Origin of the sequence: Paenibacillus sp. MCAF9, assembly GCF_052114265.1 — a bacterium.
GTDB lineage: Bacteria > Bacillota > Bacilli > Paenibacillales > Paenibacillaceae > Pristimantibacillus.
Window position 1 is genome coordinate 173,014 of the sequence record NZ_JBFREL010000005.1, and the last position, 230,686, is coordinate 403,699.

The 230,686-nt window shown below is 43.8% G+C and carries 186 protein-coding genes and 4 pseudogenes (1 of these 190 cut by a window edge); 144 read left to right on the forward strand and 46 right to left on the reverse strand.

Annotation, left to right across the window (positions count from 1 at the left end):
- Positions 1-77 precede the first annotated feature (77 nt).
- From AB4Z45_RS11130 to pdxR, 15 genes are all read left to right on the forward strand, one after another.
- Entirely contained in the window at positions 78-638 is a 561-nt protein-coding gene (locus AB4Z45_RS11130) for a sigma-70 family RNA polymerase sigma factor (RefSeq protein WP_430061645.1), read from the forward strand.
- Entirely contained in the window at positions 619-1,311 is a 693-nt protein-coding gene (locus tag AB4Z45_RS11135; protein ID WP_441909271.1) for a DUF4367 domain-containing protein, read from the forward strand. Before AB4Z45_RS11130 ends, AB4Z45_RS11135 begins: the two co-directional genes overlap by 20 nt.
- Positions 1,312-2,049: 738 nt before the next feature.
- On the forward strand, positions 2,050-2,178 hold the full coding sequence (locus tag AB4Z45_RS11140) for a winged helix-turn-helix domain-containing protein (RefSeq protein ID WP_441909273.1): 129 nt from the start codon (positions 2,050-2,052) through the stop codon (positions 2,176-2,178).
- A 49-nt stretch (positions 2,179-2,227) separates the two neighbouring features.
- Complete coding sequence (locus AB4Z45_RS11145) at positions 2,228-2,656, forward strand: transposase (RefSeq protein ID WP_441909275.1); 429 nt, start codon at positions 2,228-2,230, stop codon at positions 2,654-2,656.
- A 136-nt stretch (positions 2,657-2,792) separates the two neighbouring features.
- A complete protein-coding gene (locus AB4Z45_RS11150) occupies positions 2,793-6,641 on the forward strand; it encodes an IPT/TIG domain-containing protein (protein ID WP_441909276.1) in 3,849 nt (1,282 codons plus the stop codon).
- Between the two features lie 925 nt (positions 6,642-7,566).
- Complete coding sequence (locus tag AB4Z45_RS11155; protein WP_441909278.1) at positions 7,567-15,765, forward strand: immunoglobulin-like domain-containing protein; 8,199 nt, start codon at positions 7,567-7,569, stop codon at positions 15,763-15,765.
- A 475-nt stretch (positions 15,766-16,240) separates the two neighbouring features.
- Positions 16,241-17,860 (forward strand): response regulator transcription factor, encoded by a 1,620-nt coding sequence (locus AB4Z45_RS11160; RefSeq protein WP_441909279.1) that lies wholly within the window; start codon positions 16,241-16,243, stop codon positions 17,858-17,860.
- 11 nt (positions 17,861-17,871) lie between these two features.
- Positions 17,872-19,662 (forward strand): sensor histidine kinase, encoded by a 1,791-nt coding sequence (locus tag AB4Z45_RS11165; RefSeq protein WP_441909535.1) that lies wholly within the window; start codon positions 17,872-17,874, stop codon positions 19,660-19,662.
- Positions 19,646-20,632, forward strand: a complete 987-nt coding sequence (locus AB4Z45_RS11170; RefSeq protein ID WP_441909281.1) for a substrate-binding domain-containing protein — start codon at positions 19,646-19,648, stop codon at positions 20,630-20,632. Before AB4Z45_RS11165 ends, AB4Z45_RS11170 begins: the two co-directional genes overlap by 17 nt.
- Positions 20,633-21,022: 390 nt before the next feature.
- Positions 21,023-22,531 carry a sugar ABC transporter ATP-binding protein gene (locus tag AB4Z45_RS11175; protein WP_441909283.1) on the forward strand — a complete coding sequence of 503 codons (1,509 nt, stop codon included), beginning with the start codon at positions 21,023-21,025 and terminating at the stop codon, positions 22,529-22,531.
- Positions 22,532-22,556: 25 nt separating this feature from the next.
- On the forward strand, positions 22,557-23,552 hold the full coding sequence (locus AB4Z45_RS11180; RefSeq protein WP_441909285.1) for an ABC transporter permease: 996 nt from the start codon (positions 22,557-22,559) through the stop codon (positions 23,550-23,552).
- A gap of 63 nt (positions 23,553-23,615) precedes the next feature.
- A complete protein-coding gene (locus AB4Z45_RS11185) occupies positions 23,616-24,632 on the forward strand; it encodes an ABC transporter substrate-binding protein (RefSeq protein WP_441909286.1) in 1,017 nt (338 codons plus the stop codon).
- Positions 24,633-24,750: 118 nt separating this feature from the next.
- Positions 24,751-30,951: a glycosyl hydrolase family 95 catalytic domain-containing protein gene (locus AB4Z45_RS11190; protein WP_441909287.1), complete on the forward strand. Its 6,201-nt coding sequence runs from the start codon at positions 24,751-24,753 to the stop codon at positions 30,949-30,951.
- A 343-nt stretch (positions 30,952-31,294) separates the two neighbouring features.
- On the forward strand, positions 31,295-31,744 hold the full coding sequence (locus AB4Z45_RS11195) for a DUF1569 domain-containing protein (RefSeq protein ID WP_441909288.1): 450 nt from the start codon (positions 31,295-31,297) through the stop codon (positions 31,742-31,744).
- A 414-nt stretch (positions 31,745-32,158) separates the two neighbouring features.
- Positions 32,159-33,589, forward strand: coding sequence for a MocR-like pyridoxine biosynthesis transcription factor PdxR (gene pdxR, locus AB4Z45_RS11200; protein WP_441909290.1), 1,431 nt, complete (start codon positions 32,159-32,161; stop codon positions 33,587-33,589).
- Between the two features lie 62 nt (positions 33,590-33,651).
- Here the strand turns inward: pdxR and AB4Z45_RS11205 are convergent, their stop codons facing one another.
- The 3 genes from AB4Z45_RS11205 to AB4Z45_RS11215 form a co-directional block, all read right to left on the reverse strand.
- Positions 33,652-34,878, reverse strand: a complete 1,227-nt coding sequence (locus tag AB4Z45_RS11205) for a benzoate/H(+) symporter BenE family transporter (protein WP_441909292.1) — start codon at positions 34,876-34,878, stop codon at positions 33,652-33,654.
- Between the two features lie 10 nt (positions 34,879-34,888).
- A complete protein-coding gene (locus tag AB4Z45_RS11210) occupies positions 34,889-35,632 on the reverse strand; it encodes a YggS family pyridoxal phosphate-dependent enzyme (RefSeq protein WP_441909294.1) in 744 nt (247 codons plus the stop codon).
- Between the two features lie 76 nt (positions 35,633-35,708).
- Positions 35,709-36,230: a pyridoxamine 5'-phosphate oxidase family protein gene (locus AB4Z45_RS11215; protein ID WP_441909296.1), complete on the reverse strand. Its 522-nt coding sequence runs from the start codon at positions 36,228-36,230 to the stop codon at positions 35,709-35,711.
- Between the two features lie 302 nt (positions 36,231-36,532).
- Between AB4Z45_RS11215 and AB4Z45_RS11220 the strand changes: the two genes are divergently transcribed.
- Entirely contained in the window at positions 36,533-37,057 is a 525-nt protein-coding gene (locus AB4Z45_RS11220; protein ID WP_441909298.1) for a TetR/AcrR family transcriptional regulator, read from the forward strand.
- A 51-nt stretch (positions 37,058-37,108) separates the two neighbouring features.
- Positions 37,109-37,564: an SRPBCC family protein gene (locus tag AB4Z45_RS11225; RefSeq protein ID WP_441909300.1), complete on the forward strand. Its 456-nt coding sequence runs from the start codon at positions 37,109-37,111 to the stop codon at positions 37,562-37,564.
- Between the two features lie 236 nt (positions 37,565-37,800).
- On the opposite strand, the gene AB4Z45_RS11230 is transcribed toward AB4Z45_RS11225, so the two are convergent.
- The gene (locus AB4Z45_RS11230) at positions 37,801-38,271 is read right to left on the reverse strand and encodes a MarR family winged helix-turn-helix transcriptional regulator (protein ID WP_441909302.1); all 471 of its coding nucleotides are present in this window, start codon (positions 38,269-38,271) and stop codon (positions 37,801-37,803) included.
- Between the two features lie 163 nt (positions 38,272-38,434).
- Between AB4Z45_RS11230 and AB4Z45_RS11235 the strand changes: the two genes are divergently transcribed.
- A complete protein-coding gene (locus AB4Z45_RS11235) occupies positions 38,435-39,313 on the forward strand; it encodes an SDR family NAD(P)-dependent oxidoreductase (RefSeq protein ID WP_441909303.1) in 879 nt (292 codons plus the stop codon).
- 342 nt (positions 39,314-39,655) lie between these two features.
- Complete coding sequence (locus AB4Z45_RS11240) at positions 39,656-40,024, forward strand: DoxX family protein (RefSeq protein WP_441909304.1); 369 nt, start codon at positions 39,656-39,658, stop codon at positions 40,022-40,024.
- 71 nt (positions 40,025-40,095) lie between these two features.
- Here AB4Z45_RS11240 and AB4Z45_RS11245 read toward each other — a convergent pair whose 3' ends face one another.
- Genes AB4Z45_RS11245 through AB4Z45_RS11255 form a run of 3 tightly spaced genes read right to left on the reverse strand, consistent with a single transcriptional unit; the run spans position 40,096 to position 41,961 of the window.
- Positions 40,096-40,461 (reverse strand): GntR family transcriptional regulator, encoded by a 366-nt coding sequence (locus AB4Z45_RS11245; RefSeq protein WP_441909306.1) that lies wholly within the window; start codon positions 40,459-40,461, stop codon positions 40,096-40,098.
- A complete protein-coding gene (locus tag AB4Z45_RS11250) occupies positions 40,461-41,114 on the reverse strand; it encodes an ABC-2 transporter permease (protein ID WP_076270473.1) in 654 nt (217 codons plus the stop codon). The genes AB4Z45_RS11245 and AB4Z45_RS11250 overlap by 1 nt, the downstream gene beginning before the upstream one ends.
- Positions 41,107-41,961: an ABC transporter ATP-binding protein gene (locus AB4Z45_RS11255; RefSeq protein ID WP_076270474.1), complete on the reverse strand. Its 855-nt coding sequence runs from the start codon at positions 41,959-41,961 to the stop codon at positions 41,107-41,109. The genes AB4Z45_RS11250 and AB4Z45_RS11255 overlap by 8 nt, the downstream gene beginning before the upstream one ends.
- Before the next feature lie 666 nt (positions 41,962-42,627).
- On the opposite strand from AB4Z45_RS11255, the gene AB4Z45_RS11260 reads away from it, so the two are divergent.
- From AB4Z45_RS11260 to gcvPB, 11 genes are all read left to right on the forward strand, one after another.
- Positions 42,628-44,022 (forward strand): BclA C-terminal domain-containing protein, encoded by a 1,395-nt coding sequence (locus AB4Z45_RS11260; RefSeq protein ID WP_441909307.1) that lies wholly within the window; start codon positions 42,628-42,630, stop codon positions 44,020-44,022.
- Between the two features lie 491 nt (positions 44,023-44,513).
- The gene (locus AB4Z45_RS11265) at positions 44,514-46,220 is read left to right on the forward strand and encodes an amylo-alpha-1,6-glucosidase (RefSeq protein WP_441909309.1); all 1,707 of its coding nucleotides are present in this window, start codon (positions 44,514-44,516) and stop codon (positions 46,218-46,220) included.
- 191 nt (positions 46,221-46,411) lie between these two features.
- A complete protein-coding gene (locus AB4Z45_RS11270) occupies positions 46,412-48,160 on the forward strand; it encodes a sensor histidine kinase (RefSeq protein ID WP_441909311.1) in 1,749 nt (582 codons plus the stop codon).
- Positions 48,138-49,355: a response regulator transcription factor gene (locus AB4Z45_RS11275; RefSeq protein ID WP_441909313.1), complete on the forward strand. Its 1,218-nt coding sequence runs from the start codon at positions 48,138-48,140 to the stop codon at positions 49,353-49,355. Before AB4Z45_RS11270 ends, AB4Z45_RS11275 begins: the two co-directional genes overlap by 23 nt.
- 115 nt (positions 49,356-49,470) lie before the next feature.
- Positions 49,471-50,751: an ABC transporter substrate-binding protein gene (locus tag AB4Z45_RS11280; RefSeq protein ID WP_441909315.1), complete on the forward strand. Its 1,281-nt coding sequence runs from the start codon at positions 49,471-49,473 to the stop codon at positions 50,749-50,751.
- Positions 50,752-50,780: 29 nt separating this feature from the next.
- The gene (locus tag AB4Z45_RS11285; RefSeq protein ID WP_441909316.1) at positions 50,781-51,758 is read left to right on the forward strand and encodes a carbohydrate ABC transporter permease; all 978 of its coding nucleotides are present in this window, start codon (positions 50,781-50,783) and stop codon (positions 51,756-51,758) included.
- Complete coding sequence (locus AB4Z45_RS11290) at positions 51,755-52,567, forward strand: carbohydrate ABC transporter permease (RefSeq protein ID WP_441909317.1); 813 nt, start codon at positions 51,755-51,757, stop codon at positions 52,565-52,567. The genes AB4Z45_RS11285 and AB4Z45_RS11290 overlap by 4 nt, the downstream gene beginning before the upstream one ends.
- A 53-nt stretch (positions 52,568-52,620) precedes the next feature.
- On the forward strand, positions 52,621-55,788 hold the full coding sequence (locus AB4Z45_RS11295) for a glycoside hydrolase family 2 TIM barrel-domain containing protein (protein ID WP_441909318.1): 3,168 nt from the start codon (positions 52,621-52,623) through the stop codon (positions 55,786-55,788).
- Between the two features lie 2 nt (positions 55,789-55,790).
- Entirely contained in the window at positions 55,791-56,573 is a 783-nt protein-coding gene (locus AB4Z45_RS11300) for an SDR family NAD(P)-dependent oxidoreductase (RefSeq protein WP_076270534.1), read from the forward strand.
- 38 nt (positions 56,574-56,611) lie between these two features.
- The gene (gene gcvPA, locus AB4Z45_RS11305; RefSeq protein ID WP_441909319.1) at positions 56,612-58,024 is read left to right on the forward strand and encodes an aminomethyl-transferring glycine dehydrogenase subunit GcvPA; all 1,413 of its coding nucleotides are present in this window, start codon (positions 56,612-56,614) and stop codon (positions 58,022-58,024) included.
- A gap of 34 nt (positions 58,025-58,058) precedes the next feature.
- Positions 58,059-59,618, forward strand: a complete 1,560-nt coding sequence (gene gcvPB / locus AB4Z45_RS11310; RefSeq protein ID WP_441909321.1) for an aminomethyl-transferring glycine dehydrogenase subunit GcvPB — start codon at positions 58,059-58,061, stop codon at positions 59,616-59,618.
- 133 nt (positions 59,619-59,751) lie between these two features.
- Here the strand turns inward: gcvPB and AB4Z45_RS11315 are convergent, their stop codons facing one another.
- Positions 59,752-60,954 (reverse strand): MFS transporter, encoded by a 1,203-nt coding sequence (locus AB4Z45_RS11315; protein ID WP_441909322.1) that lies wholly within the window; start codon positions 60,952-60,954, stop codon positions 59,752-59,754.
- 24 nt (positions 60,955-60,978) lie between these two features.
- On the reverse strand, positions 60,979-61,560 hold the full coding sequence (locus AB4Z45_RS11320) for a TetR/AcrR family transcriptional regulator (RefSeq protein ID WP_076270492.1): 582 nt from the start codon (positions 61,558-61,560) through the stop codon (positions 60,979-60,981).
- A 184-nt stretch (positions 61,561-61,744) separates the two neighbouring features.
- Here AB4Z45_RS11320 and AB4Z45_RS11325 point away from each other — a divergent pair, with 184 nt between their 5' ends.
- Together AB4Z45_RS11325 and AB4Z45_RS11330 are read left to right on the forward strand one after the other, a co-directional pair.
- Positions 61,745-62,161 carry an Rrf2 family transcriptional regulator gene (locus AB4Z45_RS11325; RefSeq protein ID WP_339203942.1) on the forward strand — a complete coding sequence of 139 codons (417 nt, stop codon included), beginning with the start codon at positions 61,745-61,747 and terminating at the stop codon, positions 62,159-62,161.
- Between the two features lie 99 nt (positions 62,162-62,260).
- Positions 62,261-63,127, forward strand: coding sequence for an SDR family oxidoreductase (locus tag AB4Z45_RS11330; protein ID WP_441909324.1), 867 nt, complete (start codon positions 62,261-62,263; stop codon positions 63,125-63,127).
- 105 nt (positions 63,128-63,232) lie between these two features.
- Here AB4Z45_RS11330 and AB4Z45_RS11335 read toward each other — a convergent pair whose 3' ends face one another.
- The 4 genes from AB4Z45_RS11335 to AB4Z45_RS11350 are packed head-to-tail and all read right to left on the reverse strand — an operon-like array spanning position 63,233 to position 67,330.
- Positions 63,233-64,342: a GerAB/ArcD/ProY family transporter gene (locus tag AB4Z45_RS11335; RefSeq protein WP_441909326.1), complete on the reverse strand. Its 1,110-nt coding sequence runs from the start codon at positions 64,340-64,342 to the stop codon at positions 63,233-63,235.
- A gap of 26 nt (positions 64,343-64,368) precedes the next feature.
- Positions 64,369-64,611 (reverse strand): hypothetical protein, encoded by a 243-nt coding sequence (locus tag AB4Z45_RS11340; RefSeq protein ID WP_441909327.1) that lies wholly within the window; start codon positions 64,609-64,611, stop codon positions 64,369-64,371.
- 2 nt (positions 64,612-64,613) lie between these two features.
- Complete coding sequence (locus tag AB4Z45_RS11345; RefSeq protein ID WP_441909329.1) at positions 64,614-65,786, reverse strand: Ger(x)C family spore germination protein; 1,173 nt, start codon at positions 65,784-65,786, stop codon at positions 64,614-64,616.
- Positions 65,786-67,330: a spore germination protein gene (locus AB4Z45_RS11350; RefSeq protein WP_441909330.1), complete on the reverse strand. Its 1,545-nt coding sequence runs from the start codon at positions 67,328-67,330 to the stop codon at positions 65,786-65,788. Before AB4Z45_RS11350 ends, AB4Z45_RS11345 begins: the two co-directional genes overlap by 1 nt.
- Positions 67,331-67,673: 343 nt before the next feature.
- On the opposite strand from AB4Z45_RS11350, the gene AB4Z45_RS11355 reads away from it, so the two are divergent.
- Entirely contained in the window at positions 67,674-67,820 is a 147-nt protein-coding gene (locus AB4Z45_RS11355; RefSeq protein ID WP_441909332.1) for a hypothetical protein, read from the forward strand.
- A gap of 84 nt (positions 67,821-67,904) precedes the next feature.
- On the opposite strand, the gene AB4Z45_RS11360 is transcribed toward AB4Z45_RS11355, so the two are convergent.
- Positions 67,905-69,086, reverse strand: coding sequence for an MFS transporter (locus AB4Z45_RS11360; RefSeq protein ID WP_441909537.1), 1,182 nt, complete (start codon positions 69,084-69,086; stop codon positions 67,905-67,907).
- Positions 69,087-69,433: 347 nt separating this feature from the next.
- Between AB4Z45_RS11360 and AB4Z45_RS11365 the strand changes: the two are divergent.
- The 4 genes and pseudogenes from AB4Z45_RS11365 to AB4Z45_RS11380 form a co-directional block, all read left to right on the forward strand.
- Positions 69,434-69,625: pseudogene (locus AB4Z45_RS11365) on the forward strand (IS3 family transposase); the annotation flags it as partial.
- Positions 69,626-69,868: 243 nt separating this feature from the next.
- On the forward strand, positions 69,869-70,900 hold the full coding sequence (locus tag AB4Z45_RS11370) for an ATP-binding cassette domain-containing protein (RefSeq protein WP_441909333.1): 1,032 nt from the start codon (positions 69,869-69,871) through the stop codon (positions 70,898-70,900).
- A complete protein-coding gene (locus AB4Z45_RS11375) occupies positions 70,897-71,712 on the forward strand; it encodes an ABC transporter permease (RefSeq protein WP_076270511.1) in 816 nt (271 codons plus the stop codon). The genes AB4Z45_RS11370 and AB4Z45_RS11375 overlap by 4 nt, the downstream gene beginning before the upstream one ends.
- Positions 71,713-71,880: 168 nt before the next feature.
- Positions 71,881-72,681: an aminoglycoside phosphotransferase family protein gene (locus AB4Z45_RS11380; protein ID WP_441909334.1), complete on the forward strand. Its 801-nt coding sequence runs from the start codon at positions 71,881-71,883 to the stop codon at positions 72,679-72,681.
- Positions 72,682-72,755: 74 nt separating this feature from the next.
- On the opposite strand, the gene AB4Z45_RS11385 is transcribed toward AB4Z45_RS11380, so the two are convergent.
- Positions 72,756-74,216, reverse strand: a complete 1,461-nt coding sequence (locus AB4Z45_RS11385) for an MFS transporter (RefSeq protein WP_441909335.1) — start codon at positions 74,214-74,216, stop codon at positions 72,756-72,758.
- A gap of 275 nt (positions 74,217-74,491) precedes the next feature.
- Between AB4Z45_RS11385 and AB4Z45_RS11390 the strand changes: the two genes are divergently transcribed.
- Positions 74,492-74,854, forward strand: a complete 363-nt coding sequence (locus tag AB4Z45_RS11390; RefSeq protein WP_441909337.1) for a hypothetical protein — start codon at positions 74,492-74,494, stop codon at positions 74,852-74,854.
- A 79-nt stretch (positions 74,855-74,933) separates the two neighbouring features.
- Here the strand turns inward: AB4Z45_RS11390 and AB4Z45_RS11395 are convergent, their stop codons facing one another.
- Positions 74,934-75,560 carry a TetR/AcrR family transcriptional regulator gene (locus AB4Z45_RS11395; RefSeq protein ID WP_441909338.1) on the reverse strand — a complete coding sequence of 209 codons (627 nt, stop codon included), beginning with the start codon at positions 75,558-75,560 and terminating at the stop codon, positions 74,934-74,936.
- 175 nt (positions 75,561-75,735) lie between these two features.
- On the opposite strand from AB4Z45_RS11395, the gene AB4Z45_RS11400 reads away from it, so the two are divergent.
- Positions 75,736-76,917: a YhgE/Pip domain-containing protein gene (locus AB4Z45_RS11400; protein ID WP_441909339.1), complete on the forward strand. Its 1,182-nt coding sequence runs from the start codon at positions 75,736-75,738 to the stop codon at positions 76,915-76,917.
- An 898-nt stretch (positions 76,918-77,815) separates the two neighbouring features.
- On the opposite strand, the gene AB4Z45_RS11405 is transcribed toward AB4Z45_RS11400, so the two are convergent.
- A complete protein-coding gene (locus AB4Z45_RS11405; protein WP_441909340.1) occupies positions 77,816-78,466 on the reverse strand; it encodes a transcriptional regulator in 651 nt (216 codons plus the stop codon).
- A gap of 450 nt (positions 78,467-78,916) precedes the next feature.
- Here AB4Z45_RS11405 and AB4Z45_RS11410 point away from each other — a divergent pair, with 450 nt between their 5' ends.
- The 4 genes from AB4Z45_RS11410 to AB4Z45_RS11425 all read left to right on the forward strand — a co-directional run bounded on the left by AB4Z45_RS11410 (position 78,917) and on the right by AB4Z45_RS11425 (position 81,413).
- Positions 78,917-79,867: an SDR family NAD(P)-dependent oxidoreductase gene (locus AB4Z45_RS11410; RefSeq protein ID WP_441909341.1), complete on the forward strand. Its 951-nt coding sequence runs from the start codon at positions 78,917-78,919 to the stop codon at positions 79,865-79,867.
- 207 nt (positions 79,868-80,074) lie between these two features.
- Positions 80,075-80,551 carry a hypothetical protein gene (locus AB4Z45_RS11415; protein ID WP_441909343.1) on the forward strand — a complete coding sequence of 159 codons (477 nt, stop codon included), beginning with the start codon at positions 80,075-80,077 and terminating at the stop codon, positions 80,549-80,551.
- Positions 80,552-80,846: 295 nt separating this feature from the next.
- A complete protein-coding gene (locus tag AB4Z45_RS11420) occupies positions 80,847-81,068 on the forward strand; it encodes a pentapeptide repeat-containing protein (RefSeq protein WP_441909344.1) in 222 nt (73 codons plus the stop codon).
- 105 nt (positions 81,069-81,173) lie between these two features.
- Positions 81,174-81,413: a hypothetical protein gene (locus AB4Z45_RS11425; RefSeq protein WP_441909345.1), complete on the forward strand. Its 240-nt coding sequence runs from the start codon at positions 81,174-81,176 to the stop codon at positions 81,411-81,413.
- 434 nt (positions 81,414-81,847) lie between these two features.
- Here the strand turns inward: AB4Z45_RS11425 and AB4Z45_RS11430 are convergent, their stop codons facing one another.
- Positions 81,848-83,119: a helix-turn-helix domain-containing protein gene (locus tag AB4Z45_RS11430; RefSeq protein ID WP_441909346.1), complete on the reverse strand. Its 1,272-nt coding sequence runs from the start codon at positions 83,117-83,119 to the stop codon at positions 81,848-81,850.
- A 142-nt stretch (positions 83,120-83,261) separates the two neighbouring features.
- Here AB4Z45_RS11430 and AB4Z45_RS11435 point away from each other — a divergent pair, with 142 nt between their 5' ends.
- The 7 genes from AB4Z45_RS11435 (at position 83,262) to AB4Z45_RS11465 (ending at position 93,362) form a co-directional block, all read left to right on the forward strand.
- Positions 83,262-83,720 carry an MFS transporter gene (locus AB4Z45_RS11435; protein WP_441909348.1) on the forward strand — a complete coding sequence of 153 codons (459 nt, stop codon included), beginning with the start codon at positions 83,262-83,264 and terminating at the stop codon, positions 83,718-83,720.
- Positions 83,721-83,915: 195 nt separating this feature from the next.
- Positions 83,916-85,469: a response regulator transcription factor gene (locus tag AB4Z45_RS11440; RefSeq protein ID WP_441909350.1), complete on the forward strand. Its 1,554-nt coding sequence runs from the start codon at positions 83,916-83,918 to the stop codon at positions 85,467-85,469.
- A 3-nt stretch (positions 85,470-85,472) separates the two neighbouring features.
- The gene (locus AB4Z45_RS11445) at positions 85,473-87,185 is read left to right on the forward strand and encodes a sensor histidine kinase (RefSeq protein WP_441909352.1); all 1,713 of its coding nucleotides are present in this window, start codon (positions 85,473-85,475) and stop codon (positions 87,183-87,185) included.
- Positions 87,186-87,356: 171 nt separating this feature from the next.
- Positions 87,357-88,307 carry an ABC transporter permease gene (locus AB4Z45_RS11450; RefSeq protein WP_441909353.1) on the forward strand — a complete coding sequence of 317 codons (951 nt, stop codon included), beginning with the start codon at positions 87,357-87,359 and terminating at the stop codon, positions 88,305-88,307.
- A gap of 30 nt (positions 88,308-88,337) precedes the next feature.
- Positions 88,338-89,234, forward strand: coding sequence for a carbohydrate ABC transporter permease (locus AB4Z45_RS11455; RefSeq protein ID WP_441909354.1), 897 nt, complete (start codon positions 88,338-88,340; stop codon positions 89,232-89,234).
- A 45-nt stretch (positions 89,235-89,279) separates the two neighbouring features.
- Entirely contained in the window at positions 89,280-90,884 is a 1,605-nt protein-coding gene (locus tag AB4Z45_RS11460) for an extracellular solute-binding protein (RefSeq protein WP_441909356.1), read from the forward strand.
- 78 nt (positions 90,885-90,962) lie between these two features.
- Positions 90,963-93,362, forward strand: coding sequence for a hypothetical protein (locus AB4Z45_RS11465; protein WP_441909357.1), 2,400 nt, complete (start codon positions 90,963-90,965; stop codon positions 93,360-93,362).
- Between the two features lie 114 nt (positions 93,363-93,476).
- On the opposite strand, the gene AB4Z45_RS11470 is transcribed toward AB4Z45_RS11465, so the two are convergent.
- Entirely contained in the window at positions 93,477-94,121 is a 645-nt protein-coding gene (locus AB4Z45_RS11470) for a phosphatase PAP2 family protein (RefSeq protein ID WP_441909359.1), read from the reverse strand.
- 178 nt (positions 94,122-94,299) lie between these two features.
- Here AB4Z45_RS11470 and AB4Z45_RS11475 point away from each other — a divergent pair, with 178 nt between their 5' ends.
- The 13 genes from AB4Z45_RS11475 (at position 94,300) to AB4Z45_RS11535 (ending at position 110,062) form a co-directional block, all read left to right on the forward strand.
- Positions 94,300-95,235, forward strand: coding sequence for an AraC family transcriptional regulator (locus AB4Z45_RS11475; protein WP_441909360.1), 936 nt, complete (start codon positions 94,300-94,302; stop codon positions 95,233-95,235).
- Between the two features lie 26 nt (positions 95,236-95,261).
- On the forward strand, positions 95,262-97,676 hold the full coding sequence (locus tag AB4Z45_RS11480) for an excinuclease ABC subunit UvrA (protein ID WP_441909361.1): 2,415 nt from the start codon (positions 95,262-95,264) through the stop codon (positions 97,674-97,676).
- Positions 97,676-98,716, forward strand: a complete 1,041-nt coding sequence (locus AB4Z45_RS11485; RefSeq protein WP_441909362.1) for a serine hydrolase domain-containing protein — start codon at positions 97,676-97,678, stop codon at positions 98,714-98,716. Before AB4Z45_RS11480 ends, AB4Z45_RS11485 begins: the two co-directional genes overlap by 1 nt.
- 173 nt (positions 98,717-98,889) lie before the next feature.
- Complete coding sequence (locus AB4Z45_RS11490; protein WP_441909364.1) at positions 98,890-99,519, forward strand: hypothetical protein; 630 nt, start codon at positions 98,890-98,892, stop codon at positions 99,517-99,519.
- Positions 99,520-99,679: 160 nt separating this feature from the next.
- Positions 99,680-100,771 (forward strand): NAD(P)H-dependent flavin oxidoreductase, encoded by a 1,092-nt coding sequence (locus AB4Z45_RS11495; protein ID WP_441909365.1) that lies wholly within the window; start codon positions 99,680-99,682, stop codon positions 100,769-100,771.
- A 32-nt stretch (positions 100,772-100,803) separates the two neighbouring features.
- Positions 100,804-101,349, forward strand: coding sequence for an RNA 2'-phosphotransferase (locus AB4Z45_RS11500; RefSeq protein WP_441909366.1), 546 nt, complete (start codon positions 100,804-100,806; stop codon positions 101,347-101,349).
- Positions 101,350-101,494: 145 nt separating this feature from the next.
- Positions 101,495-102,487: a cell wall hydrolase gene (locus tag AB4Z45_RS11505; protein ID WP_441909367.1), complete on the forward strand. Its 993-nt coding sequence runs from the start codon at positions 101,495-101,497 to the stop codon at positions 102,485-102,487.
- Between the two features lie 309 nt (positions 102,488-102,796).
- Positions 102,797-104,788: a helix-turn-helix domain-containing protein gene (locus AB4Z45_RS11510; RefSeq protein ID WP_441909368.1), complete on the forward strand. Its 1,992-nt coding sequence runs from the start codon at positions 102,797-102,799 to the stop codon at positions 104,786-104,788.
- A 224-nt stretch (positions 104,789-105,012) separates the two neighbouring features.
- Positions 105,013-105,642, forward strand: coding sequence for a hypothetical protein (locus AB4Z45_RS11515; protein WP_441909370.1), 630 nt, complete (start codon positions 105,013-105,015; stop codon positions 105,640-105,642).
- Between the two features lie 229 nt (positions 105,643-105,871).
- On the forward strand, positions 105,872-106,567 hold the full coding sequence (locus AB4Z45_RS11520; protein ID WP_441909371.1) for a response regulator: 696 nt from the start codon (positions 105,872-105,874) through the stop codon (positions 106,565-106,567).
- On the forward strand, positions 106,564-108,033 hold the full coding sequence (locus AB4Z45_RS11525) for an ATP-binding protein (RefSeq protein WP_441909372.1): 1,470 nt from the start codon (positions 106,564-106,566) through the stop codon (positions 108,031-108,033). Before AB4Z45_RS11520 ends, AB4Z45_RS11525 begins: the two co-directional genes overlap by 4 nt.
- Complete coding sequence (locus AB4Z45_RS11530) at positions 108,030-109,133, forward strand: hypothetical protein (protein ID WP_441909373.1); 1,104 nt, start codon at positions 108,030-108,032, stop codon at positions 109,131-109,133. The genes AB4Z45_RS11525 and AB4Z45_RS11530 overlap by 4 nt, the downstream gene beginning before the upstream one ends.
- 179 nt (positions 109,134-109,312) lie before the next feature.
- Complete coding sequence (locus tag AB4Z45_RS11535; RefSeq protein WP_441909375.1) at positions 109,313-110,062, forward strand: N-acetylmuramoyl-L-alanine amidase family protein; 750 nt, start codon at positions 109,313-109,315, stop codon at positions 110,060-110,062.
- A 58-nt stretch (positions 110,063-110,120) separates the two neighbouring features.
- On the opposite strand, the gene AB4Z45_RS11540 is transcribed toward AB4Z45_RS11535, so the two are convergent.
- Complete coding sequence (locus AB4Z45_RS11540; RefSeq protein WP_441909377.1) at positions 110,121-110,915, reverse strand: helix-turn-helix domain-containing protein; 795 nt, start codon at positions 110,913-110,915, stop codon at positions 110,121-110,123.
- Between the two features lie 115 nt (positions 110,916-111,030).
- On the opposite strand from AB4Z45_RS11540, the gene AB4Z45_RS11545 reads away from it, so the two are divergent.
- Complete coding sequence (locus tag AB4Z45_RS11545; RefSeq protein WP_441909378.1) at positions 111,031-113,205, forward strand: glycoside hydrolase family 3 N-terminal domain-containing protein; 2,175 nt, start codon at positions 111,031-111,033, stop codon at positions 113,203-113,205.
- Between the two features lie 574 nt (positions 113,206-113,779).
- On the opposite strand, the gene AB4Z45_RS11550 is transcribed toward AB4Z45_RS11545, so the two are convergent.
- Positions 113,780-114,265, reverse strand: a complete 486-nt coding sequence (locus AB4Z45_RS11550; RefSeq protein WP_441909380.1) for a DUF2812 domain-containing protein — start codon at positions 114,263-114,265, stop codon at positions 113,780-113,782.
- Between the two features lie 167 nt (positions 114,266-114,432).
- Between AB4Z45_RS11550 and AB4Z45_RS11555 the strand changes: the two genes are divergently transcribed.
- Complete coding sequence (locus tag AB4Z45_RS11555; RefSeq protein ID WP_441909382.1) at positions 114,433-114,888, forward strand: VOC family protein; 456 nt, start codon at positions 114,433-114,435, stop codon at positions 114,886-114,888.
- Positions 114,889-114,940: 52 nt separating this feature from the next.
- Positions 114,941-115,531, forward strand: coding sequence for a TetR/AcrR family transcriptional regulator (locus AB4Z45_RS11560; RefSeq protein WP_441909384.1), 591 nt, complete (start codon positions 114,941-114,943; stop codon positions 115,529-115,531).
- Positions 115,532-115,596: 65 nt separating this feature from the next.
- Here AB4Z45_RS11560 and AB4Z45_RS11565 read toward each other — a convergent pair whose 3' ends face one another.
- The 6 genes and pseudogenes from AB4Z45_RS11565 to AB4Z45_RS11590 all read right to left on the reverse strand — a co-directional run bounded on the left by AB4Z45_RS11565 (position 115,597) and on the right by AB4Z45_RS11590 (position 123,245).
- Positions 115,597-116,241: a discoidin domain-containing protein gene (locus AB4Z45_RS11565; RefSeq protein ID WP_441909538.1), complete on the reverse strand. Its 645-nt coding sequence runs from the start codon at positions 116,239-116,241 to the stop codon at positions 115,597-115,599.
- Positions 116,242-116,289: 48 nt separating this feature from the next.
- Positions 116,290-117,453, reverse strand: a pseudogene (locus AB4Z45_RS11570) (glycosyl hydrolase family 8); the annotation flags it as partial.
- 502 nt (positions 117,454-117,955) lie between these two features.
- Positions 117,956-119,989 carry a DUF5107 domain-containing protein gene (locus AB4Z45_RS11575; RefSeq protein WP_441909385.1) on the reverse strand — a complete coding sequence of 678 codons (2,034 nt, stop codon included), beginning with the start codon at positions 119,987-119,989 and terminating at the stop codon, positions 117,956-117,958.
- 17 nt (positions 119,990-120,006) lie between these two features.
- Entirely contained in the window at positions 120,007-120,822 is an 816-nt protein-coding gene (locus AB4Z45_RS11580) for a carbohydrate ABC transporter permease (RefSeq protein ID WP_076271505.1), read from the reverse strand.
- A 15-nt stretch (positions 120,823-120,837) separates the two neighbouring features.
- Entirely contained in the window at positions 120,838-121,752 is a 915-nt protein-coding gene (locus AB4Z45_RS11585) for a carbohydrate ABC transporter permease (RefSeq protein ID WP_430054572.1), read from the reverse strand.
- Positions 121,753-121,850: 98 nt separating this feature from the next.
- A complete protein-coding gene (locus AB4Z45_RS11590; protein ID WP_441909386.1) occupies positions 121,851-123,245 on the reverse strand; it encodes an ABC transporter substrate-binding protein in 1,395 nt (464 codons plus the stop codon).
- A 53-nt stretch (positions 123,246-123,298) separates the two neighbouring features.
- Between AB4Z45_RS11590 and AB4Z45_RS11595 the strand changes: the two genes are divergently transcribed.
- The 4 genes from AB4Z45_RS11595 to AB4Z45_RS11610 all read left to right on the forward strand — a co-directional run bounded on the left by AB4Z45_RS11595 (position 123,299) and on the right by AB4Z45_RS11610 (position 128,450).
- Complete coding sequence (locus tag AB4Z45_RS11595; RefSeq protein WP_441909387.1) at positions 123,299-123,481, forward strand: hypothetical protein; 183 nt, start codon at positions 123,299-123,301, stop codon at positions 123,479-123,481.
- 26 nt (positions 123,482-123,507) lie between these two features.
- A complete protein-coding gene (locus AB4Z45_RS11600) occupies positions 123,508-125,289 on the forward strand; it encodes a sensor histidine kinase (protein ID WP_441909389.1) in 1,782 nt (593 codons plus the stop codon).
- 121 nt (positions 125,290-125,410) lie between these two features.
- The gene (locus tag AB4Z45_RS11605; RefSeq protein ID WP_441909390.1) at positions 125,411-126,736 is read left to right on the forward strand and encodes an ABC transporter substrate-binding protein; all 1,326 of its coding nucleotides are present in this window, start codon (positions 125,411-125,413) and stop codon (positions 126,734-126,736) included.
- Between the two features lie 28 nt (positions 126,737-126,764).
- On the forward strand, positions 126,765-128,450 hold the full coding sequence (locus AB4Z45_RS11610; RefSeq protein ID WP_441909391.1) for a response regulator transcription factor: 1,686 nt from the start codon (positions 126,765-126,767) through the stop codon (positions 128,448-128,450).
- Positions 128,451-128,565: 115 nt separating this feature from the next.
- Here the strand turns inward: AB4Z45_RS11610 and AB4Z45_RS11615 are convergent.
- The 3 genes and pseudogenes from AB4Z45_RS11615 to AB4Z45_RS11625 form a co-directional block, all read right to left on the reverse strand.
- A pseudogene (locus AB4Z45_RS11615) lies at positions 128,566-128,771 on the reverse strand (transposase); the annotation flags it as partial.
- A complete protein-coding gene (locus AB4Z45_RS11620; RefSeq protein WP_441909546.1) occupies positions 128,695-129,177 on the reverse strand; it encodes a hypothetical protein in 483 nt (160 codons plus the stop codon). The pseudogene AB4Z45_RS11615 and the gene AB4Z45_RS11620, both read right to left, overlap by 77 nt.
- Positions 129,178-129,184: 7 nt before the next feature.
- A complete protein-coding gene (locus tag AB4Z45_RS11625; protein ID WP_441909392.1) occupies positions 129,185-130,084 on the reverse strand; it encodes an SDR family oxidoreductase in 900 nt (299 codons plus the stop codon).
- 195 nt (positions 130,085-130,279) lie between these two features.
- On the opposite strand from AB4Z45_RS11625, the gene AB4Z45_RS11630 reads away from it, so the two are divergent.
- On the forward strand, positions 130,280-130,939 hold the full coding sequence (locus AB4Z45_RS11630) for a TetR/AcrR family transcriptional regulator (protein ID WP_441909393.1): 660 nt from the start codon (positions 130,280-130,282) through the stop codon (positions 130,937-130,939).
- Between the two features lie 201 nt (positions 130,940-131,140).
- Positions 131,141-131,686: an SDR family NAD(P)-dependent oxidoreductase gene (locus AB4Z45_RS11635; RefSeq protein ID WP_441909395.1), complete on the forward strand. Its 546-nt coding sequence runs from the start codon at positions 131,141-131,143 to the stop codon at positions 131,684-131,686.
- Positions 131,687-131,747: 61 nt separating this feature from the next.
- On the opposite strand, the gene AB4Z45_RS11640 is transcribed toward AB4Z45_RS11635, so the two are convergent.
- Together AB4Z45_RS11640 and AB4Z45_RS11645 are read right to left on the reverse strand one after the other, a co-directional pair.
- Positions 131,748-132,404, reverse strand: a complete 657-nt coding sequence (locus AB4Z45_RS11640) for a transmembrane-type terpene cyclase (RefSeq protein ID WP_441909396.1) — start codon at positions 132,402-132,404, stop codon at positions 131,748-131,750.
- 247 nt (positions 132,405-132,651) lie between these two features.
- A pseudogene (locus tag AB4Z45_RS11645) lies at positions 132,652-132,996 on the reverse strand (YciI family protein); the annotation flags it as partial.
- 371 nt (positions 132,997-133,367) lie between these two features.
- On the opposite strand from AB4Z45_RS11645, the gene AB4Z45_RS11650 reads away from it, so the two are divergent.
- Both AB4Z45_RS11650 and AB4Z45_RS11655 read left to right on the forward strand, forming a co-directional pair.
- Positions 133,368-134,282, forward strand: coding sequence for a GNAT family N-acetyltransferase (locus AB4Z45_RS11650; RefSeq protein WP_441909398.1), 915 nt, complete (start codon positions 133,368-133,370; stop codon positions 134,280-134,282).
- Positions 134,283-134,306: 24 nt separating this feature from the next.
- The gene (locus AB4Z45_RS11655; RefSeq protein WP_441909399.1) at positions 134,307-134,753 is read left to right on the forward strand and encodes a GNAT family N-acetyltransferase; all 447 of its coding nucleotides are present in this window, start codon (positions 134,307-134,309) and stop codon (positions 134,751-134,753) included.
- Positions 134,754-134,815: 62 nt separating this feature from the next.
- Here AB4Z45_RS11655 and AB4Z45_RS11660 read toward each other — a convergent pair whose 3' ends face one another.
- Complete coding sequence (locus tag AB4Z45_RS11660) at positions 134,816-135,535, reverse strand: ankyrin repeat domain-containing protein (protein WP_441909401.1); 720 nt, start codon at positions 135,533-135,535, stop codon at positions 134,816-134,818.
- A gap of 29 nt (positions 135,536-135,564) precedes the next feature.
- Positions 135,565-137,073 carry an S-layer homology domain-containing protein gene (locus tag AB4Z45_RS11665; RefSeq protein ID WP_441909402.1) on the reverse strand — a complete coding sequence of 503 codons (1,509 nt, stop codon included), beginning with the start codon at positions 137,071-137,073 and terminating at the stop codon, positions 135,565-135,567.
- A gap of 243 nt (positions 137,074-137,316) precedes the next feature.
- Here AB4Z45_RS11665 and AB4Z45_RS11670 point away from each other — a divergent pair, with 243 nt between their 5' ends.
- The 5 genes from AB4Z45_RS11670 (at position 137,317) to AB4Z45_RS11690 (ending at position 144,109) form a co-directional block, all read left to right on the forward strand.
- Complete coding sequence (locus AB4Z45_RS11670) at positions 137,317-138,267, forward strand: nucleotidyltransferase domain-containing protein (protein ID WP_441909404.1); 951 nt, start codon at positions 137,317-137,319, stop codon at positions 138,265-138,267.
- A gap of 7 nt (positions 138,268-138,274) precedes the next feature.
- The gene (uvrA, locus tag AB4Z45_RS11675) at positions 138,275-141,181 is read left to right on the forward strand and encodes an excinuclease ABC subunit UvrA (protein WP_441909405.1); all 2,907 of its coding nucleotides are present in this window, start codon (positions 138,275-138,277) and stop codon (positions 141,179-141,181) included.
- Between the two features lie 168 nt (positions 141,182-141,349).
- Positions 141,350-142,516 carry an MFS transporter gene (locus AB4Z45_RS11680; protein ID WP_441909406.1) on the forward strand — a complete coding sequence of 389 codons (1,167 nt, stop codon included), beginning with the start codon at positions 141,350-141,352 and terminating at the stop codon, positions 142,514-142,516.
- Between the two features lie 209 nt (positions 142,517-142,725).
- The gene (locus tag AB4Z45_RS11685) at positions 142,726-143,730 is read left to right on the forward strand and encodes an alpha/beta fold hydrolase (protein WP_441909539.1); all 1,005 of its coding nucleotides are present in this window, start codon (positions 142,726-142,728) and stop codon (positions 143,728-143,730) included.
- 64 nt (positions 143,731-143,794) lie between these two features.
- The gene (locus AB4Z45_RS11690; RefSeq protein WP_441909407.1) at positions 143,795-144,109 is read left to right on the forward strand and encodes a hypothetical protein; all 315 of its coding nucleotides are present in this window, start codon (positions 143,795-143,797) and stop codon (positions 144,107-144,109) included.
- Between the two features lie 76 nt (positions 144,110-144,185).
- Here the strand turns inward: AB4Z45_RS11690 and AB4Z45_RS11695 are convergent, their stop codons facing one another.
- Positions 144,186-144,605: a GNAT family N-acetyltransferase gene (locus AB4Z45_RS11695; RefSeq protein WP_441909408.1), complete on the reverse strand. Its 420-nt coding sequence runs from the start codon at positions 144,603-144,605 to the stop codon at positions 144,186-144,188.
- 192 nt (positions 144,606-144,797) lie between these two features.
- On the opposite strand from AB4Z45_RS11695, the gene AB4Z45_RS11700 reads away from it, so the two are divergent.
- From AB4Z45_RS11700 to AB4Z45_RS11720, 5 genes are all read left to right on the forward strand, one after another.
- Entirely contained in the window at positions 144,798-145,307 is a 510-nt protein-coding gene (locus AB4Z45_RS11700; protein WP_441909410.1) for an ankyrin repeat domain-containing protein, read from the forward strand.
- A 138-nt stretch (positions 145,308-145,445) separates the two neighbouring features.
- Positions 145,446-146,078 carry a hypothetical protein gene (locus AB4Z45_RS11705; RefSeq protein ID WP_441909411.1) on the forward strand — a complete coding sequence of 211 codons (633 nt, stop codon included), beginning with the start codon at positions 145,446-145,448 and terminating at the stop codon, positions 146,076-146,078.
- A gap of 165 nt (positions 146,079-146,243) precedes the next feature.
- Positions 146,244-146,873: a DUF4004 family protein gene (locus tag AB4Z45_RS11710; protein ID WP_441909412.1), complete on the forward strand. Its 630-nt coding sequence runs from the start codon at positions 146,244-146,246 to the stop codon at positions 146,871-146,873.
- A gap of 14 nt (positions 146,874-146,887) precedes the next feature.
- Complete coding sequence (locus AB4Z45_RS11715) at positions 146,888-147,574, forward strand: hypothetical protein (RefSeq protein ID WP_441909413.1); 687 nt, start codon at positions 146,888-146,890, stop codon at positions 147,572-147,574.
- Positions 147,567-148,238: a hypothetical protein gene (locus AB4Z45_RS11720; RefSeq protein ID WP_441909415.1), complete on the forward strand. Its 672-nt coding sequence runs from the start codon at positions 147,567-147,569 to the stop codon at positions 148,236-148,238. The genes AB4Z45_RS11715 and AB4Z45_RS11720 overlap by 8 nt, the downstream gene beginning before the upstream one ends.
- Before the next feature lie 103 nt (positions 148,239-148,341).
- Here AB4Z45_RS11720 and AB4Z45_RS11725 read toward each other — a convergent pair whose 3' ends face one another.
- The 4 genes from AB4Z45_RS11725 to AB4Z45_RS11740 all read right to left on the reverse strand — a co-directional run bounded on the left by AB4Z45_RS11725 (position 148,342) and on the right by AB4Z45_RS11740 (position 152,307).
- A complete protein-coding gene (locus AB4Z45_RS11725; RefSeq protein ID WP_441909416.1) occupies positions 148,342-150,093 on the reverse strand; it encodes a methyl-accepting chemotaxis protein in 1,752 nt (583 codons plus the stop codon).
- Positions 150,094-150,206: 113 nt separating this feature from the next.
- Entirely contained in the window at positions 150,207-150,413 is a 207-nt protein-coding gene (locus AB4Z45_RS11730; protein ID WP_441909417.1) for a 4-oxalocrotonate tautomerase, read from the reverse strand.
- A gap of 16 nt (positions 150,414-150,429) precedes the next feature.
- Positions 150,430-151,569: an alanine dehydrogenase gene (ald, locus tag AB4Z45_RS11735; protein ID WP_441909419.1), complete on the reverse strand. Its 1,140-nt coding sequence runs from the start codon at positions 151,567-151,569 to the stop codon at positions 150,430-150,432.
- Positions 151,570-151,689: 120 nt separating this feature from the next.
- Complete coding sequence (locus AB4Z45_RS11740; protein ID WP_441909420.1) at positions 151,690-152,307, reverse strand: TetR/AcrR family transcriptional regulator; 618 nt, start codon at positions 152,305-152,307, stop codon at positions 151,690-151,692.
- A gap of 349 nt (positions 152,308-152,656) precedes the next feature.
- Here AB4Z45_RS11740 and AB4Z45_RS11745 point away from each other — a divergent pair, with 349 nt between their 5' ends.
- From AB4Z45_RS11745 to AB4Z45_RS11805, 13 genes are all read left to right on the forward strand, one after another.
- Positions 152,657-153,679, forward strand: coding sequence for an amidohydrolase family protein (locus AB4Z45_RS11745; RefSeq protein ID WP_441909421.1), 1,023 nt, complete (start codon positions 152,657-152,659; stop codon positions 153,677-153,679).
- Complete coding sequence (locus AB4Z45_RS11750) at positions 153,618-154,382, forward strand: amino acid ABC transporter ATP-binding protein (RefSeq protein ID WP_441909422.1); 765 nt, start codon at positions 153,618-153,620, stop codon at positions 154,380-154,382. Before AB4Z45_RS11745 ends, AB4Z45_RS11750 begins: the two co-directional genes overlap by 62 nt.
- A gap of 26 nt (positions 154,383-154,408) precedes the next feature.
- Positions 154,409-155,197: a transporter substrate-binding domain-containing protein gene (locus AB4Z45_RS11755; protein WP_441909423.1), complete on the forward strand. Its 789-nt coding sequence runs from the start codon at positions 154,409-154,411 to the stop codon at positions 155,195-155,197.
- A 75-nt stretch (positions 155,198-155,272) separates the two neighbouring features.
- Positions 155,273-155,926, forward strand: a complete 654-nt coding sequence (locus AB4Z45_RS11760; RefSeq protein WP_441880947.1) for an amino acid ABC transporter permease — start codon at positions 155,273-155,275, stop codon at positions 155,924-155,926.
- Positions 155,927-155,940: 14 nt separating this feature from the next.
- The gene (locus AB4Z45_RS11765) at positions 155,941-156,594 is read left to right on the forward strand and encodes an amino acid ABC transporter permease (protein WP_441909424.1); all 654 of its coding nucleotides are present in this window, start codon (positions 155,941-155,943) and stop codon (positions 156,592-156,594) included.
- A gap of 327 nt (positions 156,595-156,921) precedes the next feature.
- Complete coding sequence (locus AB4Z45_RS11770; RefSeq protein ID WP_441909426.1) at positions 156,922-159,036, forward strand: stalk domain-containing protein; 2,115 nt, start codon at positions 156,922-156,924, stop codon at positions 159,034-159,036.
- A gap of 189 nt (positions 159,037-159,225) precedes the next feature.
- Complete coding sequence (locus AB4Z45_RS11775; RefSeq protein ID WP_339203835.1) at positions 159,226-159,771, forward strand: 3-hydroxyanthranilate 3,4-dioxygenase; 546 nt, start codon at positions 159,226-159,228, stop codon at positions 159,769-159,771.
- A gap of 13 nt (positions 159,772-159,784) precedes the next feature.
- A complete protein-coding gene (locus tag AB4Z45_RS11780; RefSeq protein WP_339203834.1) occupies positions 159,785-160,249 on the forward strand; it encodes a RidA family protein in 465 nt (154 codons plus the stop codon).
- An 11-nt stretch (positions 160,250-160,260) separates the two neighbouring features.
- Positions 160,261-161,727 (forward strand): aldehyde dehydrogenase, encoded by a 1,467-nt coding sequence (locus AB4Z45_RS11785; protein WP_441909428.1) that lies wholly within the window; start codon positions 160,261-160,263, stop codon positions 161,725-161,727.
- 64 nt (positions 161,728-161,791) lie between these two features.
- The gene (locus AB4Z45_RS11790; RefSeq protein WP_441909429.1) at positions 161,792-162,571 is read left to right on the forward strand and encodes a 2-keto-4-pentenoate hydratase; all 780 of its coding nucleotides are present in this window, start codon (positions 161,792-161,794) and stop codon (positions 162,569-162,571) included.
- Between the two features lie 13 nt (positions 162,572-162,584).
- Entirely contained in the window at positions 162,585-163,481 is an 897-nt protein-coding gene (locus tag AB4Z45_RS11795; RefSeq protein WP_441909431.1) for an acetaldehyde dehydrogenase (acetylating), read from the forward strand.
- Positions 163,482-163,484: 3 nt separating this feature from the next.
- Complete coding sequence (dmpG, locus tag AB4Z45_RS11800) at positions 163,485-164,516, forward strand: 4-hydroxy-2-oxovalerate aldolase (RefSeq protein WP_441909433.1); 1,032 nt, start codon at positions 163,485-163,487, stop codon at positions 164,514-164,516.
- A gap of 3 nt (positions 164,517-164,519) precedes the next feature.
- A complete protein-coding gene (locus AB4Z45_RS11805; RefSeq protein WP_441909434.1) occupies positions 164,520-165,308 on the forward strand; it encodes a 2-keto-4-pentenoate hydratase in 789 nt (262 codons plus the stop codon).
- A 465-nt stretch (positions 165,309-165,773) separates the two neighbouring features.
- Here AB4Z45_RS11805 and kynU read toward each other — a convergent pair whose 3' ends face one another.
- Entirely contained in the window at positions 165,774-167,060 is a 1,287-nt protein-coding gene (kynU, locus tag AB4Z45_RS11810; RefSeq protein WP_441909436.1) for a kynureninase, read from the reverse strand.
- Positions 167,061-167,346: 286 nt separating this feature from the next.
- Between kynU and gap the strand changes: the two genes are divergently transcribed.
- From gap to AB4Z45_RS11830, 4 genes are read left to right on the forward strand one after another with little or no spacing between them, the layout of a single operon-like run.
- Positions 167,347-168,396: a type I glyceraldehyde-3-phosphate dehydrogenase gene (gap, locus tag AB4Z45_RS11815; RefSeq protein ID WP_441909437.1), complete on the forward strand. Its 1,050-nt coding sequence runs from the start codon at positions 167,347-167,349 to the stop codon at positions 168,394-168,396.
- A 2-nt stretch (positions 168,397-168,398) separates the two neighbouring features.
- Positions 168,399-168,551 carry a GapA-binding peptide SR1P gene (locus AB4Z45_RS11820; protein WP_441909540.1) on the forward strand — a complete coding sequence of 51 codons (153 nt, stop codon included), beginning with the start codon at positions 168,399-168,401 and terminating at the stop codon, positions 168,549-168,551.
- Positions 168,538-171,195: a pyruvate, phosphate dikinase gene (ppdK, locus tag AB4Z45_RS11825; protein WP_441909438.1), complete on the forward strand. Its 2,658-nt coding sequence runs from the start codon at positions 168,538-168,540 to the stop codon at positions 171,193-171,195. The genes AB4Z45_RS11820 and ppdK overlap by 14 nt, the downstream gene beginning before the upstream one ends.
- On the forward strand, positions 171,195-171,995 hold the full coding sequence (locus AB4Z45_RS11830) for a pyruvate, water dikinase regulatory protein (RefSeq protein ID WP_441909541.1): 801 nt from the start codon (positions 171,195-171,197) through the stop codon (positions 171,993-171,995). The genes ppdK and AB4Z45_RS11830 overlap by 1 nt, the downstream gene beginning before the upstream one ends.
- A gap of 62 nt (positions 171,996-172,057) precedes the next feature.
- Here AB4Z45_RS11830 and AB4Z45_RS11835 read toward each other — a convergent pair whose 3' ends face one another.
- Positions 172,058-172,879 (reverse strand): MerR family transcriptional regulator, encoded by an 822-nt coding sequence (locus AB4Z45_RS11835; protein WP_441909440.1) that lies wholly within the window; start codon positions 172,877-172,879, stop codon positions 172,058-172,060.
- A 122-nt stretch (positions 172,880-173,001) separates the two neighbouring features.
- Between AB4Z45_RS11835 and AB4Z45_RS11840 the strand changes: the two genes are divergently transcribed.
- The 10 genes from AB4Z45_RS11840 (at position 173,002) to AB4Z45_RS11885 (ending at position 181,507) form a co-directional block, all read left to right on the forward strand.
- The gene (locus tag AB4Z45_RS11840; protein WP_441909442.1) at positions 173,002-174,273 is read left to right on the forward strand and encodes an alcohol acetyltransferase; all 1,272 of its coding nucleotides are present in this window, start codon (positions 173,002-173,004) and stop codon (positions 174,271-174,273) included.
- Complete coding sequence (locus tag AB4Z45_RS11845) at positions 174,270-174,944, forward strand: DUF6320 domain-containing protein (protein ID WP_441909443.1); 675 nt, start codon at positions 174,270-174,272, stop codon at positions 174,942-174,944. Before AB4Z45_RS11840 ends, AB4Z45_RS11845 begins: the two co-directional genes overlap by 4 nt.
- Before the next feature lie 139 nt (positions 174,945-175,083).
- Positions 175,084-175,455, forward strand: a complete 372-nt coding sequence (locus AB4Z45_RS11850) for a GntR family transcriptional regulator (RefSeq protein ID WP_441909444.1) — start codon at positions 175,084-175,086, stop codon at positions 175,453-175,455.
- A gap of 50 nt (positions 175,456-175,505) precedes the next feature.
- Entirely contained in the window at positions 175,506-176,279 is a 774-nt protein-coding gene (locus tag AB4Z45_RS11855) for a hypothetical protein (RefSeq protein ID WP_441909445.1), read from the forward strand.
- An 18-nt stretch (positions 176,280-176,297) separates the two neighbouring features.
- Entirely contained in the window at positions 176,298-177,629 is a 1,332-nt protein-coding gene (locus AB4Z45_RS11860) for a hypothetical protein (protein ID WP_441909447.1), read from the forward strand.
- 26 nt (positions 177,630-177,655) lie between these two features.
- Complete coding sequence (locus tag AB4Z45_RS11865) at positions 177,656-178,390, forward strand: ATP-binding cassette domain-containing protein (protein ID WP_441909449.1); 735 nt, start codon at positions 177,656-177,658, stop codon at positions 178,388-178,390.
- Positions 178,391-178,456: 66 nt separating this feature from the next.
- Positions 178,457-178,864, forward strand: a complete 408-nt coding sequence (locus tag AB4Z45_RS11870) for a MerR family transcriptional regulator (protein WP_441909450.1) — start codon at positions 178,457-178,459, stop codon at positions 178,862-178,864.
- A 64-nt stretch (positions 178,865-178,928) separates the two neighbouring features.
- Positions 178,929-179,837, forward strand: a complete 909-nt coding sequence (locus tag AB4Z45_RS11875; protein ID WP_441909451.1) for an alpha/beta hydrolase — start codon at positions 178,929-178,931, stop codon at positions 179,835-179,837.
- Positions 179,838-179,877: 40 nt separating this feature from the next.
- Positions 179,878-180,558, forward strand: a complete 681-nt coding sequence (locus AB4Z45_RS11880; protein WP_441909452.1) for a Crp/Fnr family transcriptional regulator — start codon at positions 179,878-179,880, stop codon at positions 180,556-180,558.
- A gap of 106 nt (positions 180,559-180,664) precedes the next feature.
- The gene (locus AB4Z45_RS11885; RefSeq protein WP_441909453.1) at positions 180,665-181,507 is read left to right on the forward strand and encodes a DNA alkylation repair protein; all 843 of its coding nucleotides are present in this window, start codon (positions 180,665-180,667) and stop codon (positions 181,505-181,507) included.
- A gap of 22 nt (positions 181,508-181,529) precedes the next feature.
- Here the strand turns inward: AB4Z45_RS11885 and AB4Z45_RS11890 are convergent, their stop codons facing one another.
- A complete protein-coding gene (locus AB4Z45_RS11890) occupies positions 181,530-182,165 on the reverse strand; it encodes a pyridoxamine 5'-phosphate oxidase family protein (RefSeq protein WP_441909454.1) in 636 nt (211 codons plus the stop codon).
- Between the two features lie 79 nt (positions 182,166-182,244).
- A complete protein-coding gene (locus AB4Z45_RS11895; protein WP_441909455.1) occupies positions 182,245-183,243 on the reverse strand; it encodes a LacI family DNA-binding transcriptional regulator in 999 nt (332 codons plus the stop codon).
- Between the two features lie 169 nt (positions 183,244-183,412).
- On the opposite strand from AB4Z45_RS11895, the gene AB4Z45_RS11900 reads away from it, so the two are divergent.
- The 15 genes from AB4Z45_RS11900 to AB4Z45_RS11970 all read left to right on the forward strand — a co-directional run bounded on the left by AB4Z45_RS11900 (position 183,413) and on the right by AB4Z45_RS11970 (position 204,360).
- Positions 183,413-184,174, forward strand: coding sequence for an SDR family oxidoreductase (locus tag AB4Z45_RS11900; protein ID WP_441909457.1), 762 nt, complete (start codon positions 183,413-183,415; stop codon positions 184,172-184,174).
- A 113-nt stretch (positions 184,175-184,287) separates the two neighbouring features.
- Complete coding sequence (locus tag AB4Z45_RS11905) at positions 184,288-185,547, forward strand: glucuronate isomerase (RefSeq protein ID WP_441909458.1); 1,260 nt, start codon at positions 184,288-184,290, stop codon at positions 185,545-185,547.
- A gap of 221 nt (positions 185,548-185,768) precedes the next feature.
- Positions 185,769-186,788 carry a LacI family DNA-binding transcriptional regulator gene (locus tag AB4Z45_RS11910; RefSeq protein ID WP_441909459.1) on the forward strand — a complete coding sequence of 340 codons (1,020 nt, stop codon included), beginning with the start codon at positions 185,769-185,771 and terminating at the stop codon, positions 186,786-186,788.
- A 201-nt stretch (positions 186,789-186,989) separates the two neighbouring features.
- Positions 186,990-188,405 carry an ABC transporter substrate-binding protein gene (locus AB4Z45_RS11915; RefSeq protein WP_441909460.1) on the forward strand — a complete coding sequence of 472 codons (1,416 nt, stop codon included), beginning with the start codon at positions 186,990-186,992 and terminating at the stop codon, positions 188,403-188,405.
- Positions 188,406-188,487: 82 nt separating this feature from the next.
- Positions 188,488-191,460, forward strand: a complete 2,973-nt coding sequence (locus tag AB4Z45_RS11920) for an extracellular solute-binding protein (RefSeq protein WP_441909461.1) — start codon at positions 188,488-188,490, stop codon at positions 191,458-191,460.
- On the forward strand, positions 191,457-192,344 hold the full coding sequence (locus AB4Z45_RS11925; RefSeq protein WP_441909462.1) for a carbohydrate ABC transporter permease: 888 nt from the start codon (positions 191,457-191,459) through the stop codon (positions 192,342-192,344). Before AB4Z45_RS11920 ends, AB4Z45_RS11925 begins: the two co-directional genes overlap by 4 nt.
- Positions 192,345-192,347: 3 nt before the next feature.
- Positions 192,348-193,229 carry a carbohydrate ABC transporter permease gene (locus AB4Z45_RS11930; protein WP_076270926.1) on the forward strand — a complete coding sequence of 294 codons (882 nt, stop codon included), beginning with the start codon at positions 192,348-192,350 and terminating at the stop codon, positions 193,227-193,229.
- Positions 193,230-193,240: 11 nt separating this feature from the next.
- Positions 193,241-195,280 carry a YIP1 family protein gene (locus AB4Z45_RS11935; protein ID WP_441909464.1) on the forward strand — a complete coding sequence of 680 codons (2,040 nt, stop codon included), beginning with the start codon at positions 193,241-193,243 and terminating at the stop codon, positions 195,278-195,280.
- A complete protein-coding gene (locus tag AB4Z45_RS11940; protein ID WP_441909465.1) occupies positions 195,267-197,522 on the forward strand; it encodes a DUF5696 domain-containing protein in 2,256 nt (751 codons plus the stop codon). Before AB4Z45_RS11935 ends, AB4Z45_RS11940 begins: the two co-directional genes overlap by 14 nt.
- Entirely contained in the window at positions 197,522-198,382 is an 861-nt protein-coding gene (locus AB4Z45_RS11945) for a carbohydrate ABC transporter permease (RefSeq protein WP_083682581.1), read from the forward strand. Before AB4Z45_RS11940 ends, AB4Z45_RS11945 begins: the two co-directional genes overlap by 1 nt.
- Positions 198,383-198,395: 13 nt before the next feature.
- Positions 198,396-199,331 carry a carbohydrate ABC transporter permease gene (locus tag AB4Z45_RS11950; RefSeq protein WP_076270923.1) on the forward strand — a complete coding sequence of 312 codons (936 nt, stop codon included), beginning with the start codon at positions 198,396-198,398 and terminating at the stop codon, positions 199,329-199,331.
- 83 nt (positions 199,332-199,414) lie between these two features.
- Positions 199,415-200,221, forward strand: a complete 807-nt coding sequence (locus AB4Z45_RS11955) for a glycoside hydrolase family 16 protein (RefSeq protein WP_441909467.1) — start codon at positions 199,415-199,417, stop codon at positions 200,219-200,221.
- Between the two features lie 31 nt (positions 200,222-200,252).
- Positions 200,253-202,280, forward strand: coding sequence for a glycoside hydrolase family 2 TIM barrel-domain containing protein (locus tag AB4Z45_RS11960; RefSeq protein WP_441909469.1), 2,028 nt, complete (start codon positions 200,253-200,255; stop codon positions 202,278-202,280).
- Positions 202,281-202,489: 209 nt separating this feature from the next.
- Positions 202,490-203,260: a GNAT family N-acetyltransferase gene (locus tag AB4Z45_RS11965; RefSeq protein ID WP_441909471.1), complete on the forward strand. Its 771-nt coding sequence runs from the start codon at positions 202,490-202,492 to the stop codon at positions 203,258-203,260.
- Between the two features lie 65 nt (positions 203,261-203,325).
- A complete protein-coding gene (locus tag AB4Z45_RS11970; RefSeq protein WP_441909542.1) occupies positions 203,326-204,360 on the forward strand; it encodes a DUF1835 domain-containing protein in 1,035 nt (344 codons plus the stop codon).
- Positions 204,361-204,462: 102 nt separating this feature from the next.
- Here AB4Z45_RS11970 and AB4Z45_RS11975 read toward each other — a convergent pair whose 3' ends face one another.
- On the reverse strand, positions 204,463-205,356 hold the full coding sequence (locus AB4Z45_RS11975) for an AraC family transcriptional regulator (RefSeq protein WP_441909473.1): 894 nt from the start codon (positions 205,354-205,356) through the stop codon (positions 204,463-204,465).
- Positions 205,357-205,536: 180 nt separating this feature from the next.
- Here AB4Z45_RS11975 and AB4Z45_RS11980 point away from each other — a divergent pair, with 180 nt between their 5' ends.
- The 13 genes from AB4Z45_RS11980 to AB4Z45_RS12040 all read left to right on the forward strand — a co-directional run bounded on the left by AB4Z45_RS11980 (position 205,537) and on the right by AB4Z45_RS12040 (position 222,182).
- On the forward strand, positions 205,537-206,394 hold the full coding sequence (locus AB4Z45_RS11980) for a phytanoyl-CoA dioxygenase family protein (RefSeq protein ID WP_441909475.1): 858 nt from the start codon (positions 205,537-205,539) through the stop codon (positions 206,392-206,394).
- Between the two features lie 257 nt (positions 206,395-206,651).
- A complete protein-coding gene (locus AB4Z45_RS11985) occupies positions 206,652-208,484 on the forward strand; it encodes a UbiD family decarboxylase (protein WP_441909477.1) in 1,833 nt (610 codons plus the stop codon).
- Between the two features lie 285 nt (positions 208,485-208,769).
- A complete protein-coding gene (locus AB4Z45_RS11990; protein ID WP_441909478.1) occupies positions 208,770-209,747 on the forward strand; it encodes an ABC transporter permease in 978 nt (325 codons plus the stop codon).
- Positions 209,748-209,814: 67 nt separating this feature from the next.
- On the forward strand, positions 209,815-210,675 hold the full coding sequence (locus tag AB4Z45_RS11995; RefSeq protein WP_076270966.1) for a carbohydrate ABC transporter permease: 861 nt from the start codon (positions 209,815-209,817) through the stop codon (positions 210,673-210,675).
- A 72-nt stretch (positions 210,676-210,747) separates the two neighbouring features.
- A complete protein-coding gene (locus AB4Z45_RS12000; protein ID WP_441909480.1) occupies positions 210,748-212,442 on the forward strand; it encodes an ABC transporter substrate-binding protein in 1,695 nt (564 codons plus the stop codon).
- A gap of 199 nt (positions 212,443-212,641) precedes the next feature.
- A complete protein-coding gene (locus AB4Z45_RS12005; protein WP_441909544.1) occupies positions 212,642-214,279 on the forward strand; it encodes an extracellular solute-binding protein in 1,638 nt (545 codons plus the stop codon).
- 32 nt (positions 214,280-214,311) lie between these two features.
- Positions 214,312-215,889: a response regulator gene (locus AB4Z45_RS12010; protein WP_441909481.1), complete on the forward strand. Its 1,578-nt coding sequence runs from the start codon at positions 214,312-214,314 to the stop codon at positions 215,887-215,889.
- A gap of 21 nt (positions 215,890-215,910) precedes the next feature.
- On the forward strand, positions 215,911-217,755 hold the full coding sequence (locus AB4Z45_RS12015) for a cache domain-containing sensor histidine kinase (protein ID WP_441909482.1): 1,845 nt from the start codon (positions 215,911-215,913) through the stop codon (positions 217,753-217,755).
- 182 nt (positions 217,756-217,937) lie between these two features.
- The gene (locus AB4Z45_RS12020) at positions 217,938-218,675 is read left to right on the forward strand and encodes a phytanoyl-CoA dioxygenase family protein (protein WP_083682577.1); all 738 of its coding nucleotides are present in this window, start codon (positions 217,938-217,940) and stop codon (positions 218,673-218,675) included.
- A 27-nt stretch (positions 218,676-218,702) separates the two neighbouring features.
- A complete protein-coding gene (locus AB4Z45_RS12025) occupies positions 218,703-219,509 on the forward strand; it encodes a sugar phosphate isomerase/epimerase family protein (protein WP_441909483.1) in 807 nt (268 codons plus the stop codon).
- 23 nt (positions 219,510-219,532) lie between these two features.
- Positions 219,533-220,387 (forward strand): AraC family transcriptional regulator, encoded by an 855-nt coding sequence (locus AB4Z45_RS12030; protein ID WP_441909485.1) that lies wholly within the window; start codon positions 219,533-219,535, stop codon positions 220,385-220,387.
- A gap of 43 nt (positions 220,388-220,430) precedes the next feature.
- Complete coding sequence (locus AB4Z45_RS12035; RefSeq protein WP_441909486.1) at positions 220,431-221,027, forward strand: YdcF family protein; 597 nt, start codon at positions 220,431-220,433, stop codon at positions 221,025-221,027.
- A 375-nt stretch (positions 221,028-221,402) separates the two neighbouring features.
- Positions 221,403-222,182, forward strand: a complete 780-nt coding sequence (locus tag AB4Z45_RS12040) for a squalene/phytoene synthase family protein (RefSeq protein WP_076270964.1) — start codon at positions 221,403-221,405, stop codon at positions 222,180-222,182.
- 52 nt (positions 222,183-222,234) lie between these two features.
- On the opposite strand, the gene mprF is transcribed toward AB4Z45_RS12040, so the two are convergent.
- Together mprF and AB4Z45_RS12050 are read right to left on the reverse strand one after the other, a co-directional pair.
- The gene (mprF, locus tag AB4Z45_RS12045; RefSeq protein WP_441909488.1) at positions 222,235-224,883 is read right to left on the reverse strand and encodes a bifunctional lysylphosphatidylglycerol flippase/synthetase MprF; all 2,649 of its coding nucleotides are present in this window, start codon (positions 224,881-224,883) and stop codon (positions 222,235-222,237) included.
- 240 nt (positions 224,884-225,123) lie between these two features.
- On the reverse strand, positions 225,124-225,342 hold the full coding sequence (locus tag AB4Z45_RS12050; RefSeq protein ID WP_441885375.1) for a hypothetical protein: 219 nt from the start codon (positions 225,340-225,342) through the stop codon (positions 225,124-225,126).
- A gap of 216 nt (positions 225,343-225,558) precedes the next feature.
- Between AB4Z45_RS12050 and AB4Z45_RS12055 the strand changes: the two genes are divergently transcribed.
- The 5 genes from AB4Z45_RS12055 to AB4Z45_RS12075 form a co-directional block, all read left to right on the forward strand.
- On the forward strand, positions 225,559-226,011 hold the full coding sequence (locus tag AB4Z45_RS12055) for a MarR family winged helix-turn-helix transcriptional regulator (protein ID WP_441909489.1): 453 nt from the start codon (positions 225,559-225,561) through the stop codon (positions 226,009-226,011).
- Positions 226,012-226,091: 80 nt separating this feature from the next.
- On the forward strand, positions 226,092-227,507 hold the full coding sequence (locus AB4Z45_RS12060; protein ID WP_441909490.1) for an MFS transporter: 1,416 nt from the start codon (positions 226,092-226,094) through the stop codon (positions 227,505-227,507).
- A gap of 115 nt (positions 227,508-227,622) precedes the next feature.
- The gene (locus tag AB4Z45_RS12065; protein ID WP_441909492.1) at positions 227,623-228,279 is read left to right on the forward strand and encodes an SDR family NAD(P)-dependent oxidoreductase; all 657 of its coding nucleotides are present in this window, start codon (positions 227,623-227,625) and stop codon (positions 228,277-228,279) included.
- 153 nt (positions 228,280-228,432) lie between these two features.
- Positions 228,433-229,557, forward strand: coding sequence for an NADH-dependent flavin oxidoreductase (locus AB4Z45_RS12070; RefSeq protein WP_441909494.1), 1,125 nt, complete (start codon positions 228,433-228,435; stop codon positions 229,555-229,557).
- Between the two features lie 227 nt (positions 229,558-229,784).
- Positions 229,785-230,686, forward strand: partial view of an MDR family MFS transporter gene (locus AB4Z45_RS12075; RefSeq protein ID WP_441885385.1) — the 5' portion only. The gene runs 721 nt beyond the window's last position; only the first 902 of its 1,623 coding nucleotides appear in the window; its start codon is at positions 229,785-229,787; its stop codon lies beyond the right edge, outside the window.

Sequence of the window (230,686 nt, forward strand, 5' to 3'; positions counted from 1 at the left end):
TGGATTGTCAGATTTAAAGCGCAGTGCAGCGAAAAATGCGCTCAGGCCGTCTAATAGGTGGAGGTGATGATTCAGTGATGCCGGCCGGCTCGAATAACAAGGAAAATTTCCCGAAAGATCCCACTCAAGCTCTAGAGCAGTTGATGGAAAGCTTTGGCTCGACGATCATGCGCACCGCTTATTTTTATACCGGGGATCGGCATTTTGCCGAGGATATCAGTCAGGAGGTATTTCTTCGCGCTTATCGCAACTGGAACTCATTTCGTGGAGATAGCGCGGTTAAAACCTGGTTGACGACGATCGCAATCAACGTTTGCCGGGACAAGATGGGTGTGCGGATGTTTACGGAACAGCCGACCGATCCCAGCCTGATGGAGCGGGGACGGATATTCAACGTAGAAGAAGAAGCGCTTAAAAGATTGCAGAAAAGCGAGATTTTGCGGCATATGCTGCGTCTGCCTCTGCCGTATCAGGAGGCTTTGTATTTATACTATTATCTGGACTTGGACACACGGGAAATTGCGAAAGCGACGTCGTCGCCCGAGGGTACCGTGAGAAACAGACTGCACCGGGCGCGCGAGGCGTTGGCTCGGGAAATGCGCAAGGAGGAGACAACCGATGACGGACATGGAGCGTAATTTACGTCAACAATTGCAAAAGGAGTCTGATGATATGTTGTTTTCTAAAATGGAATTGAGCGATAGCGTTAAACAGAAAATCAGGAAACAAGCCGCCGCGGAAGCGAGAGGCCGCCGCCGATTCGTTCTTCCGAAAGCCTGGCTTGCAGGAGCGGCAGCACTGGTCGCGGCAGTCGTCATAGTGGCGGGATTGCCGATGCTGCAAGAGCCCTCCGCAGTCCCGACGCCAACGGATAATTCGTCGGAAATCGTGCCGCCCGGAAACGGAGGAGCCACAGGCTCGGAGTTGTCCCAATTGATTACAACTCCATTAGGAACGGCGGAGGCAGCCAAAGCAGCTTTCGGTTCCGGTGTGCTTGTTCCTCAAGTCGCCCCGGAAGGCTTCAAGTTGGCTGAGATCGTCGGCGTGGGAATGAAGGACCAACCGCTCAGAGATTTAAACTTCACATACGGCTCGGGTGAAAAGACGGTGACGTTCAGCGCGAGCCGCATGCCGGCGGCGTTCCCGACGGACCTGTTCACCCAGACCAAAGTGGGCGGAGCGGACGGCTTAATTTTCGAGCAAGCCGAGTTCACGGAACTGTTCTGGGTGGTTGACGGCATTCATTATGGCGTGTCCGGTCCGATTTCGGGCGACGAGGCCATGAAGGTAGCCGAATCGGTAGAGCCTTAATGAGTTGATGCATGTATATCGTGAATGAATTGAATGCCCCACCCGTCGAATGCTAGATAAATTGGGGTAGTGTAATAGCCCCACACGGGAGAGCATATCACTGGCAGATATGAGGTCAGGGGTGAGGGTCCCGCTAAGGTCCACCAAAACACTGAATGCGCGCAGTTCTTCGAAACTGCGTTTTTTGTTTTGTATGGACATATGCTGATCGAACGAGGAAGGTGCGTTTCGCAAGAACATTCGATAAAATTCGATAATAATTTACTGAACACGAACGGATAATGTTATATAATAGCAAATAACTGGATGAGAATTTTTTGCTATATAAGTTGAACTCATAGTTTCTACAAAGTGATGTACCTCGCCAATCCAGATAAAGAAAAAGAAAGACAACCGAAGGGCGGTATAGACATTAACAACACAAAATAAAATTCAAGAAATAACCGAAGCGATGAAACAAACGGATAATACACGCTTGTATGAGCGTTTCTTGGCGGTTCGTCTTCATTTAGGCCGATCCTATTCTTTGTAGATATTTTTAGAAGAACCTATCAATCTATTAGCACCTATTGGAAGAGCTATTAGGAGGATGGCATGCCCGCAATCAATCTTGGTCATGCTCCCGGTGGCCCTTGAAAACTGACGGATGAACAATTGTGAGAAATCGCCAAGACGATTGTCAGCAAGATACCGTTCGATCTGGGTTTCGAAGCTCGGCATACCTGGACACTAGCTTTCTTGACCGCTTGGATCGAGTGTCAGTTCGGCCAGTCGTTTACGGAAAAAGGTATATCTAAGTTACTTACACAGCTTGGATTTAGCTGCACCAAAGTTACATATATACTCGCCCGCGCAAACGTGGGCTGAGCAAAGAGCATTTCGAGAGATCACGCTCTCAGCACTGAAAGAGCAGGTCATGCAAGGAATAATGGATCACTTACTATATAAAAACGAGTCGATGATTCGTTCATATCTGGCGCTGCAATACAACTTGTTTCTCAAGGGGCAACAACGAAATATCCCTACATACGGCCGCCATGAAGGGGCGAAGTTGCTTGCTGTTGTTAACTACGAAACGGGACGTACAACACATCAGGAGGTCGAAGAGTGTGACACCACTGCGTTTCAACGGTTTCTCGAACGTGTGCTAGAAGAGTACCCGATAGGTAAAATCGTCATGGTACTCAATTACGCTCGTATCCATCACGCAAAGCAGTTACAACCTTTTCTCCAAAAGCAGGAACGATTAAAGCTCGTTTTTCAGCAAATTCTATCCAATCCAAAAAAATGTCACCGTTTCATAAAACAAATCAATTCATCGTCGACCAGAGTCATTGGCTTCTAACTTGAATATTAAAATATTCAGTTCATTACATAGTTTGACGGGTTGAGCCTTTTTTTTCGTGTGAAATTTGTTCGGAACGGTTTATTCTGGTTGAAATATCGCGGTGAATCCTAACTTAGAGAGTGGGTAACAGGGTATGTACAGAACAAGAACAATAAAAAAATTATTTATTGGTGTAATCATTTTAAGTTTGCTGCCATTGTACTTATTTGACAAGGCATTTGCCGCCACTCCAACAGCCGCTATCGTAGTAGCTGACGATCTTCTGACTTCCGGAGAAACTTCACTGGTGACAATTACCTTTACAGAAGCGGTGACTGGATTTGACCTTGCTGATTTGACAATAGGTAGTGGGACCCTAAGTGGATTAACAACCTTTGACAATATCACCTATACCGCCACCCTCACGCCGCCTTTAAGTAATCTTAGCGGACCCTTTCAAATTTCGCTCAATCATTCAGGTGTAATTACCGCAGGCGGTGTGGGGAGCGGAACCACCGTATCTAACAATTACTATGTCGACACAGTTAGGCCTTTAGTTACAAATGTAGCTGTTCCTGCCGATGGCACTTATGATGCAGGTGAGAACTTGATTTTTATAGTGAACATGGACGATATCGTGGTCGTAACGGGCAGTCCAACAATCACATTAATTGTAGGAACAACGACTGTGTATGCTACCTATGCAAGCGGTTCGGGATCAAGCGCGTTGCAATTTAGATATACCGTCCAAACCGGACGATCTGATAGTAACGGGATTACCATTGGAGCCTTGTCACTGAATGGCGGATCAATTAAGGATGAAGCAGGCAACGCTGCAGTATTAAGGCTTAATAGCGTGGGGAGTACGGTGAACGTACTAGTAGATGCAATCGCCCCAACGATATTAAGCGTATCACCGACATCGGGTCCGACATCCGGAGGCACGACCGTCACGTTGACCGGTACGAAGTTCTCTAGGGCAACCGCGGTGATGTTTGGTGCAACACCGGCAACGTCCTTTACTGTAAATTCGGAAACGTCAATCACGGCAACTGCTCCTTCGGGTAGTTCGGGAACAGTAGACGTAACGGTAATGAGACGGAGTGCCACATCAACGACATCGGCGGCGGATCAGTATACGTATATAGCCGCACCAACTATCACAAGCGTGTCTCCAAAGTCGGGAACAACGTTCGGAGGCACGAGAGTCACGTTGACCGGTACGAATTTGTCCGGAGTAGCTGCGGTGAAGTTTGGTGCAACGGAGGCGACGTCCTATACGGTGATCTCGGCGACACAAATCACGGCCATCGCCCCGGCGGGTAGTGCAGGAACGGTAGACGTAACGGTAACGGCGCCGGGCGGTACATCGGCGACATCGGAAGCGGATCAATATACGTATATATCCGCGCCAACGATTACAAGCGTGTCGCCAACATCGGGTCCAACGTCCGGAGGCACGTCCGTCACGTTGACCGGAACGAATCTGACCGGTGCAACGGCGGTGAAGTTCGGTGCAACGGAGGCGACGTCCTATACGGTGATCTCGGCGACACAAATCACGGCCATCGCCCCGGCGGGTAGTGCAGGAACGGTAGACGTAACGGTAACGACGCCGGGCGGTACAACGGCGACATCGGCAGCGGATCAATATACGTATATATCCGCGCCAACGATTACAAGCGTGTCGCCGACATCGGGTCCAACGTCCGGAGGCACGTCCGTCACGTTGACCGGTACGAATTTGTCCGGAGTAGCTGCGGTGAAGTTTGGTACAACGGAGGCGACGTCCTATACRGTSAWCTCGGCGACACAAATCACGGCCATCGCCCCGGCGGGTAGTGCAGGAACGGTAGAYGTAACGGTAAYGRCGCCGGGCGGTACAACGGCGACATCGGCAGCGGACCAATATAAGTACCATGCTGAACCGACGATTACGAGCATGTCGCCRACATCGGGTCCAACGTCCGGAGGCACGTCMGTCACGTTGACCGGAACGAATCTGWCCGGTGCAACGGCGGTGAAGTTCGGTGCAACGGAGGCGACGTCCTATACGGTGATCTCGGCGACACAAATCACGGCCATCGCCCCGGCGGGTAGTGCAGGAACGGTAGATGTAACGGTAATGACGCCGGGCGGTACAACGGCGACATCAGCAGCGGACCAATATAAGTACCATGCCAAACCGACGATTACGAGCATGTCGCCGACATCGGGTCCAACGTCCGGAGGCACGTCCGTCACGTTGACCGGAACGAATCTGACCGGTGCAACGGCGGTGAGGTTTGGTACAACGGAGGCGACGTCCTATACAGTCAACTCGGCGACACAAATCACGGCCATCGCCCCGGCGGGTAATGCAGGAACGGTAGATGTAACGGTAACGACGCCGGGCGGTACATCGGCGACATCGGCAGCGGACCAATATACGAGGTTTGTTGTTACATACGCGATTAGCAAGTTGTCGGATGAGGAGCTAAATGTGCTGACTGTGGGCTATGCATCGGGGACGCAGGAAACGAAAACGGTCACAGTGACACGAACGGGAACTGGCGACTTGGCGAGCTTGGCGACAGCGCTCGGCGGTACGAACGCCGGTAGCTTTACGATTACGCAGCCGACGGTGACAACGCTCAGTGGTGAGATGCCTTCGACGACCTTTACGTTAAAAGCGAATGACGGACTCGCCGCAGGGACATATAGGGCTACGGTAACAGTGTCGGCCGGAGGCATGACGCCGGTAACATTTACTGTATCGCAGGTTGTTAATAGCAGCAGTAGTGGTGGAACTACTCCTGTTGCTTCAACCCATTTGTATATTGACCAAAACGGCATTATGATTGACTCGGCAAAAATCGACAGCAGTAAGCCGTCCGTCACTCTTGAAGTTACACCAAAAGACGGCGTTGCCTATGTCAGAATACCAGCAAGTATTTTGACGAGCATTGAGGGCAAGAATGCTACCTTCTTCATCGAGATTAAGACCCTTTACGGTAGCTATCAAGTGCCGGTTAATCTGGCATCGCTCATTCCGGGTCTGAAAGACTTGCTAGCTAAGAATAACGTGAATAACGATGACATTAGCTTTAAAATCACGCTAACCGACAAGTCCGGCGACAAGGACATCCAAGCAGTATTTGCAAACAGCCTGCCGAATGGGCAAGCGATGGGTGCGATTGTAGATTTTCATATCGAAATCATAAACACCAAGACGGGACAAGCGATCGGAACGGCAGATAAGTTCAGCAAGGCGCTTACAAGAGTGATTCCGATGCCCAAGAGCGTGACAGGCATGCCTGCGCAATGGGGTGCATTCCGCTATAACGTAACGACAAGGAAATTGGAGTTTGTGGCAGCTGAGAAGAAACAGATTGAGGGCGTATGGGTTGTGAAGATCAGCTCCTATTCAAATAGTATCTACGTTGTGGCACAAAACACGGCAAGCTTTGCCGATGTACAGCAGCATTGGAGCAAATCTGATGTTGATATTGCTGCCGCGAAAGGTCTAGTCGAAGGTGTAGGCGGCGGATTGTATGATCCCAACAAAGCGGTAACCAGAGCAGAGTTTACTGCTATGTTAGTCCGGGCGCTTGGACGCGGCACATCTGATACGGACATGGCGCCTTATGACGATGTCAAACCAGGTACGTGGTATTCCGGCGAGGTAGCCACAGCGAAGGAGCTCGGACTGCTCGCCTTTGTGAAGGGAAACAACTTTACTCCTAATCAGCCGCTTACACGAGAGGAAATGGCTAATATGCTGGCAGCAGTGGCGAGACTTGAACAGTTGCCGATATCCAAAGAGCCGGTGAGCCTTAATGGCTTCAAGGATATCGGAAACGCGGATACAGCCTATCTTGAGGACGTTCGCCTGATGGTCAAGCTTCATATCATGACAGGCACGGGCGCAAATACGTTCGATCCGAAGGGGGAGACGACACGCGCGCAAGCGGCGGTTGTATTCATCAGGATGCTACAGACGCTGGGTTCAATCGATAGATAAGATTCATGGAAAAACCCGCTTGAGCAGATATCAAACTGTTTAGGCGGGTTTTCTATGTCTATGGTAATTAAACCGATTCCTGCGGCAGTCTACTTAGGGTAAAACACACCTATAAGAAAGAAATATCGAGTTTTTATATCCAGGCCTTTAGCTCAGCAGGGTGAGGATCCCCCTAGGCACCTCCAAACTATTAACTCAAACCACTTCATCTGAAGTGGTTTTTTTGGTGAAGCCTATTTGCTTTAGAAGATTACAGGAGGAATTGAAATTTAGGATTGAAATCAAGATTGAATTCAATCTAGGGCTGAGCTAGTTCATTGGAACGAGGAGGCAGGGGTTGACGAACTGGTAGATTTGAAAATTACAAGTTGAATTGTGATTGGGGACGATACCTCGTCCTATTCCTCGTACTCGATATATATTAAATGTAAGTATAGCGAGACGGCGCTCTGTTTTCATTAAATTAATATTGCCCCCGTAAAGGATAAGACTGCCTCATTGGAACTTTATTGCAACACTCGTATGATAAGATAAGTCCCCAATATACAAATCGTGTTCCGGGAACTTATTACAGGGTTAAAAGAAGTAGTGAGATTACGTTATTTGCACGTACGCTTATCGCTCTTTGAATCTTGTTATTTTTTTGAGCTCGTGAAAACGCTAACATCGGGTCAATTGTGGACGGGTGCGCATTTACAAGACTGGACATATGGAATAGTAGAGGTGATGCGGCAGCTAGCATAAAAGCGGGAAAGTGTTGTCAGGCCACACATGAGGGGTTCATATTGGGTGTAAAGGATCACTTTTTTTGTGCACTACATAAAATCATAGAAAGTTTTGAATTTAGTATTTAAGTGAAGAAGTTTTAAAGAGTTATGGGATCTCTTCAAAACCTAAAAATAGGATATATGGAGGAAATTTGAGAATGAAAAAAAGACGATTATTAGCATCTTTACTTGTGACAGCGATGCTATTTACTTTGTTTTCTCCGCTTATGGCAGTCAGCGCGGCATGGGGAGATGACGTATCTCTTTTGACCGTAAATGCAGGGGCAGATGGTAATACGGCGACAAACGCCGATGCGCCGGACGGACAGAAAGCGTGGAGTTTAAACACCGGAACCTCAAAGGGCGGGGGGCCTTGGGATAACCTCTTTACGCCGAGCGTAGCGCCTCTAAAAGATGTATCCGCTTACAAGAACGGATACTTCGTTTTCGAGATGTATATTCCAAATGCGAGCTTTAAAAATATGCTAGGCAATAACTGGCTCGTCATCGTAAGCGACAGTAATCCCGCTGCGGATAAGTTCAACGCCGATTCTCGTCTCCAGCTTGATTTGAGCGGAGTCACAAATGCTGCAGTGGGCACATGGGCGACGGTCTATACGAAGTTATCTTCGTCAAGTGCCGTAGCCGGGAATTTCAATGACGCCTGGTTAGACAAAGTAACCAGACTAGCCATGCATCTGCAATGGGATACGAGTGTACCTAGCACTGACGTTTTCATAAAAAACCCGCGTTTCCAGAAAAGTACGCTAGGCGTTCCGGTTTCACCGTCAACGGCTCCCGCACTTGATGTAGCAACAAAAACAGTAACTGCGAACGCACCGGCTAGCGGGCAAGCTGTGGAATTCGCAATAAGCGAAGATGGGATCGCTCCCGCAGCCGGCTGGGTGGATGGAAGTAAAAACGATAATGTTTATTCTCATCAATTTGCCACATTGCCTTCAGCGCAGACTTATTATGTATTCGCGCGGGCGAAAGCAGACAACAGCTACAACTTCATCGGCGCATCTTCAAGAATTACGGTAACGTCTATTGACGAACAAACATTGGTAAATGAGGCGGCGGCGTCTCTGACATGGGATGCGATTAAAGGCAGTAATACTTCGAATAACGATGTGAAATCACAACTTAGCCTTCCGACAGCAATAGGAACAACTAACGTAGCATGGGCTTCGGACAATGCGGCAATAAGCAGTACCGGAGGCGTAAATCGTTTATTGAATAGGGAAGTAGACAAAACCGTAGTACTCACGGCGACAATAACCAAGGGTAATGCAAGTGCTACACAAACGTTTACCTTGACGGTGAAAGCCGTGCCGGCGGAGGTCAACGCCCGGGCTGCGACGTATTTTCCTAATATAGAAGAGGGAACGAGCAGCGCTAATGCGCCGGACGGAAATAACGCGGTTAAGTTGGGTGCTGGAAAAATAGGCGCCGGCGTTGAACGGCTTTGGGATGCCCGCTTTGTTAGCAGCAGCGGCAATCAGGATTTATCAGCTTATGCGAATCAATATTTTGTTTTTGATATGTATGTTACACATTCGGACCTTTTAAAGCTCAGCGGCAATAACTGGATCGCCATGGCAAGTGGCGGTAACAATCTAGACACCAATTCGCGTCTTAACCTTAATGTTAACGAAATCAAAAATGGAAAGGTTAATGAATGGATTACGGTTTATGCGCAATTATCAGCAGCCAATTCTCCGAATGGTTTCAATCCCGTTCATTTGGATACGGTACAGGCGGGGAGATTGCAAATGCAATGGTCTTCCGTGCCCCAAGGCGACATCTATATCAAGAACCCGCGTTTTCAGAATACCTTTGATTCGCCGAAACCTATTCCTACAGCTGTTGAGGCAACGGGCAACGTTACGTTATCTTCAGCAGCGCCAACAAACGGTCAGGCTGTGCAGTTTGCAATCAACACCACTGGTAACGCTCCTGCGATCGGCGATTGGACGACAGGTACTCTGGGTACAGGCGTTTATACTGCGACATTTACAAAACCAACAGGAAACATCTATTATACATTCGCACGCACGGCTCAAAATACGCAATATCCTTTCGCAGGAACGCATACAAGAGTTAAAGTGGAGCATCTTGACGACAATCAAGCAATATCGGACGCAGCAAATAAGCTGACATGGGACACGATTAGGAATTCGAATGTTATTCAATCCGAAGTAAGAACGGGGTTGACTCTTAAGACAACGGGTGCGAACGAAACGGCTATAGAATGGTCGGCTGAACCTGCAGGTATCATAAATACCGCTACTGGCAGTGTAACTCGCGACCCTGACGTAGGAAAATCCGTAACCCTTACGGCGAAAATAACCAAAGGCAATGCAGCACCTGTTCATAAAACTTTCAATTTGACAGTAGCCAGTACGACTAACGAACTTGCTGAAGTGTTCATTGACTTCAACGAGCCTGAATCATTTGATGCAGTCGATACCATTGGAAGCGGTTTCGGCGACGGTGGAGATCCGGCCGGACCGTACAAAGGACTACAAGGCAAAGGCATAGGCATCAGCCTTATGGGAGACGGCGGTACCGCAGTGGATGTAGTCACTCAAAGCGGCGTAAACGCTGTGAAGATCGGCAACTTTATGTACGTCATTGTAGACGACCTTAAGCTTAAGCAAGCAAACAAGGTCGAATTAGCGGTCACCTACTGGAGACCGAGCGCCGCGGGCGGTATTTCGTTGCAGTATAACACTATATATCCCGGCAGCTTCTCTGGATTTGAAGCGTATAGATCAGCGAGCCTTCCGGCGACAGGAAGCGGAAACGCTTGGGTGACTTCAAAGGGTGTGCTTAACGGAGCTAATTTTGCGATAGGAGCACAAAATCAAGGAGCGCACTTCCGGATCGGTGCAGCCGGAGCAATCATACAGAGCATACGCATAACCGAAATTCCTCCAACGGATGAAGAAGCGGTAAAACTTGTTTCGGACGCGCTGACTTGGGACGCGATCAAGGGTACGAATACCAGACAGGATCTGGTTGAAACCAATTTGAATCTTGCTAAGGCGGGTTCATCGAATACGAACATTGTGTGGGCATCAACCAATAACACGGTGATCAACAGCAACACCGGCGCAGTAGTTCGTCAAGGAGTGAACACATCCGTAACACTCACGGCGACAGTAAGCAAAGGAACGGCAACACCCGTTGTTAAAACATTTAATATCGTCGTTCGCGGAACAGGGACCGGAACCGACGAGGAAGCGGTAAACGATATGTTGAATAAACTGACATGGAATTTAATCAAAGGCGTGAATGCTTCGGAGACTAATGTGACAACGAACTTAGTTCTTCCGTCCATGGGTGAAAATATGACGGATATTACATGGACGACCTCCGCTGCTGCCCTTATAACCACTGCAGGCGTGATACCGACAAACCGTCCGGACGGCGGAGGCGAGGTGACGCTTACGGCGACGGTAAAAAGAGGTCCTGTAGCCGCTCCTGTAACCAAGACTAAAACTTTTGTGCTCACAGTTCCGGATCGATATGATTACGCAAAACACATGAGAACGGCAATCGTTCAGGAACACGACGCGAAAGATTGGGCGATATCGGACTTTAACGTACTCGCTTTCGGTGCGAAAACAGCAGAGATGGCAGAAGCGGAAGGCTTAGTTGATTTCGATAACAGAGAGGCTTTCCAGGCGGCGATTGATGCGGCTTATAATGACGGCGGCGGCGTAGTCTATATTCCGGCGGGAACCTTTGCGTTCTACACGGAAACTACCGGCACAATAAGCGTTCAAAGCACGACAGGCAGTACAACCTACGAATATAAACAGGTTTTAAATTTGCGGGCAGGCGTACAGCTCCGTGGCGAATGGGATAATCCGGATGCGGACGATTACGATGGTAAAATCGACGGAACTATTCTCGCAGTCTATGCCGGACATAATTCCGCCAATTATGACACGTATGTTGACTCTGACGAGAGAGAAAATCAGACTGGCGGCAAAAAAGTAGCTAACGTGTCCGATAGATTCATAGACATGGAACAAGGCACAGGTGTAACGAACCTTTCCGTATGGTATCCGAATCAAGATATTAATGCTACTACCACTGTTGAAAAGAGGAACGCAGATGGTCAGAAGACAGGGGAATTTGAGGATATAAAAGGAATTCCGTATCCGTGGACGTTCTATCAGAGAACCGGAAACAGCGTGACGCTTGATAACGTTACTCTTGTAAACGCTTGGGGAGGATTCATTTCCCTGCCGAGCGAAATGCATTATGTTGTGAACAGCAATATGACGGCTCTCTACAAGGGCATCGTGGTTCACACCTGTACAGACATCGGACGTATTGAGAACGTTGACATTGACCCGAAATACTGGGCGAATTCAGGTCTTGACGGCGCACCGTCTCTTGCGGATGCGAGAGCGTACACAAGAGCGAACGCTACTGGATTCATGATGCACCGATCAGATTGGGAATATGTCTCGGGATTGAATATTTCCGGGTATAAGACGGGGATGTGGATCGGAAGAGAACCTGGGGGCGACGAAGCACCGAACGCGCAATTCTATGGATTGAAAATCGAAGACAGCCAAACGGGTATATACATTGACAACGTTAACGGTTTCGGTCTGCTGCTCTCGAACTCGGAATTCGGAGGCGACACAGCAGTATATTTCAACGAACGTTTCGACACTTCTGTTCAATTCAACGGAGTTGCATTTAAAGGTCCGATTGTAAGCAACGCCAGAGGCGGAGTTATATCCTTTGAGGATAGCACGTTTGATGAATATGACAATTATGCGCTGAACTTCCTGGGCCGAGGAAGCGCATTAGTCAGTCAGAGCAATTTCAAACAGGCAGACAAACATGCACATTTTGGAGCAAACTTCGGAACATTCAAATCGGTAAATTCAGGTTATAACCTTAACATCGAGAGCGCTGACCTTGCCGCTCACATCGATAACCTTAAACTTGACGTTAAGGCTGACGGTAAAAACACGACTGTACAAATCGTTAATGATGTTGATTATCTATTTGAACCTATTCCGAAGGACGTAAAAACAGATATTGACGAACATCCTAGACCGACATCAAGCGCAGTGCTTAGACTTGACTTCCCGCGCTCGTTAACCGGCAACGCACCGACCGTAGATATATCTGCAAAGCTGCAGGAAGCTCTTGACTATATTAAAGCTAATCACGGCGGCGGTACGATCTATTTACCTGGTGGAAGATATAGACTGAATAGTCCTGTCATCGTTCCCGAGGGTGTTGAACTTAGAGGAACATGGGACGTACAGCACCATACACAAGGCGGCGGCACGGCGATCTTTACAGCGTACACCGGCGGGGCTGAGGGAGAAAACGGAAATTCTCTTATTCAGCTTAAGGCAAACGCAGGGCTCAGAGGACTTAACATTGCGCAAACGAATATAACGAGCGTCAATCTCGACAACCCTAACCTAACGCTAAAAACTCCGTTTTTGGTACAGGGACAAGGCGCAGGCGTATATGCAATCAATTTAACGATCCCAATTGGGGATAAAGGAATAGATCTGGCTTCCTATAAAACAGATGGTCACTATGTAGACTATTTAGGCGGCACGCTCCTCAGAGCAGGCATCTGGGTCGGAGGAGGCGCGGAAGGCGGATTTATTAGAAATATGCAATTCAATCCGCACTACGCTTTGAGACTTCCGGGAGGCCAAGGATATTCGGCACCTACCGGTGATTTGTACGGATTCGTACAAAGATACATGAGTGCGCTTAAATTCGCCGATGTGGAAGACCAAACGATTTTCAACAATTTCGTTTTCGGTTCGGTATACGGCATACACTTCCTGAAAAGAGACCTGGGGAACGGCGAATTCGCATACCCAGGAAAAATGACGATGATTGGTCACGGTTCGGATGGAACCACCTATGCTCTCTATGTGGAAGACGCTGACGAACACACCAAAATAATCGCGATCAACTCGGAATTGGTTAATACGAACATCACGACGGAGCCGAATAGAGCGTATGTCAGAATGGGAGATGCAGCTAATACCGCGAAAATCCACCAAGACGCTGAACTAGTCCTGTACAACAGCGCGTTCTGGGGAAGCCCGACCGTAGCGGGAGCAATCGTAAATAACGGTATCGTTCGCTTACAGCAAGCAAACTTCACTCAGCTGCCCGGCAACAACCCGGGTATTGATGTCCACGGCGGTAAGGCGCATGTATACACTTCTTACTTCCAGCCGTCCAAGAACGGCCAGAATAATAATGTGTATGCCATGCTGCGCGAGAGCGGCACATCGGTTGAGCTTAGCAACAATTATTACGCATCCGGCTTGAGAAACAGCAATCCAGCGGACAATCCGTATGGCATTTACGGCTCGGATTTATTGGCGGAACCGTTTGTATTCAACCTAACCAAAAACGGAGATAAACAACAATTCATCGTTAAGTATAATGTCGGAGGAAGAGCCTCTGCACCCGGAACATTAACAATTGTATCCCCGGCTGCTTATGCTAAAGATTTCACTCCCATTACATTTAACGCGCTTGCGGCTGGCGAATCCGTAACCGTAGATTTACCGTATTATGCTGCAGGTCTGATCACATTCAAGCTTCAACTCGATGACGGAAAAGCATATACCTATACGGCAAAATTTGACGCAGCATACGCCGAAAAGGTAAGTCCTGCAGGTGCAGAAAATCCGGCAAAGAGTGCTGCAACTCCGGCATTTGTAATGGACACCAAAGATTATGTCACTTCGGGAACGTGGGATGGTCCGCAAGACCTCAGCGTAGGATCGCGTTTCGCATGGGACGACAGCAATTTATACGCGTACATTGTCGTTACTGACGACGTGCACTTCAATAGCCAGACCGGAGGCAATATATGGAGAGAGGATAATTTGCAGTTAGGCATTGATTTACGCAATCCCGCAACCAACAGTACTACGCGGAATGAATTGGGGTTCGCGCTCACCAATGACAACAAAGAAGTAATATGGGCTTGGACTCGTCCGACAGGCGTCAATGCACCGACTGCTCCGATTACTGATATCGCAGCAAAGATTACGAGAGATGAAGATACGAAAACGACGATTTACGATTTAAAGATTCCGTTTAATACCGTTCATAATAATCCTGCATCGGAGCTCACGAACGGAAGAATCGGAATATCAATCATGCTCAATGAATCTGACAGCTCGCGTGAATCAGACAGCACCAGATCCACCTTTGAGGTTGAAAGTGGACAATTAAAAAATTCAAGTTCATTTACCGACCTATATCTGTTAGGCGCAGGCAAATACAATGAAATGCTTGAAGCATCGGCAAGCGCTGCCGTTTCAAAGGCTCTCGCGTCTGGATCAGCTGCCGATAACGCTATAGCTCGCAACTTTGTCACTATTATGGCAGACGGCGAAGTTAAGACCGATCTTCTTAACAAAATCAAACCTATCGTTCAAGATAGCGAAATCAGCAAAGCTGCTGCTGAATTTGATCTAAACCCTAGCAAGCAGCAAGAAATTGCAATAAAGCTGGAGCTTAAAGGGAATACACTGACAGCCATTAAGAACGGCAGTACACAGCTGCAGGCTGGAACTGATTATGTTGTGAATAGTGATCAGATCACGTTTACGACGGCTTACTTGGCGAAATTACAAAAAGGTATTGCGAAGCTAACGTTTGAGTTTAGCGCAGGACAGCCGCAGGTGTTGACGATTACAGTAGGTGATACAACACCTGACAACAACAACGGCGGTAACAATGGCGGCAACAACGGTGGCAACACCGGCGGAAATCAAGAGAACCAGGTTGAATTGAAGGATATTGCCGGACACTGGGCGGAAGCTGCGATTCGTAAAGCAGTGACTAAAGGCTATGTGGTTGGCTACAAGGATCAAACCTTCAAGCCAAATGCGGCAGTAACCCGTGCGGAATTTGCAGTGATGTTATTCCGTGCATTGACTGTACAAAGTGATGGAAAGCAGCATGCCTTTAATGATGAAGCTGACATTGCTCCATGGGCAAAAGAAGCGCTTGAGCAGGCTGTATCAGCGGGGATTTTAAGCGGCTATGCAGATGGAACGCTGCGACCAAATAGCGGTTTGACGCGCGCTGAGCTTGCGGTTATGATTGCTCGCTCGTTGAAGCTGGAAGACCAAAAGGACAAAGCAGCAAACTTTACTGACCATGCTAAACTGCCAGAGTGGGCAAAGGGCGCGATTGGCGCAGTAGCTGCAAAAGGGATTATGCAGGGCAAGGAAGGCGGCAAGTTTGACTTCAATGCCGTGGCTACAAGAGCGGAAGTCATTACAATTCTGCTCCGTATTTTGGAGCTGGATGAGAATTAAGAAGACCAGTCAGCAGAATTGTTGCCAGCGGATCGTAGAGTCTTAATCAGTGAGGATGTCAGCGGCGATTAGCCAAGGCTGGCATCCTTTTTATTTGCAGATTAGGATGAATGAAGAAACCATTTAATTATGATTAAATGGAACAAAAGAAATGAAGTTTAAGCACAGCGACCAAAATGTATGAATAGCGCGTAACCTTGGATTTGTCATACGTTTAAAAAAAGAGAAAATTCGACTAACTCCGAATATATTTACATTTACATAACCAAATTCCTCTTATACGATGAAAGGAATTCGTATAAAATCAATCACTCTATTTAAATTCAATCTACAGCTAAGAGAATGCTTCATAGACCACATGCCCGGTTTCAAGTATTTTGACCCAAACAATATGATTGCGCTTTCAATTCCTGTTAACATCATGGATCGTTGTTGTAAACATGCAAAGTACCTTAGATAACAAGGCGGGGATCTTATGTACAAGTTGTTGATTGTCGACGATGAGGCGCTGGTTCGAGAAGCGATAGAAGATCAAATGGATTGGGAGAGGCTAGGTTTCGAATGCATAGGCAGCTGCGAGGACGGCAAGGAAGCGCTAGATTTCATTAACCGTCATACGCCGGATGTCGTGTTGACCGATATTGGAATGCCGTTCATGAACGGCATTGAGCTGACGCGCGAGCTTTCTGCTAATTTCCCGAAAGTGAAGGTCATTATTTTTACAGGCTACGATGATTTCGATTTTGCCCAGCAGGCTTTGAAATTGCAAGCTGTTGACTATATTTTAAAACCGGTTACGGCAGCGGAACTTGAGCAGGTCATTTGTAAGCTTCGTTCTGAGCTTGACAGCGAAAGAAATCAAATGCAAGATTTCGAGCAGTTGAAGCGTCAATTGAGGGAGAGCCAGCCTTTGTTGAAAGAGCGTTTTTTGGAACGATTTGCGACTTCGCCAATGACAGAAAAACAAAAGAATGAGAACTTTAGCTATTTTGATATTGAGTGGGACGGCTCCTTCGTGATTGAGCTGGCCATAGAAGTAGACGAGTTCGTATGGAGCCAGCCTAAGACGTTGTCCGACGAGGAACTTATTCGTTTTGCTGTTTATAACATTGCCCAGGAAATTATAGCTGACCGTTCCGGGACACTTATTTTTAGAGATCGGGAAAATCGTGTGCATGTCATCATTTCTGGTCATCAGAGGGATGAACTGCATGATCTATCGACGCAGGTGGCTGAAGAAATTCACAGTACGATAACCGATTACCTGCCTGTTAAACTTTCTATAGGCATCGGACATGTATGCAGCTTAACGGACAAAGTGCAGCGTTTAAATCAATCTGCTTTGTCAGCGCTTGATTATCGTTTTGTCATCGGTACCAATCAAATTATATGCATATGGGATATGGAGCAGCGAAAGCGGCCGGAGTTGTTGTCGCTCATTGATTGGGAAAGTGAACTGGTCACGAAACTGAAAACCGGATCAACGGAAGAGATGGATGAATGGATTGGGCAAATCTTCATCATGTTCCGCGAACATGCTTTTCCATTCGATATTTGCCACATGTATCTGCAACGGATTGTATTGACGATTATGCACACGCTCTATGTCATGGGCATTGACAGTGCACAAGTGTTCGGAGCAAACCAAGCTCCAATGAATGAAATGACTAAGTTTGCGTCGATGGGTGAAGTTGAAGTGTGGCTGAAGGAACAATGCGCGAAAGTAGTCGGATCAATCAAAAGCATGCGGGAGCATCAATGTGTGTTCCAAGTCGCAAAGGCGATAGAGTACATCAAGCTGCATTATATGGACCCGAAGCTATCATTAAAGTCGGTGTGTTATCACGTATCGATGAGCTCAAGTTACTTCAGCACCATATTCAAGCAAACCAACGGTAAAACGTTCGTAGAGTTCGTAACACATCTGCGTATGGAGAAAGCGAAGGAATTATTAATTGTGTCAGCTTTAAAGAGCTATGAGATCGCATATGCCGTTGGATACAGCGATCCTCATTATTTTAGCGGCGCATTTAAGAAGTATACGGGAGAAACCCCAACGGATTATCGTCATAAAAAAATAAAAGGGTTAGTGTGATACGAGTGAGAATGTTTTCGCGATTGCCGAGTATTCAGACGAATATGGTGCTTGCCTCGGTCGCGCTCATCATTATGACAAGCATTATGATGAGCGTTACTTCCTTTTACTTAACTAAGGATTCCGTTAATTCCACAGCGCAGACGTATACTACGGAGCTGGTGAAACAGGTAAACAACAATATTAAATCCTACATTAACGGCATGAAGTATATGTCTGATCTTGTAGCTGGCAATTATGCGGTTCAAGCTTATTTATCCTCAGCTTCCTTTAATAGTTTAAAGGAAGAGAAGGATTACAAGGAAGCGATCTCCGAAATGTTAGGAGGGATGCTGGTATCCCGAACGGATATTAGCTCAGCGAACATTTTCGGTTATGGCGGACAGTTCGTGTCAGGCCGCAAAGAGCTCGAGCTAAATCCAAACGTCGATATTACAAGTATGAATTGGTATAGGAACGCTAAAAGCATGGGTGGGCAAAGCGTTATTTCCTCTTCGCACGTGCAGCCTATTTTTAAAGACATGTATCCTTGGGTCGTATCCTTGAGCCGGGAACTGGTCAGTAAGGACGGAAACAAGAAGCTGGGCGTTTTTTTGGTCGATTTGAATTTCAGCGTTATGAATGACATGTTCAAGGATATTCGACTAGGCCAAAGAGGATATTTATTCATCATCGATTCGAATGGAAAAATCGTCTATCATCCCCAGCAGCAATTGATTTATAGTAATTTGAAAACAGAGATGATCGATAAAGTGCTGGAAGTCAGAAACGGAACGTTCATAAGCAATCAAGGCAGCGAAAGCCGAATGTACACGGTTCAGGATTCTGAGTTTGGCTGGAAAATTGTCGGTGTCTCCTACGTAAGCGAATTAGCTGAAAATCAGAGTAATGTGCTGCTGTCTATTATTGTTTTGGGAATCATCTGTATTATTATCGGAATTATTATTTCATTATTTTTATCTCAACGCGTGAGCCAACCGATCAAACGCTTGCAGGGCTATATGAAGGAAGTGGAAAAGGGGAATTTCGATATCCATGTCCCCGGTCACAAAACGGTAGAAATCCAGAGGCTTGCAAGAGCGTTTAATATGATGGTCGGTAAAATTAAAGAGCTGATGCAGCAAACGGTACTCGATCAGGAACAAAAACGCAAGAGTGAGATCAGCGCCCTTCAAGCCCAAATCAACCCTCATTTTCTTTATAACACGCTTGATTCCATAGTATGGATGGCCGAGAGCAATAAGTCTAGGGAAGTTGTGTTAATGACTTCAGCGCTTGCCAAGCTTTTCCGCTCATCGATCAGCAAGGGTGAGGAACTGGTTTCGATTAAAACTGAAATTGAGCATATTACAAACTATTTAATGATTCAGAAAATGCGGTATAAAAATAAGCTGGATTATCATATCGAAATATCCGAATCGATTCAGGAATATCGGGTCATCAAAATCATTATGCAGCCGCTTATTGAAAATGCGATCTATCATGGCATTAAGATGAAGCAGGGACCTGGTTTCATCCGGGTTGCTTGCGAAGAAACGGACACGGACATTATTCTGATTGTTGAAGATAACGGGAATGGGATGGAGGAGGAGAAATTAAAGTCGCTTCATCTTCCAGCTTCCGTTACGGAGGGCGGAAGAGGAGTCGGCGTGCAAAATGTTCAGGAACGGCTTAAGCTTTATTACGGGGCGCAATACGGATTAACCTACCAGAGCGTGCTAGGAGAGGGAACAACCGTCTATATCCGTATTCCCAAATTACGCCAAGTTTTGGAGGACGAGAGACATGGCAGGAAGTCATAAGTGGGTAACAACCGCCGTTGCACTCCTTCTCATCGCTGTGGCCGTTTTTGTATATGGGCATAACGGATTATCTGCGAAAAAGAAGATAGAGGTTACGGTAATCCTTAAAACAATCGATACATCAGTAGAATTTTGGCAGGTATTAATTGACGGCGTGCATGAAGCTGCCCAAGAGTTTAATGTAAACGTTCAGGTATGGGGGACAAAGTCGGAAACGGACGTTGATGAACAAATTGCCCTTGTGGAGAAAGCGATATTAAATAAGCCAGATGCAATCGTATTGGCTGCGACCGATTACGAGAGACTCGTACCCGTCGCAGATAAAATAAAAAGGAGCGGAATTAAGCTTATTATCGTCGATTCGGGAATCAAGTCTGATGCAGCCGATAGCATCGTAACGACGGACAACGTCAGCGCTGGCAGAGAAGCGGGCGAAGCGATGAAAAGCTTGATCAAAAATAAGGCTAAAATAGCTATTATAAGCTATGTCAAAAGCGCTGCTTCTCATATCGACAGGGAAAAGGGCGTTCATGAAGTTTTAGAAAATTATCCCGGAATCGAAATGCTAGGTACGTACAATGGCGAGGGCTCCGAGCAAAATTCCTATTTATTGGCTATGGAAATGCTGCAGCAGCATAATGATGTGTTCGGCATTATCGGTCTCAACGAGCCGACTACGGTTGGAGCGGGAAGAGCCATTCAGGAACTGGGATTAAAGGGGAAAGTGCAGCTGATTGGATTCGATAGTTCTTTCAACGAGATTAAGCTTTTGGATGAAGGCGTCATGAATGCTACGGTGCTTCAAAGGCCTTTTCAAATGGGTTATCTCAGCATTAAAACGGCCATGGAGGTTGTTAAGGGCAAGAAGGCTGCGAAGCTTATCGATACGGGCTCACTGCTTATAACGAAACAAAATATGTATGAAGAGGAGAATCAGAAGCTGTTGTTTCCGTTTGTTGGAAATGAATAGATGAACGAAGCTCAGAATAATGGAAGATTGGCAGAGTAGGCGTAAGCCTGCTCTGCTTTTTTGTTGTTAACGACTAAATAGGTTGAACTAGTAGTTTAAGCGAAGCGAGAAGATCGTTCTGGAGATACGAAGTGTTCGCCTTTGCGGCCGGATTCTACCCTTTAAATGTCTTATCAAATCCAAGAATCTGGCTGCAACAGCGATCGTAAGAATGATCTGCTCGCGTAGCGTCCAAAATGAAAAGTTTAATTGAAATTATTTAGTTGGTCTCTAACGGATTGAATCCCCAAAATTATTCGACTCTTACAAGAAGAAATCACATGTAAGTGGCGGAATGAACCGTGTAAAGTTATCGGTAACAACATGAATAAGGAGAGGGGAGATGAAGCGATGAGTGAGAGTCTAGTGCAAATGGAAGGAATCGTGAAAAGTTTTGCCGGGGTTCATGCCTTAAAGGATTGTAAGTTCGACCTGCGGCCTGGCGAAGTACACGCACTTGTGGGGGAGAACGGCGCCGGGAAATCGACCATGATGAAGGTGTTGACTGGCGTGTATCAGATGGACGAGGGACGCATTCTCTATCAGGGAGAGGAAGTACGGATTCCGGATACACGAGCCGCTCAAAAAAAGGGAATCAGCATGATTCATCAGGAGATGAATCTCGCAGCCGATCTTACCGTCGCGCAAAACATTTTTATCGGCAAAGAGCCGCGGAAAGCGATAAAACTGTTTCTGGACGAGAAAGAGATGAATCGACAAACCACCATTTTGCTCAGACAAATGAATCTGGATATCGACCCTACCACGCTTGTATCGAAGCTGACGGTCGCCAAGCAGCAAATGGTTGAAATCATTAAAGCCATTTCCTACGACTCTCAAGTGTTAATTATGGACGAACCGACAGCCGCGCTTAGTGATGCGGAAATTGAGGAATTGTTTAAGATTATCGTCCAGCTGCGAGCTAAAGGGGTAGGCATTGTATACATCTCCCACCGTATGGCGGAGCTGAAACGAATTACCGATCGCATCACGGTTATGCGAGACGGAAGCTACATTGATACGGTTGCGACCGCCGATACAAGCATCGATAAAATTATTTCGATGATGGTAGGCCGAGAGCTCTATCAATTGGATAAGACGAACCGGTTAAAGGACGAATCGAGCGAAAGCATGCTTGAGGTACGTAATCTAAACCGTAGAAATGTTCTTTACAACGTAAGCTTCACGCTGCGCAAGGGCGAAATACTTGGCGTAGCCGGATTAGTCGGCGCAGGAAGAACGGAGGTTGCCCGGGCAATCTTCGGTGCTGATCCGCTCGATTCCGGTGAGATCCACGTGCATGGCCGCAAGGTACGGATTAACGGGCCCCATCAGGCCGTGAAGCATGGCATTGGGTATTTGAGCGAGGATAGGAAGCACTTTGGGTGCCTGCTGGAAATGGATGTTTCAACGAATGCCACGTTGGCAACGGCTGGTCGTTTCACAAGGGCTGGTTTTTGGATGAACGAAAAACGCATGAATGAGATTTCGACTCAAATCGTGGAGGAGCTTAAGGTAAAAACGCCAAGCATAAAACAGAAGCTGAAATTTCTATCCGGCGGGAACCAGCAGAAGGTCATCATTGGAAAGTGGTTAACGAGGGACTGCGACATCCTAATCTTCGATGAGCCGACTCGGGGGATCGATATCGGAGCCAAAAGCGAGATTTATAAGCTTCTTGAGAACTTGGCGGCTGCAGGCAAATCGATCATTATGATTAGCTCGGAACTGCCGGAAATTTTAAGGCTAAGTCATCGTATCATCGTGATGTGCGAAGGAAGAATTACCGGGGAGCTTATGAATGATCATCTCGCGACCCAGGAGCAGATTATGACTTATGCAACAGATCGAATCGGATAAGGTCGGGAGGGAAAGGAAGAGAAGCATGAACAAAACAACAGTGGTTGAGCAGAAATCGCATTTTGCGATTAAGTCAGGGCTGCAGCAGCTCTTAGTATTTGGAAGTTTGATTTTGCTCGTTATCTTTTTTTCTATCGCATCGGATAATTTCTTTCATTTTTCCAATCTCATTGGCATTTTGCTCTCCACCGCGGTTATTGGCGTACTGGCGTTAGGATCGACGTTCGTCATTATTACGGGCGGCATTGATCTTTCGGTTGGCACGGTCATGACGCTGTCCGCAGTCATGACTGGCGTCTTCATTACGATCTGGGGTCTGCCTATTCCAATTGGTATTATCGGCGGTTTGCTAACCGGGGCGTTATGCGGATTTTTATCAGGCTTTACGATTGCTAGACTGGGAATTCCGCCATTTATCGCCACGCTCGCGATGATGATGATTGCCAAAGGGTTAGCATTAGTTATATCTGGAGCCAAGCCGATCTATTTTACCGACAATGAAGTTTTTATGGAAATATCATTAGGGTCGGTATTAGGTGACCTTATTCCAGGCTTCGATATTCCGAACGCTGTCCTTATTTTTTTCATCGTAGCCATCCTCGGGAGCATCTTATTGTCCCGAACGATTGTTGGCCGTTACAACTTCGCAATCGGCAGCAATGAAGAGGCGACGCGTCTATCCGGCATTAACGTGCGAAATTGGAAAATCGTGATTTATACGATTACAGGCGTGTTTACGGGAATTGCCGGCATTCTGATGGCATCAAGGCTGAACACGGCGCATCCTTCACTCGGCGCGGGTTACGAGCTGGAAGCGATAGCAGCGGTAATTATCGGCGGCACCTCATTAAGCGGCGGCAAGGGAACGATCTTGGGAACCGTAATCGGCGCACTCATTATGAGCGTATTGACGAACGGTTTACGCATCATGTCGGTTCCTCAAGAGTGGCAGACGGTCGTGGTTGGTTTTGTTATTTTACTCGCGGTATATGCGGATATTTTGCGTCGTCGCAAGGCTTAACAGCGATATAGTCTCCTCCGGAGGTTATATATAAATGCAAATATAATTCATTATGAAGGGGATATGAACATGAGAAAAGTATGGATGATGGCGGCTTTGGTACTCGTAGTATTCATTAGCGCTTGCAGCTCGAACGGAGGCAGCAATTCACCTACAAATGCGCCAGAGTCAACTAAAAAACCGAGCTCTGAAGCGCCTGCGAACACGGAGAAAATGTATGTTCCGGTTATTTCCAAGGGATTTCAGCATCAATTCTGGCAAGCGGTTAAGATCGGTGCAGAGAAGGCAGCAGCAGAGCTGAACGTGGATATCACTTTCGAAGGCCCAGAGTCTGAATCCCAAGTCGACAAACAGCTTGAAATGCTGCAAGTTGCATTGGATAAAAAGCCTAGCGCAATTGGTTTCGCTGCACTGGACAGCCAAGCTTCGATCCCGCTGCTCAAGAAGGCTAAAGACGCCGGCATTCCTGTTATTGCATTCGACTCCGGCGTTGACAGTGACATTCCGCTTAGTACAGTAGCAACGGATAATGCGGTTGCCGCTGGTGTTGCAGCAGATAAAATGGCGGAATTAATCGGCGGTGAAGGCGAGATTGCGATTATTGCCCATGACCAAACGAGCCGCACGGGCATCGATCGTCGCGATGGCTTCAAGAAGCGTATCGAGGAAAAATACCCAAATATTAAAATTGTAGATATTCAGTACGGCGGGGGAGATCATCTCAAATCGACCGATGCGGCAAAGGCGATTATGCAAGCGTACCCGAAACTCAAGGGCTTCTTCGGTACCAATGAAGGTTCCGCCATTGGAGTAATTAATGCAGTAATGGAAGCAAAAGCGGTCGGTAAAGTGACGGTTATCGGTTATGATTCCGGTAAAGCACAGATCGATGCGATCAAGAATGGCACGATGGCTGGCGCTATCTCCCAAAATCCGGTTGGCATCGGCTATGAAACGGTAAAAGCCGCAGTTGCGGCTGCCAAAGGCGAAACGGTTGAACCCGCTATCGACAGCGGTTTCGTATGGTACGACAAAACCAACATCGATAACGAAGAGGTTAAAGCCGTTCTTTACGAATAAATAGATAATCCAATCATTTCAAAGCCATATTGGGGCTGTACGTAAAGGAGCTCATCCTTCAGCGACAGTCCCGATCATTTTATTCTATTAAAATAACGGAAATTGAGGAGGAAGCTCTATGCGAAAAAGGCTTGTTAGCTCTACTCTTGCCATCGTATTGACCGTGACAAGCTTCACTTACTTGCCTGTTTCTTCTTACGCGGACCCAGCTAGCCCGGTGGCGAATCCAATCACTGATCCGGTGCCGCTTAAGTCTTGGTATACCAAAGCGGCAACGAACTGGGAATCCGAAGCGCTTCCGCTCGGGAATGGTTATATGGGAGCGATGGTTTTTGGAGGCGTCGATAAGGATCAAATTATAATTAATGAAAAGACCCTTTGGTCTGGCGGCCCAGGCGCCAACCCCGATTATAACGGCGGGCATAAAGACACTGCGGAACAGAAGCATGCTCTTCTGCAGCAAGCGAGAACCGAACTACAGGATTTGATGACACAGTTTTCATCAGGAACCCCTGCTTATAAGGATGAGAATGGCAAAGTGATTGCCCGTGACTATAGCAACAGTGATTCGATTAAAAAATTAATCAATGGAGTCGAATCTACAGAGACGGGCGGACTGATCGGGACGAAGAAAAATTTTGGATCCTATCAGGAATTGGGCTCCATATGGCTGCAGGATGTGAAATCCTTAAGACCGGCCATTACAAAGGTTTTTACTGCACAAGACAACACAAAAAACGCTGGTGAGAAGGTAGATAAATTATTCGATAATAATACGGATACCAAATATTTTGCCGATGGTCACCAAGGAGCCAAGGAGTATGTGATTGAATGGGAATATGATAAGAACATGACGACGAAGTCCTATTCCATTACAACGGGCAACGATTCTCAGCCGAGAGATCCGAAAAGCTGGACAATCTCAGCCTCCAATGATGGAGTGAGTTATTCGATAATCGATACTGTAAGCGATTTTGATCTGGCAGGACGGAAACAAACTAAGCAATTTGAATTAGACGTGCCCGGCTCGTACAAATTTTTTAAGCTGAACATCACTTCTTTGTATGGAACCAATCAAGCTCTGCAAATGTCGGAATTAAAAATCATTTTCGACGAAAGCACTCTTCCGCAGGATAATCATCCTACCAATTATAAGCGTGAGCTCGATTTTAACAACGCTGTTGCAAGTGTGTCCTACAATCAGGGCGGTGCAGGAATAAAAAGAGAATACCTTGTCAATTATCCCGATAATGTGATGGCGATTCGTCTCAGCTCTACGGACAAAGGTAAATTCAATCAGTTCGTCAGCGTGACATCGGCACAGACAAGCAAGACGATCTCTTCACTAGGAGACACGATTACGATGACGGGCTGGCCAGCCGACCATAATAAGGCCAATGCGGCTAATGACTTTGACAACACGCTGCATTTTGCTATGCAAATGAAGGTAATTCCTTCCGGCGGAACTATGGTTGCAGAAAATAATGGAATCTTGGTACAAGACGCGGATTCGATCTTAATTCTGATGACCTCTGGCACCAACTATCAGCAATCCATGGACGATTCATTTGATTATTTTACAGGAGTGGATCCGCTCAGCGCAATTAGTGATAGACTGCAAGCAGCTGCACAGAAAGGCTATGACCAGCTATATGAGAGGCATGTTAACGATTACAAAAATTTATTTGACCGTGTTGATCTCAACTTGATGAATGCACCTTTCCCTAACAAGCCAACGGATGAGCTGCTAGCAGGATATGCAAGAACCAATCAGCCTTTGGAAGACCGATATTTGGAGCAGCTATACTATCAGTTTGGCAGATATCTATTAATTTCATCTTCAAGAGAAGGCTCTTTGCCTGCCAATTTGCAGGGTGTATGGGCTGCTGGAACCAATCCGCCGTGGAGTGCAGACTATCACGTCAATATTAACTTGCAAATGAATTACTGGCTTGCGGAGCAAACGAATCTATCGGAAACCCATGTTCCTCTGATCGAATATATTCAGAGCTTAGTGCCTAGAGGAAGAATTAGCGCTCAGCATGGCTATGTCACACCCGCAGGCGATCCGGTAAGAGGATGGACGACGCATCACGAGAACAATATTTGGGGCAATACCGCACCTGCGGTAAGCGGAGCATTTTTCTCACCTGAAGATGGAGCGTGGCTTGCCCAGAATATATGGGAGCGCTATCAATTTACGATGGACGAAGCTTTTCTTCGCGATAATTACAGTATTATGCTGGAAGCTGCTTTGTTTTGGGTAGACAACCTGTGGGAGGACACGCGCGATGGTACATTAGTTGCGAACCCCTCTTACTCTCCAGAGCACGGTCCTTATTCATTGGGTGCGACTGAGGTCCAAGCGGTCGTTTGGGGAATATTTGAGGAAGTCATTAAAGCTAGTGAAGTCTTGAACAAGGATAGCAAGGAATTGGATGAAATTATGAAGGCACAGTCCAAACTTGCAGGTCCTAAAATTGGTCTTGGCGGGCAGTTCATGGAGTGGAAGGACGAAGTGAACATGGACCTTACAGGAGACAACGGCCACCGTCATACGAACCACCTGTATGGGCTTCACCCAGGTTCGCAAATTGTAGCAGGACGAAGCGAAGAGGAAGACAAATATGTTGATGCGATGAAAGTTACCTTGAATACTCGGGGAGATGGAGGTACGGGTTGGAGCAAAGCATGGAAGATTAACTTCTGGTCGCGTCTGCGTGATGGCGATCGCGCACAGAAGCTGGTTAAGGAGATATTATACGAATCCACGCTTAGCAACTTATTCGATACTCATCCGCCGTTTCAGATTGACGGCAACTTCGGCGCAACAGCTGGGATGACCGAGATGTTACTGCAAAGCCAAGGTGGAGCGATCGAGCTATTGCCGGCGCTTCCTTCGAAATGGAGTACGGGCAGCGTGTCGGGTTTGAAAGCTAGAGGTAATGTAGAAGTTGACATGACATGGGATCAGGCAAGCCTCTCATCAGCGGTTCTGAAGACGGGTACAACAGGGTCCATCACAATCAAAGGAGCCAACATCAGTACGGCTACCGTCATGAATGGCAATACTCACGTCGATTTTAGCATTGTAGATGACAACACGATTGTTATCTCAGCTCAGCAGGGTGATGCATATGTGATTAGTGACATTCAAGATGCTGCAGCTTCGCATAATCCTTACGTCATCATGAATGCGGTCGATGCAGATATCCTTTACGGCAGAATAAACAAGAGCTCTATAGCGCTGCAAGAGGCAGCAGCCGGAGATTATGCCATGTTTAAAAATGTTCAATTCGGCAATGAAGGAGCAAACAAGGTTCACCTTCAGGTCAGCTCGAACAAGAAGGTCCCTGAGGATTTGGGCAACATTGAACTGAGGCTGGACAGCCCTACCTCCCCGGTCATTGCGAGCATACTTGCAGACAACACCGGTGACATGGGGATATACAAAACGTTATCCGCCAGCTTGCCTTTTACCGTAAGCGGTACGCATGATCTGTATCTTTCTTTTACACGTCCTAGCAATCTGAAGTCTTTGCAATTTTTCACAAGCAAGGATAACGCCGCAATTGCGGGGATAAACATTTTGGGAAGTACATTGGTTGGCCTGCCAGCAACAGGAAGAACGGATGTGAGCTATACCGCATCGATTTCCTATAGCGACGGCTCGACCGAAACGGGCAGCAACAACGTGAAATGGAGCTTAGGCGGGAACTATTCGGGAGTGAAGATCAGCAGCGATGGCAAACTGTCGGTTAAAGAAGGTGCAAGTACGCAGGATATCGTAGTTAGTGCCACATCTACTAAAGAGCCGCAATGGACGAAGCATCTTCAAGTTCGACTAGTCTCTGGCGTCATTCAGCCCCTCAAGCTCAGAGGGATTGATCGAAATGCGGAATCCGGCGGAAGCGGCTCTAACGGAAAGATGACTTTCAATAACGATTGGGTTCAATTCCTTGGTTCCAACGGCTGGTTGAAGTTCAACAAAGTAGATTTAAAGGATGGCATTCAAAATGTCATGATCGGATATGCTTCACCGTCTACCGCCACGAGAGAAATCCAAGTTCGCATCGCTGAACCGGATGTAGGGACTGTGAATGAAGCTGTGAAGGTCGCGACACTGAATATTAGTGGAACGACAGACGGTTGGGAGCAGCTTAAAGAGGTGTTTACCTCGGAAATTGCGGAGACTAACGGGGTAAAAGACGTTTATTTGTTCTGGCCGCAAACCGGCTTTAACTTATCCTATGCAACTTTAAATGTATTGCAGGCGAATGACGACTCTACGGTTTACCGTGACATTTCGTTCGATGTCTTGCCCGCTGACGCTGTCATTACGGTGGAGGATTCCGAAGGATACTTGTACAGCTCGGCAGGCGATGGCAAAGCCTTCCGATTGCCGGAAGGAGGAGCGTATACGTATACAGTGAGCAAGGTTGGCTTCATTTCGCAAAGCTCTGGCTTTACCGTGGATACTGACCTAGTGCTACCTATTGAATTGGAGGCTAATCCAGTACAAGTGCAGCCAAGCTGGCCTGTGGGAAGTACGCTTACTGCATCCCATGTAGGCAGTACCGAGCTGATACTGACGTGGACGCCGGCAGCTGGCTATAACGAAGTAGCCGGTTATCGAGTATATAATGGAACAAACCTCGTGAGTACGGTAACAGGAAGCGTATATAGCTATTCCTTAAACGGGCTGTCACCGAGCACGACCTATACGTTTAAGGTCGAAGCAGGCGATGCAGACAATAACTGGAGCATAGATGGACCGGTCGCCGTAGTCACAACGATACCAGACGACACGACGCCTAGCGATACAACAGCACCAGTATGGCCAGCAGGCAGCTCGCTCAAGGCAACAAACGTAGGCTCCAAAGAGGTCACACTAAACTGGACTAATGCAGAAGACAATGTTGCAGTGACAAGTTACAAAGTGTATAACGGAACGGAACTTTTGGCTACGTTGCAAGGAAATATTAATAGTTATGACGTGGCTGGATTATCTGCGAGCACGACCTATACGTTCAAGGTTGAAGCGGGCGATGCAGTGAATAACTGGAGTACGGATGGACCGTTAACATCAGTTACCACTACCTCGGGTTCAGGAAGCGGTGGTGATAGTGGAAGCGGCGATGGAGGATCGGTGCCACCTCCAGTCACAACTAAACCGAATCATATCAAGGCTCCTGTACCTTCGATAGATTCATCGGGCACGGCAACGACCGTCATTGATTCGGAGACATTCCGTAAAGCAAGGGATGCTTCCAAGCAATTGTATATTGAGATCCCGAGCGTTAACGGCGCTAATGCCTATAATGTTACGGTTCCGATAGCAGCCTTTAAAGCAGGAGATTCGACTAGCACAGTCGAGATTACGACTCCAATCGGAACTGTCACGGTATCTGCAGCTATGCTCGGCACGATTGAAACGACTGGAGCGCATAACGTTTCGATTGTGATTACGAAAAAGGATGCAAGTGAACTGGATGCTGCTGATCAGGCCAATCTATCTACAAGACCAGTAATCGGAATTGACCTCAAGCTGGATGGTGTTACAAAGTCTTGGAGCAATCCAAGTGCACCGGTAACGGTATCGATTCCTTATACGCCTTCGTCAGCTGAATTGTCTGATCACGAACATATTGTTGTATGGGGTATTGATGAGACAGGCAAGGTCACCCCTGTACCAACAGGAAAGTACGACCCTGTCAAAGGTACTGTCACGTTTACCACAACGCTTTTCGGAGATTTTGCAATAGCTTACGTTAAGAAAAGCTTCACCGATATTGCCAACTTTGGATGGGCTAAGCAAGCGATTGAAGTCTTGGCATCTAAAGGGGTCATCAACGGTACATCGACTGACACATATACACCTGACGCACCAATTAAAAGAGCGGATTTCATTCTTCTTTTGGTCAATGCCTTAGGCTTAAGCGCTACAACAGAAGGGAACTTCTCTGATGTGAATCCAGTAGCTTATTATGCGGAAGCTGTAGCCGTAGCCAAGAAGATCGGCATAGCTACCGGCATGGGCGATGGAAAGTTTAATCCGGATGCGACGATTACAAGGCAGGATATGATGGTTCTTATCGAAAGGGCGATGGCATTCGCCAACAAGCCTTTGCTTGCAGGCACTTCTGCTGATGTGAATGCGTACTCCGATAAAGACAATATTGCAGATTATGCAGGACAAAGCATTGCTACCCTAGTCAAGAACGGAATCGTCAACGGAAGCGGCAATAACATCAATCCACTTGGATATGCATCAAGAGCCGAGACGGCGGTGCTGCTCTACAGAATTTACAACAAATAATGTTCGCGCTTCACCATGCACAAATAAAAAAACACGCCAATAGAGGGCGTGTTCAGGCTGTCGAGACTTTCTCGACAGCCTGAGACTTCTGCTATGCAGAAGTCTTTTTATATGATAATAGTGATCTGCTTGGGTTTCGGGTTGTGCAATACCTCTATAGTTTCGACCGCTCGGAAGTAGTGGAAGGTGGATGATCGACAGAAGGTTGTCATTATGGTAACCTGCAATCATGACAAACTCGACTGAAAAGCCGGATGATTCGCTTGTCCGATTCTCATATTGATTATTTCTAACCAATATGGTTTCTATGAACTGCTCATTTAAGGAGAAGGGACGGCAATGAATGAAAAGTATTTTTGATCGAAACCATACGAACGAGATTTTAGCACGTATCGATAAGTTAGAGGGTCATTCAGAACCACATTGGGGGCAGATGAATGCTGCTCAAATGCTGGCTCACTGCTCCGCATTCCAGGACATTGCCTCGGGCGTTTCTTTTCCAAAGAGAGGATGGCTTGGGGTCGTGATTGGAGGCTTCGTGAAACCAATAATGTATAATGACAAAACATTGCCCCGCAATATGTCAACGATCCCGACCATTAAATTTACAGATGAAAGAGAATTCGAGAAAGAAAAAGAATTATTGAAACAAAAAACCGACTTATTTCAGCGCAATGGACCGGAGAGGTGCACGACTCATCCCCACCCCTTTTTTGGCAAGCTTACCTCCGAGCAGTGGGGCATCGGTATTTTTAAGCACTTGGACCATCATTTAAAGCAGTTTGGCGTTTAGTTTTCTCTGTGTGATGTTTGGGCTAGGGCATATTTCAAGAGGTCAACGGCTTGATCCCGCTATTCTCCATTAAACCATAAATTCAAACCACTTCTGCTGAAGTGGTTTATTTATTTGTGACAATCGTTTTCTATTTATATATTTTTTTCATACAATTTCCCATAATTTTGTGGTAATTTGGCGATAATCATTTGTTAGACTAAGCACAGAAACATGAAGGAGATCACGTTATGTACACGATTTATCTTGTTGAGGATGATATGAACCGGATGGAATTGGTTGTTTTTTATAACTACATTGCTGGGGCAACTAGAAGCATGATAGTATTTCAAGTAATGGAATGTTGCTAAATGGTTATTAGAAGAAATTTAAGCAATCCATAAATTAATCCGAATACAACTAGAGGTGAACAGGATGCTGAAAATTAACCGTGAGGACAAGCGTCCAATATGGCAACAACTGCTTGATCAAGCAATCCATAACATCACAACCGGCAAATGGCAGCCGGGCGAGTTGCTGCTGCCTTCTCGTGAACTTGCACTATTAGTGGGTGTCTCTCGTTCAACGATACAGATTGTTTATGAGGAGTTATTTAGTCGCGGCTACACGGTTACTTCAAGGCGCGGCGGAACAAGGGTGAGCGACTGGACCAGCAGAACAAGTTTTACAGAGGATGTGAAACCCCAAGGGCCTATCACCCCAGAGTTACCTTTATTAAACGAGGCAGTCAGTCATTTGCAGAGCTGGTTTAGAGGGAAAGAATATCAAAATGTTGAGATCGATTTCAGCCCGCATGAGCCGTATTTGGATCAACATTTTCAGAAAAACTGGAGACAATCATTTTTGCAAGCCTCGAAAGAAACGGACCTGGACAGTTGGACATATGGCAACGCTTATGGTTTCGTTCCACTACGCGAGCAGATTGGGCGTTATCTGTCACTCGAGCGAGGGGTTCATGTGCATATCGATCAAATTATTTTAACTTCGGGCGCACAACATAGCCTTGATTTGATCGCTCAAGCACTATTAAATGAAGGAGAAACGGTTTCCGTAGAAGATCCCGGGTTCCCCGCCGCATGGATGGCAATGAAATATCGGCGGATGAATGTTGTTCCTGTCCCTGTTGATGATTACGGATTACAGGCAGACCACATTCATCCACAATCAAAGCTTGTTTATGTTACGCCTTCACATCAGTGTGCAGTTGGGGTGATCATGTCGGAGCTCCGAAGGCAACAATTGCTACATATGGCTGCTCAGCAGCAATTTTGGATTGTGGAAGACGACTATGACAGCGAATTTCGGTATCGTGGAGACCCGTTGCCTACGTTGTTTAGCCAGCAATCTCAGAACACATTGTATATGATGAGTTTTTCAAAAATGATTGCTCCTGGTATACGAATATCCGCAATCATTGGACCCCAAAAAGCCATTCGCCAGCTAGCACAAGTCCAAGAGCTAACCTATCGTCACCTTCCGATTATGGAGCAATTAACGCTTACACACTTTATTGAACATGGGTATTTCATGCGTCACATGAGAAGGGTCAGAAACGTATATCGGCGCAGACATGAAGCGATGTCGAAAGCCATTAGCTCATCTGGGTTAGGAGAACGTTTCAAGCTAAGCGGCGTAGAAACGGGATTACACATGTTTTTAGAAGCGGAAGACTCGTTTAACGAACAAGCCTTTACGAACCAAGCGTTAGAAAAGGGAGTACGCGTTTATCCACTGAGCCATTATTGTTTGGAGAGTAATCGAAAAGGGTGGGTGCTTGGTTTTGCTAAAGTAGATGAGTCAGCAATAAAAAAAGGGATTTATCGTCTTGCGGAGATGCTGCTATAATTCGAACATCTCCGTCTCTTGGGTGAGTCGATCTGTCTCTGTATTTATGATCATGTTTCCTACTATTTCTGCTGAGCTTGTTTTATTCTACTCATTCTGGATGATTTTTGGCGGAAATGTCCATGTATCAAAACATGCGCGGCCAAACCTGCAACGAGACCCCAAAATGCACCGCCAACACCAAGTAATGTAACATTTGCAGCCGTTGCTAAAAAAGTAATCAGAGCTGTCTCACGTCCCTTGGGATCAATTAAAGCGCCTGCAAGGCTGCTGCCAATTGTTCCAAGCAAGGCTAGTCCCGCTAACGTCGCGATGAAGGTGGCAGGAAGAATCAGAAACAAAGCAGCCAACGTCACACCAAATAGGCCGACGATAATGTAAAAAACACCACAAGCAATTCCTGCTATATAACGTTTATTTGAATCTTCATGCGAGTCTTTACCTGTACAAATCGCTGCAGTAATAGCTGCTACATTAAAAGCATGCGACCCGAATGGTGCTGCAAGTAGTGAGCCTAAACCGGTTACTGTCAAAATCGGATTCGCACTCGTTTTAAATCCATCATTTCGCAATACTAGCATTCCAGGCATATATTGCCCCGTCAAAGTAATAACAAATAGAGGTAATGCTACGCTGAGTAAAGTATCAAATGAAAGCTCGGGAACAACAAATATCGGTGTTGCGATTGCCCATTTGATATTGCTGAAATCAACATTTTTTACACTAATCAGGTAGATAAGTCCAATTATTAAAATACCGATGATAGCGTAACGGGATGTAAACCTTTTTAATATTACATAAGCAGCAAATAGGACAACGACAAGTAACGGGTCAAATTCCGCTCCACCGAAGGCTGAAATACCAAACTTCAATAGAATGCCAGCCAGCAAACCAGAAGCAATGCCTGAGGGAATAAGCCGTACGAAACGCTCGAACATTCCCGATAATCCCAAAGCAATAAACCCTAAAGCAGAGATGATGTAAGCGCCAATCACTTCAGAATATGGGGTTACTGCTAATGCCGAAACGAGAAAAGCTGCACCTGGTGTGGACCAAGCCGTAATAATCGGTTCACGGTATCGATAACTTAGCCAAATACCAGTAATCCCCACACCAACGGAGATGGACATTACCCATGAAGCAGTCATTTCAGCGCTCAGACCAGCTGCTTTGGCTGCTTGAAATACGAGAACAAAGGTCCCGCCATAGTTGACAATGACAGATATTAAAGCAGCTATGGTAGGAGATATAAAATCACGGCTGCGCAGTGAAGATGATATTGTATCCATATTCTCTCTCCTAATCATTCTGTTGTGCGGTTTCATCCCAGTAATACTCATCCGGTAAATATCGCTTGCCAAATACGCTTGTCCCTACTCTTATAATGGTTGCCCCTTCTTCAATAGCAACCTTGAAATCCCCAGACATGCCCATCGAGAGAATATCCATTGTTACCCTAGGCAGCTCCTTCTCTATAATCTGTGATTGAATTTGTTTTAATAAGCGGAAGCAACGCCTTGTCTCGTCATTTGTAGCATTCAGTTTTCCAATAGTCATCAAGCCTTTAACATTTAAGGTTTCAAAATGAGACAATTGTTGAACCAACTCCAGTGCAGATTCCGGTAAAACACCGAATTTGCTTTCTTCAAATGATGTATTGACTTGTACCAAGATATCCAAAGTTTTGTTTTCTTTAAGGAGCTGTTGATGCAAGGCTTTTCCGAGCTTCAAACGATCCACAGAATGAATAAGGGTGACATACTGAACAACATCCTTCACTTTATTCGTTTGCAGATGTCCGATAAAATGCCATTCTACTTGGTTGTACTGCTGCATTAGCGGGAATTTCTCGCGAAGTTCTTGAGCTTTATTTTCGCCAAATAATACTTCACCCGCTTGTATGGCAATGCGCAACTTTTCAAGCTGAACCGTTTTTGTCGCTAACAAAAGCTTCACTTCATCTTTCTTGCGTCCTGAGTGCTGGCAAGCAAATTCCATCTGATCCCTTACGGATCTAAGATTTTGTTCAACGAAATGGACCATGTCCGTTCAGCCTTCTTTCTGGAAACGCACAGACTATGCGCAATGTTTTTTCAGTATAGTCATCCATTAGACTTATTTACTTGTACATTTTTTCTGCCTCAATCGGATTTTCTTTTGCTGTTATTTGATGGGGATCAATTCGGTACACCTGAACAGATGTATTGAAAACAGCAGACCTGTATTTATCTACATGCTGTTTGGACAATGGGCGGTTATAATAACCAGGCACATATTTGTTGAGCATTTCCTGCAACATATATGTAGCTTCGTCCAGATCAACGATGAGCTCGGCCTTGCCGAAAATCATGACGCTCATATAGGCTGTGTCTGTCTTAGCCGGTACTGGATCAGTAATGGTTCCATATTCTTCACAAACCGTAAAACAAACCTCAGGGTTTACACTCATGACCTGATTGCGTCTCCCGCCTGCGGCACCATGAAAATAAAGCTTCTCATTTGCCCAAACAAAGTTGAGCGGAACAACATAGGGCAGCTGACCATCAACCATGCCTAGATGGCCAATTCGCGCTTTGCTTAGGAAAGCTTCAATTTTGTTGCTATCGAGCACCTCTCTAACCTTGTAACGAACCATATCCATTCTCAACCACTCCTTCAATACTGATTTATTTTCGCTAGCATATCAGTCATTGGAGTGAGTTAGTAGATCCAAAAATACTCTTATCGAGCAATCCATATTTATTTGGTGGTTCGGAAATTTCTATGGCATTGCCACTCAAAGGAAAATGGTGTCTGAATTTATCGCAATAACTTTTCGCCGAGTTGGCTTCATCAGCGATTAAAACCAGATTCAATGAGCCTGTTGACATTTCTGAAAGTTAACGATGTACTAACTATAAACATCTGGGATCTACTAAAATAAATGAGGATTTGGAGAAAAGGATGACCACCGACAATAAAAGCAAACTGATGCAGGCAGCAATTGATTTAATGGCTGAGAAAGGCTACAAAGGCGTATCAACGAAGGAGATAGCTGCAGCTTTACTGGACAAAGCAGTCGATCATTATCATTATTCGATTGAAATGACTAAAATTTTTCATGAAAAAGTAATTTGGGATTTGAGAGCGGACTTGCTCATGATAAGCCAAATGTATCATGAGATCATGGATCGAAACCGTAAACTGTTTCTCATTGTCTTGAGTGACAACGAGCTCGCCGAGATTCGTGAGAAGGCGCAGAAGCATCCGCGGAAACTATTGGAGCTATTGACGAATTATTTTGCAGACATGCAGGAAAAGAACAAACTGATTGCAACCGATGCGGAAACACAGGCGATTACCTTCATGTGGATGAATTATGGAGCTTTCATAACACAGCTATTTGGTGCGTCATTCATCACTAAGGTGACCCAGCAAAATTTTATGCAATCGAGCATTGAATTGTTTGTTAGAGCTCTGACTCCGTAGTTTTTCAAGCATTAGTTAGTGAGTACCATCAACCATTTGGGAGGTGTTGTAATGAGCAATAAACAATATGCCGTATCAGGAAAAATAGTTGGTCAAACGGCATCGGTGGGTTATCAAGTTGGTGTTCGGAAAACGTTTCCGATATCGCGAGAAGAGGCGTGGGCGTTTCTTACCTCCACCGAAGGGCTGAAATTATGGCTCGGCAGTCTATCGTTCCTAAAATTTCACAAAGGAGAGACGTTTACGACTCCTGAAGGCATTTCGGGTGAATTCAGGGTTGTAAAACCTCTCGAACAGCTTCGCTTAAAGTGGGAGAAGAACGAATGGGAGAAACCATCGACGCTGCAAATCCGGCTGCTATCCGATAAACCTGACAAAACAACGATCAGTTTCCATCAAGAGAATCTGGATCATCCGAATACGCGTGAACAAATGAAGCTTTATTGGGAAGATGTATTGATGGCCATTAGACTTAAGACAAGTGACTCCGTAAATGATGAAAAATAAATAAATACGAATAAGTCGATTCATATCAATCTTCGAGTAAACCATTTGGAAAGCTTACTGCGCGATGAGGTCAGAGGTTAGGCTCCAAATAAACTTCACAAACAACAAATAAACTACTTCATCAGAAGTGGTTTATTTGTTGTTTGGCGGGGTCTTGCAAGGGGATCCAATGATCGAGCAAGCCCAATTAGGCGATTTTTTAGGATCATGTCATACATTTTTTAACCTTGACCAATTCAAAGGATCTCATTATTTTGCTCAAATCCATTAATGGACTTAAGCATTTCGATAAATGTATCAAGTTGTTGATTATCCCATTGGGATATGCGTTCATAAAAAACGTTTTCCTTTTCCCGCAGAGCATCAAATGTTTTTTTGCGTCCAAGTTCTGTGAGAGTAAAAAGTATCGCTCGGCGATCATCCGGAGAACCTTCCCTTTTTACATAACCCAAAATCTCTAGTTGTTTGACGAGACGGCTGACCGAGCTTCGGTCCATAGCAGTTGAATCTGCCAAAATAGAGGCACTTGTTGGACCATGGGAGTACAGCCATCTCACAATATGGAAAGCCGCAGGTTGTATTGAGGAATCGAAATAAGCAGAAGTTCTGACATTCAGCGCATGCGAGGCGCTGATGAGGGCGTTAATTTGTTCGCCGAGCTTCAGCTCTAATTGTCCTCTCTGCGTGTCTTTACGTTCTTCATTCATTATTGGTACCACCTAACCTGGATTTTTCAAAGATAGCACATTCTATATTTAATTGACATATATCAATCACTTATATATAGTTGATATATATCAATTATATATTTTCAGCAATAGGATGTCAAAATGACCGTGAAAAACATGCAATCCATAAAGGAGAATGAAGATGACAGCAAATCCGATAATCGTAATTACTGGCGCTACAAGTGGCTTGGGGCAGCTTGTTGCAATCGAAATGGCTAAGCGAGGCGCTCATCTTGTTCTAACCGCTAGGAGTAAGAGCCGTGCAGAAGCAACTGAAAAAATGATCAAGGAGCGGACACCAACAGCTGAAATTAACTTTTTCTATGGTGATTTGTCATCAATGAAGGATGTCCATCGTTTGGGTCAAGAAATATCAGACGCAGTTCCCAAGATTGACGTGTTATTAAATAACGCTGGCCTTCATGCATTTGAACAGAGGATTACGTCAGACGGATTAGCAGAAATGATGGCTGTGAATTATTTTGCGCCATGGTTATTGACCCATCTCTTGCATCATTCCTTGAAAAAAGCAGGAAGTGCAACTGTTGTTAATGTTGCTTCTGAGGCTTCTCGCCGTCATGGGGAGCTTAAGATACCGGCGGATTTACTCGATACAGCTCCTTTTACTTCTAGAGGCTCATCCGCGGTATACGGGAAAACCAAACTTTTAAATATTATGTTTACTGCTGAACTTGCACGTCAATGGGATGGAACAGGAATCAGCATTCATGCACTGAATCCGGGATTTAATGTTACGGGTCTCGGAAGAGAACTATGGTTTGCCCCGATGCTGGAGCGTTTACTCCATTTCTTTCGTATTGGGAATCCGCGAAGAGGAGCCGATATCATTATTCGTCTAATGACTGATCCTAACTATCAGGGAAAATCAGGAGGATATTATAATGTTGGAACCGGCGATCCCATAGTACCCGTGCATCCTGGGGGAATGAAGGAGATTCAAAGTAAATTATGGAATGATACATGTGATATTCTAAGGCAGAAAGGCTTCTTTGGAAGTTGATCGGAGCAGTGGAAACTAACCATAGGAGGAGAGCGTTAAGCTGGTAGTAATGAGGGACCCTCTAGGCCCCACCATAATAAACAAATTAACCACGTCCATCGGACGTGGTTTTTTGCTCATTAGCCTATGGGGAGATGCACCATTAAAATATTGCCAAAATAAAAGCGTCATGTTTTATGATGAGCTGGCATGCGGAGTATTAAGAATCCAAACCGTTAAATGGATAAAATTTTCATAAATTACATCGTAATAAATGCTTTACAAGACATATGTGGGTGTACTATTATGAAATAGGACACCAAATGGTGTCTTATTAGAGAATAGAAAGGATGAGTATTTTAAATGCATATACTAGCCATTGTTCTTCAAAGCTGGCTGCTTTTTTCCATGGCTTTTTTTGGAGGAAGCAAGATTGCAGGAGCAAAGCATCAGGTTGAACTGTTTGATTCGATTAAACTTCCTCAATGGTTTCGCGTCATTACGGGCTACATTCAAATTGTTGCCTGCATAGGACTCATTGTCGGCTATTGGTATGCGGAGATTGCGGCATGGACCGCATTATTGGTAGGCGTCATGATGCTATTGGCGTGCCTCACGCATTTTAGAGTTAAACATCCAATCGGAAAAATATTCCCTGCCATATTAAATCTTTTGATAGCTGCTGCAGTAGTGCTTTTATATGCAGATGAACTGTCCAATCTATTTGGGTAAGGATAGTGGGATTCACCAATAAAACAAATCAACCACGCCCATAGGACGTGGTTGATTTGTTTTAAACCTATTCAATAAATTTCCTTCAAAAGCTCGAAAACTTCCTCTAAAGTAAGGCCGAAGGTTTTGTAATAGGAAGTATCTAGAACCATTTGCTTCATAATCATTTCGTTTCGTTTTTGCAGCATCTCATCAGGGGAGAGCTCGGCTACAAAACAGCCTTTGCCGGTTACGGTATAAATCAAGCCAAGCCGTTCAAGTTCTTCCCACGCTTTTTTTACGGTAATGATACTAACACGAAGCTCTGTGGCGGCTTGTCGTATGGGAGGTAAGCTGTAACCATTTTCTAGTTCACCTTTTAGAATTTGTGCGCTAATTTGTTCAAAAAGCTGCTGATAGATCGGTTTATCAGATGAGTTCGAAATAGCTATGTTCATTAAATTTCCACTTTCTGAAAACGTTTGATTGCAATATGATAAGCGATTATCGTAAATATCGCAAATATGACGATGCCCGAGAACAAGATGGATAGATGAATTCCCAAATGATCAGTACCATTTCCTTTGAAAAGATCATACACAAATGAATTCTGTATTCCAAGCCATTCTGCGCCTCCTGCAAACAGTATCGCAGCTGTAATGGACACAATCGTTGCTGCGCCGTATTTATAGGCTGTTTTATAATACATCGATATAAGGATAATGTTGAAGATCGCAATCATAACGAAGCATAGTCCCCAAAAACCAAAGGATGGTTTGAAGAAAAAATAGGTCAGATTTGGATATAAGCGAATAGTAATCAAACCATATATCATGGCAACAATGATGTGCATTAATTCCAGAATAACAATAACGTATACCTTTGCTTTTACAATGTCTTTTTTGGTTACAGGCAGCATGTTGGTAAATATCAAATCATTCTGAGATTTATACCCTGCAAACATATTCGGAATCGTGAGGAAACAGAAGTAGAGGATGACAAGGAAATATAACCATGATGGAATTAGCATTAAAGCACCCGTCAAAAAAGGCATGATATAAAAGAATGGGCTTACGCCTAGCTTTAATTCTTTCATTAGTAAATTATACATGCATAATCTCCTTTTTCGCGAAATAGATCATAATCTCCTCAAGACTAGGCAAAGTTGATTTAATATTCCAAGAGGGATCAAAGTCTTTAGTATGAATCAAGGCTGTAAAGCCGAATGAATTCTTTTTGTAGGCGATTAACTGGTCTTTTATCAAATCCAATTGTTCTTCTTTCCCATTCACCAAGCGGTAGGTATCAATAAATTCTTCTTTCTCAGAGCTGTTGATAATATGACCGTTATCGATAAAAGTAATATAATCGGCACATTTTTCCAAATCAGTTGTGATATGAGTGGAAAACAGGATGCTGATTTCACCATCTTCTACTAGTTCCTGAAAAATATCCAATAAATTGTCCCTTGCCACCGGATCAAGTCCGCTTGTTGGTTCATCAAGAATAAGCAGCTTTGCGCCGTGTGATAAAGCGATGGCTAAGCTGTATTTCACTTTCATCCCGGTTGATAATTCAGCTATTTTTTTGTTTTCATTTAAATTAAATCTCTTGAGATAATTGTAATAGGCTTCATCATTCCAATTATGATAGAACTTTTTGATTACATTAGTTAATGTTTTGACTTTGTTTCGAGTATAGAAATTGATGTCACCAAAGGCAGAGCCAATTTCTTGTTTTAATTCGAGCTCGTGTTTGGTCATCTCCTTGCCCAAAATACTAATCTCGCCGCTATCCTTATGAATCAAATTCAAAATGGCTTTTATTGTCGTTGTTTTTCCTGCGCCGTTGGCTCCGATAAATCCCATAATATAACCCTTTTCCAGTTGAAAAGATACGTCTTTTAAATGAAAATGCTCATATTTTTTATTTAAATTTTTAATTTCTAACGCAAGCATATAATCAACTCCTTTGCAGATTGTGTATGTTGTGCATGCACAATATATCATTGAAGCCATTCGCATGTCAATAACAAGAAATTTATGGATGAGTTTGTTTATTTCTTGTTTATCGTAGTTTGGCATACTTTTGTCGATTAAAGGCTAATCGCGTCGAATTGGCATAAAATTCATTTTAGAACATTGGCCCATGCCCTATACGAATGTCTTTCATACGATATACAGTGCCTTATGTTAGATGACAGAGTAAGCAATTGCTCAATGAGTAATGTGATTATTAAAAGTAAAAACGGAGCTTACCGGGTGAGTTGTTTTTAAAGTGTGCGGAGTGTAACAGCACATGGCTCAAGCAATCCGAAGCTGCTTAAAATAACACCAGCCTAATTTACTTGTTTATTTGGCGTGGATTAGTCAGTGAAGATTCAAAACATCGATAAGTTAATCAAATCTTTTATTCTCAAATGGGCGAGACAAGCCAGCGGCGCTGACTCGTCTTTATTAATAAATAGTGTAGAAGTGAAACCAGTTCTAGAGGGAAAATGGTCGTAGTCAGGGATGGGACCAAGGTTCAGTCTAATATGATATTGCCTTGGTTATCGCTGTTTAGGAAGGCTTTGTATAATGGCGTTCTAACATTATTTTGATTCATATGGTGCAGCTAAGGAGATGAGATCACTGAAGAAGATAACAGTAAAAAAACGTTTTGCTCGTTACAATCACAGGCATTTTCAATTTAGAAAAAAACGATGCCATAAGTGTAAGGAAAGGAATTGTAAGTGTGGTATTAGACAGGAAGTTATAGTAAATGTCAAAGAAAAGCATAGAGCAGCGATTGTTAAAGGTGCAACAGGAGCAACAGGAGCAACAGGAGCAACAGGAGTCACAGGGGCTACAGGAGCAACAGGAGTCACAGGGGCTACAGGAGCAACAGGAGCAATTGGGGTTACAGGAGCAACAGGAGCGTCAGGAATGATAGGTCCAATTGGAACAACAGGAGCAACAGGTGATCCAGGTGTGACAGGATCAATAGGGGCAACTGGGGTTACAGGAGTAACTGGCCCAACAGGAAATCCAGGAGGAGCGACAGGTGAAACAGGATCAACAGGGTCAACAGGAACAACGGGAGCGACAGGTGAAACAGGAGCAACGGGCGCATCAGGAGCAACAGGAGTAACAGGAGCAACAGGTGAAACAGGAGCAACAGGAGTCATAGGAGCGACAGGAATAACGGGAGCGACAGGTGAAACAGGAGTAACGGGAGCAACAGGTGAAACAGGAGTCATAGGAGCGACAGGAGTAACGGGAGCAACAGGGGCAACGGGGTCAACAGGAGTGACAGGTGAAACAGGAGTCATAGGAGCGACAGGAGTAACGGGAGCAACAGGGGCAACGGGGTCAACAGGAGTGACAGGTGAAACAGGAGTCACAGGAGCAACAGGAGTAACGGGGTCAACAGGAGCGACAGGTGAGACAGGAGCAACGGGGTCAACAGGAGTGACAGGTGAGACAGGTGAGACAGGAGCAACGGGGTCAACAGGAGTGACAGGAGTAACGGGAGCGACAGGTGAAACAGGAGCAACAGGAGTAACGGGTGCAACAGGAGCGACAGGTGAAACGGGAGTCACAGGATCAACAGGAGCAACAGGTGAAGGGTTGTCAGCTTATGGTTATGTATTCAATACAGGTAGCCAGTCAGTGGCCGTAGAAACGGATATTATTTTCGATAGCAATGGTAATCTATATAACATCACCCATACACCGAATACTTCACAAATTATGATAAATAACTCTGGAGACTATGCCGTTTATTATATTGTAACTGCGGTAGAAAGCAATCAATTTACCTTGTATCAGAATGGTGCCCCTGTTGGCGGAAGTGTATATGGTTCGGGTGCTGGTACTCAACCTAATCCAGGCATGATTATTATTACTGCTGTCGCTAGTGATGTACTGACTTTAAGAAATCATTCCAGCGCGTCTAGCGTTACTTTACAAACCAATGCTGGGGGATCTCAAATAAATTCAAATGCTTCAATTCTAATTATGAAAATAAGTTCTTAGGATTTCTTTCAAAATTGTGAAAGGATGAGCTCAACTTTGTTTTCCTGAACTATTTAGTTGGTAATGTAAGTAATTCAATGCGGTGAAACGGGTTATAAAAAAACCTCAAGGTGAGAGCAAACTACAGCGATGAGGCCAGTGGTGATCTCCCCTTAGACCGCAACAAAAAAAATCAATCACGTCCATTGGGCGTGATTGATTTTTTATATGTTGGAATAACCACAGGATCAATCCGTGTGGATGGAATAAAGTGAGAAGGTTGCATCGAGGAGGGAGGTCATCGTCTGAATCCAATACGATCAAATTTAAGAACTATTTTGAATACCGATTCGAACAAAAGTCCAACATTCATCGAACAAAACTCCCCCGTCGTGATAAACAAAGCCTCTAACGAAACAAATTTCCCACCCATCAGAAACAACTGTCCGTTTTTTCCGAGGACTCCTTTCGATACAATGAAAGCGTATACTATTCCGTAAAGGAGATTAGATATGAACTTTGACTTAAGTATAGTACCTTTCAGTCGAAGAGAATCGTTCCTAGCGATCTCCATTTTGCCTGAAGCCAAAGATAGAATACAAGGCCTATATATGCGCACCGTGCGCGGTGGCGATGATAAATTCGGCGAAGCTTTCCATATCGATATGCTCGATGAAAGCGGCCAATCTGTATCTTTCCTGTCCAAAGCTTCCCCGGAGCGGATTCAGTTGACATCGGAACGCGGCTTAACGGCAGAAATTTGTATATCTGACAGCCGGACATTCCGTGTTCGCGCGAACGGCTGCGGAATTCGCTTTACCTTCCGTACGGCCGCTTATGATTATGCCTATCAAGCGTCACCTAGCAGCTGGGAAGTAAACAGCTTCACCCATGAATGCAGGTTCATGCTTACTGCGCTTGTTGGCGAGCTGCGGATGGAAGTCCCATGGGACAAAATCAAAAGCTCATATGTTATCGCAAGTTTCTTGCCGGACAATAAAACGGGTAAATTAGAATTTGCTATTGAAGAGTTTAGGACCATTTTGGAGCCGCGAATGGCTTGGGAACCTTTTGATGATGTCGTTAAGCAAGTGAAGGAAGAGTTTAATTTGTGGTTGGATAATAGCTTAACGCTGCCACAACGCTGGGAAGAAAGCCGAGTACTTGCCGCTTATATTACGTGGTCCTGCCTCGTTCCGGCAGAAGGCTGTCTCACTAGGCCAGCGATGTATATGTCAAAGAACTGGATGACGAACATTTGGAGCTGGGATCACTGCTTTAATGCGATGGCGCTTGTTCGCCATGATCCGAAGCTCGCATGGGATCAGTTTATGATTTTCTTTGACCGGCAGGATGAGAGCGGGCTTATCCCGGATTTCATCAACGATAAATATGAATTGTGGAATTGCAACAAACCGCCCATTCATGGATGGACACTTGCTTGGATGATGGCACGAACGGACTTTATCAAGGAGGCGCAGCTTCAAGAGGTTTATGGGCCTTTGTCCAAATGGACAAAATGGTGGTTCAACTACCGCGATGGCGATAGCGATGGCATTCCGCAATACAATCATGGTAACGACTCCGGCTGGGACAACAGTACGGCGTTTAACAATGGCATTCCGGTAGAGAGCCCAGATTTAGCAGCTTTTCTTATTCTTCAAGCAGAGCTTTTAGCTGAAATTGCTGAAATGTTCGGTCACGTGGAAGAAGCAGTCGAATGGAGACAGCTTGCTGAGGGAACAATGAAAAAAATGATCAGCCATTTTTGGAAAAAAGGTCAATTTACAGCCTGCCGATCAGGTACGCATGAGCTATCCGAAGGAGACAGCCTATTATTGTTCGTTCCAATTATATTGGGCAAACGTCTACCTGAGTATATCCGTACTGCACTGCTAGAAGGGCTGCGTGATGAGAACAGATTCTTAACTGCTAATGGCTGGGCGACGGAGAGTGTGAATAGTCCTTTCTATAGCGCTGACGGCTATTGGCGTGGTCCAATCTGGGCGCCCTCGACTATGATACTGGTTGAAGGTGCTGCCGCAGCAGGAGATCTTGAGCTTGCTGAAATGGTCTCACGCCGGTTTTGCGCCATGCTGGACCGAAGCGGAATGGCCGAAAATTTCGATGCGATGACGGGTCAAGGTTTACGTGATCGAGCGTTTACATGGACGTCGAGCGTGTTCCTCATTTTGGGGAATGAGTATACAACCGAATGAATCACTGCACTTCCAATAAGCCAATAATAGGCTGACGGGAGGTGCTTTTGACGTTTAGGGGAATAAGATCTCAATTGTGATTGGTGGGTTGTTGTCTATAGCATATTTGCTGGAATTGCTTCTCATTGTTCGGTAAAAGAGGTCCATGATACACTTCAAGTATTATGGAGTGGAGTAGGAAGGATGTAATTATGATGAATCATGTACTTAAGAAACTTAAACTTCCTCTTTTGTCTGGCTCTTACCGGAGCATACGAACCAAGCTGCTCTTCTGTTTTCTGATTGTGACCATTATTCCGCTGCTCTCGCTTGGAGCCTTGTCTTATTACCAATCCGCGAAGGTCATTAATTCTCAGTTTGGCAAATATGGAGATAATGCAGTTGCTCAATTGGAACAGCAGATGAGCTCTTATTTGAATCGAATGAATCAGACAACGGAAACTATTTATTCCTATTTGCTTGATCCTGCGCGCGTTGATCTAAGTGATCACGTGCCGACTACGTATAAAGATATCATGGATAAAAATGATTTCGAAGCACTTTTGAAAGCGCTTAAATCCGATCGAACGATTGGAATCTATATTATTACCAGTTCCGGCTATTATTATGGGGAAAATAATCTTGATGTATCCAAGCTCAGCCTTATTCCCGCATGGCAAGCTATGAACAATTCTTTTGGCGGCAAGTATTGGTTAGGATTTTACTCTCAGAACCATGCTATGGGCGAAACGATGGAGAACGGGATCTCATTGCTTGGCTTGGCAGTACCGGTAAATAGTCCATACGGAGCGCTGCGAGGCAGTAAAATATTAATCGAAGAAAATGCCGAGGATCTGCTTCATATGTTCAAGCTGTTCGAGAATGATACGAAGGCACATCTCAAAATTGATGATCCACAAGGAAGGATTATCTATGAGACGGCAACCGACTTCGAGCCCAAAGAGAGTGACATCTTATGGACTAAAACTATTGCTGTTAATGGGTGGAGCATTGAGGCACGATTGCCTGCTGCATCCTTTTATCGCACTTCCGACATTATACGGTCGAATACCGTCATCGTCGCTTTTGGCTCCTGTCTGCTGGCCTTTGGACTTGCATACTTGTTCTCTTCCCGGTTTACCGCGCGGATTCGCCGCCTTAAGGATGCAATGCAGAAGGTAAGCTTCGGAAAGCTGCATACGAGGACTCAGGTTGAATCCCATGACGAGCTAGGCATCCTGGATACAAGCTTTAATAATATGGTTAGCGGGATACAATCGTTAATTGGCGAAGTTGAACGGAGCGAGCGACTGAAGAAGGAGGCGGAGCTGAAGGCTTTCCATTATCAAATTAATCCCCATTTACTGTTTAACACGCTTAATTCGATTCAATGGAAAGCGAGACTGCAAGGAGCAGAAGATATCCGTCAGATGTTGTATCACCTTACGATGGTGCTTGAGGGTAATTTGGATATCTCACAGGAATTGATTTCTATGGAACGTGAGCTTCGGATGATTGATCATTTTTTGAAAATTCAAGAAGTTCGCTACGGTTCCACGTTCGAGTATGAGCTGGAATGCGATGAGCATTTGAAACGCTATCTGATTCCTCGAATGACGCTGCAGCCATTGTTCGAAAATATTTTTTTCCATGGCTTCGAGGATGGCAAGGGTGTGATCCATTTGACCGTAAAGGAAAAAGGCAATCATTTATTGCTTAGTTTATCTGATAACGGAGCTGGCATTTCACCAGATAAGCTAAAGCTTCTACTATTGCCCAATATGACGAATCGCAAGGGCCGAGGAGGACTTGGTGTGCAAAATGCCGATCAGAAATTTAAACTGCATTTTGGCTTGCAATATGGGTTAACCGTACAATCGATTCAGGGTGAAGGGACTACGATCATCATTGAATGGCCCAAAAAGGAGGAAAACCTGCATGAAAGCAACCAAGATGATTAAGGTGTTAATCGCAGATGACGAAAGTATTGTCCGCAAGGGACTTCGCTCAACCGTTCCTTGGGATAAATATGGAATGGAAGTGGTCGCTGACGCTTCAAACGGCCGCAAAGCCTGGGATGCTTTTCTTGAACATCAGCCTGAAGTTCTCATAACAGATATTGTCATGCCCGAGATGGATGGCATCGAATTATCACGGAAAGTAAAGGAGAAGGCTCCTAATACAAAAATAATTTTACTCAGCTGCCACCGGGATTTTGAATACGCGCAGCAGGGCATGAAGCTGGGCGCATCAGGTTATCTGCTCAAAACCGCCTTCGAGGACGAAGAGCTGGAAGGAATGCTGGCGAAGTTCCAGAGTGAACTGGGGGCGGCTTCGGAATCCGCGGTGCTTGAAGAAAATGGCATTGATCAAGGTGAACGCTTGAGTACCCTGTTGTACGCTTGGTTGAATGGACATAACAATAAATTTATTGGCGAGATGGAGAAACGTACTCGCGAGGAGTGGTCTTTCCATGGCGAGCCTGTCTATATCTATTTGGTCAAGACTTCAGGCTGCGAGTCATCCTGGCTTGATCTATTGAAGAAAGTGACATACGAGGATCAAAAAATTTGTGAAGGGACGATTATTCCTTATGGGGAGGAACGCTGCTACTGTATCGTCCCGCAATCTAAATTAAATGTCTTGGACATGCTGCTAGTGGAGCAAAAGAGCAAGAATACGAAGCTGCAGTGGGCCAAAAGAGGGCCGCTCATGCATGCGGATGAACGACTTCAAGCATGGTCAGCGCTTCATAAAGAAGCAGAACTGGAGAAAGCCCACAGCGTATCCGCAGTGGATTGGCCAGAGGCAATTTGGCGAGCAGTTAACTTGCTGCATGATAACCCAGCGGCAGATTGGTCAGTCAGCGACGTGGCCAAACAGGTCGGCCTCAGCCGCAGCCATTTCTCGATCCTGTTCAAAAAAGCAGTAGGGGACAGCTTTGTCGCCTATCAGTATAAACGCAAGCTGAAACTTTCCTATGTGTTATTGAAAGAAACGACGCTTACTATGCAGGACATAGCCGAGCGTACAGGGCTTGGCGATAGCAAATATTTCAGTAAATGGTTCAAGCGCTGCACGGGGCAAACGCCCAGCTGCTACCGTACCCAACAAAAAGGCAGTACGCTCCAAACAGATGTGCACCTTCCCAAGTAAATCGAACAAAACCACACCAACATTCGAATGTTTAACGGTTTTGTAGCGCTTTCATTTTTATTAAGATGAAAGCAGTTCAATTACGAAGTACTACACGGATAGGGGAGCTACCAGAATGAAGAACAAAATTTCTCTTATTATTGTTACGACGGTTATGACTGTGACCATGCTTACTGCATGTTCAGGCAATAACGAAAGTACAAATGGCACGACAGCGAAGCCTGATAATGAAAAAGGTTCTACAGCTTTGAAAACGCTTCGATTCGCTACATGGGATACTGGGGATGCGCTCAAGATTGAGCAGGATATCGCTAAGAAGTTCGAAGCCAATCATCCTGGCACGAAGGTTCAGGTAGAGGCTTACGCAGATGGATTTGACCAAAAGCTGGCTGCAGGCTTCGGGGCTACAAATCCTCCCGATGTCATGTACATGTGGGATTTTCCAACCTATCACCAGTCGCTTGAGCCGCTTAACAGCTATGCAGACAGTGATGCGGACCTGAAAAAGGATGACTTCTACAGCGGCCTATTTAATTACGCGACAATTGACAACAACCTTTATGGCATTCCTGCAGGTTTCACGACACGTGTTGTGTACTACAACAAGAAAATGTTTGATGATGCGAAGGTTCCTTATCCGAAGGATGGCTGGACATGGGATGAGTTTCAAGAAATTTCCAAGCAGCTGACGGACAAAACAAAGAAGCAATATGGCTTCGGAGTTCGGGCTGAGAATGACACTTATGATCTGCAAGGGTTTGTATGGAGCAATGGCAGCTCCTATATATCGGATGACGGTAAAACAATAGACGGTTACATGAACAGCAGCGAAACAGCAGGTGTGATTCAAATGTTTGGCGACATGTTAAAGGACGGCTCTGCCGTGCTTGCAGGTGGTAAAGGTCAACAAAGCGGCGAGGATATTTTTAAAGCTGGCAAAATCGCCATGTGGGAGAGCGGAATTTGGCCGCTCGAATCTTTCAAGCAAGCTGGCATTGATGTAGGCACCGTGGAGATGCCAGCATTTCCAGGCAAGCAGGTTAAAGGCGTTGTCGCAGAATCTGCGCTGTCCATTGCCAAGGATTCCAAGCAAAAGGATTTGGCTTGGGAATTTATCAAATATTATGTATCGAATGAAGCAATCAAGATGCGCGTAGCTGATTTGCCAGTAAGATTAAGCGTCGTGGAAGAGCTCAAAAAAGATCAAGATCCTCTGTACAAGCCGTACTACACGATGCTTGAACGTTCTGATAATACACCGGCTTTCCTGCTTAACGCAAAGTGGAATGAAGTGAATAGACAGCTTTCCGCGGCAGTAGAAGCAGTTATGCATGGCAGCAATGCGCAGGAAGCATTGAATCAGGCGGTAAAAGATAGCGAGCGTTACTTGAAATAACATTATAGCTGCAGAAAGAAGGTTAGGAGATGGCTCAGACCTACCCACAGACAGCAGGAAAACATTCAGCCAGCCTGAAACGCAGATGGGGTGGGGCTGTGCCCTACCTCTTCATTTTTCCATGGATCTTTGGATTCCTCGTTTTCACTTTGGGACCGTTGTTGTTTTCACTTATTATTTCTTTTTTTGATTGGCCGATCGTGGGCAAGGTGCAATTTATTGGATTTGGCAACTATGTAGAAATGTTTACAGATGATCCGTTGTTTTGGAAATCATTCGGCGTCACGATTAAGTTTGCAGCGCTATTTGTTCCGCTCAATATTGCAGTTGGGCTCGGACTTGCGATTCTTCTTAACCAGAAGACACGGGGCAGTGCGATTTTTCGAACAGCATTTTATTTGCCTTCTGTCATCTCAGGTGTAGCTTTAGCAATGATCTGGTCTTGGGTGTACAGCGGTGATTATGGCATATTGAATTATTTTCTGTCACTCGTCGGTGTACAAGGCCCGGACTGGCTGAATGAAACACAGTGGTCTCTTGTTGCTATGGTTGTCGCAAGCCTATGGGGACAAGGCGCAATGATGCTCGTCTTTCTCGCTGGGCTCAAGGGAATTCCAAAGGATCTTTATGAATCCGCATCAATTGATGGGGCAGGTATGATCAGGCAGTTCATCAGTGTAACGATTCCGCTGCTAACGCCGACGATTTTGTTCAACCTAATTACTTCAATTATAGCGGCGTTTCAACAGCTCACTCTCGCGTTATTGCTCACGGGCGGAGGCCCTATGAAATCTACGTACTTCTATGCGATGTACATGTATGAGAATGCGTTCAAGTTTTTCAAAATGGGCTACTCTGCTGCAAACGCATGGTTTATGTTTCTCATTGTGCTCACATTGACTTTTTTTGTATTCAAGTCGTCAGAGGCTTGGGTGTTCTATGAAGGCGAAATGAAACGTTTGCCGGAGAAGAAATCAAAGTCCAGTGGAAAGGGGAGATCCGTATGAGGCGGATCATCGTTTATTCGCTGCTGATTTTCTGCTCGCTGATGTTCGCAGCCCCGTTATTTTGGGCGTTAACGACCGCTCTTAAGTCGCAATCGGAGCTGTATCTTTTTCCGCCAAAATGGATTCCTTCGGTTTGGAAATTCAGCAACTTTGCGGAAGCATGGACGACGCAGCCTTTTAACTTATTTCTGAAAAATACGCTTATCGTAACTTCGTTGTCTACGATTGGCCAGTTAATATCCTGTACTCTAGTAGCTTACGGGTTCGCGAGATTTGATTTTAAGGGTCGCAATCTGCTTTTCCTAGTTGTACTAGCGACGATGATGGTTCCTTGGGAAGTGACAATGATTCCGCAGTATATGGAGTTCAACTATTTGGGATGGATTAATACGCTCAAACCGCTTATCGTACCTTCTTGGTTCGGTTCAGCTTACTTCATATTTTTGCTGAGGCAGTTTATTCTTACGATTCCGCGTGAGCTTGATGAGKCGGCAACTATAGATGGGGCGAGCAAAATTGGAATTCTTGTGCGGATTATAGTGCCGCTCATGGGACCATCGCTTATTTTAGTCGCTGTGTTTCAAATGATGAGCTGCTGGAATGATTATCTGGGGCCGCTTATTTTCCTTAATGATCAGTCGAAGTACACACTGACGCTTGGATTAGCGCAGTTCAAGGGCATGTTCGGCGACGATATGCAGTCGATTATGGCGATTACTTGCCTCATCTCGATTCCTCCGCTCGCTGTATTTTTTTTCGCACAGCGTTATATTGTCGGTGGAATAGCAGGTACGGGGATTAAGGGATAGGCAGCATGAATAGATAGAGTGATAGAGATAGGTTTAGGAGAGGAGCGGCATCGATGCGAAACGAGAAAATAGAACGCGATTGGGATAACCTTGCCATACTTGCACGTGGCCGTGCGAAAAGTCGATCATATTTCATCCCGTATTCCGATCGTGCTGGAGCTTTGAGCTATGACCGAGGGAGCTCCCCTTGGTTCCGCTCATTAAATGGCAGTTGGAAGTTTCATTATGCGAAGGGGCCTGAGTGGGCACCGGATGGATTTTATGAAGACCATTATGATACATCCAGCTGGGATGATATTCAGGTTCCAAGTCATTGGCAGCTGAAAGGTTATGGAAATCCGCATTATACAGACTTGTATTATCCATTCCCTGTTGATCCGCCTTATGTACCGAATGATAATCCAACAGGCAGCTATATACGAGAATTCGAGCTGCCTGCACATTGGAATGGAAGAAAGCTTGCCGTCAAGTTCGATGGCGTTGATAGTGCCTTTCATTTGTGGGTTAACGGGACATTCGTGGGATACAGCCAAGGAAGCCGATTGACATCAGAGTTTGATTTGACGCCTTATGCGAAACCGGGTATCAACCGTCTAGCTGTTCGTGTATACCAGTGGTCGGACGGAAGTTACTTGGAAGATCAGGATATGTGGTATATGAGCGGTATTTTTCGAGATGTATATTTGATTTCGGAGCCATCAGCGGTTCGTATTGTGGACTACCGAGTCGTTACCGATTTGGATAGTGAATATTACGATGGGATGTTATCGGTACAGGTGGAACTGAGTGGAGAGGATCTTCAAGGCGAAGTTCGGCTGGAGCTGCTTGGCCCTGAAGGTGCTTTTGTTTCCTCAGCAGTGAAGCAAATCTCATCTGCTGATGGTCAGACTTTCGTAGCAAGTTTCGCCATTCCAATTGTGAAGCCAGCCCTTTGGAGTGCGGAAGCTCCTGCTTTGTATCATCTGACAATAAGTATTGTGGATCAGAGTGCACAAATGATCGAGACCGTTGCTCAGCGGGTGGGCTTCAGGAAGATAGAAGTAAAGAACGGCCAATTTCTGGTGAATGGCAAAGCCATTTTGCTCAAAGGTGTAAATCGTCATGACCATCACCCTGATACGGGACGAACAGTCACCCTATCGACGATGATCCAAGATGTGAAAATGATGAAACAGCATAACATTAATGCGGTTAGAACGGCACATTATCCGAATGATCCGAGATTTTATGATATTTGTGATGAATACGGTTTGTATGTCATGGAAGAAACGGACTTAGAGACACATGGCTTCGAGCTTTTGGGCAATATTGCTAAGCTAAGCGATGACCCAGCATGGCAGGAAGCGTATGTGGAGCGGATGAGGCGTATGGTGGAGAGGGATAAGAATCATCCTTCCATTCTGTTCTGGTCGCTCGGCAACGAATCTGGCTTTGGCTGCAACTTCCGGGCAATGTCGGAATGGTGCAAACAAAACGATCCGACCCGTCTTATTCACTATGAAGAGGATCGTGAAGCGGAAGTGTGCGACATCGTGAGCACAATGTACTCCTCCGTAGAGAAGATGGAAGGTTTTGGACAGCTGGTTGATCATCCTAAGCCGCATATCCTATGTGAATTCGCTCATGCGATGGGGAATGGTCCCGGCGGTCTCAAACCCTATTTTGATACCTTTGATGCTTATCGAAGATTGCAGGGCGGCTTCGTATGGGAATGGATCGATCACGGCATTCGCAGGAAAACAGCCGATGGCAAAGTTGATTATGCTTATGGTGGAGACTATGGCGATGTTCCTAACAACAGCAATTTTGTTATTGATGGCCTTGTTCGTCCAGATCGAACGCCATCTCCCGGGCTCATTGAATATAAGAAGATTATCGAGCCTGTCAGAGCCTTGTATATAAATAATGATCGTGTACGAATTACGAATCGGTATGACTTCCTAACGCTGGATCATCTATATGCAGATTGGAATGTGACAGTAGAAGGACGGATTGTCCAAAGTGGTGTACTTTCGCTGCCTAGGATAGCACCCGGTGAAAGTGCAGAGCTTCGTATTCCTATGCGAAATGATTCGCAGTTGTCCTTATCCGTGGAGGGGGCGGAGCGCTGGCTGAATATCGGCTTCTCGCTTGCAGCATCTTGCATGTGGGGAGAGAGAGGGCACGAGATCGCATGGGCGCAGTTTGCCATTGAACCTGCGCGGAGCTGCTCAACAATCCGTGCTGACGGGGATTATGCCAATGAAGGATTGACTTTAGCAGCAGCCGCAAGTCTACCTATTCCTAGCTTATCGTGCAAGGAGGATGGACGACAGATTAGCATGGGGAACGATTATTTCAATTTGGTATTCGATTCACGGCAATCAGGGATCAGCTCACTCCGAATAAACGGACAAGAGTTAATAAATAAAGGGCCGCGTCTCAACTTCTGGCGAGCCCCGATTGATAACGATATGTATGTCCTGCCCGATTGGCGCAAGGCGCATCTCGATAAATTGACGGAACGAATCGATGATTGCCATTGGGAGCGATTAAATGAAGGGACGATTCGGATCAGCTGGTCCTCCCGAATTGCTCCGCCTGTCTATGATTGGGGCTTCCGCTGTGAAACGACTTACACTGTAACAGGCACAGGCTTAATCATGATTGATGTGCATGGCGTACCTGAAGGCAAGCCGCCTGCTATGCTTCCTAAGATTGGATTTCAATTGGAAATGCCGTCAGAAATGGATAATGTCAAATGGTATGGCCGTGGTCCGGGAGAAAATTATTCCGACAGCAAGGAAGCAGGAAGATTTGGTGTGTATACAAAGTCAGTTGATGAACTATTTACCCCATATATCTATCCACAAGAGAACGGGAATCGTATGGATGTTCGCTTTGTATCTATTACAGACGGCAGTGGAATTGGGCTGCTGGCGGCAGGTGTAGAGGCGCTTGAGTTCAGTGCTCGACGTTATACGGATGGCGACTTAGAAGCAGCGCAGCATGCAAGTGATCTTGTTCCGCGGGATTTTATTACACTTAATTTGGATTATCGCCAGAATGGTCTTGGCAGCAATAGCTGTGGACCTTCTCAATCACTGGAAAACAAAGTTGCGGCAGAGGAATTCCGTTTCAGACTGCTGCTGAAGCCTTATCTTTCTGAAGATACGGCTCCCGAGAGGCTCAGCCATCACATGAGACAGGAAGCGAATCTACTACAACAGGAGGAGAAATAATGATGCTTCATACACAAGACATGCTTAATCTATCGGGAAAAGTAGCCGTAATCACCGGAGGCGCCTCTGGAATTGGACTTGCGACAGCTGAACTTCTTGCCAGCTTCGGTGCAGCAGCTATCCTTATTGATATTAATGAAGCGATGGGCGAGCAGGCGGTTAAAGGAATAAGGGAAAAGGGAGGCCAAGCGAGCTTTCAGCGCTGTGATGTAACCTCTTCAGCAGATTGCCAGCGTGCAGCAGCAGAAATTGATTCTGCTCATGGCCGAGTAGATATCTTGTTCAACAATGCCGGCGTTATTCGCCGCAAGACTGTCGTGGAGCTGGAAGAACGCGACTGGGATCTCGTTTTGGATGTTTCCTTGAAGGGTGTCTATCTGCTCTCCAAATATATCATTCCTATCATGGAACGCAGCGGTGGAGGAAGTATCATTAATTCGGGTTCGGGCTGGGGTCTAAAAGGCGGAGATCGGGCTGCAGCTTATTGCGCAGCCAAGGCTGGTGTCGTGAATTTAACGAGGGCGATGGCTATCGATCACGGAATCGCCAATATTCGTGTGAACTGCGTCTCACCTGGCGATACGGATACACCGCTCCTGCGCGATGAAGCAAAGCAGCTGCAGCAGGACGAGGCAGCATTCCTTGTCGCCTCTGCCAGCGGTCGTCCGCTTGAAAGGCTTGGAACGCCGCGTGATATTGCGAATGCGGTTCTGTTCCTAGCAAGCGATATGTCTTCTTGGGTAACAGGAAGCGTGCTCGTTGTGGATGGCGGCGGTATTGCTTAAGAACGGCTACAGGATACAACTAATTCTGACAACGATGAATGGAGGCGTTTATTTTGCCTAAGAACAGAACGTATGCCCATCCTTATATACCGAATACGGTACCTGAAGTTCGCGAAGCGATGCTGAAGGAAATTGGACTCACCTCGATGGACCAGCTTCACGAAGGCATACCAGAGAGCTTAAAGCTGAATCATGAGATGAACCTTCCTCCAGCGATGACGGAATATGAGCTGCGCCGTCATATCGATGGCCTGCTTGCAAAAAATAAGCATGGTGCAGCTTATCTGAATTTTTTAGGAGCGGGCTGCTGGCAGCATTTTATTCCAGCTGTCTGTGATGAGATCAATCAGCGTTCCGAATTTGTAACGGCTTATGCAGGTGAACCCTATGAAGATCATGGACGCTTCCAAACGTTGTTTGAGTATCAAAGTTTGATGGCTGAGCTAGTTGATATGGATGTCGTAAACGTCCCTACTTTTGACTGGGCGCAAGCTGCGTCAACTTCGATTCGGATGGCAGGGCGCATGACAGGGCGCAAAGTTGCCTTGCTTCCAAGGTCGGTTGATCCTGACAAAGTGATGATCATCAACAATTATTGCACGCCTGTGATGGAGCTTCGATTCGTTGAAATCGACGAGGCAACGGGCAAAATGAGCTTAGATGATTTGCGCAGCAAGCTATCGAGCGATATCGCTGCGGTTTACTTCGAGAATCCTGGTTATCTAGGTATTATCGAAGATCAAGGGCATGAAATATCAGAGCTTGCGCATTCAGTAGATGCGATTTCGATCGTTGGTGTTGATCCCATCTCCCTTGGCGTTCTTCAGCCGCCTAGCCAGTACGGCGCTGATATCGTATGCGGAGATTTGCAGCCTCTTGGAATGCACATGAATTATGGCGGGGGGCAAGCCGGTTTTATTGCGACCCGTGATGAAGAGAAGTATGTCATGGAGTATCCATCAAGATTGTTCGGCATTGTGCCTACTGAGGTAGAAGGCGAGTATGGCTTTGGCGATGTGGCATATGAGCGAACTTCCTTTGCGCTGCGTGAGAAAGGGAAGGAATCTGTTGGCACCCAAACTGCATTATGGGGAATAACAGCTGGCGTCTACTTGTCCTTGCTTGGACCGACCGGCATGCAAGAGGTCGGAGAGACGATCATGCAGAAGTCGCAATATGCAGCGAAGAAGCTCTCTGCTATTCCAGGCGTTTCTCTTCGATTCGGAGAAGCAGCCTTCTTTAAAGAGTTTATTGTTGACTTTAATCATACTGGCTTAACGGTCGCTCAGATAAACGCTCAGCTCTTGGAAGCAGGAATTTTTGGAGGAAAAGATTTGTCGGCTGCCTTCCCGCAGTGGGGACAAACTGCACTGTACTGCGTGACGGAAATTCATTCGCAGCTTGATCTAGATCGCCTGGCAGACACGATTCAAACGATCGTTCGCAAATGAGGATTGACTTATACAGAGGAAGGACGAAAGCGCCATGAAACGAATTCGCAGGGACCATAAAGTCCGAAATTTCCATCAAGCCAAATGGGATGAGCCGATCATATTTGAACTTCATCGTCAGGGCGAGCGAGGTGTCATTCCGCCTGGAACTGAGGCTGGGATTGTTGCCGAGGTAGGAGATGGTACCCGGCGCATACCTGCATCCATGCGTCGCAGCAATGCGCCGGGGCTTCCCGAGATTGGTCAAGCAAAAGTGCTTCGCCATTATTTGCGCCTCTCGCAAGAGACACTGGGCTCCGATTTGAACGTTGAGATCGGTCAAGGTACTTGTACGATGAAATATATTCCGCGTATTAACGAAATGCTGATCCGCACACCGCATATGACGGAGCTCCATCCGTTGCAGGATGCAGGTTCTGTTCAAGGCATATTAGAAATTTTCTATAAAATGGATCTGGCCATGCGTGAAATTAGCGGAATGGATGCCTTCTCGTTTCAGCCAAGCAGCGGGACGCAGGCTTTGCTCGCGATGGCTTCCATCGTTCGTGCATACCATGATTCGCGGGGCGAAGGAGATCAGCGGGATGAAATCATTACAACGATTTTCTCCCATCCTTCTCAAGCTGCAACAGCTGCAGTTAAAGGCTACAAAATCATTACGCTTCATCCGGACGAAGACGGATTCCCTGATTTGGAGAAGCTGAGAAATGCGATATCGGAGAGGACCGCTGGATTTGTCGTAGCAAATCCGGAAGATACCGGTATTTTCAATCACCGTATTCGCGAGTTCACCGATTTGGTTCATGAAGCGGGCGGCATCTGCTTCTATGATCAAGCTAATGCTAATGGTTTGCTCGGTATTACCCGGGCGAAGGAAGCTGGCTTCGATATGTGTTTCTTCAACTTGCATAAAACCTTTGCTGCTCCTCATATGTGCGGCGGTCCAGCTACAGGTGCGCTAGGCGTGAGCGAAGCGCTTAAACCTTTTTTGCCGGGGCCGCTCGTTGTTTATGTTGATGGCCAGTATGTATTAGCGGATCAGTCAGAAAGCAGTATTGGCAAAGTGCGCAGCTTCCATGGTGTTGCTCAAACGGTGCTTCGTTCCTATGCTTGGATAATGAGTTTAGGTCCAGATGGACTAAAGGATGTTGCACAGACTGCAGTTCTTAACAATAACTATCTGTATCACAAAATACTTCAAATTCGCGGTGCAAGTGCACCCTACATTAAAGGTCGCCGCCTAGAGCAGGTTCGTTACAGCTGGAAGCAGCTTACCGAGGAAACGGGTGTCACAACCGAGGATATTACTCGTCGCATGTGCGATTTTGGCCTTCATTATTGGACTTCCCATCATCCGTATATCGTGAAGCAGCCATTCACCTTAGAGCCAACAGAGTCCTATTCCAAAGAAGATTTGGACGAATATATTCATGCGCTGGAGCATATCTCGAACGAAGCTTATACGCAGCCGGAAATTGTGAAATCAGCTCCGCATAACAGCACCGTACACCGAAATGATGAATCATCCCTCGATGATCCAAAGCAATGGTGCATTACGTGGCGGGCTTATTTAAAAAAGACGCAACCCGAATAAATATTGCTAATTAATGATAACTATTATTTTGCAAAAAAATCCGATGTCTTTCAAAAAGACGTCGGATTTCTTTTTTTATAATGCGTATTGTGAAGAAGGAAGATGCGTTAGATGTTCAATAGCGTTCCATACATTATTTTGCCAAGCTGCCAGCTAATTGTTTTTCTTTCCACATCATCGTAATGACAAGGCCAATCAACATGATGACAGCAGCAAAGAGATACGGATAGTTGATGTTTACATCAAATAATATTCCGCCAAGCGCAGGTCCGACGATATTGCCTAGGCTAGTATAGGTGGAGTTCATTCCAGCAATAAAGCCTTGTTCTTTCTCGGCTGTTTTGGATAAATAGGTCGTTAATGCTGGCCGCAGCAGGTCAAATGCGAGAAAGATAAAGGACGTGACTAGCAACACAGCTAAAAATCCGGAGATCATGGTGGATACTACTGCAAAAAACACGCCAGCAATCAAGCATATTTGGATAAGTTTTTTCTCACCGAGTTTATCTACCATTTTACCAAACATAAAGACCTGAACGACAACACCGAAGATTGCACTAATTGTAATAACGGCTGCAATATCTTGAGGAGTGAAACCAAATTTATGATCAGAAAAAAGACTGAATACTGTTTCATACGCTGATAAACCAAAGGCCAGTACAAACACAATGATAAAGGCGATAATGTATTGTGGTTGAAGCGATCGTTTCAAATCAGATACAAAGTTGGTCCCTTTTTTGAGTTGACTAATTTCCAGAAGCTCCTGTTTGGATAGCGGTTCTTTTAAAATAAATAGGGATGAAATACAGGTAATTAATGCGAAGCCAGCTGCAAAGTAGAATGGGGCACGCACGCCCAGCTCAGCAATAAAACCTCCGATGCCAGGACCAATAATAAAACCGATACTAATCGCGGCAGAAATATAACCCATCGCTTTGGGCCTTTCCTCCACAGAGGTAATATCAGCAACAAAAGCGGTTACGGCGGGCATAATAAATGCACCACTAATACCTCCTAAAATTCTGGAAAAGTAAAGAACGGATACATGTGTGCCAAGTCCAAAGATTACCTCTGATATGCTGAAGAGGAATAAGCCGATAACGATCATTTTCTTCCTGCCGTAAGTGTCAATCCACCGTCCTGCAAGGGGAGACATAAGTAATTGCGCAAACGCGAAGGCCGCCATAAGATAACCCATAGATTGGCCTGATAAATGCATAATATTCATAAAGGATGGCATAACCGGAACGATTAATCCCACGCCTAGAAAAACGATGAATATATTACTAAGTAGGATAAATAGGACGGTTTTTTGTTCTTTCAATGGTTTCTTCATGAAATAATACCTCTCTCTGTAAAATCATAGCTGTGAAATGCCTCTCCAAAATACAGTCCATGAGGCATTTAATTTATCCTGTAGACGTTTTTCATTATTCCCATAAGCAAGCTCTAACATCATGGAATCAACTACACCTAAGAAAGCAAGCGTAGGGATGGAGGCTATATCTTCCCTAATGGCTTTCGCCGCGATCCAATCATGAAATTTGCCTTCGAGTACAGTTTGAATCTTATTTTCCGAATCGAATACTTCCTCATTAATGGCTGGCGCCAAATGGAGAGGCGGAAAAAAAGACATACGCAGCCAAAACTTTAACTGCTCGCTCTGTTGAAACAAATCAATGACTAATTGCAGGTATCCAAATAAATCCTCTTTAGGATTTTGGGTACCCACTTTACTCAAATAGTTTAGCTTCGATGAGACTTCTGCTTCTTTAGCATCTTGTAATACTTGTAGGAACAGATCATCTTTTCCTTTGAAATGAGCATAGAGAGACTGTTTTTTCATTCCGACATTGTCGGCAATTTGAGACAGAGAGGCACCCTCATACCCATGAATTGTGAAAAATTTCAAAGCAATGTCTTTAATTTCTTGGCTTTTCAATAAGATCACCTCACATTAACGAACGTTCGTCAGTTATATTATCAAAAATTTTTTTCTTATGCAAATGAAAATTGCTTTGGCAGGTTAAAAAAACTGGTTTTGAATATAATAAGCTCATCTTCTTCTAAAGGATTGACAATCCGCTTCGTAGTAACTACAATGGTTACAACGGTGGTGATGCTAAGTGAAACAAATTAGTAGCAGATTTTCCATTGCTGTCCACATCCTTTCTCTAATTGCCGTCAGCTCCAATGATTGTACAGGCGATTATATTGCAGGCAGCGTGAATACGAATCCTGTCATTATCCGCAGAATTATGGGGATGCTCAAGAAGGCAGGCTTGGTAGATATTCGACCAGGAGTCGGAGGCGCTTCCTTGCTGAGAGATCGGGATGAGATCACACTTTTGGACGTTTACCGTGCCGTGGAAGTCATTGAGGATGGTCAATTGTTTAATTTTCATGATAATCCGAACCCAAAGTGTCCGGTTGGCCGAAATATTGAAGCAGCTCTTCGCTTGGAAATGAAGGAAGCTCAATCTGCAATGGAACAAAGGCTAGCTCAAGTAAACTTAAGCCAGCTCGCAGCTCATTTTGTGTAACAAAAAAGCTCATTGAGCTTTTTTTATACCCAAGTTGTAACCAATATGGTTATAACGAAGGGGCAATCATAATACATTAAACTAAATGGAGGAATTACGATGAAAATTTTGGTGACAGGTGTAACAGGGAAATTGGGATCATTTGTAGTTGAGACTTTATTGGAGACTATACCGGCAGATAACTTGGCTGTTAGCGTTCGCAATCCGGAGAAAGCTGAACACCTTCGTGCGCGGGGCGTGGATGTGCGTCATGGGGATTTTGACCAGCCACAAACGCTAGACAAAGCGTTCGCGGGTATCGACCGTTTATTGATCGTGTCCACTGACGGCGATAACGAAACGAGAATTCGTCAGCATGCCGATGCAGTAGCAGCCGCTCAGCGCGCTAATGTTGGTTTCATTGCGTATACCAGTGTAGGAAATGCAAGCGAGAGCTCACTTTTTCTTGCGCCAGTACATCGTGCTACGGAAGAAGCTATTAAGAACACTGGAATTCCTTATTCCTTCCTGCGCAATAACTGGTATTTGGAGAACGAGATCAGCAGCATTCAAGCGGTCCTTGGAGGTGCGCCTTGGCTGACATCAGCGGGTTCAGGCAAAGTAGGCTGGGCAACGCGTCGCGATTATGCAGTGGCAGCTGCGGCGGTGCTTGCTGGCGAAGGCCACGAGAATACCGTTTATGAGTTGTCCGGCAAGCTTACGACGCAAGAAGAGCTGGTTTCCATTCTTGCCGCTGTCTTGGGACGGGAAATTCCTGTTCAACAAGTGGATGACACTACTTATGCCAGCATCATGAGCAGTGCAGGCGTACCTGAACCGGTTGTTCCTATTCTGGTTCAGATTCAAAGTGCGATTCGCGATGGAGCATTGGAAGTGGAAAGCAATGATTTTCAGAAGCTGCTTGGTCGTCCAGTCACGCCGCTCGAAGAGGCTCTCCGTCAAATCGTAAACGAAATTCAGTCATAATTAAGCGCGTAAATCAATTCTAGAGGTTGTCCCAGAAAGTCTTAAGTGACCGATGGGACGGCCTCTTTTTTATTATTGCTAGTTTGAATAACAAGTTAATGACAACTATTGCTCCTTACTCCGTTTTCTATGATGCTTAATCACTGTGAGCACTAAAATCAGAAGAACGGGTAAGGTATAGGCAAGATTATTGAGCAGCGGCCATGTCACATTGACGAACTCCTCCAATTGAGATTCCTTCGTATAGGTGGTTAACGACAGCATGAGGCAAATGAATGCTACGGGAAATACGACCAAGCGTTCATTTTTCAAGCCTAGAAGTTCTTTCAACATTTTGATCAGGATGAGCAGGAGAATAGAAGCTTTGAAATAAAAGCCGATGATGAGCGAGAATCCGATGATGGATTCAATTCGCTCGATTACCTCCTGAAACGATATTAGCCGGGCTAGTTGGTACAAAGAGTATTTCAAGTCACCGGACAGTGGTCCCAATACCATAATGCTGCTTATGACCGAGGCAATTAGCGTCAAGGAATTGATAACAAGCGCAAAGTACATATGTTTGCGCAGCTGAGCGTTCTCATCCTTGCGTACAAACGATAAGATGACCGAAAATACGACCATCTCGGAGTAGGGAAACCCATAAACCACATAGGAGGCGTTCAGGATTGGTCCAATTCCATCTGGCATCACAGGGAGCAGATATTGCGGGTTGTACAGGTTTGACACCAGAATCCAGATAAGAACAATACAGCCGAACATCAGAAACATTAATACAGCAGCCATCCGAGCAAGGACCTCAATTCCTGCCATCGCTGTTACTCCGATCATAATGAAAAACAATGTGCTTACAGCATAGGTAGGGGTTTCTTTCATCATCGTATTCTTGAAGAAGATTCCGATTTCAATGACAACGCCCGAAATATTCCAAAGCAATACGCAGCTGAAAGGGATCAATATCAAAAAGGTGAGTCCTTTTCCCAGCACGGAGCGGCTTTGCTCAACCAACGAAAGCTCTGGGGCTAGCCGGTTTAAATAAAGGATAGCAGCCAGCAAAAGCATGCCTATTGCCGAGGCGATGAGAAGAGAAATCCATGCTCCATTGCCTGCAATGTTCGTTAAGGGCGCAGGGACAATGACGATGGAGGAGCCTGTCATGAAAAAAAGGAACAGCATGGACATCTGAATCGAACTGATACGTTCTTTTTGTTTCATGGGGTCTCCTCCAAATTTTATAAAACTTACGTATGCAAGGGATTGAGCCAACGAATGATTAGTTTAGCCGGTTCGGTAAATAAATTGAAAATCATATCGAGGTTAGGCCATGGCTTGGCTATTAAAAAGATAACAGCAAGATAGAGGAGCGGCGCCAACATCGCTATGTACACAAACCGATCTCGTTTGCTTGCGGCTTTCACTTTCGGGATGTCATGGATCAGCATAGCGGATGCTAACAGCAGGACGCAGATGAATTTTCCTAACACAGCTAGTGCTCCTTTTTCCCAAATATCGTACCAGCGTTCATGCCCGTACTTAACACATGAACTTGAACGTGGGTTTGAAATTGCATTTGAGCAAGCTTATCCTCCCAAATGGGTTCCAGCTGCTTCCATAGTTTCGGGTTGTTCCGATAAATTTGATTGCCGATTCCGAGCACATCAACTTTTTTTGCCTTAAAGGTACGGATTGCATGTTGAATCTGTTGTTCGATCTGCTCCTTAATCGTTTGTTCAAAACGCTCCATATCTTGCTTGGTCTTAAGGTCTGAGCATCTCAGTTCTCCGGTTGTACCTTCAATCGTCATATGGATGTCGACGGTTACATTCTCATCTGTCACTTTCGAAACCAATTGACTGTTGAAGTTGATTATTTCAAGCGATTCTTTGTTGTAGATCTGCATCTTTTTTTCATGATTCATGCAAGGGAATTCAAATACCCCATACTTATATTTATCTGTCAGCATCATCAGCGTTTCGGTATCTTTCTCCGTAAGTACCCCTACCATTTTCCCGTCTTGAATCAATGCGACCCCGGAAATTGACGCTTTATAATCCAAGCTATTTTTATGCAGGTAAGGCATAGCAGAGGTTTTGGAGGGACTGCTTAGCTGAATAGCGAGATCATATAGCGGAAGGTTAGACGTTTTCGCGGAATAGAGAGCTCCGGTCGTCTCCATCTTTCTATACTGTTGACCAATGGTCTGCTCGATAAACGGTTTAATATCGAGAAATGCTGCCGCCGATTTCTCAGCTATGATGGGAAGAATCGTGCCCCGTGGCTCATGGTCTCTTGAGAAAAAATCAAGCACTTCACGGATGTTCAACGTTCTGGCTAAATTCTCTTCGATGATAATGACTCGCATATGATCCCATTTGGCTTTACGTCCGAATTTTGCAGGGATCTCTCGCATCGCTTCAAAAAAGGTTTCTCCTGTTGTTCGAATATTAATTCCTTTCGCTGCTGTACTCGTTGCTGGATCAGTTTGCATTTTGCTGGAAGGGTTATAAAAGTGAGTCGTAATATCGACAAAATCACCCTCGCCTCGATCAATCGATATCGCTTGCACATAGCCATACTCGTCCAGTTCATTATTATCCCAGCATCCAGTAATCAAGCAAAGAACAAGAAATGAAGCGAGAGAGGAGAGGAATGGCTTCACTATGATTTCTTCCTTCCTGCAGATTTTTTATGTAGATGTCGACTCCTAGGCGAATGAACCAACAATCGTCTTGGCAGCACGAAAATCGCATCTCGCAGCCTTTTCAAATCCAGTGGAGCAAACGAATCTAGATAGGGCTCACCTAAGGATCGTAGAGTCGCTAGATGAATGTAAATGAGAATTAAGCCTACCATGATGCCCAGCCCTCCAAACGTCGCTGCGAGAAACATTAATGGAAAGCGCAAAATCCGCAGTGCGATGGCCATGTTGTATTGAGGGAGCGCAAAGGAAGCGATGCCCGTCAAGGCCACGACAATGACCATGACCGGAGATGCAATCTGTGATTGAATAGCTGCTTGACCGATAACAAGCGCCCCAACTATGCTGACGGCCGAACCGATCGGCCGAGGCAGACGAATGCCGGCCTCCCGCAGCAGCTCAAAGAAAAACTCCATAATCAACGCCTCAATCATAGCCGGGAAGGGGATACCTTCCCGTGTATCTAAAATGGCTAGCAGGAGAACCGTCGGTATGAGTTCGGAGTGGAAGGTTGATAACGCGATATAAGTGCTGGGCAGCATGAGCGCTATGAGGAACGCAGCCAGTCGAATCAATCGAATTAACGAAGAAAAAATCGCCCTATAGTAATAATCCTCGCTGTTTGTAAAAAACTCAATGAATTTTCCTGGACAGATAAGAACCGAAGGGCTTCCGTCCACTAACGCAATGATTTTTCCATCCAGCAAAGAGGTAACCGTCGTATCCGGGCGCTCCGTATACCGAACTTGCGGAAAAGGGGAGTAGTTGGAATCATTAACCCACTCTTCCAGATAGGAAATATCAATCATTTCTTCTTGATCTATACCCTCAATCTTCTGCTTAAACGCTTCTAATGTCTCCGGCTTTACGACGCCTTCCAAATAGCCGTAGGACACTTTTCTATGAACCTTCTCCCCGGATATAAAATACTCAAATTTAAGTTCGGGCGATTTCAGCAAGCTTCGAATGACACCGATATTGCGATCCAAGCTTTCAATGAAGCTGACATGCGGGCCTTGAACGGTAGGCTCCGTAATGGGCTCTGAGGTTTGACGCTGCTCGACATCAAGGGCAAAATAGGCGATAGCTTTAGGCCATCCGTCAAAAAAAATGACGACTTTGCCGTCCAGAATGCCTCTGACGGCTTGTTCCATTTCGCTCATAAGCTCAACGTTAGGGGAAGCGATGCCATGATTCTCAAAATAATGGATAACATCTTTTATCGTTACCGTCTCGGCAGGACCAAGCTCATGCGGCACTAGATTTTGCAGTGTATCCTTTGCAAAATTCGTAACGGTCGTTTTCGTTAGCGTATCGAAGTAGACGGTAAAGGCTGATTGCTCCAAGCCCTGTCCATAACTCCAACGATGTATTATCAAGTCTTTGCAGTTGGCAAAAAAACCTTCGATCGCGTTCAAGTTTTCTTCCAGATGGGGAGAAATGTTCGGGTAAGAAGGCTTGTCGGATGTAGTGTGATTAGGTGAAAAATTGGGCGATTTCCGCATGCGTGTCTCCTATCCGAAGTGAAGTGTCGAATGATTACATCTTTTCCCTGTTGAGGAAAAGATATTCGGTTGCCATTGGATTGGGAGGAGGGGAGGAGCCAATGTCTATTCTGTTTACCTGTTATATTTTATTGCATGTATGAGATTGACGACTATAATTGGTTTAAAGAAGAGGGGATTGCAGCGAACTTATGGCTAGGATTCATCTTAATGATGCGGCGCAAATGAATCCTGATTCTCCGATATTACCTTTTTTGGCGCCGGATTTAACCGCAAATGTGTATTGCCAACGTCTTTACTTGGCTTTACCGATCGCGAGGGTCAATTAAAGGTGATCATCGGAATGAGTGTACGTGAGATTCAGGGTGCAATGATTTATAATAATCAAGAGATTCCTTTTCATGTGAAAGGCAATGAGTATTTGACCTATGAGAACAGCAAGTTTAGCGTGGAGCGTGCAATTGGCGTCGTAAATCCAACTTACCGTTAATTGCGGGGTTGAAAAGTGATTGTTGAGGTTCGTTGTGCAACAAAGAACAAGCCTTGAACCCGAGTGGGCTCAAGGCTTGTTTTGTTATTGAGGCAGCTGTGACAGACGACGTTCCCTTATCAACACGATAGACATAATCGTTATTGAAATAGAGACTAGCGCAATTGGAATGACGAATATGGATGGATCGTACCCTTCGATGAACAATGGTAACAAATATCCGATTAATGATGCCGTTAGTGAAATGAAAACGTACAAGCTAGCGCCGAATCCGGTTCGGCCTGCGAACATGCGCTGCACATACCCCATCGCTACTCCGTACAAGATGGATACAAAAAAAGAATAAATCGGCTGAATGAGGAAAAAAACGATTAATGGCGAGTGCAAGGCATAAATCGTATAAGTAATAAGCGCCCCAAAGCTGCCGATTAAAATAATTATTTTGCTGCCGTATTTCGCCGCCCAATAACCTGCGATGGTCATGAACAACAGCTCGAATACGGCTTGGGAGCTCCAAATATAAGACATATATTCCGGCTTGCCGAACAACGTTTTTACAACAAGCGGCAAGTACAATCCGCGAATGGCATCTGCGCATGCAAGCAGCAGCAGAGCGATTAACATGATGAGGGAAAAAGGCTCACTCGCTCCCATATTAGCTTGTTTTTTCTCTTCAGAGTGTTCCCGGTAGAACAACAGCAGGATAACGAGCATAGCGTAACCTGCAAAGTTGCCCCATAATACACCTTGAAACGTAGCAATCAAATACAAATTCGCTCCTGCCAGCAAACCGCAAAAAAATCCAACACTGTACCCTGCGCGCAGCCAAATTTGTGCCATCTCCACAATATCTCCAGCAAGTCTAGCAAAATGATTCCGAGATATAGCGAACAATTGTCCCATAATGAGTCCGGACGGAGCGCTCACAACACACATGCCGATCAGTGCCTGGACATAACCTTCCGCATTCATGTAAATTATCAAACCGACGAGACATAACAAAGCAGCGGCAATGACCAGTCTTTTTCTGCTGCGCAGCTTATCACTTAACAGTCCAACTGTAATCGTAGTTCCCATATTGAGCAGCAGCGACACAACGAAGATCGATACGACTTCATTCTTTGAAAGCCCGATGCTCTCACTTAAATAAATTGCATTCATCGGTGCTAGAATGCCCATGCCGATGCCATAACAAAATAAGGTGAAAAGCATCCTGCCTGCACCATCTACCTGCAAAAAACGTTTCATATCTGCGGCAATACGCATCTTCAACCTGCTCCATTCTCCTCATGATCTTGCCAAATTCTAACAAAGTGTAGCTCACTTTTCTCTTGTTGTCTAGAAGAAAACAGTGGTTTTATACAGAGACAAGAGTCAATAGTTGTAGAGATGAGTAACTGAAATCGTAACCCTAGCTGATAAGGGCAGAAAATGAATACTTTTCTGTAACAAAACACCTTTGTTATTGGGGATACGTAATTTGGGACTGACCCCTTAGCGTGAGAAAAATTAAAACACCTTCAAGAAAATGCAACCATGTCGTAAGAGATGGGGACAATCTTGGAGGTGTTTTTACGTTGGCAACAAGAGTAAGTTATCCGGTGGAAACAAAAATGAAAGCGAGTTCCAGTGAAAGAGGTCATGGAGCAGCTGAGCATACGAAATAAGACGCAATTGGAAACCTGGATGCGATGGTACCGCAAGGGCGAATTAAACCGCTTGGAGCAACCTGTAGGCAAACAATACAGCTTTGGTAAAGGGCCTGAGTTACCTCAGAATTGGAACAAATAAAGGCGGAGAATCGGTTCTTAAAGCAATAAATAGATGTGCTAAAAAAGTAGTTTTCTGCAATCGGCAGAGAAATAGGGGCTTTTTTTGGTGACTTGCTTTTAAGTGGGATGTTTAATTTCTGTGAATCTAAGGTAAGGGATAGAATTTTAGCGCTCGATAAGACGTAAGATTTAAACTGCGGATCATTTTTTGTTTAAATTCAGTTTACAAAGGTACGTTACCATCACGTTATCAACAGTTGTATAGGAGGAATTACAATGGTTCATGTAAATAAGAAGAAAATAGAGCCAAACCACGGTGATTGGGCTGTCGAAGCGAACGGACTCGTAAAAACTTTTGGTGAAAATCGGGCTGTGGATGGCGTGAATATGAATGTACGCGCGGGTTCAATTTACGGTGTGCTTGGTCCGAATGGTGCTGGCAAGACCACAACGATTAGTATGCTTGCAACCTTGCTTCGTCCAGACGCAGGTTCGGCGCGAATCTTCGGGCACGATGTTGTAAAGGAGTCTCAGGTTGTCCGTCAATTAATTGGGGTAACCGGTCAGTACGCGTCGGTTGATGAATCACTTAGCGCTACAGAAAATCTGGTTATTTTCTCTAGGCTGCTAGGGCTCGGGCGTGCAGAAGCGAAGCGTAAAGCTAATGATTTGCTTGAGGAGTTTGGTTTGACGGAGGCGGCGAAGCGGCCGTTGAAAAACTTCTCTGGCGGCATGCGCCGCCGCTTGGATTTGGCGGCGAGTCTTATTGCACAACCGCCGCTTATCTTCTTGGATGAGCCGACTACAGGGCTCGACCCGCGTACGCGTGCTCAAATGTGGGATACGATTCGCCGGCTGGTGAAGACGGGGTCGACCGTGCTGTTAACGACACAGTACCTCGATGAGGCGGATCAACTTGCTGATAGAATCGCAGTTATCGATCGCGGTCGGGTAGTGGCAGAGGGCACGGTGGATGAACTGAAAGCTTCAGTAGGAACCTCCTCATTGCAATTGAGAGTAGTAAACCCGCTGGACATCGAAGCGGCTCGTCAAACGGTTGAACATGTGCTGAAAACACAATCCATTGTGTTATATGAAGCTGGAATGATTACGGCCCCCATGGCGGATGCCGATTTGGTTACTGATCTGCTTATCGCACTGCGTGAGAGAGGGATTCATTTGGCAGAAATGAGCGTACAAAAACCGACCCTAGATGAAGTGTTCCTCACAATCACAGGCCATGGTGTTAAAGAGAACGCTGCATCAGCGCCTGGTGTATCAAATAAAGCGGAGGCGGTAAAAGTATGAAAAGCACTTCCATTCAATCAGGATTTGATCGTGAGCTGAAAAACCACACGAGCTTTGGTCAAACCATTCGTAATTCATTAACGATGGCTTATCGCGGCCTGCTTAAAATTCGGCGCACACCTGAACAATTGTTTGATGTTACACTTCAGCCAATCATCTTTACTTTAATGTTTACCTATATTTTTGGCGGTGCCATCTCAGGTGACGTAATCAGTTATTTACCCGTCATCATTCCAGGCATTCTCGTGCAGACTGTAATTACGACCTCAGTTGTTACTGGCGTTCAATTGCGTGAGGACATGGACAAAGGTGTATTTGATCGGTTCAAGTCATTGCCAATCTCACGAATTGCTCCATTAGCTGGAGCTTTGCTTGCAGACACCATTAGGTACACGATTGCTACTGTACTCACTTTAACTATGGGATACATTATGGGCTATCGTCCTGATGGAGGCCTTGATCATGTGGCCATCGCTGCACTACTTGTGATCTTCTGTTCTTGGTCAATCAGCTGGATCTTCGCTTTCTTCGGCGTCATCGCCCGTACTGCCTCAAGCGTACAAGGGATATCGATGATTGTGCTGTTTCCGCTGACGTTTCTTTCCAATGCCTTTGTGCCGGTTGATACCATGCCGAAATGGCTTCAATGGTTTGTCAACATCAATCCGGTCTCCCATCTTGTCAGTGCCGTCCGTGATTTGACCAACTCTGGAACGGTAGGCTGGGATTTGGCTATCTCTCTGATCGGAGCAATTGTGATCGTAGCCATCTTTGCACCGATTACGGTTCGCGCCTATATGCGCCGGACATAATGAACAGCGTGGAGTTCAATTGATGCTAGCGCCAAGCTCCACCAATCGCTCTAATCAAAACGGCAGAAATGCCGTTTTTTTGTTTTATACTTCTATAGCGAGCTCTAGTAAAGTTCACAAATTTCCATAATATGCTATGATTGTTGGTAGAAAAGTATAGATGTTACCATGAATGAAGCAGCCATTTGGAAAGGAAAGATGACATCAATGAAGTATGGGAAATTAATCGGAGAAGGTAATACCGCATCGGTATATGAATGGGAAGAAGGGACAGTGCTTAAGCTTTTCGTTCACGGTTATCCAAAAAGTGATGTAGAAAGAGAGTTTAGAAACGCACAAGCCATTAATGATATGAACTTCGCAAAACCAAAGGCATATGAAATGATTAGTTATGAAGAGCGTATGGGTATTATTTATGACAAAGTGGAGGGCGAATCACTGCTCGATTGGGTTTTAAAAACAGGTGATCTCCATGGATGCGCGGAGCATATGTCCAAGCTTCATAAGTCGATTCTACAGAATAGTGTCAGCACTAGCGATGTGCCGGATTACAAATCATTTTTAAAATACAATATAATAAATGCGTCATCGGCTAATGCAATGGAACAAGAAGGCGTATTGCACAAATGGAGTGAATTGAAGGATGGAGACACACTTTGTCATGGTGATTTTCATCCAGGCAATATATTATTATCCAATGGTCAGACAAAAGTTATCGATTTCATGAATGTGTGTCACGGACATTTTTTATATGATGTTGCAAGAACTGTATTTTTGGTGGAGTATACACCCGTGCCTGAAGGTACAGAGGATATAGAGGTGGTCAGGGGATTAAAGAGAACATTGGCAGATTTGTATCTTAACCAAATGGATGTTACCCGTGAAATGATACAAGATTATTTATCGGTAATCATTGCGGCTAGAGTTGGAGAATGTCCTGACGAACCCCGCTGGAGAGAGCAGCAGTAAATTGTGACTGAAATGGAGAAAGAAAAAGACAGCCTCCAGTTGAATGGAATGCTGTCTTTTTTTGCAGCTATGCACTAGTGATTGAAGGCTTGCTCTTTTTGCTTATTCAAGGCGATGAAAACAGTAAATAACAGAAGGATGATTCCAGTAAAGATGAACCCTTCGATAATGTTGAAAGGAAGCCATCCCAGAACGGATGAGCCTGCAACCACACCTAGAGAGAAGAAGGCATAGAAATATCCATAAGCTTTCCCGCGAAGCTCAGCTGGCGTAGCTCTAATGAGCATCGTATTGATGGATGGGAACAAGAAAGCAAAGCCGATTCCATATAGTCCTAAAACAAAATAAAGTCCTAATGTCGTTGATGATTGGCTAATAAGCAGCTGACTTAATCCCATTAAACCCATGCCTAATGCCATCGTTCTTGATGGGGAAACGCGATCGAATACACGGTTTGTAGGAAGAACAAACATGAGAACGGCAATGATCCCGAAAGTGCTCATTAGCGTACCGCTTAACTTGGAATCATATCCAAGCGTTTGAACATGCAGCGGTAACAAATATGCGATTACGCCTTGAGAGAACATTAAGAAAAAGGCACCGCCATAAGCTTTTACAACACCTGCATTAAAGAATGAGCCGGCTGCTTGTTCGGTCGTTTTTTCTTTTTCTTTCTTCAAAGGTTTGTACTTGCTTAGAAAAATTGCAGACAAAATGGCGAGTGCAAATCCTAATACAGCTACACAAGTAAAAACGAAAGGTACGGAAGTTTTGCTTGCCATAATTCCGCTGAAAGCAGGTCCAATAATGGCGGCTAATCCAACAAAGGTACCCGTGAAGGCAACTTTTTTCCCTTGCTCATTATTTATCGTAGTATTTGCAGAGAAAGTAAACGCAGCTGGAACAATTAATCCGGCCACAAAACCATGAATGATTCGTACGATTATTAATATGACTGGAGAGTCAACGAATTGATATAGCAGCAGTGCGCTGCTTGTCAGAAGCAAACCGATCATTAGTATTTTGAACGGCCCTACCTTATCCGTCATAATACCAGACAATATGTTGCCAAACGTATTGGTTAACGAATAAAGCCCAACAACAATGCCTACAATAAACGAGCTTGCACCAACGGAAGCGGCAAAAGTACTCATAACCGGCAGCTGTGCAAATAAATCAATAAAAGAGAAAAACACGATACTGTACACTAATATGGCATAGTTAAATGGCTTTACGCTATATTTGGCTTGTGCCTTCTTCAGCTTCCAATCGAGCAAAAAGTTGCCTAATGGCACAAAAGCCGCAATTACTGCTGCTGCAGGCCAAAGCAAGCTCCACTTCACTCGAATAGCTGCGTAAAGTATCGCTACAGCATATAAACTGAAAATCCCCCCGTGAATACTTCCCATAAGCGTCACGGCTTGCTCTATTCCCCATATATATTTCAAGGGCATAGCGATACATAATAATAAAAGCAATGAAATACCATCTAAAAAACCTGTGATTCGTAAAATGTGAATTGGATGTCCTCGCACTTTTCATGCTCCTAATATAGATTGAATTGATCTCTCTATTCTAACATTTAATTAGGCGATAAAAACAGAACGAGGCAGATGGAAAGTGAAGGTTCAGCAACAAATATGAGATGAACGATTTATTTTTGGAAGATGTCGTCAAAAATGGTGAAATCGAAATCTGATTATTTGTCTCAATTAAAGCTTGACCTTGAAGTATACTTCAACATTTATGCTCCAGCTAATCAATTACGGCTATCCATAATTGAAGTCTGAGATGAAGTTGGAGGTTATGTATGATGCGAGTATTAGAGGTAGTTGTTATTTTGGTCATTTTTGTATTCACGGCGGGAATCCTTTTTGGCAAAATGGAGCGGCGGCTGAATGCAGTGTTATTTATGTCCTTAGTGTTGGTTGTATTATTGCATGGAATAATCGATCATTTTCGCATACAGATGGTTCCGGCCTATGCCGCTGTGTTGATGCTTATCATTGTATTGCTCCTTAGATTGGCTAAGCTGCAGAGCAAAGACCCTATTCATCGGCTAAAGTTAAATTTCCTGATGGGCGCTCTATTTTTTATGAAGCAACACCTGAGTTTCCATCTTCGGAAGAGCTATACAAGAACAGAGCGATCATTTCGTACGTTGGATGATTGAGTATGTTGGGATAAAGACAATGGAGCTTATAGGGCTTCATTGTCTTTTATATGACAAGTCACAGAAGATGGCAGCTAACCTATAAGTCATTTATACTCCCAGGCGGCGCATCTCTAAGGCCAAATGATACCAAGGGCCCATAGTTCATGATTCGGATCATCATCTTGGCCATTTGCGTCGGGGTTTGGCTTAGTCTAGATTCGATCCAGTGCATGAATATGCCGAAGTTGGCCGATGTCATATAGGCTACAACATATTCTGGCGGCATGACCACTTTATGCTGAGGTATGATTTTGATCTTCTCGTAAATATGAGAAGCGAGCAATGTGCGAAATTGAATGGCCAATGACATGTCACCCTTTGGTCCAAACATGATGCGAAGAAAATCGGCATGACGGGCTAGCTCTTCGAAAATTTTAATGCTTTGAGGATACGGTTCATCTTTGTCGAGATACGTCCTGGCTTCCATTATATCGAATTTCATGACGCATGCTTCTATGGTGGCAAATACTTCGTCTTTCAGCTGTTGAAGCATATCAGGCACATCGCGGTAATGTAAGTAGAAAGTGCCCCGGTTCACATTCGCCCGGTTAGCAACATCAGTCACCGTGACGGTATCAGCCCCTTTTTCTTCGATCAAGCTCATCAGCGCTTCGTATAAAAGCTGCTTGGTGCGAATTTGCCTGCGATCAAGTTTATCATTCAAGGTATTAAATCCCCCTATTTTTCGAGTTAATGAACAGACGTTAAAGGGAATGGTGAGTAATGAACACTGCGGATAGAAGTGATTATTGTACTTTACCCCCATCTCATTATAATTAACAACATGAACACTAATCAACACCTTGTTAATTAATAGAGAGAAGGAGCGGATAGAAATTATGGGGATTTTTAAACAAAAAATAACGTGGATCGGAATGTTGATCGTTCTAGTCGTGCTCGTCGTTTTTGGAGCGGCAATGATGGGATCGGTGCTTGGCACAAAGCCCAAGGATGTACCTGTGGCGCTTGTCACGCTCGACCAATCTGTGAACATCCCAACTGGCGGTTCGCTCGCGGTAGGTGAAATGTTGAAACAAAAGCTGATGGAAAACGATCAGTTGCCCATTTCTTGGACGATTGTTAGTTCGGAAGAAGAAGCACGCGCGGGGATTGATAATAGAGAGTATTATGGAGCAATGATTCTTCCAGTTGATTTGAGCACAGGAATCGCTTCATTAGCTGGACCGTCACCGAAGCCAGCAACTGTGCAGATTATTGTGAGTGAAGGAGCAAGCTCGCAAGCAGCAACGCTAGTCAAACAAAGTCTCGGTCAAGTGATGAAAATGACTGGAGCAGAGTTGTCCAAGTCGATGCTTGTACAAATGGGTGAGAAGACGCAGCAAGTACCGGTCGCTGTTGCCCAAGCCTTGCTCTCTCCAATTAATGTACAGGATGAGACTGTGCATGCGGTCGGTACGAATAATGCTGCTGGTAATGCACCAGGTTTATTGACACAAATTATGTGGATGGGCAGCTTAGTGACAGCGTTGATTCTGTTTATGGCTGGCGGAAATGCGATGAAAGCCGGGGCAAGCCGATTGTCCTCAATCTCGATGCAGCCTGCTGTAGGAGTTGTCATCGTTGGTATCGCATCAGGATTTCTCGTTTGGATGGCTTCTTCTTGGTATGGGATGGAGCTGGCGCAGGCTTGGGATACATGGTTATTCCTGTGGCTTGTGGGTGCGACCTTCTATATGCTGCAGTCCGCACTGCTGAACTGGATGGGCATGCCAGCAATGGGGATTCTCGTTCTGCTTATGTTTTTCTCTATGCCGCTGCTTAATATGGCACCGGAGTTTCTGTCCCAAACATCGCATGATTGGATCTATTCGTGGACGCCGCTTCGATTCGCCGCTGCAGGAATGAGGGAGGTAATGTACTTCGGAGGCTTAGATGCGGTCAGCTCCAATGCGTACATTTTGTGGTACATTGCAGGAGGCTTCCTTCTAATTCTGCTTGCTGCAATTTTTAAGAGAGAAAAAGCGGTTATTGCGCAGCCTTCATTACGAAATAGTTATTAATAAGCTACATTTGTTATTAGGCTACATTAGTTTGATTAGATGCCACTCCTTTGGTAGGAGTGGTTTTTTTTTATAAACGATATTTTGCTGCCAATTCCCCTTTTTTGAGCCGGGGGACGATGACGTGCAGTGCTAACGGACATGAGATCCGTTAAGTTTGAATTTTAGTGGGTTTTGACACTTTAACGGACATCAGATCCGCTATTTGTGCTGAAACACTCAAAAAGACTCATTTTAAAGCAAATAGCGGAACCTATGTCCGTTAAAATCAAAAAAAGAGCTAAATCCACCATATAGCGGAACCTATGTCCTTAACACTACTCGCCACCCAAGCTACAATTGTAATCTGCAGACATTTTTATTAACGGACATCAGTTCCGCTATTTTAGAATCTGAGAGGTTTTTTAAGCATGTTACGGACATAGGTTCCGTTATTATTGTTGAAATCCCCCTAATACTCTGGTTTTCTAGCAAATAACGGAACCTATGTCCGTTAAAATCAAAAAAAGAGCGAAATCCATCAAATAGCGGAACCTATGTCCGTAACACCCGCCAACCAATCTGCTTTTTCTGTCACAGTAAGAATTCAAACACCTCACGCAACTTTGACCCACACCCAAGCAAAATTGAGATTTACCGATAAAAATCCACACCGATGTTACAATGAGTATTACCGAGACATACCTACGTCCAAATTACATCTAGTATTACCAGAACAAACCCACGTCCAAGCAACATTGAGTATTTCCGAAACAAATCCACGCCGATGTTACAATGAGAATAACCGAAACAACCACACGTCCAAGTTACATTTAGTATTACTGACACACGTATACCACCACGTAATTTTGACTATCACCGTCACATTACTCACTCTCATGCTACTAGACGTATACCTTTACAATCGAATTTTAAAAGTACGGCAACGTTGGTGGCCACTTGAAACCTCTAACAGTTGGAGTTCAACGAGTTTGTACAAAATACGCCTTGCATGTCGATCACTTACTCTGAGATGGTCCGCGAGTTCTAAAGGAGTTATTGGTCGGAGCAAACGTCGTGCTAGTCGTAAGGTTTCCGCTTCAGAGCTTATTAACTGTGAAGGCACATCTGAAGAAATGAATTTACCGATAAAAGCAAGAACGAGCTGCTGGCATTGTTGCGGTTCGTCCGTAATAGAAGGGTAAGCAACAGGCAGCAGCATCCAACCGTCAAGAGATAACAAACAATGCCTTCTACACAAATCTTTAAATCGTCTTACATCAAGATCTCGAGCATGGGACGCATATCCTTGAATCTCAATTCCACCTTTTGTACCACCTGGCATATAGGCAAGATCCAGATATCGATAGCCATTATTGAAATCGCGCACTTCCCATTCAGGCAGCAGATGATCAAAATGCCCGACAGCAGGGAACCATACTGATCGTAGAAATTCAACTGTGCCGTGGCCAAGTCCCTTATTAAGCAATTCAAGTCTTCTATGATTACTTTCTGAATCAATATTGGCTTGTAACCATTCCTGATATTTGTGTTCAAATTGAGATGCCATAAATTACACTTCCACTCTGCAAAATAAAAACGCCGCTGTCATACAAACACTCCCAAGCAGGGAATGGTTGTTTGACAGCGGCGTGTTCTTCACGACCTATGTTGTCAGTATATCGTCAGCTGACTATTTCATCAATAGCCGTTATTTCTAATATTCATAAGTGTCTCATAGTTTTTGTAAGATGCACTATTAATTGAAAAAATACGATATATTATTGATATACAGCTTGAGTAACACACCCAAACAATTGACATCTAATCAATTTTTCTCAAGAACCCAACTGATAACGCAGCTTATAAAATCGAAACAATCCTTCGCACCATAATACCTTCATAATAGAGAAGACATAACTGAGTAAAAGCACTAAAAGCATTTGTTCAAGCGCGTAAGAACCAAATCTTAAAGGGTAACCGTAAAATATCCCGTGAAATATTCAATAGGAGGTTCGGCATGAAAGCTAAGATTGTTATTATAACAGGAGCAAATTCAGGGATCGGAAAAGCAGCAACGCTGAAGTTTGCAACCGAAGGATATTATGTTGTCATGGCTTGCCGCAATTTGCAGATTAGTAGACCTGTGCAACAAGAAATCATACTAGCAGCAAACAATGTTAATGTAGATTTGATGGAGCTGGATATTTCATCGTTTGATTCTATTCGTTTATTCTGCGCTGCATTCAAAGCTAAATACTCACGTTTGGACATTTTAATACATAACGCAGCTTACTTAAATCATGGAGAAAAGCAATATAAGCTTAGTCCTGAACATATTGAACTATCTTTTGCTACAAACACATTTGGTCCCTTCTTAATGACTAATTTGCTGACAGACCATCTTCAAAAATCGCAGGACCCGAGAATTCTTAATGCCTGTACGACCAATATTAAAAATTTTTTCGATCCCAAAAGAAAAATCGATTTCGATAATTTACGCGGTGAACTGCAAAACAAGCAGCGTCACAGTGTATATAAAATGTATGGAGACTCCAAAATGGCGTTATTGATTTTAACCTTCAAATTAGCAGATAAATTGAAAAGTAAAGGAATTAAAATCAATGCACTTCAAATCAACCGAGTAAAGTTATCAAAAGAAACGATAAGCAAACTTAGCCCATTTTGGAAAGTGCTTGCTACGGCTCAAAATTTAACGAATCCGCCACCAGCCGGCATGGCAGACAATTATTTTTATATTTGTACCTCAGATGAATTCCGCGATGTAACAGGTCAGCTAATTAACCACAAGCGAGAGATAGTTGCACCATCCAAAAGCGAAAAAGGTGTAGAGCAATTGAAGAACATATTTGGTTCCGGAAGCTATCCTAAATACGCTATCGACATCGAAAATTCGGAGAAACTATGGGGATTAAGCACGGAGCTGACTAGTAATTTTTATGAGTCGTAAGCATAACAGGACTAGCAGAAGTATAAAGAAAATAAAGTTCTAGACTGAAAAATAAAGTGTTAGACTGACGATGCGACGATGCTTCATTAAGCTAACGAGCAGGATAGTTAAATAATTTCACGAATACTCTTCATATGGAATGCTTTACAAAGTTCGTAAAGCAGACGTTATCGTAAAGCAGCTAAATAAATTGGATGGGTGGATTCAATGAAGAAATATAAAGTATTAATTTTAAGTGGTACTGTCGTAATTGCAGCAGTTATTTATTTCTTAATTGATTATCATCAGCCTAGACATATAGAAGCGAATTATAGCAGCACAATCTACTCGAAAGAGTCTAAGTTCGAAAAACAAATGGTGGTACGAATAAGTGGAAATCTTTATAAAAGCCTTTTTGAAAAAGATATGCTATTTGGTCAAATGACCGTAGATAATAGTTTGAAGTATGAAATAAAACTAAAACGTGATGGCAATAAGTATTTTGAAATCTTGACTAAGATCGATAATGAATCACTTATTTCGATCGGATCGATTATGACATCAGTTAATTTAGACAAAGTATGGTTACAATTGAATGATATAAATGACAAATATAATCTAATTGATGGGTATGTATCAGGACCAGCAAAGAACACGGAAGAGGCAAATAATGTTGCTAGAAGCATCATTGAAGGATCTGAATAAGTGTTATGCTTATTTTCTCAAGGAAGTCGCTGACATCCGATAACATCATGTTCACACTGCGGGGCTTATGCCCCTTGGTTCTCCAGCGGCTATTCGAAGAAGCAAATTCAGGCAGACACACCCGCGAACGCGAGTAGGTTACGGGGGTGTGGGGATGAACAGCGAAGTTACAGCGGTTGGATTTTTGGAAATGATTCAATAGGGACAAAGGTCATTCTCAAGACTTTGTGTTGAAGATGGTGTTTTAACTGACGTTGATTTATCAAATCTCAACTTTGAGGAGTACCTATTCTCGATGAATTTTGCTGGTTCGGATTTTCAAAACTCGAGGTTTATCAATTCAAATCTAAAAGCATGTATTTTTACTAATTGTATTTTTGTCATTGCAGTGTTAGTTGGTAACTCACTAGATGGTACAGATTTTTCGGGAGAGAAGGTAGATGGAATGACTTTTAAAGACAACACCATTCATTCCATAGTGCTTACAGAGTCACATCTTGCTGAAATGATACTTTAATTAAGGGAGAAACGAGTGACAATAAACAAAAAGAGTTCCAGAAGAATATCAGTCAGAGATGACAATTACATATGGACTATCTCCTCAGGAAGCGGATATATAATCTTGATAGCTGAACATGAAATCACTAGAGGAATGCGGCTTGAAGTTTACGTTGAATCAGATATCGACAGTGCTTGGGTAAACTTCCCTAATACAGAACATCTAAATATTAAAATCATTAGACCTAGAGATGTTGAATATTTTATTTGTCAGTCGCTTGATCAAGGGTGGACTCCAAAAGTAAAAGGAGCACCTGTTGTTTTTGATTTTGACGGTAAGTTTCTGAAAAGAAGATTAGGCTAACGAGGAACGTTAGTTCAATGAAACAGCGATAGTCTAGGACTTTATTTTTTGTCCTTGGTTGTCGCTGTTTCAATTTCTGAGGTCAGTCTAAAACTTATTTTATGAAGTCTGATGATATTACAATTGAGAATCAGCGTGGAATAGAGACACCCGGTCTAATAACACCCGGTCTAATACTTTATTTTCTACCGACAGCTGAGTTTTGGGAACGAATTGTGTTGCTTGCAGTGAAAAGTGGTAAATTGCTTTTGACCATAAAGGTAAGAAGCCGTTCGAGAGAGGATCGAGTTTAAATGAACCTCAGCGATTTTCAATCGCCCTATCGTAAACTTAATAACGTAGAGCAGTTCTCTTTGCATAGCTGCAATGGCTCCAACTGATCCATTCACGCGGGCTGACTGCGCAGCCCGCACACATCCCCTTTAAATGGTCGCTCAAGAAAGCGAACTTGAAGGGGATATTTTTATGGGCTTTTTATCTCCATTCCGTTTTCGATCACGATACTGCTTAGGTGTGATATCGGCATGTTTTTTAAACGATTTAATAAAGTGTGTCTGGTCATAATAGTTCAAACGAGTAGCGATGGTTGAGACCGACTCACTTGTGAAATCGAGCAGCTTCTTAGCTTCTTCTATTTTCTCCTGATGGATGAAATGACTGATCGTGAGTCCCGTTTCTTTTTTGAAAAGGGTGGATAAATAGGTACCGTTAAGTCCAGTCAGCTCAGCCAGTTCAGAGATAGAAATCGCATCATATAAATGATTAAAAATGTATTCTCGGCATTTCGCGATTGGCTTAGAAACAGTGCCTTTCCGATTTTCGCTAACGCGATCCGTAATATCTAAGAAGGCGTCTATCATCGCGGTTTCAACCGAGCGAACATCCGTTAAATCCTCGATATGCTGTATGTAAGTATCGCTTAAGCGATATGCCAGCTCAGTATACAGTCCACCCTCCATACCCGCTCGAATGGCTACAGCAATTGCGCAGATGGCAATATTTTTGCGGCTTCTCAAATGACTTCGTTTGGATAGTGTGCCTGCCTCCCCAATTACACCCATTACAAATAGATCCTTAAGTGCAGCTTTATCGCCGTTCTTAATATGCCGTAATAATATCTGTTCAAATTCCTGGCTCGTGTGAAGATTAGAAAATTCCTTCATATTAGACATCGATAGCTCGATAGCTTCCTCTGACAAAAACCGTTGGTCCAACCGGAAATTATACTCAAGAACATCCGTCAATGCTAACGCCTCTTGATTGACAATCCAATGTGCCATGATGCCAATGTGAAATAATCTCTGCTTGGAGACAAGAGGGAGACTACGCAAATATTCAACCCAAGCTGGATGGAGTTTTCTGGGAATATTATTGTCATTCATGAGATTTCGAACGGTTTCCTCGGAAGGAACATAATCAATGGAAGGACCTATAATAATGGTTCCTGCTCGCTTCAAATCCGAATAAACGGGCTGCACGATAAAAAATTCCTCAAACTCCGTTGTCTGTATAACGGGAAAAGTTTTATCCCAGGTTCGTTTTATTAATTGCTGGAAGTATTCTGGATTTTGTAAGGCTGAAAATGGGATAGGAGCGTTGGATTCGAAATATTCCTGCCCGCTTGGATCATCCGCACTCAACCAATAAACAGGCAGCTGCAAGCTCTCATGAAGTAATTTAGCTAAAAAAGAAGGATTAAATTCCATCTAATGCCTCCAAATAAATTTACTTTTATTCAAATAATCATACCATATTTCCGATTTTTTGATCATCTATAATGAGTGTGCAGTAAAAAATGAAAACGCTTTACAGTTTGTGGGTTTATTTAAGGGGGATTCAAAATGAATCGTGACCTATCTCATTCTCAACATTATTTATTCAGGAGCGAATGTTCCTTATGGTGTGTTGAACTCATTGATTACACAAGATCCTTATGAGCGATCTTTGCTTAACATATTCCGTATGTTGATGGCTATCTTTGGCGCGGTGCTCGTCTCGACCATGACGGTTCCAATCGTAAATTCATTCGGTGGCGGCAAACAGGGATGGATGATGACGTTTACTATTTATGGTGCGATTGCAGCGGTGTTGTTATTGATTACTTTCCGAACGACGAAAGAGAGAGTCAAGCCAGCAGTAGTCCAAAATACGGTTCCGCTTAGTAGCTCTTTGAAAGCGCTTTTTCGCAATAAGTATTGGGCGCTGCTCGTGGTCTTTATGATTCTAAGCTTTATTATGACGTCGGTTAATACAGCGGTTAACATTTATTACGCGCAGTATATTTTAGGTAATGCTGAAATCGCTTAAATGCTTGATCTAACTTCAAGGCGGGTGAAAGCACGATTCCAAAAAGAGACAAATTTACGAAAGGACTTTGAACCCTAATCTGGTTGGCAAAGATGTGTTTGTTAATGAACTGGAAAGTATAGTACTGTATTGGTATATAAATAGCTTGAGTTACTGGTAAACTCCCGTTGAAAATATTTCTGGCGAAATGTGGTGATGTACTTGTTAAAAATGCTTGTTGTTGATGATGACAAGTTCGAACGGGACGGCGTTAGGTTTCTCGTTGATAAATATGGACTGCATTTGGAGATCTTTGAAGCTGACAGTGGTGAAAGCGCTCTCTTGTATATCGAAAGCCATGATATTGACATCTTGCTCACCGATATCCGGATGAACGGGATGGATGGATTACAGCTAGCAGAGAAGGTTCGTGAACTAGGTAAGCCTATCAAAACGATGTTTATGAGCGCTTATGGTGAGTTCGAGTATGCACAGAAGGCAATCGATCTGAAGGCCATCCATTATATATTAAAACCTGTGCAGGTTAGCGAATTTATTAAAAATATGACCGAGATCATCCAGCTTTGCGAAGAAGCGTTGAAGTTGAAGGTTCAGCAGGAAAGGCTTGAAGCTGCCTATTTGAAGGAAGTCAGATACGAAAAGCAGAAGCAGCTTACTGATATTATACTCAGCAAGGCAGAGGAGACGGATGACAAACGAGATCTGAAGGTGCCTACCGGCAGGTTCGAAAATTATCCGTACATGCGGATGCTGATGCTGGATTCTCGTAAACGCTTTTTCGATCGGCTTGATCTCGATATCGAAGAGCAGTTGGGCAAACTCATTCATCGCAATGTCGATTTTATTCATTTGAATGAGTTTCAAGCGTTGCTGTTTTTGGAAACAGCCCCCGACGAGTCGCTGGAAGCTATAACGGAGCTTGGCCGGCAATTGATCCGGATATTCCAGGATATGTACGATAATGATATCTGTGTTGTGATCAGCGGATTGATGGATGATGTGAGGCAGCTCCACAAACAATTTCACGAAATGGAAACGATACTGGAAAACAAGTTCTTTTTCGATGAGGGTACGGTGATGCTGGCAAACCGCACATCATTTGCACAGGGCGATATGACAGCAGTAGTAAATGATGTGTTAACGCAATTGACGCAAAATATTCAGCACAACCGATATGATATCGCGCAGCTGTATGTCGAGCAACTGTTTGATGCTCTGCAAAACAGTGAGCATTTAACGGTTATCTATGTAAAATATGTGTGCACCGAAATTGTCAAAGCTGCATTCAATGCCTCTATAAAAAAGAATAACGAAAGATTCAAGCATAGTTTGGAGGACATCTATAAAACGGTAAAGTTGAGCGAATTGCGTAAAGTAGTACTGCGTATTCTAAAGGAAAACGAGTCTTTCTGCGAAACGAATTTGGAAGCGACTTCCAAAGCGATCGATGAAGTCGTCCGAATAATCGAGAACGAATATCAGACTGACTTGTCATTGGAATTATTGTCGGAGCGGGTTTATTTATCTCCTAGTTATTTGAGTCATCTATTCAAGAAACAGAAAGGGATAAGTCTTAATAAGTTCATGACCGTGCACCGAATGGAAAAGGCAAAGGAACTGCTTATAACAACCAATCGTAAAATTATCGATATCGGCCAGGATGTTGGTTATAACAACTTCTCCTACTTCAGCTCGTTATTCAAAAATCATTTTGGCCGAACGCCTTCCAAATACAGAGAAGAGGCATAAACGATGAAACGGCTGATCTATGGTTTGTTCAATCGTTTACGGTTTAATCAAAAACTATTTCTTTCTTATTTAATTGTTATTATCATTCCTATTATGGTGCTTGGCATATACGCCTACAATCAATCAAAGGACATGCTCAAATTGCAGGCACTGCAAGGGATTGATAAGAATGTGAATACCGTTACTCAGAGTATTGACAATTCGGTTGAACGCTACAATCATGCGATTCGATCGATCGTATTCACGAAGATGTTTCAGAAGATTGTAGCCAACGATTATATCGACTTAGTCAATCTTTCACGGGATTTGAAAGATTTCTTGGATCCGTATTTTATCATGATGATGAACCTTGACAAGGACATTGAGAAAATTACCTTTTACACGCAAAGCACTGTTCCAGAATTCGGCGATTCAGTAGTCTCATATAAACGGGTTAATGAGAAGCCATGGTACAACGAAGCTATGAAGGGGATAGAACCGCTATGGAAATATGAGGATAACGAACTGTTTGTCATTCATAAATTCCCAAAAACTCTCAAAGAGCCCAATACGAATATGGTCTATATGCGAATTAATGAGAACAGTTTCTTCAAAAACATTACCGATCTCGATCAGGAGTATGCTGTCATTATTTCTGATGGCAATAACCGGATCGTATATGCGAATCAAAGTGCAAAGTTGATTGCCTTTGACTTCAAAGAAATGACGAAAATGAATGAGGGGACGGTACACATCAGACAAACGGAAATGTTTCTTGTCAAGAAGAAGATCGTGCAGGCTAATTGGACGGTCTATTGTTTCGTACCCGCAGCGCTTGTGTCCCATAACGCAGGTTCAATCATTAATGCGACGCTAATCGTGATCCTTGCTTGTATTGTCAGCTTGCTGATCATTATTTCGATCTTTTCCAAAACATTTATCAAACGGATATTCTCACTTAATGCGATAATGAAGCGGGTCGAATGGGGAGAGTTGGATTTACAGGTTCAAAGTGAGGCCAGGGATGAAATCGGCGAACTGACCAATCGGTTCGGCAAGATGCTTAATCGGCTTAATGAACAGATCGATGAAACCTATCGAAGTAAAATCATTCAGAAAGAGGCAGAGCTGAAAGCGCTACAATCGCAAATCAATCCTCACTTCCTATACAATACGCTCTCATTCATCAATTGGAAGGCGCTCAAAAACGATGCGCCGGAAATTAGTCATATCGTTACATCGATGTCGAAATTTTATCGAACGGCTCTTAATCAAGGCAACAATATTATTACTGTGCGTAACGAATTGGAAAATATCAAATCCTATATTGAGATTATTCAGGTTATGGGTGATTATAGCTTCGATGTGGTTTATAAGATCGATGAGGAGGTTAACGATTATTCAACCATAAATTTAATTCTTCAACCGCTCGCAGAAAATGCAATCAAGCATGGGATCAAACAGAAGAATAATGGAAAGGGTCTACTGTATGTTAGTGCCTGGCTTGATAAAGGGACGGTCAATTTCGCGATTGAAGACAACGGTCCAGGTATGGAAAAGGAGACGATCGATACGATACTTACGATGCAATCGACAGGATATGGCCTCAAAAATGTGAACGAACGTCTGCAACTGCGGTTCGGCACTAAATACGGCATCTCCATCCAAAGTCGACTTGGCTATGGTACAGTTATGACCATCGTTATTCCACAAAGTTTGTATAGTTCCGCAGTATAAACAACTTATTCTCCCAAATTCAACTTCGCCCGCCGGCTAGCCGGACGGGTTTTTTTAACTCCGTAATAAACTGCATCATTTCTAAAATATTTGATAATTATTAAATAACTTTCCTATGATATATTCTCTTTAGCACAATGGAACCGCTTACAAAAAGGAGGGAATAAAGCAATGAGCAATACGATTAGGGCAATTAGCACGAAACAGGTGCTGAGGAGGGAGAAGATAAAAAAATATAAACAATACCGTGTACTGCTGATTATGATGATTCCGGCAGTTGTCTATTACATTCTATTTCATTATCTCCCCATGTACGGCGTATTGTTGGCATTCAAAGATTTTAAAATTACACAGGGCATCATCGGAAGTCCATGGGCTGGACTTCATCATTTCGAAAAGATCATGAACGACACATATTTCTACACTGTGTTGAAAAATACACTAATTATCAGTTTAAGCAAGCTGGTGTTTGGTTTCCCGGTACCCATCATTTTTGCATTGTTATTAAGTGAGATTTCTAATATGAAATTCAAGAGGTTAGCTCAGACTGTATCCTATTTACCTCATTTTATATCATGGGTTGTCATGGCTGGGATATTCTTTACGTTGTTTTCCCTGGACGGTCCCATCAATGGCATTGTAAAACTATTAGGCGGCGACCCGATGTTATTCTTGGCGGATGATCGGTACTTCCGTACCATACTTGTGGCGACGAGTATTTTTCAAGGCTTCGGATGGGGTTCAATTATCTATTTCGCAGCCATTTCGAGTATCGATCCACAGTTGTATGAAGCTGCGGTACTCGATGGAGCTGGTCGGTTTAAAAGGATGGTTTATATATCTATCCCGATGCTTGCGCCCGTTATAGCCATTATGCTTATTCTATCAATGTCCGGTATTTTGGATGCGGGCTTTGATCAAATATTCAATATGTATAATGTCAAAGTGTATAACGTTTCAGACATAATCGATACTTATGTGTATCGTAAAGGTTTAATTGAGATGAATTATAGCTATGCGACGGCCGTTGGATTGTTCAAATCCGTGGTTGCTTTGATCCTGATCGTTATCGTAAATAAGATAGTGAAATGGATCGGCGGCAAGGAGCATGCCATATGGTAATTTTCTTAATTAGACGAGGGAGCGAGAACGATGATTAACATAAAAAAATCAACGGCAGACAAAATAGTCGACGTCTTTTTGTATCTCATTCTGGCAGGCATTATCTTTATCACATTGTATCCCTTTTGGACGCAAGTCGTGATTTCTTTAGATGGCGCAGGAGCAGACAGTGCTGCTTATTCATCAGGCTTCATATGGTTCCCGACACAGCTCACGTTCGAGAGCTACAAACTGGCTTTTAAGTTTGATGCGCTATGGAGAGGATACTGGAATACGATTATTCGAACCGCGCTGGGTGTTATATTATCTATATTTTTCACAGCCATAACCGCCTATCCATTAGCAAAAAAAGACCTTCCCTTCAACCGATCGTTTACAAGCATGATTTTGTTCACGATGTTGTTTGCTGGGGGGACGATTCCTTCGTATCTGCTTATTAAGGAACTGAATATGCTTGATACGATTTGGTCGCTTGTTATTCCAGGTATGATTGGTGCGTTTAACGTGTTGATTATGCGAAATTTTTTTCGCTCGATTCCGGAAGAACTGGAAGAATCGGCACGTGTGGATGGTGCAGGTTACTTGCGGATATTTACTCAGATCGTCATACCATTATCGAAGCCAGTGCTGGCTACGATTGCTTTATGGGTAGGTGTGGGCCACTGGAATGCATGGTTTGACAGCATGATCTACATTTCAGATCCTCATAAGCAAGTACTGCAGATTGTTTTACGCAAAATTATTATTCAAAACAACATGGCGGATATTAACAGCGTCATTCAAAATATCGGTAAAACAACAGAGTTTTCGGGTAGACAGCTGCAAGCCACGGTTGTCATGTTCTCGATCATTCCAATGTTGGTCGTTTATCCATTTATCCAGAAGTATTTTGTCAAAGGCGTTATGATTGGCGCTATTAAAGGGTAACCCCCCTAATAGATAATATTTCATAAACAGAGAGGGCTGGTTGAAATGATGAAAAAGCGTATATTGCTAGGAGGGCTATCCACAGTCATGCTGATGTCGATCATGGCGGGATGCGGCAAAAATGATTCCTCGGGTAATCAGACTGATAATGGGAATAAACAATCGGCAGTCAGTGGAGAAGCGACGAATAAAAAAATGAAATTGATGTTTTGGAATTTAGATGAGAATCAAACGACAGACTCTGTCGGATTTAATGCACTGAAAGAGAAGTACAACGTCGATTTGGAAAGTATTGCTTCAACCAGGGAAGCGATGAAAGAGAAACTGAACCTTCTCATATCCTCGGGTGAAATTCCAGATTGGTGGAAAGAGCCTTCGTTCACGGATTATGATAAATTTCTCCAGCAGGATGTTGCCGCTGAAATTCCGCAGCAATTAATTGAACAAAATATGCCGAAATATACGGAGTGGCTTAAACGATACCTTGGGGAGGATCCATTTAAGTATATAAGAAGAGATGGAAAAATCTATGGATTACCGGTCATCTGGGATATTGGTATCGATGGTATTCAGCTAGGTTTTCGCGAAGATTGGTTGAAAAAAGTAGGCATAACAAAGACACCGGAAACGCTAGATGAGATGGAAGCTGCTTTGACGAAATTCCGGAACGAGGATCCTGACGGCAATGGTAAAAAAGATACGTATGGCATCACTGCAGCAGGTGAAAATATCGAATCTATTTTCAGCTCCGTGTTTGGCGCATATGATGCTTATCCTAATATATTCCGCGAGAAAGATGGAGTAATCGTCCGTGGAGAAATTGAACCAGGCGCGAAGCAAGCGCTTGAAGTTCTGAACCGTTGGTATAAAAATGAATTGATTGATCCCGAATTTGTCGTTAATAAAGGTAATAATGTCGAAGACAAAGTGCTTACGGACAAAATAGGAGCGATTGAATATTATTGGTGGGCGTTCTTGCCGGGCAACGCATTCCTTGGTGGAGAACAGTGGTATGACAAGCTGGCTAAGAAGTATCCGGGCTTTAATTTTGCAATTGTAGGCGGAATTAAGGGACCCGATGGGAAATACGGCATATCACAGTACAACCCAGCCTTTGCATCGGGTGTTATGTTCGGCAAGCAATTAGAAAAAGACCAGGACAAAATGATTAAATATATGCAAGTTTTCGAGGCGACTCAATTTGATCCGGAAATTTATGAAAAAATGAACTTTGGAGAGAAAGGTGTCCATTGGAATAAGAGCGACAAAGGAACGGTTGAATTCATCGCCCCATATACAGACGAGAAAGAACGCAAAAAAATAGGGCTTGGCGGTTACTCGTTGGCAGGCTCGTTCAATGACTACGAATTTCAAACGTCATATACATCTGAAGAAAGCCTGCGTCAGCTTGCGAAGGATACACGTGCCAAGGGAACGAGAAATATTGATATTCTAGCACCATTCAACAAGCCCATCTACAATGAAACGCAAGATAAGTTGAAACAGTATACACTGCAAAATTTTATAGATTTTATTACGGGTCGCAAACCGCTGAGCGAATTCGATAGTTTTGTAGCTGAATGGAAAAAGATGGGCGGAGATGATGTGTTAAACGAAGCGCAACAAGTATATGACGACAATTTAAAATGATAATTATTTTGCAAAGTTAGTTATCGATCTAAGGATGCGCTTAAATGAAAAATTATGCAGCAGGGAGATAGGAGAACTATGTATACCATAAACGCTGGAGCCTTAAAATTGCAGTTGAACGAAAAAGGTCAAATCACAGCTATGAACGATAGCAGGGATCATGCGTATGCATCAACTTCGCAAACTACTGTGCTTATTCGCATTGTCATCGATGGTCGAATAGAGGTGCCCTCGAAGGCATCTTTCAATGCGGTACAGGGGCTAATAACATTTGAATTTGCAGATAGCGGTGCTGTGGTCGATGTATTGATAGTAGAAAAATCGCAGCATGCGACATTTGAGATTCAGCGTATTGAAGGCGCCGATGTGGATGGGGCCATATGGGGACCGTATATGACAACGGTTGCCGGTTCGATCGGTGAATCGGTTGGTGTCGTTCATAATGGACAATTCGCGATCGGCCTTCAGGCATTGAATATCAAGACCGTCGGGGGGTGGCCGATCGAGCTCGATCGATTGGAAAATGTGCAGCAAAGTTATTCGGACAACGGGAACGTTAAGCCGGATCCTGACAGTCAGCAAGTATCCGATAGTAAATTCGAGTATGATGTTTGCGCAGCATGGCCGACAAGCGAAGGAAGCCTGCTGCAGGCATTTGCTAGAAATCGGTCGAAAAGCTTTCGTCGTCCGGCATGGAACTTGCCGCTTGTTCAAGTAGCACCCATTAGTGGGGACGACGCATCTATCGTTGGAACAAGTATTGCTTTGTTCGGTTGTGAGTTACAGCATGTGCTTGAGACGATTGAAGCGATTGAGATTGGAGAAGGACTGCCTCATCCTATGATTGAAGGGGTCTGGGGAAAAATATCGCCTATGGCAAACCAATCCTACCTGATTACGGATTTCTCCGAATCTACAATGTCCGAAGCTGTACGTTTTACGAAAATGGCTGGTCTCAAATACGTGTATCATCCCGATCCATTCATCAATTGGGGACATTTCACTCTGAAGCCAAAAAGCTTCCCGAATGGGGATGAGGGTTTAAAGTCTTCTGTGGCAATGGCAGAAGGTGAGGGTGTTCATGTCGGCGTGCATACACTATCCAACTTTACGACATTAAATGATTCCTATGTAACGCCAGTGCCGGATGAAAGGCTGCAAATGGCAGGCATGTCGCGTTTAGTTGCAACGGTTGACTTAGAAGCAGATTGTATCGAGCTTGATGATCCCGCGCCGTTTCAACTACATTTGTTCCGGCATACAGCACAAATCGGAAGTGAACAAATAGAATATGATGGAATTACAGAAAGTGCGCCTTGGAAGCTGACAGGCGTTAAGCGTGGAGCAAATGGAACAACCATCGCGACGCATGAAATCGGTACGATTATAGGTCGACTATGGGATCACCCTTACGATGTATTTTTCCCGAACATTGAGCTGCAGGACGAATATTGCGTCCGTATCAACGAGCTATTTATGAAAACAGGCTTGAAGCAAATATCATTTGATGGTTTGGAAGGCTGCTATGCAACAGGTCATGACGGGTATGGAGTGAATCGTTTTGTGAAAATGTGTTATGACGGCTGGGGAGAAGAAGTTATTAATGATGCTAGCATTGTCGTTCCGAACTATTTGTGGCATGTATTCACAAGGTTCAACTGGGGCGAGCCTTGGGGTGCTGCAACACGTGAAGGGCAGCTTGAATGGCGGCTTACCAACCAGCGGTATTTTGCCCGTAACTTCATTCCGTCAATGCTTGGATGGTTTCTTGTTCGTTCTGCTTCCGATCAGTTCGAAGCGACGTCACCTGATGAAATAGAGTGGGTATTATCGAAAGCGGCAGGTTTCAACGCTGGTTTTGCTTTAGTTGCCGATATGCAGGTGCTTGGGCGAAACGGTAACATCGAGTCGGTATTCACATCCGTGCGCGAGTGGGAGACAGCAAGACAAGCCGGCGCCTTCACATCCGAACAACGGGAACGGTTGAAGGACCCGAAAAGCGACTGGCATTTGGAAGCTTCAGGTGAAGGGAAGTGGAATTTATACCCTGTCCATATCTCAAAACCGCTCGTATGCAACCCGGCGGAGCTGCAGCCAGGTCAGCCAGGGGGAGCAGATTGGACGCATTTCAACCGATATGCGGATCAACCGCTTAAATTTACGCTGCGTGTCATTCCTTCATATGGTAACGATGATGCTTCGATTAAACGTCCAACTTTTTATACGAACGGTGTTTATATGACGTTTGATACGGAAATTTTCGTGAATCAATATCTCGTTTGTGAAGGTGACAGAATCGGTAAAGTTTATGATCTGAACTGGAATCTGCTAAGAACCATTCATGCTTCCTCCGATGCGCCAATCGTTAGAACGGGTGGACAGCCGCTATCATTCAGTTGTAAATTCGAAGGCGATCCGAAGCCGCTAGTTAGCGTCAGAGTGACGACTTGGGGAGAACGGGAAGAAGTAGTAAATTAAGCGACGGCCGTTTTCCTATACATAATAGGGGAACGGTCTTTTTTGGAGGAAGCAAGTTTGCAGGAAACCCACTCTCCATTATGTAAGTCTTCCAGTTAAGACATAAGTCCATCGCTACATACTTGTAGTAGCCAGCTTGTCACGCCGCTGATTTCGAGATGAGATATAATGGACAACCTGGTATGTCACTTCAGCGAAGAGAATTCCTCCAAATACATCAATGAGTGCATGCTGCTTGGTGAAGACAGTGGAAATGATAATAAGCCACAACAAAATGTACATAAAGACTCTAACAGACAGTTTGACAACTAATTCACGTTTCAAAGTTATGAATAGCAAATAACTCGTTAAGCAGTGGACACTAGGAAAACAGTTAAAGGGTGCGTCAGACTCGTAAATAAAATTAACAAGCCTGCTCGCCAAGTCAGCGCCATCAACATCGGGCCGAGGTACAAGGGTAGCAAAAAACCAGAAAACAACATTGCATGCCATGACGGAAATATTATAGATCAATAGAGTACGCCAATAAATACGGCGATGTTTAACAGCTAGATACAAAAAGCTTAGATATAAAACGGGCATCCAGCTTATATAAGGGAAGATAAACCATTTTACAAAAGGAATTAACGTATCTATCCAAAAATAATCCAAAATAATGTCCGGTCCAATATTGCTGGCAATCCCCATATAAATAAACCCCTGAAGAGGAATGGAAAGAATGCCTAAAAGGTGTTTCCATTTTTCTATCCACATTTTCATTTTAGTCCTCACTCGCTTCTCTTGAAGTTTTATTCATTCTAAACTTCATCAGATGCCAGAACAATACACAAATGTAATACATTATTGAATTCGTTATTGGAAAAACATATTTTAACATATGTTATTCTGTATTCTGTAATGGAGTAATGTTGCTCCTGAAGGTGCGGAGGGATCATATATGACAATTTCTCAAAGTAAAAAAGAGTATTTGCGTCGCATTCATAAAGTGCAGGATTATATAGAAGCAAATGTCTGTGATTCTCTTTCACTAGATGAGCTTGCTTCCATTGCCGGGTTTTCAAAGTATCACTTTCATAAAATTTTTAAAGGAATCGTGAATGAATCATTGCTGCAATACGTAAACCGAGTGAAGCTGGAGAAAGCATTAAATTTTCTCATTCATCGGCCAGATATGACAGTTACGGCTATCGCTTATCAATTTGGTTTTACGGATACTGCGATTTTTTCACGGGCGTTTAAAAATTATTATGCTGTAAGCCCGAGCTATTATAGAAATCACTATCGCAAGAATTGCAAAGACTTGATAAAAATATCTCCTTATCATGAAAGTATGCTGAAAATGACAAAAAAGGATGATGAAAATAAGGTAAAAGGAAAGGTAACGATTGAGACGATTGGCGACATGAATGTTGCCTATGTGAGACATCTTGGCACCTATGAAGAGTTAAAGCTTGTTTTTGGAACGCTTATGAAGCAGTTGTTCACGTATTTAAGCAAATGGAATCTCATCGATTCAAGCAGCATAAAAGTGTTGACGATTTATCATGATCATCCGGAAATTACAGAGGATCATCATCGAAGAACCAGCCTGTGTGTGACAATCCCAAGCAGTGCTGCGAAGGTCATCGAAAAAGGGGATAGTGATGTCGGAATCATGATTATTCCTTCCGGCAAATACGCTGTAGGTCATTTTGAAATATACCAAAATGAGTATAGTGAAGCTTGGGACTATTTATGCGGCGAATGGCTGCCCCAAAGCGGTTATCTTCCTCGTGACACCTCAAGTTTTGAAGTATATGTCAGCGAACCAGACCCAAACCCACAAACAAAACATGTCGTAGATATTTATTTGCCGATAGGACCTCTTGCATAGTCAAATCTAGAATAAGGGGCGATGAAATGGAGCATAAAACCATAACGATAAAAGGGGCACGAGTGCATAACCTCAAGAACATCGACATTTCAATTCCAAAAAACAAGCTGGTGGCAGCAACTGGCGTCAGCGGATCAGGCAAATCCAGCCTTGTGTTCGATATTATTTTTGAGGAAGGACGCAAGCAATACTTGCAATCCTTAGGTATTGTTGCTGGGCTTGATCATGAAGACAAATTCGACAGTATAGAAGGTTTAAGCCCAGCCATAGCAGTGCAGCAAAATACGATCCGTCAAAGCAACACGCGCTCAACCGTAGGCTCAAAGACCAATATTATGAATAGGCTGGCACTGCTCTATGCTGGAGAAGGGTCAATCCTTTGCTCCACCTGCGGAACAGCTGTGAGTGACAACCTATTCTGCTTAGAATGCGGGAATAGCGAGGAGCGATTGTCGCCAAGTTATTTTTCCAACCTTTCTCCAAATGGAATGTGTATCAAGTGCTCTGGGCGAGGATCGTATTTTGAAGTTGACATGGAAAAGCTTGCTTCAGATAGCCGTATGACTTTGGAGCAGGTTCTTGATGGAGTCGGCTTAACTCCTGGTTATTTGCGATTATTACAAAGGAAGTTCCATTCCTATTTAGCTATTCCTTTCTTACAGCTGCCAGAAGAAGTAAGGGGAGAAATCATCTATGGGCATTATGCAAACAGCAATTCTGAAAAACGCAGCGCCTGTTTAACGAACATATTTCATACTCGCCTTCATAGAGGAGAACCGTTAAATGGTGTGTATGCTAATATTGTATGTTCCGAGTGCCATGGATTTAGAGTGGGTGAAGAGGCAAGGGCGGTGCTGTTAAATGGCAAGCATATTGGTCAACTTGGGCGGATGACAATCTCAGAAGTGAATGAAGTACTTAAAGATTTGCGCGAGCAAAACACGTTCACGATGATGGGGGAAAACTTGCTGCAAGAAATATTGCTTAAAACGAATAACTTGATTAAAGCCCGCCTCGGCCATCTTTCCCTTTACAGAGAAATGCCTACTTTGAGTGGTGGAGAAATACAGCGATTATTTCTGCATTCACATTTGGATGCAACAATGGATTCGATGATCTATGTTCTCGACGAACCTACAGCAGGGCTGCATGAGTCTGAAAAATCGGATGTTTTAAAATTTATATGCGCACTCAAAGATCTGGGCAATACGGTGATTGTTGTAGAGCACCATAATAATGCAATCAAAATAGCAGAGCACATTATTGACATAGGACCCATGGCGGGTATTGAAGGTGGAGAGGTTATTTATGAGGGCGATTTAGAAGGATTGCTCGAGTGCAAGGAGTCTATCACTGGCCAATATCTTTCAGGCAAAATGACCATGCTGTCCAGAACTAAACATCCGTGTATTGAAACAGTACCTTGTCTAACCATTCGACATGCCAAAACGAACAACCTCAAGGATGTGACAGCAGCTATTCCTTTAGGTGTAATGGTCGGGATTGCAGGTATGTCGGGAAGCGGTAAAAGCTCGCTGATTTCAAATACGCTGCTCCCTCTCCTGAAAAACCATTTTCGTAATAAGCAGGACAGCAACGAAGAAACCGAAATGGGCAATGAGGTAGAAGCCATGATGACTCAAATGGCTGCGGATCGGTTGGAGGGCTTGGAGCATATTTGTGGCTACGCCGAAATATCACAGGCACCTATAGGCAGGAGCTCGAGCTCCAATCCTGCATCTTATATCGGCATTTGGGATAAAATTCGCAGCTTGTTTGCCAAACAGCCGGCAGCCGTGAAGCGGAATTTTATTTCAGCCCACTTCTCATTCAACTCGAAAGGCGCTTGTTCGGAATGCTGCGGCAGTGGACATACGGCAATCTGGCTGGGCAACAATTTAAAAATAGAAAAAACATGTACAGGATGCCTCGGGAAAAGGTTTAACCATGACACGTTATCGATCGAATACAAAGGTAAAAATATTTTTGACATCTTAGAACTGAGCGTCTCGGAAGCGGTTGTTTTCTTAGAAGACAACAAGGTGATTGTGACAGCTTTGAAAGTGATGGATCGAATGGGGCTCGGATACTTAAAGCTGGGTCAGCCCACACCCTCTTTAAGCGGCGGAGAAGCGCAAAGAATAAAACTCGCTAAAGAGATTGGCCGAAGGCGGAAAGGGAATACCCTGTATATACTGGATGAGCCTACCACTGGTCTGAGTCTGTATGATACGGCAAAGCTCATCGAATTGTTAGACGAGCTTGTAGCAAATGGGAATTCTGTAATCGTCATTGAGCATAACCCGGCTGTTCTCGCTTCCTGCGACTGGATGATAGAACTTGGACCGGGCGGCGGCCCAGAAGGAGGTTATATTATTGCAGAAGGTTCACCCGATGTGCTGAAAGGAAATCCAAAGTCCTTAACCGGGAGGTATCTATAATGCAAAGAGATTACTGGCCAACAACAGAGTGGCGGACGAGGGAGCCAGCAGCTCTCGGCATGGACACAGAAAAGTTTTCCGAACTTATCCATTTAATTAAAACTCAATATAACAATCTAAATGGTATTGTTGTTGTGCATAAGGGGTATATCGCTTTTGAAAAATATGAAAACAGCTTTATCGCTAGTGATACCCATCATGTAGCTTCGGTTACGAAAAGTGTGACATCTGCTCTCATCGGCATCGCTATAGACAAAGGATTTATCAAAAGTGTAGACGAAAAGGTACTGGATTTCTTTCCCGAATATGTTTCCGATGCCAGCGACATTCAGAAGCGGGCGGTAACGATCCGGCAGCTACTCACGATGACGGCGCCTTTTCCTTTTACATGGAAACCAGGAGGGGGAGCGCAGGAGCCGCTGGACAGACTGCGCAGGCAAAAGGATTGGACCAAATATACGCTTGACCTACTGGGACAAAAAGGGCGAATGGGCGAGTTTCAGTATTGTACTGCGGGTGCACATCTGCTGTCGGTTATTTTGACACGCACGACAGGTAAAAGCGCTCGTGAGTTTGCAAATGAGCAGTTGTTTGGGCCAATTGGGATGAAAATTATTGCTGAGCGCCAAATGAAATCGTTTGGTCTCGAAGATGTATTTGGGAAAAGCCTAAAAGGATGGATTCATGACCCTAACGGAAATTCGACAGGGGGTTGGGGGCTTTGTCTAACGCTCAGAGACATGGCGCGTTTTGGATTTCTATATTTAAATGACGGTATTTGGGAGGATAAACAGATCGTCTCCAAATCGTGGCATGATGAATCGATCGCAATGAATGCGAACAAATACGGTTATTTGTGGTGGCTGCAGGAAGAGGATGGGAATTTTGCTTATATGGCAATGGGTGATGGAGGCAATGCTATTGTTTGCATTCCGGCCAAAGATTTGATAGTTTCCATAGCTTCCAAAATCGTCAGCAAACCTCGTGATATATGGCCTCTGATTACTAATTGCATCATTCCCTCTGTAGTAATCTGTTGAATATCCTCTATTTGCTATCGTCTAGTGTTTGCTAGTCTGATTGACACATGCCTATAATAATAGATGCAGTATTTGTGGCATTCCATAATTGTATTGAAGACGAGTTACCCTACGAGATAGCTAAATATAGCCTGCTTTACGAGATAATAGTAGGATAGGAGACAGGTGAGACGATGACAACGAATAATGAGACAACTAACGAGGAAGTAAATAATAAGGAAGCTGCGATGTCCGAGGAGAAATGGGCTGAGCTTATAAAGGCTGTTCACCATAATGGCCTTGCAGCTTTAAAAATGCACTTTAACGAGGTTGAAGCACAGGTATCGAATTTCGTAGATTACGGCCCGGTTTTTGTATTTAACGTGAAGGATGAATCGGGCAGTGTTTATTCGTGTGGATTTTTTCTGCGCGAGTTAATTGCTAGATTCCAATCGGATAATGATCCAGCCGTATGGTTGGCTTCTTTTTTCGTCGATCTTATGGAGACAGAAGGCGGCAAGCCTCTCCCGAAACCGGCTACTAATGAAGATGAGGCTAAAGAAGTCATAGACAAAGTACTCGTACCGCAATGTATAAAAGCTGTAACAGAAGAGTTTGCTCCGGAACAGGTACATGCGGGGCTGGCTTGGAAGGAAGACCACGGTCCGATTTTTGAAGTGGGTTTTCCAGCAATTATAGATGGAAATAACGTATGTGCTGTTTCTTTGCATCTATTGTTAACACATTTGCAGTTGAATCGTGATCCAGGGGAGCTGCTAATTCAAGGATTGTATGACATTCGGAATGAGCATGGCTTAGAATAAATAACGAAGATAGGATTTAACGCAGCCTGATTAGGCTGCGTTTTTTTTATATGATAAAATCGATCTAACATCATAAAAAGTGTACAATTTAAGAGAATAAGAATAATAAATGGGTTGACTCTAATGATTCGAAAAATCATATCAAATTGGAGAAGAAAAAATGAATATAAATCTTCATACTGAGGTTTGCCAACTGTTTAATATTCGTTATCCGCTTTTTTTAGCTGGAATGGCTGGCGGGCCATCGACTGCAAAATTGGTAGCAGCAGTATCGAATGCAGGTGGACTAGGAACGCTTGGCGCTGCATATATGGAGCCGGCTGCCATTCGAGAAACGATTAATGAAATCCGCAAGCTGACAAATAACCCTTTTGCAGTTAATCTGTTTGCGATGCAAACTTCGGATCACAATACTCGAATTGGAGAAGTTCAGCGAGAGTTAAACCTTATGCGGAATGTGCTTGGAATTTCTCATGCGAGTGCGGAACATGTGACGACTCCCGATCGTTTTGACCAACAAATGGCTGTTTTGCTCGAAGAGAAGGTTCCTGTCATCAGCACAGCATTCGGTATTGTTCCGGAGCCTTTCTTGCGGCAAGCTAAAGAGGCTAATCTTCTTGTTGTTGCGATGGTAACTACGGTGAACGAAGCGCTTCTGGCGGAGCAAGCAGGCTGCGATGCGATAGTTGCCCAAGGCAGCGAAGCGGGCGGACATCGAGGAACGTTTGACATAACCGAACATCAGCTGGGTGCAAATATAGGAACATTTGCTTTGGTACCGCAAATTGTAGATCGAGTAAGTATTCCAGTCATTGCTGCGGGCGGTATTATGGATGGACGAGGATTAGTAGCGTCACTTATTTTAGGAGCACAGGGTGTCCAAATGGGGACGCGATTTCTTACAGCGATTGAATCTGGTGCGCATGAGGTTTATAAGCAGGCTCTGCTGAAAAGTACAGAGGAGAGCACGGTTATTACGAAAGCTTTCTCGGGTCGACCAGCTAGAGGCATACGTAATTCATTTGTTAAGCAATGGGAAGAGAACGGGATCGAGCCCCTTCCGTTTCCTACTCAAAACACCGTGACTCGTGATATAAGAAACGCTGCAAGCAGCCAAAACAATTCAGAGTATATGTCCCTATGGGCTGGTCAAGGAACGAGGATGCTTACTTCCGGCCAAACTGCGGAGGATATTGTTGCAGAGACAATTCGGCAAGCACTTTCCATTTGTGAGACGGGCACGTCCCAATAACATAAATTTCCGAAAAAAGGAGGGACAACAAAATGTTAACGGAAAAACAAGAAGAATCTCTAAGTAAGTTCATGAGTAAAATTTTAAGACATTCGCCTGATGCTTTTGGCATTACATTAGACCAAGAGGGATTTTGTAAACTGGATGATTTCGTTTCCTCCATTCGGAATGAAGCAAGATGGAGCAGCATTCAAAATAGTGATATTGAGCAGGTCGTTCGCCATTGTAAGAAGCAGCGATATGAAATTGTCGGTGCCTTTATTCGTGCAAACTATGGGCACAGCGTTGAAAGAATAACTTATAAAGAGGCGAAGCCCCCTGCCCTCTTGTTTCATGGTACGAACACTAAGGTTTCGAATATTATTTTAGCTGAAGGTTTAAAGCCAATGGGAAGACAATATGTTCATCTTTCGGAATCGCTTGATTTTGCAACACTTGCAGGAAAAAGGCGAGGAGAACTCGTCATTCTTTATGTTAACACCGAGCTTGCATTATCTCTTGGCGTCAGCTTTTATTTAGCTAATAATGGCGTTTGGCTTTCTGATTTTATACCGCCTTCCTGTATCTTAATGAAGTAAGGGTTTTCATTTTTTTGTCCTTTTGTATCGTTTGTGGTTAATTCTGTGAAAATGTTAATGCTAAAGTCCCAATAAACTGTGATATAATTTTGCCCAGAAGATGAACGTTGGATTTTACACCAACTTAATTAACTGGGAGGTACGCATGATCAGAGATGTCAAGCGGATTAGAGGTCTTATCATCACCATGATATTGGGTTTGTTTCTGCTTTGTATCGGACCTATGTCGAGTGTCCACGCAGGGAATGCAGCTGCTGCGGAAGATTGGACGATTAAATTTAATGGGAAAATAGTGAAGATAACGGATCCGCTTTATGTGTCAGAAGGAAGATTGTTTGTTCCGGCAGCCCGCATTGCTGATATGTTCGGTGCAAAGTCGAGCTGGGATAATGTGAACGAAGAAGTAACCATACATACAGAATTAAAAGATAAAGTCGTGCTGGGAAATGGAGTACCAGTCGTATATTTTAACGAAGCCCGTTATAAATTGGACGCGGTGCCATTTTTAAAGGACAATAGGCTGTATGCTCCTCTGCGCCAATTGTCAGAAATGCTGCATGCTAATGTGGTATTGAATGCAGAATCAAACGTTATTGAGCTTATAAAAGTACAGCCTGCTGTAATAACAGAAGAGTACGGCTTGGATGAGATCAGCAAGGAGTTTGGCAGCACCAAATCAGAGCTGCTCAAATGGAATGGACTCGATAGCAAGGCGAAGATCAAGCCGGGAACAAAGCTCAAGGTCATCATTCCTTCAAATGATCAAATAGCAAAACCATTCACTGATGCGGATTATATGCTGCTTGCTAAGATTACGATGGTTGAAGCAGGCAATGAATCCTATGAAGGACAGCTTGGATTAGCGAATGTTATATTAAACAGAGTGAAGGATGAGCGGTTTCCGGATACGATACGCGACGTCATTTATTCAGGCAAGCAGTTTCCTCCAGCGCATAATGGACTCTTAGATAAAAGTAAGCCAAACGCAAGCTCACTTCGAGCAGCGAAAGATGCGCTCAACGGTAAAAATAATGTGGAGAATGCCGTTTATTTCTTCAATCCCGATATTTCCAAAGGTTCGTTTTGGTCCAGCTTAGATGTTATTGTGACAATCGACAATCATAGCTTTGCAAAATAGTTGTAAGCATGGAATAGGTGAAAAAACCTATCTGGGTCAAACTCCAGTCAAGTAGACAATTGAAAAAAGTTATGCAGCCAGCGTGCACCGATATTCAATCGGTGCGCGTTGTTTTTGTTTGGCTTGAATCTTTGGTGCAGGTACAACTTACTTCTCTGTTTTGAGATGCGAGAAGAATTGGAAGCATTGATCGGAGTGGACGGAATGGGCAAATGTAAAAAAGGCAATTGTCACTCAGAAGGGCTATCATTTATAATGGAGTTTAATCGAGAATTGTTCTCAATCTAATGATGTGCAACCGGACGGGGAGTGGAACGATTGAAATTAAATGATCACATACTAATATGGAATCATGCTTTTATACAGGTAATCGATGTTCGCCATTCAGCCATGGAGCATGGGGAAGCACTGCGAGCTTATCGTTTGCCTGTCAGTGCATTTTTGTATACAATACGTGGAAGTGCCGAGGTATGGCTAGATGGGAACGCCTATGTTGCCAAACAATCGTTTGTTTTTCATGGCGGGAAAGGAATGAATCTGACTATTCTGGCTATAGACGAGCTGGAATATTATATGATTTTGTACAAGCCGACACTAACGTTGCCGAATCGCGAGGAATTTGTGAACAGCATAGGAAAGGATAATCCCTTCCAATATCAATATGCTTTTGCTCCAAGCTATCCTTTAGCTTTATTTGATAAGCTAACACGGTTGGAGAAAGAGTGGAATCAAACTACTGCACTCGGTAAGCTGCATGTGAAGTCGATTTTTTATCAGTTCGTCTATGAGCTGTTAAGGCAGCTGAATCATCAGGATGTTAAACCGATAAGGCGGGACCTGGCTTCACTGGCAGCTCATTACATACATGAGCATTACGCTGAGATGATAACATTAGAATCAATAGCCCAAGCGCTCGATTGCAGTGAGGGACATTTATCCAGGCAGTTCAGGAACACGATGCAAAATAGTCCGATTCATTATTTGAGTCAAGTGCGGATGAATCAAGCTATACAACTGCTTATGCGAACGGAGGCAACATTACAGGAAGTGGCTGAACAGGTGGGATTTCCGGATGCTCACTCCCTTAGTCGCAGCTTCAAGAAATATATCGGGATATCTCCTGCCCGATTTAGGAAGAAGCATGCTCATGATTGGAGAGATCAGGAATTGCCCTTATCGATGGATAGAATTGCCGTTTTGCTAAATAATAATCACCTCTATAATGATAATGAAAATCATTTTCAATATAAGACAGGGAGAGAGTTATTGATGCAAAGAAGAACGAAGATCGCGATCATGGCTTTGGTAATGTGTGTTTCATTATTGGTGAGTGCTTGCGGGAGTACAGCAAATACAAATGTAAATTTAGAAGTGCAAGCGAATAAGTCTGCAGGAACAAATGCTGAACAGACTAATCAGCAAGCTGCGGCTACAGTGAAAACAAGAATAGTATCTACACAGAAGGGTGATATAGAGATACCGGCCGAGCCTAAACGAGTGGCATCCGATCAATATTTAGGTTATCTAGTGAAACTTGGTATAGTACCTATCGGGGTTAGAAGCTACATGCTTAACGAGGCATGGATCAGCAAATCAGGCATATCGAATGATTTGATTGCGGGCATTGAGGATCTAGGCGATTTTCCTATGAATCTGGAGAAATTAACCTATCTAGAGCCGGATTTAATTATAGGTTCAATTGAAGAAAATATTGAGCTTTATGAGAAAATCGGAACGACAGTTTTTTTGCCTTACTGGGAAGGCGAATCGACAGCGGGGCCGTTGGATAAATTCCGTAGAATTAGTGAATTATTCGGTAAGGAACAGGCAGCAGAGCAATGGATAGCAGAATATGAGCAAAAAGTAGATGAAGCTAAAAATAAAATATCCGGAATCATCAAAGAAGGAGAGACCGTATCCATTGTACAAATTGGTTGGGATGGTTTGTATGTACTGGCTGCCGAAGGCGGTAATTATGGTAGTTCAACCATCTATCAAATGCTGCAGCTGCCGCCTACTGAACATGCACTCAATATGAAAAATGGATTTGAGAAAATTTCTCTTGAGGTGCTGCCAGAATATATGGGTGATCATGTGTTTCTGTATGGGGCAGAAGATGAAGGAGCAGAAAAAATCTTGGACAGCAATGTCTGGAAGGGCGTTCCTGCTGTTAAAAAAGGACAGGTTTACAATTATGGTTCTTCCGGTGAGAAAGAAGATGAGTTTGTAATGGAGGATCCCTATTCGCTGGAGCTGCAACTAGACAAGATTGTTAAAGTTCTATTAGATGGGGAAAAGTAGATTGCCGCTGAACCATTGCAAGGTGCAGACAACAAGGGGAACAAGTCCAATGGATTTGTTCCCCTTGTTGTTAAGAGGACGAAGACAGAGTAGCAGTAACGTTGTTGGATGACTGAAACCATTTGTGGTAATCTATAATAGATTTGCAGTAGAGTTGCCGTATGATATGATCGCAATGAAGCCTACTTTACAGGATGATAGTATGATAGGAGACAGGTGGAACTATGAACGTAAACAATGAGACAACTGGCTTGGAAGTAAATAGCGAGGAAACAGAGATGTCCAAGGAGGAATGGGCGGAGCTTATAAAAGCTGTTTACGATAATGGCCTTGCAGCTTTAAGAATACAGTATAACGATGTTGAGGCACAGGTTTCGAATTTCCATGATTATGGCCCAGTTTTTATATTTCATGTGAAGGATGAATCGGGTAGTAGATATTCCTGCGGTTTTTTTCTGCATGAGTTGCTTAACAGGTTCCAATCGGACAATGACCCTGCAGTATGGATGTCTTCATTTTTCGTTGAACTTATGGAGACGAAGGGTGGCAAGCCCCTCCCAAAACCAGCAACGAATGAAGCTGAGGCTAAAGCGATAATTGACAACATACTCGTTCCGGAATGTATAAAAGCAGTAACGGAAGAGTTTGCTGCGGAGCAGGTGCATGCAGGTCTGGCTTGGAAGGAAGACCATGGTCCAGTCTTTGAAGCTGGATTTCCGGCGCTCACAGGCGGAAATAACATATGCGCGATTTCTTTGCATTTCTTGTTGATTCATTTGCAGTTGAACCGGGATCCAGGAGATCTGTTGATTCAAGAAATGTACAACATTCGAAAAGAGCATGGCATAGGCTAACATTTACGAATCAAAATGTATTTAGCGCAACCCGATAAGGGTTGCGTTTTTTTTATTCGTACACAGCGAGCAACTTCAAATCTTAATAGTCGATATTTGCTATTTTGCGCATGCTAAGTATATCCAACTGTTATGCATCCGACTTGTTTCAATACTGTAAACTTTTGTGGGCTTAGTTGTTTGTGAAAACGAGGCTGTGATACGATCAAGGGTGAATGGAGATGAACGAATGGAGCTTACCAAAATATTGATCATAGAAGATGAAGAAGCGATAGCTGATTTGCTTGCATATGGCTTGCAGAAAGAGGGATTTCAAACCAAGCTTGCGCATAACGGCAAGGATGGCTTAAGAGAAATCGAAGTCTTCAAGCCTGATCTGCTGCTGCTTGATTGGATGCTTCCCGATCAAAGCGGACTTGATATTTGCAAGCAAATTATGGGGAAATACATGCTTCCGATCATCATGATTACGGCTAGGTCTGATATTTCTGACAAAGTTATCGGAATGGAGCTTGGCGCCGACGACTATATTACGAAACCATTTGATATGCGTGAAGTAATCGTCCGCATTCGTACATTACTGCGCAGAATCAATCCTATAACGGCTGTGAACGAAGAAGCAGCGCCAGCAATCATCAAGTTCAAAACGATAGAAATTAATGTGCCCGAAAGAATGGTCAAAAAAGACAATGAGCTCATTGAGCTGACACCAAAAGAATTTGACCTATTGATGACTTTGACGAGCTCTAGAGGACGCGTATTTACTCGTTCAAATTTGCTTGATTTAGTATGGGGCTATAATTATTTTGGTGATACTCGAACCGTGGATATTCATATTCAGCGTTTGCGCAAAAAGCTTGATGCCAATGACATCATTACTACGGTATTTCGTGTCGGGTACAAATTTGAGAAGAATGTGGAATGAATATGGTACAGTCTATCAAGGTTAAGTTTTTAATCGGATTGTTAGTTATTTTTGTCACCTCGCTATTGCTGCTGCATCATTTTGTCATGCAAATTATTGAATCCAGCAACGAAACTATCATTACGCAGGATTTGAATACGATGAAGAAAAACAGCAATGTTTATGTAAAACAGACGTTTATGATCAATCATTATAGTCATGATGAAATTTATTTCGAGCAGATGTCTAAAGAGTTGGTTGTTGATTTGAAAAATATTACGTCTAGCCAAGTGGCTGTTTATTCATTAAAGGGCAAGCAGCTTGCTGCATCGGACAGTGCTCCCTTCATGAGTCCACTTGGAGACGATTTCAAGCATGCTCTCAAGGGAGAAACCGCTTATACCATCTCCCATCAAGAAAAAATATCTACGATCTATTTTTCATATCCGGTTGTCATTGACGGTGAAAAAATAGGTATTTTACGATTTTCCAAAGACGTATCGATGCTTTATGAGAACAGCAGGCAAATATTAGATGTCATTTTGTATGTCACGATCGCTATCTTTGCAATGGGCTTGCTGCTTTGTTATGCATTGTTCTGGAACATTACACTGCCCATCGTCAAGATGACCAAAGTTTCAACGGAAGTGATAAACGGCAATCTTAATGTCCATATCTCTTTAAACCGAAAGGACGAGCTGGGCAAGCTTGCTCATAACTTCAATCAAATGATTGAGAAAATTAGACTTCAAATTGGCAAAATAGAAAAGGACCGTGACCGCCTTAAAGAGTTAAATCAGCATCGCAAGCAATTTTACGACAATGTTACCCATGAGCTGAAAACACCACTAACCTCTATCATGGGCTACGCGCAGATGATCAAAGACAATGGGCAAAATGATGAGGTTTTTTTCGAGAAAGGTATTGCGCATATAGCGGATGAAAGTGCTCGTCTTCACGAAATGGTTTTGCAGCTATTGGAGTTGTCTAAGGAAACAGATTCTAAAGCATCCTATGAAATGGTTGATGCAGGGTTTATTTTGCTAAGCGTTTGTGAAGGTATGGCGTTCAAAGCACAAAAGTATAGCAAAAATATTGTTTGCGAATTAGAAGATCATCTCATCATTGAGGGCAGTCCAACTAAATTAAGACAGCTGTTTATCAACTTGATTGATAATGCGATTAAATACAGCGATGCTTCCTCTGAAATTATAGTGAAGGCAGGTCTGATCTCCGAGGTCATACAATTCACTTTTATAAATCAGGGAGATGTCATTGCACCAAAACATTTAGCCCGTATTTATGAACCTTTTTATAGAGAAAATGGTCGTCTTGTGAAAGAAGTCGGGAGCCGCGGATTGGGGCTTAGCATTTGCAAAGCCATTGTTGAAGAGCATCAAGGAACCATTCAAATTCAAAGCGAGGATAGAGAAACAAGCGTAATTGTTCACATCCCGCAATTTGATAACAAGCAGGTGACCTCGTGATTAGAAAATCAGTATTTGCTCTGCTTATCCTCGTTATCTTGTCGGGCTGCGCATCTACGAAATTTAATTCAAGAACCGTCGTTATACCAGATACGGAAGCGGCACCAGAATTGGCCCATTCGAACGGCGATTTTGAAGTAAGCAAAATCTATCGCATGTTTGAGGAAGAGGAGAGTGAAATCCAAATTCTCGGATGGACAGACAATGAGCAGATTCTAGGCATGCTCAAAAATATAGATTTTACTCAAACCTTGCAGCGCTTTGATTATAAGAATCAGACGATGAAAGAGGTTATGAATTTCAATCAATATTCAGAAGCAAGCATGGTGTCCCCAGATGGGCTTAATATCGCTGTTTACGGTTGGGATAATAACAAAAACAGAACCCTGAAGATCTACAGCCAGAGTGATGGCAAGGCAATTACTGTCGAAGAGATGCAGGACTCTTTGTCGGCTACGATAATCTGGTCTAACAACAGCCGGTATCTCTCTTTTTTCATATGGGATGATCAGAAAGTAGAAAAGCTGGCCGTTTACGACGTTACGACTAAAAAAATGAAGAAATATGATGTTCCATATGAAAGTGAGAAAAGCTGGTCGAGATATGCAAAAATTTCTGATAATGGAGAAACGGTATTGATCATCAGACAGATGTATGATGGACAATCGATTTTGTTCGGTAAAATAGACGGCACTGGAATTTCCAGTTTGTATAACCATTTGTTGAATCGTGATGGGACGGTAGACTTTCTCAATAATGATCAAATTTTGTTTGTCAGCGAGAACAATTTGCTGTTTGCATATGATCGCCGCAATAAAGCTACCACGATTTTAGGTGAGCAAGTGGGTAATTTCCGTTTAACAAGGGATCGCAAATATATTGCTTACTCGAAAGATTCGCTGAATATCTATATTGCCAAATTGCAAGGAAACAATCTTTTGAATGAACAGGAGGTGTTCAAAGGAATAAATCCGGGTCAAATGGAGTGGAGTCCATCGGGCAACAAGCTCTATTTGAGCGGCTGGAAATCATTTGACGCTCAAGTAAAAAGCCAATTGTCCGTACAGTTATCGATGAATTACATCATTGAGTTTAAATAAAACATGTTTCCAAACAGCCATCACTGCTTCCATCGGTGATGGCTGTTTTTTTGTGTTTCATAAGACGACGCATTTCAACATTTTTAGATACAACTTGTTTACAAATTGGAGAAGTGCTCGAAATGAGGATTATGTATAAATAAAGAAGCTGCTAAACATCTATTACTTAGGAGGACAACATGTACTCGTATACGAAAAAACGAAAACCGCGTATAGTCAGGCTTATTGTGTTTTTATTCACCCTAATTTTAATTAGTATAACTTTAATTGGCTTTGCCGCAAACAAAGAAGAAAAGTCGCAGGCTCTGTCAGCCCATCCGCCAATTGTTCCAACAAAGCAGCAATCCATGGATGGAAAACCAGATAGGATATACAAAGTTGTCATTGATGCAGGACATGGCGGCAAAGATCCCGGGGCGGAAGGAGCTAGCGGAAAAAGAGAAAAACATTTTACGCTATCGCTATCTCAGAAAGTGTACGAGCTGTTAAAGCAAGAGAACATGTTTGAGCCGCATCTAACTCGGAATGACGATACGTTTATTGATCTGGACGTACGTCCTGATATAGCGAATCAAATGGAAGCAGATGTTCTTCTATCCATTCATGCGAACACCTATAAGGACGAGAATGTTGGTGGAATTGAAACGTTTTATCGTTTTGATGAAAATATTGAATTAGCTCAGACCATGCACAATCAAGTCGTAAAGGCAATGGGCTTTCGGGATCGCGGAATACGGAATGAAGAGTTAAAAGTTCTTTCACTAAGCAAGGTGCCGGCGATTTTGCTCGAAGTAGGTTATTTGACAAACCCCGCTGAAGAAGCAGTTTTACTTGGAGAAGATGGACAAGATCGTGCTGCGAAAGCTATTGTTGAAGGTTTGAAGCAATATTTTAAAAACAATTCAGAAGATGCAATCATACAATCCTAATTCGAATGTAATCCGTTTAAAGGAAATGAAACAATAAGCCACGTCCTCTGGACGTGGCTTATTGTTTCTCTGTCATTTGTTTTCGGTATGCGCCAGGTGAGATGCCGTAATATCGCTGGAAGACGCGATGAAAGTAAGTATAGCTGCCGAATCCAGTTTCTTCGGCAATGCGTTCGAGCGTAAGTGGACTTTTGCCCATTAATTCAAGCGCCATCGCCAGACGCACCTTCTGGGCATATTGCATGATGGACATGCCGAATTCAGCTTTGAACAACTGGACCGAGCGGGATACGCTTAGTCCCGTATGTTTCGCAGCATCGGATAAAGTGAACGGAATCGCTGCATGCTCCTCGATATAAAGCTTTATTTTATAAGAGAGAAGCTTGGGACCGGAGTTGTAAGAGGTTGCTTCATCTATGGCTCTATCGAGCAAATAGCAAAGTGATTGCATCAGTGTACATAATAGTTCAGGATTCCCGCCGTCATGCCGTCTGCTTTCTAATATTAATTGCTGCCATAAAGCTGCTATTCTGCCGTTCACACCTATTTTTGTTTTTTGAGGTCTTCGCTGGAGCTTCCACCATTCATCAAGCCAAGGACCGCTGCAGATCACATAATAATCTCCGCTTGGCCCAAGCTCGCCAATTCTCAGATCATAGACTTCACCGGGGGCAAACAGAAGAAGGTCGCCAGGCTCGATGATATCGACCTGTCCTGCAATCAATGCTTGGCATAAACCTTCTGTCTGCAATCGAATGATATAGGTTTCGAGGCCGGATTTAAAGGTATGTCTAAAAGGCGTATTATGGTACATAAATGCACAATAATCGAGCTTTATTCCAGTTTCCTTCATTACTGTTCCTCCTTTTCCATAAGCAGATCGTTGATGTTTATCATTAGTTTGTTTCTACACATGCCTGTCTATTTCCTTCATAATGGACAGTATATACATGAAGGAGTTGTTATCGATGGCAGGAAACAAGAAGTTGTTCTCGTCGGAAATAAAGGAGAAAGTATTGTCCTTGGTTTCCCAAATGACATTAGAAGAAAAAATTGGCCAAATGTCGCAATTTGACTGGGGTTTTCATGCGATAAATCCGGATGCCGGCGGTGAGATCAATCTAATCATGAAGGATCTCATCGATAAAGGAATGTTAGGCTCGTTGTTTAATTTATCGGGCGTTGAACAAGCGAATACACTGCAAAAACAAACCATTGAAAAGTCACGCCTTGGCATTCCGATGATCGTTGGGAGAGACGTTATTCACGGCTACCGTTCAGTATTCCCTATTCCACTCGCTCAATCGGCAAGCTGGAACCCAGATCTGATTAGAAGAACAGCAGCAGCAGCGTCTAAGGAAGCAGCTTCCGACGGTATTTCGTGGGTGTTTGCGCCGATGATCGATATTACGAGAGATCCTAGGTGGGGAAGAATTGCCGAAACGATGGGAGAAGACCCTTATGTAGGCGAGATTATGGCAAAAGCGTGGGTTGAGGGCGCCGAGCTCGATGATGCTTCAAGCGAAAGCCTCTCTGTAGCGAGCTGTCCTAAACATTTTGCCGGATATGGATTTGCGGAAGCGGGCAGGGATTATAATACGGTAGACGTCTCGGATCGCGTGCTGCGTGAAGTTATTTTGCCGCCGTTTCGTAAAGCGGTTGAAGCTGGAGCGCTTAGCATTATGGCATCCTTTAATGAATTGAATGGCATTCCTGCATGTGCCAACCGTTATTTGCTTACGACAATTTTACGTGAGGAATGGGGCTTTGAAGGCGTCATCGTTAGTGATTACAATGCTTTAGGCGAATTAATCACTCATGGTGTTGCCCGAGACGCGGAGGAAGCGTGTGAAATTGCGATTAAAGCAGGTACGGATATGGATATGCATTCAGGCATATTCTACAAATACTTGCCGAAGCTCGTTCAAGAGGGACGGGTTGCTGAGAGTCTGATCGACGCCGCTGTAGGCAGAATTTTAGCTGTAAAGATGAAACTTGGATTGTTCGAGAATGCATACGTAAATCCAGAACGAAGCCAAAGTGCTATTTTGTCAGAGGAGCATGTGTCATTGGCGCGCGAGGCAGCAAGAGAGTCTATCGTTCTGCTTAAAAATGATAATCGTATACTGCCTCTTTCTAAGCAGCTGAAAACGCTGGCTGTTATTGGACCGATGGCAACGAACACGAAAGATCCTCTTGGCTGCTGGGCAGCCGACGGCAATGCGGATGATGTCGTTTCACTGCTTGATGGCATTAAGGCGAAAGTATCTGCAGACACACAGCTGCTATATGCGGAAGGCTGCGGCATTGAAAGTGAAGACGAGAGCGGCTTTGAACAGGCGCTGGCAGCAGTTGCTGGGGCGGATGCTGCTATTATTGCAGTAGGCGAAAGTCTGACGATGAGCGGTGAAGGAAACTCCAGATCAGAACTGGACTTGCCGGGTAAGCAGCGTGAGCTCGTAGAAGCAGCAATACAGCTGGGCAAGCCGGTTATCGTTGTATTGTTCAATGGCCGTCCGCTGACAACCGTTTGGCTGGATGACACGGCAACAGCAATTGTAGAAGCATGGCACTTAGGTATTCAAAGCGGCAATGCAATAGCTGATGTCTTGTTTGGAGACTATAACCCAAGCGGAAAGCTGACAGCAACATTCCCGCGGAGTGTAGGACAAATCCCGCTTTATTATTACCGGAAGAATACAGGACGTCCTCCAGGAGGCGTGTATTCCTCAAGATATATCGATGCTCCAGTGCAAGCATTATATCCGTTCGGGTACGGTCTGAGCTATACCGACTTTGAATATGACAATCTTGTCGTGAGCTCAGCTCGCATAAGCAGCTCGGATTCCGTTTCTGTTTCTGTAAATGTTACGAATACAGGCAGCGTTACAGGTGAAGAAGTAGTGCAGCTGTACATTCGTGATGCAGCGGCAAGCGTAACACAGCCTCTCAAAAAACTAAAAGGTTTTGCCAAGGTGAGCTTAAGTGCCGGTGAGATGAAGACGGTGACATTCTCGGTAACCCCTTCGGAGCTTGCAATCATAGGAGCAGATGACCGTTTGTCGGTTGAGCCTGGCATTTTCCAGCTGATGGTTGGTCCTCATTCCGAGAAGGGATTGATCGTTGAAATCACAGTAGAATAAATGTGAACAGGGGAAGCTGTTCCAGCAGTAGTAGTGAATTCGCCGAAGTGATCGCTCGCTTTGAGCAGAGATATTATACAACATGAAAAAATAGCGGTGAAGGGCTGTCCCTTCACCGCTATTTTTTTATTTTGGTGTATGTTTGCTTGCTTAAACCGATTAGGGGCAGGCGGAAGCAAGCGGAGCACTAGTCTTACCTATTGTTGCTGCGAAGCTGCGATTATGCAATGCAAGTGCCGCTATGCCTCAAACATCGCCAGACCTCCAGACCTCCCAAGTCGACTCTCTAAGGAACTGTATCATGCTTATTATGCAGAAAACGATTGTTCTCAGATTTTAACGAACCTTATTGGCGCTATTATAAGGTTTACAGGGGTTTAAGAGCTGTTTTTCTCGAAATAACGACTCTGGCGTTCGTTACAATTTGATTTCACTATGAATGCTTCATATAAGCGCTGCTGGGTTCGTTAGTTGTAGTCTGACAAGTGTTGTGTTTTGAGCAGCTTTAAAAGCATGGATAACTATAATAAATAATGAATTTCCAATATTGTTCTCCTAAAAATGCAGTTCCATTCTAGCTTTTAAGCTTGTTTACTCGGAGGGAATAGGCCACAAACATCATAATTGACGGGACTAGTAAAATAGAGAAAAATACCAAACCTACTGCAGCGGCATTTTGAATAATGACATTCTGCCATACTTCAGCAGATAAATAAAGCAGTCCGATAATGCCAATCGTTAAAACCAACAAGATAAATGAAGCCATTTTGTACAAACTAAGTGTTCTTGAATATTTCTCAAACGTCGATGTTCGATCTGTGTATATGGGTTCTGTTCCTGGTTCCGCCGAAAAAACATGATGATCGCCTGTTGAGCATACATGGTTCCAACCACCAGCTTCGAATATTTCTCTATAATTGTTTAGTTCGTTCTCTTGTAATTGACGTATATCGAGGCAATAAATAAGTTTATGGCTGGGTCCATTGCGCAGTGTATAACCTAAAAAGGAGAATTTTTCTAAAAACCATCCTTGCTCGGATAGTTTGCTTAGCTTGTTCATCTCTTTGTGTTCTGCAAAAGCAAGCCCTGCTGATTTGTAAAATTTTATATTATTGGGTTAAGTCACTTAAACATGAAAAGTAAATCATATGCTATTTACATACATACAGAATGTATGTCAACATTCAACTATATTCAATTCTATAAGTATTAAAGGAGAGCTTCCATTTGAAAATGAACAGTTTTTATCCTGTTGTTATGTCACAGGATGTAGCGGAAAGCGCTAATTTTTATCAACGTTACTTTGGTTTTGAAGTTGTGTACGAGTCTGACTGGTATGTGAGCTTGCGGAAGACGGGTGAAGGGCAATGCTTTTATGAATTAGCGCTGCTATCAGCAAGTCATTCATCGGTTCCCGCGAGCTATCGTAAGAGAGCTGAAGGATTGATTCTTAACATGGAAGTTGATAATGTAGATAGTGAGTACAAGCGCTTGGTCCTTGACGCGAAGCTGTCTTTGGAGCAGGATATTCGCGATGAGGATTTTGGGCAACGACATTTTATTCTCTCTGATCCCGGCGGCGTATTAATAGATGTAATTGCAATTATTCCGCCCTCGGAGCAAGAAAGCATGAACTATGTGCAATCTGTGTGGCAGCAAGAGGGAGCAGCAGCTGATAATTAAATGAGCTTGCTTGAAGCTCCTTCTGAGCTTTTAAGAAAATAGGAGCAACTGGATGAGGAAAACGAAAAAAGATACGGAAGAGACGATTCATAAGCTAGAGGAAGTGGCGAGGCATCATTTTACCACTTTCGGATTTGCGGACAGTTCACTTGAGGAAATAGCCAAAGATGCTGAGGTCACTCGGGGGGCTGTTTATCACCATTTTGGCAGCAAAAAAGGTTTATTCCGAGCGGTGCTTTCACTTGTTCAGTCTGAAGTAGCGAAGCGTCTGGAGGAAGAGGCTTCACTTAGCGACGATTTGTGGGAGCAATTATGTCTGGGATGCCGTGCATTTGTGACTGTCGCAATCGAGCCGCAAAACAGGCGGATCATGCTAATCGATGGTCCTGCCGTGCTTGGCTGGGAGGAGTGGCGGCTTCTGGATGAGCAGCAGTCGATGAAATTGCTGCTTGAACAGCTGGAAATGATGCAGCAGCAGGGCTACCTTAAGGGTGTTCGTCTGGATGCTGCCACTCATTTGTTGTCGGGAGCTATGAATGAAGCGGCGCTTTGGCTCGCACAAATATCGGATACTGCTGAGGCTGCTGAAGCGATGGAGGAATGTTTGCAGACGCTGCGTAAGCTTCTAGACGGCCTTCGTTAAATGAGAAACAAACAAAACAAAGCCTGACCGACAGTTATCGGTCAGGCTTTGTTTGTGTTTACCTATTAAGAGCCGTATACCTCGAAATCAAAAAGCGAGTATCCGTAAGCTGTACCTCGTGCCGTGCAAAGCACTCTTACATATCTTCCGCTTTTGGATGCAAACGTAATATCATCGATGGCTCCATTGCCTGTTGTCGTTGTAAAAGCGTCTGTCCAAGTTGTACTATTTGTGGAAACTTGGATTTTATAGCCTTTACCGTAAGCAGCTTCCCAGTTTAATTTCACACGGTTGACGTTTTGAATGGAACCAAGGTCTACGTAAATCCACTCGTTGTTGCTTCCTTCAACACTCGCCCATCTTGTCGTCGAATTGCCATCCGTTGCTTTGGAAGCTTCAAATCCTGTTCCCTCAATTGAGCTTGCTGTAGCGGTCTTGCCTAAAGCAAGGTTCGTTGTTGTTGAATTTGGGCTCGTTGTTGCACTGGCTGTATTGCTGCTCGCAGAAAGATTGCCCGCAGCATCTATCGCCTTTACTGTATAGCTATATGAAGTGGAAGCGTTAAGCCCTGTGTCAGTAAAGGTCGTGCCAGAAGGAGAGCCAACTAATGTGCCGCCGCGAAATACTTGATAACCAGATACGCCAACATTGTCGGTAGAAGCTGACCAGCTCAAGTTAACTTGGCTGCTGGATGCAGATGATGCAGTCAAATTCGCTGGTGCTGTAGGAGCTTGAGTATCCGTTGTTCCACCACCAGTCGGTATCCACCAGTTACCTGAAATGAATAACATATTAAGCAAATTGAACGAATCGCTGAAATAGGACTCTTTTTTGTTTTTCATCCAATCCCAGCCGGCATTTACCCATGCTTGGTGCGTGCTGCTAGTAGTTGCTGCTGATATAAACGGCGATACAAAAACCGCTGTTGCGTATGAACCGCTAACTCCGCCATTTAACTTATATCCATCTTTGATGTTGTTCGGATTGCCGCTTGTGGCGCCCTTAATCCATACGGCCATTTTGTTAGCAATATCCCGGCCTCTCGTGTCGCCGTAGAAAGCATAGTCCATTACGATTCTGAGTGGAACCCGGCTTGCATTGTAATTGTATTCGTTAGTTTCTGGAAATTCATCTAAGTAGTTTTGTGGAGCTGGCTTTGGAGGATTGTCGACTACAAAATCTGAAATCAGCCCCGTGCTAGCTGAATAAGCGCTTGAGAACTGACTATAAACAGTGTACAAGTTGTTAATGACATTCAACCAGGTTTGATCTCCTGTCACCTCATAAAAAGCTCTTAAATGCGAGAGCATCCAGTCGGAGGGACGGGTATTTAATGCACTCTTAGCATCCCAATCGCCAAGGTTCAGGCGGTTATTCGTCGTGACATTGCTCGCCTTGATACCGTTCGTAATCATTTTTTTGGCTTCTGCCAAATAATTAATTGTGCCAGCTGATCCCCATTGCTTGTCAGCAAGTATTAAGGAATAAGCGATGTCCAAATCACCGTCGGTAGCGGAGCCAAAATGTCCTTGTGCACCAGCAGCGTCTGCAACAACCCAGCCCATAAGATTTGAGTTGCCAGAACTTTTAAAAGCTCTAGCGGTTTTGAATAGACCGTCATAAATGGTTTTGGCATTTGAATCAAAGCCTGCCATCAAGGCTGTGATGACCATGCCATAGCCTTGCCCCTCTGAAGTACCAAGCGGGTCGTAACCTTCAGCGCTTCCTGTAATATCCCCTTTGACATAATAGCCGCCTGGCAATGAGGAGAGGTTATTTTTTAAATAGGTTGATTTCCAGTAAGTATAATAACTCGAAACTGCTGTATTCATAGCTGCCTGAGTGACATGGTTAGGTTTTATAATGCCAGGATAGCTCAGCTGCTGCGGAAATGGTTTAAGCTCTCCTGCAGCATGCACCTTCGTTTGAAGTGGAGCGGGTGCACCCAATAAAGTTAGAAGCATCGCTGAGCAGAGAAAGACATGGCCCATCCATTTCATCATACTTTTGTTTGCTTTTAAAGTGCGCAATTAAAACTCCTCCTAAAATTATAGTTGTATAACCGTCGACAGATTCGCAGCCTCCTTTGCATGTAATCAAGCTTAATAAAAATTAAAGCGCTTTAATTTAAAGGCAAAAAATAAAAACATTTAAGCGCTTTAACTTTAGGCCTATAAAAAAAGTAATTCAGATGAGACTAAAGGTGCAGGACACACTATAGAATCAACCAATTTACTTCTAGCCATCCATTCCTGATGGTTGTTTTTCGTTCATGCCTCTATGTTAATCAATGTAACACACAAAATTTGTATATGTCTACAGCCAATTTCAATTTTTATATTATGCCTAAAACGGAACAGAATAGGGCGAGGCAGCATTCTCAAAGCACAGAAAAACGGCACGTTACTACGCACCGTCATCTTTTTATTCACCTATGATTCTGAAGTCAATATTGGTTGGCGGCGGAAATTGATTTTTCGCCTCTTCAAGATGTAGTTCGGAATAGGATTCATTCCTTGATTGTGCAAGCTTCTTGGCATTGTATTTATACCATAGCTCTATGATTAATATTTCACCTTCACGTATGACCGCAAATTCCTTAAGGAACAATTGCTTAACGAAGGCATCCTGTTCAAGCTCAAGTGCGGCAACGCCTACTATAATTTGAATGCGGTCACTGCTCGAATAGGCTTCAGGCAATTCATTGTACATTTGCCACGCCTCTTCGTACTGTTTGTCAGCAATGAGCAAATTTAAGTATTCCTCAGCCAAAGCACGATCAGGGAACGAGTTGGAAACGAGATAGGCTTTCTTCCAGTAGGCAAGCGCCAGATCGATTCGTCCTACATATTTCATCGCTTCAGCTAGATTTCGATATACCCATACGGAGGGTTGAATGTCTATCGATTTCTCCCATGCATCGATAGCCTCCTGCTCCATTCCTCGCTCATAAAGCATGATGCCCAAATGCATATAAGCGTTCCATGATTGGTTCTCTTGGTGCTCAAGACTCTCTTCAAGCAGGGCAAGCCACTCATCCTGAACTATCCATGCTTTCGGCACTTCTTGCACGTCGTGGTCTGGAAGCGTTCCTGTTTCAAGAAGGGCGAGCCAATCGCTATGCTCGGCTTCTGGTGCTGTGCTTAGCTTAGTAAAATAAAAGCCTTCAGGAATTGTTCGATTTTCCTTCAGTTCTCGGCGCAGCTGCTCTAGCGCACCCCATGGAGAACCCGTATAAAGGACTTGCTCAGGCGCTTGTTGTGCGAGAATTCGCATGGACTCATGCAGCTTCTCCATTTCTTCGGCATCGATATGATGATCGACACAATCTCGAATGTATTGATTCGCCTGATTCCAATCCTGTTGGTGGGCTTTGTCGATTTTAATATCGGTCATGCCGATTGCTTGCGTGAAATCCCACTCCGATTGAGCAGGCATATTAAGTCCATGCAGCTGCGTTGGCGCTAAGCCGCTTTGAATTTCAATGTAATTTCCTTCACCGGGGTTAGCAAGATAATCACACCATCGTCTTCCTCCGGCATGGTTTCCCCAGCAAAACATTTTGCGATAACGGAGAAGAGAGGTGGAGCGTTCATAAAACAATCGTCCATCCTCATAAGCGACAGCCTCCCAAGGAGCATTACAGCTTGCCTTCGTTTGAAAGAAATATTCATTCGAGAAAGGAAAGTTCAGCGGATAGGTGACGTCTTTGCCCGGTACAGTCGGCAGATACGGCAGCTTGCCAAGGCCAAATCCTTTCACTTTATGGTCAATATAAATGACTTCATCTGTTGATGAAAAAAGACGGGCTTGCGGTGTTTCCTCTACAGCGATGTTCGTCCACCAGTACATCGGAACCGACTTGTCATTGTCATTAATGATCCGCACATAAAGAATGAGCTTGTTTGAATCGGCGGGCAGATGAAAGTCAATTTGCCAAAATACGTTTTTACAGCGCTCGTAATCATACAGCCTTAGAAAATCGTTTCCTTTCTCATCTTGCAGTATGGCTGCATGAACGGGGGAGCAGGTGGTAAACGTATGTCCGAGCTGACCGATATTCCACTCGATTCCTCCAGAGAACCAAGCGTTCAATATGGCTAGGTTGGCAGGCTGCAGCACCGGATTCGTATAGAGAAGGCTGCGATTTGTTTTTTTCTCCGTAAGAGAATACAATCTTCCACCATAAGCAGGTAAAAAAACAGCCTGCAAATGCTCATTTTCGAGCACGATAGTTTCTAGCAATAGATTTTTCCGATCTCTAGTATAACGATCCTGCATTCGGTAGGGTAAATAACGTTCCCCTGCTTCATATCCTAGCTTTGATCGCAGCTCGCTTGGAAGAGTGCCGTTATCGCTGACTTCTCTATGTTTTTGACGATTTCGGAACATCGGCAGTGGATTTTGACCGCCAATGCTTGAGCCTTCGATCCGTAAGGTAGATTGATATACACGCATGGTGAATGAACTCCTTTCTATCCTTTTACTGATCCAACCGTAATGCCTGCAACAATGCGCTTGGAAATAAACAAATACAAAATGAATGTAGGCAAAAATACGATAATGGATGCTGCAAAAATACCGGAATAGTTTCCTGTGTTGGTAAAGCCGAGTACGATGGATTGCAATGCAAGCGCGAGCGTATGATATTTCGGATCACCAGCAAATATAAGCGCATACAAATACTCATTCCATATCGACATAAAGTTGAAAATAGAAACTGTAATGAGGCCAGGCTGGGCAACGGGCAATATGATTTTGATAAACGTTTGTATAGGTCCGCAGCCGTCAACAGCAGCTGATTCTTCCAATTCTTTAGGAATGGAAGCGAAAAATCCGGTGAGAAGGAATACGCTAAACGGAATATTAGTGAAAATATAGATTAATACGAGCGTAATAATGGAACCTGTAAGCTTCAGCTCAACGAACAATGAAAAAAGCGGGATGGATATGAGCAGGCCAGGGATGGAGATTGCGGATAAAAACATCAGATTGACTATTTTTTTGCCGCGAAATTTTACTCTGCCCAAAACATAAGCGGCAGGAGCAGCGAATACGAGAACACCGACGCAAGCTGAAACGGTATAAATAACACTGTTCAGAAAGTACCGTCCCATCTTCTGGGTTTTGAATAAATCGATATAATTGGAGAAATGAATGCCGCTCTCAAATAATGAATTTGTAAAAATGCCTCTTGTTGTGCTCAGTGAAGCTAGAATGGCGAAACCGAACAACACAATCGTGAACAGCAGCCACAAATAGAGCGGGACGTACCGAATTTTATTAACCATGCTAACACCTCATCTTTAATATTCAAGACGTTCTTTACGGAAGAACTGATTGATGATGGCGGATAGGATTAGAATTGATATCGTAATACTAACGCCTACTGCCGCGCCTGCTCCTACATTAAAGGCATCCTGCGTATAAACTGAAGTGCCGTCGCCAAACACTTTGAGATACATAAAGTAGCCCGGCGTCATCGTAGCGACGCTTTCACTCGCACCGCCAAAGGTAGCGGACCAGACAAAGAAATTCACGGCTGTTACCGTCCATAAAACGAGCGTCATACGGAATATGTCCTGAAGCAGCGGCAGCGTAATTCGGAAAAACTTGTGCAATGGATTAGCCCCTTCGAGCAGGGCAGCTTCGTAATAGTCGCGTGGAATACGGTCCATTCCGGCATTAAGGATAAGCATAAAGTAGCCGATGGAACCAAAGCAGTACGCCAGCAGCATGGAGAGGAACAAATAACTGTCGCTCGTCCACTGAATATCGGCAAGCATATCGAGTCCAAGGAAACGGAACAGTTTCGTTAAGAAGCCATAGCTTGAATTAAATATATAATGAATCCAAATAACGGATAACACGACTGCAGATACGGTATTCGGCAAATAAACGAGCGAGCGCCAGAACGTTTTGCCGCGGACGCCGGATGATAAAATAGCAGCAAATAGGAAGGCGGAGCAAATCGTGATGATGCCGCCAAACAGCCATATTTTCAATACATTCCATGCAGAGTCCATAAAATAGCTGTTGCGGAACAGGTCTGTGTAATTTTCGAATCCGATAAACGACCACTCTGACATTTTGCTTGATATGGACGGCAAGGAATAGAAACTCATCAGCAAAGCTCTAAGCGTTGGATATAGAAAGACTGCAAGATAGATGAGTACCGCCGGCAAAAGGAAAAGGGCAATCATCGGTTTTTTAATTTGCATGTAAATTTCCCTCCCGGATATGATTCATAATCCGTTATAACGTCATTGTGCAGCAATCCGAAGGATCGCTGCACAATGATCGAAGTATTTAATTAACGTTATTTTGTGCCATAAAACTTTTTGGCTTCTGCACTCATTTTGTTGACGTAAGCGTCTGCCGTTAATTTACCAGCGGCAAGCTCCATAAATACGGGTACGATTACACCTTTGGAGAAGTCAGCGGAGTTGTTGATTCCGTAGCCCCAAGGCGCATTGACCTTAGCGTTGTTAATTGCTGTTTCTGCTTCAGCGAGTGCTGCAGGCCATTCTGTATCGATAGAAACGGGAATAGCTTGAGCTTGCTTCACCATTTCAGCTTGTGTTTTTTGGCTTACCAGATATTTAACTAATTCGATAGCAGCTTCTTTATTGCTGCTGTTTTTGTTCAGCATAAGAGCTTGTGCGCCAAATGTCAGCTCATTCTGACCTTTTCCGTTGCCGTTAGGCACAGTTGGGAATTGGAAGGAGCCCCATTTGAAATCAGGACCTGCTGTGGCAGAAACTTCATTCGGAAGCCAAGTGCCGTTCAGATAAGCTGCGGATTGACCGAATACGAGATCCTGCTGTGCAGCTGGGTATTTACTGCCTGCAAGCTTAGAAGAGAAGTAACCTTTCTCTTTCATCATGACCATATCTTTGGCGAATTGAAGGATGATTGGATCTTTCCACATCTCGCCTGTTTTGTCATTGACGAGTGCGTCGACCCATTCATTGCCCATTGCGCTGCTGAGGTATCCGCCGATGAACAAATCACGGTATGCATCATCGAATGTAATTGGAGCAACGCCAGATTTTTTAATCAGCTCACAATATTCCATAAACTGCTCCCATGAGCTAGGCGGAGTCGTAATTCCTGCTTTCTCAAACACTTCTTTGTTGTAGAAAAATAGTACAGCGAACGGCTGCTGCGGAATGGCATAGTGGCCTTCTTCAAGTCCTGCTGTTACTGACAAAGATTTTGTCCAATCCATTAAGCTTGGCATAAGTGAATCTTGCAATGATTTTCCTTCCATGCCTACAGATGGTGTAGCCAAATATTCATCCAGCTTCAGCAAATGGTCCTTAACGATCGCCATCGTAACGGAAGGATCATCCTCGAATATATCGATTTGTTCACCGCCGTCGAGTGCTGGTTTAATCAGCTTTCTAATATCCCGTCCTGTAAACTTCAGATCGACGGTAACTTTTGGGTTAGCAGCTTTAAATTCATCGACTGCCACTTTAATCACTTTTGCTTGCGGCTCGGTGTCGCTCCACATGGACCAGAAGACAACTTTGCCTTCAAGGCCGACAGCATCAGGACTTGGCTCGGCAGCAGAAGTGGGCTCGGTTGTTGCAGCAGGAGCGGGAGACTCAGTAACCTCCGGGTTGTTGCTCTTCGAGTTTGAGCACCCGACGGCTAAAAAGATCATCATTACTGTTAATAAAATCGAAAATATTTTGTTTCTTTGCATTGTTGACTCCTCCTTTTTTTGGTAAGTATACCGCTGGGAATGCTACCGGGTACATGACCATTTTTGAACTGAATCCGTCATATTTTGTACTCAATTTATATTTGGTTATTGCTGATAAGGAAGCGGTTGCAGCAAACAGCGAGCGGGTGCATTACTTTATCAATAGAAAGGAAACTGATTTTGCCAAAATGAATATTGACAGCGATGAGCTTGAGGTGGTTATATACGAGGAGTAAGCCTAACATCTAATCAAGGAGCCAATATGCAAAAAAACTTGCGCATGTCTACCATATTAAAACTATTTTTTATTTCGGTTGTTATCGTACCTGTCTTTTTAATATGCTCCGTCATATTGAACATTTACGAACGAGATATTCTCGAACAAAACACCGGGCGCTCGCTGCAAATATCGAAAGCGCTTTCATATTCGGTAAGTCAGGAAATCAATCGCATGTCTGGTCTGTTTGCTTCGATTGGCGTAGATCAGGATGTCATTTTCACCATATTTGATATTAATCGTTTGAGCGGCATCGAGAAGCAGAAGGCTGCCAATAAGCTGAAAATAATGATCGAGAAGTACACCGCATCGGTCTCTGGCCGCGTGCTCTCTGTTAACTTTTTTTTTGATAACGGAAAATCATATTCTTATTTGAAAAACATGATGATGGATGACTCTGCTGTACGCGAGCAAGATTGGTACCGAGACACAATTAGCAAGCCTGACGTCATCCGGTTTCAAGGCATGCTTCCCAACGCTCTTTATGGGAATTACAATCCATACATGATGGCCGCTGCGCTCTCTCCAAGCACGACGAATCGGATGTCCAAAATGGAATTAATCCTATTTACATTTGAAAGCGGAACTTTCGATCATATTTTGCAGTCACGCGATAATTCGGAATCAGTTCTGCATATTGTAAGCGACAAAGGTCAAATCATCGCTTCGAATACAGTTATCGATAGGGGAAGCCAGGTTGTAAACAATTGGTCGAAAGAAATAAGCCGGGGGGTAGAAGGGTCCTTCGTAGATGACTCAGAGGACAATAAGAAATTAATAACGTATGCAAAAGTAGATAATACGGATTGGTATATTGTTCAAATTATTCCATTCGCAGATTTGCTCGCCAATTACCGGAATGTAAATTCGTTTGTGTGGTTTCTCGCTATTTTGATCATTTTAGCGTTTGTGCTCGTTTCCTTCTATTTTGTTTCCAATGTGACAAAGCCGATCCGTGTGCTGCTCCATCAAATGGTTCGTGTAACGGGTGGGGATTTAAATGCGAGATTTACAGGCTCAGGCAGCTTGGAGATGGTGAGGCTGGGCCATTCCTTTAATCTAATGACCGAACAGGTTCGCCAGTTAATAAGCCAGCGTGAGAAGCAGGAGGTCGAAAAGCGTAAAGCTGAATTTGCCGCGCTGCAGTCGCAAATTAATCCGCATTTTCTAATCAACACGTTAAACGCAATTAAGTTTATGGCCTTAATAAGCAAAGCGGACAATATCCGCAACATGACTCACTCGTTGACACAGTTATTGGCTTCCTCTTTTAATCGCGGCGGGCTTCTAACTACGATAGCGGATGAAGTCGACCATTTGAAGCATTATTTGTACATTATGGAGATTCGTTTCGGCAGACCGATCCAAATGGAATGGAGCATCGATCCTGAGGTTTCAGGACATTATTTGTTAAAGCTATTGCTGCAGCCTATATTGGAAAATAGCATCATTCATGGTCTGAAGGATATTGATTACCCTGGAATCATCACAATCACAATCGTAAGGGATGATAAAAATTTACTCATTACGATCGCAGACAATGGGATGGGAATGACATCAGACGTAATTGATCAGCTTGAAGACAGAACGGCCTCCTATACGTTTAGCGGAATGGGCAATCGAAATGTACATCGACGGATACAACTGCACTACGGCTTGCAGTATGGATTGCAATACGAATCTAATTTGCCGCAAGGAACAAAGGTGAGCATTCGATTGCCTTTGATTAATGAACCGGATGAGGAAATGGCTGATTTTTCAGCATAAATGATCATGTTTGAGCTAAAAATGTCATCTTTTCTAACCATAAACGCTGTATAATAAATGCCATATACTTGAAAGCGCAATCATTCTTTTGTGGCTTCAAGTTTTGCTGGGAGAAGTGGAAATGAAATTTAACAAAAATATTGCCTCAGTCTTAGTCGTTACTTTGATATCGATAGGCTTGCTTGCAGGATGGATCGGTATGTTTAAGGCTGATACCAATGATACGATTTATTCTTTGGTTGTTAATGCACCACAGAAACAAACCTCCAATCAAAATCAGCCGATAAAAATGAAATTTGGAATATGGGAATCGAAGACCGATATCGAATTTTGGACGGAGAAGGTGAAGGAATATTCGGCTCTCAAACCAAATGTAACCGTGGAGGTAGAGACGATTCCAGATAATAGCGGCCAATATTTAAAGGTGCGTCTGACGGCAAATGATTTGCCTGACCTATTTTATTTGAAACCGGGTCATTTGCCTATTTATAAAAATTCATTGCTGTCTCTTAATCAATTGCAAGCAACGAGCAGAAATAAGTACCCAGCTGAAATAGAGGGGGAAACACTTGGCTTGCCGCTCATATCCTTCTCTGAGTATGTGTATTATCGACCAAGTATTTTTGAAGAGGTGGGCGTTAGCGTTCCGCAAACCTTAGGACAATTTATGGATGTGCTGAATCAAATTAAATTGCACGGCAAATATATTCCGATTGCTATCGGGGGCAAAGATGATTGGACCTTCTATCCATTTATTGAATTTGGACCGCCAATCTTTGCGAAGGACGAGAACTATTTAGCCAATATTTCAAACGAATTGAAGCCATTCGGAGAAGGCTCAGCCTTTGGCAAAGCAGCCGATATGCTCAAGACGATCGCGGAAAATAAATTAGCTGGCCCCAACGCGCTCGAAATTGGCTTTGATCAGGCGAAACAATTGTTTCAGTCCAAAGAAGCGGCAATGATTGCACTCGGTCAATGGTATTACTCGGATCATGTGGCAAAAGTGAGCAATGATGAGGATATAGGTGCATTTGCGCTGCCGTGGAGGGAAACGACCAAAGAATCGCTGCTTTCTGTAACGATGCCGGACCAGTATATGGCGATTAACAAAAACTCCAAAAACAAAGAAGAAGCGATACAATTTCTGGAATGGGTATTCAGCCCCGAGGTTTATCAGGCTTTTATAAACAACTCACAAAGCTCATCGACGTTAACGGATGTTCAGTCCATACTTCCCTTTTTTAATGAGGAGAATAAAGAGCATCCATTTGTGCCTTTTATGTATTCCGCGTTAGATGAGAAATTTGTACAAGTGAAAAACGCAGCGCAGTATGATGAGAAAAAGCTGGCGCAAGAAATTTTTGCAGGGGAGTCAGTAGCAGGCATTCAGAACAAGATGAATGAAAACTGGAGCAAAGCAGTGCAATATGTTCAGCATAATTAAAGCCTATCGATGTATGAGGGGGAGTAAGATGCCGAAATACCAAGCCTTTATCGTGGATGACGAGCCTTTAGCCAGATTAGCGCTTCGGGAATATATCGCTTTAACTTCAACTGATATTGAAATTGCGGGAGAGGCTGGCGACGGAGAAGAAGCATTGCATCTTTTAAAGGATCGTCAGGATATCGACATCATCTTTGCAGATATAAAGATGCCGCGGATGAATGGTGTGGAGCTTCTTGCAGCACTTAGGGATGTGTCGTTCGAACGCCCGCCGCTTATTATTATGCTTAGTGCATATGGCGACTATGGCTATGTAAGAGACTCATTTGTGCTTGGGGCGTTTGACTATATGCTAAAGGCGAAATTGGATGAACATTATATTGCGCCAGTGCTGAATAAGACAGTGGAGGAATTGAATAGGCGCAAGAGGAGCAAGGCTGCGGAACCTGAATTGTCTGTTCTAGATGAAGACGAAATGGTTTGTTCCATGCTTCACCAGCTGTCGGTGTCAGATGGATTGAGCACATCCGATTGCGAACTCGATGAACAATTGAAATTAGGATTGAATATCGTTCGGAAACAGTTGGGCGAGAAAAATCAGAAGGTAGCCTTCATTAGATTATCTCAAGTGGTTCACTTCGAGCATACGAAGCAAATCATTATGCAAACCATTAGAACCGTAACGAACACGGATAGAAATGAAGGAATATGCCGCGTTTGTCGTCATGATGAACGAAACTATATCCTGTATTTCACCTTCCCTGAGCAATGCAGTGCGATGGCTATTCGAAGTTTGACCCAAGCCGTCTTAACGGATGTGAAAATAAGGCTGCGGCAGTTTTTGAATCTCCATTTATCGATTGGTATCAGTGACTCCGCCAATGGAGTCATGCAGTGGAATCGTTTGTTCCGTCAAGCTGAACGGCTTTCCCTTCTTAGTTACTATCAAGGATATGACCACTTGATCTATCCAGAAGCCGAACGATCAATAGGTGCAGAGAAGGACAATTGGAAAGACGCATGGGCGCCATTTAAGCTCGAGCTGCTGCAAGCGCTAAAAGATACCGACCCTATGCGATGGAAACAGTCCATTCAGCACGGATTCAAGCTGCTGATTGAATACTTTCCATCCTCGCCTGAGCCTATCAAAAAAGCACTCAGCGATTTGATCTGGGAAACGGGTACGCTGATGCATGAACGAGGAATGTCGTGGGATAAGCTGCATGAAAGATTTCCTCAACCGGTTGAGCATGTCCGGAGTATAGAGACATGGGATGAGACCATGGAATGGCTGCAATTATTTCTTGATGCCTTGCATGATAAGCTGCATCCTAAGCTCGACAAAGCTGCTGCTTGGCTGAGCCCTGTTGTAGCGAAAGCCAAAGCGATATTAGATAATCATTTTAATGAAGATTTGCATTTGTCTACGATTTGCGCCATGGTCGGGGTCAGTGACAGTTATCTTAGCAAACAATTTGCGAAAGAAATCGGTATTAATTTTATCAACTATTTGACCAATCTAAGAATTGAAAAAGCGAAAGAAGGTCTAGAGAACGGGTTGAAAATTTACGATGTAGCGGAAAGTGTAGGGTATGTTAATCCTGAGCATTTCAGCCGAATTTTTAAGAAGGTGACAGGACTTAGTCCAGTAACCTATCGCAAGAAATGTGAGAAACGTCCCATGACAGCTTCCTATTATTTAAAGCATTCATAAATGCTAAGGGGTTGTCCCATAAGCATCAGCTCGATGAGGAATAGCTCGCTTTGAACGGGAGTATTGGTAGCAGTACAGGAGAGCTATTCCTGTACTGCAATTTTTTTATTCTGGTCTATGCTTGCTTCATAGGATTATGGGCAAGCGAAAGCCACCCGACCTCCAGACTTACCTTAGGTAAGCTGCGAAGCAGAAACGCCGGAATCCTTGGTTATTCTTTATCTGCCCTAAAATACTTTCGGGTTCAATCATTCGTCTTACCGACAGCGAATATCCTTCCTCGCAGCTCAGTTTTTCCCTTGGTTGCTGCTTGTAGCGCATAATAACTCAGACTGACCATATCCAGCATCAGCGATGCTCGTCGTATGATTGTAATGTGCACGAACCGATAGTGGAGAGTAAATAAGTGTAAAAGTGCACCTGTTTTTAACAAACAAGATTGGAATGTTGCAAATAGGTGTACTAATACCTCTAATTGAGCAGATTTGAAGAAAATTTGGTTAAATAAGTGCATTTCTGCACTTAGATGAAGATGCTGCAGGCGCTGCCGCAAAAGTCTTTGCATCAGGGAAACATCCCCGTTTTCAAATGAAAGGACTTCAAATTCCGCTGTATAGTGGAGCTTGAGGTCCTTTTTCTCGATGAAAATAAGTTCTAAGTAGTGCTCAAAAAATCGCAAAATGACTTTTGAGTCAGCCCCTTGTTTTGCGGAAAGGCAAGCAGGCAACGAAGGCTTAAGTCTCTGTCATGATTCCGCCATTGACATGCAATACCTGCCCTGTAACGAATGATGAATCGTCTGAAGCTAAATAAATATAGGTTGGAGCGAGCTCGAATGGCTGCCCAGCGCGTTTCATTGGCGTATTGGCGCCAAATGTTTGCACATATTCAGCTGGATAGCTGGAGACGGTCAGAGGTGTCCATATCGGACCCGGTGCAACAGCATTAACGCGTATCCCGCAATTAACGAGCTGCAGCGATAACGAACGGGTAAAAGATACGACTGCCCCTTTCGTTGATGAATAATCGACCAGAAGCGGGGCACCTGCGTAAGCCGTTACGGAAGCTGTGCTGATGATGGTGCTTCCTGGATGAAGATATGGAAGCGCGGCTTTCGTCAAATAGAAGTGAGGAAAAATATTGGTCCGATAAGTATCTTCCAGCTGCTCATTCGATATATCCAAAATACTCGTCTGAGGAAACTGGACTCCTTGGTTAAGCACCAAGCAATTGATTTTTCCATAATGCTCGAGTGTTATTCTGACGATTTCTGTGGAGAGCTCTGGCCTGCGAAGATCACCTTCAATAAGCAGGCAGCGACCACCGTATTGCGCTACCATTTGCTGAGTTGCAAGCGCGTCTTGACGTTCGTACAAATAAACGATAACGACATCAGCACCCTCTTTGGCGAAGCCAATGGCAACAGCTCGGCCAATTCCGCTGTCTCCTCCAGTAATGATCGCTACTTTGCCGGACAGCTTTCCACTTCCTTTATATGCGGGGTTGTCGGAAATCGGTAGCGGGTTCATTTTGTATTCAAGGCCAGGCTGTCTGTCTTGATGCTGGGGCGGAAAGGTTAGGGGCTCCTGTTTGCACTTTGTTTCGTAGCCATAATAGGGATAAAACGGAATCATCAGGGTATCCTCCATTTGCGTTCATTGCAATAGGGTATTCACCCAATCGCAAAAATGCAACTCTTAGTTAGCTTGCATAATGGAGGGGATTGTCTCTGGCTATAAGGCGGCAAAGTGATTATGCTTGACTTTAAAATGGATTGTTTTTATAATCTAACCAGTTGGTTACTTTTGAAATGAATGGAGTTTATTAAGATGGCTGTTCAGAAGAAAAGGACTTATGATGCTGCACGAAGCAAAGAGATTATTCTTGATGCAGCCGAGCAATTATTTGCCGAGCAAGGTTATTCCGCAGCGCGAATTGACGCGATTGCAAGCGCAGCTGGATATAATAAAAGTCTTATTTATCAGTATTTTCACGATAAGCTTGGGCTTTATACGGAAGTAGTGAAACGAGCGGAACAATCGGGGATTAAAATGCTGGAGGATTTAGCAGGAAATTTGATGTTGGACGAGACGGCTACGTCTGATGCTGTGAAGTTTAAGCAGTTACTTGAAAAGGTGATAGATATTTCATTTCAAATTCTTTCTGACAATCCCCGGTACTTAAAAATATATGCTTGGGAGGCAGCAGAGGGATGGAAAACATGGGGCAGTATATCCAATCCTCCCGATGATGTTTCTCCATTTTATGAGATTGCGCTAGCTGCTAAGAACAACGGTATCATCCGGCAGGATTTGGAGCCGATTATGGTTCCAATCTTAATGATGAATGCGGTTATTCCGTTCTTGCAAACCTTCGAAAGGCTTAAAGATAAAAGAGATGAGATGACGTGGACAATGTCACAGGATGCTTTTAGAGAACAGGTTAAAAAGTTAGTCATATATGGAGTTATGGAGCCGAGCCGCCTTTAGTTTGATAAGGCGGATTTCTTTTAAATTATTTATAAATAACTAGTTAGTTTTAAAAATATTAATATATAGAAATCTCTTGTTAGCTTAAGAGGGTGGTGATGCTTAAAGAGAATAAATGCGGGAGCTGTTTAACGGGTTTTATCGGTATGTGAGAACGAAGAGTTTGAAACGATAAATGAACGAAAAGGGAGAATGATGGGGATGAGATTTGAGCAAAAAGTGGTAATCGTTACAGGGGGAGCAAGCGGTATCGGAGCAGTGACAGCACGATTATTTGCGGAAGAGGGCGCAAAGGTAGTTATAGCAGATTGCTCTGAGCAAGGGTTATTATTTTCGAATCAATGCAATGAAAGTGGACTGGATACCTATTTTATAAAAACAGATGTAACCCAAGAAAATGAAGTTATTCAGATGGTAGAGCAGACCGTTAAGCGATATGGCAAGCTTAATATAATGTACGCTAACGCTGGAATAGCAAAGGATGCGCCTGCAGATCAGTTAAGCTTTGAGGATTGGAAGCATACGCTCGATATTAACTTATCAGGTGTTTTTCTTTGCAACAAATATGCAATCAAGCAAATGCTATTGCAAGGAGATGGCGGTGCGATTGTTAACTGCGGTTCCATCCATAGCCTTGCAGGCAAACCAGAAGAGGTGGCGAAAGCCGTTCTATTTCTAGCTAGCGATGATGCCTCTTTTATTACGGGAACTAGCCTGATGGTAGATGGTGGTTACACAGCAGAATAAGCAGCCGGTATAGAAATCCGCTAGCGAAAGTTTACGCTTTCTAAGCTTTCGCTAGCAGGCATTAGGCATTGATATGCGGTGTTTTATTGATCGTATGTTTGTGAACGGTTTTAATTGAAAGCCTATAAACAAGTAGGATATAAACAATGTCCAGTACAAGGACCAAAACATACATGATAAACAATAATAGAGATTGCGGAAAGAGCGAGAAGCAGAGGATCGAGGCGAATAAGGTACCTATCATTTTGAAATAAGCGATAGACAGGGATTGTCCCTTCAAATCTTTGATCATCAGCATTCGGATGAAGAGAATCGACATGAGCAGATTGATGCCAAAGGCCGAATAAATGCCCATCTTATCATGGAATTCAACCGCCATACCATAATGCAGCAGAAATGCGATCACAAGCAGCGCGAAAACAGAAGCGTGAATAACGCGTTTAGGATAGGTGCCTTTGGAATAGTAGAGGAATTGAAGCAGAATAATGCAGTCAAGCAGGAACCACACTAAGGTCCCGATTTGCTGAAGCGGGTGAAACGGCATAATAAAGGTAAATAGAAATTCCCAAGTAATATTTGCACATATGCAGGCGAGCGGCATTCCACAGGCTTGATCCTTAAACCCTTTGTAAATAACGAGAATATAGACGATCGTCCAAAATAGTGCTACCCCAAACATGAGAAGAAACTCTACTTTTAAAGGCAACAGATGCTCCATATAACGACAATCGCATCCTTTCTAATATGATTCGCCCAACTAGTACAGGCATCTAGCTTGTCTAACTATATGAAATTAGTATGTCCTGTAGACCCTTGAACGAAAAAAGGATAAAAATTGTTATGCTGAGTCAAAAGAAAGCTAGACTATTGTTAGTTGGAAAATGAGAAAGGAGATCGACAAGGATCTCCTTTCTCAAAACTTAGTGTTTTTAACAAATCAATAGCATGGTGAAGAGAGGATGCACTCACGCTTTCTTCTGCTCGACAACTTGTATACGAAGCTCCATTTCCTTTGCAAGGGTTTCGGGATTGTTCATTAAGTCTTCTGCCTCGAATACTTGTCGGAGCTCAATTACGCCTTGGCCAAATCCATGGGGATCCGGGAAACGAAGCGCCCATTCAACGGCTTCCTCTCTAGATTTGACCTCAATCAACGTGTAACCGGCAATTAATTCTTTGGCTTCCGTAAACGGCCCGTCTATCACCTTCGGCTTGCCGCCGGGTTCCGGATAGGAAATCCGAATGCCGCTGGAGCTTGGCAGCAGTCCATCAGCAGCAAGCAAGACACCGGCTTTTACCAACTCCTCGTTAGATCGACATCTCATCTACATCTGTGCAAAGTCTTTCGGAGTTTTGCGATCTGCTCATCGACAACAAATGGGGGCTCATGCAAGCCAGTTTCGTGATATTAGCTCCATTCGAAGCGGCCTGTAGGGCGAGAACTGCTCCAGATGACAGTCCCCAAACATATGCTGATCCGCCAGCCTCTTTAATCATCGCCTTCAGGTCATCGATTTCATGGATTGTGTCAAGGATTGAAAGGGATTTGCTATCTAAAGCGCAGGATTATTTGTTTATATCTATTTTATCCCTAGTATTTCTGATTTTCAGTAACTATGCTTAAATAGTTGTAGATCGTAAAAGGCGCAGCCGAATAGCAGTATGAAAGGAATGTATGCAAATGAGTATACAGAGCAGGCATTATAAAGTAGATGATTTTATCAGGGTTAGAGATTTTCTGAAAAATATATTTGGAAAATGGTCTGTTGGTCATGTGTTTTTGCCAGCCCGGTGGGAATATATCGTTTTTCATCCTAATATCCTTCCGCTGAAACAAGCTGGAGTGTTCGAACAAATCGGACTGTGGGAAGATGATGGAGAGATCGTAGCAGTTGCTCATTTTGAGAGCGAACTGGGCGAGGTATATTTGGATGTAGACCCGAATTATACATTCCTATATTCGGAAATGATTGAATACGCGGAAGCGAATTTATTTGAAATAAAAGAAGATGGCCGGAAAAGTATAGAGTTTCATGTGGATGAGAGCAATGAAACATTGAAAGCTTTATTAGAAGAAAGAGGATATATACGGGATGCTTCCCTCTATGAGGTTTACTCCGGCAGGTCAATCGTAGACGAGCTCCCTGATTTGAAGCTGCCTGAAGGGCTTAGCATAAGAAATATTCGAAAAAAAGAAGATGATGGACGCAGGCTGCGCGTTTTATGGCGCGGTTTTGATCATGCTGGCGAACCGGATCCTAAAGATTTATGGAAGTCAGGCTATATGCAGAGTGCACCTGGATATGATCCTTCTATAAATATCGTAATTGAAAATGAAGAAGGGAATTTTGTTGCGTATGCAGGGTTCTGGTATGATCATCTTAGTCGAGCAGCCTATATTGAACCTGTTTGTGTAGATCCGGATTACCGGCGTATGGGACTGGCAAGCATTGCACTTACGGAAGGAATGCGGAGATGCAGGCTTTTAGGTGCTGAAAATGTATATGTCGCATCGGATGCAGGTTTATATAAATCACTTGGATTCTCGCAGGTTAGTATTAGTTATTCCTGGTTAAAACAACTCTCTGACAAATGAGTGAATGAATACGGAGGATGAGTTATGATAAACAAAATTGTTCCCTATCAAGAAAACGATCACGATAAATTAGTGGATATTTGGTATCAGGCTGTGCGGCATACCCACACATTTTTGACAGATGAGGATATTGCATTCTATCATCAGATGCTTCAAAACGGTGCGTTAAAGGAAGTAGAGATTTGGGTAGAGATGAATGAAAACAAAATACCGACAGGGTTCATTGGGCTTAACGGAACAAAGATCGAGATGCTTTTCGTACACCCCGATAACCACGGAAGGGGTATAGGCAGTCGATTAATAAAACATGCCGAAGCATTAAAAGGCAGCAATCTCCAAGTCGATGTCAATGAGCAAAACGAAGGAGCATTCACCTTCTACAAACGATATGGTTTTGTGCAGCGAGGACGATCTGAACTAGACAGTTCAGGACGACCATTTCCGATACTTCACTTAATATTAAAGCGTTGAAATAAATATACACAAGAACAACCCACTCCTCGTGGGTTGTTCTTGTATAAATTATCGTTCCGCTATCTCTGTGCACCAGCTTGCTGCAAGGCTTCAATCATTTTTTTAAAACCCCGGTTCTGGGCATGCTTCAGCGGGGTTACGCCTTCTGAATCCGCAAGATTTACATTAGCGCCGTGATCGATTAATAATCGTACGATCGCCTGATGATCTGCTCCGCCATCCCCGAGAATAATAGCCTCAAGAAGTGCGGTCCATCCAAGCTGATTCACATGATCGATATTGACGTCGGATGTGGTTAGCAGCTCCCTTACAATCTCAACATGTCCACGATCAGCAGCTGGAATGAGTGCGGTACCGCCAAAGCGATTGGTGATGGTAGTATCTGCGCCGGCAGCTATCGATGCTTGAACGAAGTCCATCAGCCCCTCTGCGCCGGAATAAAGGAGCGGGTTGTCAGAGCGATTGTCTTGAATATTGATATTTGCTCCTTTTTCTACGAAGAGGTTAAACACATCGAGCTGGTTCGTATGCACGGCGATCATTGCAGAGGTTCTGCCTTGATCGTCGGTCGCGTTGATGTCGGCACCTTCGGCTAGCAGCTTAGTTATTGACGCTCGATCTCCTTGTTTTGCTGCTGCTAACAAAGCTTTATTCAACTTGTCCATTTCGTTGTTCACCGATTGGGCTGCATGCTGCTCATCATTTGTTAATTCCTGATCATTATTTTCCTGACAGCCCGAAATGACAAGAGCCAGCATGATTATAATTAATCGCAACATCACACACCCATCCTTTCTCAGAAATTAATTTATTTTAAGGACATTGTAACATCTTGGGCGGTTGCCCACGAGCCTATCGGTTTTACTGTGTACGTTGTTCCTGGCGTTAATTTCGTGTCTTTCGCCAAATCAAATATGCCAACTGCGCCTTTACGGCTGGAATATTTATAGGAAGCAACGATCTTCTCGCCAGTTGGCGCCGTTAACTCGGCACTGCGGCCAGAGAATAGTTCATCTCCAGGGTCTTGTGCTAGAGTCAAGAGAATCGAAGTTTCACTAGCAGCTTCAGCACCAGTTAACTGCAAGGTTGGTATTTCTTTTGCTACAAAGGAAGCGTTCGCGATAGCAGCCCAATCTGACGTTACCATATAAGTCACGCCCGGCTTCAATGCTTGCCCTTCGGGAAGGCGGAATTTAGGCTCCTGCTTGCCATCTGTTGATTGTGTGAATGGTACATATTTCGCAATAATCGGTTGACCGCCCTCAGGTGTAATCGTCACTTGGCGAGCTTGCATTGAAGAAATGATTTGGAATGTCTTTCCGCCTGCTTGGTTGTTCTCATCGAGGATGAATGCATTCGCACCTCGACCGCTGCTATAGGCTGAGATGATATAGCCATAGTCAGTTACTCCGTTTGCTTGCAGCGCTTCTACCTCAAACGTATCATTTGTTACTTGGCTTGCTGTTGTCATATTTACTTTCGTTGCATTTCCAGTAAAAGAAGCGGCATTTTGACCTTTATATACTAGATTATAGGTTGTGCCTGCTTGCTGAACGGAAGTAGGCACAATATAGGTTGCGATGGAACCCGTTTTTAGACGCGGCATATTGGTTAAAGTAAGACCATCGTTAAATACAAAATCTGTTTTTGCTTTCGTGAATTCTTCATCCGTTGTCGTAAGCGGTTTATCGAAAGTCACGATGAGGGTAATGGCATTTAGCGATTGGACGTTTGTAATCTTCGTTTGATCCGATGGAATAGCCTTGTGAGCGGTTTGCAACAAATAAGCAGCTTCGCCGCGGGTTAAGTTATTATTCGTAGAGCTGAACGGGCTGGCCCATGCATTCACGGACTTGAGATCACGCTTTAATGCTTTGGATACGGCTTGAATCAGCTCTTCATCTGAGACCACAGCTCGAGGCCCAAATTGACCGTTCTCAGCTTGCATGATGCCAAGCGCTACAACTGTTGCAGCATAATCTTCATACCAAGCATTCGGACTCACATCCGTTAAGGTTACTGCATTTGGATCAGTGTCTTCGAGAAGGAAAGTTTTTACGATCATTTTGGCAAGTTCGGCACGATTAATGGGGTTTAGAGTGCCCATGGATTGGTCGGGATAACCTTGCATAACACCAAGCTTTACGAGCTCATTAACAGCTGCTTCTATATCTTTATTGGATAATGGTGAGGATGCAGAAACTTTTGTAAGGACTGCTGGTGCTGCGGATACGTTCATAACAGCATACGGAATGGTCGATGCTCCTAGTGCTGCTGCAACCAAAAGGGCTGCTGCTTTTTTCTTATAGTTTCTCATTTGTAATCCTCCTCAGATCGTTTCGGTTGTTATTGCCTGTTTCTATAATAAAGGATAGAGTTAAACGCCCAAGAAACCAGTTATTAATAAAATATAAAATCCACATTAACATTTTCGAAATTATGTTCAGAGACTGAACAACAAATAAATGGAACAAACATATTACAATTGATAGATTCATCCTATTTCTGGTATATATTAATAGAAGATAGTCGAAAGTTCGGAAAGGGGAGGCTCAAGGAATTGCAAAAAGTCGGCGAAGACAAAAGGAAGCTGCTTATAGAGTCACTGAGTCAATTTGTCGAAAAAATTAAGCAGGATGAGCAGATCATTGCAGCAGTGCTCTTCGGCAGCCTGTCCTATGATCAAGTATGGGAGAAATCAGACATTGACCTCAAGCTGATCGTTCACGATCAGAAGCTAAAGAACAGTTATGTTTGTTTTGTAGAAAATGATGTTCCGATTAACGCCAGCATTCAGACGCGCAATGAGTTTAAAAGGTGGATGGAACGTTCCGTCAGCGGCTCATTTCAGCAGTCAATGCTTGTACGCAGTACACTGCTGTTCACAAAGGATGAGTCTATAACGGAATATTTTGAACAAATTCGTTATGTTGGCGATCGCGACAGGCAGCTTCAACTGCAACGTCTTGGCTGTCATGTGCTCAGCCTGCTTTCCAAATCGGAGAAATGGCTGTATGTGAAGCAAGATGCAGCTTACAGCGCTTTCTGGTTGATCAAAATGGTTGATGTACTGGCGCAAATCGAAGTGCTGCTCCATGCGGAAGTTCCGATGCGGGAGGCGGTACAGCAGGCATTGGTACATCATCCGGATTTCTTTACCAAGGTCTACACGGAGCTAGTATGCGAACAGGTTACCGAACCGAAGGTTCGTGCAGCTCTAGAGCTTGTTAACCATTATTTAGATGAAAGAGCTGAGGTTTTGTTTCAGCCAGTAATTGTATACTTGAAAGAAGAAGGCGACGTTCGCACCGTGACGGATATCGTGATGAAGTTCAGCACGGTTATTGATATGGATGCAGGCTCCATAGCAACAGCTTGCGATTGGCTGGCTGAGAAAGGGCTTCTAATGAAGCTGGAATCGGAGAGAAAAGCGACGCCGAAAAGCCGAATCATGCTGCTTGAGCCCGCCTATTTGTATGAGCAATTCGATGAGCCAGTCTGGGGGATGTGATAAACTTATGAGACAGTTTATTGAAGTTAAGGGTGCAAGACAAAACAACTTAAAAAATATAGACGTGAACATTCCGCGGGACAAGCTGACGGTCATCACGGGTGTCAGCGGATCGGGGAAGTCGTCGCTGGCGTTTGAGGTGATTTATGGAGAAGGGCAACGCAGATTTTTGGAATCGCTTTCAACGTTTGCTAAGAGCCGGATGAACCAGCTTAAGAAAGCGGATGTTGATTTTGTGTTTGGACTGTCCCCTGTCATTGCTATCGAGCAAAAAAAAGGAATTGTTAATCCGCGTTCAACCGTTGGTACGATGACGGATATTTATGACTTTATGAGACTGCTCTTCGCATCGGTTGGAGAAGCCTGCTGCCCTTTCTGTGAGCATCCCGTACCGATTAGATCAGCAGGACAAATGATCGATCATATCCGTCAGCTGCCAATTGGGACAGAACTTGAGGTGCTTGCTCCGGTTTATAAAATTTATGGTGAAAATTATGAAACAACCTTCGATGAAATTCGTTCCAAAGGGTTTCGAATGATTCGTATAGACGGGAAGAAGCATAGTCTCAGTGATACGATCGAGCTGGATGAAGAGGCCGATTACCGAATAGAAGTTGTTGTCGACAAGATTATTGTCCAGCCGGATTCGTTTAAGGCACTTTTGAAGACAATTGAGAACAGCTTAAAGCTGGTCGGGGAAGGTTTTATCCGATTCGATATCGCAAATACTCCAGATGAAACGAAGCTCGACCGTGATCGGTTCTACCAGGGCTTTGCATGTCCAGAACATCAGCTTACGATGGGAGAGCTGCGCGCGAATTACTTTTCTTTTAACGATCCAAGCAGCGCTTGCCGCACTTGCGGCGGCATTGGAACATTTATGCGAGCCGAAGCTAGGTTCCTGATTAAAAGCGCGGACAAAAGCATTAACAAAGGAGCAATTGATCCGAAGCTTCTTGGTCCGAGCACCGGCACTTGGCATTGGTCAAGCGTAAGGAGTCTTGCGAGCCATTACGGGTTCAGCTTGGATACACCTTACATGGATTTGCCGGAGGAAATCAAGAACATCTTGATGTACGGTACCAAAGGTGAGAAATTCCCTTTCCTCCCAGGAGAGGAAGCCTCGAAGTCACAATTCCGTCATGCTGGCAAGCTAATGAGCTTTGCTGGTTTAGTTCATATTATCAATTGGTGGTACAAGCTATACTTAAAACGCAAAACACAATCCACAGGTGAGGATGAGTTTTACAAGCGTGTGATGGTCGAGCATACTTGCCCCGACTGTGAAGGGAAGAAGCTGCGTCCGCAGCGATTCCGTGTGAAGGTAGGAGGCGCAGACATTCATGAGCTTAGCAACTATTCGCTTGTCGAATTGAATGAATTTCTGTCATCCGTAAAGTATGCGGAGCAGCAGGCTAATGTGGGTCAGCAGGTTGCTTCCGAAATCCAATCGCGATTAAACCTGCTGCTTGATATAGGGCTTGATTATTTAAGTCTTGGACGCCGCTCCGATACGATTTCTGGCGGTGAGGCACAGCGAATTCGTCTCTCTACGCAAATTAGTTCGGGACTAATGGGGATGCTTTACGTGCTGGACGAGCCGAGTATCGGCCTGCATGCGAGAGACTCCATTCGTATCATCGACACCTTGAGAAAGCTTCGTGATATCGGCAATACAATTATTGTTGTGGAGCATGATATGGATACGATCTGCAGTGCCGATCACATTATCGAAATCGGCCCAGGTCCAGGCTTGCATGGAGGAAATGTTGTGGCAGAGGGAACGGCTGAACAGCTTCGAGACAATCCAGACTCTATCACAGGTTCTTTTTTGGCGCGCAAACGAAATATTGAGGTGCCGGCAACACGCAGACAGCCTAGTGGGATGACCTTATCGCTGCGAGGAGCGAGGGCGAACAATTTGCGCAATGTTAATGTCGACATTCCGCTTGGCGTTATGGTTTGTATAACAGGCGTCTCTGGTTCAGGCAAAAGCACACTCATCCACGAAGTAATCGGCAAGCAGCTTCATGCCGTCATCCGTGATGCGCGAATTGTTCCTGGAGAGCATGATTCATTGTCGGGGCATGAGCATTTAACTGGTACGATCAACATTGATCAATCACCGATCGGAAGAAGCACAAGATCCAATCCGGCAACTTACGTAGGTTTCTTTGATAAAATTCGTGATTTATATGCGAAGGCTGCTAGCGCAAGCGGACATACATTGACGAAAAATGATTTCAGCTTCAATCAGAAAAATGGGGGGAGATGCGAAAATTGCCAAGGTGAAGGAATGGTAACGACTCAGCTTCAGTTTATGCCGGATGTAGAATCCGTTTGTCCGGTATGCCAAGGAGCTAGGTTCAACGAGGAAGTTCTTGATGTTCGCATTCGTGAGAAGAACATTGCTCAGGTTTTGGAGATGAGCCTAGAGGAAGCGGCTTTGTTTTTCTCTGACCAACCATATATTTTGCATAAATTGAATGTTTTAAATGAGTTGGGTCTAGGATATTTACGACTCGGACAATCGTCAACGACGCTGTCTGGTGGAGAAGCTCAGCGGATAAAGCTCGCCACGGAGCTAAGTAAATTATCTAGGGGGTCCCATAATCTTTATATTCTCGATGAGCCGACAACGGGCTTGCATCTGCAGGATATTCAGAAGCTGATCGATTGTCTTCATCAGCTCGTAGACGCCGGCCATTCTGTCGTCGTTATTGAACATCATTTGAATATGATTAAAGTAGCGGACTACATCATAGATATGGGACCAGAAGGTGGAAATAACGGTGGGATGGTCGTTGCATGCGGTACGCCTGAGGAGGTAGCACAGACACAAGGATCACTTACCGGTAAGTTTTTGCGTGAGATGCTTGTGGCTGGGGAACCGTTTAATCTAGAGCTTGCATGATCAATGATAGAAGTCGCGGTGAAAATGAATTCAATTGTATAAGTTGGTAATTAAAAACGGCAGAGATGCCGTTTTTTGATTTTGATCCACATATAAACGTTCATTTCATGGTAGAATAAAAGATTGAGATAGCTATTTTTATGAAACAAGTGGAGGAACTAAACTTTTATGAAGGCATCAAACTTATTACGAGGCTTTAATTTTTTGTATTTTGCACTGCTGGCTATGTTTATTTCATTCCTTCCTGTTTATTTAGATGTACAAGGACTAAGTCCTTCGCAAATTGGCTTCATTATTGGAACAGGCGGATTTGTTACGCTCATCGCTCAACCTTTATGGGGGATGATAAGCGATAGAACCAAATCCATTCGTAAAGTATTGTTGGTACTGTTATTTTTCTCAACCATCATTGGTTATTTGCTTTATGATTCCAGCAGTTACCCGCAGCTAATTCTGTACGCGATGCTGCTGTACTTCTTTCTCATGTCCATCGATCCATTAACGGAAAGCTTGAATTTTACAATTGCCGAATCTTCAGGAACCAGCTATGGCTCTATTCGTACTTATGGCGCATTGGGTTATGCCTTAGCAGCGCTGCTTACAGGTTATGTTATCTCTTATTTCGGTGAACATAGCTTGGCGCTGCTTTTTGGAGGAATCGGATTAATCAGTTTTATTATAGGTTGGATCATGCCGGATGCGCCTGTGACAGGCAAGCCGGTTACCTTAAAGAGTCTCAAGCATTTTATTAGCAATAAAGAGACACTAATGTTTCTGCTCTTGGTGTTTATCTGTTCCGTCCCTGCACGGATGAACGATACCTTTCTTGGCGTATACATTCGTGAGCTTGGCGGGAGTACCGAATTGGTTGGTCAAGCGTTCTTCTTAGCAGCAGGCAGTGAAATTGTAGTGTTCGCTCTGAGCTTTTGGTGGATGCGCAAAGGTAAAGAGCTGCTTATTATTTCGTTTTCAGCCGTGTTCTATTTCCTTCGGTTTTTCCTGTCAGCTTGGATTACCGATCCGCACATACTCGCGTATTTGCAAATTCTACAGCTGTTGACTTTCCCGGTGTTCTATTCAGCAGCTATTCAGTATCTTTATCGCATAGTTCCAACCGAATGGCGCGCCACTGGCCAAACGGTGCTTGCGCTGCTGTTTTTTGGTGTTTCAGGCATTTTAGCCTCCTATGTAGGTGGAGCCGTGTATGATAGCTTTGGAGGAAAAACGTTGTACTTGTCTATTTCAGCCATATCTTTTGTAGGCATGCTGTTTGGTCTCATTCTATATCGGGTTTATGGGAAAAGGCTCTCTGCATCAGATGAAGCTGCATCATAATATGGATCAGTTTTCTAATTCAATACATCTGTATCATCATAACTATGAGAAACGACAGCGATGTCGTTTTTTTCATTTCTCCATAATGTTTAGCGAGAAATCGTTAATTATGAAGTCAAAATGAAATCATTTATAATGAAAGGATAATAACGTTTTGAAGGAGCCAGCTCTTGAATAGGAAAATAATAAAAATAGGGAAGGTCACTATTATGATCATCGTTCTAATTGTTCTGGTCGGATTGATATTCCCAACGTGGACACCTCGCATTAAAGATGACAACAGCATTAGTACGTTAGAGCAAGTTGAAATCAATGGTACTGGGCATGAAGTGATGATTAGAGGAGTAGACAAACGCAATCCGATTGTCATTTTTGTGCATGGCGGCCCGGGTTGTTCTGAAATTCCGTATGTAAGGAAATATCAAGATCTGCTTGAAAAAAATTATACAATCGTGCATTATGACCAGCGCGGGAGCGGGAAATCTTATCATTTTTTTGAAGACTATTCTAATTTAACGACAGACGTGCTTGTGGATGATCTGCTTGCATTGACCGATTACGTTACCGCGAAATTTGGACAACAGAAAGTGCTGCTGATCGGTCATTCTTTTGGCACATACATTGGGATGAAAGCTGCGGCTAAGGCACCTGACAAGTTTGCGGCTTATATCGGAATTGGGCAAGTGGCTGATACGGTTACGAGCGAATTGGATAGTTTACAATACGTTATAGAACAGGCAAAGCTGGCTGACAATACCAAGGAAGTGGAGAGATTAGAGTCTCTTCGAGGACCAATCGAAAAAGGGGAGGAAACGACGCCTAGATCGATCATTCGAAAATATGGCGGGGCAGCAAGGTTAATTGATGACAACATGGATTATTACAAAGGGTTTCTGTTTCAGCCTGAGTATAATTTGCTTGATGTTGTTCGCTATTTAAGAGGAATTTCTGTAACGCAAAAGATACTGCTGGCTGAGGAAGCGAGCAATAATATTATTGATGTAGTGAAGACACTGGATATTCCTTGTTATTTTGTGATGGGGAAATATGATTATATGACATCGGTGAATGCTGCAAAACAATATTTTGACGTGCTGCATGCTCCTGTGAAAGAATTTGTTCTGTTTGAACAGTCGGCTCATTATCCGCAATTCGAGGAGAAAGCGTTATTCGCGGAGTGGCTCAATAAAACATGGAAGCAGCTTGCTCACTAGAAGACATGAATGTTTCAATTCTTCATTTATTAGGTAAGAAGGAAAGATGAGGGAGGAGCATCGTATGGCACTTTTATTGATTATGTTTATAGTTATTGCTTTCGTTTGTCTAATCAGTATTGCGCTGCTGTATATGGTGAAAGATCCCCCGAAAAATACGATTGTTTTTCTGTTTACAGCAGCGCTCGGTATTTTTATTAGTTTTTTAAATGTTACTTCTTTTCCAAGCAATCTGGTTATGCCTCGGATAATAGCCGTTTGCTTCGGTATGCTAGCCATTATTGGCGTGGTTCTAAAGTACAAGCACAGCGATACAGCAGCCAAGCTATTCATTACAGCTTCTGTAGTGCTAGGCATCGTCCAACTGTTTTTCTTATAAGCAGTATCGACAAGGTTCCCTCCATCCTTCGATGGAGGTTTTTTAATGTGGAACTCTAATTAGAAAAGCAAAGCGGTTAAAGGTCTTTTTTTAAATAATAGTGCGTATAACCGCCTGCATTTGGTATCGATCCAAACACCTCGAAGCCTTGCTTCTTATAAAAATCAAGTGCTTGAAAGCTAAGTGTATCCAGTTTGATAAAATCGCAGTTTTTCGCTCTAGCTATTTGTTCTGCTTCGGCTAAAAGCTGTTTGCCATAACCTGATTTACGAATTTCGTCCGCAACAAATAAGTACTCGATCTGCATCCAGTTCCAGCATATTTCGCTAAGAAGCCCGCCGAAAATTTGACCATCAGCGTTTTTTAGAAACAAATTAACTTCCTGATACCGCCCTTTCAAGTTTTCAGGGAAATGCTTTAAATTAAAAGCAAACATATTGCTGCTAACATACGATTTATCATCGTTATTCCATTCATTTGATATATATAATTCCATGTTTCACACGCCTCTCTAATCCCTGCATTTACCTCATGCAAGCAAAAATGCCTATCTATTTTAATCTATCACATTTGCTCGAAGCAGAAGCAGTAAAAAATAGTTTATAAGCGTATTTTATTATATTTGAAATCATCTATTAAAGTTTGGTAATGTTGTAGAATGAAACCAGTTGAAATGGAGTGGAAATAAATGAATGGTCCGTTGATCGACGATTTGTTTCAAGCGATCCAGTCAGGGGATATTTCCCAGCTTGCCAGCATGTTGGAATCACAACCGAGCCTTGCAAATACCGAAAATAAGGATGGTCTTACACCACTCGGTTTCGCAGCACATTTTGGCAATAAAGAAGCAGCACAGGTATTGCTTAACTATGGTGCTGACATTAATGCTGTATCTCATTCCAGGATTTCTTTCATTCCCTCCAATACAGCCTTGCATGCTGCAATTGCAGGCGAAAGGAATATAGATCTCATTAATTTGTTTATGAAGCATCATGCCGATACTAATCTTCTGGACAGCAATGGTCATACTTGCTTGCATACTGCAGCTTTTCATGATGATAATATTGAAATCATTCGCGTATTGCTTGAGCATGGAGCAAATATAACCACTAAAGATCCAGAAGGGCATACCGCCTTGTCTCTTGCAGTCAAACAAGGAAACCATAATGTGGCTGAGTTTCTTCGCAGGCGATTATGAGTCTGGAAAATACTTGCATATAAACAAAGTAAACAATTGTGGTAATCTATAATTAAAGAGCAGAAAGCTTGCTGATGGATAGGCTAGTGAAAAAACGAGATTTACAAGATGATGCTGTTATAGGAGACGAGTAGAACTATGACAATAAACAATGAGACAACAAATGAGGAAGTAAACAGTAAGGATTCGGCGATGACCGAGGAGAAATGGGCGGAGCTTATTAAGGCTGTTCACCATAATGGCATCGTAGCTTTAAAAATGCAATTTAACGATGTTGAAGGACAAGTGTTGAACCACGAAGCTTATGGCCCAGTTTTTGTATTTCATGTGAAGGATGAGTCGGACAGCGTATATTCCTGCGGATTTTTCCTGCATGAGTTGGTCAATAGATTCCAATCGGGGAATGATCCTGCGGTGTGGATGGCTTCTTTCTTCGTCGATCTTATGGAGAACGAGGGTGGGAAACCTCTCTCACAAGCCGCTGCAAGCGAAGAGGAGGCTAAAGCGGTAATCGACAAAATCCTCGTTCCGCAATGTATAACAGCTGTGACGGAAGAGTTTGCTCCGGAACAGGTACATGCGGGTCTAGCTTGGAACGAAGAACACGGTCCAGTCTTTGAAGCTGGATTTCCAACGATTAAAGACGGAAACAACGTTTGCGCTATTCCGTTACATCTATTGTTGACACATTTGCAGTTGAACCGGGATCCTGCGGAGCTGCTAATTCAAGGCATGTATAACATCCGAAATGAACATGGTATAAATTCCTAAAATTTTTTCATCAAAAGGCAGCTTCTGATTCGTAATTGAATCGGGAGCTGCCTTTTTCTTTTATATAAATGAAGAATAGCAAGCCAGCCTAACCTTTCTTTATTGCGATATTCTCATTTACAACGTAACAGTGTTATGTTACGATCATTTCGAGAGGTGATTATAGTGGATAAGGATTTAATTTCGAAAAAGGAGCTGCTGGATTTAACCGGCATTTCGTATGGGCAATTATATCGTTGGAAACGAAAGAAGCTTATTCCTGAGGAATGGTTTATTCGAAAATCAACGTTTACAGGACAAGAAACCTTTTTCCCAAAACAGACGATATTAGCGCGCATCCATAACATCATTAATATGAAGGATGATCTTTCGTTAGATGATCTAGCAGGTAAGTTATCTGATACGTCCGCTATTAACGGTATGACATTGACTGCTGCAGAAGTCGGAGAACGTAACATTGTTTCGTCTATGACCCTAAGCAGGTTTGGAGCGTTATCTGGAATTGGTGGACAATATTCTTTTGACGAGCTTGTGCATTTATTTGCAGTTGACTATCTGCTTGGCCTCGGAGAGCTGAGCTTAGAGGAAGCAGAACTGTTGTTTCAAACCTTGAACGAGAAGGTCAGGAAGTTCGAGGGAAAGAGCTGGGATCTATTTTTTATTCGAAAAATGGGGATGACTTCCTTTATCATGGCGCACTCGCCAACTGAATTAGTATTTGACGAAGGTGTAAGGCTTGTTGCCAAGCTAAGCTTAGGTGATTTGATTGAACAATTAAAAGGGAAGCTTTCTTAATGGAGGGAAGAGCGATGACGGAATATCAACTGTCAGATTTAAAGATTAATGGAGTTAGCGGTGCCGCAGGTGGAAGCTACGATAACGTATCTATAGATGGTGTTGGCAAAGTAAGCGGACCTATTGTTGCGCGCAGATTTAAGGGAAATGGACATATACGAATGAAGGCACATCTTACGGCAGATGAGCTTGAAGTTAATGGTACGATGGATGTAAAAGGCAATATGAAATTTGGAAATATGAAGGCGGATGGTTTGCTTACTATCGCGGGCGGAGTTAGCGGCGAGAGCTGTGAATTAAATGGCATGATGAGCATAAAAGGTGATTGTGAGCTAGAGCATTTTACAGGTAAGGGCGGCTTCACGGTTGGCGGCTTGCTCAGTGCGGGCCAGCTGGAGTTTCAACTGCAAGGCCAAGGAAAAGCGAATGAGATTGGCGTGGAAAACCTGGTCATCAGGCAGGCAGAGGTGGGAATGTGGAATAAATTATTCAGTGGAATTATTCCGAAGCTAAAGCCTGAGCTGCGTGTTGGGGTCATTGAAGGCGACAATATTGATATTGAATTTACAACTGCAGATATCGTTAGGGGTAATGTTGTCATCATTGGTCAGGGCTGCTCGATAGGACGAGTAGAATATCGCTCGAAGCTGTCCGTACATCCCGGCGCTGCAATTATGAAGGAGGAGAAGGTTAGTGACTGAGCCTATACGGAATCCATTGAAAGTATTAGGTGAAACAACGTCAGCGGGCGGGTTTTATCAAAATGTGAATATAACAGGCGAATGTAAATTTAACGGTGATGTGGATTGTAAGAAGCTCAGGCTGACGGGAGAAGTCAAGATCGCTGGGAATTTAACTGCGAAAGATATGAAGATAACGGGCGTATGTGCTGTTGACGGCAGCTTAAATGGGCTTAGCTTGCAAGGACGAGGTGAGATGAAGTCAAAAGGAAGAGTTAGAGTAGACAAAATTAAATTAACGGGTCAATTGGATGCAACAGGTGATTGTGAAGCGGAAGAGCTGCACATAAATGGCGCAGTAAATATCGATGGATTATTAAGCTCAGATCAGCTAGCTATTAGTATGTTCGGACCTAGCTTTGCCAAAGAGGTCGGAGGCAGCAAAATCAAAATTAAAAGAAGCAAAGTGGGAACATTGCTGAGGCTGATGAAATCGATGGACGGGGTCATATTCAATGCGGGGTTGATCGAGGGCGATAACATCGAGCTTCATTATACGAAGGCAAGTATCGTTAGAGGAGAGAATGTAATTATAGGTATAGACTGCGATATTGAGACGGTGGAATACCGCGATGAACTGAAAATTCATAAGAGTGCAGTTGTGAAAAACAAGGTAAAACTATGATTTTTTTATACGCACTGAACAAAACAAGCTTTCCCCATTTTTGGGGGGGAATGAATGCGCCGGCAGAGTGTATGGTTTATTTCTGCCGACGCATTTTTTTATTTTATAGTTTGAATTTGCTAATTAATGTTTGCAGCTGCTTGGACATTTCATTAAGTGATACAGCGGAAGCGCTAATTTCCTTCGTAGAATCGAGCTGTGCATCCGATGCATTAGCGACGTCAATAGCAGCCTTTGAAGAGCTTTCAGCTATAGTTGAGAGCTCCTGAACAGAGGAGGCGACTTCCTCAGAGCCCGCTGACATTTGCTCAGATATGGCTGAAACCTCTTGAATCAGCTGAGCAACATTCTGCGTGGCCGCATATATGGTTTGAAATTTGTCTCCCGTCTCCTCCGCGATTAACATGCCTTGTGTTACTTCCTTCGTTCCTTCATCCATGGCATGTACCGCCTGCGTTATTTCTCGTTGAATCTCAAGGATTAATACGCCAATTTGAGTGGCAGCCTGATGGGATTGATCAGCGAGCTTCCTAACTTCGCTTGCGACAACTGCAAATCCTTTTCCCTGTTCGCCGGCTCTGGCCGCCTCAATGGCGGCATTCAGTGCCAATAAGTTGGTCTGTGACGCAATACCAGCAATGACCTCGACAATTTGCACAATTTCGTTAGAACGATCGCTTAGCGAGTTGATGGAAGCAGTCGAGTGTTGAACGGATTGATGAATGCCATCCATCTGATGGATAACTTTTGTAATATAGAGATTACCTTGTGAGGCTTCCTCAGACATATCCTCAGAGGCAACCGCCATACTAGCTGCGGATTCGGCTACACGCTGTATGCCTGCTGCCATTTCCTCCATTGCACGAGAGCTTTCGAAGGCTACCTGTTCCTGCGTTTCTGCGCCGGCAGCAACCTGGCGAATGCGGTGTGAAACCTCACTAAGCGACTTCGAATTTTGCTCGGCATTCGTTGCTAGTTCATTCGCTTGAATCGTTGCTTGATGGGCATTTTGCTGCACACCACTAATCATGTCTCGTAAGCTTAATATCATTTCATTGAAACGGGCATTCAATAAGCCTAATTCATCCAGACGATTTGTAGGCAGGCTCACATCAAGCTGACCCTCGCTAACTTTACGAAAAGCACCGTTCAACTCTTTAATAGGTGAAAGCAACTTGCGCAGTACAACAATTTGGATAATCAAAATGACGAGAAGCGCTGCTATCAGAACGGATACCGTCCATAGGAGCAGCTCTTTTTTTCCTTCGGAGACGATATCCGCATGAAGATCAATCGCAAATGCTGCAATGACATTGTTCTGCTCATCCATGATGGGATGAACGACGGTTATCCATTGTCCATAACTGTTTGTGTAAATGTCTGTTGTTGCTGCTTTTTTGCTTTCGAGCAGCTTTTTCATGACCTTCAGCATAACGGGGGATTGCTCATAAGCGGTGCCCGGCGTGTAGCCGGAGTCAATATAGTCTTGCGGGACGGCTAGCAGAATCGGCGTTTTTCCTTGTGCGATATCAACAGAGTATAGATAGGATTGGGATACACTGTTGTTCGTTTTTTGAAAATGAGCTATTTTCCCAATAAGTTTTTTATGGAGCGGACTGTTTGCGTCATGATTTTGGAAAGCTTCTTTAACTTCGGCTAATTCGAATTCACTTGCAGCAAGCGCTGCAAAACCTTCTGCCTGTTGATTTAAAGTTTTGACTAAAACTCGTTCTTGGATAAAATAGCTGGCTGCAATGAGGATAAGTGCAATCAAGACGATGTTCAAACCGGAGAGAAGAAGGTTTTTTCCAAAAAAAGATAGTTTCATTTGTTTAGAATTGCTGATTTGTTTCATTATTAGGTAAACCCCTTTTCTAAGCAACAGTTATCAAAACAAATAGCCACCATCATTGGCGGTACCGATCTCACCGTCCAATAAAGTGGCTGAATTTATGCAGGTGGAAGTCACTACGTATGTTTAGGCGGAGCAATAATTTCTGCTGCTGGAACACCGGCAATTCCCCAATGGGTGGAGGGGATTTCTGTAACTAAAACGCGAATTCGCTCTTTTGGAGAGTTCAATTCTGCTGCAATGGTCTCTGTTACGCTGGCAATAAGAGACTTTATTTGATCGGTTGATCTTCCTTCCATCATCTGAATCGTTACGATTGGCATATCTAATGATTCTCCCTTACAAGGCAACTTGCTTAGAAGGGGTATTCAAATAGTCGGAAATGTCAATGTAATCGTATCCGTGTGCATCGGCAACCGCTTTATAGGTTACAATGCCTTCAGCAATATTAATTCCTCTAGCAATAGCTTTGTTGTCTAGAGCAGCCTGCTTGTACCCTTTGTTGGCAATTTGTACGCCATAAGGAATCGTTACATTAGTTAAAGCAATCGTAGAAGTTCGAGCGACGGCACCAGGCATGTTCGCAACGGAATAGTGGATGACACCATGTTTTTCATAGGTAGGATTGCTGTGGGTAGTAATACGATCCACCGTTTCAATAGAACCGCCTTGATCAATGGCAACGTCGACGATGACAGACCCAGGCTGCATCGTTTTAACCATTTCCTCGGTAACTAAGCGAGGAGCCCTCGCTCCTGGAATAAGAACAGCACCGATTAAAAGATCAGCCTTTTTCACCGCTTCTGCGATGTTATAGCTATTGGACATTAGCGTTCGAATACGCCCGCCAAACATATCGTCAAGCTGCCGAAGGCGATCTGGACTTACATCGAGGACGGTAACAGAAGCACCGAATCCGACAGCGATCTTAATCGCATTTGTACCAACGATTCCGCCGCCGATAATGACCACCTCACCAGGTGCTACCCCAGGCACGCCGCCTAATAAAACACCTTTTCCGCCATGCGGCTTCTCAAGGAATTGGGCACCGATCTGGATCGACATCCGTCCGGCAACTTCACTCATTGGCATGAGCAGCGGCAAAGCTCCATTATCGAATTGAATTGTTTCATAGGCGATGGCCACGACCTTGCGATCGACCAATGCTTTCGTTAACTCTGCTTCTGGAGCAAGGTGAAGATAGGTATATAATAATAAGCCTTCACGAAAATAAACATATTCTTCTGCAAGCGGCTCTTTCACTTTAATAACCATTTCTGCAGACCAGACTTCCTGAGCAGTGGACACAATTTTAGCTCCTGCGGCTAAGTAGTCAGCGTCCGAGAATCCGCTGCCTGCTCCTGCTTGCGCTTCTATCCAAACCTCATGACCATTGTTCAAGAAGGCCGTTACTCCGGCTGGTGCAATTCCGACACGGTTTTCGTTGTTTTTAATTTCTTTTGGAACCCCGATAATCATCTGCTTTTCCATCCCTTCAACCAATTTTGTGCAAACAAGTTGACGCAGCATCAATATAAAATAAATATGACAAAGTGTCAATATTATTGTGCAAGAATGCCAAAAAGGCATACCGAGCCCTTATAAGTAAAGAGCGTCGGTATACATAGTTGTGATGGTATTCGCAATTTCTTCGAGAGTATATTGGTGTCTGTTATGAACAATATCCCATTGATACATTTCATTCGAATAGAACCATTGGCATGCAACGAGCTCTGCTTTTAAGTCTGTTCGAGCTAAACCATGCTGCTGAGAGTAGGTGATGTCAGTCGTTATGCTTTGAATAAGCTTGTGTCGTATTTCTTCCCATTTTGTATTTACCGCGGATGAGAGTCCCATAGCTTCAGCAAACACTTTCATCATGTCTCGTTCTGATTCGGCTATTTGGAAGAAGGTGAGTACTTGACTCTTAATGACCTTTTTAGCCTCTTCTTTGGATGTCGGTTGGAAGGAGATATTCGCGATATCAAAAAACTGCTGCATGACGTCTTCCATCAATACGATTAGAAAATCATCTTTTCCGGTAAAATGGGTATAGGCTGTACCATAACCGGTTTTTGCCAATTTAATAATTTGATTAATTGTACTGTTCTGGAAGCCTTCTTTTAAATAAACGGTTCTGGCTGCTTTTAAAAGCTTTTGCCTCGTTTGCTGCGATCTAAGGTGTCGACCGTCGATATCTTTTATTTCGTTTTCCATATAGGATCTCAACCTTTCAAGAGAATATTGCCTGTAGAGTACTATACATTCTAGTCGAATGACATCCCTATTGTAAATATAAAAAAGAATGGCGGTTCATCGACTATCATTCAAAATCAAATTTGTATAATTCTTATTGACATGATGTCATAATCATCATAATATGATAGATATCCAAGCTGAAAGTTTACAAAGGATGCACAATTTGTAAGCGGTTTATTTAAATAGTATACCTCATTTGGGATTCGATGGTGTTTTTTTTCAAAAAAACTGACATCTCGTCATCTTTATTCCCAGCTCATGCTTTTCTACTTAGAATGATATCCCTTTTATAAGGAGGTTTCAAATCATGCGAATCGATACGCATACGCATATTATACCTGAGCAGCTTCCCGATTTTTATCAGAAATACGGGGGAGATCGATGGCCGATATTAAATCGAACATGTACTTGCGGTGCTACGATTATGGTAGCCGGCAAATCATTTCGTGAAGTAACGGATCAAGTATGGAGCCCCAAAAAAAGAATAGAGGATATGGATAGGGAAAACGTCGATATGCAGGTTTTGTCTCCAATTCCAGTTACCTTTTCTTATTGGGCACCATTAGATGAAGCAATAGAGATGTCACGCATTCAGAATGACTTTATAGCTGAAAAGGTCGCGCAGCATAGAAACCGTTTTGCCGGGCTCGGTACCGTCCCGATGCAGGACGCTGATGCCGCTATTCGTGAAATGGATCGCTGCATGCATGAGCTTCATTTAAATGGAATTGAAATCGGCTCCAACATAAATGGCAAAAATTTAGACGATCCTTCCTTTATTGCATTTTTCCAAATGGCTGAAGAATGGAAGGTCCCCTTGTTCATTCATCCATGGGAGACACTCGGAAAAGATAGAACGCCAAGGCATAATTTCATGTATACGATAGGCATGCCAAGCGAAACGGCTCTAGCGGCAGCTACTTTTGTTTGGAGCGGCCTAATGGAGAGATTCCCAGATTTGCAGGTTTGTTTTGCTCACGGCGGCGGATCGTTTCCCTATATTCTGCCAAGGCTTGATCAAGGGTGGAACGTATGGCCGCAGCTTCGTTTAACAACGCATCCGCCCAGCTATTATGCCAAAAAAATGTTTTATGATTCTTTAGTGTTCGATCCTCTTAACCTCAAATTCATGATAGATAGATTTGGTCATGAACAAATTATGATGGGCTCTGATTACCCCTTTTTGCTAAGGGAGGTTCCTCCAGGCCAGGTCATCGAACAAAGCCTCAACTTAACCGAAGAAGAAAAGGCCGCTTTATTTGGCGGAAATGCTGCAAAATTCTTTCGTATCGGAGGTTCACCGCGTGATTCAATTTCGCAAAATAAATAAACATTATGGCTCGAACCACGTCCTGAAAGATATTGATCTAAACATCAAAGAAGGAGAAGTGGTTGTCATCATTGGTCCATCAGGATCTGGAAAAAGCACGCTTCTGCGCTGCATTAACCGATTGGAGAATGTTACTTCTGGAGAACTTGTTGTGAATGGCCATAAAGTGAATGACAAGCACACGAATATTAATGTCATGCGGCAAGAGATTGGAATGGTATTTCAGCATTTTAATCTATATCCACATAAATCAGTTATTGAGAACATCACGCTTGCACCTATCAAAGTACGAGGCATGCCAAAGAACGAGGCTGAGAAGCTGGCTATGTATTACCTTGATAAAGTTGGGATAACGGAGAAAGCAAATGTTTTCCCCTCCAAACTATCAGGCGGTCAGCAGCAAAGGGTTGCTATTGCAAGGGGACTTGCAATGAAGCCGAAAGTCATGCTTTTTGACGAACCGACATCTGCATTAGATCCTGAAATGGTTGGTGAAGTTTTAGACGTCATGAAAGCGCTAACACGAGAAGGCATGACTATGGTTGTGGTTACGCATGAAATGGGCTTCGCACGTGAAGTAGCCGATCGCGTTATATTTATGGATCAAGGTCAGATCGTTGAAGAAGGAAAACCTGAACATTTCTTTTCCAGTCCAAGTGAAGACAGAACGAGATTGTTTCTTAGTCGAATTCTGGTTCATTAATAAAAGGGAATAAGGGGGATTTACGTATGAAGAAATGGCAGAAGAATTTAAGTATAACGGTTGCATCGGTGTTGCTTACTGTTAGTATGGCTGGGTGCGGAGGTAAAGCAGAACCGGCATCAGGCAAGGATCAGAAAAAAATTTCCGTCGGAATTGGCGCAGATGCTTTTCCATTTGGTTATGTTGACACGGGAGATAACAAAACCAAAGGTTTTGACCTCGATATTGCAGCAGCTATCGTAAAAGACATCACGGGCTCGGAAGACAATATTGAATATGTTGAAGTGAATGGTAAAACAAGAATACCGATGCTCAAAAATGGCGACATCGATCTGATCGTTCGGACGATGACAATTACAGAAGAGAGAAAGCAGGAAGTGGATTTCTCTGATCCGTATTTCAGTGCAGGGCAATCACTGCTCGTGCCGGAGAATTCAGCAATTACAAGTATTGCAGATTTAAAGGGCAAGAAGGTTATCGCTGTTAAAGGAACGAGAGACGGCAAAGTAATTGAAGAAAAATCACCGGAAGCAGTCGTATCTGAATATGAGAACCTTGGCGAAGCGTTTACGGCGCTTAGCACGGGCAAAGGTGATGTGCTAACGACTGACAATGCTATTTTAATGGGACTTGCCTTGGAAAACCCGGGATATAAACTAGTTGGCGGTGTTATTGAAGATCAGCCATGGGGAATCGCAGTGAGAAAAGGCGATAAAGAAATGCTGGATAAGGTTAATGCTTCGCTAAAAAAATTAAAAGAAACCGGTGAGTACGACAAAATATATGAAAAATGGTTAAAACAAAAACCAGAATAATGGCAGGAGGGGACGAATGCGTTCATTCGTCCCTTTATCTCCTTAGACATCTAGAAGCGGAGAGGACTGAGTTAGATGTTGGATTTTTCAATTTTACTTGAATACAGGGAACAATTTTGGGCTGGTTTTCTAACAACGCTTCAGGTCAGTCTGCTCGCGCTGCTATTAAGTTTAGTGATTGGAACGATCGTTGCCGTCATGAAGATTTCTCCCGTGAAGCCCGTTAAGGGCTTGGCGACGATGTATATTGAATTTATTCAAAATACGCCCTTGCTCATACAAATCTTTTTCTTCTATTTTGGTTTACCGGCGGTAGGGATCCAATTAAATGCCTTTGTAAGCGGAACGCTTGGATTAGCCGTATATTCGGGTGCCTATATTGCAGAAGCGATTAGGGCAGGAATTCAAGCAGTACCTCATGGGCAGGTTGAGGCGGGGCGGGCATCAGGACTTACTTACATTCAAACGATGCGACATATTATTTTGCCGCAGGCGATTAAAGTTGTTATCCCGCCTCTTGGCAATCAATTTCTAAATTTGGTGATGGGCTCTGCTATTCTGGGATCGATATCCGGCAAGGATCTTATGTATTACGGGGACATTATTTCATCAGATACGTTTATTGTATTTGATGTATACATTTTTGTAGCTATTTTCTACTTAATATTGACGCTTCCGCTCAGTCTCTTTATCGGCTATCTAGAACGGAAATTATCGGCGAGCGATTAGAAAGGAGAGCTGTCATGGATTTCATAGGTGCTAACTCAGCGAATAATCTTCTTTACTTACTTAAAGGATTTTTAGTAACGATTGAAGTATCAGCTCTCTCTATTGTATTAGCCTTCGTATTTGGTACGATCATGGGCATTATTAGATATGCCAAAATTCCTATTATTGCGAGAATCATTGCTCTCTATGTAGGTTTAATTCGCAACATTCCGCTTCTGCTCGTCTTTTTCTTTATCTTTTTTGCACTGCCGGAAATTGGCTTAAAGCTGGACGTGTTTACCGCATCAGTTGCGGGCTTGACGATTTATGCGTCAGCTATGTTATGTGAAATTGTCCGCAGCGGTTTAAATTCCATTTCTAAGGGGCAGGTGGAGGCTGCAAGGGCTTCCGGCTTAACCTATGTCCAAACGATATGGCATATTATTCTCCCGCAAGCGCTAAAACGGATGATTCCGCCTATCGTCAGCGAGTGTACTTCTATTCTCAAAGGCTCATCGCTTGCTATCGTAATTACACTCCCAGAAATGATGCGAAGTGCACAAATTATTTATAACTATAATGTTAAGTTTGTTATTCCAATTTTAATGCTAGTCGCTATTCTTTACTTCATCGTCAATTATACGCTTTCTTTACTTGCACGCAGATTGGAAAGACGATTAACGATTTAATGTTGTGTGATCGATAGGGGAATGATGACTGAAAATGAGTCTTGGCGAATGGTAATTTCGACAGACTCTTATTTGTCGTTGCAGCTTTTTTTCAGAATAAAAGAATGACAAAAAAATGAAATTAATCATATTGACACTGTGTCATATTCAATATATTGTTAGGATGATTCTGGAATTACATCTGATGTTTTTGAAGGAGGCTGTTAAAGGGGCTGAATACGTTCGAGCTAAGAACAGCATGAATGTTTTGTCAGGGTTGCTCGATCAGATCAATTGCAAGCGTTTCCAAAAGGTGATGAATATTTTATTCCTGGAGGTTTTGAACTGATGAAAAAAGCGGTCAGGCAGCGAATTTTTAGTAGTGTTCTCCTCGTAACTGTTGTTAGTACGCTTATCTTTCCGTCTTTACCTATCTTTGCATCCTCTGATACAACTGCCGTTAAGGCAGAATCCAATTCAGGCGCCTATGTTGCGAAGCGCACAGGCGTCAACGTGAATGCACCTGATGCCGGACAACCGTATCCAGTAGACGAAACGCATAAAAGATTGCCAGGTGAGCCCGCCGAACCAGCAGAAGGCAGCTGGGGTTACAATGTAGAGACTGGCGTATTTACTCATCCGACGGTCATGCCGGAAAATGAAGGACCACAGCCGTTCAACGGCAGCTTGCCTTATCTAGACTTGAATCAATATATTAAAAACATGAAGGTTGAAGCCTTCTATCCATTCGTAGCGGGGTACGGACACAGCTGGCAAACATCCTTTGATTTGGATGGACGTCGCTATTTGTATGACTATGAGACCAATCAATACAATTTGTTTGATATAACGGATCCGCTAAAGGCCGAGCTTATTACGACAAAATGGATCGATAAACAAGCGGGTGAACATCAATTTGGCCCATTTAACGTGAAGTACAACGAGGAATTAGATAAAAATTTAGCTGTTCAGTGCTATGAGGTTCCGCGCTACGGCAAAATAACGAATAAGTACACGAATCCAGACGAAGTAAAGGCAATTCGCGACTTTGAAATGCTGCGCGGCTTCCGAATTTACGAGGTGAACGGCCCGAACTGGACGGATTGGAAAATTCTTTCCGAGACGCCGCTTGATTCAAGCGCTTACTCCAAAGATAAGCCTCAGCAGGGATCTGGATGCCAAGATATCCCAGTCTATTCCGGCGATAAATATTTATTTGTTGCAGGTGCTCCAGACGACAGCTACGCGAACACAGAATATAAAACCTATCTTTATTCAGGTGCACAGCTTGTCTATGACATCTCTGATCCAACAAAACCAAAGCAGCTATCGATTTGGTCAGTACCTGGACAACGCACCGGCGAAGAAGCACAATATAATCTAAATCCGCGAGCGGGTAATAAAACAAGCTGGATGGGATCGCGAATGCCGTTGTTTATTCCGAAGACAGTAGAAGAAGGCGGAAAATACGGTTATGCAGCGATGGGGGGATTAGGCTTCTACATTGTAGATATTTCTGATCCGAACAATATGAAGACGGTATCGCATCTTGAAATGCCGATGAGCTTTGCAGGCACTGAGGGCGATAATATCGACGTCAGTAAAGTAGAGACGACAGGCATGGTTTATTACAGCGGTTATCCGCTCAGCGAGGATTGCCATGAGCCGTATAAAGAAATTTACGCAATTGATGTTAAAGATTCGCTAAATCCGAAAATAGCAACGATTATGCCGCGTCCAACGCCGCCGGCAGATGCGCCGTTTACGGACTATTGCCAGCGTCGAGGCAGCTTCGGACCGAAGCGTACCGGCTATGCTGAAATTCAGCCAGGTACGCCAAGCCAACAATATATGCCCTATGCATTCTACAATGCAGGCATTCAAATGTTTGATCTTAAAGATCCGTTAAAACCAACGATTGCTGCTTATTTTGTGCCGAAAATGTCAGGCGAATTGACTGACGATGAAGGTAAAAAGTATATGAGCGATCAATCTGATCCCGTGCATGGCACCTTTGTAGAATGGGATCGCCATTTAATTTGGGTGTTCTCTGGTCATGGGATGTACGTCCTTTCTTCGCCGCTTCTTGGTGATCCTGTTAGCGGACTGCCTAAGGCGAGTCTCCAGCTTAACGGTGAGGCGGCACTTCCTTTGGCGGCACAGCCTTTTAGCAAAGATGGTTCAACGCTCGTTCCCTTACGTACTATTTTTGAGAAATTAGGTTATGAAGTGAAATGGAATGGTGCTTCCAAGACGGTAACGGGGACAAAAGACGGCGTTACCATTCAACTGCAGATTGGGCAGAAGGAAGCAACGGTGAATGGAGTGAAGAAACCGATGGCTGCTTCTTCAGTCATGGTGGGCGGTACAACGTATATTCCGATCTCCTTTATTGAACTAGCAACCGGAAGTAAAGCCGTGTGGAATCAGGATGATAAGGCGATAGTTGTGACTAGTATTTAAGATGATTTGGCAGGGAGAAGACCGCAGTAGTGCCGATTGGCGACGCGGTCTTTTCCCTTTTTTAATGCGCTTTCAAATAAAACTGACATATCGTCAATATTAATATTGACACGATGTCGACATTATCTTATAGTGAAAACAAGATCAGCTTTTATCCAAAAAATATCGATTTGAAGGTGAGGGTTTATTATGGCAACTGCTAAATCATTAACCGCTTTTAATCTTTTGAAATGGATTGAAGATAACAAGGAGCAGCTCAAACCACCCGTTAATAACAAGGTAATATGGGAAGATTCTGAGTTTATTGCCATGGTGCTTGGCGGGCCGAACAGACGCAGAGACTTTCACATTGATCCGTCCGATGAGTTCTTCTATCAAGTGAAGGGCTCTTGTTATGTGGAATGTATTACCGAGGCTGGCGAGCGTAAGGTTGTTGCCGTTAATGAAGGCGAAGTATTCATGCTGCCGGCAATGGTACCGCATTCACCGCATCGTGTGGCTGACACGTTTGGCATCGTTATTGAGCGCAAACGCGACAAAGGGGAGCTAGAGGATTTTGTATGGTTTTGCGAGAGCTGCAATCACGAGATGCACCGCGTTACCGTACAGTTAACCGATATTGAAACACAGGTAAAAGGAGCGATCCACAGCTTCAATTCAAATATAGAAGTGCGTACTTGCAAATCATGCGGACATGTAATGTCTGAAGAAGTTAAGGAATGGAAACCAGAATAAGAAGGTGACTTAGGTGGAAAATCAAGCGCTGGCAACACCGGAAGAAAACTTGCAAAAGCTTGGCATTACGCTTGGCTCCTCACGTCCGCTGGTAGGCAATTATGTAACCTGCGTTAGGGCGGGGAACCTGCTCTTCACAGCAGGTCAGGGGGTAGATGAGTATCATGGAAAACTGGGCAGGGATTTAACCGTCGAGGAAGGTTATCTGGCTGCACGGCAATCGATGATTAATTTATTAAAAGTCGTGAAGCAGGAGCTCGGCGAGCTTAGCAAAGTGAAACGTGTGGTCAAAATTTTAGGTTTCGTAAATAGCACAGAAGATTTCACGCAGCAGCCGAAAGTAATGAATGGCGCATCTGACTTGCTGGTTGATGTTTTCGGAGATAAGGGCAAGCATGGAAGATCCGCGGTTGGAATGGCGCAGCTCCCAAACAATACAGCCATTGAAATTGAAATGACTCTCGAAATTGAAGAGTAGGAGGGCTGTAGATGAATCATGACATTATAGCAAATCCTGCTGTAAAAGATGCGAAGCTATTTATCGGCGGCGCATTCGTAGATTCCATTTCGAGTGCCACATTCGATACGATTAATCCGGCAACGAATATGAAGCTGGCCTCAGTGGCAATGGCGAATGAAGCAGATACGATCAGGGCGATCGAGGTAGCGCAGAGAACGTTCGAAAGCGGTATTTGGAGCCATATGACAGTAGAGAAAAGAGCCGAAATTTTATGCCGCATGTCCGATTTGATTATGCAAAGGTATCAAGAAATTGCGGTACTAGAAACACTTGATGTCGGCAAGCCGATTAAAGAAAGCCGTGGCTTTGATATACCGAGAGCGGCATCGAATATGAGATTTTTTGCCGAAATGGCACTCTATCATCATGCTGAAAATTTTGAAAAGCAAGGCATGATGTCCTATACCAAATATGCACCAGCGGGCGTAACCAGCATCATTATTCCTTGGAACTTGCCCTTCATGCAAATGACCTGGAAGGTATCGGCAGCACTTGCAGCTGGCAATACGGTTGTTGTTAAACCAGCTTCGAACACACCGCTCAGTGCTTTTGTTCTTGGGGAAATTGCAAATGAAGCTGGGCTTCCTCCGGGCGTATTGAACATCATTGCCGGATCAGGCAGCACGGTTGGCACAATTATGGCTTCCCATCCTTATGTTCGCCGAATTTCATTCGTCGGCGAGTCGGGTACAGGTAAGACGGTCATGCGAAATGCAGCAGAATCATTGATTCCAGTTTCTCTCGAGCTGGGCGGCAAATCAGCTAATATCGTTTTTGAAGATGCTGATTTGGATGAAGTTGTGAAAGGCTCAATCGATGCCATCTACCGTAATCAAGGACAAATCTGTCTTGCCGGCTCACGTATGCTGCTTCATGAAAGCGTATACGATACGTTTTTGGAAAAATTTATTGCAGCTGTTAATCGAATAAAAGTAGGTATGCCGCTTGACGAAGAGACGGATATGGGGGCACTCGTATCCAAATCACATCTCGAAGAGGTCCACAGCTATGTGGAGATAGGACTCGCTGAGGGTGCGAAACTCGGCTGCGGAGGCACACGCGTCGAAGGGCTTGGAAATGGCAACTTCTATAAGCCAACTGTGCTTTATGATGTAGACAACAAGATGCGAGTTGCGCAGGAGGAGATTTTTGGACCGGTTCTCGTGGTCATTCCATTCAAGACAGAAGAAGATGCGATTCGAATAGCAAACGACTCGATTTATGGACTTGCTGGCGTCGTTTGGACGAATGACCTGCGCCGCGCACATCGTGTGGCCGCTTCTGTAAACTCCGGATTGTTTTGGATTAATTGCTGGTATTTCCGCGATCTGCGTACCCCATTTGGAGGCTCGAAAGCTAGTGGAATCGGCCGTGAAGGCGGTCGTCATAGCTTTGATTTCTATACAGAAGCCAAATCGATCACGATGAAGCTATAAGGAAGATGGTGACGATATCGTCACCATCCGCTTTATTTTTAGGAGGAAAGAGAGGACATTTACTATGAACCCAATCATCAATACGCTGGCAAGTGAACTATTGGAAGCGGAAGCGACAAAAGTGGCTATCGCACCTTTTACTGAACGTTATTCGGAAATAACTGTAACCGATGCCTATCACGTACAATTGCAGGTCGTCAAGCAAAGGCTGGAGGCAGGTCGTCACATTATAGGCAAGAAAGTTGGACTAACAAGCAAAGCGATGCAAACGATGCTGAATGTCAATGAGCCGGATTATGGACATTTGCTTGATGATATGGAAGTGCAAGATCAAAGCATCGTAAAAGCAAAGGAAATGATCGCACCTCGCATTGAAGCGGAAATCGGCTTCATCCTTGATCGGGATCTGAAGGGGCCGGATGTAACGTTCCTCGATGTGCTGCTAGCTACAAAATATATTGTGCCTACATTAGAAATTATTGATAGCCGAATTGCGGATTGGAAAATCAAGCTGATCGATACGGTAGCTGACAATGGTTCATCGGCAAAAGTTGTGATCGGGAAGAAAAAAACGTCTATCGACAATATAGATTTACGCGATCTTGGAATGATTTTATTTAAAAATGGCGAGCAAGTCGCAACGGGAGCGGGAGCAGCTGCACTCGGACATCCAGCCCATGCGATTGCATGGCTTGCGAACAAGCTTAGTGAATTTGATATTTCATTAAAGGCTGGAGAAATTATTTTGCCGGGTGCTTTGTCAGGAGCGGTTCAGGTTAAAGCCGGAGACCACATCGAAGCACGATTTGGTTCTATCGGGTCGGTATCCGTAGCATTCGAGTAGGAGGACAAACCATATGGGGAAATTGAAAGCAGCTATTATCGGATCTGGCAACATCGGTACGGATTTAATGTACAAGCTGGAAAGAAGCCATTGGCTTACGCTTACAGCGGTAATCGGCATCGATCCGAATTCGGAAGGACTTGAGCGGGCCAAAGGACGCGGATATGCGACTTTTTCGAATGGCATTCAGGGGCTTATCGACAATCCTGAGCTTGCAGACATTATTTTTGATGCTACTTCCGCCAAAGCTCATGTTAAACATAATGAAGTGCTGCAAAAGATGGGCAAAATGGTCATTGATTTAACACCGGCAGCAGTTGGGCCATTCCTATCCCCTGTCGTAAACATGGGCAATCATCTGCAAGCGACGAACGTCAATATGATCACATGCGGGGGGCAAGCAACGATCCCGATCATTCATGCTATAAATGAAGCGGCGGACGTCGTTTATGCTGAGATTGTAGCGACAATCGCAAGCAAAAGCGCGGGGCCAGGCACGCGAGCTAATATCGATGAGTTTACGATTACAACACGCCGCGGTATAGAAGAGGTGGGCGGTGCAGATCGTGGAAAAGCGCTAATCGTCTTAAATCCAGCAGATCCGCCGTTTATGATGCGAGACACCGTCTATTGCGAAGTGAAAAATATGGATGAGGCCGTGATAAGCAAAGCGATTTATGACATGGTTGAACGCGTAAAAGAATACGTGCCAGGCTATCGCTTGAAGCAGGAGCCTATTTTTGATGGAAATCGAGTATCGGTGTTTCTCGAGGTAGAGGGAGCGGGAGATTACTTCGCGCCATACGCAGGCAATCTTGATATTATGACGGCTGCCTCTGTCCGGGTAGCTGAAGATTATGCAAAAAACCGCCTATCAAACCAGTCTAGCGAAACGAATAGCGAGGTGTAAAGGGTGAACCGAAAAAGTAATCAGCCGGTCCAAATTACGGAAGTGTCCTTGCGGGATGGCAGCCATGCGGTTGCACACCAATTTACAGAGGAACAGGTACGGAGCGTTGTTCGTGCGCTTGATGATGCGGGCATGCACAATATTGAAGTCAGCCATGGCGATGGTTTAGGCGGGTCGACTTTGCAGTATGGCCGTTCGCTCGTTGATGAAATGAAGCTGATTGAAGCAGCCGTAGATGAAAGCAAACAAGCGAAGATCGCCGTTCTACTGCTGCCGGGCATAGGGACGGTTCATGAGCTGAAGCAAGCAAGAGCTCTAGGGGCGAGTCTAGTACGAGTAGCAACCCATGTCACGGAAGCAGATGTGTCAGCCCAGCATCTTTATATGGCTAGAGAGCTCGGCATGGAAGCGATTGGTTTCCTGATGATGTCGCATTCCGCTCCCGTAGAAAAACTGGTGGAACAAGCGAAATTGATGGAAAGCTATGGCGCTGAGGCTGTGTATGTGACGGATTCTGCCGGAGCGCTGCTGCCGCATCAGGTTCGTGAGCGAATTGAAGCGTTAAAACAAGCCTTATCGATAGAAATTGGTTTCCACGCGCACAATAATCTGTCTTTGGCAGTTGCCAATACGCTTGTAGCAATCGAAGAAGGGGCAACTCGAATTGATGGCAGCGTGCGATGCTTGGGGGCTGGAGCGGGCAATACCCAAACAGAGGTTTTAATTGCGGTGTTAGATCGATTAGGTCTGAATATCGGGATCGATTTGTATAAAATGATGGATTTGGCTGAGCATATCGTCGGTCCACTTCTTCAGCGCCCGCAAGAAATTGTCACGGGCAGTCTCGTGATGGGTTATGCGGGTGTATACTCCAGCTTCCTGCTGCATGCGGATCGCGCAAGCAAAAGATTTGGCATTGACTCGCGCGACATTCTAATTGAGCTTGGCAGAAGGGGCATTATCGGCGGACAAGAAGACATGATTGTTGATGTTGCCGCAGAGCTGGCGGACAGATATAAGAACGGGGTGTTGTAAACGATGGAGATCACACGCGAAATGGAACAAGAAATCGCAACGTATTTGTACGATGCCGAGAAAGAGTGCAGAGAAGTAATTAAGGTTACAGATCAATATCCAGACTTAACGATAGAGAAGGCTTATGATGTGCAAAAGCAGCTGTTGCAGCGCAAGATTCAAGCTGGCACGCGCTCGATTGGCTATAAGCTGGGGCTGACTAGCAAAGCAAAGCAGGAAATGATGGGTGTCTATGAAGCGATTTACGGTGAGCTGACTAGCGATATGCTAGCTTTGGAATGGGAATCTATCGATTTCAAACAGTTGATTCATCCGAAGGCTGAGCCGGAAATTGCTTTCTTTATAGGCGAGGATTTGCAAGGAACGAATATAACCGGTGAAGATGTGCTGCGTGCAACGCAGTATGTTGCTGCAGCGATTGAAGTAATAGACAGCAGGTATTTGGATTTCAAGTTTACGCTTGCGGATGTTGTAGCGGACAATTGCTCATCGGCTAAATTTATAATTGGCAGCAAAATGGTTCCCGTGCGAGAGTTGAATTTGCCTGAAATCGGCGTTGTGCTCTCGAAAAACAATCAAGTGATGGCTACTGGCGCCGGTGCCGCGGTGCTGGGCGACCCCGCTGTATCGGTCGCATGGGCTGTTAATAAGTTAGGCGAGCGCGGCTTAGGGCTGCGCAAAGGCGATATCGTGCTGAGCGGAGCGATTACGGAAGCGATTGCTTTTCAGCCGGGAGATACAATTCAAGCACAGTTTGCTCATCTGGGAAGTGTATCTTTAAGCTGCGTATAAGCATGGCTTGGAAATGAAAATGACATTCAAACTGATAACAGTTTGGGTGTCATTTTTAGTTTGTTTTGGTTGAGGGGATGCTTACATTTTCATTTTCATTCCTAACGAACTCAGTAGACGCTATTGGGCAGGAAATTGTGTTTTCTGAACGCTAACGAACTCCAGTGGCGTTATTGCTCAAATTGATGTCCAAATGTGAGGTAACTTAGGCAAATAGGGAGTGTGGGGTTCGTTAGAAATTAAAACAAGCCTAATTTGATCAAATAGCGACTGTGGAGTTCGTTAGAACATGCAGGAGGAGGGATGGGGGAGTAGGCTTACCAGATGCGTTTACTAAACGGGGATTGAAACTCATTCCTTACTATTAATAAACTCCGTAATAATGTCTACCGTACCGCTTCAAAAACCCCCGTTCCACTATTTGCGGAGAGGGGGCTGCGTTACATTTGTTATTCGTTTAGTCAACTAGGCAACAACGCCGCGTTTGGCATCAAATGCTTCGTACTGCCTCTCTACAATGATGTTCTTGAGAATTTGTACGGTTTGCCAAACGTCTGCATAGGTCGTGTAGAGAGCAACTGGTGCAAGGCGCACGACGTTCGGAGAACGGTAGTCGGGGATGACATGATTTTGCTTAAGAGCTTTGCATATTCGAATCGCCTCATCGTGCTCCAAGCTGATATGGCCGCCGCGGCGGTCATCCTCTTGCGGATTTGCAAGCACGTAACCAAGACCCGGCAGCTCATGATTAATTAACTCGACCATGTAGCGTGAAATATGCAGTGACTTCTCGCGAATTTGTTCGATTGAAGTCATGTCAAAAATTTCCAATGCTCCAATGAGCGGTGCGATGCTGAATATATGCGGCGTTCCGATTTGATAAGCGCCTGCAGTGTGCTCGACTGTTAAATTGTGCTCCATATCGAATTGCTTGCTTTTATTAGAGCTGTACCAACCCGTTAAACCAGGAACACGGCCAAAATGCTTCTTGTTCACATAAAGAGAGGCAACGCCGCCCGGTCCGCCATTCAAATATTTATAATTGCACCACAGCGCAAAATCCACGTCCCAATCACTGAAATAATGAGGAATAGAGCCTACCGAATGACAGCCATCAAACCCAATTATTATACCTCGAGCATGTGCTTCTGCTGTTAGACGTTTAATATCTAGTAATTGTCCGCTTCTATATAGCACGGTCGGAAGCAGTATGACAGAGATCTCCTCGGACATTGCTGCGATAATATCATCTTCTTCAATCATTCGGCCATCACGGCTGGCTACACGAACCAAATGTGTCTCGGGATCATACCCTTTTAGGCGAAGCTGGCTTTGAAGAGCATAAATGTCGGTCGGAAAATCGAGATCAGTTGCCATTATTTTCGTACGATTGCCTGATGGTTGATAGAAGGTTGACACAAGCTGATGAATATTCGTCGATGTAGAACCTGTAATAATTACTTCCTCCGCATCTGCTCCGACAAGGGCAGCCATCTGCTTGGAAAGGGATTCAGGCAAGAAAAACCATGGGCGCTCGCCCTGGGTCCAACCATCGATCGTTTGTGTTTTCCATGACTCAAGCATCTCAAGCATCGTTCGTTCAGAGCGTTTGGAAATGAGGCCAAGCGAATTTCCGTCTAAATAAATCATGCCGTCAGGTACATAAAACTCTTCGCGCAAATGTGCCAGCTTATCCATATGATCTAATTGTTTGGCGTACTCTAACGAATAATCCTGCGTAATCGCTTTCAATTATGTCACCTCTTCTTGAGTAAATTCTACTATTGTTTAGATAACTATATTATAATTATGACATGGTGTCAATATTATTCAAAATGGTGTACAATCAACAAAACGAGTCGATCAAGTGGCTGGCGTAAATCGTCTTAACATTCATACTCACTTCAGTATATGACGCATATATAAAAACATAGTAAATAATATGTGATTTATGCGTCTTATATAATTATATATTGCCTACTAAATATTTATATGTTATGTATTATATAGATTTAAATCATAACAGGGGGTAATGGTAATGGAGGTTGGAGTGGGCATTAGCGGCACGGGTAGAATTGGCAGATTACTTATACGCAGAGCTTTTTCCAAAAAAATGAAAGGACTGAGGGTTAAAGCGGTCAACTCAACCTATCCTGTTGAGACCATTGCACATTTATTAAAATATGACACGGTACATGGCATCTGGGATGCAGATGTATCTGTACAGGATGGAGATCTCCGGATTAACAATAATAAGATTAAATATTTAACGGAAAAAGATCCGTCGCGGCTTCCTTGGAAGGAGCTGGGCGTAACGCTGGCAATTGATGCGACGGGTAAGTTTACAGATCGTGAAGGTGCATCAAAACATATTGCAGCAGGTGCCGAGACGGTACTGATTACTGCTCCTTGCAAGGGAGCCGACCTTACGGTTGTGATGGGAGTTAACGAGCATCGCTTTGATTCGAATCGACATCGCATTATCTCCGCAGCCTCTTGTACGACAAACTGCGTTGCTCCAGTGCTAGATGTGCTAGATCAAGCTTACGGCATAAAGCAGGCATGGATGACTACGATACATTCCTACACCAGTGATCAGAATCATATGGACAATCCTCACAAAGATCTTAGACGTGCACGTGCATGTGCACAATCCATTATCCCCACTTCAACGGGAGTAGGTAAAGCGCTTACTGATGTATTGCCGCACTTAGCTCCGCTCGTTCAAGGGATCTCGGTACGTGTTCCGACTCCGAATGTATCGCTAGTTGATTTGACTGTTCATCTGGCCAAAAAGACTTCATATGAGGAAGTAAAACAAGCTTTTGTATTTTCCGCTGCGACGAACTTGAAATCTTATCTTGATGTAGTCGATATACCGCTTGTTTCATCGGATTACATTGGAAATGAGTTTTCAGCTATTATTGATGGTTCATCTCTTATGGTGAGCGGAGACCAATTAAAGGTTTTGGCATGGTATGACAATGAGTGGGCTTATTCCTGCAGAGTAATGGATTTGGCGCAATGGGCATGTAACCCACATTCTATCGGGGGTGTTGAGGGATGGAAACAAACCGCTGCAAGGTAAAAATGGGAGTGATACTCTGTAAGCATTGCGATTCAGTCATTGATACCTTGGATACTGAAAAAGTAACGGTCTATTACTTGGAGTGCAGTCAAGCCAATTGCACGAATTACAATTCCGGGAGAAAACAAGGAGGCACGAGTGATGACGAGCAATAGAGTGCTGTTCTTTCATGAAGGCAACGCAGGGATGAAGCATCTGCTCGGTGGAAAAGGTGCGAATTTGGCAGAAATGACGAATGCCGGACTTCCAGTTCCTCCTGGGTTCACAGTTACAACGGAGGCTTGCAGAGCTTATTATGCTGGAGGGCAGCTTTTGCCGGAAGGTCTATTCGTGGAAATTCGGAATGCTTTAATGTTAGTGGAAAAGCTGAAAGGACAATCATTCGGCGGGGATGAGAATCCGCTGCTGGTATCAGTCCGCTCGGGCTCGGTTAATTCAATGCCCGGAATGATGGACACTATTCTTAACCTAGGGCTTAACGATGTTACGGTAGAGGCGCTTGCTCGCCAAACGGGAAACCCGCGTTTCGCTTATGATTGTTATAGAAGGCTCATCCAAATGTTCGGTAACGTCGTATTTGATATTGAAGGTTTATATTTTGAATCACTGCTGCATCAATTGAAGCTAAGCAGATCTATAGAAGATGATAAGGATTTGCCGGCAGAAGCTTGGATGGAATTGATTGTTTCCTATAAACAGTTAATTGAAGCAAAATCACGCCAAATGTTTCCGCAAAATGTTTACACCCAGCTTGAGCTAGCCGTCGAAGCCGTATTTCGTTCGTGGAACAATCACCGGGCAATCGTCTATCGGAAAGCATATAACATTCCAGATTATCAAGGAACAGCAGTAAATATTCAATCGATGGTATTCGGCAATATGGGGGATAATTGCGGAACAGGAGTATTGTTTACCCGAAATCCTTCAACGGGCGCCAAGATGCTCTACGGGGAGTACTTGATCAACGCCCAAGGTGAGGACGTTGTTGCTGGCGTGCGAACACCTCTGCCGATTGCAAAGCTGGAGCAGGAAATGCCAGCAGTATTTAAACAACTTGTAGAAACAGCCGCTAAGCTGGAAGCTCATTATAAGGATATGCAGGATATTGAATTTACGGTGGAGAACGGCTCACTGTTCATTTTGCAGACACGGAATGGGAAAAGAACGGCACAAGCAGCGGTAAAGCTAGCTGTTCATTTTGCCAAGGAAGGCATACTGAAGCGGGAGGAGGCGCTCGCTCGAATAGAGGTGGAGCATTTGGATAAATTGCTTCACCGAGCGATTGATGAGGATGCTAAGCTGGATGTGCTGGCAACGGGACTGCCAGCATCGCCGGGAGCAGCTACGGGGCAAGTTGTTTTTGATGCTGACAAGGCTGAGGAATGGGTGCGCGAAGGCAAAAGGGTTGTGCTTGTCAGCGCAGAGACAAGTCCGGAAGATATTCACGGCGTAATCGCTGCCGAAGGCGTGTTAACAAGCCGTGGGGGGATGACAAGCCACGCCGCCGTTGTGGCACGGGGAATGGGGAAGCCATGTGTATGCGGCTGCGAAGAAGTTCGCATCGATAAAGATCCAGCGTTATTCACTGCCGGTGAAATCACGGTACGTGAAGGCGATTGGATAACGCTGGACGGTTCCACTGGACGCGTAATTTTGGGCGGAGTGACGCTCAAAGAACCAGAAATTAGCGTGGAGCTGGAGGAGCTGCTCGAATGGGCGGATGAAGTGCGCGATTTGGCTGTTCGAACGAATGCCGACACACCGGAGGATGCGGAGAAAGCAAGAGCATTCGGCGCAGAAGGCATCGGTCTATGCAGAACGGAGCATATGTTCATGTCCGCGGAGCGCTTGCCTGTCGTTCAAGCCATGATCCTGGCGGATACGAAGGAGGAGCGGCAACGAGCACTCGATCTGCTTCTCCCGATGCAGCAAAGCGATTTCGAAGGTATATTTACCGCGATGGATGGTTTTCCTGTAACAATAAGGCTGCTCGACCCTCCTTTACACGAATTTTTACCGCATTTGGAGGAGCTGGTCGTGAGACAGCAGCAAATACTCCTAGCTGCAAATGTTCACGAGCATGTCAGCGAAAAGCAAGCATTGGATGCTCTTATACGCAAGGTGCGCAATCTGCAAGAGATGAACCCGATGCTTGGACAACGAGGCTGTCGTTTAGGCATTCTTTTCCCCGAGATTTACGAAATGCAAGCCATTGCGATATTCCATGCTGTAGTGAATTGTAAAAATAGAGGAATTCAAGTTTTACCTGAAATTATGATTCCTCTTGTGGGGCATGCGAACGAGCTGAAAGTGATGCGATTGCTTGTTGAAGGTGCTGCTGATACGGTGCTTGGCCCAAATAAAGAACACATATCATATAAAATAGGGACGATGATTGAGGTGCCTAGAGCGGCGTTAACCGCAGACAAAATTGCCGATCATGCTGACTTTTTCTCTTTTGGTACAAATGATCTGACACAAATGACCTTCGGCTATAGTCGGGACGATGCGGAGGGCAAGTTTCTCAGTCACTATGTTGACCATGAGATATTACCCGTAAATCCATTTCAGGTGCTGGACACCGAAGGGGTTGGTCTTTTAGTCGAATGGGCTGTTCAGAAAGGCCGATTACGTAAACCGCAGCTCAAAACAGGCATTTGCGGGGAGCATGGCGGGGATAAGGAATCGATCTTTTTCTGCCACAACGCGGGATTAAATTATGTCAGCTGTTCCCCTTACCGGGTGCCTCTGGCAAGAATAGCTGCGGCTCAAGCTAAGATGAAATTCGGAAAACAATGATGCACAATGAGCAGCAATATTTAGTCATTTGCTCTGACTCAATTGGCGAAACCGCCGAGGCGGTTGCTCAGGCGACCATTCGTCAATTTAACCCAGAGCAAGTTGCGGTCAGGCGGTTCAGCAATATACGAAGTGTAAATGAGGTTCGGCAAGTTGTTAAGGAAACGGCAGAAAAGGGTGGTTTTATCGCTTATACGCTAGTCCAGCCAGAACTGCGGGAAATGATGAAAGCAGAAGCCACACGATTTCAAATTCGCGCAGTGGACATTATGGGTCCGATGCTTCAGGCGTTTGTGGACACGTATGGAAATACGCCTAAACGACAACCGGGCCTGCTCCATGAAATGAATGAGGATTACTTTCGGAGAATAGAAGCGATGGAGTTTGCGGTCAAATATGATGACGGTCGGGATGCCCGCGGCATGCTGCAAGCCCAGGTCGTTCTGATTGGCGTATCACGTACATCAAAAACGCCGTTAAGTATCTATTTGGCGCATAAAGGCATAAAATCCGCGAACTTGCCCATCATGCCAGAGGTCAATCCACCTATGGAGCTATTCAAAATTCCAAGCCGCCGCATCATTGGACTTACAATGGATGCTGAGCATATTCTTAATATCCGCACGGAGCGGTTGAAAGTGCTTGGACTTCCTACGGGGTCCCAATATGCAACATTTCAGCGTATCATAGAGGAGCTGGAATACGGGCAAGCGTTAATGAAGCAATTAGGCTGCGTCGTTATCAATGTGTCGAACAAAGCGATAGAAGAAACGGCTGGACTTATTATGGACTATATTTAATCTTACAAAAGCGGGAATGTCCCTTAAGGTCTATGACCTTGAGAGACAGTCCCGTTTGCATTTTACTCTGAACAGGGTGCCAATAACGCTTGAAGCTCATATACCCATTGAAAAATGCCTGTAAAAATAACGGATTGGACAATAAATGCTAGTTCAGCATCATATTTCGTTTTTGCATCGGTTATCATATTTTGCATGGCCAATGCTTTTTGATCTTCGGAGCAATAACCATAAATATACGTTCCGGCTGGCAATACGGCCATATTGTCTGCCTCGGCAGGCCACTTTTCACAGACACCAAATAGGACAGAATGGTTTTCAGACTGCTCTTTTTCTAATGTCGTCAATATAAATGCTGTATGTTCGAAAATAAATGAATCTCCCTCGCCGCCACTGCTATATTGCATGAGCAGATCCTGCAGCAGTTGGAAATTTTCAATGCTCGGCTGCTGGATAGAAGGAAACGTTAAGATCATTCTTTTTGGAATTTGTTTGCACGAAAAAATATGATCGGAAAGCTGCTCTGGTATGAGTGTCGTACGCGTTTCATACTGTTCTCTCAAAGCTAAAAGCAATTTTTTAGTTTGTTGCAGTTGTTTAATTTCCTGATCTATTTTATCTTCAGTCGCTATCAGACAAGGAATAATATATTCATAATGGTCATTTGCGAACAGCTCTTTTATATCGTTCAAAGGCATACTTCGTTGTTTGCAAAAGTTAATCACGTTCAGATAAACCAATTCCTCATCTGAATAATAGCGATAACCCGTGTGAACATCTACTTTTGCAGGCTTCAACAAGCCAATTCTGTCATAATGCCGTAAGGTTTCTATGGTCGTGCTGCTTCGTTTGGCAGTTTCTCCGATAGAGTAGTATGTCCTCATGTCAATCTGCTCCTATTGACTCTTATGTTACACAAGAGTTTATGATTTTCATTGTAATTAAATTCGATTGATTATACAAACAAGAGCTAAACAGCATGAATCTAGAAAGGAAGAAATTCCAATTGAACAAATGGTATAAGCTCGATAATGCTGCAAAGCTTTTTCCATCCGTTACGAATACAAAAAACACTTCTGTTTATCGAATTTCAGCCGTATTGAAGGATAGAATAGATGCTGACGCCTTGCAAAAAGCGGCTGATACCGTATTTGATCGTTTTCCGATGTTTACCGTTAAACTACGTAAAGGTGTGTTTTGGAATTACTTGGATGAAAATACGGAGAAAATTGTGATCGAAGAGGACGAGCAGTATCCATGCCGGGATATTGATCCGAATACGAATAACGGTTACTTATTTAAGGTTTTATATTATCAAAATAGAGTATCAATTGAAGTTTTTCATTCCCTTACGGATGGCAATGGAACCATTGAATTTTTAAAATCACTTTTATACTATTACCTCATATATTTGGGGGAAAACATCGATCCTGAAGGAAAAATTTTGCTCGCGGATACTGGAGTGGATGTGCTTGATATGGAGGACAGCTTTCGCAGGTATTACCAGGATTGTTATGTTGAACGAGTGATAGCGAGCAAATCTTATCATGTTAAAGGTACACGCTTTGAGCACTTCGGAAACAATGTGGTGCACGGCGTTGTTAGTGCTTCTGCATTGAATGCACTTGCCAAGCAAAAGGGCTGTACGATAACAGCGTATTTAACGACATTGCTCATTTACTCTATTTATCAAACAAGAATTAAATTTAGTGAGCAAAATGCCCCGGTGGTCATATCTATTCCAGCCAATTTACGCAAAGCCTTCCCGTCGCGAACGCTTCGCAATTTTTTTGGCGTTGTAAATATCGGAATAAAAGTAACCGAGGACGCTTCATTTGATGAGCTCATTATTCGAGTAAATGAAATGTTAAAGCAGAAAACTGGAAAAGAAAATTTGCAAAATATTATTTATAACAATGTAGCGCTCGAACGCAACAAAGCTACTCTTTTTATTCCGCTGTTTCTCAAAAGCTGGTTTGTTGATTTTGGTTTTCGCACACTAGGAGAAAGCAGAAGAACGATGACGTTATCCAATGTTGGCAACATCATTTTGCCGCAGCAAATGTATAACTATATCGACGTTATTGAGGCTGTAGTCTATCCATCAAATAAAAGCCCAGTAAGCTGCGGCGTCTGTACGGTTAATGATAAGCTGACGATTACGTTTACGAGAAGTATTGTAGAAGCCGATATACTGCAATATTTTTTCTCTTATTTAGCGGCTCAGGCTGGGCTTGACGTGAGAGTATATTCAAATGATTGGGGGAGGAATGGATGAGGTTATGCAATCGATGCAATGTGAGCGTTGACGATCAGCACGACTATTGTCCGTTATGCTCGAGGCCTCTTGGGAATCGCGGGAATAGTGCGTCAGAGTACCCCTCCTATTCAAAATTACATCAAGAAACAGCCGTATTTACACGTACGAAGCTGTTTTTGTTTTTAACGATATCGGCTATAGTACTCTCGATTACGATTAATTTATTAACGTTGCAGCTCAATCCTAAATTGTGGTCTGCGATTGTGACGACCGGGTTAATCTATGCATGGGTTATTGTAAAAGATACGATATTGTCAAAGGTGCATATCGGCAAAAAGATATTGTTTCATTACGCGATATTAGCGCTTTTTTTACTCGTAATCGATATTTTTGTTGGGTTTATGAAGTGGTCAACCACCTATGCCATTCCGCTGTTTGGTATGGCAGCAACTTTTGTGATGACTCTGCTCGCCATTATAAAAAAATCGTTATGGCATAATGATATCGGTTATTTATTAGCTATGTTTTTCATCAGCCTATGTCCTGCGATTTTATTTATTTTTCAATTAGCGGATGTCATTTGGCCAAGTGTGGCAGCGATTGTTTACTCATTGCTCACGATCATCGGCATGATTATTTTCTCGGATCGGCAATTTAAAGAGGAAATAAAGAAACGGTTTCATTTTTAAAAGGTTTAGAAAGATTTAATTCATATCATCGAAGAAAAGGAGCAGATCTCAAAATCATGCTCCTTTTTTTGTTACATATTGACAATTAAATTGTACTAGTGCAATAATACAATCAAGAGATAAGGCAGGTGATGTGTACGTGCTAAATTTTTATGAATTAAAGCTAAACAACAAGGAGCCCGTATACGTGCAGGCCGCATTGTATGTGAAGAGGCAAATACTGCTGGGGAAAGTTGAATCGGGAGATAAGCTGCCGTCTAGGCGAGAAATAGCTGCACAACTGAACATTAATCCGAATACAGTGCAAAAGGCTTTTAAGCTTATGGAGGATGAAGGTTATGTTCGCACGAGCAGTACGCTCGGCAGTGTTATTTATGTAGATGAGGCGATCTTAAAGCAAATTGAAGCTGAGCTGACGGATGAGTTAGTGAAAGCGTTTATTGGCTCCGCTAAGGAGATTCACTTGTCGTTCCAACAAGTCATCTCCCTCATTAGCGAGCGTTGGGAATAGTTTTTTTTGGCGTATCTGTACTACTACTATAATACAATTGAGGTGGTATCATGAGAACCTTTTATCGACTGCTGCAATATGAATTTTCAACCTGGTTGAAAGCGATTATGCTGCTTTGCACAGCTGTAATCGTTATCCCTCTTTATCTGCTCCACATGTTTGTCAAAGACTATGGTGAATATACCGTTCACGAGCGCTATGAAAATATTTATGCCTCTTCAGGCTGCATCATCGTATTCCTCCTATGCATAGCAGCAGCATGCGGGTTTTTCTTAAAGACGATTTATACAGGTTATTGGGGCAGTAAAAGTATATACATGTTTTTATCACTGCCTGTAAGGCGTGAATCGATTTATTTTAGCAAAATCGTTGTTTTTGTCATTTGCTTGCTCATGCTGCTCGGGTCGCAGCTAATTAGCATAAAGCTTGGATACGATGTGGTATCGGCGAAGTTTGCGAGCTATGGTGAAGGCCGCTTTTCGATGACAAATGGACTTTTTTTAGCTGTTATCCGTTCTGATTTTTTTCGAATCATCATGCCATTAAACCTAAGCAGAATCTTATCATCAGCAAGTATTTTATTTATGATCACAACAGCTCTATATTACGGGGCTTTATGCGAACGAAGCAAAAGGTACTGGGGTTTTGTCGCTATTGGAGCCGCGGTTATCGTGGCAATTAAAGTACTGAGCTATCGAATGAGTGAATCCTATTCTTATGCAGCACCAAGTCATTTGTATATTAGCAGCTCAATCATGCTTGTTTTAAGTGGATTTTTCATATGGCACAGCATCAAGCTAATAAAAAAAGCAGCTATCGCTTAAGAAAGGGATGGGATCGCTATGAAAAAGCTAAAAAATCATGCAGTTCTCGTTGCGTTAATTGCAGCGATAGCTGTCATAGGGATAATGTCCGGCAGTATCTACGCGAAGAAGGATCAAGGGACATTCTATATAAAAGATTTGCAGGGCTCACGTGAAGCCATTGAGGATGCAGTCATAAGTGGAGAGCTGAAGGATGGGAGCCATCGCACTAGCTTCCGTATTGAGAAAGGCCAAGTGAAAACGAGTACCGTGTTATTTGAGCAGATGCAGCAACAAACCCCAATACGATTTATTCCGGGAAATGCTAAAATAATGAATGGCGTTGAATATGACATTTCGAATACTGGACCGCTTTTTGAAATCGTTGCTCGTGATCGAAGGAATGCAATTCCCATTCCTATCGGTACGGCAACGGTTAATCCGCCTGTACATTATAATAGAGCGGATCAGAAGGATAACAGCGTCACTTATACGAATGCTCTCGAATATGGACTTGCCAAAATTGGCGATAACGTATATTTTACATTGCCAACGACAACGCATTACACAGGAGAGAACGGAATCTATGCGTTAAAGTTTTCAGATAATTGGGGTTATCGAGGCATAACCGGAGACAAAGGGCAGGAGCCGCGTACCGTGGCAACCTTTAGCCTGGATAAAAACAAAGATAATCCGAATTCAAGCATTGAAATTCTTGGATTAGAAGCCGTTGGCAGCAGCTTGGCATTAATTGCAGTTGAAGATAACGAGCTTATTATTCGTGCATTTGACAGCGTCAGCGGGAAGCAATTAGGTGAGACAATAGTTCCTCATTTTTACTTGGCAGGACGGGATCGAGCGAGCTCATTCAATAATCCGAGCGGGGATACCTATTATGAAAATTATGAAGCATTTAGCGATCACGATCAGAACACGCTAAATCTGAGTTTTAGCCGGTCCTCTTCAGCTGAGGATGCTGATGCCAATAATAATAATAATAATAAAACAATGTTTAGTTTTCATTTATCGAGTGAAATGAAATTAAACGAAGCGATAAAAGAAAGCTTTGCGGACGGAGAAGAGGACAATTACAGCGGTATGTTCGCGATGAGCTATCGTAACGATAAGTTATATGTCGTCAAAACAATGAGAAGCAAGCCTAAAGATGGAAGTCAGTTTCAATATGATATTGTGCTTCCTAAACGATTTATGATTTATGTGTATCAAGCCTCTACATTGCTCTACAAAGGTGAGCTTATGACTGATCTGAATGACGATAATATTAGAGCGATGAATCTATCGCCGCTGTCAGGCGGGTTTGGATACAGCCAATCAGAGTATAGGTATTACGATAACCTCAAGATTGAATAAAAGGTTTGCAGGCAGGAGGGGCATGGATGATCGAGCTGAAATATGTGGAAAAGCGCTATCCTGGAAGCAGTGAGTACTTATACGTGGATAGCTTAACGATAAACAAAGGTGAAATCGTTGGTATTCTTGGCGGAAACGGCAGCGGAAAAACAACATTGCTGAAGGCAATCATGGGGATTGGAGAAATTCAGAACGGAACCATAACAGTAGAAGGCAGACCAGTAACGGAGCAGTATGACAACATTGCATTGATTACGGAAGAGGGCAGCTTTCTTCCTGATCTAACACCTGTTCAGTATGCAGAGTTTTTGGCTGGCTTTTTCCCTAGATTCAATAGAAAACATTTTGACAAGCTGATCAGCTTCTATGAGCTAGAACCGCAGCAAAAAATCAAAACATTCTCCAAAGGGCAAAAGCTGAAGCTTGAAATTTGTGCGGGGTTTGCTAAGGACGCAAAATATATGCTGATGGACGAACCTTTTCAGGGCAAGGATATGTTCACTAGAAAGGATTTTTTAAAGCTTATGGTTTCCAATTTAAAAGGCGATGAGACGATCCTGCTCACGACGCATTTAATAGAAGAAATTGAGCATGTTATCGACCGTGCCATTATTGTTCATAAGGGCAGAATTAAAGCGGACTTTTATATAGACGAGATGAGAGAACAAGGCAAAAGTATAAGTGATGTCATGTCTGAGGTTATTGGCTACAAAGAGAATAAATATAAGGAAGCTTTGAATGATTCATTTCCCGAGAAATAGTTGAAGTTGATCAGCCTGTGTGTCTCTTCAGAATAATCTTTCAACCAACATAAGAGGGGGATTGAAATGACCGGTTATTTGCGAGGGCAAATTGCAAAAATGGCGAATGTGAATATCGAAACGTTAAGATACTATGAGAATCATGGACTAATTCCGGCGCCGATGCGTTCTGAATCAGGTTATCGGATGTACTCTGAGGAAGTATTAAGTCATCTTACGTTTATAAAAAATGCTAAGGCTTGTGGATTTACATTAAAAGAAATCAAAAAAGCATTAACAAAGTCTAGCAGCAGTCAAATTAGTCTCGCTGATTTTTTGACAGTGATCGATAAAAAAATGGATAAAATCCGTTCAGATATGGAACGGCAAGAACAAACATTAGCAATGCTCGCAAGCTTGAAAACAAATCTGCAAGCAGAAGAAAAGCACCCGGAAACTCAGGAAACACTTCACATCCTACACATGGAATCTTAGCTTGACGTTGTACTATGCTACAGGCTGTAGACTTACGTTATTAAGCCTGTAGGAGGAGCATTACATGGAAAAAACGAGTATCGAACAGCTTGCAGCGATTAAACATTTTTTAAAACAATCGAGCAATTTTAGTGAAATACCAGTGGAGAAAATAAGAAATGAAATGAATAATACCGCAGCTGCTATGCAAATGAATACGGATATTATTGTCCAAGAGGTAGTAATCGGAAATCTATTTGGTGAATGGATTACTCCAGCTAATCTAACTGTAGATGTGAACAAGGTCATTCTTTACTTCCATGGCGGTGGTTTTATAGCAGGCACCTGTGCATTCTATCGTGATTTGACGGCAAGAATAGCGAATTCCAGTGGGGTGAAAGTGCTTGTCATTGAATATAGACTTGCACCGGAGCATTCGTATCCAGCTGCAAACGAGGATTGCCTCATTGCCTATCGTTGGTTGCTTGAGAACGGTTATTCCGCTGCTAATATCCTATTTGGCGGAGATTCGGTAGGCGGAAGCCTTGCGCTTATGACCTTGCTTTCACTTCGAGAACAAGGAGAGACGCTTCCAGCAGGTGCTTTTCTCATCTCCCCGCATACGGATCTAGTACATTTGGATGGTGAATCCTACACGACTCGATCGGAGCTCGATCCTACAGGGAGCTTGGAGGGCAATCGCAGGATATTGAACACATATTTAGGCAGCAGTACGGATGATATCCTGCTCTTATCCCCCCTTAGAATGAATTTGAGCGGACTGCCCGATTTGTTTATCCAAGTAGGCGATCATGAAGTTCTGTTAAGTGATTCTACACGGTTTACGGATCAAGCAAGAGCAGCAGGTGTCGCTGTTACGCTGGAAGTATGGGATCAGATGTGGAGTGTATTTCATTTTCTCGCCTACATGCTTCCGGAAGCGCAGCAGGCTATCGACCATATTGGTCATTTTGTGAAGAAGAAGCTGCCTTAAATCTTTATTTTTTCATCTCGATTAACGAACTGGAGGAGAAATGGATAACATTCAATATTTATCGCAATTTAATTTGCTTCATTCACTCACAATAGAAGACTTGATAGAGATGGATGAAATGACCTCTATTACCGTTATCCCGAAAAAGACATTTATTCAAACACCGGAATCTTTTTCAGAAGGGCTTTATTTTGTGAAAAAGGGAAAGGTTCGTTTATATAAGCTGAGTGTGGAAGGCAAGCAATTTACTTCGGATATATTAGGTGAAGGAAATGTATTTGGCGAGATGAATATCATTTCATTTGGTACGCGGGATCACTTTATTGAAACGATTGAAGAAAGCCATATTTGTTTGATGAGTAAAGATAGGTTTGAAAATTTTTTAATGCAGCGGCCTCGCTTCATGATGAATTTATTACAGGTTTTAAGTGATCGAATTAGTACGATGAGTCGTTTAACACAAAATTTAGCTCTAGGAGGTCTTCATGATAAAATTTTGCATGTTCTCATGAAGCTTTCAGAGCAATTTGGAATTACGAGCATGGATAGGGATGAGTATTGCAAAATTGATTTTCCTCTTTCACATCAAGAAATTGCAAATCTGGTTGGAGCGACAAGAGAAGCGGTAACGGTAGCCTTACAAGAGCTTTCGGAACAAAAACGCATTAAGACAGGTTTTAAAACCATCTACATTCATAAAAAAATGTTGTTGCAAAGCTAGGTTATGTAGAAAGAGTTGTAAACTAGATTACATCTTCGCTTATAAATAAGAAGTATAATTGGCGTGCTTCCAATTTTAAATGTCGTATAAGCGAGGGAACCGTGTTATGAATAATGAGAAAGCGATGGTCATTTCTGACTCCATTTTGTACCGCAAAGGTGCAAGAAAGTTGAGCGATATTCCAAATGAAGTGATAGAACTGATTCATATGGGGAAACTGGAGACGGTCAATTTGACGGAATGGCTCGTTGTCGATCATATTGTACTGCTGCAAAATGTACTAAACGAGCTTGGTTTGGATCAAGAATCCGATCCCATTCTGGATAGGCTGAAACATTTGAACGAGAAAAAAATTATGAAAATCATACCTGCTATCGCAAAGGAATGGCTTAGCTTATTCGCTCGACTAGCAGAAGAAGAGCAGTCTAAACTTTACGACAAATTAGCTGCTCATCCATCAGACAGTGTTCGCTGCTGGGCTGCTTTTATTATTGGAGTGGATCAACGTTTAAGTTTAGTAGAGAAGCTTGCATCGATTCGTCCTTTTGCGGCAGATCACCATTTTGGCGTTCGCGAGATTGCTTGGATGGCTTTAAGGGAATCCATCTCCAATGATTTACTAGGAGCACTTCATTTACTCAAAGATTGGGTGCGTGATCATGATGCGAATATTAGGAGATTTGCCATTGAATCCACTCGACCGCGAGGCGTATGGGCCAAACATATTGCTGAGCTGAAAGAAAATCCTGCTATGGCTCTTTCCCTATTAGAAGCTGTGAACAGCGATGAAGCCAAATATGTTCAGGATTCAGTAGGCAACTGGATGAATGACGCTAGCAAAACTAATCCTGAGTGGGTAAGAGCTATTTGTAATGACTGGTTGAAGCGCTCAAAGGCGAAGGAAACGAAAAGAATTGTAGCAAAAGCGGTAAGAAGCTTGCCGGTATAGCAATGGCTCATAGGTAAAACAACTAATACAGTCGTTTGGTGTAACCTTGTTCCAATCTAGCAGCTACGAGTTCGGAGGTTACTCCTTCAAGATTTACATGAGAGGCTATGATCTTTGAAGGGGAAGGCAATTCATTTTTAGGTAGCCATGAATGCGATTCCCATAGTTTTGACCGTCTAAATGCTTTGGCACAGTGCAGGAAACATTCTTCTACGGCAACCACGATGCCTAATAAAGGAATTTTTTCGTTTACAGCCATTATTGCTAACAATTCGTTATCTTTGGTAATAAAGGCGCGCCCATTTATTCGCAATGTTTCGCCAAGTCCAGGAATGAGGAAAACTAAGCCGATTTGTGGATTTGAAAGTATATTTCGTAATGAATCTATTCTTTTATTTCCTGGGCGCTCTGGAATTACGAGGTGCTTATCATCAATCACGTGAACAAAACCTGCCGTATCACCTCTAGGGGAGCCGTCACACTGCCCATCTGAGTTAGAGGTTGAAATAAACACGAAGGGTGACTTTGCTATAAAATCTCGACAATGTTCATCCAAGTGAGTAATATCTTTATGCTGTACGAGTTCGCTGGGATAGCCAATAAGTGATCTAAGCTCCGATTCTGATGCAATAAACTCCTCTTTATTGATAATAGTCATAATCATTCCTCCCTAAGTTTATAGATATTCAAACAACAGGGCTATCCTCAAGTAGTGTTATCTACTTCACGGGACAGCCCTATTCAGCATTTGAAAACGGTTTAGAAGTTGATGAGCGGATGACAAGTTCGGGTTCCAAGTGGACCGTCTTAATCATGTTTGGAGCATCGATAAGCTCAAGTATGGTTTTGGCTATTGCCGCTGCGATGGAGGAGAGGGCAACACCTACGACGGTCATTGGAACCTCAAGATTCTCCATCTGCGGAAGATTGTCGTAACTAACGACAGAAACATCATGAGGGACGGAGAGGCCGAGTTCACTGACGGCGCGAAGGATGCCGCGAGTGAGATCGATACCGCCGCTTATGAAAGCTGTTGGACGAAGAGGACGATCCATCATCATTCGTGCAGCAATATAACCATCGTGGAATTCTAAACCGTTCATTTGGAGAATGGAATCATCCGTTAAGCGCAGCCCATGATGTCTAATCTCTTCTTGAAAGGCTTCGATTTTTACAGCTTGCAGCGGGTCATGCGACTTCGGTTCCCCGATGTACGCTATTTCTTTATGTCCTAAATTTGCCAAGTGACGAACCGCTAGCCGAATGGCTTGGCCACGGTTAACATCAACTGCGGAATAGGGCGTATAGTCAGCGGCACCATAGGTGAGAATTGGGATTTGCATGGCGCTGGAGTCGATTGGATTAGGTTTATTATCCCTGTCTCCAAAGGCGAGTATGGCATCCACTTGATAGCGGCGAAAAGTTTCGATCGCGAATTCGATGTTGCTAATAGACAGCAACGTGATATAGCCGTATTTCTCTAGCTCCTCATTAAGCCGTGTAAGAAGGGATGATAGGGCTGCGCGTTCTATTGATGGCCATACGATGCCAATCGCGCCGCTTTTTCTCGAGACGAGGCTTCGAGCAGCAATATTGGGTTGATAACCCATGTCTTTTGCGATGGAAAGGATATGCTGTTTCGTTTTATTTTGTACGAGCGGGCTGTCTCTAAGTGCCTTGGATACAGTAGAAAAGCTGACGCCTGCACGCTCTGCGATATCTTTGATGGTTACCATAGCTTCCCTCCGAAAGGAACTTTAACGACTATTATCATAAGTCATACATCCTATCATAGTCCAATTATTATGCAAATGAAAGCGGTATAATTGGTGTAGACAGTATGGGCTTATTGCGATATTATGAAAAATAACAACGTTGTTATTTTGATTATAAGGTGGTTTTCTCATGTTTAATTTAACAGATACCGTATCCGTTGTAATCGGTGGAAATGGTGTTCTTGGCAGTGCCATGGCTTCTGCACTGGCTGAAGCGGGATCAAAAGTAGCCATCGTTGGCCGCGATATGGAGAAAGCAAAATTAGTATGTGATCAAATAAATAGCAGCGGCGGAACGGCGATCTCTTTGCAAGCAGATGCAACAAAAAAAGATGAATTAGAAGCGGTGCTGAGCGATGTTCTGCAATGGGGAGGACGTATAGATACCCTTGTAAATGCTTCAGGAACAAACAGCCCCACGCCTTTTTTTGATTTGAAGATGGATGAATGGGATCGAATTATGGACGTCAATTTAAAGAGTGTCGTGCTGGCTTGCCAAGTGTTCGGTAAACAAATGATTGAACAGGGCAGCGGCGGCTCCATTATCAATATCTCTTCTGTTTCCTCATCACCACCGCTCTCTCGCGTGTTTACTTACTCAGCATCGAAGGCAGGAGTTAACAGCATCACGCAATTTCTAGCACGTGAATTTGCGCCAGACCGCGTAAGAGTTAACGCTATTATTCCAGGTTTTTTCCCGGCGGAGCAGAACAGAAAAATACTTTCACCCGAAAGAGTAGAGTCGATTATGCAGCATACGCCAATGAATCGTTTTGGAAACCCGGATGAGCTGAAGGGCGCGGTTGTTTATTTGGCTTCATCCAAAGCGTCTTCATTTGTTACCGGCTCATTCCTCCGCGTGGATGGCGGATTTGGTGCGATGACGATATGACAAGACCGCGTTTACAGCTAAAGGGAACGGACAACAACGACTGCATTTGAACACATAAGGCGCATAAAGCTTTGGGGGAAGCGGTTGAAGCCAATAAGAGAGGGGAAAAGAAAATGAGTACTCAAACCATTGCAAGCCTGGCAGATATTAAAGCGACGGTTGATCGTTTAGCTATGAGCACGCCTGTTACGGATATGCATACGCATCTATATGCTCCTGAATTTGGGGAACTGCTTTTATGGGGCATCGATGAGCTGTTGACTTATCATTACTTAATTTCAGAGTCGTTCAGATGGTCAGAGGAGGAGTACAGCCAATTCTGGTCGATGACAAAGCGCGAGCAGGCGGACTGGATATGGAAGCAGCTGTTCATTGATCATTCTCCTGTAAGCGAAGCTGCAAGCGGTTTTATTACGATTGTTAAACGTCTTGGATTCGATGTATCCTCACGCAATCTGGACGATTACCGGCAAGCACTTGCGAAGCGTACGGTAGAACAGCAGGTAGATACGGTCATGCAAATCGCTGGAATTGAGAAAATCGTCATGACGAACGATCCGTTTGATCCTGTTGAACGTCCCGTTTGGCTGTCAGGCAAAGGAAAAACGGATGTCCGTTTCTATGCGGCGCTGCGAGTTGATGCGCTTCTTAATGATTGGGATCATGCGGTGAAAGAGCTGCAAAATCTTGGTTATGATGTACAAGTGGAATGGTCTGAGCGGACAAAAGCAGAAACAAGACGTTTTCTCTCGGAATGGATTACTCGGATGGATGCGCTTTATCTTGCCGTGTCGATGCCTGGTGATTTTGAATATCCAGCCGATGATCATCGAAGCAAGATGATTGATGAGGTTATGATTCCTGTATGCCAAGCAAAAAGTATTCCGTTTGCGTTAATGATTGGCGTTCGCAGACGGGTGAACCCATCACTCAGATTAGCTGGCGATATGAGCATGCTGTCTGATGTATCGGCAGTGGAAGCCTTATGCCGCCGTTACCCCGAGCAGAAGTTTCTCATCACGATGCTGGCCAGAGAAAATCAGCATGAATTAACGGTGCTAGCTCGTAAGTTCCGGAATCTGATGATATTTGGCTGCTGGTGGTTTCTGCATATTGAATCGATGGTTGAAGAAATGACACGTTTCCGCATAGAGCTTCTAGGCACTTCAATGATTCCTCAGCATTCTGATTGCCGTGTGTTTGAGCAATTGATTTACAAATGGGAGCATTCTAGAAAAATCATTGGCAATGTTCTTGCAGCGAAATACGAGAAGTTGCATCATAGTGGATGGACGGTGACGGAGGAGGAGATCAAGCGGGATCTGGATGGTATGCTGAATCGAAACTTCTGGCGTTTCCTAGACAAAGAGTAATCCATTTAAGGTTATTCTTTAAAAATGCTCAAGGTGATTCTATCCGTAAAATGCGGTGTGGATCACCTTTTCTTATGGCAATGGCGTACATGGAAACACTGGAAATATTGCTCAAAGTAACTATTGAAATCGATTTCATTTTTTGCTATATTATTAAATATCAACTTGATAGCGCTTTATTTGTTTATATCTGACAAAATTTATAGCAAAGGTCGAATCTTATGGATGTTAATATCGTTGATGTAGCTAAAGCGGCAAAGGTATCACCGACTACTGTCTCGCGCGTGTTAAACAATAACCCGCTCGTTAAGAACAAAACGAGGGAAAAGGTTCTCATGGTTATTGAGCAAATGAATTACGTTCCCAATGCTGCAGCCAAAAATCTACGTCAGCAAAAAACGTTTACTATTGGAATAATTGTGCCTGATATTATGGTTGCGTATTACTCTAATTTAGTAAAAGGAATTCAGAACAAGGCGCATTTGGAGAAATTTAAAGTCATTATCTGCGATACCCAAAACAGCAGAGAAATTGAGCTCGGTTATCTTCAAATGCTAACGAACAGAACGGTTGACGGTATGATCCTAATTGAGTCGTTACTGCCGAAAGAGACGGTTATGGAGCTGCTCGACAGAGGTTATGTTATAGGATCTATTGGACGCAGCATTCTGGATTCCAGAATTTATAACGTCCAAACGAATACGACAGAGGTTGCCATGCACGTGGTTGAGCATCTCATCGAGCAGGGGCACAAAGATATAGCATTCATAAGCGGCTATAATGATGCTATCGATAGCTTGGATCGTCTGGAAGGCTACATCAAAGGATTAGAAAAACACGGCATTCCGTTCCGGCCAGAGCTTGTGGAAAATGGCGATTTCAACAAAAGAGGCGGATACTCAGCTTTAAAGCGCCTTTGGGATGCAGGGCAGAAGTTCGCAGCTGTTTTTTCTGCCAATGATGAGATGGCATTAGGCATTTATGCCGCGTGCAGAGAAGCGAATGTAAGAATCCCTCAGGATCTAGCTGTTTTTGGCGTAGACAATGAAAGAGTTTCGAGATATTTGGTGCCTCAGCTTAGCACGGTTAATCAATTAAAGATTGAAATGGGCTATGCTGCTGCGGAAATGCTTATCAAGAAAATTAAGGGCGAGATGGCGGACGACGATGAGCGTATTGTCGTTGTTGATTCTCAGCTGTGCATTCGTGCTTCTTCTAATTATAAAAGAGTGCAATCATAATTTCAGATTATGAAAATCTCTTTTTAATAAAATGAAATCGATACCATTTTAAAATATAGCCGCTTTGCATACAAGAGACACGACTTCCATGTTCTCGTATGCGATAGCAACCATTTATGAAATCGTTTTCAAAAAAGTAATGCCTAACCTTAGGTACATGCAAGTGTATCCATATATCATTTGAAAAAAGGGGATAGTGAAATGAAAAGTAGGAAAATATTTTCATTATTACTGGTATTGTCGTTATTCGTCACCGTATTAGCTGCCTGTTCAGGCGGGAACAACAAAACAAATGAAGGATCTACTTCTACTGCTACGAATAAGCCGACAGAGGACAATACCAAGGCAGAAGAGACGCCATCATGGCAAACAGAGAAAATTACATTAAAGTTTGCAAGCTGGGAAGACCCGAAGATGGAAGGCGAAATGATGAAAGCCTTCATGGCAAAATATCCGAATATTACAGTAGAGAAAGACGAAACGATCAACTGGCCTTGGACAGATGCGTTGACTGCAGCAGCCAGCGCGAGCAAATTGCCTGACGTGTTCTGGGTAGAAAGTGTACCTGTAGGCGTAGAGAACGAATGGCTGCTCGATCTGTCACCATATTGGGATCAAGATGAGGAAACGCAGGCTATTTATCCGAATATTGCGAAGCAAGCGGTTTATGGCGGCAAGCGCCTAGCATCGCCTACTTTCCAGTTTATTATGGGTGTCTATGTGAATAAAACGCTGCTTGAGAAAAACAACATTCCGCTTCCTGGATATAATTGGACCATTACAGAGATGATCGACATCGCCAAGAAGGTATCCAAGCCTTCGGAACATATTTATGGGATTTCAGGCCCGTGGGGCAATCTATCTTTCAATGAACACTGGCCAATGGCGAATGATAGTGCGCTAGGCTACAACACATTTGACGGTGAGAAATTCCATTTCACGAATCAACAGTGGATCGATGGCTACAACCAACAGCTTGAGCTTCGCAGGTTGAAAGTGGAAGAAAAAATGACTGGCGAAGAAAAAACAAAAGTATTCGGCGAAGAAGGAGCTTGGCCGCTGCAGAAAGGGCATGTAGCACTCGGAATTGACGGTTCTTGGAATATGAATTCCTTGCCGCCGGAAATGGAAAAGTCGGGAGCTGGCGTCGTAGATTTCTATCCATACCCAGCTGGCAATGCGGGACAAAAGATGCCTGTAGTCCTTGACTATATCGGTGTATCCTCCACAACCAAACATCCAGAAGCTGCTTATGAGCTGATGAAATTTATGTCATGGAGCAAGGATGGCTGGCTGAAGCGTCTTGAGCTGAACAAGGAATTGAACATCAACATCGATAAATTCCCAGTTGCTGATTTCCCTGAGGTATGGGAGAAGCTGACGGGCGAGCTGAAGCTAGACGGTGCGAAAGCAGCCATTGGATTGCTCGGCGATGCTGTTCCAGATTATAACAAGGTTCTTCCGGGCTGGAGAGAATTCAGTGCTTGGGCATCCGATGAACAAAAAATATATGAGAAGTTCGCAAACGGTGAATTGAAGCCTGCTGATAAAGCGAAAGAAATGGAAGACAAAGCAAATGAGTTCGTAGGTCAAGCGCTGCAAAGATTAAGTCAATAATACAGATTGACCGTAGATGCGGGAGAAGCTTTATGATCTTTCGCATCTGCGGCATTAATGAAGCATAGGCAGGGAAGAGACCATGAAAAAAACTTATCAAATCTTACTGATATGCTTGATGATTGCAGCTCTTCTTGCTAGCGGACTCCCGGGATCGTTAGTACAAGCTGAATCGGAGCAAGCGGCAGCGCCCAAGGCAGAAGGCTCAGCGGATGCGCTTAATCTGCTGGAGAAGACCTATTCAGAAAAGCTTCAAGAGTGGTCTGAGGTTCCTATCATTCCAAACGCGAACATCATCGTTTCACCTGCCAAAGATGTGGAAAACGCAGCATTACTAGTCTCTCTACAAGATAGCTTCAATTACGGTCAGGAGACACTTCGTTGGAATAAAGACGCAAAGATCACGTTCGACATTCATGTTGAAAAAACGGGGTTATATCAGCTAGCGTTTGATTATTACATGCTGGATGACAGCATTTTGCCCACAGAGGGTTATTTGCAAATCAACGGACAATACCCGTTCTATGAAAGCCGTCATATTTTGTTTCCTAGCAGGTGGGAGAACAAACCTCTTGCAGAAAAGTGGGATCGTTATGGCAACGAGCTGCTGCCGCGTTCCCAGAAAGTGAAGTTATGGCAGAAGGTATATGCCATGGATTCTAGTTATTTTCATATGGAGCCTTTAAAGTTTCAATTAAAAGAAGGCTTGAACACCGTTACGTTAGTCAATACCAGGGGAGAGTTGCTGCTTGGCGATGTGAGAGTAGAAGCCCCTGCCCAAATACAAACATATGAAAACTATTTAATGAGCTTCCCAGCAGAAGAAACGGGTGCTGAGCGCATCGACACACTGCTCATAACCGAAGCGGAGCAACTGCTGTATAAAAACGATTCCTCCATCAGAGCAGCCTCGTCACGCGATAGCAAGGTGACGCCCTACGAAACGAACAAGCTGCTGCTCAATATGATCGATGCGGGTTCCTATGAAGAAGGCGGTCAATCGCTGACGTGGGAGCTGGAGGTTCCTCAGGATGGGTACTATCAAATTGCTTTGAAATACTTGCAAAATACACAATATGATTTGCCCGTGTTTCGCCGAATTGAGCTCGATGGCGTAGTTCCTTTCCGCGAGGTGGACAATTATGCTTTTCCTTATACGAAAAAATGGCGGAATGAGACGCTTGGCAGTGAGGATAAGCCTTATCAATTTTATATGACGAAGGGCAAGCATACGCTCAGCATGACAGTGAATTTATCACATATGCGTCCTCTAGCAGAGGATATCTTCGCCAAAATGAGAGAGATCAGCCGCATGACGCTGGAAATCAAGAAGCTGACAGGAAATAAACTAGATTTGTATAGAGATTGGAATCTACTTGAATACATGCCGGAACTAGATAAACAGCTCTCTAGCTGGGCGGATGATCTTGATCAACGCTTCGAAGAAATTAGCCTGCTTAACCCGAAGGTGAAGGAAATTGGCGAAATTGTCAATTTGAAGCTGGCTTCGAAGCAATTGCGATCCCTTGCGAAGGACCCTAATGAATTGCCCAATCGCCTAAATCTGTTTTCTGAAGGGTCGGCGTCTGCCTCTCAATTGCTAGGTACGCTTTTGCAGAGCATTTCAGAGTCTCCGCTTGCACTTGACCGGATTTATGTTTCTCAGGATGGCAAGCTGCCGTCTCCAAATGCAGGTTTTTTCAAGAAATCAGGGGAAACGGTTAAACGCTTTTTCTTATCCTTTACGAAACAATCCTATTCCAGCTCAAACAAAATAAATGGTGAGCTGGAGGTTTGGGTCAATCGCCCAAGGCCTTTCGTTGAGCTCATGCAGAAGATGATCGATGAGCAGTTTACGCCGGAATCGGGCATTGCCGTTAAGCTGTCCATTATGCCGGACGAGAATAAGCTCGTTCTGGCTAACGCATCCAATCGTCAGCCGGATGTTGCCCTAGGAGTAAGCAACTGGATTCCCTATGAACTGGCCATTCGGAATGCGGCTATGGATTTGCGGCAATTCGCTGGTTACGAGGAGAGCATCAAGCGTTTCTCCAAAGGTGCGATTATTCCATTTTCGTTTGAGGAAGGCGTATATGCATTGCCGGAAACGCAAAATTTTTGGGTGCTGTTTTACCGGCAGGATATTTTGGATTCGCTGAAGCTGTCGCCGCCGGATACGTGGCAGGACGTGGTTGAGATGCTGCCTGAGCTGCAGCGGCTTGGCATGAACTTCTATGAGCCGCTTGCCCAGTACAAAGGCTTCAAGCCTTTTAATGCAACGACGCCGTTTATTTATCAATTCGACGGAGAATTGTTTGATGAGAGCGGGATGAACACCGCAATCGACAGTGAGCAAGCGCTTGAGGGCATGAAGTTTATGACCGACTTGTTTACGATCTACAACTTGCCGCAGGACGTACCGAATTTCTATCACCATTTCCGTTACGGCACAATGCCGGTAGGGATATCTGATTTCAATACGTATATTCAATTGAAGGCGGCTGCACCGGAAATCGCCAACACATGGAAGATCGCGCTGCATCCAGGCGTGGAGAAGCCGGATGGAACGGTAGCAAGATGGGCGCCGACAGGCGGACAGACGGGAATGATTTTTAAAGGCATCGACTATGCAGAGGAATCTTGGAAGTTCCTCGATTGGTGGTTGTCAACGCCGGTTCAGGTCGAATTTGCCAATCTCATGCAGACTACCTATGGCATGACCTTCATGTGGAACACGGCCAATCTGGAAGCGCTCGAGCAGGTACCATGGCCGGAGGAAGACAAAGAGGTTATTTCCGAGCAGTTCAAATGGGTGAGAGAACCTTCTCGCGTGCCAGGCGCTTATATGGTCGAGCGGGAAATTAGCAATGTTTGGAACAGGGTTGTCTTTAACGGGGATAATCCGCGAACGGCCATTGATGATGCTGTAGTACGGACTAATCGTGAAATTATGCGGAAGATGGAAGAGTTCGGCTATTATGCGAATGGCAAAATGATCAGGCCGTATCCGGTTCCGACCATATCATCGATAGACAAGTGGGTTGAGCGAAAATGAAGACACGCAGATTTAATGAGGCTTACCTATTTCTGACGCCTTATCTTTTGATGTTCGGCACGTTTATTATTATCCCGGTAGTGGTAGCGGCAGGCCTCTCCCTTACTTATTTCAATACGGTAGAGGCGCCGGAGTGGATCGGCTTCAAAAACTATATCGATCTGCTTACGCACGATGAAATCTTTATGCAAAATGTTCTGCCCAACACGATAAAGTTTGCTTTGATCGTAGGACCGGGCGGCTATGTCATTTCATTCCTGCTTGCTTGGATGCTGGCGCAAGTTCCGAGCAAGCCGCGCACCATTCTTGCCCTTATTATTTATTCTCCTTCGATGACAATGGGAGTAGCGATGTCAGTCGTATGGACAATTATATTCAGCGGTGACCAAGCGGGATATATTAACTCCTTGCTGCTTAATTTAGGGCTGATTAACGCTCCGATACAGTGGCTGCAGTCACCGGAATATTTGATGACGATCATGATTGTCGTGTCATTATGGAGCAGCATGGGAGTTGGTTTCCTCGCTATGCTTGCAGGTGTTCTGAACATTGATCAAACGATATACGAAGCCGGTTATATCGATGGAATCCAGAATCGTTTTCAAGAAATTATTTATATTACGATTCCCTCGATGAGGCCGCAGATGTTGTTTGGCGCTGTGATGGCGGTTGTAACGACCTTCCAAGCCGGTGAAATCGGCGTTCAGCTATCAGGCGGCAACCCAACTCCGCAAAACTCGGGACAGTTGATCGTCAACCATATTGCTGATTATGGCCTCATTCGCTATGAGATGGGGTATGCAAGCGCGATTTCTGTTGTGCTGCTGATCGGCGTATATATGCTGTCTAAGCTTTCGTGGAAATTATTCGGTGAGAAAGAGTAGGGGGTGCAAGTTTTGTCTTATCAAGGTACAAAAGTCAATCCGACCAAGTTCCACAAGAGTCAGCTGAAATTTTATGCCATTCTTATTCCTTTGGCGTTTTTTATGATGCTGCCAATCATATTTATCATCTCGCATGCATTCAAGCCGATTGATGAGCTGTTTGCATTCCCGCCGCGCTTTCTCGTACAGAAGCCGACATTTGATAACTTTAGAGATTTGTTTTTTACGACGTCGACATCAGGTATTCCGTTCAGCCGTTTTATATTCAACAGCTTGCTCGTAACGATCTCTGTCATGTTTTTTTCAGTATTTATTAGTGCATTGGCTGCTTATGCGATGGCCAAGATGAAATTCAAGCTGCGCAAGGTGTTGTTTGAGGTGAACACGCTTGCCCTTATGTTCGTGCCAATCGCGGTACAAATTCCGCGGTACTTGGTCGTAGATCAGACCGGTATGCTGGACACCTATTTTGCTCATATTTTGCCGCTGCTGGCCATGCCGATTGGGCTGTTTCTGCTGAAGCAATTTATTGATCAAGTGCCCGAGGAGCTGAAAGAAGCGGCCATTATCGACGGAGCGAGTGAATTTACGGTGTTCAGGAAGGTCATTGTACCTGTCATTATGCCCGCGCTTGCTACAGTCGCCATTCTTGCTTTTCAGGCGGTATGGAACAATGTCGAGACTTCAAATTATTATGTCAACGATGAAAGCTTGAAGACATTATCGTTCTTCATGAGCTCGGTTGCGTCGGGGTCCGGCAACACCATCGCGGGTCAAGGCATGTCGGCAGCTGCATCGCTGCTTATGTTCGTTCCGAACCTCGTCATTTTTATACTGCTGCAAAGCAAAGTGATGAACACAATGGCGCATTCAGGACTGAAATAGAGGAGACTCCGATGAAGAACATTAACGGCAAGGTTTTGTTGCTTGTTCTCGCCGTCTTCCTATGGCTTGATTCCTCATCCATGGTGCTCGCTGAAGCGCCTTACAAGACCTATACGGAAGACCATAACAGGCAATTTGTACGAACGCAGGATGCTTATCATCCCGCAGGTTCAATTGAGAAGGTGGGAGATCTTGAGTTTTCCGGGCCTTCCGATATTTATATCGATGCGCGCAACGACATCTATGTTGCAGATACGAACAATCATCGTATCGTCGTCCTCGATGACGAGGGGCAATTCATTCGGGTCATCGGTGAAGAGGTTTTGCAGACGCCGGTTGGTGTATTCGTTGACCATAAAGGCGATGTGTACGCAGCGGACAGCGGACTGAATCAAGTCGTTAAATTTGGTGCTGACCATGCGGTAAAGCAAATCTTTGCGAGGCCGGAATCGCCGCTCTTTGGCAAGAACAATCCTTTTAAGCCGATGAAGGTGACGGTCGATAAGCGCGGAAACGTATATATCATAAGCGAGGGATCGACTAACGGCGTCGTGCAGATGAGCTCGAATGGCGATTTTCTTGGCTATTTCGGCAGCAATGAATCCAAAGCGAGCTTTCGTATTATGCTGGAGCGGTTTTTGTTTACTGATGCACAGCGAGCGAAGTTATTCAAAAATGTACCGCCTTCTGCTACAAGCATCGACATTGATCAGAAGGGGTTAATTTATACGATTACCCAAGGCGACGAGGGAAGATCTGTCAAACGATTTAATATTTCCGGCTTCAATTTATTGCCTGCGGATATGACTTTTCATCCGCTGTATACGGATCTATTTATTTCGAAGAGCGGCAACATTTATACGATTAGCCAAACCGGCATTATTTTCGAATATGACACTGAGGGCAATTTGCTGTTCTCGTTCGGTGCACCCGATGATGGGAAGTCGCGGATCGGCATGTTCATTAATGCGGCTGGCATTGCAGTAGATGCAGGCGAAAATATTTATGTCGTCGACAAGGAAAGAAATAATATTCAAATCTTTAAGCCAACAGAGTTTACAAGTATGGTTCATCATGCGCTTGAGCTTTATAAGGAAGGGCACTACGTCAAGAGCCGTGAGCCGTGGAGTCAGGTGCTGAACAAAAACAACTTGTTCGACCTCGCGCACAAAGGACTGGCAGATGCCTACTACAAGCAGCAATTATATGCAGAAGCGATCGAGGAATATGTTATTGCGAACGATAAGGAGGGGTATTCCAATGCCTTCTGGGAAATTCGCAATCGCTGGCTTCAAAACAACTTGATTTATGTGCTGTATGTCGGAATTACTTTGTTCGTGCTGCGGATATTGGTTCGCTGGCTGCATCGGAAAACAGGAGTATTTCATTCCGTCATTCGGTTGAAAGAGCAAGTTTTCTCTGCAGCGTTTATTCGGCATGTAATGTTTGTTTCCCGATTTATTAAAAGCCCGTTGGAAGGCTTTTATGGCATCAAGGAGGAACGGAAGGTATCCCTGTGGTCCGCGACGTTCTTGTATGTGCTTTTCTTTGCCGAGTATGTGTTTGCACTTTATTACACCGGCTTTATATTCAATAACGTGGAGCCTTCCAGCCTGATTTTGTTAAAGGAGATTGCCAAAGTATTTGCGCCGATTGCACTATGGATCATTGCGAATTACTTGGTGAGTACAATCAATGAAGGCGAGGGCAAATTTTCTGAAGTGTACAAAGGTACCATTTATGCTTTGGCACCGTACTTGTTGTTCAGCCCTATCATCGTCATCGTCTCGAATGTACTGACGAACAATGACGCGTTCCTGTACAGCTTCTCAAGCAACATCATCGTCGTGTGGTGTGCGGTTCTCCTATTTATTATGGTGAAGGAAGTCCATGACTACACGGTCCGCGAGACGATTCGCAATATTTTGATCACATTATTTGGCATGTTGATTCTGAGCTTAGTTGCATTTATTGTGTATGTGCTGCTCGATCAGGTATTTGATTTTGTTTATTCTGTCATACGGGAGCTGATGATACGTGCGGAACTCTAAATGGATTAGGCCAGTTGTAACCGCCGTCATCATAGCAGCAGCCATTGCCATCGTATATGTCCTGTTTTTTGGTAACGGCCGCTCTAGCAGGGAGACGGGTGCGATTCCAGATTCGGAGCTGCAGTCCGCGTTTCCTGATCATAAAGAGGCAGGGTCAAAGCTATCCTCCGATTATCGCAAGGTGGCGGAGAATGAACATCTTGAGCTGTATCTCAAAGAACAAAGCTTGTCCATTCAAGTGAAGGATAAGCGCTCAGGCTACATGTGGTCTTCCGAAATCATCGACACGGAATCCAATGAATCGTGGAAAAATTTCATGGCATCGGGATTGTCTCTTGATTATTTCGAGGAGAGCAAGCCGAATGCAACGCGAACGGATCTTGTCTCTCAAGCGAATAAATCGATAACCCTCGAGTCGCTTGAAAAAGGATTTAAAGCTATTATTCGTTTAAATGATCTGAAGCTTGGAATGGAGCTGCATGTATCGCTGGAGAAGGACCAATTGGTGGTCCGAATTCCGCAGCAAAGCATTCTTGAGGGAACTAAAACGAAGCTTGGGTCCGTATATGTTTATCCGTTTCTTGGAGCAACCAAGGCTGGTGAAGTTGACGGTTATATGTTCATTCCAGACGGATCAGGTGCATTAATCCGGCTTGCAGACAATAAGGGGAAATTCAAAATCCCTTATGAAGCGAAGATTTATGGCACGAACGAAGGCATCGAAACAGTTAACCGTGATATTTTCACAAATCCACCGCTGACTGTGCAATATCCCGTATTCGGAATGGTTCACGCGGAAGGCGGCAACGGACTATTCGGCATCGTAGAGAATGGTCAATACAATGCCAAAATCGTTGCATATCCGAATGGAGTCAATACGCCATACAACTGGACGACGGCACAATTTCTATCTAGAGAGTCTTATCTTCAGCCAACGAGCCGGTCACTTGGCGGTGTCATCGTCTATGAGAAGGCTCGCAATCCAGAGGATATTCAAATTCGTTATACGTTCTTGAACGGCAAGGACGCAAGTTATGTTGGCATGGCCAAGACGTATCAAGCATATCTGGAGGAGAAATCTATTCTTGTGAGAGATAAGGGGAAAGCAGACACAGCGATTCCTCTGCAAATGGATGTTCTTGGCGCTGAAACTGAAAATGGCATGTTCGCCAAGCGACTTATTCCGATGACGACGGTATCTCAACTGGAAGAGATGCTTGGAGATATGAAGAAAAATGGCATCGGAAATGTGAATGTAGTTTATAAGGGCTGGAATGAAGGCGGGTATTCAGGAACGAATCCATCGCCCGTGAAATATGAGTCGGCGCTTGGCTCGAAGAAGGATTTCGAGCGACTCGCAGCATCGCTTCGGGAAAGTGGAAATCCGCTTCATTTGTACAGCGACTTTACGACGGGTAATGAAGCGTCCAAACGATTCTCTGCGCAGACGGATGCCGCCAAAAAAATCGATAAGTCAATTTTGACGATACCAACCTATGAGGAAGTATACAAGACTATCTATTACTTATCTGCCGAAGCCACGAGCAAGCTGGTTAAACAAAATACAAAGCAATATGTGAGCCAGAACGTAAGCGGAATTGCTGTGGATGAGACGGGCTCTGTGTTATTCTCCGAGATGGCCGGCAAAAGCCGTTCAAGCCGCAGCCAAACAGCACAATCTTATAAAGCTGCTATGCAAGGTTTGTCGGATGCCATTCCATCCTTGCTCATGTATGCGCCAAATGATTATATGCTTCCTTATGCCGATCAAGTGCTAGACGTGCCGATGGAGTCATCGCAATATATTTATATCAGTGAAACGGTGCCATTCGTACAAATGGTGCTGAAGGGCTATAAGGATTATTTTGCCCCTTACAGTAACTTCTTCGCTAATCCGCAGGCAAGCCTGCTGCGCATGATCGAAACAGGTTCTTATCCATCCTATTATTTGACGCATGAGACATCATATAAGCTGAAGCATACTAATTCGAATGATGTTTACACGTCTGCATATAAGGATTGGCGTGATTCGATGACGGAGACTTATCGCATTTTAGATGATGCGCTGAAGCCGACAATAGGTGCGAAGATGCAAAACCATGAGCGTCTAAGCGATGGCATTGTTAAGGTTTCTTATGACAACGGAGTCGAAGTGCTCGTGAATTACACGAATCGCGACTATCAATGGGAAGGCGTTAGCGTTCCGCCAAAAGGCTTTCAAGTAATCGAGGTGAACCGCTGATGGCCAAAATCATAATGACCAACAAACGTAGAAAGGCGATTATCGGTCTGGCGTTTGTGTCGCCATGGATCGTAGGATTTTTTGTTTTTACTTTATATCCGATGCTATACTCCTTATTTCTTAGCTTCCATCAAGTGAAAATTACACCTGTCGGCGTGAAAACAAAGTATATCGGCTTTGAAAATTTCAATTATGCATTTTTCTCTGATCCCGTGTTTGTAGAGAAAATATTGAATTATGTTATGGAAATGATGCTGAACGTACCGATCATTATCGTTTTTTCATTGATCATTGCGCTATTAATCAATCAGAAGATCAAATTTCGCGGCATGTTTCGGACGATATTTTTCCTGCCAGTCATTATAACGAGCGGGCCGGTCATTAACGAGCTGCTTAGCCAGGGTGCGTCCTCCATTCCGAATATAGAGCAGTACGGCATGTTCACGATGATTGAGAACAGCTTGAGCCCGATTATTGCGGAGCCTATTCTGTATTTGTTTAAGCAAATCATTATGGTCCTCTGGTTCTCCGGCGTTCAGATTCTTATTTTCCTAGCAGGGCTGCAAAAGGTAGACCGATCCATGTATGAAGCGGCTCGCATCGATGGCGCGTCGGCATGGGAGTCCTTCTGGAAAGTGACGCTGCCAGTGCTTATGCCGCTAGTGATAGTAAATGTAATCTATACGATCGTTTACGTATCGACGTTTGCGCTTAATGAAATTATTATTCTGATCAAAAACAATATGTTCAGCACCATTACCGGATTCGGTTACGCAACCGCGATTGCATGGATTTATTTCATCATTATCATGATCGTGCTAGCGATTTGGACTGGACTGCTCAGAATGAAGAAACGATAAGGAGGAGAGCTGCATGTGGAAAAGACAGACGTTAGTCGCTGCGAGCAAAGTCCGTAAGCTGTTGTTCGGAATGGGAGAAAACGACGGATTTGTGTTCAAGGCTGTAGTATATCTCCTTCTGATCGCGATCGGCTTTGTCTATTTGTATCCGATGTTATTTATGCTGGTGAACAGCTTCATGAGCTTGGATGATTTGGTCAACTCCATGATCAAGTGGATTCCGTCAACGCTGTATGTCGAGAATTATTCGAAGGCGCTGAACGTGCTCGATTATGAAAAAACACTTTTGCAAACGATTGGGGTGGCAGGCCTTCCGGCCTTGCTGCAAACGATATCGGCGGGCGTTATCGGCTATGGCTTTGCTCGATTCGAGTTTCCTTTTAAAAAGATATTGTTCGTGCTCATGCTCGTAACCTTTGTTATCCCGCCGCAAATTACGATGATGCCGACGTACCTTTTATTTAAGCAATACGGGCTGCTCGGCTCGCTGGAGACGTTTATATATCCGGCCATTCTCGGGCAGGGTCTAAAAAGCGCATTGTTTATTCTCATTTTTTATCAGTTTTTTAGAAGCATACCGGATGTGCTGGAGGAGGCTGCGGAAATTGATGGAGCGGGCAGCTTGAAAATCTTTTACCGCGTTGCCGTTCCTATGGCGCTTCCTGCAATCATTATCGTCTTTCTTTTCTCATTTGTATGGTACTGGAATGAAACGTATTTAGCGGGTCTTTATTTCGGAAACGAACTGACCATATTGCCGCTGGAGCTGCAAAAATTTACGGACAGCTACAATAAGGTGTACCCGCCGGGCACTCCTGGCAGTCAGTTGAATGAAGCGATTAAGCTGGCTGGAACGCTGCTGACGATTGCACCGCTGCTCATTCTCTACTTTGTGCTTCAGCGCTGGTTTGTGGAAGGCGTTGATCGGGCTGGTATTACCGGTGAGTAGGAGGAGGAGGAGCTTGGGTGAAGAGACTTTGCAAGAGTTTGAGTGTTTTTATAGCAATTATCTTATTAATAATGGGGTGCAGCATGGAAAATAAAAAAGAAGCTCCGCAGCAGAAAAATGGGTGGAAGCTCGTATGGAACGATGAGTTTGACGGCAAAGAAATCGATTGGACCAAGTGGAAGCATGTAACCGGAGGATCAGGCTTCGGGAATAATGAAGATCAGTTTTATACAGAGGATGCGGCCAACTCTTATATTGAAGACGGCAAGCTAGTCATCAAAGCGTTGAAGCAGGAGCATTGGGGCAAGCCGTATACGTCCGCGAAATTAATTACGGAGGGCCATGCAGATTGGACGTACGGCCGGTTCGAGTTCCGGGCTAAGATGCCGCTTGGCAAAGGAATGTGGCCTGCCATATGGATGATGCCGACGGACATGGAGAAATACGGCGGCTGGCCAAGCAGCGGCGAGATTGACATTATGGAGTATCTTGGACACGAGCCTGAGCAGGTGCATGGTACTTTGCATATGGGCAATCCTCACATTTATCGAGGCGGGAAAGTAAGTCTGGAAGATGGAACGTTCGCAGAAGCGTTTCATGACTTTGCTCTGGAATGGACCCCAAGCGGGATGAAGTGGTACGTCGACGATAAGGAGTTTTATCAGACAACGACATGGTTCACGCGCAAGGATGAGGCAGCGGATAACGAGCCATTCCCTGCACCTTTCGATCGTGCGTTTTTCTTGCAGCTGAATTTGGCCGTTGGCGGCAATTGGCCGGGTTATCCAGATGAGACGACGGTTTTCCCGCAAACATTCGAGCTGGAGTACGTTCGGGTGTATCAGCCGGCAGACGGAAATTATGAGACGGCAAACGATACGGCGAAATAGGAATGATAGATGTGAATTGGAGGAGAAACCGATGGATCTTCGTTTGGTACAGCAAGAAAAGATGAACATGATTCAAACGACGATGGAACTGCGCGAGGTAAGCGGAGTGGCAGTCCCGTTTCAAAATGGCATTCCTGTACCGTCATTTGATGCTCAGCAGCGTTTGAAGCTTGACTTGAAGGGCATGTGGAAGAAGGAAAGATTTGCTGCGGATCATGATTTCTCATTGTCCGAGCGCAATGATCGGTGGTTCGAGCACGTCCTCCTTGAAGCTGGCGGCCGTACTGAAGTCGACTTTGATGATTCTGTTTGGGCGCAGCGTCAGCTGCCCTTTCCGGAAAATGAAATTCGCGGGAAAGAGGAAGCAGGCTCCAGCGAAACGTATCAAGACGGCGTATGGTATCGTCGGACGTTCTGTCTCGATGCAGCATGGGTAAATAAAGCAGTTACACTGCATGCGCTCGCGATTAGCTATGTAGCTGACGTTTGGGTCAATGGGCAGTGGGTTGGCTATCATGAGGGTGGCTTTACCCCTTTTGCACTTGATTTGACGCCTTTTGTGAAGATTGGTGAAGCGAACACGATTGCGCTTCGAATCGATAATCCGCCTTGGGGAAGCCGAGCGGATATCATACCGGCAACACCAGGAACGGATTTTTTTAACTACACCGGTGTGATCCATGACTTATACATTAGCGGAACTGCCAAATGCCATATACCAAGAGTAAACATCGTACCGCTCGATATTGAGGGGCGTGTAAAGTTTAGTGTAGTTCTGGAAAACCGTGGAGCAGATGCTGTAGAGGTGAGCGTTAGCGGGCAAATTTTTGATGCGGATCATGAAGCCGATGCATTCTTAAATTCACCTCTCGCAGCGGATATTAAAGGCAAGCAAACAAGATGGACGGGCGATTTAAATTGGACGGAAGCACTAGCTCCTTATGAGACGAGGGTGATGGAAGTAATTGTCCATATTCAAGAGCCTCGCTTATGGGCATTTTGGCAGCCAGAGCTGTATGTAGCGGAATTTGCAGTTGTATATGGGGACCGTACTGCCCAGTTGGATCGTTATGCGTCGCAGTTTGGCATACGTACAGTTACGACGGAAGGTACAAAGCTGCTATTGAACGGACGTCCAGCATTTCTTGCCGGCGTTGCTCGCCATGAGGAATGGCCGGATACAGGGCGGTCTGCGACATGGAAGCAAATTCGAGATGATTTGGTTCAAATGAGGCAGTCCATGCATGTTAATTTTGTTAGAACGGCACATTACCCGAACCATGCATACACGTCGTTATTGACGGATCGGCTCGGACTTGCAACTGTCAGTGAAATTCCGCTTTGGCAATTCACTCGTGAGCATTTTGAGGCACAGGAGCAAAAGCGGCTTTCCGATCAAATGTGGAGGGAGATGATTTTCTCCCAATACAACTCTCCTTCCGTTCTGATGTGGAGCACGCAAAATGAATCCGTTGAGGTAGAGCTGCGAACGGTTTACAACAAACGTCTTGTGAAGGACCTGAAACAAAATTATGCGGATGGACGTCTCACGACCCAAAGTGCGGCAGCAGACCAGCCAGGTGCGCATGATCCTTCCATGGAACCGCTGGATGTGGCGGGCTGGACGATGTATTTTGGCATATTCCATGGCAGTACGTATTATGAAGGCACAAAAGATTTTCTGCAAAAAGCGCATGAGCTTTGGCCGGACAAGCCGATATGGAATACCGAGTTTGGGCACTGGTCCTCTGATCAGGATACGATGGCGGCAGAGCAGCTGAAAACCTATAAGGAAACGCTGCAGGCGCTGATGGAACGAGCGGTCATATCTGAAGATGGAGAGGCTCAGCTGAGAAGTGATGGTTTTCTCGTTGGCATCGATTTTTGGATTATGTATGACTGGTACGTGAACCATAACAATTGGATTGATACGTTCGGGATCTATCATATGGATAGAAAGACGATGAAGCCGGTTGGAGAAGCGCTGAGTCAGGATTATGCTAGGTACACCGCATTCGAGGGTGGGTTTATTCATCAACCAAAGCGTGAATCGCAATAGACATAAGAAGAATTTTTTCTAACATAGGGCGTTATCCTTTTAGCTAAAACTTCAAAAAACGAGCCATAGTAATCATTCTATAGGCTCGCTTTGTTTTGCTGATCGGTCTGTTAGTATGGCATACTGAGCAAGACAGATGTGAATCTTTTTTGCAGGCAGTCACGTACCTAAGTAAGATGGAAAGAACAAATGGACGACGGAGGCATTCGATGAATAAAGAACAACTTATAGCATTGTTTAATAAGGAACAACGGATAGATCAGACCATTGCTGGCTTTCGCCGTGAAGAAGAAGGTGGACTGATAAGGCAGGTTTCCCTTACAGGCGGTGAAGGTTATGTAACCTACTCAGCATTAACAAATGAAACGGTTCAACATGCGATTAATGAGCAGCTATCTTACTTTAAGCAATTGGATCAGCGGTTTGAGTGGAAGCTATATGACTACGATCAGCCTGCCAATTTAAAGGATAAGCTTCTTGAGCATGGATTTACGATTGGAGATCCCGAGGGATTGATGGTTATGCAGCTAACAGAAGGTGATTTTATGTTATCCTGTGAAATTCCATCCTCTATCATACGAATCGTCGATGAAGCAGGAATCAATGACATCGTCTTACTGGAAGAAGAAATTTGGGGAGAATCACATCGCGAGCTTGGAGAGGAATTAATACGAAATTTGAAAAATGATCCGGATAGCCTGTTTATCTATGCAGCTTATGAAGATGGAAAAGCGGTCAGTGCGGCTTGGATGTATTTGCATAATGGAACTTCCTTTGGAAGCTTATGGGGTGGTTCAACCTTGTCGGCTTATCGAAACAAAGGGTTGTATACTTCTTTACTTGCTGTACGAGCACAGGCAGCTTGGGAAAATGGATTTCGCTTGCTGACGGTAGATGCTAGTCCGATGAGTCTTCCTATTTTGAAGAAAAGGGGCTTTGATCTTCTGGCTTATTCTTATCCATGTGTATCGCCAAAATAAAGGAATGAAGATCGCTTTATTGATTAGTAAAAAGTGAAGAACAGGAGTTGAACATTTTGAAAAAAGTGATGGAAATACGAAAAGCGATCGATGAGCTGTCATCGGAGGATGCAAGGACGGCTCTTAAGCTTGTTATGTTTCAAATTGATCTAGCTAACGGAAATAAACAATTGGAAGAGAATATCTTCCATGACTTGAAGCAATTTTACGATGATTTGCTCCTTGCTCAAAACAATGAGAAGACTGGAGAATTGCGTGCAGACGCCGCTAAGATTCATATTTTATTTGGCGACTCAGCTGCTGGTAGTTTGAGATATGCAGTAAAGCAGATGGGATTATCGGAAACAAACAAAGTAGTCTCATTTAATGACAGTTACTCGATAGGACCGATTTGGCAGCTTCATAAGGAGGAGGGCAGAAAGAAAAGATACGAATGGCTGAGAGATCATATTAATAATGGCTACGATAGTCCAGAGGATGATTTAGAAGAGGAAGTTTATCCTAAAAGTATAATTGCCCAAATTCCAGCAGAAGCCTCCATTGTACTTTGGGTTGGTAACAATGCTCATGATTATGCTGGTTTGCGCTATACCATTTATTTGCTCAGAAATTGCATGAATAAGGTTTTTGTTTTTAATGCGGAGGATGCTTGCAGCAGAAGGTTTAATACACCGGATAGATTTATCGATTATATTCATTTAGGAGAAGTTCCGATAGAAAAGCTGCAGGCTGTATTTGGCGAGTCGGAGGAAAATGGTCCGTTATCCCGTGAAACAAGAGAGCAGCTGGAACATGAATGGATAAAGCTTGCCGAGCAGCAAGAGGTGCTGCGCATTTGGAACGACAACAAACTGGTTGGCGTTGACGAACATTATTTTGATAACTATTTATTAGAGACGGTAGAGCAGCTGCTGAGTGAAAAGCCTAAAGGCGAATTTATAAAAGCTGCCAGAGTAGTCGGACAGGCACTCGGCTACTGTGAACAATATGTAGGGGATCAATATTTCGAATATAGACTGCGCGAGCTTATTTACACAGGCAAATTAGAAATCAAGGGAGTGCCTCGTGCAATGAGGTTTTATAGTGTAAGGCTGAAATAAGCCTGCATGATCTCCCTTTTATTTATCCAGATGGAGCTTTCCCGTCATGTCGACAGGAAGGCTTCTTTGGGCTGGACATGAGATTAAAAGTCCTGCATTTATTTATAAATTAGATTTTGTAGATTGGCGATAGAGAGTTGGCGTTTGCCCTGTAAATCGTTTGAAAAATATGCTGAACGTATGAATAGATGAGAATTGCAGCTCTTCTGCGATTTGCGAGATCGCTTTCGACGTGCTTCGAAGCTCAGACTTCGCTTTATCCAAGCATAAGTGACGAACATATTCTCCAAGGGGAATGCCAACGGCATTTTTGAATTCCCTTGCGAGATGCGAGCGGCTGATATGGATAGACTTTGCTAGCTGCTCGGGATCATAGTTATAGCGAACCTCACGATGCAGCTGATTCATTACTTCAGTAATCGCGTCGTTAAGCGGCCTTGGAGGGGCCTCTGCTGCTAATGCTGGATCAAGAAAATAACGGAGCGTCGTCACAAGCAACTGTTGAAATAGCCCCTCCACCATGGGCAAGCATAAATAAGCTTTATTTTTAATTTCCGTAATCATATGCTCGAATAGTGCTTTTACTCTATTATCTTGATCATGAGCGATTCGTTGAAGCCCGATGCGATAAAATTCAGGATACAAAGGATGGAGCCTCTCCAGCCTAAACCCGATGTAATAGAGCTTGAAAGGCTTATGTTTTCCTGCTAATCCAAAATGGATTTCTTCAGGTTTAGTAAGCAGGAGCTGCCCTTTCTCAATTTCATAAACCGTTTTATCGATTTTGTATTGACTGTACCCTTCATCCACGTAGCACAATTCGAAATGATCATGATAATGAATCGATGTGCTCCAGTTTTCATAATGGTTCACACCGAGATAATAAATATGGCTCGCATCAGAATCGAAGGGCAATTCGATTCGAAACTCACTTTCGTTCTCAATAATAAGATGCTGTTTGGGTACCTCGTTCTTTAATGATTTATTTTCACTCATTCGCGTATCCCTTCTCCTCTTCAAAACAATTACCTTCGATTATACCTTTTCAGCACAAAATCTCAACAAGCAATGATGATCAAAAACTTTAAATCTATGCATAGAATTGCAAAATACATCGTATTTTAACCGGTTTATAATGATCATATGTTTAAAATATGAATGCATGAGGTGCATAATATGTCTATGAATGGTCAACTGCGTGATGATTGTCTCCCTGCACAAGAAGATCTCACATTTTTTGCTGAAAATGGTTATTGGGTTTCCCCTGTAATTTTCTCAGAAGCTGAGCTTTCCGAAATAATCGAACATCAGGATCGTCTATATCGCGGCGAATATGAAACGGGAAGAGAACCGGTAAGCCAATGGCTCGAAGGAAAGGACAATCCGCGGGCTCTAAGGAAAACAGATAATTCGCATTGGTCTGACCTTACGCTGCGCAAAGTAGCGGTAAACGCTACGATCGGGGGAATAGCAGCTGCACTAATGAAGACGGATACGATTAGGCTATTTCATGATCAGCTGCTTTATAAACCAGGCAGAGGAACGGGAAAGGAAACAGCAAATGTAGGCTGGCATCAAGATTACATATACTGGCAATGCTGCGCAGAGCCGACTCTTATTACGGCTTGGGTTGCTTTTACGGATGTAGATGTGTCAAAAGGCTGTATGCAGATGGTACCGCGCAGCCATCAATGGGGTTTGTTAAATGTGAATGATTTCTTCGAGCAAAATTTGGAGAAGCAGCAGCAAGATATGAACATTCCGGAAAACGAAAAGTTTACACCAGTACCTATCATCATGAAAGCTGGTCAAGTAAGCTTCCATCACGCTCTGACTATTCATGGAAGCGGGCCTAACACGTCCGATCAAGCACGGCGCTCGATGGCCGTTCATCTCATGACGGGTGAGACCAAATATAAATACGACGCGAAAGGCAATAATCATTTTAATGCACAGATGATGAACGGCAGAGAGGGAGAAATATACGAGGGTGAAGCTTGGCCTGTACTCTATACTGCAAAAAGCGAATTGTAAGGCAAGGGAGGCGCGTATCAACGGCTGCCTGCCTATACTTTTATAGTAGAGTAAGTATATAATCAATACTATAAACTTCGTTAATAAGATGATAAAAATACGCCATTTATGGCGTATTTTTGTTATTTGCTAATGCTTGGCTGCATATAACACTTGGTTTTTGATCGCGTTTGACAATAGGCAACAATATGAATTAATTTTAATAAAAAGAGCGCGAGTTTTGATCACCCTATCAGGCTGAGATTGGAGAATTTCAAATGTATCGCAATTTAGAAGAATGTGTCATTGATTTAGAGAAAAACGGACATTTGGTTCGTATAAAAGAAGAAGTAGATCCGTATCTTGAGATGGCTGCTATCCATATGAAAGTTTATGAGGCTGGCGGTCCAGCGCTGCTATTCGAAAATGTAAAAGGCTCTAAATTCCGGGCAGTTTCTAATTTGTTCGGAACGGTAGAGCGCAGCAAATTCATATTCCGCAACACTTGGGAATCGGTGCAAAGTGTGATGGAGCTGCGCAATGATCCGATGAAGGCATTAAAAAATCCGTTTAAGCATGTCAGAACCGGTATGGCCGCTTGGAAAGCTCTTCCGGTTAAGAAGTCGGGCAGTCTGCCAGTAACCGCGCAGGAAATACAAATTTCGGATTTGCCGCTTATTCAAAGCTGGCCAATGGATGGCGGTGCATTTGTAACCCTGCCTCAAGTCTACACGGAAGATCCGGACAAGCCAGGAATAATGAATTCAAATTTGGGTATGTATCGTGTACAGCTGAGCGGCAATGATTATGAAATGAACAAAGAAATTGGCGTGCATTATCAGATTCATCGCGGCATCGGCGTGCATCAAGATAAAACGAATAAAAAGGGTATCCCTTTAAAAGTAAGCTGTTTTGTAGGCGGCCCTCCAGCACATACGCTGGCAGCTGTTATGCCGCTGCCGGAAGGGCTGACAGAGATGACTGTTGCCGGAATGCTGTCAGGACACCGTTTCCGCTACAGTTATTTGGAGGGGTTCTGTATTAGCAACGATGCGGATTTTGTTATAACCGGAGAAATTCATCAAGGCGAGACGAAACCTGAGGGACCATTTGGTGATCATTTGGGGTATTACAGTCTTACTCATCCTTTCCCTGTCATGAAAGTTCATAAAGTGTACGCGAAGCCGGGAGCGATTTGGCCATTTACTGTTGTTGGCCGTCCGCCGCAGGAGGATACTGCGTTTGGAGAGCTCATTCATGAGTTGACAGGTGATGCGATTAGACAAGAAATTCCTGGTGTAAAGGAAGTGCATGCAGTAGATGCAGCGGGTGTTCATCCTCTGCTTTTTGCAATAGGCAGCGAACGGTACACCCCGTATCAGCAAGTGAAACAGCCGGCAGAGCTGCTCACCATTGCTAATCGGATTTTGGGTACGGGACAATTGAGTTTGGCCAAATACCTTTTTATTACAGCTGAAGATCAAAGGCCGTTGGATTCACATGATGAAGTGGATTTTTTAACGTATATACTAGAACGTATCGATCTTAGCCGTGACATTCATTTCCATACAAATACGACGATTGATACGCTCGATTATTCGGGTACGGGATTAAACAGCGGCAGTAAAGTAGTGATCGCAGCATATGGGGACAAAAAAAGAGACTTATGTACAGAAGTGCCCGATGTTTTCAAAGAAATAAGCGGATTTGAACATGCGCGTATGGTCATGCCGGGAGTTGTAGTCATCCAAGGCTCTACATTTTTGAGTTATGCCAGTGCTAAGCAGGAAATGCAATCGTTATGTGATGCTATACAAGAAAAGGGTGTTCTTTCTTCTTGCCCTATGATTATAGTAGGTGATGATAGTCATTTCATTAGCGAGACGATTAAAAACTTCCTATGGGTTACCTTTACGCGCAGCAATCCATCACACGATATGTATGGCGTGAATAGTCATTATGAGAACAAGCATTGGGCTTGCGACAATTTGATTATTGACGCTCGTATTAAACCGCATCAAGCACCGCCTTTAATTCCTGATCCTTCGGTTCTGAAGAGCATCGAGCGATTATTTGTTAAAGGGGCAAGCTTGGGTGGATTGAATCTATAAGCTTTACAATACATGACACGCCTTTTAAGGCGTGTTTTTTTTGTCATTTTAAGTCCATTTTTGAAACGATCCTCACCAATTTTGTTTGCAAAAATCAATATAATGATCGAATTTATCATAAAAGCCTGTGAAAGTATAAAAAATCGGGTTTTTATTATATAGTTTCAACATTTTGACAGGGTTAGAATGTAAATGAGCCTAATGAACGGCATTTGCTGCTGAAGATGCAGGACGCTTCAGTGCTAATTTGCGAAAATTATATCAATTTATTATGGGAGGATGAGCATGTCGCAAGCAACAACGAAGGTAAAGTACACAGCGACTCCGCCGGAGAACAGCCCGAGAAAAAAAACCTTTTTCAACCGCCTGATGAAGCAAATGGATGTGCAATTGATGGTGTGGCCGGGTATATTGCTGATATTCGTATTTGCCTATATACCGATGTACGGTGTATTGACGGCGTTTATGGATTACAACCTTTTTACGGGATCGAGAATATTCGATAACCCTTGGGTGGGCTTTAAACATTTTGAAGCGTTCCTTACTGCACCTGATATCGTTACGGTCATGAGAAATACACTTGTGATCAGCCTTTTAAAGCTATTAATAGGTTTTCCAGCACCGATTATATTGGCGCTGATGCTTAATGAAGTCAGGCATATGGTGTTTAAGAGAGTCGTACAAACGATTACATATCTACCGTACTTCATGTCATGGGTTATTGTAGGCGGCATGGTTATGGCGTTGCTTTCAACTGAAAACGGTAGCGTCAATATGCTGCTTGAAGGTGTTGGAGCGATAGATGAACCGGTTAACTTCCTGTCCCTAAAGGAATACTTCTGGGGCATACTGGTTTCGACCACGGTATGGAAGGAAATCGGCTTTGGCTCGATTATTTACCTTGCTGCAATCGCAGGTGTAGATCCGCATTTGTATGAAGCGGCAGATATTGATGGAGCCAGCAAGTTTAAGCAAATTTATCTCATAACGATACCAACGATTATGCCGGTTATTATCATCTTTATGATTCTAGCAATGGGGAATTTATTGAGTGCTGGTTTTGAAGATATTTTGATCCTTGCCCAGAATCCAATTCTAAGACCGGTGTCGGATGTTATTGATACTTATGTATATCGGGTCGGCCTGCAGAATGGGAAATTTTCTTACGGTGTTGCAGTTGGTTTATTTAGAGCGGTGATCAGCGTATTGCTCTTGACGGCGGCTAACTACCTAGCCCGTAGGTCCGGCAACGGCTTATGGTAGAACATTACTTCATAACTGGGGGCGAAATCAATTGACTTTCAAGCGTTTGAGCTATAACGACCGAGCTATGGTTGTATGCATATATGTATTCCTCATTTTGTTAGCTTTCTCCGCATTGTATCCGTTCTGGAATACACTCGTTGTATCGTTGAATGAAGGAACAGATACAGCCAAAGGCGGCATTACATTTTGGCCAAGGATGTTTACATTTGCAAATTATGAAATTGTTTTTCAAGATGACAAAATTTTAAATGCATTTTACATTTCCTTTAGCCGAACGATCATTGGAACCATATCAGCAACATTTTTGACTGCATTGCTCGCGTATGGCATGTCCAAAAACTATTTAATGGGTCGTGGCTATTATTCCTTTTATTTCATCTTTACGATGTACTTCGGCGGCGGGTTGATTCCAACTTTTCTATTGATTAAATCACTCGGTTTGATGAACAGTTTCCTCGTTTACATTATTCCCGGTCTAATCAGTGTATGGAATATGATCGTTTTCCGAACCTTCTTCAAAAGCTTGCCTGTGGGATTAGAAGAGTCGGCACAAATTGATGGCTGCAGCAACTGGGGAATCTTTTTCAAGATGGCGCTCCCGCTGTCCATGCCAGTAATCGCCACACTTGGTTTGTTTACGGCTATTGCGCATTGGAATGATTGGTTCGCGCCATCGATCTATGTTTCTAATCAAGATTTGCTGCCTATTCAAACGATATTGCGGAAAGTATTGAACTCTAATGTTCTAACGGATGCGATCGGAAATGACAGCATTGCTAGTGAGAAAATGGCATCGAAAGCCCTTACCTCCAAATCTCTTATTAGTGCAATGATTATGATTGTGTCTCTTCCCATTATCGCTGTATATCCTTTTCTTCAAAGATTTTTCATGAAGGGTGTTATGGTTGGATCTCTAAAAGAATAGCTTGTTGACCATCGGTTTAAGGCGAATGTCGCTTTGGACATATATATTAATCATGAGAGGGGTAAAATCAGCATGAAGAAAATGAAAAAGCCGCTGTTAGTGGTTGTCTCTGCGGTGTTTCTACTGGTAACTGTACTTGCAGGATGCAGCAATTCGGGGGGCAATGATCCAAAACCAGCAGCAACAGATTCAGCAACGAACACTAATAAAGGGAGTGAGGCAACAGACGCTCCAGCAGATCAACCATGGGAATTTGGTTCTAGTCCGATAGAATTCTCGGCTTATACACACTATAGCTGGCAAGATTTCCCTGACACCATGGATGCAAACCCTTTTTGGAAATACCTGAAAGAAAATAAACAAGTAACGATTAAACCGATTCATGCAAAAGGCAACTCTGCTCAACTGATGCAGACCTTTATGGCTGATACTAGCCAAATGCCAGATCTCATTTATGGTAACCGCTATGATCCGGATATTGAAAGACTTATTGCAAATGATCAACTCGTAGCGCTTGATCCTTATCTTGATAAATATCCTAACCTGAAGAAATATCTTAATCCTAAATCCATGGAGCTGCTTCGTTCAGCAGATGGCAAGCTGTACAAATTCCCTAACTGGTACACAGAGAAACCAACAAGTACAGCTGGTTATGTAGTCAACAAAAAAGTTTATGCAGAGCTTGGATCTCCAGCACTTGAAACGATGGACGATTTGTATGCATATCTTCAAGCAGTAAAAGCAAAATACGGCGATAAAATCATTCCACTGGAACTAGATCGCGGTAGCGAAATTCAAGGCTTGGGCGTCATTTACGCAGGATTTGGAGAAAACAACCTTTACAAATCATTAAGCAGTGATGTTCAGGGCGTAATCAAAGACGATAAGCTCGTTTCATTCTTTACAGATCCTTCTTTCCGTGAGTCTCAAAAATACCTTGCAAAATTGTACCGTGAGAAGCTAATCGCACAAGATTGGTGGACACAAACAAGAGATGTCGTTGCAGAAAAAATCGTAACGGGTAAAGTAGCCGTTTATGCTGGATCAGGCGTTACTACGTTTGCTTCACGCGGAGATTCTGAGCTTAGAAAGGCAGATCCAGATGCTGGTTACTTCATGATTTGGCCTGTTCGCAAAGCTGGACTTGATAAGAACAAAATCTTTGCAGGTGGTTACGATGCTCTTGGTTGGAACGTTGTGACGATTACTAAACATGCAAAAGATCCAGAAAAAATCTTCGCAGCACTTGATTGGATGACAGGACCTGAAGGCATGACAATCTCATTCTTCGGACCTGAGGGCGGCAACTGGAAAGGCTTCGATGAAAACGAACAACCGATCTTCACTGAAAACTACAATGAAGAGGAAGTAACAGCAATTCAAGCTGCAAATGATGTTGTTCACATCGTAGGAAACGTATCGTACATCGACCCAGCAAAATTGAAATATGTTAATTCACTGCCATTAGAAAAACAAAACTGGGCAGCACGCTGGCAGAGAGATATTACTTGGCCGTCATCTAATGATACAACGGCGCTTACCAACATTAATATTGAACCGGATTCTCCATACGGTGACACTAGAACACAAATCGTAGATCTTACTCTTGAAACTCTAGCTGCTTCAACGACTGCGAAGAGTGATGCAGATGTTGACAGAATTCTAGATGCAGCTGAAACGAAAGCTCAAGGGTATAAATACAAAGAGCTTCTAGAATGGCGTACTGAAAGATGGCATGCTAACAGAACTATTCTTGGAGAAAAATAAGGTTTTATAGTGAAAGAGATCATCCCAAGGGATCCATTTGGATCACTTGGGATATCTCTGTATTTTTGGTTATACTTAACTTTTATATATATAGCTTGCATTTATTTTGATATTATTAAAGGGAGATTTTTCAAAAAATGCTGCTCATATAAGGGGTGCTTGGTCAGTGTACGCGAAGAAAGAGAGGTTCCTGCGGTTCATGTTGGTGTATTTCATTGTTAGTATGCTTGTCGCCTGCAGTGGAGTAGACAGTAAACCTGTTCCAACAACTGATGAGGGAACAACGCAAGATATACAAATAAATCTGCCTCCCAATCAGCTCTATGAACTAGGCAAAGAAAGGCTTGATATTTCCTTTTATGGTCACTACAGTTATTATTCGATGCCGCAGTGGGGCGCAGATCCCTCTTCGAAGTGGATTCAGGATAATCTTAACATTCACATCAAAGGAATCGACGTTGAAGGAAACGGAAAGCAGAAGCTTCGAAAGATGATTGCCAGCAAGCAGTTGCCGGATATCATTTGGGGTGATCGCGGTTATGATCTGGAACGTTTGCGTGAAGCGGGCTTACTCGTACCGCTCGATAACTATATAGATAAATATCCAAATTTAAAAAAATGGGCAGGCACTAAAATTTTAGATTTGCTTCGAGCACCAGATGGGCATATTTATTATTTTCCAAATTATTACACTAATAAACCGTACGGCAACGCGGGTTATGTTGTGAATAAACGAATATATCGGGAATTAGGTTCCCCTAAGCTATCTACGACAAATGAGCTTTATGATTACCTCAATAAAGTGAAAGCCAAATATCCTGATGTCGTACCTTTTGAAACAGGAATTGCCAGTGAGGGGCAAGGCATTGATCAATTATTTTCCGCCTTCAAGGAAGACAATTATAGCTTTACTCGCTACTACGCTGTAACGAGCGGAGATAAGATGACATCGATCTATAAAGATGAAGGGTTTCGCGAGTCGGCATTATTTGTAGCTAAGCTTGTGCGTGAGGGGCTAATTACCTCGGATGCTTGGACACAAACGGATGATCAGGTAAGTGAGAAGCTTATGAGCGGCAAAGTGGCGGTTTATGCCAGTGCGGACCCTATGCGTCAAGTGATGTTGGCGAATGCAGAGCTTGTAAGGAAAAATCCGGAGGATGGTTATATCTTTATCGATCCTATTTATAAGGAAGGGTTGGATCCGAATAAGATTTATCCTGGCACATACAATGTGCTTGGCTGGAATGTCTCTACGATAACGACAAGCGCAAAAAATCCAGAAGCGATATTCGCTATGCTGGATTGGATGACAGGGCCGGAAGGTTCTGCTGTTCAGATGTGGGGCCCGCCGGGGCCAAACGGGTACTGGGATGGCTTCAAAGAGGATGGAATAACGCCAAAATTTACGAGCAAATACACATTAGACCCGGATGGGCTGAGTGAAATACAAGCAATCTCTGGCGAGTTGATTTGGGTTGGCAACACCGTATATCTCGATCAAACCAAAAGCGATTATGAAAAAACATTGCCTGAGGACAAGCGAAACTGGTCTACATACTGGCAGCAAAAGGTAACTTGGGAATCTCAGGGGGATGCAACACCGTTTATCAATTTGCAGCCGACACCAAATTCTGACGAAGGCAGAATCTTTGCCCGGGTGAAAGAAATATGGTTAAGCGCGCGCTCATATGCGATGTACGGGCAAACGGATGAAGAGGTACTAGAGATTTTGGATTTAGCGCATAAGGATTCGATGGAATCAGGTTTTCAAGATTATTTAGATTTTATTACGTCGAAGTGGCAGGAAAACTTAAAAGTTTTAAATCAAGAGTAACGTAAATTTGTTAACTTGAAGGAGCTGCTCTTATGTATAAGGTATTGTTAGTCGATGACGAAGAACTCGATCTGGAAGGAATGAAACGGTTTATTCCTTGGTCTGAGCTTGGAATGGAAGTGAAGGGCAGCGTAAATAATGCATTATCAGCATGCGAAATAATAGATGAGCAGCCCATCGATATATTAGTCAGCGATGTTAATATGCCTTATATGTCAGGACTTGAGCTTGCCCGAATTGCACTCGAACGCAAGCCTAATATGCGTATTATATTCGTTAGCGGCTATCAGGAGTTCAGCTATGTACAGCAGGCGTTGTCTTTAAAGGCTTACAATTATGTACTAAAGCCAATGGATGACAATGAATTGGTGTCGTCTTTGTTAAAGGTGAAGCAGGATCTTGATGAGGAGAACAAGCAGCGTGAAGTGGAAGAGGCCTATCAACAAATGATTCCGATTGCCAAAAGCGACTTTTTGATTCATGTGTTGGAAGGATTGGAAACGACGGAGGGCGTTTCCATGTCTAAGCTGATTTTACACTACGGCTTTGATCAATTAAACTGGCCTATCCGTGTTGCGATTATGGAACTGGATAATCAGTCGTTGAGACAAACCGAGAACGCATCTTCACAGAGAGAATGGTCGCGAAGCTCTCTTCAAATTGTACATGAAACGATTCAAAAGATAGGGATCCTTCCATACTGCAAGCTGTCGTCTCAACGCATTGCTATATTACTGGAAGACAAAGCTATTGGTCAAACCGTCAAAACGTTATGCGATGCGCTTTCGCAGCATCTAACGGTATCGATAACAACCGGCCTCGGTGAAGCGGTTCATTCGATAGAACAGCTGCAAGTATCCTACCGACAAGCGATAGAAGCTGTTGAAGGCAAGATGTTTCTTGGAAAAGGGGATATAATCAAATATGAAGAGGTCAGAGCGGAACCAGGCATGCTGGACGCTCGGATTCTGGATACACGAATGAAAGCACTATTAAAGGCCATGGAAGGATATGAGCTTGTTCGGATTTACGACGAATTCGAGAACTTGTTTGCATCGGCTTCCAGTCTTCGCTCCAGATTTACTGTTCATCATATGACCAGCTACATTATATGGAAGCTGGATCAATATTTAAGTGAAATGAATGAGGATTTATTTGAACTGCTAGGCATTGATATTCACCATCTCGAAGTTTTAATGCAATTCGAAACGATTAATGATATACGTTCATGGCTTGTAAAGCTCTTATATGAAATTTCTGAACGCCTGCAGAAGAAAAACGTCATGAAAGACAGCAAGTTTATACGCAGCGTCACGAAGTCAATTAAGGAGAGGATGAGTGAAAATATTACCCTTAAAGATATGGCGCTGCAGTTTTCTTTCTCGCCTAGCTATATGGGGTTTTTAATAAAAGAAAAGTCAGGTCATACCTTCAATGAACTGCTCGTGCATTTGCGTATGGAGAAAGCATGTGAACTGCTCAATCAACCCGGGATAAAAATTTATGAAGTTGCCGATCAGGTTGGTTATCGTTATCTTCCCTATTTCAGCCGACAATTTAAGGAGAAGTTTGGCATGACGCCTATGGAATATCGGAAGAGAGAGAATTGATCATTAATGGGGGAGCTTTAGATGAAAATAGTCCGGGAGAATAGAAAGAGACTCGGATATATGCCGATCGGATACAAGCTTATGCTGTCCTATATGATTTTTATCGTTATTTTGGTCGTTGTCAATTTCTATGTGTCACATTCGATGTATGACTCTTCCATGCGCAAGCAGACGCGTATGAATATTGAAGGAACGATGGAGCAAATGCGCGACAACGTGAAATATAAACTAGATGATATCGTCCGAATATCGTCTACGCTCTATGATGATTATAATCTGGTTCAGAGCATTCGAGTGGATGAAATAGGCATTGCCAATTTAAATCGAATGAATCAGATCATTAGCCCAAAGCTAGAAAGCGCCTCGAAATCTATTGGGATGAATTTAAGGTTGTCTGTCTACTTTCATAATAAAACGGTGAACCAAATTTATGAGAATAGATGGAAGAAAGACAATGCTGCCGATAACGATGAATCCAAAGAGCAAACCTATGATATTTATCATATGAGCCGCATTCAGGATAAGTTATGGTACAAATCCATTCCAAAAGAAGAATACGGCGTGACTATGGAGTGGAAGCAGGTTGAAGAGGATGTACGAGATCATCGTATTTCAATGATACGACGTATCGTCGACACCGATAATCCATTGGAAGTTGAAGAGCTGGCTATTATGCGGTTTAGCGTTCAGATGAAGGAGCTGTTTAATAGCGTTGACTTCTCGAAGCTTGGCGACGGCAGCATGCTGTCTGTCGTGGATTCTACGGGATACGTTATTTTCTCCTCTGGGCAGCTTCCGGAAGGCTCAACCAAACCAGTTTCGAAAATAAACAAAAATGTATCGACAAATGAAAATAGCGATAAGCAAGAGTACTTAAGAATAGAAGAAAAATTGCTCAATCAGAATTGGACATTAGTGGCGCAAGTTCCACTTACCATTATCGAGCAGGAAGCCGCGAAGGTACGGGCATTTATTATTTTCATCTGCGTACTAAGCTTCGTTTTGTTAACGTTTGCGGGTGTCTTTATTTCACGTTATTTCTCCAAACGAATTTTAAAATTTGTATCGGTGTTGAATGCTTTCCGCGAGGGGGATTTGCATAAGCGAATTGCCTACAGAGGGAAGGATGAATTCTCTCAAATTGCAACCGCGCTAAACGGAATGGGCGAGGATGTAGAGGCATTAATTAATAAGGTATATTTGACGCAGCTTCAGAAAAAAGAGGCTGAGCTGGAAATGCTGCAGCTTCAGATCAATCCGCACTTTCTATACAATACCCTTTCATCGATAAACCAGCTGGCAAAATTCGGGGAAAATGAAAAACTGCAAAAAATGGTGTTGGAGCTCGCGAAGTTTTATAGGCTTACACTCAATTCAGGCCGTACGATGATTCCAATCGCAGCGGAGATGGAGCAGGCAAACGCATATGTAAGCATACAGAAGGTGAAGTACGGGAAACGACTGGAAGTATTATTCGAGATTGATGAGAATATATGGCCTTTTGAGACGGTAAAGCTTATTTTGCAGCCTTTCATTGAAAATACGCTTAAGCATGCATGGAGCGGAGATCGCATTCATATTCGGATTGTTACCTATATGGAAGAAAACACAGTGCATTATAAGATAATCGACGACGGGTTCGGAATGCCGCAGGAGCGAATTGATGAAATATTCAGCGGGCTAGATAAAGGAAACATTGGATATGGGATTCGAAATATCGATCAGAGAATCAAGCTTCACTATGGTTCAGAATATGGGGTTTCCATATTCAGTCGTATAGGTATTGGAACAACTGTCCATATAAGGATTCCAGCGAGGAAAAGGAATCTTATTATTCAAGAATGCATTCCAAATATTGCAGGATAAACAACGAATAAGCCGCGTCCATTAGGAAGCGGCTTTTTGCATATTAAATTTATTTTCTAGATAAGTGAGCAGTTGGATCCGAAGATATGCATACTTTTGCCGATGGGATAAGAAGTAAGTTTGCTCCTGCTCCGTTATGATCGTTTCATAGCAGTACACCACTTTTATTGGAGGCGATATGGATGTCGATATCTACATTGACGGAGCAAGAAGTGCAATTTTATAAGGAAAATGGTTACGCGCTGCATAAGAAACAGTTGTTTAGCGCAGATAAGATGACGGAGCTGACTAATATTTTTGAGGAGCAATGGGAGCTTGTGGGCCGGAAGCTGAACAGCGAGCTGGATACCCCGCATTTCCGTGATGAGCGTCTACTTAAGTTTCTATTAAGCGATGAAGTGCTTGATCTGGTAGAGCCTTTAATTGGTCCTAACATTGGCTTGTGGTCTAGTCATTTCATCTGCAAAGAGCCGCTTATTGGCAAGCAAACGCCATGGCATGAAGACTCCGCATATTGGAACGGACGACTTAGCCGATTTGATAACATTGTGACCGTATGGCTGGCTATAGACCGCAGCTCTAAGGAAAATGGCTGTATGCGCGTCATTCCGGGAACGCATAACAATGGTTTCTCGGAGTACGAGCAGGTAGATGGCAATGATAACATTTTTGATACAGAAATTCGCAATAAGGATGAGTCAAAGGCCGTTTATTTCGAGCTTGAGCCAGGCGAGTGCTCTGTCCATGATTCTCGCATCATACATGGTGCAGCTCCTAACAAAAGTGAATTCCGCCGCTGTGGTTATACAATGCGTTATTTCTCAACGGATGCGCAAGTCTATACTGAAAAGAACCGTGGCCATAAAATCTGGCTAGCGCGTGGAAAAGATTTAGCCGGCAATCCTTTTGTCAATGTATAATAGGCTTAACAAAAGGGGGGACAGGTATTGGAATTGAGACGAATAAAAGCGTTGTGGGGAATGCAGGGAAGCTATGAGGAGCTTTTGACATATGCAGCAGAAGCAGGTTACTTTGGCATAGAAGCGCCGCTGCCGCCTGCCTCTGAAGAAAAGTCCTTTAAAGCGGCATTGGAAACAAATAAGCTGGCCTTCATCGCGCAGGTAAGTACACATGATGACCATCTTGATAGCTTCGAGAAACAAGTCATGCGAGCAACGGATTTTAATCCGCTGTTTATTAACTCGCAAAGCGCTAGAGACAGCATGTCAGAAGCTGAGCAGGATCGTTTTTTTGAAGGAGCACTTACAATTGAACAGAGGTCTGGCCTTCAGGTCGGGCATGAAACCCATCGCAGCCGAGCGATGTTTACACCATGGACGACTGCAAGATTGCTGAAGCGTTTTCCTGAATTGCGCATCACTGCAGACTTCAGCCATTGGGTGAACGTATGTGAGTCGCATCTGGATAATCATGCGGATGAGCTTACTCTTGCTATTGATCGCAGCATACATGTTCATGGCCGTGTTGGATTTCCACAGGGACCTCAAGTACCACATCCTGGCGCGCCTGAATACGCATCGGAGCTTGTTTTATTTACAGGCTGGTGGCAGCGGATTTTTATGAAGCAAGCTGCGAAGGAAAGAGCTTCGACAACATTTACAGCAGAGTTTGGTCCACCGAATTATATGCCGACGGTGCCCTTTACCAATAAGCCTATTGTTGATTTAATAGAAGTAAATCAATGGATGACCGATTATATGACTGCCAAATATGCTGAATGGTTTGACCAATAAAAGTCTGATAGGGGGAAATCGTCATGAAGTATGAATTAACACCTGAGAGATTGCTTGGTAAAAACTTTTTGACCTTGTCATCCCCCTATAAGATTTTCAAACATGTGATCGATAACAAAATTGCTGCCCATTGGCATGATTTTTTTGAAATGGGTTTTGTTGTGTCTGGTACAGGAACTCATGTTATAAACGGAGAGCCTTTTCCTTTAGAGAAAGGAATGACTTTTCTGCTGACAACGGCAGATTTCCATGAGATCATCCCAGATGAAGGACAAACGATTCATTTGTTTAATCTTATTTTTGATGAATCATTTATCCGCCCAGAGCTGACAGAAATGTTATTTGAACAGGTATCGCTCCATTTGCATACTTTTCATGACGAGAGTGCTAGTGAAATTGAAATGGAATTTACTCGGATTTGGAATGAATCACAGATGTGGCAGCTAGGCAGCAGCATGCTGGTGCAGGGAAGTTTCGAGAGAATACTCATCCATCTCTATAGAAATAACGGGCATCAGCGATTGCTTGACGACTATGTAGCCATTAGCACAATCCCTTCTTCCATTAGAAAGTCGATCATCTTTATTCAACACCATTTTCGAGAGCCGCTTTCATTAGATGAAATAGCGAGATATGCTGGAATATCAGCCAATTATTTTAGTGAATGCTTCAAAAAGCATACAGGTACATCATTTCAAGAGCATCTACAAGGAAAAAGGCTTCAGTTCGCCTCTGCATTGCTCAGTAGTTCAATATTGCCGATAACGGAAGTGTGTTATGCCGCAGGCTTTAATACATTGCCTAACTTTGAACGAGCGTTTAAAAAAAAGTATGAGAAATCACCTCGAGAGTTTCGGAAAAAATATATTCGGCCATAAATGTGACGTATAAACCTATATGCCATGTTAGGAGGGTACAGCAGTGAGAAGGAGACTTATACAAGGCACAGCAATTGCTGTGCTTTTATGTTTTGTTTATATTCTCTATGCAGTATGGAGCATTATTTCGTTTGCAAAGGTGAATGAGCTCATTCACACAGATGCCGCAATTGTGCTTGGGGCAGCAGTCTGGGACGATAAACCGTCGACAGTTCTAGAGAACAGATTAAATCATGCCATTTGGCTTTATAACAATGGATACATAAAGAAAATTATCGTAACTGGAGGCACGGGTAAGGGAGATTCCTTGTCTGAAGCGGAAGTATCAAAACGATATGTTATGCAGTATAAGGTGCCGGGGGAGAATATTGTTCTTGAAGAGCATTCAAAAATCACGGAACAAAATTTAGCTAATTCCTATGCGATAGCACGACAACAACAAATCAATACCTTTACCATCGTCAGCGATCCTTTGCATATGAAGCGTGCTCTTGTTATGACTAGACACTTAGGGATGGATGCTTACTCTTCACCAACTCAGACTTCAGCCTACAAGAGTTTGGGTACTAAGCTTCCTTTTCTTTTAAGAGAAACGTTCTTCTTAACAGGTTATCAGCTGAAAATGTTATTTTTAGAGTAAGAATATAAGAAGTCACTTATGATAAATAAACTGCTGTTTCACAGCTCATCTTTTTTGCAGCCCGAAAGTTAAACACTCAATAGGATGAGTTTAACATTCGGGATTTTGTATTTTATTAAGGGTATCGTTTCAGGAAGTAAGGCTGCGTTTAAATGAAAGGAGAGGGAAATGTGTTATCCTAACTGAATAATTATGCCAAAAGCCTCCGATATTAAGGATACGATTACAGGTTCTTCCTAAATCAAGAAGGATAAACGCAGGAAATCACAGTTGCGGTGCACATCTAAATCCATGTATGGTATTATAATATTAACGATTAAAACAAGTTAAAAGTAAAGCTGCCATAATGAAGGAGTTTTTATTTTGAATGATGCGATGATCATGTTAAAGCAAACAAGTCGTACTTTTTATATTCCCATCAGCAGGTTGAAGTCAGGTTTAAAGGATGCAGTTGCATCCGCTTATTTGTGTATGAGAGCAATTGATGAAATTGAGGATCATGAGACGCTAGCAGATGAGGTGAAAGCAGAATTATTGCTTGGCATTCATGATGCGTTTAGTTCCGATGATGTGATTAATGAATCGCAAAAACTCCTTTCTCCTTATGCAGAAACACTGCCGGAAGTTACGATGAGAATTCATGAATGGGCGCTTTTATGTCCTCCGACGGTTACGAATGTTGTTTATAACCATACAGCGACAATGGCCAAGCAGATGGCTGATTGGGTTCATGAAGGCTGGGATATCCGAACAGAAGAGGATCTGGATAATTATACTTATAGTGTTGCCGGTATGGTAGGGGAAATGTTGTCTGACATATGGTTTTGGCACGATGGCACGAAATCAGACCGAATCAAAGCAGTTGCTTTCGGAAGAGGCTTACAAGCCGTAAATATTCTGCGTAATCGCACAGAGGATCTTGAACGTGGCGTAGACTTTTTCCCTGAAGGCTGGGGACAGAAAGAAATGATTAAGTACACGCGCCGCAACCTGAAGTTGGCGGATTCGTATATATCTGATTTAAAAGGCGGTCCTGCTCTAGAGTTTTGCAAAATTCCGCTGACGCTGGCACATGCAACCATTAACCTCATTGCAGTTGGCGGTAACAAATTAACGCGAGACGCCGTTATGAAACTTGTAGGCAGCATTAATTAGAACTTGTTCTATAAATAAAAGCAAAGCCCATGGGATTCCATGGGCTTTGCTTTTATTTGTTTTTATTCGGGTGCCGTGAGATTAACCGTACCAGCTCGACTAGCAAGAGCGGTAATGATACTGTCGAAGGATACGCCAAATAGCGCGGCTCCCAATGAGGTGAGAACTTGTCTTTGTATCGCCGGAGGCCAACAAAGCCATACCAGCTTCCGCCATACTCGAAAAGAATGCGTGCCAGCTTCTCTTCTTTTATTGCGTTTTGGCTCTGGCCAACACTCGAAAGTGGAGCCATCCCCAAATTAAATTGCGCATATCCTTCTGTTTTTGCCCACTCCATAAGGCAAATAAACAATTGATCCATCGTTCCATTTGGGGTGGATTTTAAATAGCGCATTAAATCTACAGATAAGGTCGTACCGTCATAGGCAGGCGTCAAAGAAGCGAAAGCAATAATTTGATCATCTGAATTTTTTAATAGCGCAATGGGCGCGAGCTGCAAATAATCTTCATCAAACCATCCGAGAGAATAACCCTTCTCATGTTTTCCATCCAGCCATTGGTCAGAGATGAACGACAGTTTCTTTAACAACTGCTTATCATGAGGCGGATGTACGATTTCAAATTGAAAATTTTCACGTTCAAAGCGGTTTTTAACCGCCCGAAGACTGGCATTTTGTTTTCCGACTAGCGTGAAATTGTCCAGATGAACCAATGCTTCCTCACCCAGTTTAAAAAAGCGATAGCCGTTTTCGTGATAAAACGGTAAATAGTCAGGTGTCGTTTGATAAAATACGACCTCTACCGCAAACTGATCGGCAAATTGCTGAAACTGTTGAATCGCTTCGCTAATCATGCTTTTGGGACCTAAAGGATCACCGAGCACAACAAGTTTATTTCGAATTTTCGCATAGGGTATTAACACTTGATCCTTCATCGCCCAGAAGAAGCTCTTGTCACCGGTAAAGAGCATATGCGTCAATAAATTTCCTTGTTCCTTTTCAAGAAAAGCTTTTAATTTCAACTGCTCATCCTCGGCTGTTTCTAAAACGGCGAGCGGCGTAGGACGAAACATATAAAGCAAGGATAGGAAGAGCCAAGCAACCAAGAGACCAAATATCGCAGCTATCGTATGCTGGCTTGGATCTATCAGCCATGTGGTGTGAGCCTTTCTTGGCAGATATTTGAGAAATGCCGGATACGAATGGGAAGCGATGAGGTAATAACCATAGGTGATTAAGAGTGTAACAAGCCCCCAGCCCAGCACATTATAAATCCCTACGGGTATAGCCAGACGATAAAATCGATGTCTTGAAATCCATAACAGCAACGCGACAATGAGTAGAAATATAGCTTCCTCGTAATCAAACGCTTTGGCAAGTGCGAAGAAGGAACCGGCACAAAGCAGGAAGAGTGTCCAATAATAGGCTCGCTTCACTCGAAGTGAAATACCGCGAGACAGCATGATCAGCATAATGCCAATGACAATGCTTAATTGATGGGACAGCCTCATAATCTGAAACGAAACCAATTCTTCCGTAAAATGTATCCTGTAAAGTAAAGCGGGTGTCGCTGCGGACAGCAGCAATATGACCCCACTCGCAAATACAAGCTTACCGAGTGACCATGCCCCAACCTCGCCGATAAATGCAAATTGTCCCGGCCAGCGCCAAACGCTTTGCCAAATATTTAATGCTCGATCCATGATGCCGCTATCAGACTGCTCCGTTCGTTTCCGGTTCATAGGAAACTCGAATGCTGCCATCATAAGGCCGATTAACCAAGGCACAAAATAATACAAAATTCTAAACAGAACAAGGATGACCGCGCATTTATCAGGTGGAAAGCCGAGCAGCTGTAAGCCTAATATAGCCGTTAAATCAAAACCACCGATACCGCCAGGCGCCATGCTTATAATGCCGGCTATTGCTGCTAACGTATAAATTCCAAGCGCATTTGTAAATGTAAGTTCTGGAATAAATGTTGCTCCAATAAGCCAGAAGGTCATACCAGCAAAAAACCATTCCAAAAAGGAAGAACCAACGGAAGCGGTCATAATGCGCCAAGTCAATTGTCCTCGATTCCGATTAATCCATTTGGAGAAAAGTGAAGTTCTTTGAAGCAGCACGAATAGCGGTAAATACAGTGCGATTGCCCACATCGCATAGGTGAGCCATGGATGAGCATTCAGCAATGCGTGAACAGGGAAAATGCCGATAATACACAGCCATGCTAGCAGCGATAGCCCTGTGAAAGTTATCGTCGAAAGAAAGGCAACAGAAGCAGCAATACTGCCAATGGGAACTTCTCGATTTCGATATAAAATTGATCGCAGCCCTGCTCCTGTAAGACCTGCAAAACCAATCAAATTGTTTGAGGTGTTTGCAATCCATCCATAACGAATCGTATCCCAAATCCCAATCTTTAAATGAAAATGCTTGCGAATCAACAAGTCATACGTACTCATGACAGAGACAGCGAGCATGGAGAAGCTGAGCAAAAGAAAAATCGTAAAGGGGTGCATGTGATGAAACTCATGGATCATTCTTCCCCAGTGGATCTCACGGAACTGTTTTTTTCCTTCGAAGTAAACAAAGGCGATAATAGCAACTGGCAGTAGAAAACGCAGTACTCTTGCACGGTATAGGATGGATACAAGCTTAATTAGATGCAGCTTGTAAGCTATCTCGCGAATCCATTTCATTAATATTCCCCTTATGTATGGTTTGTCCCTTGCTATTCATTATTTTGCCATGTGGGACACATAAAGTATAGCCTACTTACTCATTAATGTTTCCTCAATTAGGAAATTAAATCGAAATGTGAACGCCGTGGAACATCTTTTTTAGGGGGGAAAAGAAAATGCCCAGCGCTCAGAGGCTTTAAAGTTTTTAAACTTTAGTTTCCCTGAAGCTGGACATTAGGTTTAGGCTTGTACATTCGTTTATCCAGTTATAGATGAAGGCAATAATGAATAAACGTTTTTCAGCATAAGCATTTTAGGGCTGAGCTTGAATTTTGAACCAGAGAACGTGCAACGATCATAATTAAAACGAAGTGATGTTATATGAATCGTGCAGTCTATAAATGAGCAGCCAATATAATGTGAGCCGTCAAAGTATACATCCACGTTTTTAAATGTTTTGTTAATAATATAGTCCATGATTGAATCCTCCTTGTAATGTGAAACAAGCTATTTGATTATATGCGGTTAATTCTATTGTTTATAACCTTTTTTATATGAAATGAAACAAGAAAATTGAAGTTATAGACGAGTAAAAGGAGATTAACGAGCGCGGTCCAGTTATTTTTCGTTGACAAAGCAATCTTACATCCTTATTATTAGTTTGAATTCAAACTAGTTTAGGCGGTGCTCTGAATGGGAGAAGACAATCACATTACACGTTTTCCTTGGGAGCAAGAGGACAGCAGTACATTGCTTATAAAGCTGGCATTTACGAATATTCGGCGCGAGATTGAAACTTCGCTTCGGCCGCTCGGCCTCACTCCTCAGCAATCACAGTCGCTTCATTTGCTCGCTATGAAACCAGGCGTGATGAACGCCGACTTGGAGAAGCTGCTATTTATAGACAAATCGAGTGTAACCAGCTTGATCAACGGGATGGTGAAGAGAGGCTGGGTTGTAAGGCGTGCGCATGACTCGGATGCAAGAATGAAAAGAATTTATTTAACCGAGCAAGGGGTAGAAATGTCCTTGAAAGCTTCAAATGCTGTTGCACAAGCGAAAGAGAAATCGGACCATTTGCTAACCAAGGAAGAAGCGGCACATCTGCATGTTTTACTCAGAAAAATCATTAAAGCGTATGAGTAAGCGATACGCTTGTTATATTCGGACATATAGTTTGAATTCAAACTAAATGTAGTCTAAAACAGGAAAGGACGTTACGGGATATGGAAGCTGCAGATAAACAAAAAATAGGCGAGAAGCTGCTGCCTATATTAGCTTTTACATTAGTCTTCTCCATTATGAATGCTTCAATGTTTAATGTTGTTATGCCTGTCATCAGCAAGGAATTTGGCATTACCGCCTCACAGGTGAGCTGGCTGATTACGGGGTATATGATTGTTTTTGCAGTAGGCTCCGTTACATACGGAAAGCTCGCGGACAAATATCGGCTTAAGGATCTATTGACCTTCGGATTAATTATCTTTGCACTTGGATCGATTGTAGGTTTGCTCGCTTCTGAATATTGGATGATCGTGCTTGGGAGGGTGCTGCAAGCAAGCGGGGCAGCCGTTATCCCAGCTACAGCGATGATTGTCCCTGTACGCTATTTCTCTCCTGAGAAGCGTGGTAGGGCGTTAGGTACGGTTGCTGCGGGTCTTGCTCTTGGAACCGCACTCGCGCCTATTGTTGCCGGAATCGTTACAAGCTTCATCAACTGGAGATTTCTATTTTTAATATCAGTCATTCCGCTGATTGCACTTCCGTTCTTTAGAAAATATTTAGACAACGATAGAGGAAAAGCTCAAAAAATTGACTATTTGGGCGGCATTCTGCTTGGAGGCTCCGTCGCATTATTACTGATGTCCATTTCAGTTGGTAGTTGGTTTATTGCTCTAGGCGGTGCTGTAACGCTCGTTTTATTTATTGTGCGCATTCGAACAGCGTCTGAGCCGTTTATCCAGCCCAAGCTGTTCAGCAATAAGAAATATACGTTTGGCTTAATCATGACCTTTCTAGCTACATCGTTAAGCTTTAGCATGCCTTTTGTTACCCCACAGTTTTTGGCGGGACTTAATCAGTTGTCCCCTGCCATTATCGGCTTTGTTATGTTTCCTGCAGCTATTACCTCTGCTTTGATGGGGCGTCGCGGTGGCAGGCTTGCAGATGAGAAAGGCAACTCGTTTTTAGTATACCTTGCGATTTCATTAAGCTTTACTTGTTTTATTTTGTTATCAGTGTTTGTTGGATTATCGCCATATCTAATCGTGTTTTTGTTAATATTCGGCAATATAGGTCAAACCTTTATGCAAATTGCGATGTCGAACACGATATCAAGAACGCTTGCCAAGGAGCAAATTGGAGTTGGGATGGGACTCATGTCCTTGCTTAACTTTATCTCGGGAGCGATGACCACAAGCATTATCGGCAAGATGCTGGATTTGAAGCAAACGGCAGTCCATTTTAACCCATTTGCCATTCATAACGGGGCATACCTATATAGCAATATTTTCTTTTCCTTAGCAATCTTGGCTGCAATCATTGTTGGCTTGTATTATTTGCTATTCAGACCATCGCGTGATCAAGCAGCTTTGCAGACAAAGCTTGAAAAGAGCAAATCATCTTCAAGAGCGATTTCATAATAAGGATATAAAATATTTGAATTAGATGAATGATGCGAAAAATGATAAAATTTGACTCTGCCTACAAGTGTAATAAACTGGAAATTATATGATTTAACTAGAAGGAGAGAGTGAGATGAGCAAACCTTTAGTCGTAATTGTCGGGGCTGGACCGGGTGTAAGTGCGGGTGTTGCAAGGAAATTCGGTAACGAAGGATTTCGTGTTGTGCTTGCAGCAAGGAACGAGGATGCTCTGGAAACTTATACGAAGGAGCTTAATGATAGCAAGATTGAAGCCTACAGCATTAAGGCTGATGCAGCCGATTCAATATCATTAACTTCTGCATTTGAACAAATTAAGCAGCTTTATGGTTCCCCTGATGTTCTGGTTTATAATGCGGCTGTCATATCTAAGGCTACACCAACAAAATTAACCGAAACGCAGCTGCTTGAGGAATTTAAAGTAAATGTTGTTGGGGCGTTAACAAGCGCGAATCAAGTCATTCCTAATATGATTGAGCATAAGAAAGGGGCAATACTGTTTACTGGCGGCGGATTGGCGCTGGCACCTGCTGCTGAATTGTCGTCATTGTCGATTGGTAAAGCGGGAATTCGCTCTCTGGCCTTCACACTTTCACAAGAGCTACAACCGCATGGCATTTATGTCGGCACAGTAACAATTGCTGGTTTTGTTGCCAAAGGAAGTTTCTATGATCCAGATGAAATTGCGGATCAATTTTGGAATTTATACATCAATAGAAGTGAAGTCGAGTATTTATATAAGCAAGACTAATGGGGAAGAGTAGAAAAAGCATGCCTGAGCCTAATGGTTTGGGATGCTTTTTTATTGCTGCTTGACATCTCTAACTGTATGAAATAATATTACAGTATGCAAAAAAGTTACAGTTAGTTAGATAAACTGAGGATAACGGGAGAGATGAAATAAATGAAATCAACTTATTTGCCATTGTTTGAACAAATGACCTTTAAAAACGGTATTGAATTAAAAAACCGGATCGTTATGGCGCCAATGACGAATTTCTCATCAAACGAAGATGGAACGGTATCGGAAACGGAGCTGAGCTATTATAGCCGCAGATCGGGTGGTGTGGGCCTAGTTATTACAGCTTGTGTTTACGTTTCACCAAACGGAAAAGGATTTCACGGCGAATTTGCAAGCGACAGCGATGACATGATTCCGAGTCTACAGCGCTTGGCAGCAACAATTAAAGAAAAGGGCGCTAAAGCAGTGCTTCAAATTTTTCATGGCGGTAGAGAATGCCCAATTAACCTCGTCCCAAATGGTGATGTGGTAAGTGCGAGCGCTGTAGCTTCGGAGCAGAACGCTGGGGTTACACCTAGAGCATTATTAGATGAGGAAATTGAATCGATTATTCGCGACTTTGGAGAAACGACTAGAAGAGCAATTGAGGCGGGGTTCGATGGTGTTGAAATTCATGGCGCAAACGGTTATCTTGTCCAACAATTTTTCTCTCCGCATTCCAATGTACGTGAGGACCGTTGGGGAGGCAATATTGAGAACAGATTGCGCTTCCCATTAGCCGTCGTTAATGAAGTGAAGCGAGTTGTTGCTGCCTATGCGGAAAAACCTTTCCTAGTCGGTTACCGCTTCTCCCCTGAGGAGGCGACTACGCCTGGTATTACCATGTCGGATACATTTAGGCTTCTAGACGAGCTAAGCAACAAAGACCTCGATTATCTTCATGTATCGTTAATGGATTTCTGGTCATTGCCTAAACGAGGTGCTGAAGAAACGAAAACGCGTATGCAATGGATACAAGATCGTGTAGGTCATTTAATTCCGATTATTGGCGTTGGCTCTATTCATACCCCAGAAGATGCTGTAAAGGCAATAGATATCGGCATTCCACTTGTTGCGATTGGCCGTGAAATTATTGTTGAACCGGATTGGGTCGAGAAAGTGCAAGAAGGCCGCGAATCGGAAATAAAAACAACGCTCAGCAAGGATGATCAGGATCGTTTGGTCGTTCCTACCCCGCTCTGGCAAGCAATTGTTCATACGCCAGGCTGGTTCCCGCTAGGCGATTAATATAGATGACAGGAAAACAGGTCAAGCATTTCTTGACCTGTTTTTTTTTGCGTCTTTAATCGATTTAATCTTTTTTTAGTGTATCCAGCACGACAATGAATTGGCAGTTGTTTTAGTACTAAAGTTATTGTATCATTGTCTAATAGGTAGGCAACCTAACTATTTCGCGAAGTAGTTTGGCGGCCAATAGGCCATAATAAATAAAAATGTTTAGGAGTGCAGAGCATATGGAGCAATTGAGTCAGAAGAAAAAGTTAACAATCATGATTGCACTGATGGCAGCTATGTTTTTCGCAGCTATTAATCAGACAATCGTAAGCACGGCTATGCCGCGCATTATTGCCATCTTGGGTGGCATCGAGTATTACACATGGGTTATTACCATCTATATGCTCACATCAACGATTGCTACTGTACTTGTAGGAAAGCTTTCGGATATTTACGGAAGGAAGCCGTTTTTGTTAGTCGGTATCGTGTTATTTATAATCGGAGCCTTCTTATGCGGTACATCAACTACGGTATTCCAGCTCATCACTTATCGTGGTATTCAAGGTATAGGCGGCGGTATTCTTATGTCAGCAACCGTGACGGCGGTTGGTGATTTGTTCGCACCTAGGGAAAGGGCGAAATGGACTGGATTAATGATGGCCATATTCGGCTTCTCAAGTGTAATTGGACCAACATTAGGCGGCTTTATGGTCGATCATATCGCTTGGAAGTGGATTTTCTGGATTTTTCTACCGCTTGGCATTATTGCATTTGGGATGATTTGGTCCATGTTTCCAAAAACAGCGCGTAAAACAACGGAATCCATTGACTATTGGGGTTCATTATTGCTTTCACTGATGCTTATTGCATTGCTGCTCGGCTTCTCATGGGCAGGTACAAAATATGACTGGGGCTCGCCACAAATTATTGGCATGTTCGCCTCTGCAGCAGTGTTGTTAGTTCTATTGATTCTTGTAGAACGTCAAGCCAAAAGCCCTGTATTGCCTTTGTCGATGTTTAAAAACAGCATTGTAACGATCTCCAACTCCGTCGGTTTCCTTATGAATGCCGGCATGATGGGCGCAATGATGTACCTGCCATTCTTCGTACAGGGTGTGCTTGGTATTTCACCAACGAACTC

Bases quoted from the DNA above. Each gene is read 5' to 3' on its own strand.
- AB4Z45_RS11130 (WP_430061645.1), top strand. From the start codon at position 78: ATGCCGGCCGGCTCGAATAACAAGGAAAATTTCCCGAAAGATCCCACT.
- AB4Z45_RS11135 (WP_441909271.1), top strand. From the start codon at position 619: ATGACGGACATGGAGCGTAATTTACGTCAACAATTGCAAAAGGAGTCT.
- AB4Z45_RS11145 (WP_441909275.1), top strand. From the start codon at position 2,228: ATGCAAGGAATAATGGATCACTTACTATATAAAAACGAGTCGATGATT.
- AB4Z45_RS11155 (WP_441909278.1), top strand. From the start codon at position 7,567: ATGAAAAAAAGACGATTATTAGCATCTTTACTTGTGACAGCGATGCTA.
- AB4Z45_RS11160 (WP_441909279.1), top strand. From the start codon at position 16,241: ATGTACAAGTTGTTGATTGTCGACGATGAGGCGCTGGTTCGAGAAGCG.
- AB4Z45_RS11165 (WP_441909535.1), top strand. From the start codon at position 17,872: ATGTTTTCGCGATTGCCGAGTATTCAGACGAATATGGTGCTTGCCTCG.
- AB4Z45_RS11170 (WP_441909281.1), top strand. From the start codon at position 19,646: ATGGCAGGAAGTCATAAGTGGGTAACAACCGCCGTTGCACTCCTTCTC.
- AB4Z45_RS11175 (WP_441909283.1), top strand. From the start codon at position 21,023: ATGAGTGAGAGTCTAGTGCAAATGGAAGGAATCGTGAAAAGTTTTGCC.
- AB4Z45_RS11180 (WP_441909285.1), top strand. From the start codon at position 22,557: ATGAACAAAACAACAGTGGTTGAGCAGAAATCGCATTTTGCGATTAAG.
- AB4Z45_RS11185 (WP_441909286.1), top strand. From the start codon at position 23,616: ATGAACATGAGAAAAGTATGGATGATGGCGGCTTTGGTACTCGTAGTA.
- AB4Z45_RS11190 (WP_441909287.1), top strand. From the start codon at position 24,751: ATGCGAAAAAGGCTTGTTAGCTCTACTCTTGCCATCGTATTGACCGTG.
- AB4Z45_RS11195 (WP_441909288.1), top strand. From the start codon at position 31,295: ATGAAAAGTATTTTTGATCGAAACCATACGAACGAGATTTTAGCACGT.
- pdxR (WP_441909290.1), top strand. From the start codon at position 32,159: ATGCTGAAAATTAACCGTGAGGACAAGCGTCCAATATGGCAACAACTG.
- AB4Z45_RS11205 (WP_441909292.1), bottom strand. From the start codon at position 34,878: ATGGATACAATATCATCTTCACTGCGCAGCCGTGATTTTATATCTCCT.
- AB4Z45_RS11210 (WP_441909294.1), bottom strand. From the start codon at position 35,632: ATGGTCCATTTCGTTGAACAAAATCTTAGATCCGTAAGGGATCAGATG.
- AB4Z45_RS11215 (WP_441909296.1), bottom strand. From the start codon at position 36,230: ATGGATATGGTTCGTTACAAGGTTAGAGAGGTGCTCGATAGCAACAAA.
- AB4Z45_RS11220 (WP_441909298.1), top strand. From the start codon at position 36,533: ATGACCACCGACAATAAAAGCAAACTGATGCAGGCAGCAATTGATTTA.
- AB4Z45_RS11225 (WP_441909300.1), top strand. From the start codon at position 37,109: ATGAGCAATAAACAATATGCCGTATCAGGAAAAATAGTTGGTCAAACG.
- AB4Z45_RS11230 (WP_441909302.1), bottom strand. From the start codon at position 38,271: ATGAATGAAGAACGTAAAGACACGCAGAGAGGACAATTAGAGCTGAAG.
- AB4Z45_RS11235 (WP_441909303.1), top strand. From the start codon at position 38,435: ATGACAGCAAATCCGATAATCGTAATTACTGGCGCTACAAGTGGCTTG.
- AB4Z45_RS11240 (WP_441909304.1), top strand. From the start codon at position 39,656: ATGCATATACTAGCCATTGTTCTTCAAAGCTGGCTGCTTTTTTCCATG.
- AB4Z45_RS11245 (WP_441909306.1), bottom strand. From the start codon at position 40,461: ATGAACATAGCTATTTCGAACTCATCTGATAAACCGATCTATCAGCAG.
- AB4Z45_RS11250 (WP_076270473.1), bottom strand. From the start codon at position 41,114: ATGTATAATTTACTAATGAAAGAATTAAAGCTAGGCGTAAGCCCATTC.
- AB4Z45_RS11255 (WP_076270474.1), bottom strand. From the start codon at position 41,961: ATGCTTGCGTTAGAAATTAAAAATTTAAATAAAAAATATGAGCATTTT.
- AB4Z45_RS11260 (WP_441909307.1), top strand. From the start codon at position 42,628: ATGAGATCACTGAAGAAGATAACAGTAAAAAAACGTTTTGCTCGTTAC.
- AB4Z45_RS11265 (WP_441909309.1), top strand. From the start codon at position 44,514: ATGAACTTTGACTTAAGTATAGTACCTTTCAGTCGAAGAGAATCGTTC.
- AB4Z45_RS11270 (WP_441909311.1), top strand. From the start codon at position 46,412: ATGATGAATCATGTACTTAAGAAACTTAAACTTCCTCTTTTGTCTGGC.
- AB4Z45_RS11275 (WP_441909313.1), top strand. From the start codon at position 48,138: ATGAAAGCAACCAAGATGATTAAGGTGTTAATCGCAGATGACGAAAGT.
- AB4Z45_RS11280 (WP_441909315.1), top strand. From the start codon at position 49,471: ATGAAGAACAAAATTTCTCTTATTATTGTTACGACGGTTATGACTGTG.
- AB4Z45_RS11285 (WP_441909316.1), top strand. From the start codon at position 50,781: ATGGCTCAGACCTACCCACAGACAGCAGGAAAACATTCAGCCAGCCTG.
- AB4Z45_RS11295 (WP_441909318.1), top strand. From the start codon at position 52,621: ATGCGAAACGAGAAAATAGAACGCGATTGGGATAACCTTGCCATACTT.
- AB4Z45_RS11300 (WP_076270534.1), top strand. From the start codon at position 55,791: ATGCTTCATACACAAGACATGCTTAATCTATCGGGAAAAGTAGCCGTA.
- gcvPA (WP_441909319.1), top strand. From the start codon at position 56,612: ATGGAGGCGTTTATTTTGCCTAAGAACAGAACGTATGCCCATCCTTAT.
- gcvPB (WP_441909321.1), top strand. From the start codon at position 58,059: ATGAAACGAATTCGCAGGGACCATAAAGTCCGAAATTTCCATCAAGCC.
- AB4Z45_RS11315 (WP_441909322.1), bottom strand. From the start codon at position 60,954: ATGAAGAAACCATTGAAAGAACAAAAAACCGTCCTATTTATCCTACTT.
- AB4Z45_RS11330 (WP_441909324.1), top strand. From the start codon at position 62,261: ATGAAAATTTTGGTGACAGGTGTAACAGGGAAATTGGGATCATTTGTA.
- AB4Z45_RS11335 (WP_441909326.1), bottom strand. From the start codon at position 64,342: ATGAAACAAAAAGAACGTATCAGTTCGATTCAGATGTCCATGCTGTTC.
- AB4Z45_RS11350 (WP_441909330.1), bottom strand. From the start codon at position 67,330: ATGCGGAAATCGCCCAATTTTTCACCTAATCACACTACATCCGACAAG.
- AB4Z45_RS11355 (WP_441909332.1), top strand. From the start codon at position 67,674: ATGAGTGTACGTGAGATTCAGGGTGCAATGATTTATAATAATCAAGAG.
- AB4Z45_RS11360 (WP_441909537.1), bottom strand. From the start codon at position 69,086: ATGCGTATTGCCGCAGATATGAAACGTTTTTTGCAGGTAGATGGTGCA.
- AB4Z45_RS11370 (WP_441909333.1), top strand. From the start codon at position 69,869: ATGGTTCATGTAAATAAGAAGAAAATAGAGCCAAACCACGGTGATTGG.
- AB4Z45_RS11375 (WP_076270511.1), top strand. From the start codon at position 70,897: ATGAAAAGCACTTCCATTCAATCAGGATTTGATCGTGAGCTGAAAAAC.
- AB4Z45_RS11380 (WP_441909334.1), top strand. From the start codon at position 71,881: ATGAATGAAGCAGCCATTTGGAAAGGAAAGATGACATCAATGAAGTAT.
- AB4Z45_RS11390 (WP_441909337.1), top strand. From the start codon at position 74,492: ATGATGCGAGTATTAGAGGTAGTTGTTATTTTGGTCATTTTTGTATTC.
- AB4Z45_RS11400 (WP_441909339.1), top strand. From the start codon at position 75,736: ATGGGGATTTTTAAACAAAAAATAACGTGGATCGGAATGTTGATCGTT.
- AB4Z45_RS11405 (WP_441909340.1), bottom strand. From the start codon at position 78,466: ATGGCATCTCAATTTGAACACAAATATCAGGAATGGTTACAAGCCAAT.
- AB4Z45_RS11410 (WP_441909341.1), top strand. From the start codon at position 78,917: ATGAAAGCTAAGATTGTTATTATAACAGGAGCAAATTCAGGGATCGGA.
- AB4Z45_RS11415 (WP_441909343.1), top strand. From the start codon at position 80,075: ATGAAGAAATATAAAGTATTAATTTTAAGTGGTACTGTCGTAATTGCA.
- AB4Z45_RS11420 (WP_441909344.1), top strand. From the start codon at position 80,847: ATGAATTTTGCTGGTTCGGATTTTCAAAACTCGAGGTTTATCAATTCA.
- AB4Z45_RS11430 (WP_441909346.1), bottom strand. From the start codon at position 83,119: ATGGAATTTAATCCTTCTTTTTTAGCTAAATTACTTCATGAGAGCTTG.
- AB4Z45_RS11440 (WP_441909350.1), top strand. From the start codon at position 83,916: ATGTACTTGTTAAAAATGCTTGTTGTTGATGATGACAAGTTCGAACGG.
- AB4Z45_RS11445 (WP_441909352.1), top strand. From the start codon at position 85,473: ATGAAACGGCTGATCTATGGTTTGTTCAATCGTTTACGGTTTAATCAA.
- AB4Z45_RS11450 (WP_441909353.1), top strand. From the start codon at position 87,357: ATGAGCAATACGATTAGGGCAATTAGCACGAAACAGGTGCTGAGGAGG.
- AB4Z45_RS11455 (WP_441909354.1), top strand. From the start codon at position 88,338: ATGATTAACATAAAAAAATCAACGGCAGACAAAATAGTCGACGTCTTT.
- AB4Z45_RS11460 (WP_441909356.1), top strand. From the start codon at position 89,280: ATGATGAAAAAGCGTATATTGCTAGGAGGGCTATCCACAGTCATGCTG.
- AB4Z45_RS11465 (WP_441909357.1), top strand. From the start codon at position 90,963: ATGTATACCATAAACGCTGGAGCCTTAAAATTGCAGTTGAACGAAAAA.
- AB4Z45_RS11470 (WP_441909359.1), bottom strand. From the start codon at position 94,121: ATGAAAATGTGGATAGAAAAATGGAAACACCTTTTAGGCATTCTTTCC.
- AB4Z45_RS11475 (WP_441909360.1), top strand. From the start codon at position 94,300: ATGACAATTTCTCAAAGTAAAAAAGAGTATTTGCGTCGCATTCATAAA.
- AB4Z45_RS11480 (WP_441909361.1), top strand. From the start codon at position 95,262: ATGGAGCATAAAACCATAACGATAAAAGGGGCACGAGTGCATAACCTC.
- AB4Z45_RS11485 (WP_441909362.1), top strand. From the start codon at position 97,676: ATGCAAAGAGATTACTGGCCAACAACAGAGTGGCGGACGAGGGAGCCA.
- AB4Z45_RS11490 (WP_441909364.1), top strand. From the start codon at position 98,890: ATGACAACGAATAATGAGACAACTAACGAGGAAGTAAATAATAAGGAA.
- AB4Z45_RS11495 (WP_441909365.1), top strand. From the start codon at position 99,680: ATGAATATAAATCTTCATACTGAGGTTTGCCAACTGTTTAATATTCGT.
- AB4Z45_RS11500 (WP_441909366.1), top strand. From the start codon at position 100,804: ATGTTAACGGAAAAACAAGAAGAATCTCTAAGTAAGTTCATGAGTAAA.
- AB4Z45_RS11505 (WP_441909367.1), top strand. From the start codon at position 101,495: ATGATCAGAGATGTCAAGCGGATTAGAGGTCTTATCATCACCATGATA.
- AB4Z45_RS11515 (WP_441909370.1), top strand. From the start codon at position 105,013: ATGAACGTAAACAATGAGACAACTGGCTTGGAAGTAAATAGCGAGGAA.
- AB4Z45_RS11520 (WP_441909371.1), top strand. From the start codon at position 105,872: ATGGAGCTTACCAAAATATTGATCATAGAAGATGAAGAAGCGATAGCT.
- AB4Z45_RS11525 (WP_441909372.1), top strand. From the start codon at position 106,564: ATGAATATGGTACAGTCTATCAAGGTTAAGTTTTTAATCGGATTGTTA.
- AB4Z45_RS11535 (WP_441909375.1), top strand. From the start codon at position 109,313: ATGTACTCGTATACGAAAAAACGAAAACCGCGTATAGTCAGGCTTATT.
- AB4Z45_RS11540 (WP_441909377.1), bottom strand. From the start codon at position 110,915: ATGAAGGAAACTGGAATAAAGCTCGATTATTGTGCATTTATGTACCAT.
- AB4Z45_RS11545 (WP_441909378.1), top strand. From the start codon at position 111,031: ATGGCAGGAAACAAGAAGTTGTTCTCGTCGGAAATAAAGGAGAAAGTA.
- AB4Z45_RS11550 (WP_441909380.1), bottom strand. From the start codon at position 114,265: ATGAACAAGCTAAGCAAACTATCCGAGCAAGGATGGTTTTTAGAAAAA.
- AB4Z45_RS11560 (WP_441909384.1), top strand. From the start codon at position 114,941: ATGAGGAAAACGAAAAAAGATACGGAAGAGACGATTCATAAGCTAGAG.
- AB4Z45_RS11575 (WP_441909385.1), bottom strand. From the start codon at position 119,989: ATGCGTGTATATCAATCTACCTTACGGATCGAAGGCTCAAGCATTGGC.
- AB4Z45_RS11580 (WP_076271505.1), bottom strand. From the start codon at position 120,822: ATGGTTAATAAAATTCGGTACGTCCCGCTCTATTTGTGGCTGCTGTTC.
- AB4Z45_RS11585 (WP_430054572.1), bottom strand. From the start codon at position 121,752: ATGCAAATTAAAAAACCGATGATTGCCCTTTTCCTTTTGCCGGCGGTA.
- AB4Z45_RS11590 (WP_441909386.1), bottom strand. From the start codon at position 123,245: ATGCAAAGAAACAAAATATTTTCGATTTTATTAACAGTAATGATGATC.
- AB4Z45_RS11595 (WP_441909387.1), top strand. From the start codon at position 123,299: ATGACCATTTTTGAACTGAATCCGTCATATTTTGTACTCAATTTATAT.
- AB4Z45_RS11600 (WP_441909389.1), top strand. From the start codon at position 123,508: ATGCAAAAAAACTTGCGCATGTCTACCATATTAAAACTATTTTTTATT.
- AB4Z45_RS11605 (WP_441909390.1), top strand. From the start codon at position 125,411: ATGAAATTTAACAAAAATATTGCCTCAGTCTTAGTCGTTACTTTGATA.
- AB4Z45_RS11610 (WP_441909391.1), top strand. From the start codon at position 126,765: ATGCCGAAATACCAAGCCTTTATCGTGGATGACGAGCCTTTAGCCAGA.
- AB4Z45_RS11625 (WP_441909392.1), bottom strand. From the start codon at position 130,084: ATGATTCCGTTTTATCCCTATTATGGCTACGAAACAAAGTGCAAACAG.
- AB4Z45_RS11630 (WP_441909393.1), top strand. From the start codon at position 130,280: ATGGCTGTTCAGAAGAAAAGGACTTATGATGCTGCACGAAGCAAAGAG.
- AB4Z45_RS11635 (WP_441909395.1), top strand. From the start codon at position 131,141: ATGAGATTTGAGCAAAAAGTGGTAATCGTTACAGGGGGAGCAAGCGGT.
- AB4Z45_RS11640 (WP_441909396.1), bottom strand. From the start codon at position 132,404: ATGGAGCATCTGTTGCCTTTAAAAGTAGAGTTTCTTCTCATGTTTGGG.
- AB4Z45_RS11650 (WP_441909398.1), top strand. From the start codon at position 133,368: ATGAGTATACAGAGCAGGCATTATAAAGTAGATGATTTTATCAGGGTT.
- AB4Z45_RS11655 (WP_441909399.1), top strand. From the start codon at position 134,307: ATGATAAACAAAATTGTTCCCTATCAAGAAAACGATCACGATAAATTA.
- AB4Z45_RS11660 (WP_441909401.1), bottom strand. From the start codon at position 135,535: ATGTTGCGATTAATTATAATCATGCTGGCTCTTGTCATTTCGGGCTGT.
- AB4Z45_RS11665 (WP_441909402.1), bottom strand. From the start codon at position 137,073: ATGAGAAACTATAAGAAAAAAGCAGCAGCCCTTTTGGTTGCAGCAGCA.
- uvrA (WP_441909405.1), top strand. From the start codon at position 138,275: ATGAGACAGTTTATTGAAGTTAAGGGTGCAAGACAAAACAACTTAAAA.
- AB4Z45_RS11680 (WP_441909406.1), top strand. From the start codon at position 141,350: ATGAAGGCATCAAACTTATTACGAGGCTTTAATTTTTTGTATTTTGCA.
- AB4Z45_RS11685 (WP_441909539.1), top strand. From the start codon at position 142,726: ATGATCATCGTTCTAATTGTTCTGGTCGGATTGATATTCCCAACGTGG.
- AB4Z45_RS11690 (WP_441909407.1), top strand. From the start codon at position 143,795: ATGGCACTTTTATTGATTATGTTTATAGTTATTGCTTTCGTTTGTCTA.
- AB4Z45_RS11695 (WP_441909408.1), bottom strand. From the start codon at position 144,605: ATGGAATTATATATATCAAATGAATGGAATAACGATGATAAATCGTAT.
- AB4Z45_RS11700 (WP_441909410.1), top strand. From the start codon at position 144,798: ATGAATGGTCCGTTGATCGACGATTTGTTTCAAGCGATCCAGTCAGGG.
- AB4Z45_RS11705 (WP_441909411.1), top strand. From the start codon at position 145,446: ATGACAATAAACAATGAGACAACAAATGAGGAAGTAAACAGTAAGGAT.
- AB4Z45_RS11715 (WP_441909413.1), top strand. From the start codon at position 146,888: ATGACGGAATATCAACTGTCAGATTTAAAGATTAATGGAGTTAGCGGT.
- AB4Z45_RS11725 (WP_441909416.1), bottom strand. From the start codon at position 150,093: ATGAAACAAATCAGCAATTCTAAACAAATGAAACTATCTTTTTTTGGA.
- AB4Z45_RS11730 (WP_441909417.1), bottom strand. From the start codon at position 150,413: ATGCCAATCGTAACGATTCAGATGATGGAAGGAAGATCAACCGATCAA.
- ald (WP_441909419.1), bottom strand. From the start codon at position 151,569: ATGATTATCGGGGTTCCAAAAGAAATTAAAAACAACGAAAACCGTGTC.
- AB4Z45_RS11740 (WP_441909420.1), bottom strand. From the start codon at position 152,307: ATGGAAAACGAAATAAAAGATATCGACGGTCGACACCTTAGATCGCAG.
- AB4Z45_RS11745 (WP_441909421.1), top strand. From the start codon at position 152,657: ATGCGAATCGATACGCATACGCATATTATACCTGAGCAGCTTCCCGAT.
- AB4Z45_RS11750 (WP_441909422.1), top strand. From the start codon at position 153,618: ATGCTGCAAAATTCTTTCGTATCGGAGGTTCACCGCGTGATTCAATTT.
- AB4Z45_RS11755 (WP_441909423.1), top strand. From the start codon at position 154,409: ATGAAGAAATGGCAGAAGAATTTAAGTATAACGGTTGCATCGGTGTTG.
- AB4Z45_RS11760 (WP_441880947.1), top strand. From the start codon at position 155,273: ATGTTGGATTTTTCAATTTTACTTGAATACAGGGAACAATTTTGGGCT.
- AB4Z45_RS11765 (WP_441909424.1), top strand. From the start codon at position 155,941: ATGGATTTCATAGGTGCTAACTCAGCGAATAATCTTCTTTACTTACTT.
- AB4Z45_RS11770 (WP_441909426.1), top strand. From the start codon at position 156,922: ATGAAAAAAGCGGTCAGGCAGCGAATTTTTAGTAGTGTTCTCCTCGTA.
- AB4Z45_RS11775 (WP_339203835.1), top strand. From the start codon at position 159,226: ATGGCAACTGCTAAATCATTAACCGCTTTTAATCTTTTGAAATGGATT.
- AB4Z45_RS11785 (WP_441909428.1), top strand. From the start codon at position 160,261: ATGAATCATGACATTATAGCAAATCCTGCTGTAAAAGATGCGAAGCTA.
- AB4Z45_RS11790 (WP_441909429.1), top strand. From the start codon at position 161,792: ATGAACCCAATCATCAATACGCTGGCAAGTGAACTATTGGAAGCGGAA.
- AB4Z45_RS11795 (WP_441909431.1), top strand. From the start codon at position 162,585: ATGGGGAAATTGAAAGCAGCTATTATCGGATCTGGCAACATCGGTACG.
- AB4Z45_RS11805 (WP_441909434.1), top strand. From the start codon at position 164,520: ATGGAGATCACACGCGAAATGGAACAAGAAATCGCAACGTATTTGTAC.
- gap (WP_441909437.1), top strand. From the start codon at position 167,347: ATGGAGGTTGGAGTGGGCATTAGCGGCACGGGTAGAATTGGCAGATTA.
- AB4Z45_RS11820 (WP_441909540.1), top strand. From the start codon at position 168,399: ATGGGAGTGATACTCTGTAAGCATTGCGATTCAGTCATTGATACCTTG.
- ppdK (WP_441909438.1), top strand. From the start codon at position 168,538: ATGACGAGCAATAGAGTGCTGTTCTTTCATGAAGGCAACGCAGGGATG.
- AB4Z45_RS11830 (WP_441909541.1), top strand. From the start codon at position 171,195: ATGCACAATGAGCAGCAATATTTAGTCATTTGCTCTGACTCAATTGGC.
- AB4Z45_RS11835 (WP_441909440.1), bottom strand. From the start codon at position 172,879: ATGAGGACATACTACTCTATCGGAGAAACTGCCAAACGAAGCAGCACG.
- AB4Z45_RS11845 (WP_441909443.1), top strand. From the start codon at position 174,270: ATGAGGTTATGCAATCGATGCAATGTGAGCGTTGACGATCAGCACGAC.
- AB4Z45_RS11855 (WP_441909445.1), top strand. From the start codon at position 175,506: ATGAGAACCTTTTATCGACTGCTGCAATATGAATTTTCAACCTGGTTG.
- AB4Z45_RS11860 (WP_441909447.1), top strand. From the start codon at position 176,298: ATGAAAAAGCTAAAAAATCATGCAGTTCTCGTTGCGTTAATTGCAGCG.
- AB4Z45_RS11865 (WP_441909449.1), top strand. From the start codon at position 177,656: ATGATCGAGCTGAAATATGTGGAAAAGCGCTATCCTGGAAGCAGTGAG.
- AB4Z45_RS11870 (WP_441909450.1), top strand. From the start codon at position 178,457: ATGACCGGTTATTTGCGAGGGCAAATTGCAAAAATGGCGAATGTGAAT.
- AB4Z45_RS11875 (WP_441909451.1), top strand. From the start codon at position 178,929: ATGGAAAAAACGAGTATCGAACAGCTTGCAGCGATTAAACATTTTTTA.
- AB4Z45_RS11880 (WP_441909452.1), top strand. From the start codon at position 179,878: ATGGATAACATTCAATATTTATCGCAATTTAATTTGCTTCATTCACTC.
- AB4Z45_RS11885 (WP_441909453.1), top strand. From the start codon at position 180,665: ATGAATAATGAGAAAGCGATGGTCATTTCTGACTCCATTTTGTACCGC.
- AB4Z45_RS11890 (WP_441909454.1), bottom strand. From the start codon at position 182,165: ATGACTATTATCAATAAAGAGGAGTTTATTGCATCAGAATCGGAGCTT.
- AB4Z45_RS11895 (WP_441909455.1), bottom strand. From the start codon at position 183,243: ATGGTAACCATCAAAGATATCGCAGAGCGTGCAGGCGTCAGCTTTTCT.
- AB4Z45_RS11900 (WP_441909457.1), top strand. From the start codon at position 183,413: ATGTTTAATTTAACAGATACCGTATCCGTTGTAATCGGTGGAAATGGT.
- AB4Z45_RS11905 (WP_441909458.1), top strand. From the start codon at position 184,288: ATGAGTACTCAAACCATTGCAAGCCTGGCAGATATTAAAGCGACGGTT.
- AB4Z45_RS11910 (WP_441909459.1), top strand. From the start codon at position 185,769: ATGGATGTTAATATCGTTGATGTAGCTAAAGCGGCAAAGGTATCACCG.
- AB4Z45_RS11915 (WP_441909460.1), top strand. From the start codon at position 186,990: ATGAAAAGTAGGAAAATATTTTCATTATTACTGGTATTGTCGTTATTC.
- AB4Z45_RS11920 (WP_441909461.1), top strand. From the start codon at position 188,488: ATGAAAAAAACTTATCAAATCTTACTGATATGCTTGATGATTGCAGCT.
- AB4Z45_RS11925 (WP_441909462.1), top strand. From the start codon at position 191,457: ATGAAGACACGCAGATTTAATGAGGCTTACCTATTTCTGACGCCTTAT.
- AB4Z45_RS11935 (WP_441909464.1), top strand. From the start codon at position 193,241: ATGAAGAACATTAACGGCAAGGTTTTGTTGCTTGTTCTCGCCGTCTTC.
- AB4Z45_RS11945 (WP_083682581.1), top strand. From the start codon at position 197,522: ATGGCCAAAATCATAATGACCAACAAACGTAGAAAGGCGATTATCGGT.
- AB4Z45_RS11950 (WP_076270923.1), top strand. From the start codon at position 198,396: ATGTGGAAAAGACAGACGTTAGTCGCTGCGAGCAAAGTCCGTAAGCTG.
- AB4Z45_RS11955 (WP_441909467.1), top strand. From the start codon at position 199,415: ATGGAAAATAAAAAAGAAGCTCCGCAGCAGAAAAATGGGTGGAAGCTC.
- AB4Z45_RS11960 (WP_441909469.1), top strand. From the start codon at position 200,253: ATGGATCTTCGTTTGGTACAGCAAGAAAAGATGAACATGATTCAAACG.
- AB4Z45_RS11965 (WP_441909471.1), top strand. From the start codon at position 202,490: ATGAATAAAGAACAACTTATAGCATTGTTTAATAAGGAACAACGGATA.
- AB4Z45_RS11975 (WP_441909473.1), bottom strand. From the start codon at position 205,356: ATGAGTGAAAATAAATCATTAAAGAACGAGGTACCCAAACAGCATCTT.
- AB4Z45_RS11980 (WP_441909475.1), top strand. From the start codon at position 205,537: ATGTCTATGAATGGTCAACTGCGTGATGATTGTCTCCCTGCACAAGAA.
- AB4Z45_RS11985 (WP_441909477.1), top strand. From the start codon at position 206,652: ATGTATCGCAATTTAGAAGAATGTGTCATTGATTTAGAGAAAAACGGA.
- AB4Z45_RS11990 (WP_441909478.1), top strand. From the start codon at position 208,770: ATGTCGCAAGCAACAACGAAGGTAAAGTACACAGCGACTCCGCCGGAG.
- AB4Z45_RS11995 (WP_076270966.1), top strand. From the start codon at position 209,815: ATGGTTGTATGCATATATGTATTCCTCATTTTGTTAGCTTTCTCCGCA.
- AB4Z45_RS12000 (WP_441909480.1), top strand. From the start codon at position 210,748: ATGAAGAAAATGAAAAAGCCGCTGTTAGTGGTTGTCTCTGCGGTGTTT.
- AB4Z45_RS12005 (WP_441909544.1), top strand. From the start codon at position 212,642: ATGTTGGTGTATTTCATTGTTAGTATGCTTGTCGCCTGCAGTGGAGTA.
- AB4Z45_RS12010 (WP_441909481.1), top strand. From the start codon at position 214,312: ATGTATAAGGTATTGTTAGTCGATGACGAAGAACTCGATCTGGAAGGA.
- AB4Z45_RS12015 (WP_441909482.1), top strand. From the start codon at position 215,911: ATGAAAATAGTCCGGGAGAATAGAAAGAGACTCGGATATATGCCGATC.
- AB4Z45_RS12020 (WP_083682577.1), top strand. From the start codon at position 217,938: ATGTCGATATCTACATTGACGGAGCAAGAAGTGCAATTTTATAAGGAA.
- AB4Z45_RS12030 (WP_441909485.1), top strand. From the start codon at position 219,533: ATGAAGTATGAATTAACACCTGAGAGATTGCTTGGTAAAAACTTTTTG.
- AB4Z45_RS12040 (WP_076270964.1), top strand. From the start codon at position 221,403: ATGATCATGTTAAAGCAAACAAGTCGTACTTTTTATATTCCCATCAGC.
- mprF (WP_441909488.1), bottom strand. From the start codon at position 224,883: ATGAAATGGATTCGCGAGATAGCTTACAAGCTGCATCTAATTAAGCTT.
- AB4Z45_RS12050 (WP_441885375.1), bottom strand. From the start codon at position 225,342: ATGGACTATATTATTAACAAAACATTTAAAAACGTGGATGTATACTTT.
- AB4Z45_RS12055 (WP_441909489.1), top strand. From the start codon at position 225,559: ATGGGAGAAGACAATCACATTACACGTTTTCCTTGGGAGCAAGAGGAC.
- AB4Z45_RS12060 (WP_441909490.1), top strand. From the start codon at position 226,092: ATGGAAGCTGCAGATAAACAAAAAATAGGCGAGAAGCTGCTGCCTATA.
- AB4Z45_RS12065 (WP_441909492.1), top strand. From the start codon at position 227,623: ATGAGCAAACCTTTAGTCGTAATTGTCGGGGCTGGACCGGGTGTAAGT.
- AB4Z45_RS12070 (WP_441909494.1), top strand. From the start codon at position 228,433: ATGAAATCAACTTATTTGCCATTGTTTGAACAAATGACCTTTAAAAAC.